This is a genomic window from Streptomyces sp. A18 (assembly GCF_059026065.1).
On the sequence record NZ_JBWLKL010000002.1, the window covers coordinates 338,505 to 564,642 of the forward strand.

A 226,138-nucleotide genomic window follows, 5' to 3' on the forward strand; every position below is an offset into this window, starting at 1 on the left:
GGTGCAGGGCGCGGAGAAGACGCTGCGCCGCCTGGGCGTGGCCCGTCAGCGCATCCACGAGGAGATATTCCACGTGGACGACGGTCTCGCCGCACCGGCACCCGCTGCCACGACGGCTGCCCCCGCGCACAGCACCGTGACGGTGACGCTCGACGGGCGCTCCGGCACCTGGCCGGTCCAGGACGGGGAGTCCCTCCTCGACACCGTGCTGCGCAACCGCGCGGACGCGCCGTACGCCTGCAAGGGCGGGGTGTGCGGGACCTGCCGGGCCTTCCGGGTCTCGGGCGAGGTGCGGATGAACCGCAACTTCGCGCTCGAGCCGGAGGAGACCGAGGCCGGCTACGTGCTGGCGTGCCAGTCGCACCCGGCCACGGACACGGTGGAGTTGGACTTCGACCGCTGAGACCTTCCCTGGCCCCGTCCCTGTTCCCTTCCCATAGAACCTGTTCTATCTTGACGACCCGTCAGAAACAGTTGGCGCAGCAGAGCCAGATCGTCGGGCCGGTGCACGGGAGGACAAGCAGTGGACTTCACCTTCACCGAGGAACAGCAGGCCGCCGTCGAGGCAGCGAAGGCACTCTTCGCCTCCGTCGCACCCGACAGCGTGCCGAGCCCCGCCCTCGTACCGGGCGCCGTCGCCGAGGACTTCGACCGCGCCCTGTGGGCCAAGCTCGCCGGATCCGACCTGCTGAGCCTCCTCCTCGACCCCGAGCACGGCGGAGCGGGCCTGGACGCCATCGCCCTCTGCCTGGTCCTGCGCGAGTCGGCGAAGAAACTCGCCCGCGTCCCGCTCCTGGAGAGCAGCGCTGCCACCTATGCCGTGCAGACCTACGGCAGCGAAGATCTCAAGCAGCGGATCCTGCCGCGCGCCGCCCGCGGGGAACTCGTCCTGACCGTCGCGGCGAACGGCCGCAGCGGTCACGACCCTGCCGAACTCTCCGTCACCGCACGGCAGGACGGCGACGACTGGCTGCTCGACGGCACACAGACAGCCGTGCCCTGGGCACAGAACGCCGACCTCATCGTCGTGCCCGCCCACACATCCACCGGCAGGACCATCCTCGCCCTGATCCCCCGCGTACACGAAGGCCTCACACTCGCCGATCAGGTGTCCACGAGCGGTGAGCGCCTCGGCGAACTCGGCCTGGATTCCGTACGGATCGGCGGCACGGACGTCATCGAGGCCGACGGAGCCTGGGAGTGGCTGCGCGACCTGCTCGCCACCGGCACCTGTGCACTGGCGCTCGGCCTCGGCGAAGGCGTGCTGAGCATGACCGGCGAATACACCAGCAAGCGCGAGCAGTTCGGCTTCCCCGTCGCGACCTTCCAGGCCGTGGCGGTGCAGGCGGCCGACCGTTACATCGACCTGCGCGCGATGGAAGTCACCCTCTGGCAGGCCGCTTGGCGCATCAGCACCGGCGCGAGCGGCGCCCTGCCGGCCACGGGAGATGTCGCCGTCGCCAAGATCTGGGCGTCGGACGGCGTACGCAGAGTGGTGCAGACAGCGCAGCATCTGCACGGCGGCTTCGGATCCGACACCGACTACCCCCTGCACCGGTACCACGCATGGGCCAAACAACTGGAGCTGTCCCTCGGCCCGGCCGCGGCGCACGAGGAGGCACTGGGCGACCTGCTCGCCGCCCACCCGCTCGGCTGAACCAGCAGCCGGCACAGCCCGCGAACTAGATCACGGTGCCCGGCTGGCCCTTGTCGTCCACGACGGGCCGCCCGGCCGCCTCCCAGCTCTGCATGCCGCCGTCGACGTTCACCGCGTCGACACCCTGCTGGACGAGGTACATGGCCACCTGCGCGGAGCGTCCACCGACCCGGCAGATGACATTGACCTTGCCGTCCTGCGGGGCGGCCTCGGTCAACTCGCCGAAACGGGCGACGAACTCGCTCATCGGGATGTGCAACGCGCCCGCGGCATGCCCCGCCTGCCATTCCTCGTCCTCGCGTACGTCAAGGAGAAAGTCGCCGCTCGCGAGGTCGTGGACGCCGACCGTGGGCACATGAGATCCGAAAGCCATGTCCCCGACGCTACCCGACGAGCTAGGCGGTCAGCCGCGCAAGCTCGGCCTCACGCTCGGTGACCTGCGCGAGCAGCTGCTCGGCGATCTCGTCGAGGAGCTGGTCCGGATCGTCCGGCGCCATCCGCAGCATCGCGCCGATCGCACCCTCCTCCAGCTCCTGGGCGATCACCGTGAGCAGCTCCTTGCGCTGCGCGAGCCACTCGAGGCGTGCGTAGAGCTCTTCGCTCTTGTTCGGCCACTGCTGCTTGGCCACGGGGCCGGCGGCCCACTCCGCGGAAAGCTCCCGCAGCAGGGCCTCGTCACCACGGGCGTAGGCGGCGTTCACCCTCGTGATGAACTCCTCGCGGCGGCTCCGCTCCTGATCCTCCTGGGCCAGGTCGGGGTGGGACTTGCGGACGAGCTCTCGGTAGAGCTTGCGGGCCTCGTCGCTGGGCCGCACCCGCTGCGGGGGCCGCACCGACTGATCGGTCAGCATCGCGGCGGCCTCCGGGAAGAGGCCCTCACCGTCCATCCAGCCGTGGAACAGCTCTTCGACACCGGGCATCGGCATGACCCGCGCCCGCGCCTCGTCCGCCTTGCGCCGGTCCTCCGGGTCACCGCTGCGGGCCGCCTGTGCCTCGGCGATCTCCGCGTCCAGCTCGTCGAGGCGCGCGTACATCGGGCCGAGCTTCTGGTGGTGGAGCCGGGAGAAGTTCTCGACCTCGACCCGGAACGTCTCGACGGCGATCTCGTACTCGATCAGCGCCTGCTCGGCCGCCCGGACCGCCTTCTCCAGCCGGTCCTCCGGCCGCGCGGCGCCGCCTTGACCCGACGCGCCCTGCCCCGCCGCTCCCTCGGGAGCTTCGCGACCAGCGGTCACGGGATCGGGATGAGGATCAGGCGTCTGGGGCTGCGTCGGCTCGGCTTCCGGGGTTGTCACCCGTCCAGCCTAGGCCACCGCGATACCGGTCTGACCTAGCGGCATCTCTGGGTCGGGCGGCCCTCGGCTTCGTCTTCACGGGGGGGGCTCCCCCTCCCCCCCCATCCCCCCACCCCCCCACCTCACACCCCCGCCTCCGCCGCCACCCGCCCCTCCTTGACCGCGCGCACCAGCTCCGCGTGGTCCGCCTCCGTCCGGTTCGCGTAAGCCACCGCGAACGCCGCCACCGCCGTATCCAGCTCATCGTTCTTGCCGACGTACCCCGCGATCAGCCGCGGGTCGACGCTGTGCGCATGCGCGCGCGCCAGCAGGGCTCCGGTCATCCGGCCGTAGTCGTCGATCTGGTCGGCGGCCAGTGCCGCCGGGTCCACGCTGCCCTTACGGTTCCTGAACTGCCGTACCTGGAAGGCCCGCCCGGCCACCGTCGTCCACCCCAGCAGGAAGTCACTGACCACCTGCATCCGCTTCTGTCCGAGCACTACCCTGTGCCCCTCGTGCCTGGCCTCCGGCACCGCGAAGCCCGCCGTGGGCAGGTGCGGAAGCAGCGCGGACGCCCTCGCCTCCTTGACCTGGAGCACCAGCGGCTCGCCCCGGTGGTCGAGGAGCAGCACGACATACGACCGCAGGCCGACGCTGCCCGTGCCCACGACGCGGAACGCCACGTCCTGGATCGCGTACCGCGCGAGCAGCGGCAGGCGGTCCTCGGACAGCGTGCCCACGTACTCCCCGAGGGCGGAGGCGACCTCGGCCGCCTCCGCGTCCGGTATTCGCCGAAGCACCGGCGGTGCGTCCACGAAGCGCCGCCCCGCGAGGCCACCCTCGCCCTCTACCCGCTCGGTCGACTTGGCCGCAAACCGGGCACTCGTGTTCTGCCGGGCCTTCTCGGAGACGCTCTCCAGGGTGCCGAGCAGGTCCCGGGCGTCCGTGTGCGAGACCAACTTCTCGTCCGCGATGGCGTTCCACGCGTCAAGCACCGGAAGCTTCGCGAGCAGCCGCATCGTGCGCCGATACGCCCCCACCGCGTCGAACGCCGCTTCCCTGCAGACGTCCTCGCTGGCCCCCGCCTCCCGCCCCGCGAGCACGAGCGAGGCCGCGAGCCGCTTCACGTCCCACTCCCAGGGCCCGTACCCCGTCTCGTCGAAGTCGTTCAGGTCCATGACCAGGCCGCCCCGCGCGTCCGCGTACAGCCCGAAGTTCGCCGCGTGCGCGTCACCGCATATCTGGGCGCCTATCCCCGTCACAGGGGTCCGCGCGAGGTCGTACGCCATCAGACCGGCGGCGCCGCGCAGGAAGGCGAAGGGCGACGCGGCCATCCTGCCCATCCGGATCGGCGTGAGCTCGGGAAGCCTGGCGCGGTTGGACTCCTCCACGGCCTCGACCGGATCGGGCCGGCCGTCATCCTCGGCGAACCACTCGTGCGAGGCACGGCTGACCCGCGCACGCACCGCCTTGCCCTCCCGCTTCGGCTGCTCCGGCACGGTCTGCGACCGCCGCGAGCCCTGCGATTCCTGCGCGCCTCGCGACGCCAGTGAAGGCCACTGGGCGAACCCCTTCACGTACGGAAGTCGCGCACCTTCGAACTCCGCACCCTCGGACTCCGCACCACCGGACCCCGGACCACCGAACTCCGCGCCGTCTTTACCCGCCCTGGCCATTGCCTCGCCCCCGCATCCCCCACGTCCGGCGGCCCTCATGGGCTCACCTGGAACCGAAGGTACCCCCGGGCGTAAGACAGCGTCAGAGCCTGTGGATAACCCGCTTAGAGTCGCCACTCGACCCGCACTCACGTTCTTCTTCGGTGCGGTTCGGTGCGGTTCGATGCGGTTCGGTGCGGTTCGATGCGGTGCACGTTCGGTGCACGTTCGGTGCGGTGCGGTGCGGTTCCGCGCGGCCCCTACCTCGGCGTACCGGCTCCGCGCCGCTCCCCGCCCCTTCGCACTGCTGATCGCCTCGGCCGTGCTCGCGAGGGCCGGCCTGCGCAGTGAGATAGCTCACCGCCAGGCTCCTGCCCCCGTGATCTCTCGGCCGCCGACTGCCCTCCAGCCAGCACCCCGCACCCACCGCCCACCGCCCGCACCCACCGCCCACGACCCACGAACAACAACCCACCGACAACGCGAAAGCGGGCCCCCACCAGAACTTCCGTCCTGATGGAGACCCGCTCCACATGGTGCGCGAGGGGGGAGTTGAACCCCCACGCCCTTTCGGGCACTGGAACCTGAATCCAGCGCGTCTGCCTATTCCGCCACCCGCGCATGGGTGTTGTCTTGGGTCTCTCACTGCTGGGTGCGAGCGCCTGCCGACATCCAGAAGATTAGCACGCTGCCGGGGGTGGATTCACATCCGTATTCGGGGGCACCTGCCCGAGGGATCCGCACGGATCCGGAGAGATCCAGGGAGAGATCCCGGGGCAGAACCCGGGGCGGACCCGGGAGAGGACCCGGGACAGAACCCGGGAGATCCGGGAGCTCGACCGACCGACTTCCGCCCTACCCGGCGAAGCTCCACAGTCGGGTGCGGGACACTGGTTTGAGGCCCCCTCTACGATCCCTGGTAGAGGAGCCTGAGAGGAAGCCGGAAGGATCCCGGAAGCCTGGTGCGGGCATGCCTTGTGAGAGGCGACACTCATCGACTGGGCAGACAGGGGGAACCAGCCGATTTCCCGGCGCGTGGATACGATCAGTAAGCAGTACCAGGATGACTACGACGGAGGAGGTGCCCCATGGGAGTCATGAAGAAGTTCGAGCAGCGACTCGAAGGTCTCGTCAACGGCACCTTCGCCAAGGTGTTCAAGTCCGAGGTCCAGCCCGTCGAGATCGCCGGCGCCCTGCAGCGCGAGTGCGACAACAACGCGACGATCTGGAACCGCGAGCGGACCGTCGTCCCCAACGACTTCATCGTGGAGCTCAGCGCGCCCGACTTCGAGCGTCTGAGCCCCTACTCGGGACAGCTCGGCGACGAGCTGTCCGGGATGGTGCGCGAGTACGCCAAGCAGCAGCGGTACAGCTTCATGGGCCCCATCAAGGTCCATCTGGAGAAGGCCGAGGACCTCGACACGGGTCTGTACCGAGTGCGCAGCCGCACACTCGCGTCCAGCACCTCGCAGAGCCCCGAGCGCGCCCCGGCGGGTCCGGGCCCCGCGAACGCCGGACACAGCCCCGCCAGGCCCCCGGCAGGCGGCGCGGGCGGTGGCTACGGCTACCCGCCCGCTCAGCCCGCCGGAGCTCCTCCCATGCCCGCCGCGCCGCCTCCTGGCGGCCGTCCGGGCGGTGCCGCACCGGCACCGAGCCGCCCCCAGGGGCCAAGCGCGGGGCACCTTCCGGGTGCACAGGTGCGGCACTGGATCGAGATCAACGGCAATCGCCATCAGATCTCCCGCCCGACGCTGGTGCTGGGTCGCAGCACCGACGCCGATGTGCGGATCGACGACCCCGGCGTATCGCGCCGGCACTGTGAGATCCGGACCGGAACGCCCTCGACGATCCAGGATCTCGGGTCTACCAACGGCATCGTGGTAGACGGGCAGCACACCACCCGCGCTACGCTCCGCGACGGCTCGCGGATCGTCGTGGGTCAAACCACCATCGTTTACCGGCAAGCCGAAGGGTGAAGCGGGGGCAATGTCAGAGCTGACCCTGACGGTCATGCGGCTGGGTTTCCTAGCCGTTCTGTGGCTGTTCGTGATCGTGGCCGTCCAGGTCATCCGCAGCGACCTGTTCGGTACGCGCGTCACACAGCGCGGTTCGCGCCGTGAGAACGCGCGACCGCAGCAGGCCGCACGCCAGCAACAGCAGGCGGCCACACCACCTCCCCAGCGCCAGCAGCAGGGCGGCGGGCGGCAGCGCCGTGGCGCCCCCAGCAAGCTGGTCGTATCCGAAGGGATCCTCGCGGGCACGACGGTCGCCCTGCAGGGTCAGACGATCACGCTGGGCCGAGCGCACGATTCGACGATCGTGCTGGACGACGACTACGCGTCCAGCAGGCATGCCAGGATCTATCCGGACCGTGACGGCCAGTGGATCGTCGAGGATCTCGGGTCCACCAACGGCACGTATCTGGACCGGACCCGACTCACCACCCCGACGCCCGTTCCGCTGGGCGCGCCGATCCGCATCGGCAAGACCGTCATCGAGCTGCGGAAGTAGTACGACAATGAGCGAGCGGAGCGAGCGAGCCGACGCGGTCCACACACTGGACGCCAGCGCGCTCCCGACCGGAGGGTGGGCACCGTGCGGATGTACCCGGAGCCGACGGGCGAGGTGCGCATGAGTCTGTCTTTGCGCTTCGCCGCCGGATCGCACAAAGGCATGATCCGGGAGGGGAACGAGGACTCCGGTTACGCCGGTCCGCGTCTCCTCGCGATTGCCGACGGCATGGGGGGCCAGGCCGCGGGTGAGGTGGCGAGCTCCGAGGTGATCTCGACGCTCGTCACCCTCGACGACGACGTACCGGGATCGGACATCCTCACGTCGCTCGGCACCGCCGTGCAGCGCGCCAACGACCAACTGCGCCTGATGGTCGAGGAGGACCCCCAGCTCGAGGGCATGGGGACGACCCTGACCGCCCTGCTGTGGACAGGGCAGCGCCTGGGCCTCGTCCACGTAGGCGACTCACGCGCGTACCTTCTTCGGGACGGTGTCCTCACGCAGATCACCCAGGACCACACCTGGGTGCAGCGCCTGGTCGACGAGGGCCGGATCACCGAAGAGGAAGCCACCACCCACCCGCAGCGCTCCTTGCTGATGCGCGCGCTCGGCAGTGGTGAACACGTCGAACCGGACCTCTCCATCCGCGAAGTCCGGGCCGGCGACCGCTACTTGATCTGCTCGGACGGTCTCTCCGGCGTCGTCTCGCACCAGACGATGGAGGACACCCTCGCGAGCTACCAGGGCCCCCAGGAGACCGTGCAGGAGCTCATCCAGCTCGCTCTGCGCGGCGGCGGCCCCGACAACATCACGGTGATCGTCGCCGACGTCCTGGACATCGACAGCGGCGACACCCTGGCCGGCCAGCTCTCCGACACCCCCGTGGTCGTCGGCGCGGTCGCCGAGAACCAGCTCCAGGCGCAGGACGAAGGCGCCATGCAGACCCCCGCGGGCCGCGCGTCCGGCCTCGGCCGTCCCGTGCCGCCGCAGCCCTCCGGAGGCGGCTTCGGGCCGCCCGGAAGCGGCGACACGGCGAGCTACGCCCCCGAGGGGAGCTTCGGCGCGTACAGCGACGAGGACTTCGTGAAGCCTCGCGGCGGCCGCAAGTGGCTCAAGAGATCGCTCTACACGGTGCTCGCCCTGGCGGTCATCGGCGGCGGCCTGTACGGCGGCTACCGCTGGACCCAGACCCAGTACTACGTGGGGACGAACGACAAGAACGTCGCCCTGTTCCGCGGCATCGACCAGGATCTGGCGTGGGTCAGCCTGTCGAAGGTCGAGGAGGACTACCCGAAGATCGAACTCAAGTACCTGCCGCCGTACCAGCGCAAGCAGGTCGAGGCGACCATCGCCGAGGGCAACCTCGACGACGCCAAGAGCAAGATCGAGGAGCTCGGCCTTCAGGCATCCGCCTGCCAGAAGGACGCCGAGCGCCGCGAGGCGGAGCGCGAGAACGCCAAGCCCGGCGAGGGCGAGGCGGGCGGCACCACCGGCCTGGCGGCCAAGGCGCCCACCGACGATCCGACCGATCCGGCGGACACGAACGACAAGAGCGACAAGAACAGCTCGACCGACAAGAACAAGTCCAAGACCGCACCGACTCCCACACCCGGCCCCAGCCTCTCCGAGGACGAGGAGAAGCTGGTCCCGCTGTGCGGTAAGCAGTAAGCAGCCGTTGGGGGCCTTTGCACGCCATGAGCAGTAGCACTACACACACGTCGACCATCGGCGCGATCGGGGCGCCGAGCAGGCGCAACACCGAGCTCGCGCTCCTCGCGTTCGCCGTCGTCATCCCGCTGTTCGCCTACATCAACGTAGGCCTCGCGATCGACGGCAAGCTGCCGTCCGGCATGCTCGGCTACGGCTGCGGGCTCGGACTGCTGGCCTCCGTCGGTCACATCGTGGTGCGCAGGTACGCGCCCTACGCGGACCCGCTGCTGCTGCCGCTCGCGACGCTGCTCAACGGCCTCGGTCTGGTGGTCATCTGGCGACTGGACCAGTCGGAGAAGCTGCAGGGCCTCGCCAAGGCGGCGACCGGCTCCTTCAGTCCCTCCGCGCCCAAGCAGCTGATGTACTCCGCGATCGGCATCGCGCTCCTGGTGGCCGTGCTGCTCGTACTGAAGGACCACCGCGTCCTGCAGCGCTACACGTACATCTCCATGGTCGCTTCCCTGGTCCTGCTGCTCCTGCCGCTCGTTCCGGGCCTCGGCATGAACGTCTTCGGCGCCAAGATCTGGATCAGCATCGGCGGATTCTCCATCCAGCCCGGTGAGTTCGCAAAGATCGTCATCGCGATCTTCTTCGCGGGCTATCTGATGGTGAAGCGCGACGCGCTCGCCCTGGCGAGCCGCCGCTTCATGGGCATGTACCTGCCGCGTGGCCGCGACCTGGGGCCGATCATCGTCGTCTGGGCGATGTCGATCCTCATCCTGGTCTTCGAGACCGACCTCGGTACGTCGCTGCTGTTCTTCGGCATGTTCGTCGTGATGCTGTACGTCGCCACGGAGCGCACCAGCTGGATCGTGTTCGGCCTGGTGATGTCCTCGGTCGGCGCCGTGGGCGTGGCCACGTTCGAGCCGCACGTGCAGGAGCGTGTGGACGCCTGGCTGAACCCGTTCTCCGACGCCGTCATCGCCTCCACGGGCAGCGACCAGATCGCCCAGTCCCTGATGGCGTTCGGTTCGGGTGGTGTGCTCGGCACCGGCCTCGGCCAGGGCCACTCCGACCTGATCGGCTTCGCCGCCAACTCCGACTTCATCCTCGCCACCTTCGGCGAGGAGCTGGGTCTCGCGGGCATCATGGCGATCCTGCTCATGTACGCGCTGATCGTGGAACGCGGCGTGCGCACCGCCCTCGCGGCGCGTGACCCGTTCGGCAAGCTCCTTGCGATCGGTCTGTCCGGAGCCTTCGGAATCCAGGTGTTCGTCGTCGCGGGCGGCGTCATGGGCCTGATCCCGCTGACGGGTATGACCATGCCGTTCATCGCGAACGGCGGTTCCTCGGTGATCGCCAACTGGGCGCTGATCGGCATCCTCATCCGCATCAGCGACACCGCGCGCCGACCCGCGCCCGCCCCCGCCCCGAACCCCGACGCCGAAATGACCCAGGTGGTCCGACCGTGAACAAGCCCCTGCGCCGGATCGCGATCTTCTGCGGGCTCCTCATCCTTGCCCTGCTCGCCCGGGACAATTGGCTCCAGTACGTGCAGGCCGACACGCTCGCCAAGCACGACAAGAACCGCCGCGTCTCCATCGAGCGGTACGCCCAGCCGCGCGGCGACATCATCGTCGACGGCAAGGCCATCACCGGCTCCAAGGAGGCGGGCGGCGGCGACTACAAGTACCAGCGGACGTACAAGAACGGGCCCATGTGGTCCCCCGTCACCGGCTTCGCATCGCAGCGCATCGGCGCGACGCAGATCGAGTCCATCGAGGACGGCATCCTCACCGGCAACGACGACCGGCTCTTCTTCACCCGCAGCCTGGACATGATCACGGGCAAGAAGAAGGAGGGCGGCAACGCCGTCACGACCCTCAACGCCGCCGCCCAGAAGGCCGCGTACGACGGTCTGAAGGGCCGCGGCAAGGGCGCGGTCGCCGCGCTCGACCCGTCGACCGGCGCGATCCTGGCCCTGGCCTCCGCTCCTTCGTACGACCCCTCGACGTTCGCGGGCAACACGGACAAGGAGGCCGAGCAGTTCGGGAAGCTGGACAAGGACGAAGACCAGCCGATGCTCAACCGCGCCCTGCGCGAGACGTACCCGCCCGGCTCCACCTTCAAGGCGGTCACCGCCGCGGCGGCCCTGGAGCACGGCCTGTACGACGACATCGACTCGCCCACCAAGTCCCCGCTGCCCTGGACGATGCCGAACACCCAGACCGAGCTGAAGAACGAGGGCAACATCCCCTGCAAGAACGCCACGCTGCGCGAGGCGCTGCGGGTGTCCTGCAACACCGTCTTCGGCAAGATCGGCTCGGATCTCGGCAAGGACAAGATGCGGGAGACGGCCGAGAAGTTCGGCTTCAACGAAGAGCAGTTCGTGCCCGTCCGCTCGAACGCCTCCGTCTTCCCCAAGGAGATGGACAAGCCGCAGACCGCGCTCTCCTCCATCGGCCAGTTCGAGACGGCCACGACGCCGCTGCAGATGGCCATGGTCGCCTCGGCCATCGCCAACGACGGCAAGCTGATGGAGCCGTACATGGTCAGCGAGCTGCAGGCGCCGAACCTGGACGTGATCGAGAAGCACACGCCCAAGGAGATGAGCCGGCCGCTCTCCGAGGAGAACGCGCAGAAGCTCCAGGACATGATGCAGACCGTCGTGAACGACGGCACCGGCACCAACGCCAAGATCGACGGCGTCACCGTCGGCGGCAAGACGGGTACGGCGCAGCACGGCGTCGCGAACAGCGAGAACCCCTACGCGTGGTTCATCAGCTATGCCAAGACCGACTCCGGTTCGCCGGTGGCCGTCGCCGTGGTCGTCGAGGACAGCGACGCCAGCCGCGACGACATCTCGGGTGGTGGTCTGGCCGCCCCGATCGCCAAGGACGTGATGAAGGCGGTTCTCGACAGCAAGAAGTGACCCCCGTCACGGCCTCTTCACATCAGTGCACGTTGCGATACCGGTCCTGTATCGGGTGACGGTGGCGGCCGGGTCACGTAAGGCGAGCCGGGTACGGTATGCCCGGACAGCACACCGCCGGACCACACAAGGGTGCGGTCGGGACTGACGGAGAGGGCTGGATTAGCTATGGAAGAGCCGCGTCGCCTCGGCGGGCGGTACGAGCTGGGCCAGGTGCTCGGCCGAGGCGGGATGGCGGAGGTCTACCTCGCGCACGACACCCGGCTCGGACGCACCGTGGCGGTGAAGACGCTGCGGGTGGACCTCGCGCGTGATCCGTCGTTCCAGGCCCGGTTCCGCCGTGAGGCCCAGTCGGCCGCCTCGCTCAACCACCCTGCGATCGTCGCGGTCTACGACACCGGCGAGGACTACGTGGACGGGGTCTCCATCCCGTACATCGTGATGGAGTACGTCGACGGCTCCACCCTGCGTGAGCTGCTGCACTCCGGGCGCAAGCTGCTGCCCGAGCGCGCCATGGAGATGACCATCGGGATCCTCCAGGCCCTGGAGTACTCCCACCGCAACGGCATCGTCCACCGCGACATCAAGCCCGCGAACGTCATGCTGACGCGCAACGGCCAGGTCAAGGTCATGGACTTCGGCATCGCCCGCGCCATGGGCGACTCCGGGATGACGATGACGCAGACCGCCGCGGTCATCGGCACGGCGCAGTACCTCTCTCCGGAGCAGGCCAAGGGCGAGCAGGTCGACGCGCGCTCGGACCTCTACTCCACGGGCTGCCTGCTGTACGAGCTCCTGACGGTGCGACCGCCCTTCGTGGGCGACTCCCCGGTCGCGGTGGCGTACCAGCACGTACGTGAAGAGCCTCAGGCACCGAGCGTCTTCGACGGCGAGATCACGCCGGAGATGGACGCCATCGTCCTGAAGGCCCTCACCAAGGACCCGGACTACCGCTACCAGTCGGCCGACGAGATGCGCGCCGACATCGAGGCCTGCCTCGACGGCCAGCCCGTCCAGGCCACCGCGGCCATGGGCGCGGTCGGCTACGGCGGCCACCCGGACGACCAGCAGACGGCGATGCTGCGCCCGCAGAACGGCGGCGGCCAGACATCGATGATGCCGCCGGTCGGCCCGGACGACGGATACGACGACCATTCACGCCGCCGCCAGAAGAAGAGCAGTACTTCTACGTGGCTGCTGGTGCTCGCGGGCCTGCTGGTCCTGGTGGGTGCGATCCTGATCGGGAAGTGGGCGTTCACCGGGGGCGGTGGGGGCGACGACACTTTGAAGGCCCCCAATTTCGTCGGCGAGACCGTCCCCGACGCGAAGCAGTCCGCCAGTAACGTGGACCTCTCGCTGGACGTCTCCGAGCACAAGCCGTGCGAGAAGTACCCGAAGGGCGAGATCTGCTCCCAGGAGCCGGGCGCGAACGCGACGGTCAACAAGGGCGACACGATCAGCGTGACGGTGTCCACCGGGGCGCCGAAGGTGGCGGTGCCGAGCGTCATCGGCCTGGACATCGACGACGCCACGAAGAAGCTCGAAAGCCCCAAGTACCAGTTCAAGGTCGAGCCCAAGCAGGTGGAGTCCCCCGAGACTCCGGGCGAGGTCCTGGAACAGGACCCGATCTCCGGCACCGAGGTGCAGAAGGGCAGCTCCATCACCCTCGACGTCGCCAAGGAGGCCTCCAAGTCGACGGTCCCCGACGTCACCGGCAAGACCTGCGAAGAGGCCAAGGCCCAGCTGAAGACCAGCGACCTCACCGGTGTGTGCGAGGAAGAAGAGAGCTCCACGGTCGAGGCCGGCAAGGTCATCTCCCAGAGCCTCGCCCCGCAGACCCAGGCCGACCCGGGCTCGACGGTGACGCTGAAGGTCGCCAAGGCCGCCGAGAAGACCACCGTGCCGGCGCTCACGGGCCAGAAGCTCAAGGACGCCCGGAAGGCCATCGAGGACGCCGGTCTGACGGTCGGCACCATCACGGGTCCGCAGGACGACGAGGCCCTCGTCGTCCTCTCCGACCCGCCCGCCAATCAGGAGGTCGCACCCGACACCGCGATCAACCTGACCACGGCAGGCGGCAACCAGGGCGACAACGGAGGCGGCAACGGCGGGGGAGACAACGGAGGCGGTCTCTTCGGAGGCGGCTCGGGTCTCTCCCGCCACGACGAGGACTAGCCCCCTCAGCACATCGAATCAGCACATCGAAAGAGCCCCGGCTCCCGCCTGCTGGCGGGGCCCGGGGCTCTCTCGATGAGGGGCTCGACGAAGGGAGGGCCTCGACGAGGGGAGGGCTTAGCTCAGCTCCTCCGGCGGCGTCCTCTTGTTGTCGACCTTCTCGACGCGCTCCAGCTCGCCCCACACCACGTAGCGGTAGTTGGACGTGTAGACCGGCGTGCACGTCGTGAGCGTGATGTAGCGGCCCGGCTTCTTCGCGCCCGATTCCTTCGGGACCGGGTTCAGGACGTTCACGTTGTACTTCGACGTCTCGGGCAGCGTCGAGTACACCTTGTACACGTACCACTTGTCCCGGGACTCGAAGACGATCGCGTCGCCCTTCTTGATCTTGTCGATCTTGTGGAACTTCGCGCCGTGCCCGTCGCGGTGCGCGGCCAGCGTGAAGTTGCCTTCCTTGTCCTGCGGGAGAGCCGACTTGATCGGGTCCTCGTAGTAGCCCGCGACACCGTTGTTGAGCTCTTTGCTGCCGGTGCCCTTCTTGACCAGGATGTCGCCGTTGCCCATCGCCGGCACGTGCAGGAAGCCGATGCCGTCCTTGGTGTTCAGGTTGCCGGGGCCGCCCGCCCAGCGATCGCGCACCTGGTCGCCCTGCTTGTGCGCCTCGCGGTCCGCGACGACGTTGGTCCACCACAGGGAGTAGACGACGAAGAGGCCGAGCACCAGGCCCGCGGTGATGAGGAGTTCACCGAAGACGCTGACCGCCGTGGCGATCGGGCCGCGGCCGCGCGGCCGTGGGGCGCGCGCGGGTGCGGGCGCGTCGGTCCGCTCCTCGGTCCGGTCCTCGTCGTGGTCGGCGTGGTCGGTCGTCGCTGCCACTGGATCTGCCCCGTTCTCACCGTGCTAGTTGACGAGCGCGCTCGGCTTTCCCTTGCCGCGCGGCCGTTCCTCGACCATCTTGCCCCAGACGATCATTCGATACTTACTCGTGAATTCCGGGGTACAGGTGGTCAGTGTGATGTACCGGCCCGCTTTGGTGAAGCCCGACCCCGGAGGGACCGGCGCGATCACCGAGATGTTGCTGGGCTGGGTCTGCGGCAGGATGCTCGCCATCTTGTAGACGTAGTACTTGTCCTGCGTCTCCACGACGATGGGGTCGCCCGGCTCGAGCTGGTTGATGTACCGGAACGGTTCGCCATGGGTGTTGCGGTGCCCGGCGACCGCGAAGTTGCCCTTCTTGGCGTCCGGCATGGCCGTCTTGGTGCGGCCCTCGTTGTAGTGGCCGACCATGCCGCGGTCCAGGACCTTCGACTTGTCGATGCCCTCGGCGATCGGTACGACCACGTCGAGGCGGGGGATGTGCAGGAGCGCGAAACCCTGGCCCGGCTCGAAGGCGCCCGGCTTCCCCTTGCCGCTCGCCCACCTCTCCTGGAGGTCGCTGGCGGCGCCGTTGGCCTGCTGGTGCGCGCGGATGTTCGTCCACCACAGCTGGTAGGTCACGAAGAGAAGCATCAGGACGCCGACCGTGATGAACAGTTCGCCGATCCCCCGGCTCGCCACGGCGCCCGCGGAGGGCTTACGGGCCCGCTCGGCGCGACGGGCCTCAACGCGGGAGAGCGGGGCGGCGGACGCTGCCGTGGAAGGCTGCCGAGGGGCGCCCTTCCTGGCGGCCTTGCGGCGCGCGGCCCGGCCTTCCGTGGGGCGCTCCGGTGCGGGCTCGGGCTCAGGCTCGGCTATTCGGCGGGTGTCCGCGGTCCGCAGGCCCACGGTCTCGTCGTCGACCGGCGGCTGCGGTTGTGCCTGCTGCGGTTGTGGCAGCTGCGGTTGTGCCTGCTGCGGTTGTGGCTGCTGCGGTTGTGGCTGCTGCTGAGGGGCGTACGCGCCGTACAGCTGCTCGTACGTCGGCTCCTGTGGCCCGTACCAGTCGCGGGCGTACCCCTCGGGGTCGTACCACTCCTGCTCCTGAGGCCGCTCCTGAGGCAGCTCAGGCTCCGGCGGAGGCGGAGGCACGGGCGCAGGCTCCGGCTCGGCGGGCCCGCTGCGGAACCACGGCGAAGGATGCTGACCCCGCTGACCCGGCAGCGGATCGGTCAGCGGATCGGCGAGGTGGTCGACGGCCGCCTCGAACGCCCCGGGCTGCTCGAACGCCCCCGGCTGCCCGTACGACGCGTACTGATCGTCGCCGTACGGAACTCCGGAGGAATCGTGCTCGGGGCGCACCGCGGTCACGCCGTGGCCCTGCCCACCACCGGGGCAAGACCGCTCGACCGACTGATCGCCTCCGTGTCGCCGCACTCCACGAGCCAGTTGGCCAGCATGCGGTGGCCGTGCTCGGTGAGCACCGACTCGGGATGGAACTGCACGCCCTCGACCGGCAGTTCACGGTGGCGCAGGCCCATGATGATGCCGTCCTCCGTGCGCGCGGTCACCTCGAGCTCGGCCGGGACCGTGGCAGGCTCGGCGGCGAGCGAGTGGTAGCGCGTCGCGGTGAACGGCGACGGCAGTCCGGCGAAGACACCCTTGCCCTCGTGCGCCACCGCGGACGTCTTGCCGTGCAGCAACTCCGGTGCGCGGTCCACCACTCCGCCGTACGCCACCGCCATCGACTGCATGCCGAGGCAGACGCCGAACACGGGCACACCGGTGTCGGCGCAGTGCCGCACCATGTCCACGCAGACGCCCGCCTGCTCGGGCGTGCCGGGGCCCGGCGACAGCAGGACGCCGTCGAAGCCGTCCTGCGCGTGGCGCAGCTCGACCTCGTCGTTGCGCAGGACCTCGCACTCGGCGCCGAGCTGGTAGAGGTACTGGACGAGGTTGAAGACGAAGCTGTCGTAGTTGTCGACCACGAGGATGCGGCCCGGCCGCCCGTCGATGCTCACTGGCCGTCCACCGTCACATCGTTGAAGGGGAGCAGCGGCTCGGCCCAGGGGAAGACGTACTGGAAGAGCACGTAGACCACAGCGAAGACGAGCACCAGCGAAAGCAGCGCCCTTACCCATGCGTTTCCCGGCAGATGCCGCCAGATCCAGCCGTACATGCCGTCCCTTCCGTAGCCGTACGGCACCAGACTAACGGCGCAGTGCCTCCGGTTTCCCGGCCTCGACGGGCTGGGTCGCATCGAGGTGCGCCCAGACGATCAACCGGTGGCTGTGGCCCCACTCTGGCTCACAGGTGGTAAGGGTGAGGTAACGGCCCGGCCCCTCGAATCCGGACTTGCGCGGAACCGGATCGATGACGCCGGTGTCGCTGGGGAGCGTCTTATAGGGCTTCTTGTCGATGCGGTACGTGAACCACGTGGTGCCGTCGGTCAGGACCACGGGGTCGTCCGGCCGCAGCTTCGGGAAGTCCTTGAACGGGTCCCCGTACGTGCGGCGATGGCCCGCCACGGAGAAGTTGCCCTTCTGGCCGAGCTGGGCGGTGTCCCCGTAGTGGCCGAGTCCCTTCTTGAGGGTGTCGGTCCCGGTGCCCTGGAGCACCGGTTTGTTCCACGTGAAACCGAACCGCGGGATGTACATGACCGCGAAGGGCTTGCCGTCCTCATAGGGACCGGGCTTCTTGGGCGAAGTCTCGGCGGGCTTGTCGTCGCTCCCCGAGGGCACCGAACCCTGGGACCACTGGTCCTGGAGCTCGTCGATCTGGCTGTCCATGGCGTTGTCGGCCTTCACACCGGTCCAGAACAGGACGTACACCACGAAGAGCACGATCACCGTGCCGACGCTGATGCACAGTTCGCTGAACGTCCTGACGAGCAATCGCACCGACACCGGACGGCCCCTCCCCGGGTGCTACTCCACGTGCTGCTACTCCACGGGCTTCGCGTAGTGGAGATCCACTGTGCCCGAGTAGCCGGGAAGAGTCACCGCCCCGTCGTCGTCGACTTTCCAGCCGAGGCCGTAGGCATTGACGTACAGCATGTAGTTCTGGATCTCCGGGGACGCGGCGAGCGCCGTCTTGAGCTTCTCCGGGTCGCCGACCGCGGTCACCTTGTAGGGCGGCGAATAGACGCGTCCCTGGAGGATCAGGGTGTTGCCCACGCAGCGGACGGCGCTGGTGGAGATGAGCCGCTGGTCCATGACCTTGATGCCCTTGGCGCCGCCCTGCCAGAGCGCGTTGACCACGGCCTGGAGGTCCTGCTGGTGGATGACCAGGTCGTTGGGCTGGGGCTCGGGGTAGCCGGGGAGCTTGGCGGTGGCGTTCGGCGGGGCGTCGGCGAGGGTGACGGAGACCGCGTCGCCGCTGAGCTTCTTGGTGCCCGCGTTCTTCTCCAGGGCCTTGAGCCGGGCGTCGTCGGCCTTCGTGCCGCCGTTGTCGCGCTCGGCCAGGGACTCGACGTCGTCGCGCAGCGAGCCGTTGGACTCGTCCAGCTTGCCGTTCTTGTGGCTGCGCTCCTCGATCAGGTCGGAGAGCTTCAGGAGCGAGGCGTCGGTGCGGATGTTCGTGCCCTTGGCCGTGTTGAAGCTGGTGAAGAAGATGAGGCCGGCGAGCGCGAAAACGGCGGCCGTAAGCAGCCGGACCGGCCTCCAGCGAGGACGACGACCCGGACCTTCGGGGGAGTCGGCAGAATTGCTCAACGTACCCTTATCTCCTTCAGCGCCGCGGAAGCACTACGCTAACGGACGCCCGGGGGAGGGCTCAGCTCCCCGTATCGACAGGAGAGACCCTCGTGCCGAAGTCACGGATCCGCAAGAAGGCGGCCGACGATTACACGCCGCCCGCCAAGAAGGCGACGAACATCAAGCTGACCAGCCGTAGCTGGGTGGCTCCGGTGATGCTCGCGATGTTCCTCATCGGGCTCGCCTGGATCGTCGTCTTCTACGTCACCGACGGCAAGCTGCCGATCGACCCGCTGGGCAACTGGAACATCGTGGTCGGCTTCGGCTTCATCGCCGCCGGGTTCGGCGTCTCCACGCAGTGGAAGTAGCGCCATCCCAGCAGAGCTGTGCGCAAGCCTTGCCCTGAGTTATCCACAGCGCTATCCACATCCCGGCCTCGGCTGGGGAAAAGAAAGACGATCTGTGGATAACCCACGAGGTGTTGACGCCGGTATGACTGGCTGATCGCCATGCAAGCCCTCACAGGCCCCTTGTCCTTCCTGGGGAAACCCAGGTCAGCGACAAGGGGCACTGTTGTTCCCCACAGAATGCACAAGCGTGGACACACGCTGTGGACAACCCTGGTCAACGGACGGCAGGGACGGGCTTCGGACGGCCTCAGACGAGCTGAGTGGTCCTGATGACCACAGCCGCGAGGACCACGACAAGCACCACGGCACAGGTCCCCCACTGCACGAGCGTCCGCCGCTCGCGGGGCGCGTGCACCATCCCGTACGCGATCGCGACACCGGCGACCAGGCCGCCGACGTGCGCCTCCCAGGCGATGCCGCTCCAGGTGAACGTGAAGAGCATGTTCAGCGCGAGCAGCGCGATGACGGGGCGCATGTCGTAGTTCAGGCGCCGCATCAGTACGGCGGTCGCGCCGAGCAGGCCGAAGATCGCTCCGGAAGCCCCGAGCGAGGCCTGGCTCGGAGCGGCGACCACGTACGTCAGCGCGCCGCCCGCCAGGCCCGACAGCATGTACAGCGCGAGGTAGCGGGCGCGGCCGAGTGCCGCTTCCAGCGGGGCGCCGAGCCACCACAGGCCGAGCATGTTGAACGCGATGTGCCAGATCTCCTGGTGCGTGAACATCGACGTCACCAGTCGGTACCACTGGCCTTCGGCGACGCCTTCGGTCGGCACCCAGGGCTCGGGCGGCCAGGCCCCGATCAGGACCAGTTCACTGACCAGACGGTCGCCCATGGCGAGAACGGCGATGAACACCGCGACGTTCAGGCCGAGCAGGATCTTGGTGATCAGCCGCGGGTCGGCGGCGATCGAGCCTCCCGCGATGGTGCGCGGCTGGTTCGCCGTGGGTGCGTGGCCGGTGCCCGAGCCCTCGCGCACGCACTCGGGGCACTGAAAGCCGACCGAGGCGCTGATCATGCACTCCGGGCAGATGGGGCGCTCGCAGCGGGTGCAGCTGATGCCGGTCCCGCGGTCCGGGTGCCGGTAGCAGCCGGGCAGGTTCTCTGCGTCCTGTGGCCCCTGCGGGCTTCCTGGTGCCTGGTCCATGGGGTCCCCTCAATGTCCGTACGAAGGCACAGCTGCGCACGCGTGGCGAACGCACCGCCCCGCCCTTCCTTACGGATGGGCGGGGCGGTTTGGTTCCCTCGCGGCGTGCGCCGGTGTCAGGCGGTGCGGGTCTCGATGACGACGGACTCGATGACCACGTCGTTCACCGGGCGGTCGGTGCGCGGGTTGGTCTGCGTGGCCGCGATCTCGTCGACGACCTTCTGGCTGGCCGCGTCGGTGACCTCGCCGAAGATGGTGTGCTTGCGGGTGAGCCAGGCGGTCGGGGAGACCGTCACGAAGAACTGGGAGCCGTTGGTGCCCGGTCCGGCGTTGGCCATGGCGAGCAGGTAGGGCTTGTCGAAGGCGAGGTCGGGGTGGAACTCGTCCTCGAACTCGTAGCCGGGGCCGCCCGTGCCGTTGCCCAGCGGGTCGCCGCCCTGGATCATGAAGCCGCTGATGACGCGGTGGAAGACCGTGCCGTCGTAGAGCCGGTCCGTGGTCTTCTTGCCGGTCTCCGGGTGGACCCACTCGCGCTCGCCCTGGGCGAGCTCGACGAAGTTCTTGACCGTCTTCGGCGTGTGGTTCGGGTGCAGCAGCACCTCGATGTCGCCCCGGTTGGTCTTCAGGGTGGCGTAAAGCTGCTCGGCCACGGTCTGCCTTCCGTTGTCCTCTGTGACGTCCCGATCCTCGCACGGACCGGATTGCGACGAGTAGCCACGGAGTGGGAGCACGCCGCGACGATCCGTGGCATTGTCGGCGAAGCACTCTCCTTGTACCGATTTGATCGAATTGATCGCACCCGATCGAATTGATCGCACCCGGATGCCCGGCTGCGTCATGCCTCGGAGTCATCCGGAAGGCATGATCCTTGAAAGGGTGGAAAGGTGACATACCTATAAGCCACCGAGGAGGAGGATCCCGTGACCCGCATCGACAGCGTGCGCGCCGCGACCGGTTCGGCGAGGGACAGCGTGCGGCATGCCGCGGAGGCGGTGGCCCCCTACGCCGGCACGGCCAAGGGCCAGGCCGTCCACTATGCGCACGAAACCCGCGTACGGCTCGCGCCCAAGGTGTCGCAGGCCGCCGAACAGGCCCGCGTCCAGTACGGCGCCCATGTCGTACCGCGCGTCGAGCAGGCCCGTACGCATGTGCCGCCGAAGGTCGACCACGCCGCGCACGAAGCCGCTGTCCGCACCCGCAGGGCCGCCAAGCAGACCCGCAAGGCCGCCAAGCAGGCCGCCGACTACTCGAAGCCGCGGATCGAGCACGCCGTGGCCGTGGCCCAGCCCGTCCGTGAAGAGGCGACGTCCCGCGGGGTCGCGGCTCTTGCCGCACTGCGCGGTGAGGTCTCCGCCAAGGAGATCCAGCGGCTGGCCCGCAAGCACGACCGCCGGGCGCGCGCCGGACGCGCGGCCAAGGGCCTCATCGTCCTCGGCATCCTGGCCGGTGGTGCGGTCGCCGCCTGGAAGTGGTGGGACAAGCAGGCCAACCCGGACTGGCTCGTCGAGCCGCCGGCCGCGACGGAGGTCCCCGACAGCGCGCCGCTGACCTCGGTCGACGGCAGCGGTCAGGCCTCCCTCGACCCCGAGGTCCAGGCCAAGCAGGCCGAGTCGGAGGCCGCGGACCGCGACGACCTGCGCTGACCCGGCCGACGGGCAGCAAGCGCGGAAAACGCCGTAGGGCGGGTCCCCTCAGTTGAGGGGACCCGCCCTACGGCGTTTCTGTGGAGCCTAGGAGATTCGAACTCCTGACATCTGCCTTGCAAAGGCAGCGCTCTACCAACTGAGCTAAGGCCCCGAAAACGGTGCGGCCAACCGGAAGAATCCCGCTCCGGTGGGCAACGCAGACCAGAGTACCGGGTCACCCCCCAGATCTCGCAAAAGGATTGGGGGTCCCGGTGAACGACCACGCTCCGTAAGATGCTCGGCGTGGTTCGCGGCAGCGAACCACGGTTTTTGGGGAAGCGATGGGGAGACGCAATGGACGCCGCACAACAAGAGACGACCGCGAGAGCACGAGAGCTCCAGCGGAACTGGTACGGAGAGCCGCTGGGGGCGCTCTTCCGCCGTCTCATCGATGATCTGGGCCTCAACCAGGCACGCCTCGCCGGCGTCCTCGGTCTGTCCGCGCCCATGCTGTCCCAGCTGATGAGCGGGCAGCGCGCCAAGATCGGCAACCCCGCGGTCGTCCAGCGCGTCCAGCTCCTCCAGGAGCTGGCGGGCCAGGTCGCCGACGGCAGTGTGAGCGCCGCGGAGGCCACCGACCGCATGGACGAGATCAAGAAGTCCCAGGGCGGCTCCGTCCTGACCAACACCTCGCAGTCGACGACGAGTTCGGGTGCGCCCACGGTGAAGCGTGTGGTGCGCGAGATCCAGTCACTGCTGCGCTCCGTCGCGGCGGCGGGCGACATCATCGATGCCGCGGACTCCCTCGCCCCGACCCACCCGGAACTGGCAGAGTTCCTCCGGGTATACGGCGCCGGACGCACCGCGGACGCGGTCGCCCACTACGAGGCGCACCAGAACTGAGCCGTCGGCCGGGCCACCGGGCGGCCCGGAGGGGGAGCAGTGCGCGACCATGGGTGAGGTCTTCGCCGGCCGTTACGAACTGGTCGACCCGATCGGACGCGGGGGAGTCGGAGCGGTCTGGCGCGCCTGGGACCACCGGCGGCGCAGGTATGTGGCCGCCAAGGTCCTGCAACAGAGCGACGCGCACGCACTGTTGCGCTTCGTGCGGGAACAGGCGCTCAGGATCGACCACCCCCATGTGCTCGCGCCCGCCAGTTGGGCCGCCGACGACGACAAGGTCCTGTTCACCATGGCCTTGGTCGGCGGCGGCTCGCTGGCTCATGTGATCGGTGACTACGGTGCGCTGGCGCCCCGCCTGGTCTGCACGCTCCTGGACCAGCTGCTCTCCGGTCTCGCCGCGGTGCATGCCGAGGGGGTCGTGCACCGTGACATCAAGCCCGCCAACATCCTGCTCGAGGCCACCGGCATCGCGCGTCCCCATCTGCGGCTCTCCGACTTCGGCATCTCGATGCGGATGGGTGAGCCGCGGCTGACCGAGACCGACTATGTGGTGGGGACGCCCGGCTACTTCGCGCCCGAGCAAATGATGGGCGCCGAGCCGGACTTCACCGCCGATCTCTTCGCCGTCGGCCTGGTGGCCCTCTATCTGCTGCAGGGCGCCAAACCGGACGCCAAGGCCCTGATCGAGCGCTTCGCCGCACACGGCACACCTGGGGCGCCACGGGGCGTGCCGGAGCCGCTGTGGCAGGTCGTCGCCACGCTCGTCCAGCCGGATCCGCTCGCGCGGTTCCGCACCGCCGCGGGCGCGCGCAAGGCATTGAACTCGGCCGCCGAGCTGCTGCCCGAGCCGGGGCCCGACGACGAGATCGTCGAGATCTTCGACCAACTGGGCCCGCTCCCCCAGGGGTTCGGCCCCGAAGGTCCCCTCACGACCCCGCCGCCGCCGGACTTCCCTCCCCCCTCTGTTCCGCCGCCGCCCCTCTCCGCGCCACAGACGGGAAGCTTCCCCTCTGCTCGGCCCCCGCAGGCCACGCCGCCGTCGGGACAGCTGGCGCAGCGCCAGGACCAACCCCAAGCCCCGCAGGCCCAGCAGGCCCAGCAGGCCCAGCAGCAGCAAGCAACACCGCCGCCGCCCTCGCCGCCCCCACCGATCCAGGCCGCCACGCCACCCCCGCTCCCCGCTCAGTCCCCGCATGTCCCCTCCCCCCTCCATGAGCCGATTCCGGTACGGCTTCAAGCGCAGGCGCAGGCTCAAGCTCAGACGCCCGCTCCTGCTCCTGCTCCTGCTCCTGCTCCTGCTCCTGCTCCTGCTCCTGCGATCTCACCCTCCGCGATGCCGCAGATGCACTGCGTAGCTGCCTCTACTTATCCATACACCGCTCACGCCCCGCAGGTTCCACTCCAAAGCCGACCGGTTCCGCAGCGCCACCGGCAGAAAAGACCGGGACCGCCCCCGAAGGTGGCGATCCCGATGCTGCTGACGGCGCTGGCCTGCTTCGCGGTGGGCATCTGGGCTCTGACCCAGATCTGAACCGGCTCCTCAGGCCGGCCCACCGACCGGCTCCCCCAGACCCGCCCCACTACCAAGCCGGAGGCGGCGGCCCATACCGCGCATCGGTGACCGCCGCCGCACGCCTCCGCCCGATCACCCTCCACACACCCAGGACCACCAGCAGCACGGTCCCCGCACCGAATCCCCCGGCGGCGACCAGCTTCATCCCATCCGAGGTGCCGCTCCCACCGCTCCCACCGTCTCCGCCGCCCCCTACTGACGTCTCGCCCCGCACCGCGGCGTCCTTGTCCTGACCGCTGACGCTGAACTCGTCCGAGGGCCGCGCCGTCCCGAGGTACTCGGGCCCTTCCTTCGCGGCGCCGTCGACGTTCACCCGCAGCGTCAGGCCCAGCGGCTCCTTGCCGAACTGCTGGGCGACCTTCGGGTTGAGATGCACTGATAGGTAGTACCAGCCCGCGAACCGCGCCCCTGCCACGCCGTCGATCGGGGAGTAGCGGTTCTCGTACGCGACAGGGGCCAGCGGTTCCAGCGTGGTCGTCTTCTGCCGGCCGTCGTATGCCGTGTCGGCGTCGTCGAGGCGGGCACGTACCGGATTCGACAGCGACATGACGAGCGCCGACGTGACGAACTCATCCCCGCCCCCGCTCGCGCTGCCCAGCTCGGCGCTGGCGGAGATCTGCTGCCCCCAGTCGACCGGCACGCGGTAGAAGAGCGTCTGACCGGGCTCGATCCGGTCACCCCAGACGCCCGCTCGCAGCGCGCGGGCGTCATTGAAGCCCGTACCGCCCCTGCGTTCCTTGCGCTCGCCGCCGGGCGGCGTGGGCGAGGCGGAGTTCCACGACTCGGGCGGTGTTGTAGGGGCACCCTTCGCCACGCCTGGCTCCGCGACGACACGCAGTTCGGTGTCCCAGGTCTCCGTACTGGACCCGGGATCACTGTTCCGCTCGACCACTACGTAGTACGTGCCGGCCACTTTGCACCGGTTCTCGGTGGGGCCGACCGTGCGTACCGCCCAGGCGGTGATGGGCCGCGGGCTCTGCGACGTACCGAATCGCGCGTCTCCGCGGTTGCAGCTGTTGCCGTTCGCGTCCTGTAAGGACACCTCGACACCGTCCCCGTAGACGACCTTGGCGTCGAGTCCGGGGACAGCGGTGGCCGAGACGTAAACGGTCTCCCTGGCGTCGAGTTGCAACTGGTAGTAGAGCTTCCCCCCGCGCGCGAGTGAGCTCTTGTACGTCGACCCGGGCGCGAGTTTCACGCTGCCCATGGTGTTCCTCGCGCCGTCGACCGGCACGGCCTGGTCGGCGAAGACGTACGGGCTCGGCGTCCCCGCGGCTGCCTGTCCCGGCAGCGCCATCACCACGCACAGCGCCGCTCCCGCGGCCAGCGTCGCCCGCCCCCTGCGCAGCCGCACCATCACGCGCCACCCCTCCCCGAAGGCCCAGAAGGCCCAGAACACCCAGAAGACCCAGAAGACTCGGCAGTCCCGGCCACACATGCCCGCACGGAGCCACGACAACCTTCACTCACGCGAGGCAAAGGCTTGCGCGAGCAAAGACAGGGAGTCGGAGAGATCCGGACAACACTCCGGACATCGGCAACAGCACTCCGGACAGCACAGGGCCCCGACCGCAGAAGCGGCCGGGGCCCTGTAAAGAGACTGTTGTCGGTACTCACGAACCCGTGGGCACGGAGTCAGTCGCCTCCGTCCACAGATCCTGCTCGGCGCGATCCGCCTGGATCTGGCGGTACACGAGGAGCCCGCCGATGGCGGCCAGTGCGACCAGGAGAAGCTTCTTCACCGCGCGACCTCGTCTTTCTTGACGTAAGGGACCTCTGGAGCCCGACTATACACACCGATCGATACCGATCGGTGACCTGGATCCACCCCAACTCCCGCCCCGAACACAGCAGTCGAATCGGGCACCACCGCCCCGTCGCCGCCTCGCGGCCCGCCACGACATTCACCGCTCCCAACCTCACCCGGACCCCTCCCGGGCCCCTCAGGGGCCCTTCACGGCCATTCGGGTGGTGTTCATCTGAACATCGACGCGCCACGAGCGTCGGTCCCCCACTCTCGGCCCCACATACACATCATGAGGAAAGTACGCAAATCGCCCAACCCGAAAGTGAGAAGCCATGACCGGCACCAAGGCCATGAAGCTGTGGACCACGCTCATCACCGCCTTCCTCGCACTCTTCGCCACGCTGGGATTCACCACGACGGCAGCGGCGGCCACGCCGGTACAGCAGGCCACGGAAACGTGCAAGAGCGCGCCGACCATGACGGCACCACTCGCGGCCTACTGGGCAGCAGCGTACGAACGGTCCTTGCCGCCCACGATGAAGCAACGCATCCGCGCCGAGGCCCACGGATCGTCCCCCAGCTGCCGCCACCTCCCCACGGACGACACGGAGACGGCCGTTGAGGCCGAGGCCCATCCGGGCGGGCTCGCCGCGGAGCCGTAGTCACAGCCCCGGCCGGCTCGGCCGACGCCCCCCAGGGCCCCCACAGACACGAAGAAGACCCCCAGCCGATACGGGCTGGGGGTCTTCTTCGTGTCTGTGGGGCTAACAGGATTTGAACCTGTGGCCTCATCCTTATCAGGGATGCGCTCTAACCAACTGAGCTATAGCCCCGCCGCGCTGCGGTATGTCCCGCGCGCTGACCTCTGAAGATTAGCGCACGTGCGGGCCAGTCCCAAAATCGATACCTCCACGGGGACCGGACGGGCCGCGAACGACCGGACAGGCCGAGAGGAGGAACAGGAACGGGAACAGGAACAGGGCCCGCCCTGTACGGGCGAGACCCTGGACCTAACAAGGCTGAAGGAAGCTAAACGAAGCTGAAGGAAGCAGAAGGCAGCTGCGAGAGCCGAAGAAGAAGAGAGGGCGGGAAGCTGACTACTCGTCTTCGGCCAGCGTCAGCTCGACGCCGCCCACGAAGCCCGCGGAGAGGTTGTAGATAAACGCGCCGAGCGTCGCAAGCGCCGTGGCGAGGACCACGTCGATGACCGCGATGATCGTCGTGAACATCAGGACCCGCGGCAGCGACAGGAAGGACTGCAGGTCGAAGCCGTTGGACTCGTTCGAGCCCGTCGCCTCCGAGATCGTGCCGCCAACCGTGGAGAAGACGCCCATGGCGTCCATGACCATCCACAGCACAGCGGCCGCGATGATCGTGCAGATACCGAGCGCGATGGAGAGCAGGAAGCTGACCTTCATCACCGACCACGGGTCGGCCTTGGCCACCCGCAGCCGCGCCTTGCGCGTACGAGGCGTCGTGCGCGCCCCGGTCCGCGGCCTGCGCACGGAACCCGTCTGGGAATCCTGCTGATAGGCCTGCGGCGGGTGGTACGCCTGGGGCGCCTGCTGCTGGGGCTGACGCTCCCCGGGCAGCGCGCCTGCCGCGCCCTGGGAGGGTCCCTGGGATCCCTGGGTCCCTTGCGCACCGGCCCCGTAGGACCCGTCGTACTGCGCTGACTGAGCGGGCTGCGGCCCTCGGGTGTCGGTCACGGTTCCCCCCTGGGATCCACGAGGCTCATGCGAGTCAGGAGAGTCAGTGGCGGAGCCACGGACACCGTCTGTACCGGCTGGGCCGGTTCCACTTGCTCCGGCGCCCGTGGCTCCACTCACGATGACTCTCTCCTCGCGCTACTCGGCCGTGGACTCCGTGCCCTCGTCCGTACCGACGGCCGGCTCTCCGTCGGCGGCTTCGTCGACGACGATGTCGCCGTCGACTTCTTCCGCCTCGCGGCCGGCCTCGGCGTTACGAGCGATACCGACCACGGCATCGCGCTTGCCCAGGTTGATCAGTTGGACGCCCATGGTGTCACGGCCCGTCTCCCTGACCTCGTTGACTCGCGTACGAATCACACCGCCGCCCAGGGTGATGGCGAGGATCTCGTCCGTCTCCTCCGTCACCAGCGCGCCCACGAGTTCGCCGCGGTCCTCCACGATCTTGGCGGCCTTGATACCGAGGCCACCACGACCCTGGACGCGGTACTCGTCGACGTTGGTGCGCTTCGCGTACCCACCGTCGGTTGCGGTGAACACGAACGTACCCGGCCTCACGACATTCATCGAGAGGAGTTCGTCGCCGCCACGGAAACTCATTCCCTTGACGCCCGAGGTCGCACGGCCCATGGGACGCAGCGCATCGTCCGTTGCGGTGAACCTGATCGACTGCGCCTTCTTGCTGATGAGCAGCAGATCGTCCTCGGCCGAGACGAGCTCGGCGCCGATCAGCTCGTCGTCCGAACCGTCATCGGTCTCGCGGAGGTTGATGGCGATGACGCCACCGGCGCGAGGCGAGTCGTAGTCCTTGAGCGGGGTCTTCTTCACGAGGCCGCCCTTGGTGGCCAGCACCAGGTAGGGCACCGCTTCGTAGTCACGGATCGCGAGGATCTCGGCGATCTTCTCGTCCGGCTGGAAGGCGAGCAGGTTCGCCACATGCTGGCCACGGGCGTCGCGTCCGGCATCCGGCAGTTCGTACGCCTTCGCGCGGTAGACCCGGCCCTTGTTGGTGAAGAACAGCAGCCAGTGGTGGGTCGTCGACACGAAGAAGTGGTCGACGATGTCGTCTTCCTTCAGCTTCGTACCGCGGACTCCCTTGCCGCCCCGCTTCTGGGAGCGGTAGTCGACCGTCTTCGTACGCTTGACGTAACCGCCGCGCGTGATCGTGACGACGATGTCGTCCTCGGCGATCAGGTCCTCCATGGACATGTCGCCGTCGAAGGGCACGAGCGCCGAGCGACGGTCCTCGCCGAACTTGTCGACGATCGCCGCGAGCTCCTCGCTGATGATCTGCCGCTGCCGCTCGGGCGAGGCCAGGATCGCGTTGTACTCGTTGATCTTCGCCTGGAGTTCGTCGTGCTCGGCGACGATCTTCTGGCGCTCCAGGGCGGCGAGCCGGCGCAGCTGCATCTCGAGGATGGCGTTGGCCTGGATCTCGTCGATCGAGAGCAGGCCCATCAGGCCCTCACGCGCGACGTCGACCGTCTGGCTGGCCCGGATGAGCGCGATGACCTCGTCGATCGCGTCCAGGGCCTTCAGCAGGCCGCGCAGGATGTGCGCCCGCTCCTCGGCCTTGCGCAGCCTGTACTTCGTACGCCGGACGATGACCTCGACCTGGTGCGTCACCCAGTGCCGGATGAACGCGTCCAGGGAGAGGGTGCGCGGCACGCCGTCGACCAGGGCCAGCATGTTGGCGCTGAAGTTCGACTGCAGGTCGGTGTGCTTGTAGAGGTTGTTCAGGACGACCTTGGCGACCGCGTCCCGCTTCAGGACGACGACGAGGCGCTGGCCCGTGCGCGAGGACGTCTCGTCGCGGACGTCGGCGATGCCGCCGACCCTGCCGTCCTTGACCAGGTCGGCGATCTTCTGCGCGAGGTTGTCGGGGTTGGTCTGGTAGGGGAGCTCGGTGACCACCAGGCACTGGCGGTTCTGGATCTCCTCGACCGCGACGACCGCGCGCATCGTGATGGAGCCACGGCCCGTGCGGTACGCCTCCTCGATGCCCTTTCGGCCCACTACTAGTGCGCCGGTGGGGAAATCGGGGCCCTTAATGCGCTCGATAAGAGCGTCGAGCAGCTCTTCGTGCGAGGCCTCGGGGTGCTCGAGCGCCCACTGCGCGCCCGCCGCGACCTCGCGGAGGTTGTGCGGCGGGATGTTCGTCGCCATGCCGACCGCGATGCCCGCCGAGCCGTTGATCAGCAGGTTCGGGAAGCGCGCCGGCAGGACCGTCGGCTCCTGGTTGCGGCCGTCGTAGTTGTCCGTGAAGTCGACGGTCTCCTCGTCGATGTCACGGACCATCTCCATGGCCAGCGGCGCCATCTTGCACTCGGTGTACCGCATGGCGGCCGCCGGGTCGTTGCCCGGAGAGCCGAAGTTTCCGTTGGAGTCCACCAGGGGCATCCGCATCGACCACGGCTGGGCCAGGCGGACCAGGGCGTCGTAGATGGAGGAGTCGCCGTGCGGGTGGTAGGTGCCCATGACGTCGCCGACGACGCGGGCGCACTTGTAGAAGCCCTTCTCGGGGCGGTATCCGCCGTCGTACATCGCGTACAGGACGCGGCGGTGGACGGGCTTCAGACCGTCCCGTACGTCGGGGAGCGCTCGCGACACGATGACGGACATCGCGTAGTCGAGGTACGAGCGCTGCATCTCCGTCTCGAGCCCGACGGGCTCGACACGCATGCCCACGCCGGGGACGGCGGGCTCCTCTTCGGGCATCACAGGGGTGTTCTCGTCGGCCATTGCTGGTCAAAGTCCTTTCGAGGTGCGGCTTGTACGGCCGACTCAGATGTCGAGGAAGCGGACGTCCTTGGCATTGCGCTGGATGAACGAGCGCCGTGCCTCCACGTCCTCTCCCATCAGCACCGAGAAGAGGTCGTCGGCCTGGGCCGCGTCGTCCAGGGTGACCTGGCCGAGCACGCGGTGGTCCTGGTCCATCGTCGTGATGCGCAGTTCCTCGGCGTTCATCTCACCGAGACCCTTGAAGCGCTGGACCGAGTCGTCCTTGATGCGCTTGCCGGCCTGGCGGCCGAGCTCGACCAGCGCGTCACGCTCGCGGTCCGAGTACGCGTACTGGAAGTCGTCACGCGTCCACTTGATCTTGTAGAGCGGCGGGCGCGACAGGTACACGTGGCCGGACTCGACGAGCGGCCGCATGAAGCGGAACAGGAACGTCAGGAGCAGGGTGTTGATGTGCTGACCGTCGACGTCGGCGTCCGCCATCAGGATGATCTTGTGATAGCGGAGCTTCTCGATGTCGAAGTCCTCGTGCACACCCGTGCCGAAGGCCGAGATGAGGGCCTGGACCTCCTGGTTGTGCAGGATCTTGTCGATCCGCGCCTTCTCGACGTTCAGGATCTTGCCTCGGATGGGCAGGATCGCCTGGTACATCGGGTCACGGCCGGACTTCGCCGAACCACCGGCGGAGTCACCCTCGACGATGAAGATCTCGCACTTCGTCGGGTCGTTCGACTGGCAGTCGCTGAGCTTTCCGGGCAGCGAGGCCGATTCGAGCAGGCCCTTGCGGCGGGTCAGGTCGCGCGCCTTGCGGGCGGCGACACGTGCCGTGGCGGCCTGGATGCTCTTGCGGATGATGTCCGCGGCCTCGTTCGGATTGCGGTCGAACCAGTCCGTGAGGTGCTCGTGCACGACCTTCTGCACGAAGGTCTTCGCCTCCGTGTTGCCCAGCTTGGTCTTGGTCTGGCCCTCGAACTGCGGCTCGCCCAGCTTCACCGAGATGATCGCCGTCAGACCCTCGCGGATGTCCTCGCCCGTGAGGTTGTCGTCCTTCTCGCGCAGCAGCTTCTTCTCGCGTGCGTACCGGTTGACCAGGCCCGTCAGCGCGGCCCTGAAGCCCTCCTCGTGCGTACCGCCCTCATGCGTGTGAATCGTGTTCGCGAAGGAGTAGACACCTTCGGTGTACTGCGAGTTCCACTGCATGGCGATCTCGGCCGAGAGCATGCGCTCCTTGTCCTCGGCCTCGACGTCGATGACGGTCGGGTGAATCACCTCGCCCTTACGGGAGTTGAGGTACTTCACGAAGTCGACGATGCCGCCTTCGTAGAAGTACGTCACCGTGCGGGCGTCGGCGGCCTCGTCGTCGGTCGCCTCGGCGGAGTCCGCACCCGCCGTCGCCTTCGCCGAATCGCGCTCATCAGTGAGTTTGATGGTCAAACCCTTGTTGAGGAACGCCATCTCCTGGAAGCGCCGTGCCAGCGTCTCGAAGGAGTACTCGGTCGTCTCGAAGACGTCCGGGTCGGCCCAGAAGGTGACCGTGGTGCCCGAGTCCTCGACCGCCTCGTGCTTGGCGAGCGGGGCCGTCGGCACGCCCAGCTTGTAGTCCTGGGTCCAGCGGAAGCCGTCGGTCCTGATGTCGACGGCGAGCTTCGTCGACAGGGCGTTCACGACGGAGACACCGACGCCGTGCAGACCACCGGAGACCGCGTAACCGCCGCCGCCGAACTTGCCGCCCGCGTGCAGCACGGTGAGCACGACCTCGACGGCCGGCTTCTTCTCGACGGGGTGGATGCCCACCGGGATGCCTCGGCCGTTGTCCACGACGCGTACGCCGCCGTCGGCGAGGATCGTGACGTCGATGGTGTCCGCGTGCCCGGCCAGGGCCTCGTCGACGGAGTTGTCCACGACCTCCTGCACCAAGTGGTGCAGGCCACGCTCACCGGTCGAGCCGATGTACATGCCGGGTCGCTTGCGGACCGCGTCCAGACCCTCGAGGACGGTGATCGCGCTGGCGTCGTACGAGGCTGTGACCTCGCCGTTCTTGCCAGCGACGGTGGACGGGATGTTCTCGTTGGGGTTGCCGGAATCGGCCACGAAGCGCCCTTTCTGGCACAGCACAAGCCAAGCACCCGGCGGTGGCCGGAGCGGCTGCGTCGTTCAGCGATAGTCAGCGTTGCTCGGTGCGTCCCACAAGTGGGGCGGGATTAGCTTCCAGTCTACCGGTAGCGCCGACAGTGATGGGGGTTTGCCGGTACCTGAGTCCGCATGTGCCGTCCTGAACCGGCGTCATCCGACTCCCCATATGCGGCCCGGGGCTCTAAGAGGCTCACAGCGGCACTCAGCGCTTCGGGGCGTCAACGCCGAGCTACCACCCGGTACGGCCTCAGCCGTAGGTGTCGCCGGGGCCCGTGCTACCCGGTGCGCGCAAGGGTCCGAAGCGGCGCGGGGGGCCGCCGGGACCGAGGACTTTGATGAGGCGCACGGTGCCGTGGCCCAGGTCCTCGTTGAGGCGCGCGACCAGCTGGGGGGCCAGCAGGCGGAGGTTCGTCGCCCAAGCCGTGGAGTCGCACTGCACGGTCAGGATCCGCTCGTTCTCGTCGTACTTCTGCGGTACGCAGTGGTTGGCGAGGTCCTCGCCGACGATCTGCGGCCAGCGGCCCATCACCCCGCCGACCGCGGCCGGCGTCTCCCAGCCGCGCTCGGTGATCAGGCGGTTGATGGCGGATCCGAGCGGCTGCGGGTCGCGCCCGTCGGCGCGCGCGCCGGAGCGAAGACCGCCCCTGCGGGCCTGCTTCTTCTGCTGCGCGGCATCGCCACGCGCGCGTGCCTGCTCCTTGGCGGCACGGAGGGCGACCCGCGCGAGGTCGACACCGGAGGGCTCGGGGGCCTTCGGGGAGGCCTTGGAGGCGTCCTGAGGGGCTCGGGGAGCGTCCTCGGCGGGCTCATCGGCGCTCATGCGCGCTCCACCGCGCCGTCCGCCACCGTGAACCGCGTCCCGGCGAGCACGCCCGGCACGTCGTCCTCCACCGCGGCCGTGACCAGGACCTGCTCGCCCGGCGCCACCAGCTCCGCGAGGCGCTCCCTGCGGCGCGCGTCGAGCTCCGCGAACACGTCGTCCAGAACGAGCACCGGTTCGTTCCCCTCGGCGCGCAGGAGGTCGTACGAGGCCAGGCGCAGCGACAGCGCGTACGACCAGGACTCGCCATGGCTCGCGTACCCCTTCGCGGGGAGCTGGCCGAGCTTCAGGAGCAGGTCGTCGCGGTGCGGCCCGACCAGCGTCACGCCCCGCTCGATCTCCTGCTTGCGTGCCTCTTCCAAGGCGGCGATCAGCTGCTCGTACAGAACCTCGCGCGTGTGGCCCTCGCCCGGCGCCGACGGCTTGTACTCGAGCGTGACGGGGCCACCGCCGGGTGCCAGCTGCTCGTATGCCTTGTCGGCGAGCGGCTGCAGGGCGGCGATCAGGTCGAGCCGTTGCGCGAGCAGTTCGGCGCCGGCGGTCGCGAGGTGCTGGTCCCAGACGTCGAGTGTGGACAGGTCCATGGAGCGCCCCCCGTGGCGGCGCGCGAGGGCCGCCGACTTCAGGAGGGTGTTGCGCTGCTTCAGCACGCGGTCGTAGTCGGAGCGGACGCCCGCCATGCGCGGGGAGCGCGCCGTGATCAGCTCGTCGAGGAAGCGCCGACGCTCACCGGGGTCTCCCTTGATCAGCGCCAGGTCCTCGGGCGCGAAAAGCACCGTCCGGACGATCCCGAGCACATCACGGGGCCTGACCTGTGACGACCTGTTGATACGGGCGCGATTGGCCTTGCCCGGGTTGAGTTCGAGCTCGATCAGCTGCTGCCGCTCGCCCTGCCGGACGGCGGCCCGGATGACGGCACGCTCGGCACCCATGCGCACCAGGGGGGCGTCCGACGAGACCCGGTGGCTGCCGAGCGTGGCGAGGTAGCCGACGGCCTCCACGAGGTTCGTCTTGCCCTGGCCGTTCGGGCCCACGAACGCGGTGACGCCCGGATCGAGAGGAACCTCGACCCGGGCGTACGAGCGGAAGTCGGCCAGCGACAGGTGCGTGACGTGCATGGTGTGCGCCGACCTCCCCCGGCCTTACTTCACTTGCTGACAGCCTTGCGCGGTTTCCCGCACAGGCTGTGGATGGATCAGTGCTCGCTCTTGGACTCGACCGCGTGGCCGCCGAACTGGTTGCGCAGCGCCGCGATCATCTTCATCTGCGGGGAGTCGTCCTGCCGCGAGGCGAACCGGGCGAAGAGCGAGGCCGTGATCGCGGGCAGCGGCACGGCGTTGTCGATGGCGGCTTCCACCGTCCACCGGCCCTCTCCGGAGTCCTGTGCGAAGCCGCGCAGCTTCGCCAGGTGCTCGTCGTCGTCCAGGGCGTTGACCGCCAGGTCGAGCAGCCAGGAACGGATGACCGTGCCCTCCTGCCAGGAGCGGAAGACCTCGCGCACATCCGTGACGGAGTCGACCTTCTCCAGGAGCTCCCAGCCCTCGGCGTAGGCCTGCATCATGGCGTACTCGATGCCGTTGTGGACCATCTTCGAGAAGTGGCCCGCGCCGACCTTGCCCGCGTGCACGGACCCGAAGTCACCCTCGGGCTTGAGGGCGTCGAAGATCGGCTGGACCTTCGCGATGTCCTCGGCGGCACCGCCGTACATCAGCGCGTAGCCGTTCTGCAGGCCCCAGACGCCGCCGGAGACGCCGCAGTCGACGAAGCCGATGCCCTTGGCCGCGAGCTCCTCGGCGTGCTTCTCGTCGTCCGTCCAGCGGGAGTTGCCGCCGTCCACGACGACGTCGCCGGGCTGGAGCAACTCGGCGAGCTCGTCGACGGTGGACTGGGTCGCGGCTCCGGCCGGAACCATCACCCATACGACACGCGGACCCTTGAGCTTGCCCACAAGCTCTTCGAGGCTGTGGACGTCGGCGACGTCCTGATTGCGGTCGTATCCGATGACGGTGTGGCCTGCGCGGCGGATGCGCTCGCGCATGTTGCCGCCCATCTTGCCGAGGCCGACGAGACCGAGCTCCATCAGTGGTTCCTTAAGTAGCGATGTGGCGTGGAGGCACCTTCGTACCCGCGTCCGAGCCTACGCCCGGACGTCCGCTCACACCTGTGGGCTCAGCCGCTCAGACGTACAGGCATGATCAGGTACTTGTAGGCCTCGTCGGCCTCCGCGTCCAGGGCCGGCCTGCCGCTCAGGAGTGCGGGCTTCGTCGACGTCGTGAACGACAGCTGGGCGACCGGGGAGTCGATCGCGCTCAGGCCGTCGAGCAGGAACGTCGGGTTGAAGGCGATCGAGACGTCGTCCCCGTCGAGCTGGGCGTCGACCCTTTCCACAGCCTGTGCGTCGTCGCTGGAACCGGCCTCCAGGATCAGCACGCCCTGCTCGAAGCTGAGCCGCACCGGAGTGTTCCGCTCGGCCACCAGGGCCACGCGCTTCACGGCCTCGACGAACGGCGCGGTCTCGATGACCGCGATCGAGTTGAACTCCGTCGGGAAGAGCGTCTTGTACTTCGGCAGGTCGCCCTCGAGGAGGCGCGTCGTCGTACGCCGCCCAGCGCCCTCGAAGCCGATCAGGCCCTCACCGGCACCGGAGCCGGACAGCGCCAGGGTGACCGTGTCGCCGCTCGTGAGCGCCTTGGCGGTGTCCAGGAGCGTCTTGGCGGGCACCAGGGCGACCGCGGACGCCTCGGGGTTCTCCGGCTTCCACAGGAACTCGCGGACCGCGAAGCGGTAGCGGTCGGTGGAGGCGAGGGTGACCGTGTCGCCCTCGATCTCGATGCGTACGCCGGTCAGGACGGGCAGCGTGTCGTCGCGGCCCGCGGCGATGGCCACCTGGGCGGCGGCCGATGCGAAGACCTCACCGGGGACCGTGCCGGTCGCGGTGGGCATCTGCGGCAGCGCGGGGTACTCCTCCACAGGGAGTGTGTGGAGTGTGAATCGCGAGGAGCCGCAGACCACCGTGGCCCGCACACCGTCTGTGGAGATCTCCACCGGACGGTTGGGAAGGGCGCGGCAGATGTCGGCGAGCAGCCGACCGGAGACGAGGACCGTGCCCTCGTCGTCGATCTCGGCGTCCACGGAGACGCGTGCCGAGACCTCGTAGTCGAAGCTGGAAAGGCTCAGTGCGCCTTCCTCGGCCTTCAGCAGCAGGCCCGCGAGGACTGGAGCCGGAGGCCGGGCCGGGAGGCTCCGCGCCGCCCACGCCACCGCCTCCGCGAGTACGTCGCGTTCCACCCGGATCTTCACTGAGCCGCCCTCCTGCTGTTGCTGGCACTGGGGACCAGTCTGACGCACTGCACTGACAGCGGGTGCCCGTCGGGGTCAAGTCGTGACGAGCGGCGTCGGAGGTCCGGAGGGCGAGTTGTGCACAGGCCCCCCTTCCAAGCGAATTCCCCGGTGACTCTAAGTGGGAGTAGTAGTAGGGCCTGTGGAAACCGTGGATAACCGTGTTTTCGCAGGTCAGTGCCGGTTTTTTATCCACTGCGCCTGTGGGCGGTGGCGGTGGACAACCGGTGGTTTCTGTGGACGGGCGAAAGTTCTGCACACCCGATGCACAGGCAGGGGGTACTTCTCCCCAGCGCTGTCCCCAGCTTTACCCACCTTCCCCACAGGCCAACCGACCACGTTGGTGTGACGCCTTTCACTCGGCACGGTGACGGGGCGCGTTGCGTTGCCGAACAGTGGACAGCCGTGTGGAGAAGCTGGGGAAAGCTGGGGACAACCGGCCCGAGCCTGTGGGTTGCCGGTGGACAAGTTCATACACACCCTGTGGACGAGATTTTCATCCACACCCTGTGGAGGGCCGTCGTCCACGAATCCACAACCACCTGACCTGGCTTGATGATCCTTCAGCAGGGTCCCCTGTGGACATCATCTGGACAACTTCCCGGTCCCCAGGGTGTGGAAGGAAAAAAGAGCACAGATCTGTGGAGAACACGCCTCTCAGCTGCGGAAATCGAACAGTGGAGAGAGACGGTGGGGCTCCACGCGCGCGTGCACAACGGCAAAGGGCGCCCCGGAAGTTGTCCCGGGGCGCCCTTCGACGACCTGTCGGCGCTACGTCTGCGTGGCTCTCAGCGAACTCTCGGCGCGTGTGTCAGTGCCTCTTGAGCGCGTCTGTCAGCCGTTCTTGATGCGGTTGGTGAGCTCGGTGACCTGGTTGTAGATCGAGCGTCGCTCGGCCATCAGCGCGCGGATCTTGCGGTCCGCGTGCATGACCGTCGTGTGGTCGCGGCCGCCGAACTGCGCGCCGATCTTGGGCAGGGAGAGGTCCGTCAGCTCGCGGCAGAGGTACATCGCGATCTGGCGGGCCGTCACCAGGACGCGGCTGCGCGAGGATCCGCACAGGTCGTCCACCGTCAGACCGAAGTAGTCCGCGGTCGCGGCCATGATGGCCGTCGCCGTGATCTCCGGCGCCGCGTCCTCGCCGCCCGGGATCAGGTCCTTGAGGACGATCTCCGTGAGCCCCAGGTCCACCGGCTGCCGATTGAGCGAGGCGAAGGCCGTGACCCGGATCAGCGCGCCCTCGAGCTCACGGATGTTGCGTGAGATGCGGGACGCGATGAACTCCAGGACCTCCGGCGGGGCGTTGAGCTGCTCCTGTACCGCCTTCTTACGAAGGATGGCGATGCGCGTCTCCAGCTCCGGCGGCTGGACGTCGGTGATCAGTCCCCACTCGAAACGGTTGCGCAGCCGGTCCTCCAGGGTCACCAGTTGCTTGGGCGGCCGGTCACTGGAGAGCACGATCTGCTTGTTCGCGTTGTGGAGCGTATTGAAGGTGTGGAAGAACTCCTCCTGCGTCGACTCCTTGCTCGCGAGGAACTGGATGTCGTCGACGAGCAGGATGTCCATCTCGCGGTACCGCTTGCGGAAGGTGTCGCCCTTGCCGTCGCGGATGGAGTTGATGAACTCGTTCGTGAACTCCTCGGAGCTCACGTAGCGCACGCGCGTGCCGGGGTAGAGGCTGCGGGCGTAGTGCCCGATCGCGTGCAGGAGATGCGTTTTGCCGAGTCCCGACTCCCCATAGATGAAGAGGGGGTTGTACGCCTTGGCGGGAGCCTCGGCCACGGCGACGGCCGCCGCGTGCGCGAACCGGTTCGACGCTCCGATCACGAAGGTGTCGAAGAGGTACTTCGGGTTGAGGCGTGCGGTGGGCTCGCCGGGGGCCGACGCGGGGGCCGGCTGAGCGGCCAGCGGACCGGGGGCGCCGCTGCCGTGGACGCCGTGACCGCCGTGGTTGTTTCCGTGTCCGCTGCCGTGGACGCCGCCCCGCGGGTCGTGGCCTCCGGAGCCGGGGGACTGCTGCTCGCGCCGGTCGTGACGATCGTGGCGGTCCTGCTGGTCCTGCCGGTCGTGGCGCTCCTGGCGGTGCTGCTCATAAGTGGAGCGCCCCTGCGGCGGCTGCGAGCGGTAGTCGTGCTGGGGCTGCTGAGGGCTCGCGTACGGGTCCCGCTCGGGGAAGCCGAGCCGCGGCTGCTGCCAGCCGTAGTCGTCCTGCTGATGGGACGGCTGGGGCTGCTGCTGCGGCCAGGCGCCGGGCCCGGGGCGCTGGTAGTCGGGGTACGCGGGGCGGGTGGTCGGCAGCTGGTCGGGCCCGCGGCCCGAGGAGTGCTCGTCCGAGGTGCGGCGGCCGTAACCGTCGTACGACTCATGTCCCTGACCGGGGCCCGGGTGCTGCTCGGGCTCTTCGTAGCGCTGCTGTTGTTGCTGGCCGGGCTGCTGCTGGAGGGGCGGCGCCGGCGGTCCCATGGGCTCGCCGACCGAGTCGTCCACCGTGATGGCGATACGGATCGGGCGACCGCACTCGCGGCTCAGCGACTCGCTGACAATGGGTGCGAGACGTCCTTCGAGCACGCCCTTGGCGAACTCGTTCGGTACGGCCAGCAGCGCGGTATCGGCGACGAGCGCCAGCGGCTGGCAGCGCTTGATCCAGCGCTCGTCCTTCGCGTCGACCCCGTGCCCCCGCCCCTCACCCAGCAGCTGCTCCAGAACTCGTGGCCACACTGCGGCAAGATCGGCAGGTACGTCAGCCACAAGGCACGCTCTCTCACGGGGTCCCACGAAGGTGTGGTTCTTGGGACGGAAATCGGGATGGGCAGGGAGAAGGGAATGAATCGGAGTTTGGCCAAGGTAGTCAGGGCGACGGCTGCGGTTCAAGTTGTTGTCCACAGGCTGTGCACAGTGTCTCTCCCTGACGGTCGGTTTGACCGGATGGCGTAGCCCCGCGTACCGTGACCAGGTCGAGTTGTCGATGGCTGCTGCCGCCTGCCTCCGATGGGCAAAGATCACGATCTGTGATTGTGAAGCGGTGCACTCGGTGCGTATTCGCGAGCTTCTCGTGGGCGCACGGTGACAGCCAGGCGATGTCCCGCCACCACACAATCATTTCTGGAGCCCCCGAGTGAGCAAGCGCACCTTCCAGCCGAACAACCGCCGTCGCGCCAAGACCCACGGCTTCCGCCTGCGGATGCGCACCCGTGCCGGTCGCGCGATTCTCGCGAACCGTCGTGGCAAGGGTCGCGCCAGCCTTTCCGCTTAATCGCATTAGGTCATGACGTCGTGCTGCCTACCGAGCATCGGCTGAGGCGGCGCGAAGACTTCGCGACCGCGGTACGCCGAGGACGACGGGCCGGACGCCCGCTTCTCGTCGTCCATCTACGTAGCGGTGCAACGGACCCGCACGCGCCTGGGGAGAGCGTTCCCCCGACGCGTGCGGGTTTCGTCGTGAGCAAGGCCGTGGGCGGGGCCGTCGTACGCAACAAGGTGAAGCGCAGGCTTCGCCATCTGATGCGTGACCGGGTGACTCAGCTGCCCCCCGGTAGCCTGGTAGTCGTACGAGCGTTGCCCGGTGCGGGTGACGCCGCCCATGCACAGCTGGCCCAAGACCTGGATGCCGCTCTTCAGCGGCTGCTGGGAGGGGGCGCTCGATGAAGTACCCACTGCTGGCTCTGATCAAGCTGTATCAGTGGACGATCAGTCCGTTGCTTGGTCCGGTGTGCAAGTACTACCCGTCGTGCTCCCGCTACGGCTACCAGGCCATCGACCGGCACGGTGCGATCAAGGGAACGGCGCTCACTGCCTGGCGCATCCTTCGGTGCAATCCGTGGTCGCTCGGTGGTGTCGACCATGTCCCGCCGCGCAAGCGCCCGCGGTGGCACGAGATGCTGCGTGCCACGTGGCAGGAACGCAAGGGCGGGCCCTCCGCCGCTGGCGTGCCGTCCGGAGAGACCTCCCCGGATACCCCTAACCCGGCCGCCGAGACCCCGTCCCATGCTCAAGGAGCCTGATTAGTGGACACGATTGCCAGTCTGTTCAGCTTCATCACGACACCCGTTTCCTGGGTCATCGTCCAGTTCCACTCGCTGTACGGGGCGATCTTCGGCCCCGACACGGGCTGGGCCTGGGGCTTGTCCATCGTGTCCCTGGTTGTCCTGATCCGTATCTGCCTGATCCCGCTCTTCGTGAAGCAGATCAAGGCGACCCGGGCGATGCAGACGCTGCAGCCCGAGATGAAGAAGATCCAAGAGCGCTACAAGAGCGACAAGCAGCGTCAGTCCGAAGAGATGATGAAGCTGTACAAGGAGTCGGGTACCAACCCGCTCTCCTCGTGCCTTCCCATCCTGGCGCAGTCGCCGTTCTTCTTCGCCCTGTACCACGTGCTCTCCGGCATCGCGTCGAACGACACCATCGGCGTCATCGACAAGCCGCTGCTCGAGAGCGCGCAGAAGGCGCACATCTTCGGCGCCCCGCTGGCCGCGAAGTTCATGGACAGCGAGGAAAAGGTCGCGGCGCTGCACGCCTCGCTGACCGACGTCCGCGTCGTGACCGCGATCATGATCGTCCTGATGTCGTTCTCGCAGTTCTACACGCAGCGCCAGCTGATGACGAAGAACGTGGACACGACGGTCAAGACGCCGTTCATGCAGCAGCAGAAGATGCTGATGTACGTGTTCCCGATCATGTTCGCCGTGTTCGGCATCAACTTCCCCGTGGGTGTTCTCGTCTACTGGCTGACCACCAACGTGTGGACCATGGGCCAGCAGATGTTCGTGATCCGTCGGAACCCGACTCCGGGCTCCAAGGCACAGGCCGCGTTCCTGGAGCGCCTGCAGAAGCAGCTCACGCACACCAAGAAGGTGCGGGGCCGTGGCAACACGAACGTCATCAAGGCGATCGTTGCCAAGGGGCGTGACCGCAACGAGTTCGAGCGCAAGTTCATCAACGGTCTGAGCAAGGCGGGCCTGGCGGCCCAGGCCGACGGGTCCGTCGCGCCGAGCGAGTCGGCCGTCGTCGCGGAGACCGAGGACGGCGCTACGGCCGCCGGCGGCGGTGCCCCGAAGCGGCAGCAGCCCAAGCGCCAGAGCAAGTCGCAGCGCGCGTCCGCCGCCGCACACAGCAAGGCGGACAGCAGCGGCGGGGAGACGGCTTCGGAGGCGAAGACGTCACTGGAGAAGACTCAGGACGAGCCTGAGGACGCCGCTCCCAAGGGCAAGGCCGCGGGCGGCAAGTCCGGGTCAGGTAACGCACGCCAAGCCAAGTCGGGGCAGCGCAAGGGCCAGCAGCGGCCCAAGCACCCGTCCAAGAAGTAGAAGGAGTCCATCCCGTGACGGAAGGCATCACCGCCCCCGCCGAGGCCGAGGTCGAGGCAGGCGACACTCTCACCCGTCTTGAGCAGGAGGGCGAGATCGCGGCGGACTACCTCGAGGGTCTGCTGGACATCGCCGATCTCGACGGCGACATCGACATGGACGTCGAGGCCGACCGCGCCGCTGTCTCGATCATCAGCGACTCGAACAGCCGCGATCTGCAGAAGCTGGTCGGCCGTGACGGTGAGGTCCTGGAGGCGCTCCAGGAGCTGACGCGTCTCGCGGTGCACCGCGAGACCGGTGACCGCAGCCGCCTGATGCTGGACATCGCGGGCTACCGCGCCAAGAAGCGTGAGGAGCTCTCCGAACTGGGCGCCAAGACCGCGGCCGAGGTGAAGAGCTCCGGTGAGCCCGTCAACCTCAAGCCGATGACGCCCTTCGAGCGCAAGGTCGTGCATGATGCGGTCAAGGCCGCCGGTCTGCGCAGCGAGTCCGAGGGCGAGGAGCCGCAGCGCTTCGTCGTCGTGCTTCCCGCCTGATCGCACGTCGTTCTCCCGGCCCCGTCTGTCCGCAGGCGGGGCCGGTCTTTGTCAGCCTGATAGTCAGCCACCCCAGTGCGGTACGGAAGGACGGTCCCCGTGACGGAGGAAGCGGAGCTCCCCTCGGCGCCCGAGCAGGCTCGGGCGGTATTCGGCGAGCGCTTCTCGGACGCGGTCCGGTACGCGGAGTTGCTGGCCGACGCGGGCGTGCGGCGCGGCTTGATCGGCCCCCGCGAAGTACCCCGGCTGTGGGAGCGGCACCTGCTGAACTGTGCGGTCCTCTCCGAGGTCGTGCCCGAGAACGTGATGGTGTGCGATGTCGGCTCGGGCGCGGGTCTGCCCGGCATTCCGCTGGCTCTCGTCCGGCCGGACCTGAAGATCACGCTGCTTGAGCCGTTGCTGCGACGGACGACGTTCCTCACCGAGGTGGTCGAGCTGCTCGGGCTCGACCACGTGACGGTCGTGCGTGGGCGCGCCGAGGAGGTCCTTGGGAAGCTGCCTCCCGTCCACGTGGTGACCGCGCGGGCCGTTGCGCCACTGGACCGCCTCGCGGCCTGGGGCGTGCCGCTCCTGCGTCCCTACGGCGAGATGCTGTTGCTCAAGGGCGACACGGCCGAGGAAGAGGTCAAGGCCGCGGGGGCCGCTCTGGGCAAGCTCGGCGCGGTGAACACCTCGGTGCTGCACGTCGGTGAGGGCGTGGTGGACCCGTTGTCCACGGTCGTGCGGGTGGAGGTCGGGGAGAGTCCCGGCGGTGTGCGCTTCGCGGCCAAGCGTGCGAAGGCTGCTCGGACGGGGCGGACTCGACGTCGTCGCTGAGGGTCTCAGTCAAGCTGTCTCGGCGCCGCTGCCAAGCTGTCTCGGCGCCGCTGCGAAGGGGGCGCCACTCTCGTCGTTCATCCGTCCTGACGACCAGCCGTACTCCACAAAAGCTGCCAAACGTACGCATACCGGGGTGTCGCGCAAGCGGCACCCCGGCTGCCGTGCATCGTGTTTCACGTGAAACGTCGCTCACTGCTGCATGGCATCATCAGTCGCGGCCGCGCTGCGGAACCTCGCGACCGTCGGCCACTCGGTTCCCTCGATAAGGGAACGGAGTTGTCCCCAGAGGTGGATTCGTCCACAGAAGACCGGGCCTCGCTGGTTCATGACCCTCAAAGCATGGGAGGCTCTGTTCATTGCGAGCCTGAAGTCGAGGAGAGTGAATCCTTGCGGTCCGACGCCAACATCGCGGGACCGATGACCGATCCGGTCCCCGGTCCCCGTACCGAGTCGGCGGGGGAGGATGTTTCACGTGAAACACCGCCCCCGATGGACGACACCCCTATCGGTCGTGCTGCCCAACTGGCGGTGGAAGCCCTTGGCCGTGCAGGCGAGGGCCTGCCGCGACCCGAGCAGACCCGAGTCATGGTGGTTGCCAATCAGAAGGGTGGAGTGGGCAAGACGACGACAACCGTCAACCTCGCCGCTTCGCTCGCGCTGCACGGCGCGCGTGTCCTGGTCGTCGACCTCGACCCGCAGGGCAACGCTTCCACGGCGCTGGGGATCGATCACCACGCCGAAGTCCCTTCCATCTACGACGTGTTGGTCGAGAGTAAGCCGCTCTCGGAAGTCGTGCAGCCGGTCCCCGATGTCGAGGGACTCTTCTGCGCCCCGGCCACCATCGATCTCGCCGGTGCGGAGATCGAGCTGGTGTCGCTGGTGGCACGGGAGAGCCGCCTTCAGCGGGCGATCCAGGCGTACGAGCAGCCGCTGGACTACATCCTCATCGACTGCCCGCCGTCGCTCGGTCTGCTGACGGTCAACGCCCTGGTCGCCGGCGCGGAGGTGCTGATCCCCATTCAGTGCGAGTACTACGCACTGGAGGGTCTCGGTCAGCTCCTGCGCAACGTCGACCTGGTGCGCGGGCACCTCAACCCGCACCTGCACGTCTCGACGATCCTGCTCACCATGTACGACGGCCGGACACGGCTCGCGTCACAGGTGGCGGACGAGGTGCGCAGCCACTTCGGCGAGGAGGTCCTGCGGACAAGCATTCCCCGCTCGGTCCGCATCTCCGAGGCGCCTAGCTACGGGCAGACCGTGCTGACCTACGATCCTGGGTCGAGCGGTGCCCTCTCGTACTTCGAGGCGGCACGGGAGATCGCGCTACGCGGCGTCGGCATTCGCTACGACGTACAGCACGCCCACATGGGCGCTCAGAATGACCAGCACAGCATGACGGAGGGGATGCAGTGAGCGAGCGACGGAGAGGGCTGGGTCGTGGCCTCGGCGCCCTGATCCCTGCGGCCCCGACGGAGAAGTCGACCGCCCAAGCCATGGGCGGAGCTACGGCCTCGCCGGGTTCGGTACCGGTACTCACCGCTGAGCGAGGAGTGGCGGCCGCGAAGGTGGCGGCACTCCCGCAGAGCCCCGTTTCACATGAAACGGAGCCGCCGCCGAACGCGGCGGCGGAGACCGAGGAGAGCCCGGTCGGCGCGCACTTCGCCGAGCTGCCTCTCGACTTCATCACGCCCAACCCGAGGCAGCCCCGTGAGGTCTTCGACGAGGACGCCCTCACCGAGCTGGTGACCTCCATCAAGGAGGTTGGGCTCCTCCAGCCTGTCGTCGTACGGCAGGTAGGACCCTCGCGCTACGAGCTCATCATGGGTGAGCGGCGCTGGCGGGCCTGCCGTGAGGCAGGGCTCGAGCGCATCCCGTCGATCGTCCGCGCCACGGACGACGAGAAGCTCCTCCTGGACGCGCTCCTCGAGAACTTGCACCGTGCTCAGCTGAATCCGCTGGAAGAGGCTGCCGCCTACGACCAGCTGCTCAAGGACTTCAACTGCACGCACGACCAGCTGGCGGACCGGATCGGCCGTTCCCGCCCGCAGGTCTCGAACACGCTGCGGCTGCTGAAGCTGTCGCCGGCGGTTCAGCGCAGGGTCGCTGCCGGAGTGCTCTCGGCGGGCCACGCCCGTGCTCTGCTGTCCGTCGAGGACTCGGAGGAGCAGGATCGCCTGGCGCACCGGATCGTGGCCGAGGGGCTCTCGGTGCGGGCCGTCGAGGAGATCGTGACCCTCATGGGTTCGCGTCCGCAGAGTGCCCCGCGGGCCAAGGGGCCGCGTGCGGGCGGCCGCGTGTCGCCGTCGCTGACCAGTCTCGCCACGCGTCTCTCCGACCGGTTCGAGACCCGCGTGAGGGTGGATCTCGGGCAGAAGAAGGGCAAGATCGTCGTCGACTTCGCCTCGCTGGAGGACCTGGAGCGCATCCTCACGACGCTCGCCCCCGGCGAGGGGCCGGTCCTGAAGAACGGACTCGCAGAGGACTCCGCCGAGGACGACACGTCCGAAGGCGAAGAAGCCTGAGCTTCATCAGCCAGTCGCTGAGAGCGCGTGAGAGCGGGCCGTGTCCGGTGTGTACCGGAACACGGCCCGCTCTTTGCTTTCTCACGGTATCGGTGCAATCGCATCGTGGATACGATGCGATTGGGTATGGCGCATCCAGCTGGCAACACCTCATTGGGGAGGGGAGGGCCATGCGATCGGTGAGCCGCACCGGACTGATGACTGCGGGCCTTGGGCTGGGAGCCGTCGGCGGATTCGTCGGCAGCCTGCTGAAGGAACGGAGCGCTCTGACTGCCGCCCGTGATGCGGCGGGCGAAGGAAGTGAGGAACAGCCTTCATGGGGCGTCGGCTCGTACCGCTCACGCTGGACAACCTCCCGGACCTTCCCCAGCGTTGCCGGACGTGTGTCTTCTGGGAGCTGGACCCGGTCAGCGGCCAGGCCGCGGTAAAGGCCGGTACGCCGGAGCTGGAGAAGGAGGCGTGGATCTCCGCCGTCCTGTTGGAGTGGGGATCCTGCGGCCGAGTCGTCTACGTCGACGATGTTCCGGTGGGCTTCGTGCTGTACGCCCCGCCGGCGTACGTCCCTCGTGCCACGGCATTTCCGACGAGCCCCGTGTCCCCCGATGCCGTGCAGCTGATGACCGCCTGGATCATGCCGGGCTATCAGGGCCAGGGGATCGGCCGGGTGATCGTCCAGACCGTCGCGAAGGATCTGCTGCGCCGCGGGTTCAAGGCGATCGAGGCTTTCGGCGATGCGCGATGGGAGAAGCCCGCTTGTGTGCTGCCCGCCGACCATCTGCTGGCGGTGGGCTTCAAGACGGTCCGCCCGCACCCCTCGTATCCGCGGCTGAGGCTTGAACTGCGTACGACGCTCTCCTGGAAGGAGGACGTCGAGTTGGCGCTCGACCGGCTGCTCGGGGCGGTGCAGAAGGAGCCCGTGCTGAGGCCGCTCTGACTCACCACGGTCACGCACCTCTGGCACGCACCACTACTGTCACGCACCCCTGTCATGCGAATGGGCCAACCCAGAAGGGTTGGCCCATTCGTGTTTCACGTGAAACAACGCGCCGCTTGTTGCGGCGTCGGTCGCTACTACTCGGCGATGAAGTCCGCGAGGTCGCGCTCCAGCGCGGCCTTCGGCTTGGCGCCGACGATCGTCTTCGCCACCTCGCCGCCCTGGTAGACGTTCAGGGTCGGGATGGACATGACGCCGTACTTGGCCGCGATGCCGGGGTTCTCGTCGATGTTGAGCTTGACGATCTCGATCTTGTCGCCGTGCTCGGCCGCGATCGCCTCGAGCGACGGGGCGATCTGGCGGCACGGGCCGCACCAGGCGGCCCAGAAGTCCACCAGGACGGGCTTGTCGTTCTTCAGGACGTCTTCCTCAAAGGAGGCATCAGTCACGTTCTTCAGAGTGCCGGCCACGGCGGGCTCCTTAATTCGGTGGGGAGGATGGAGTGTCAGACGGTGGCTGCTGCGGCCGTCTCGCTGTCCACGAGGGCAGCGAGGAACCGCTCGGAGTCGAGGGCGGCGGAGCAGCCGGTACCGGCCGCCGTGATCGCCTGGCGGTACGTGTGGTCGACGACGTCACCGGCGGCGAAGACACCGGGCACGTTCGTCCGGGTAGAGGGGGCGTCGACCTTCAGGTAGCCCTCGTCGTCCAACGTGAGCTGCCCCTTGAAGAGCTCTGTGCGCGGGTCGTGGCCGATCGCGATGAACAGGCCGGTCACGGGCAGCTCGGAGGTCTCGCCCGTCTTCAGGTTGCGCAGCGTCAGGCCGGAGAGCTTCTGCTCGCCCTTGATCTCGGCGACCTCGCTGTCCCAGATGAAGCTGATCTTCGGGTCGGCGAAGGCGCGCTCCTGCATCGCCTTGGAGGCACGCAGGCTGTCGCGGCGGTGCACGATCGTCACGGACTTGGCGAAGCGGGAGAGGAAGGTGGCCTCCTCCATCGCGGTGTCGCCACCGCCGATCACGGCGATGTCCTGGTCCTTGAAGAAGAACCCGTCACAGGTCGCGCACCAGGAGACGCCACGGCCGGAGAGCGCGTCCTCGTTCGGCAGGCCGAGCTTGCGGTGCTGGGAGCCCGTCGTCACGATCACGGTCTTCGCGTGGTGCACGGTGCCCGCCGTGTCCGTGACGGTCTTGATCTCGCCGCTGAGGTCGACGGAGATCACATCGTCCGGCACCAGCTCGGCGCCGAAGCGCTCGGCCTGGGCCCGCATGTTGTCCATGAGCTCGGGGCCCATGACGCCGTCCTGGAAGCCCGGGAAGTTCTCCACCTCGGTGGTGTTCATCAGCGCACCGCCTGCGGTGACGGCGCCCTCGAACACCAGGGGCTTCAGCGACGCTCGCGCGGTGTAGAGCGCCGCCGTGTAGCCGGCGGGCCCGGAGCCGATGATGATCACGTTACGGACGTCGGTCACGGCTTGATTCCTCGTCTCTGGAGACTGCTGCGTACTGCTGGTGGGTGCCTGTCTCAGGTCTCTCACCCCACCCAACGGATCCTACGGGGCATGCATTCCCGACGTGTCCGAGCGCACGGAAGCATGTCAGGGACGTCAGGATGCCACGCGGGGCCGTACCCTCCCGCCGCAGCGGTGGGAGGGTCAGGGCCGGGCGTAGGAGTTGGTCAGCAGTACCTTGCCCGCAGCGGTGGCCGACGACGCCTTGTCCACGCACGTGGCGTCGATGACGTACGCGGAGACCTTCGTGCTGTCGGAGTCATGGGACGCTACGACGAGGTAGGCGTCCTTCCCCTTGTACGTGCCTTCTTCGGCGGCGAGCGGTGTCCTGTCGCCGATGCCGAGCTGAATGCATTGCGGGACGGTGACCGTGGCCTCGCGCAGCGGCGTGTTCTTGTCCTTCTCGGGGCTGGATCGCACGCCGAAGGACGGCTCGCCACTGCCGGAGTCGGACCCCGTGGTGGGCTTCTCACGGAGGAGGTCAGTCACCTGGCCCTTGAGCGTGCCCTCGGAGAAGGCGTTCGCCGAGTCGGAGTGGCCCGATGCCGTGTCGTTCCCGCCGCCCGAGTCGGTGTCCAGGTTCTGCATCAGCAAGGAACCGAGGCCGATGGCGGCCGCCGTGAAGACAGCGCCGAGTACTACGTTGCGCCGACGACCGCCGCGGAAACGGCTTCCGCGTCCAGGCCCCGTGGCGGCGCGGGGGTGTCCTGCCGGCCGGTCTGCGGGCGGGCTGGAGGCCGCGGTGCGAGAAGGCGCAGACGACTCCGACGGCAGGGAGGGCCCAGAGGGTTCAGCGGCGACGGGCGTTGTTTCACGTGAAACATGTGCGGCGGCCGCAGGCTTGAGTGCCGCATCCGGATCGACCGACTCGTCGGAATCGGGGGCGATGGAGTCCAGCAGAGCTTCCGCCGCCAGCGCCGCGTCGATGCGGCCGGCGATATCGGCGGGCATGCGTGGGGGTCCCGGCAGTGTGCCGAGCAGGCCGCGGATCTCTTCCAGGGAGTCGTAGACATCGGCGCAGAGGGTGCAGTCGTCCAAGTGCCGTCGCACGTCGACGCTTCGGGACGGAGTGAGTAGTCCCTCCGTGAGGTCGGAGATCTCAGCGACTTCTGGGTGCCCGGCCGAGTCGGTCGTGGTTGTCACGCTCGCCCACCTCCGCCCTTCACAGCAGCTGAATCGCTTGGTCCCGCATCCCTTGGCCCTGCTGCAGGTGGGACGGATGTCCCCTGCGTCCGGTTCCTTCCCGGGCCCGACTTCTTGCCGTCCTTGTCCTCGCCGCCGTCTCCGCCCTGCGTACGCACTTCCGTGCGCAGGTGGGTGAGCAGCGGCTGCAATCTGGCTCTGCCGCGTGCACAGCGGCTCTTCACGGTGCCGGTGGGGATTTCCAGCACGCGGGCGGCCTCGGCCACGGGATAGCCCTGCATGTCCACCAGGACGAGGGCGGCGCGCTGGTCGTGCGGCAGTGTGCCCAGAGCCTCGACGACCTCGCGGTGGAGATCGCCGCGCTCGACGGGGGCCGCCGCCGACTCGTGCGGATCGAGGAGCTGCTCGAGCCGTTCGGTGTCGTCGATGGGGGAGGTCTTCCGGGATGCCGCCTTGCGCGCCCGGTCGAGGCAGGCGTTCACGGTGATCCGGTGCAGCCACGTCGTGACGGCCGACTGCCCGCGGAACGTGTGCGCGGCACGGTACGCGGACACCAGGGCGTCCTGAACGGCGTCAGCGGCTTCCTCGCGCTCGCCAAGCGTGCGCAGGGCCACGGCCCACAGACGATCGCGATGGCGCCGGACGAGCTCGCCGAAGGCGTCCTTGTCCCCTGCCACGTGGCTGGCGAGGAGGTCCTGGTCGCTCATCTCGCCGTGCGTGGTGTTGTCCACCGTCGAACCCCCTCCCCCGGTGAGCCTCGGTCCTCAGCCCGTGAACTTCACGTCCGTGATGGCCTGCTTGTACCCCGCACCGCTGTACTCATCACGCGGCGACCGAGGTACGTCGGTGAGCCAGACGAGTACGTACCTCGCCTTGACCGGATTCTTCGCCTTGATCTTCGCGGTTCGGCCGTCGGTCGTGACGGTCCCGATCTTCTTCATCGCGCTCGGGGGCGTCGACGAGGACATCGAGTCCGTGGCGTAGAGCTCGACCGTCGTGTGGTCGCCGCCGTAGCGGAGCCCGAGCGACGCGGCCGACACGTCCTGTTCCTTGCCGAGGTCGTAGACGATACCGACGCCGGGCTTGTACGGGGCCAGCTTGGGGCCCCCTATGAAGCTGTTGGTCCGCCAGTACGTCGAGTCGTCCCCGTCGTACGTGTTGGGAACGCCCTGAAGGTCCTGGGCGTCGCCCTTGAGAACGTACTCGCTGCCGTCCACGATCTTGATCGGCTGCGGGGGCTTCGGCTGGTTCTTGTCGCCCTCGTCGGAGGTGTCCGAGCTGCCGGGGTCATCGGAGTTCCCCCGGTCCATCAACGCGTCCGCGAGCTGCCAGCTGCCGAGCCCCAGGGCCGCGATGAGCAGTGCGGACACAGCCCACTTGAGCGCCTTGCCGGTACGGCTCTGCAGTGGGGGTGGCGGGGTCGGCATCGGTTGAGTGGCGCCGGGGCGTGGCGCGGTGCGGCCGTAAGTGCCCTGCTGGTAGGTCGTGCGCTGGTACTCGGGGGGTGCGGTGAACGCGGGCTCCGGCGGGCGGATGCGCGGCATCTCACCGATCGCCTTGACCAGCTCCTCCGGCGTCGTGCACGGCGGCTCCTGGCGGGAGGCGGTCGCACCCTCGTTCACGAGCGCGCGCATGGCGAGCTCGGAGAGGCCCCTGTGCACGCCTGCGCGCACCTGGTCGGGGGCGATCAGGCCGACGCCCTTGGGGAGCCCGGAGAGGCCGTACGCGTCGTCCTCGTACGGCCAGCGCTGGGTCAGCGAGGCGTACAGCAGAGCGCCGATCGCTTCGGTGTCCGTGCGCTGTGGGGTGTCGGAGCTGATGCCACGGAGCGCCGCGTTCACGGCGAGGCCGCGGATGCGGTACTGACCGGAGGACGTCCGCAGCACCGCGCTCGGGGTCAGCCGCAGGTGCGCGAGCCCCTCACGGTGGGCGGCCGCCATGGCCTGGGCGACCTGACCGACGAGCTGGTACGCGTCGTGCGCCTCGAGAGGGCCCGCAGCGAGCAGCGCGGTGAGTTCCGTGGCGTCTGGCAGCCACTCGTGCACCACGTAGACGAGGTCGTTCTCCTCGACCGCGTCCAGGACGTGCACGAAGCGGGGGTCGCCGAGCAGCGCCGACGAGCGGGCCGCGGCGAGCACCGATCGTGCCCGCGGATGGTCGGCGGGCAGCAGATGCACGCCGACGGCTCGGCGGAGTTTCTCGTCCACCGCACGCCAGCTGCTGAAACCGTCCAGACGGGTGACGCACTCTTCGAGTCGATAGCGTCTGGCGAGCTTGTGACCGCTGTGCAGCTCGGGGGGTGATGCCGCCCCCGAGCTTGTGGACTCACCGGTCTCCGCTGTGCCTTCTTCTGCCGTTTCCCGCTCCCGGGTCTGGGCCACCCCGTCGGCCGTGGCCTCGTCCGCCTTCGCGGTCAGCGGCTCATCGCCGCTGTTGTCTGCCACGTCGACGGCAGCCGTGCTCCGTTCCGCCACCGTCGTTCCTGCCTCCCCATCCGTTGCGCTTCGTCAGACGCCAAAGCCAATTGTGCCCACAGTCCGGCGCTATGCACGACACGCGGTGGCCGGTGATGGTTGTGCGAACCGCCGGATCTCACCGTCCGAGACGGCCGCGGACCATCCCGACCATGGAATTGAGCTCCGCAATCCGCATCTTTCGGGCGGCTACGAAGAAGACGCCTCCGAGGACGATTCCGCCGCCGATCAGAGCGGCGAGCGAGCCGAGGACGCCTTGGCCGAGCCCTTGGGTGATCGCGTACGCGGCGGCGCCGCCGAGGAGCGCGGCGGGCACTGATGCCATGCCGAGGCGGGCGTACGTACGCAGTACGTGCGAGCCGTCCAGATCGCCGCCCAGCCGCTTGCGCAGCCGCTGCCAGGCGACGCCTACGCCGATCGCGTAGGCGAGTCCGTAGGACGCGGCCATACCGGCCACCGCCCAGCGGGTCGGCAGCAGGTAGAAGCAGAGCACGGCAGCCACCGCGTTCACGAGGGCCACGATGACCGTGTTGTAGAACGGGGTGCGGGTGTCCTCGTAGGCATAGAAGGCACGCAGGACGACGTACTGCACGGAGTACGGAATCAGGCCGAGGCTGAAGGCCATCAGCATGTAGCCCATGTTCGTGGCGCTGTCGGAGCCGGAGCCGCCGAAGATCAGCGTGCACATCGGGATGCCGAGGGCGATGAACCCGAACGAGATCGGGACGATGGCGACCGCCGTGTTGCGCAGTCCTTGGGAGATGTCGTCCCGGACGGCGCCGGTGTCGCCGTCGTGAGCCGAGCGGGACAGACGGGGCAGCAGGGCGGCCATCAGCGAGACGGTGATGATGGCCTGCGGCAGTCCCCAGATGAGCTGGGCGTTGGCGTAGGCGGCGAAGCCGGTGCCGTCGACACCGGAGTCCTTGCCCGCCGCGGTGGACAGCTGGATGACGAACAGAGCGCCCGCCTGGTTGGCGAGGACGAAGAGCACCGTCCACTTGGCGAGCTTCGCGGCCTTGCCGAGGCCGTGGCCCTTCCAGTCGAAGCGCAGCTGCAGCTTGAACCCGGACTCGCGCAGGTACGGGATCATCGCCAGGCCCTGTACGACGATGCCGAGAAGGATGCCGATGCCGAGCAGGCGCTCAGCCTCCGGCGGCATCGTTCCGGCGGTCATGCTCGAGGTGTCGACGGTGCCGTACACCCAGATGAAGGTGCCGAGGGTGAAGATGATGACGAGGTTGTTGAGGACCGGGGTCCACATCATCGGGCCGAACGAGCCGCGGGTGTTCAGGATCTGCCCCATCACCACATGGACGCCCATGAAGAAGATCGACGGCAGGAAGTACCGGACGAAGGTGATCGCGACCTCGTTGGCCGCAGGATCGTTCGCGACCGGCACGGAGAGCAGGCGGACGAAGAGTGGTGCCGCGAACATCGCCGCCACTGTGAGTGCGCCGAGCACCACCATGACGACCGTGAGCAGGCGGTTGGCGTAAGCCTGGCCGCCGTCGCTGTCCTCCTTCATGGCGCGGACGAGCTGCGGCACGAAGACCGAGTTCAGACCACCGCCGACGGTCAGGATGTAGATCATCGTCGGCAGCTGGTAGGCCACCTGGAAGGTGTCTCCCAGAAGGCCGACGCCCAGCGCGGCGACGATCAGCGCGGAGCGGATGAAACCGGTGAGCCGGGAGACCAACGTGCCCGCGGCCATCACCGCGCTCGACTTCAGCAGGCTCGCCGCGCGTCCGCCGCCGCCCGACTTCGGGGCCGGTGCGGGAGTCGGCGGAGCTGCCGGGGCCGGGACCATCGGGGGCGGCTCCGGGGGCTGATAGCCGCCCTGCTGGTAGCCGTTGCCCTGGGGATAGCCGTTGCCCTGGGGGTAACCCTCCTGGGGGTAGCCGCCCTGCTGATAGGTGGCGGCCTGCTGCTCGCGGTAGCCGCCCGGCTGCTGGTCACGGAAGAGGTGGGCGAAGGCGTCCGGCTCGTGGCGCTCCTCGCCGGCCTGGGTGACCAGGTCGTCGACGCCCACGAACTGCGTCGTACGGGCGTCGTCGCCGTACGGGAGGTGTCGGGTCGGACCTTCGGGTTCGGGAGCCGGGGTCTGGGCCCACACGCGGGGGTCAGGGGCGTGCTGCGGGGAGGGCGGCTGGGCGTAGAGCGGCTGAGGGTCCTGGTAGTAGCCAGGCGGCGGCGGAGGGTGCGAGGCGCGGTCGTACAGCGCCTCGGTCACCGGATCCTGGGCTGCGAGGTCCTGCGCCCGGTAGGGGTCCTGGTCGTAGGCGTCCTGGAGGTACAGGTCCGGGGCAGGCTGGGGTGGCACCTGCCCGTCCTCAGGGGGACCGGAACCGCCCGCGCCCTGGCCACGGTCACCGTCGTACGGCGCGTTCATGGATTACCCCACCTCATCGTCCCCGGGCCCACCGGCCACGACATCGCTCAACGGTCCACTCTCTCACCCGTGTCCGACGGGTCGGCGCTTTCCGGAGCGGTGTCCGGTGTCGGGTCACTCGGCTGCTCGGGGTCGTCCTCCCCCGACTCTGTGCCGGGCTCGCCGTCGGGGCCGTCCTCCGGGCCCTCCTCGGCCTGCCGCCGGGCGGCGCGCTTGCGCTGGGTGTACATCCGGAAGCCGGCGAGCACGAGGAGCAGCACGCCGCCCGCGATGACCAGCATCACGGTGAGGGTGATCTCGGTGACGTTCACGTCGAAGCGGACCGCTTCGCCGTACGGCTGGCCGTCCTCGGTGTAGAGCTGGGCGTAGACAGGGACCGGGCCGTTGGCGTTGGCCGTGGTGGTGAACTTCACCGACTGGGCGTGCCCGCCCGCGACGTTGACCGGCCGTTCCGAGTACGCCTTGTCGTCGATCTTGAGGCGAGTGGGGTTCTCCGACGTCAGGCGCAGAACCATGTGGTCGACGCCCTGGACCAGGTTGTTCTGCACCGTCACCGGGATCGTCGCGCTGCGACCCGACAGCTTCGCGTCGGACTTCTTGATCAGCGCTACCTGTTCGATGAGCGTGGTGAGGTAGTTCTCCACGCCTTGGCGGAACGTGGCCGCCTCGGCGCCCCTGCCCCGCCAGGACGTCGACATCTCGCGGTCTATGGCCCGCCCGAAGGGCGTGATGACGCGGTCGGGCTCGCTGAGGATCGTCTGGAAGCGGTTGAGCTTGTTCTGGGTGTTCTGGATCGACTTGAAGGCCGACTTCGGCAGCTCCTGCTTGCGCAGCGCCGCCGGGTACGACCCGACCGAAGGCACCTGGGTCGTGGCCGCCGGGTCCGGCTTCGCCTTCGCCGCCGCCGACAGGTCCTGCGGTTCCGACCAGCGGTCGTCGGAGAGGCCGGTCAGCGCCTTCGCCATCGCCTGGGCCTGGCTGGCGGTCGGCATGCGCTGTGGGGCGACGACGATGCTGCGCTGATTGTCCGGGTCCTGCAGCGTGACCATCAGGCTCTGGGCGAGGAACTGCTGCACGGCGAGCGTGGAGTTCTCGGCCCCCGTCATGTCGCCCTGGAAGGCCGTGGAGAGGCGTGCGTCGGCGACCACGGCCGTCGTGCCGCCGCCGATGGGCCGGGCGGCGTTGGGCGTGTACGGCAGCCCGCTGGTCTCGCGCAGGCTGTCGCTCCGGGCGATCACCGAGTGGGCGCCCGCGGAGGTGGAGACGTCGACGATCGAAGGATCGAGGGCGCCGTCCACGGGCCACGCGAAGTCCGACTGCGGCTTGACGTGGAGGATGGAGTCCACGGCCATCGCTCCCGCCACAGTGGCGTCCTTGAGCTGGCCCAGGGATCCGGTGACGGCCTTGCCGTTGTGGGCGAGCGAGGCCAGGTCGGGGTCGGCGAAGGGCAGCGCGACGACCTTCTCGTCCTTCACGGTCTGCTCGAGCTTGTTGAGCCACTCCTTGGCGACCGCCTGGCCCTTGCCCGCCGTGGTGCTCCTGCCGTCGGCGGTCTGCACCCGGTAGTTCCGCGTCATCGCGTCGACGGAGGCCAGCAGGTCGGGATCTATGACCCAGGTGACGTCGAGCTGGCGGCCCAGGGACAGCATCTGCTCCAGGCGACCGCCCGGAGCGAGCTCCTTGGCCAGGTCGTCGTCCGTGAAGACGGGCGTCTGCTGCTCGTCAGACCCGGTCTCCGCTGTGAGGTGCGAGGTGGAGATGAGGGGCCACAGGTACGTCGTCCTGGTCTTCGTGTCTGCGGCGTCCGGCTGCCACGGCAGGAAGGTCCGCTCGAAGCCGAGCACCTGGGACCACGGCTGGGCGGCGGTCCGGCCCGTCAGCGACACACCGAGCTGGTAGACGCCGTCGGCGCCGAGATCCAGGGCCTTGACCGGGACGGAGATGCTGAAGTCCTGGCGGATGCCGGGAGCGAGCTTGGAGAACTTCTTCGCGTACTTGCCGCCGACCTCCGTGCCGTCGGCCCCTGGCTGGTAGCCGGTGCGCTTGGCGGCGGTATCGATCTGGCTGCGGCCGTTCAGGACCGGTCCCAGGCGCAGCCCGACCTCGGCTCCTGTCACGGCCTGCTTGCCCTCGTTGGTGACGGTGCCGGAGACGGTGAGCGTGTCCCCGTCCGACGGGGCGGTGGGTGTGAGTTTGTTGAGCGAGACGTCGACGGTGTTCGAACCGGTGGCGTCCGCTGCCGCGCCCGCTTCGGCGCTCGGCGCCGCGGCGTGCGCGGTCTGCGCCGTCGGCAGCTGCAGCATCCCGGTCAGCAATGGGGCCGCAGCCAGCAACGCTGCCGTACGCCGCAGCCACCGGCGGGCAGGTGAGGGACTGGTCCCCGGGAAGTCTGCCGCCTCGGCCACGCGTTGCCCGTCCTCGTTGTCGTCAGTGGTCGTCGGTTGTGCGTCCACGCATGGTAACGAGGTGCGCTGTGACGAAGTGCCGCGGACTGCTCCACATGATCGGAAGACCTGGCCGGGGAGGGGCGCGCGGTCACGGCGGCCCCGTCGAAAACGGGGCGGCCCGGGGCGTCCGGGGCACGTACCCTTTTCTGTTGTGCCGAACGCCAATGAAGAAAATCCCAGCGCACTGAGCCAGGTGCAGCGCCGCGCGGTCAGTGAACTGCTGCGTGTGTCCCCTGTCGCGGACGATCTTGCCCGCCGTTTCCAGGAGGCCGGGTTCTCCCTCGCCCTGGTCGGCGGGTCGGTCAGAGACGCGCTCCTTGGCAGGCTCGGCAACGACCTGGACTTCACGACCGACGCCCGCCCCGAGGACGTACTGAAGATCGTCAGGCCGTGGGCGGACTCGGTGTGGGAGGTCGGGATCGCCTTCGGCACCGTCGGGAGCCAGAAGGACGCCCGCGTCGGAGACGCTGATCAAAGCTTTCAGATCGAGGTCACGACGTACCGCTCCGAGGCGTACGACAGGACCTCGCGCAAGCCCGAGGTGTCGTACGGCGACTCCATCGAGGAAGACCTCGTACGCCGTGATTTCACCGTCAATGCGATGGCCGTCGCTCTCCCCGAGAAGGAGTTCGTCGACCCGCACGGCGGTCTCGAGGACCTGGCAGAGCGCGTCCTGCGTACTCCTGGCACCCCGGAGGACTCGTTCTCGGATGACCCGCTGCGGATGATGCGGGCCGCGCGGTTCGCCGCGCAGCTGGACTTCGAGGTGGCTCCGGAGGTTGTCGCGGCCATGAAGGCGATGGCCGAGCGCATCGACATCGTCTCTGCGGAGCGCGTCCGTGACGAACTGAACAAGCTGATCCTCTCGCCGAACCCTGCGAAGGGACTTGCTCTACTTGTCGACACGGGCCTCGCCGACCGCGTGCTGCCCGAGATTCCGGCGCTGCGTCTGGAGAGTGACGAGCACCACCGTCACAAGGACGTCTACGACCACTCGCTGATCGTCCTTGAGCAGGCGATGGCGCTGGAGGAGGACGGCCCGGACCTGACGCTGCGGCTCGCGGCACTGCTGCACGACATCGGGAAGCCGCGGACGCGGCGCTTCGAGGACGACGGCCGGGTCTCCTTCCACCACCACGAGGTGGTGGGCGCCAAGATGACCAAGAAGCGGATGACGGAGCTCAAGTACTCGAACGAGCTCGTGAAGGACGTCTCGCGCCTGGTGGAGCTGCACCTGCGCTTCCACGGCTACGGGACGGGCGAGTGGACGGACTCGGCCGTACGCCGCTACGTACGCGACGCGGGCCCCCTCCTCAGCCGGCTGCACAAGCTGACGCGGTCCGACTGCACGACGCGCAACAAGCGCAAGGCCAATGCGCTGTCCCGTGCATACGACGGCCTGGAGGAGCGCATCGCGCGGCTTCAGGAGCAGGAGGAGCTGGACTCGATCCGTCCCGACCTGGACGGCAACGAGATCATGCAGGTCCTGGACGTACGGCCGGGCCCGGTGATCGGCCAGGCCTACAAGTTCCTGCTGGAGCTGCGGCTGGAGAACGGGCCGATGGAGCGGGACGCGGCGATCGCGGCGCTCAAGGAGTGGTGGGCCGCTCAGGAGTGAGGCAAGGGTCGGCGCGATGTTTCACGTGAAACATGAAGCGTCGCGCCGACCCGGGCATGCGAAGGGGCACTGTTTCACGTGAAACAGTGCCCCTTCGCGTATGCCGCTACTTGGTGGTCTTCAGGCAGAGCACCACGTCGTGACCGGCGCCGGTCTGGTAGTAGGAGACCTCGGTCCCCTTCACCGCGTCGCACTTGCTGACGCTGCTCGTGTCGTCGAACTTCTCGATGACCTTGAACTCGGCGTCACTCGAGGAGCAGTCGGTGTTCTTCAGGTCCGGCTGCGACTGCGTGCCCTTGTTGTGCAGGCAGTCGCCGACGGCAGTTGTTTCCGCGTCGCTCTTGTTCAGCTGCCCCTTCACGACGAAAACGACGATGCCGACGACGATGACGGCACCGATGCGCAGGGCCAGCTTCTTGGCACGCCCACCGCCACTCGGAGCGGCCGGAGGCGGAACCGGCGCCCCCTGGTTGTACGGCGGGTAGGGCTGCTGCGGAACGCCGGGCTGGCCGGGCTGGACCATCTGGTTGGCGGGCGGCTGCTGTCCCTGACCGTAGGGATTCTGGCCCTGGTTGTACGGATTCTGGCCCTGGGGCGGCGGAGTAGTCATTTGGGGGTCCCCCTAGAACGCGAGCGCGATGGCGCGGATACGACGTCCGTAAGTTATAGGGACGCAGTGACATCTCTGAAGCCGGAAGGGGCTCTGTGGCATTGATGTGACACTTACTGAGCGCCAAATTTGGCCATAGCGGCAGAAATTGCTGCGTAGATAACGGCCACCGTGACCACCAGCGGAGCCGAGCGCCCGTCAGGCGGCAGTATCAGGGCGGCTACTCCTGCCGCGGCGACGAAAGAGACGTTGAACAGGACGTCGTAGACCGAGAAGATCCGGCCGCGGAAGCTGTCGTCCACCGTCGACTGCACCACCGTGTCCGTGGCGATCTTCGCGCCCTGGGTCGTCAGGCCCAGCAGGAACGCGGCGATCAGCAGTGGGGCGGGCGCGAAAGGGAGAGCGAGCGCCGGTTCCAGGACTGCCGCCGCCCCCGCGCAGACGGCGATCCACCCGGCGGCCGTCAGTTGGTTCACCGCCCAGGGCGTCACCACGGCCGCCGCGAAGAAGCCCGCGCCCGAGACACCCACAGCGAGCCCGAGCAGGGCCAGCCCGTCGGACTCCGAGGACGACCAGGCGTACCGGCAGAGCATCAACACCATGACGGTCAGGGCTCCGTAGCAGAAGCGCATGAGCGTCATCGCGAGCAGGACGAGGGCGGCCGGGCGCCGCTGCGACAGATGCCGCACCCCGGCCACCAGGTCCCGTGCCGTACCGGACAGTGCCGCGCCGAGCCGGGGCCGCATCAGCTCCGGGTCGGGGCCGAGGAGTTCACGGGCCATCCGCAGTGAGGCGAGCGCCGCACAGAGATACAGGGCCGCCCCGAGCAGGACCACGGCCGCGTCCGAGTCGGAGCCCACCAGGCGTACGACGAACGCGAGCCCGCCGCCCACGGTGGCGGCCAGCGTTCCTGCCGTCGGCGACAGGGAGTTGGCCATCACCAGCCGCTCGGCGTCGACCACGCGCGGCAGCGCCGCCGAGAGCCCGGCGAGGACGAAACGGTTGACGGCCGTGACACAGAGCGCGGAGGCGAAGAAGAGCCAGTCGGGCACGCCGCTCAGCATCAGCACCGCGGTCACCGAGGCAAGAGCGGTCCGCAGCAGACTGCCGTATAGAAAGACCTGACGGCGCGGCCAGCGGTCGAGGAGTACGCCGGCGAAGGGCCCGACCAGCGAGTACGGCAGGAGCAGCACCGCCATCGCGGAGGCGATGGCTCCCGGCGATGCTTGCTTCTCCGGCGAGAAGACGACGTACGTCGCGAGGGCCACCTGGTAGACGCCGTCCGCGCCCTGGGAGATCAGCCGCACGGCGAGCAGACGCCGGAAGTCCCGCAGCCGCAGCAGTACGCGCAGGTCACCGACGACAGCCATGGGGCACAGCCTCACATACGAAGAGGGCCCCCGGGCGGATTGCCCGGGGACCCTCAACGGCAGTTCATGGAGCGAGCTTTAGCGCTCGACCTCGCCCTTGATGAACTTCTCGACGTTCTCGTACGCCTCGTCGTCGAAGTACTGCACCGGGGGGGACTTCATGAAGTACGAGGACGCGGAGAGGATCGGGCCGCCGATGCCGCGGTCCTTGGCGATCTTCGCGGCGCGCAGCGCGTCGATGATGACACCGGCCGAGTTCGGGGAGTCCCAGACCTCGAGCTTGTACTCGAGGTTCAGCGGGACGTCACCGAAGGCGCGGCCCTCGAGGCGGACGTACGCCCACTTGCGGTCGTCGAGCCACGCCACGTAGTCCGACGGGCCGATGTGGACGTTGTTCTCGCCCATCTCGCGGTCGCGGATCTGCGAGGTGACGGCCTGCGTCTTCGAGATCTTCTTGGACTCGAGGCGGTCGCGCTCCAACATGTTCTTGAAGTCCATGTTGCCGCCGACGTTGAGCTGCATGGTGCGCTCGAGACGGACACCGCGGTCCTCGAACAGCTTCGCCATCACGCGGTGCGTGATGGTGGCGCCGACCTGCGACTTGATGTCGTCGCCGACGATCGGGACGCCCGCCTCGGTGAACTTGTCGGCCCACTCCTTGGTGCCGGCGATGAAGACCGGAAGGGCGTTGACGAAGGCGACCTTGGCGTCGATGGCGCACTGCGCGTAGAACTTCGCCGCGTCCTCGGAGCCGACCGGCAGGTAACAGACGAGAACGTCGACCTGCTTGTCCTTGAGGATCTGGACGACGTCGACGGGGGCCTCGGAGGACTCCTCGATGGTCTGGCGGTAGTACTTGCCCAGGCCGTCGAGGGTGTGGCCGCGCTGGACGCTGACGCCCTTGTTCGGCACGTCGCAGATCTTGATGGTGTTGTTCTCGCTGGCGCCGATGGCGTCCGAGAGGTCGAGGCCGACCTTCTTGGCGTCCACGTCGAAGGCGGCGACGAACTCGACATCACCGACGTGGTACTCGCCGAACTGGACGTGCATCAGGCCCGGGACCTTGGTGTCCGGGTCTGCGTCCTTGTAGTACTCGACGCCCTGGACCAGCGAGGCGGCGCAGTTGCCCACGCCGACGATGGCTACGCGAACCGAACCCATTCCGGTTGCTCCCTGTGTGATCTGTGTATTCCGGATGAGACCCCGCGGACCGCGGGACCTCACTTGGCGGTGTCATCGGACGGATCCGGCGGCGGGTTCGTGTCCCGCCGCCGGGGCAGGCCGCCCGACTCCCCAGATGTGCTGTCGTGCTGAGCGGAGCTGTCCGGGGCGGACCGTTGCTGGTCCCGCCCCGCTCGCTCGCTCTCGATGAGCTCGTTCAGCCAGCGCACTTCGCGCTCCACGGACTCCATTCCGTGCCGCTGCAGCTCAAGCGTGTAGTCGTCCAGGCGCTCCCGGGTACGGGCCAGGGAGGCGCGCATCTTCTCCAGACGCTCCTCGAGGCGGCTGCGACGCCCCTCGAGCACCCGCATGCGTACGTCCCGCGATGTCTGCCCGAAGAAGGCGAAGCGGGCGGCGAAGTGTTCGTCCTCGTACGCGTCGGGGCCGGTCTGTGAGAGCAGGTCCTCGAAGTGCTCCTTACCTTCCGCCGTCAGCCGATAGACGATCTTGGCGCGACGCCCGGTGAGGGGAGCCGCGAGGGCCTCCTCGGGGGTGCCGCCCGATTCCTCGATCAACCAGCCGTTGACGACCAGCGTCTTGAGGCAGGGGTAGAGCGTCCCGTAGCTGAAGGCGCGGAACACTCCTAGCGATGTATTGAGCCGTTTACGCAGCTCGTAGCCGTGCATCGGGGACTCACGCAGCAGGCCGAGCACGGCGAACTCGAGGATGCCGGAGCGTCTGCTCATCTTCGCCTCCCGTCTGCCAGCGTCCGTCGACACGGTCTTTATGCCGAGCTGATGTATCGACTCGATACATCGAGACGATAGAACGGCCTCCCCGCTGAGACAAGAGGGGAATCGGTGAACGGCGTCACATCACCGATTCGTAGGAAGTAACTTGCCTGATTTGGGGTGAACTTCTGCGCTAAGAGGGTTTTGACGGTGCGTAGTCTGTGCGCCATGCAGACCGCCGGGAACCAAGTGACGCGTGAGGGCGTCGTTGTCCCTGGTGTAGTGCGGATGAGCGCTGGGAAGGGCGCATCCGTACTTCGGGGGGACCGGAAACCAGCCGCCGTTTCCAGGCGCGGATATCCGCGCCTGCCCGAGGAGTAATCGTTCGATGAGCGAGCACCGTCGCAAACCGCCGCAGCCGCAGGGCGGCGGACGCGCCGCGGCCAGACGCGGCGTCCCAGGCGCGTCGTCGGGTCGCCGCGCGGCACCGCGTGGCGCCACTGGATCGCCCACTTCCTCAACCGGCTCGCACGGATCGGGAGCCCCTGACGACGGGGACCGTTCCTACGGCGGCCGTGCCGAAGCCCGGCGTGCCGCGCAGCGCAGTGGCGCTGTCGGCGCGGGCGGAGGCCGACGCAGAGCGGCCGACGGAGCCGGTGCAGGGCGCGGAGGCGCCGGTGGCGGCGGTCGGCGCGGTGGAGGCGGCCCGAACGGACCGGGCCGTGGTCGAGGACGTGGCGGCCATGAGCCCGGTAAGAAGCGGTTGATCAACTACCCGCGTTCGGACAAGGACGGCCTGCGCCGCTGGGTTCCGTCCTGGCGTCTTGTCACCGGCCTGTTCATCGGGTTCCTCGGGAGCCTGATGGCGGTCACAGGCATCGCGTACGCCCTGGTGGGAGTGCCGAAGGTCGATGATGCGGCCACGGCGCAGAACAACGTCTACTACTGGGCCGACGGCAAGCAGATGGTCGCCACCGGTGGTGAGACGAACCGCCAGATCATCGACTACGAGGACATTCCCAAGGAGATGCGGACCGCCGTCATCTCGGCCGAGAACAAGACGTTCGAGGACGACAAGGGCGTTGACCCCATGGGCATCACGCGTGCTCTGGTGAACATGGCCAAGGGCGGCGAGACCCAGGGCGGCTCGACCATCACCCAGCAGTACGTGAAGAACGCGCGCCTGGGTGACCAGTCGCAGACGTTCACGCGTAAGTTCAAAGAGCTCTTCATCTCCATAAAGGTCGGCCGGCAGGTCTCCAAGGAAGAGATCATGGCGGGCTATCTCAACACCGCCTACTACGGCCGTGGGGCCTATGGAATCCAGGCGGCCGCACGCGCCTACTTCGGTGAGGACGCCAGCGAGCTGGATCCCAGCGAGTGCGCCCTTCTGGCGACGGTGCTCAAGGGCGCCACGTACTACGACCCGGCGGGCTCCCCCGCGGTCGACCCCGCCGCCTCTCAGGAGGCCAACACTGCGCGGGCCACGAAGCGCTGGAAGTGGATCCTCGACGAAGAGGTCAAGGACGGTCACCTGTCCGCCGAGAGGCGGGCCAAGTACACGGACTTCCCGAAGCTGCAGAACCCGCGCTCCAATGCTCAGCTCGGTGGGCAGATCGGTTATCTGGTCGACCTGGCCAAGGCCTACGTGATCAACAACAGCGATGGCCGGATCACGGCCAATGACCTCCAGCAGGGCGGCTACGAGATCCACACGACCTTCGACAAGGCGAAGGTCATGAAGCTCGAGAAGTCCGTGGAGAAGGTCCGCAAGGCGAAGATCAAACCGAAGCAGCGGCCGGACAAGGACACGCACGTCCAGTTCGGTGGCGCGTCGGTGAACCCCAAGGATGGCGCGATCGAGGCCATCTACGGCGGTGAGGACGCGACCAAGCACTTCACCAACAACGCGGACCAGACCGGTGCGCAGGTCGGCTCGACGTTCAAGCCCTTCGTGCTGGCCGCGGCTTTCAAGGACGGGACGCGCGACAAGGAGGGGTTGCGCACCATCGTCAACCCCAAGAGCCTGTACAGCGGCAAGAACAAACTCAAGATCAAGAACTACGACGGCAGCATCTGGACAGACCGAGACGGCGAGCAGTGGCTGCAGACCAACGACGGTGACCAGGACTACAACCCGCCGAGCTACCAGATCGACCTCCGCGAAGCGATGCGGGAGTCTGTCAACTCGGCCTATGTGCAGCTCGGTATGGACGTCGGCCTGGACAAGGTGAAGGATGCGGCCATGGCCTCCGGCATCAAGGAGAACAGCCTGGCCAGCGCCAACTATCCGTCCTTCTCGCTCGGTACGTCCTCTCCGAGTGCGATCCGTATGGCCGGCGCCTACTCCACCTTCGCGTCCAGCGGCAAGCAGAACGAGCCGTATTCGGTGAAGGAAGTCGAGCACAAGGGCAACACCGTCTTCCAGCACGAGTCGGAGCCCAAGAGGGCCTTCGACCCGGAGGTCGCCGACAACGTCACCGACGTGCTCAAGACCGTTGTCGAGAAGGGCACGGGAACCTCGGCCCAGCTGAGCGGCCGCCAAGTGGCGGGCAAGACCGGTACGACCGACGGCAACAAGTCGGCCTGGTTCGTCGGCTACACCCCGCAGCTCTCGACCGCGATCAGCATGTACCGGCTCGACGACAATGAAGGGAACAAGAAGCGCCAGTTCCTGGAGATGTTCGGTACGGGTGGCGAGAAGAAGATCCACGGTGCCTCGTTCCCCGCGCAGATCTGGAAGGACTACATGGAGCAGGCCCTCAAGGGCGAGCCTGTGAAGAACTTCCCTGTGCCGCAAGAGATTGGTGAGGTCGTCGGTGAAACGCCGCCGCCGACCCCGACTCCGACCCCGTCGAAGACCGAGGAGCCGGAGGAGTCCCCCTCGCCGAGCCCCTCGGACACGGGACCGAGCCCGAGCCCGTCGGGAACCCCCGATCCCGGTGAGTCCTGTGCCGACTGGGACTGGCAGTGCAACAACAACGGCGGTACGTCGGACGGTGGAACCACCGACGGCGGCACCGGCGGGGAATCGCCACCGACCACGGAAGAACCGACGGGCGGTGGAGGCAACAACGGGAGCGGCAACGGAGGCATCTTCGGAGGGCCGTCAGGCTGACCGACGTTCCCCGTGCGTGTGTTTCACGTGAAACGCACGGTTTCACGTGAAACATGCGCCGTTGAGCGCTGACAACAAGGGCCGCCACGCCTCACCGGTGTGGCGGCCCTCGTCGTGTTCTCAGGTGCGTACGGCAGGATGTGCGGCATGCCCAGTGCAGAGACGACGCGCACGAGCGTGCACAAGACCACTAGTGCACAGCAGCCGGAGCCCGTACGGCCGACCAGGGAGGACGAGGTCGCCGCGGCCGGCAGCGAGCTGATCGGTGGACCCATCGGCCGCAGAGTGCTGTACGCGGCGACATGGTGGACTCCCGTACGCGTCATCGCGCTCGTGGCCATCGGAATGTTCGCGCTCGGCATGGTGCAGAAGATGCCGTGCTACGACGGCGCCTGGTTCCAGGGTGCGAGCTCGCAGTACACGCACGCCTGCTACTCCGACATCCCGCACCTCTACCAAGGGCGCGGCTTCGCCGACGGGCTCGTGCCCTACTTCGACAAGCTGCCCGGCGACATGGAGTACCTCGAGTACCCGGTGCTGACCGGTGTGTTCATGGAGGTGGCCTCCTGGCTGACCCCGGGCAGCGGCAGCATCCAGCACCAGGAGAAGTTCTACTGGATGGTCAATGCCGGGATGCTGATGGCCTGTACGGCGGCCATCGCCGTCTGTGTCGCCCGCACCCATCGCCGCCGCCCCTGGGACGGCCTGATGGTGGCCCTGGCGCCCGCCTTCGCGTTGACGGCCACCATCAACTGGGACCTGTTCGCCGTCGCTCTCACGGCCGCCGCGATGCTGATGTGGGCACGCGGGGGGACGCTTTCCGCGGGCGTCCTGCTCGGCCTGGCGACCGCCGCGAAGCTCTACCCGGCGCTGCTCCTGGGACCGCTGCTCATCCTGTGCTGGCGGGCGGGGCGCTGGCGGGCGTTCTGCACGACGGCCGGGGCCGCGTTGGGGGCCTGGCTCGTGGTGAACCTGCCCGTGATGATCACGCACGACGCCACGGGCTTCCACATCCGCGAGGGATGGGCGAAGTTCTACACTTTCAGCCAGGAACGAGGCGTCGACTTCGGCTCGTTCTGGCTGATCCTCTCCCAGCGCATGGACGACCCACTGTCCACGGACACGGTCAACACCCTGGCGACGGCGCTGATGCTCCTGGCCTGCCTCGGCGTCGGCGCGCTGGGTCTGACCGCACCGCGCCGCCCGCGCTTCGCGCAGCTGGCCTTCCTGGTAGTCGCCGCGTTCATCCTCACCAACAAGGTCTACTCGCCGCAGTACGTACTGTGGTTGATCCCCCTCGCCGCGCTGGCCCGGCCGCGCTGGCGTGACTTCCTGATCTGGCAGGCGTGCGAGGTCGCGTACTTCCTGGGGATCTGGCTGTACCTCGCGTACACGACAAGCGGAGACGCCCACAAGGGACTACCCACCGAGGGCTATCAACTCGTCATCGTGGTCCACCTGCTGGGGACGCTGTACCTGTGCGCTGTGATCGTGCGCGACATCCTGATGCCGGAGAGAGACCCGGTGCGGCGGGCCGGTGACGACGACCCCTCCGGGGGTGTCCTGGACGGCGCAGCGGACGTCTTCGTCCTCGGGCAGGCGGCGCATCCACCGCGGCACGCGGCGCACTCCAGCGAGGGAACCTACGTGCGGTGGGGATCGACGTCGACCGACGTTTCGCCCTGAGCGAACAGGCCGTCGGAGCGGCCGGAAACGACTGAAGGGCCGGGAGCGACGGTGGTCGCTCCCGGCCCTTCGGCCTTGGTCGGTCCTGTTGCGATCAGCGGTCGACGATGCGGTCGAACTGCGTGGTGGTGTGCCGCAGATGGGCCACCAGCTCCTCGCCCACCTTCGGCTCGGGTGCGTCCGAGGGCACGAAGAGGATGGAGACCTGCATGTGCGGCGGCTCCGCGAACCAGCGCTGCTTGCCGCCCCAGACGAACGGCGACAGGTTGCGGTTGACGGTGGCGAGCCCGGCGCGGGCCACGCCCTTCGCACGCGGCACCATGCCGTGCAGCGCCTTCGGGGCCTCCAGGCCGACGCCGTGCGACGTGCCGCCCGCGACGACGACCAGCCAGCCGTCGGAGGCGACCTTCTGCTGGCGGTAGCCGAAGCGGTCGCCCTTGGTCACCTGTGTGACGTCCAGGACGGCGCCGCGGTACTCGGTGGCCTCGTGGTCGCCCAGCCACAGATGCGTACCGATGCGCGCCCGGAAGCGCGTCTGCGGGAACTGCTGCTGCAGGCGGGCGAGTTCGTTGGCCTTGAGGTGGCTGACGAACATCGTGTGCAGCGGAAGACGGGCGGCACGCAGCCGGTCCATCCAGGCGATGACCTCCTCGACGGCGTCCGAGCCGTCGGTGCGGTCCAGCGGCAGGTGGAGCGCGAAGCCCTCGAGCCGTACGTCCTCGATGGCCGCGTGAAGCTGTGAGAGCTCCTGCTCGCTCACGCCGTGCCGCTTCATCGAGGACATGACCTCGATGACGACGCGGGCGCCCACGAGGCCGTGTACGCCGTCCAGGGACGACACGGAGCGGATGACGCGGTCGGGCAGGGGCACGGGCTCCTCGCCCCGCCGGAACGGGGTCAGGACCAGCAGATCGCCGCTGAACCAGTCCTTGATCCGGGCGGCCTCGTACGTGGTGCCGACGGCGAGGACGTCGGAGCCGAAGCGGGTCGCTTCCTCCGCGAGGCGCTCATGACCGAAGCCGTAGCCGTTGCCCTTGCAGACCGGGACGATTCCCGGAAACTGCTCCAGCACGTGCTTGTGGTGTGCCCGCCAGCGCGCGGTGTCGACATAGAGCGTGAGCGCCATGGCCGGATCCCGGAACCTTTCTCGTGGCTGCGGTGTATCAGAGGTATGAAGACTATTTGTGGCTGTGTGAATTGTGCCGGGTCGGTGCGGTCAGCGGCGCGACATGTAGATGTCGAGCGCCTTGTGGAGCAGCTTGTTGAGCGGGAAGTCCCACTCGCCGATGTACTCGACAGCCTCTCCACCCGTGCCCACCTTGAACTGAATCAGTCCGAACAGGTGGTCCGTCTCGTCCAGAGAGTCGGAGATGCCCCGCAAGTCATAGACGGTGGCGCCGAGCGCGTAGGCGTCCCGGAGCATCCGCCACTGCATCGCGTTCGAGGGCCTGACCTCGCGGCCGATGTTGTCCGATGCGCCGTAGGAGTACCAGACGTGCCCGCCGACGACGAGCATCGTCGCCGCGGACAGGTTCACGCCGTTGTGCCGCGCGAAGTACAGCCGCATGCGGTTGGGGTCCTCGGAGTTGAGGGTTCGCCACATCTGCTGGAAGTAACCCAGCGGCCGCGGACGGAACTTGTCGCGGACCGCCGTGATCTCGTAAAGGCGCTGCCATTCGGCGAGGTCCTCGTAACCGCCCTGGACGACCTCGACGCCGGCCTTCTCGGCCTTCTTGATATTGCGTCGCCACAGCTGGTTGAAGCCCTTGAGGACCTCGTCCAAAGAGCGGTTGGCGAGCGGCACTTGGAAGACGTAGCGCGGCTGTACGTCACCGAAGCCCGCGCCGCCGTCCTCGCCCTGCTGCCAGCCCATCTTGCGCAGCCGGTCGGAGACTTCGAAGGCACGCGGCTCGATGTGCGTGGCCTCGACGTCCCGCAGTCGCTTCACATCCGGGTTCTGGATGCCCGACTTGATCGCGGGAGCGTCCCAGCGCCGGATGACGACCGGCGGGCCCATCTTCACGGAGAAGGCGCCCTGCCGCTTCAGATGCGCGAGCATCGGCTGCAGCCAGTCGTCCAGGTTCGGGGCGTACCAATTGATGACCGGGCCCTCGGGAAGGTAGGCGAGGTAGCGCTTCACCTTGGGCAACTGCCGGTAGAGCACCAGGCCCGCACCGACGAGCTCGCCGGTCCGGTCGTCGAACCAGCCCAGGTTCTCCGAACGCCATTCACTCTTCACATCCGCCCATGCCGGGACCTGGCAATGACTTGCCGACGGCAGGCTCTGGATATACGCCAGATGCTGCTCGCGACTGATGGTCCTCAGGGTCAGACTCATTCGGGGCGCTCCTCGGGCTGGTGTGTCCCCATGGGTACAGGGGCTCCGGCTCTCGCGCCGAAGCCTACTGTGCCCCGAGAGCGCCCCGTCTGGGCGTACGGAACCTTGACCCCCGCCCTATGCGCGACGGGGGCGTCGAGGGGCGGCTACCAAAGCCCGCCGAAGAGTCCGCCGTGGGCCATACCCAGGAAGAATCCGACCGCCGATGCGCCGAGGCCGAGGATCAGGCCGAAGCGCTCGCGGGTCGTCTCGGAGATGAACTGCCCCCACGCACCCGTGGCGATCCCCACCAGGCCGGCCCAGGAGCTGAGCAGGTGGAGGTTGTGGAACATCGCCGAGACGAAGGCGATCGCACCCAGGATCAGGGTCACGCCGAGCAGCGTGTCCTGCATGGGATGGGCCTTGCCGTCCGTGGCGAAGAGAGAGCCGGCGGTGTTCGGTCGCAATGTCTGTGCCATAAGGCACCTCCTGCGGAAGGCGGCGCACTGTAGCGCCATACACACCCGATGTGTACAGATTCTGCCCTTCCGCGGCCGGATTTCAACCGGAAGCCCAGGTGCGGGTACTCTGTACCGTCTGCACCGGTGTCTGCCCAGGCCTTGGCAGGGACTCCCGATCGGTCTACTGATCGGGGAGCCCGATTGTCAGTGGCTGCCGATACCGTTGCGTACGCATCACGACCCTCCTGCCACGGAACGACCGTGGCCGCTGAGTCCAAAGGAGGTGGGTTCCACATGCGTCACTACGAAGTGATGGTCATCCTCGACCCCGATCTCGAGGAGCGCGCTGTCTCCCCGTTGATCGAGAACTTCCTTTCCGTCGTCCGTGAGGGCAATGGAAAGGTCGAGAAGGTCGACACCTGGGGCCGTCGTCGTCTCTCGTACGAGATCAAGAAGAAGCCCGAGGGCATCTACTCGGTCATCGACCTGCAGGCCGAGCCTGCGGTCGTCAAGGAGCTCGACCGCCAGATGAACCTGAACGAGTCGGTCCTCCGGACCAAGGTCCTCCGTCCCGAGACCCACTGAGCTTCCCAGCTCAGCGGTACTCGGGATCCGAGTAGCAGCAGCAAAAGCAGCCAGCAGCAAACCCGCCGAGAGGTTCCCCCATGGCAGGCGAGACCGTCATCACGGTCGTCGGCAATCTTGTCGACGACCCCGAGCTGCGCTTCACCCCGTCCGGTGCGGCGGTCGCGAAGTTCCGTGTCGCGTCCACTCCCCGCACCTTCGACCGTCAGACCAATGAGTGGAAGGACGGCGAGAGCCTCTTCCTCACCTGCTCGGTCTGGCGTCAGGCGGCGGAGAACGTCGCGGAGTCGCTTCAGCGAGGCATGCGCGTCGTCGTGCAGGGCCGGCTGAAGCAGCGGTCCTACGAGGACCGTGAGGGCATCAAGCGCACGGTCTACGAGCTGGACGTCGAGGAAGTCGGCGCCAGCTTGAAGAACGCCACGGCCAAGGTCACCAAGACCACCGGTCGAGGCGGCCAGGGCGGCGGGTTCGGCGGTGGCGGCGGCCAGCAGCAGGGCGGCGGCAACTGGGGCGGCGGCTCCGGTGGCGGTCAGCAGCAGGGCGGCGGCGGTGCTCCCGCCGACGACCCCTGGGCGACCGGTGCGCCGGCCGGCGGCGGCCAGCAGGGCGGCGGCGGTGGCTGGGGCGGAAGCTCCGGCGGCTCCGGCAGCTCCGGCAGCTCTGGCGGCGGCTACTCGGACGAGCCCCCCTTCTAGGCCTCAGGGCCAAGGGTGGGCCGTTCCCACACTTCTTGATCACACAGGAGAAACACCATGGCGAAGCCGCCTGTGCGCAAGCCTAAGAAGAAGGTCTGCGCATTCTGCAAGGACAAGGTCACGTACGTGGACTACAAGGACACGAACATGCTGCGGAAGTTCATTTCCGACCGCGGCAAGATCCGTGCCCGCCGCGTGACCGGCAACTGCACGCAGCACCAGCGTGACGTCGCCACGGCCGTGAAGAACAGCCGTGAGATGGCGCTGCTGCCCTACACGTCCACCGCGCGATAAGGGAAGGGTGACCGACTAATGAAGATCATCCTCACCCACGAGGTCTCCGGCCTCGGTGCCGCCGGCGAGGTCGTAGACGTCAAGGACGGCTACGCCCGCAACTACCTGATCCCGCGGAACTTTGCGATCCGCTGGACCAAGGGTGGCGAAAAGGACGTCGAGCAGATCCGTCGTGCTCGCAAGATCCACGAGATCGCGACCATCGAGCAGGCCAACGAGGTCAAGGCCAAGCTCGAGGGCGTCAAGGTCCGTCTGGCCGTCCGCTCCGGCGACGCCGGTCGCCTCTTCGGTTCCGTCACCCCGGCTGACGTCGCTTCGGCGATCGAGGCCGCTGGTGGTCCGAAGATCGACAAGCGTCGTGTCGAGCTGGGCTCGCCAATCAAGACGCTGGGCGCCCACGCGACGTCCGTGCGTCTGCACCCCGAGGTTGCCGCTCAGGTCAACATCGAGGTCGTCTCCGCCTAAGCACTGCGCTTGGCAGAGCTGAAGCAACCGTTGGGCCGCACCCTCAGGGTGCGGCCCAACGTGTTTCCCAGATGTGTTGTTTCACGGATGCGTTGTTTCACGGATCTGCTGTTTCACGTGAAACAGCGGGCCTGGGGCGGCGGGCGCTGGGTGGGTCCGAGGCCGGGGCCGGGGCCGGGTCAGCGGGTGGCGCCGGTGACGACCCAGCGTCCGGAGCGCGTGCGCAGCCAGAGGGTCACCATACGGACCGTCATCATCAGCGTCATCGCTCCCCAGACAGCGGTCAGTCCGCCGCCGAACGTCGGCACGAGGAGTGCCACCGGAACGAAGACCGCGAGCGTAGCCAGCATCGCCCAGGCCAGATACGGTCCGTCCCCCGCTCCCATCAGGACGCCGTCGAGGACGTAGACGATGCCGCAGACCGGCTGGGCGATGGCCACCACCACGAGTGCGGGCAGGGCGGCGTCCTGGACGATGGAGTCGCTGGAGAAGAGCGGGATGAACAGTGGCCGGGCGAGGACGACGAGCCCGCCGAGCACGATCCCCGAGGCGATGCCCCACTGCACCATGCGACGGCAGACGTCGCGCGCACCCTGGGGATCGTTCGCGCCCAGATAGCGACCGATGATCGCCTGACCGGCGATGGCGATGGCGTCGAGCCCGAAGGCCAGCAGGCTCCACAGGGACAAGATGATCTGGTGGGCGGCCACATCGGCGTCTCCGAGGCGCGCGGCCACCGCGGTCGCGATCATGAGGATCGCCCGCAGGGAGAGCGTACGGACAAGAAGTGGTGCACCCGCTTGGGCGCAGGCCCTGATGCCGGCGGCGTCGGGGCGCAGCGAGGCGCCGTGGCGTCTGGCTCCGCGTACGACGACGAAGAGGTACACGGCGGCCATTGCGCACTGGGCGAGGACGGTGCCCCAGGCGGAGCCTGCGATGCCCAGACCGGCGCCGTAGACGAGGCCCACGTTGAGGACGCCGTTGGCGACGAAGCCGCCGATCGCCACATAGAGCGGGGTCTTGGTGTCCTGGAGTCCGCGCAGGACGCCGGTGGAGGCGAGTACGACGAGCATGGCCGGGATGCCGAGCGAGGAGATGCGGAGGTAAGTGATCGCGTACGGGGCCGCGGTGTCCGATGCGCCGAAGAGCTCCACGAGCGCGGGTGCGGTGGGAAGGACGACGGCGATGACGGCGGCGCCGAGCAGGAGGGCGAGCCAGATCCCGTCCATGCCCTGGCGGATGGCGGACTGGAGATCCCCGGCGCCCACCCGGCGGGCGACGGCGGCCGTGGTCGCGTAGGCGAGGAAGACGAAGACACTCACGGCGGTGGTGAGGAGCGCCGAGGCGACGCCGAGACCGGCCAGTTGTGCGGTGCCGAGGTGGCCCACGATCGCGCTGTCCGCCATCACGAAGAGCGGCTCCGCGACGAGTGCGCCGAAGGCGGGAACGGCGAGGGCGATGATCTCTCGGTCGTGCTGTCGCCGAGTGGCCTTGGTCGCCGTGGGAGCCTGTGTCATGCACACCAATCTAATCTTCCACAGGTAAGAGATGCAATTGCTTTGGGACCCTTACCGGGTCTCGAGTGGGACACTCTTCGGGGCGCTGTTTGGTCCGATCTTGGTCCGACTGGGGAAGTTTTTCTTCTGCACAGCCGGTGGATGGGAAAGCCGCAGGTCAGGGTGTGTTTGTGAAGAAGGCTGAGTGCTTGTTCACAGGGCTGTCCACCGAGCCGTGCACAGGTTTGGCGGGGTTCTCCACAGCAACGCGCCCGTCATCCACACCGCCTGTGGATAACCAGATTGGCTGACGGTGGCCACGGGCCTACCGTGGGGCGGCGCCCCCCTCGTGATCCGACCTCGGAAAGCCCGTAAATCCGACGCGTCAGAACCGGAGTTGGGCCGCCCATTTGTCAGTGTCGTGCCGTAAGAAAGAAGGGCACGGCGAGGTCCGCGCGGCGGACGTGAGGGAGGTGGCCCGGTGAGTATTTCCGAGCCCTTGGACGAGCCCTGGGCCGACAGCGGTCCCAGTGACCGTCTGCCCGCCTCCCGCCAGCGCCGCGACGGAGGCAGGAGCCGCGACGAGCAGCACGACCGCGGTCGTGAAGGCGGCGGCTGGGACGGCGGAGGCACCGCCTTCGAACGCGTACCGCCTCAGGATCTCGATGCCGAACAGTCCGTGCTCGGCGGCATGCTGCTCTCCAAGGACGCCATCGCCGATGTCGTCGAGGTGCTCAAGGGCCACGATTTCTACCGGCCCGCACACGAAACGATCTACACGGCGATCCTCGACCTGTACGCCAAGGGCGAGCCGGCCGATCCGATCACCGCGGCGGCCGAGCTCACCAAGCGCGGTGAGATCACCAAGGTCGGCGGCGCATCGTATCTGCACACGCTGGTGCAGACGGTGCCGACGGCGGCGAACGCCGAGTACTACGCGGAGATCGTCCACGAGCGGGCGGTCCTGCGCCGCCTCGTCGAGGCGGGCACGCGCATCACACAGATGGGATACGCGGCCGACGGCGACGTCGACGAGATCGTCAACAGCGCCCAGGCCGAGATCTACGCGGTCACCGAGCAGCGCACCAGTGAGGACTATCTGCCGCTCGGCGACATCATGGAGGGCGCGCTCGACGAGATCGAGGCGATCGGTTCGCGCAGCGGCGAAATGACCGGTGTGCCGACGGGCTTCACCGACTTCGACTCGCTGACGAACGGCCTGCACCCCGGCCAGATGATCGTCATCGCCGCCCGTCCCGCCATGGGTAAGTCCACGCTGGCACTCGACTTCGCGCGCGCCGCTTCCATCAAGCACAACCTGCCCAGCGTCATCTTCTCCCTGGAAATGGGGCGCAACGAGATCGCGATGCGTCTGCTCTCCGCGGAGGCACGGGTGGCGCTGCACCACATGCGCTCCGGCACGATGACGGACGAGGACTGGACGCGGCTCGCGCGCCGGATGCCCGAGGTCTCGGCGGCTCCGCTCTACATCGACGACTCCCCGAACCTGTCGATGATGGAGATCCGCGCGAAGTGCCGCCGCCTCAAGCAGCGCGCGGACATCAAGATGGTGATCATCGACTATCTGCAGCTGATGCAGTCCGGTGGTTCCAAGCGCGCCGAGAGCCGCCAGCAGGAAGTCTCGGACATGTCGCGAAACCTGAAGCTGCTCGCCAAGGAGCTCGAGGTCCCGGTCATCGCGCTCTCGCAGCTGAACCGTGGCCCCGAGCAGCGCACGGACAAGAAGCCCCAGGTCTCCGACCTGCGTGAATCCGGATCGATCGAGCAGGACGCGGACATGGTGATCCTGCTCCACCGCGAGGACGCGTACGAGAAGGAATCGCCGCGCGCGGGCGAGGCGGACATCATCGTCGGCAAGCACCGTAACGGCCCAACGGCGACGATCACGGTCGCTTTCCAGGGGCACTACTCGCGCTTCGTGGACATGGCGCAGACGTAGCAGAGCAGCCGTAGCAGGCGGCAGTACGTCAGGTCAGTTTCCGCACGGTCTCGCCCAGGATCGCCATTGCCGAGGCCGGCGAAGCGCTTGGCGGCGACCAGCGCGTCCCGGTACCTCGGCGGCGCGAGGATCCAGCCGATGCGCAGCGCCGGAGCGAGCGGCTTGGACACGCTCCCGGCGTAGCAGACGTGTTCGACGAGCAGGGAGCGCAGGGCCGCGACCGGGGCGCGGTCGTAGCGGTGCGCGGCGTCGTAGTCGTCCTCGCCCGCGCGGCGATCGACTGCCTGGTCCGGCTCCAGGCCGATGGCGGAGGAAACGCTCTGGTCGGGCGCCAGTTGCAACCGCTCCTCGCGCAGGCCGGATACGACACGGTCCGGGTGCGACCGTGCACGGTCTACGCGGACGGGACCCGGCCCGAGCTGGTCGAAGGCTTCACGCGCAGCACGTTCATCGCCATGATCGAATCCGTCAGGGACGACGCGCTGGCCGCCGCCCTCATCACCGAGACCGACTGGGACCGCGGGATCGCTGATCTGCGCAGGACGGCTGACGACCAAGGGACCTTCCACTACACGTTCTTCAAACCCACGGGTACGCGTTCCGCGTAGCGCGACGCCCGGAATTCGCTCGACGCGTGGCTTCCTCGCGGGTGGACTAGGGCCATGACATCACCCCGTGAAGAGCTGCTGCCCTCCACCCGCCGAGCCCTGCTGCACCGCGTCGCCACCGTTCAGGCGGAGGGGCGGGCGCCTTCGCTCGTCGCCTCGGTGCTCAGGGACGGTGAGTTGGTGTGGACCGAAGGGCGGACCTGCGTCGAGGGGCACGCACCGGACGAGAACGTTCAGTACCGCATCGGCTCGATCACCAAGACCTTCACCGCCGTGCTGGTGATGCGGCTGCGCGACGAGGGCACTCTGGACCTCGCCGACCCCCTGGAGAAGCACCTTCCCGGGACGGCCGCGGGCGACGTGAGCATCGTGGAACTCCTCGCGCACACCAGCGGGTTGGCGGCCGAGACGCCTGGGGAGTGGTGGGAGCGTACGCCCGCTTCGCAGCGTCCGGAACTCGGTGACGTGCTCGGAGAGCAGCCCTTCAAGCACCCCACCGGCCGCCGCTTCCACTACTCCAACCCCGGCTATACGCTGCTCGGTTCGCTGATCGAAGCAGTGCGGGGCGACTCCTGGGAAGCGGTGCTGCGCCGCGAGATCCTGGAGCCGCTGGGCCTCGACAGGACGAGTACGCAGCCGCAGGCCCCGCACGCGGGTGGCTGGGCCGTCCACCCGTGGGCGGACGTGATGATGCCCGAACCGGCCGAGGACCTCGGTCTCATGGCTCCGGCCGGGCAGCTCTGGTCGACGACGGCGGACCTGGCGCGCTTCGCCGCCTTCCTCCTGGAGGGCGATGACCGGGTTCTTTCCGCCGATTCCGTACGGGAGATGCGTACGCCGGCGTCGCCGGCACAGCCGGGGGACTGGGACGTGACGTATGGCCTGGGCACGCAGGTGATCCGTGGGGACGGACGCACCCTGGTCGGGCACGGCGGCTCACTGCCGGGCTTCATGGCCGGGCTGTGGGCGAGCGAGGAGGACGGTCTGGTGGCGGTCACGCTGACCAACTGCACCTCTGGCCCTGCCGTGACGGGCCTGGCCTTCGACCTGCTGAAGATCGTGGCCGAGGCCGAGCCGCGTATCCCTGAGGCGTGGCGGCCCCTGACCGAGCTGGACGAGGGTCTGCTGGAGCTTGCGGGGCCCTGGTACTGGGGGACGAGCGTGTTCGCTCTGCGGCCGCAGGCCGACGGGGAGGTCGACCTTTCGCCCCTTGCGGGCGGTGGCCGCGGCTCGCAGTTCCGGCCGAACGGTGACGGCGCCTGGACCGGCCTTGACGGCTACTTCGCCGGGGAGGTGCTGCGGGCGGTGCGGCGACCCGACGGGTCGGTCAGCCATCTCGACCTGGGGTCGTTCTGCTTCACCCGGGAGCCGTATGACGCGGGGGCTTCCGTGCCGGGCGGGGTGGACCCGGATGGGTGGCGCGGGCTTCCTCAGTAGGAGTTGCCAAGTTCCTGCATAAGCCCACTGGGGCGTCGTGTTTCACGTGAAACACGACGCCCCAGCGCTACGTCAGGCCAACGGCAGCTTCAGAGTTCCATCTTGAAGCCCACATGCGATGCCGTGAACCCGAGCCGCTCATAGAAGCGGTGGGCGTCGGTGCGGGTGGCGTCGGACGTCAGCTGCACCAACCGGCAGTTCTGGCGGCGGGATTCATCGATGGCCCACTCGATGAACCGGGTGCCGAGACCACTGCCGCGCTCGTCGGCGTGGATGCGCACGCCCTCGATGATCGACCGCGTCGCGCCCTTCCGGGAGAGGCCCGGAACGATCGTGAGCTGGAGGGTGCCGACGACGCGTCCCTCGCGAGCGGCGACGACCAGGTGCTGGTTCGGGTCTCCGGCAAGGCGCTCGTACGCGGTGAGGTACGGAGTGAGGTCTTCCGGCGACTCGCGTGCCTTGCCCAGAGGGTCATCGGCGAGCATTTCCACGATGGCGGGAATGTCGTCGGCGCCTGCCGGGCGTATCTCAAGCTCTCCCATGAGACGCAGCCTACGCAGCCTGTGCAGCGATCTGCCTCTGATGCAGGGTCCGCTCCCGCAGGCCTCCTACGCCGGGACCCGTACCGCTTCCACGGCCCTGACCAGCGGCGCGAGCTCCGGGTTCAGCGCCGCTTCGTCGAGTGCCTCGCGCAGCGCGGCGTCATTGGTGGGGCGCGCCTCAGCGAGAAGTGCCGTGCCCGTCTCGCTGACGTCCGTGTAGATGCCGCGGCGATCGGTGGGGCACAGGTACCGGGAGAGCAGCCCTCGGTCCTCGAGCCGGGTGACCAGGCGCGTGGTGGCGCTCTGGCTGAGTACGACGGCGTCGGCGACCTGCTTCATCTGCAGGTGGCCGCCCTCTCCGTCGTGCTGGCGGCTGAGGACGTCGAGCAGGGAGTACTCGCGCACGCTGAGGTCGTGTTTGGCCTGCAGGGCGCGCTCGATGTGGGTCTCGATCTTCCCGTGAAGCAGGGAGAGCGCGCACCAGCCCTGCGCAAGGGCGGTCAGTGCGGGGTCCGTCGCTGTCATGGCTCTTGTTCCTCCGTCCCGGAGCTGCTGAGACCAGGGTAGTCCACCGCTGCAATATCCAGCGGTTGCAAATAACCCGCGTCTGCAATTATTGTGGACGCAAGCTAAGCGCACCTGCAACCGTCTTGGAAGGTAGAACCATGCCTCTCGCGCTATTGGCCCTCGCGATCGGGGCCTTCGGAATCGGGACCACAGAGTTCGTGATCATGGGACTGCTCCCTGAGGTCGCGGGTGACTTCGGCGTCTCCATCCCCACGGCCGGTCTCCTCGTGACCGGCTACGCACTCGGCGTCGTACTCGGCGCTCCCTTGATGACCGTCCTCGGCACCCGCATCTCGCGCAAGCGGATGCTGATGCTGCTCATGGGCCTGTTCATCGCTGGCAATCTGCTGTCCGCCGTGGCCCCGGTCTTCGGCGTCATGCTGGCGGGCCGTGTCGTCGCCTCGCTCGCCCACGGAGCCTTCTTCGGCATCGGGTCGGTCGTCGCGGCCGAACTCGTCGCACCGGAGAAGAAGGCCGGAGCCATCGCCATGATGTTCACCGGCCTGACCGTGGCCAACGTGGTCGGTGTCCCGCTCGGCACGCTCGTCGGGCAGACCCTCGGCTGGCGCACCACCTTCGCCGTCGTCGCGGGGCTCGGTGTCATCGGCCTTGCCGGTATCGCCAAGCTCGTGCCGGACCTGCCCAAGCCCGAGGGCGTACGGCTGCGCCACGAGCTGGCCGCCTTCCGCAACGTGCAGGTGCTGCTGGCCATGGCGATGACGATCCTCGGCTTCGGCGGTGTCTTCGCGGCCGTCACCTACCTCGCGCCGATGATGACGGACGTCGCCGGCTACGCGGACTCCTCCGTGACCTGGCTTCTCGTCCTCTTCGGCCTCGGCATGGTCGCGGGCAACCTGATCGGCGGAAAGTTCGCGGACCGCGCCCTGATGCCACTGCTCTACATCTCGCTCGGCTCGCTGGCCGTGGTGCTCGCCCTCTTCACCTTCACCGCGCACAACAAGATCGCGGCAGCCGTGACCATCACGCTCATCGGCGCCCTGGGCTTCGCCACCGTGCCGCCGCTGCAGAAGCGGGTGCTCGACCAGGCCTCCGGCGCCCCCACGCTCGCCTCGGCCATGAACATCGGCGCCTTCAACCTCGGCAACGCGCTCTCGGCCTGGCTCGGCGGCCTCGTGATCTCCGCGGGCCTCGGCTACACCGCCCCGAACTGGGTGGGTGCGGTACTCGCGGGCTCCGCGCTCGTCCTGGCCGTCGTCTCGGCCACGTTGGAGCGCCGCTCGGCCGCTCCCAACCGGGTCGTCGCGGGCGTGGCCCCCGTCGAGCAGGCGACGCCCGTCCACCACTGACTCCCTCCCCTCAGCTCCTCTCAAGAGCCCCTCTCAAGCACCACCGCACAAGGAGAATCCCCATGAGCACCACCACCCCCGCCGTCGCCCCGCTGACCACGCAGGACGCCGAGGCACTCGTCACCGCGGCCCGCCGCGCCGCTGATGCGGCCGGTGTCACCGTCAGCGTCACCGTCCTCGACGCGGGAGGCCACCTGCTCGCCTTCCGGCGCGACGACCGGGCCGTGCTGATCTCCGGCGAGACCAGCACCCGCAAGGCGTACACGGCGCTCCAGCTCAGCGCCCCGACCGCCGACCTCGTCGAACTGGTCAAGCCCGACGGCCCCTTCCACACCCTGCCCACAGCCCTCGACCGGCCGCTGCTCTTCATCGCGGGCGGCGTCCCGGTCCACCGTGACGGCCGCCTGATCGGCGCCATCGGCGTCGGCGGCGGAGCGCCGGAGCAGGACCACGGGTTCGCCACGGCGGCTGTGGAAGCGCTCGCGTAGGACGACACCGCCCGACGACACCACCGGAGTACGACACCGGAGTACGACGCCGGGAGTACGACACCGTGCGAGGACATGACGAAGGCCCGCCCCCGAGCACCGGAACCATCCGGAGTTCGGGGGCGGGCCTCTGTGCGCGGTCAGCCTGCCGCGACCGTCAGTGGCGCGAAACGGCGGGTCCAGTCGCCGGGCAGCTCGGGGATGCCGTACGTCATCACGGCATTGAAGGCGATTGGCGCGAGGCCGCGCTCCTTCACCCAGGCGAGCAGCTCTTCATGGCGTACGTCGATGTCGGTGCGCAGCGGCCGGTCCGAGCCCGCTGCGAGCGAGGCGATCAAGGCCTTCGCCGTCTCCGTGTCGGGGGCGATCAGGGGGCCGATGACGTGGGTCTCCATGTTCGGCCAGGCGCCCGCGTAGCCGGTGATCGTGCCGTCTGTTTCCGCGACCCGCAGTTGGTCGACGAAGGCGGGAAGCCGGGTGAGCACGTGGGTGCGGTCGAGGCCGAAGACCTCCGTGTCGAGCCGGACGATCGCGGGCAGGTCCTCCGCGGTCGCCGGCCGGGTGGCCACATCCGGCAGCGGGCCGCCGGGCGTGAACCGGCCGCGGACCAGCTCGGCACGGCCGGTGGTCTTGAATCCGAGCTGTTCGTAGAGGGGGCGGCCGTTTGGCGTCGCGTGCAGGGTGAGGGGGGTGGTGCCCGCACCCTCGACGACGTGACGCATCAGGCGGCGGCCGAGTCCCTTGCGGGCGTGCCGTTCGGCGACGAGGACCATGCCGATCGCTCCGAGACCGGGGCGCTCCTGTGGTCCGTACTCGGTCACCACGCAGGCGGCGATGAGGCCGCCATCATCGGGATCGTCGATGCCGTATCCCGTGCCGGCGGAGAGCAGCAGTCCCCATTTGTGGTCTTCGCGTGGCCAGCCGCGATCCTGCGACAGGTCGGCGCAGGCGGTGAGATCACGGAGGGTCAGCCGGCGAATGGGCAGTGCGGAGAGGGTAGGTGTCGACACTCGGCTCAGGCTGTCTGACGCACGTCCTTGGCGTCCACCGGTTTGTGGGGAGAAGCACGTCGCTTCTGGTCACGTTGCTTTTGGTCACGTTGCTTCCGGCCACGGCGGGTCAGCCCCCAGGGCTTGAGTACCGAGACGACCGTCATGAAGAGATAGGCGCTCAGAGAGACGATGGGGCCGGCGATCAAGCCGGTCGGGTCCGTCACCGGGTCGCCCGCGGACACGGTGGCGACCGTGTCGTTGATGCCCGGACGCAGCGCGAAGGCGGATGCGGCCGTGGTGGCCAGGGTCAGCCAGAACTTCGTGTAGACCCAGCGGTGCCTGGCGAGACCCCAAGGAGTTCCGAGAGACAGCAGCAGACCGCTCAGCAGCGTGAGCAGTGCGAGCGGCAGCACCAGCCAGTCCGCGAAGAGCTTCATGGAGCGGGCTGCGGCCTCGATGACCGCGGCGGAATCCGTGGTGATGGCCGCGAGGGCAAGCGCGAGCAGGCCGAGCGTGAGCCCGAGCCAGCCGGCGGCGGCGGTGACATGGACGACGAGGGTGGCCCGGCGAGCGGGGCGGCTTAGTTTCACGTGAAACACGGTGCCGGGAGCGGCGGCGCAGGGCGTCTGACAGCGGGAGTAACCGTAGGTACTAGCCTCGGCGTACATGGCACGCCTTCACCTGTTCGACCTGGACGGAACGCTGCTGCACGGCACGGCGGCCCCCGTGGAGATCTCGCGCCAGCTCGGCCTCGACATGGAGGTCGCCGAGCTGGAACGGGACTTTGTGGCGCGGCGGATCGACTCGCCCCAGTACGCGGCCCGTGTGTACGCCCTATGGGCCGAGCTCACCGACGCGCAGGTGACGGCGGCTTTTGAGGGGGCGCCGTGGCTGACGGGGATCCGGGAAACCTGGGCCGAGATCCGGGAGGGCGGCGACTACTGCGCGGTGATCTCGCTGTCGCCGTCCTTCTTCGTGGAGCGGCTGCTCGGCTGGGGCGCGCATGCCGCGTACGGGTCGCGCTTCCCCTCTGTGCCGTTCACCGAGCCGGTGAATCCGACGGGCATTCTCAATGCGGCGGCCAAGGTGAAGATCGCGGACCGGCTCTGTGAAGAGTTCGGGGTGGGTCGGTCCGATTGCGTCGCTTATGGCGACTCGCTTTCGGACGTGGAGCTCTTCGGAGCGGTCCCTGTTTCGGTGGCTGTCAATGCGGATCAGCGGCTGGTGGGGCTCGCCACCCACTCTTATGTCGGTCGGGATCTGCGGAAGGCGTATGAATTGGTGCGTGGCGCCTGGTAATTGAGGCAATTGACGGTCGTGGGCCGCTGAATTCCCGGTGAAGGATGGCGGGACTTGTGCCTCGGACGGCTGCCGGTATGGTCGAGTCCGGTTCGGGCCGGGTGCATCTCAGCGCACCCCTGGGGGGCACGGGCGGAGGTCAACGCAGCCTAACGGGGCGAAGAGATCGAAGACCTGAACTTTCCGTTATGAGACCGGTGTGACGGCAAGGGGTGGGACGCTGCGGTGAGATGACTGCGGGCAATGTCACATTTGCTACCTACTTGTCCGTAGGGTCCGGTAATCCGGGTTCAATGTGGCCAGATCGGTTACCGAGGCGGAGCGGGGAAAGTAAGCGGCTTCCTTCAGGGAAGTGCACGTACCGACTGAGAGATGTTCGAGGCGAGGCACAGCATGGACGCTCCGACCACCACGTCGGCTGGCAGCGGCACTTCTGGCGACAGCGGCGGTGGAGGCGGGTGGTTCACCCCACGCAAGGCACCGAAGCCGTCCGAGGGCGGCGAGCAGACACGGTCCGAGGGCAGTGAGCCCGAGGCGGCCGAAGGCCGTCGGGTGTCCGCCATACGTCCCGTGGGCAGGCCCAGTGAGCCCACGTCCGCTCCGGCGGCCGCCTCGTCGGCGCCGGAACCCGAGCGTGTCGCCGAGGAACGAATACCCGCCGCCCAGGCAGCAGCGGAACGTCCCGAACATCTTGAGCCGCGCTCCGCGCGCGTACCGGAACCACGGAAGCCCGCAGCCCCCCAAGGCTCGCCCGACGCGATCCGCGTCCAGCGCACGATGGCTGAAGTGGGCCCCGTCGCCGACAAGGTGACCTCGTACTTCTACGCGCTGCTCTTCACCCGGCACCCCGATCTGCGCCCGCTGTTCCCCGCGGCGATGGACACCCAGCGCGACCGGCTGCTCAAGGCGCTGCTGACCGCGGCCGAGCACATCGACAACACCCAGGTACTCACCGCGTATCTGAAGAACCTCGGCCGCGGACACCGCAAATACGGCACCCGGCCCGAGCACTACCCGGCCGTCGGTGAGTGCCTGATCGGCTCGCTCAGCCGGTACGCGAGCGCGGTCTGGGACGAGGAGACCGAGGCCGCCTGGGTCCGGACGTACACGACGATCTCCCAGATCATGATCGACGCTGCTGCCGCGGATGAGCTGCGCGCCCCCGCCTGGTGGTTCGCCGAGGTCGTCTCGCACGATCTCAGGACGCCTGACATCGCTGTCGTCACCGTCCGCCCCGACCAGCCCTATCCCTTCCTGGCAGGCCAGTACACGAGCCTGGAGACGCCCTGGTGGCCGCGGATCTGGCGGCACTACTCGTTCGCGTCGGCACCGCGCTCCGACGGACTGCTCTCGTTCCATGTGAAGGCCGTCCCCGCGGGCTGGGTCTCCAACGCCCTGGTGCACCACGCACGGCCAGGTGACGTCCTGCGACTCGGCGCGCCCGCCGGTTCGATGACCGTCGACCACACCACCGACAGCGGCTTGCTCTGTCTGGGCGGCGGCACCGGCATCGCGCCCATCAAGGCGCTCGTCGAGGACGTCGCCGAGCACGGTGAACGGCGTCCGGTGGAGGTCTTCTACGGCGCCCGCACCGACCACGACCTGTACGACATCGACACGATGCTGCGTCTCCAGCAGACCCACCCGTGGCTCTCGGTCCGGCCGGTCGTCGACGACCACGCCCAATTCCCGGACGCCGTGCGTGAGTACGGCCCCTGGAACGAGTACGACGCCTACCTCTCGGGCCCGCCCGGCATGATCCGCAGCGGCGTGGACGCACTGCGGGACGTCGGCATCCCGGCAGGCCGGATCCGCCACGATTCCGTGGAGGAACTGGTCGCTGCGGGCGATTAGCCGAGGTCAGGGGCGTGCATCGCGCGTACGCCCTCGATGTTGCCGTCCAGGTAGTGGCGCAGAGACAGCGGTACGAGATGGACCGAGGCGATCCCGACCCGGGTGAAGGGCACATGGACGATCTCGTACTCGCCGCACGGCTCCTCCATCTCGGGGCCGTGCCGGAGCGAGGCGTCCATGGACTCGAGGCGGCAGACGAAGAAGTGCTGCACTTTGACGCCGGTCGCACCACCGTCCTCGCCGATGTGCTCGACGGTGTCCACGAAGCAGGGCACCACGTCGGAGATCTTGGCGCCCAGCTCCTCGTGCACCTCACGATGGAGCGCGTCGACGACGGTCGCGTCCTCCGGCTCCACGCCGCCACCGGGGGTGAGCCAGTAGGGATCGACGCCGGGCTTGGTGCGCTTGATCAGGATCAGGTCGTCGCCATCGAGCAGGACGGCGCGTGCGGTGCGCTTGACCACGGGGCGAACGGTCATGGGAGAAATGTGGCCCGGACTGTTCCACGTGAAACATCGTGAACCAGCCGGAGTCTCGCTCAAGCCCAGTCGACGGCAGCGCGCAGCAGCCACTCGTGCGCCCGCGCGATGTGCGGCATCGCGAGTGTGCCGGTGCGTACGACGATGAAATACGTGCGCAACGGGGGCACCGCCGGGTCCAGCAGGGCCACGACCTCGCCACTCTTCAGAGCGGGAGCACAGAGATAGCGGGGCAGCACGGCGAGCCCCGCCCCGGCGGTGACGCAGGCGAGGACCGCCCGTAGGTCCGGCACAATCACGGAGCCCGATGCGGCCGGACGGGTGTCGAAGACGGCCGCCCAGTAGCGGGCGACCAGCGGCAGCGACTCGTGGACCTCCACCATCGGCAGATCCTCGAGGGCCGATGCGCCCTTGCGACGCAGCTTGCCGGGGCCGATACCTGCGGCCAGGCGTGGGCCCGCGACCAGGACGTGCTCCTCGTCGCAGAGCGGCGTCGCGGTGAGCAGCGCGCCGCGCGGCCGGGCCGTGGTGATGGCCAGGTCGTGGTGCCCGGCGGAAAGCCCTTCGAGGACCTCCTCCGCGTTGCCGAACGAGGCACGCAGTGCGAAGCCCTGTCCGTCCTGACCGGTCAGCGCGGTGAGGACGGGCAACGCACGAGCAGCGGTGAACTCCGGAGGCCCCGCGAGGTGGAGGGTGCGTACCGACGAGTCCTCTTCGAGCCCCGTCTCGGCGATCTCCACCAGGGCGTCGAGATGCGGCGCGGCTTTGTGGGCGAGCTCGTCCCCGATGGTCGTGGGGGTTACGCCGCGCGCCTGGCGCAGGAACAGGGGGCGGCCCAACTGCCGCTCAAGGGTGCGTATCTGCGACGTCACGGCGGGCTGCGAGAGGCCGAGCAGGGCGGCCGCGCGCGTGAAGGAGCCGGCCCGGTGCACGGTCACAAACGTGCGCAGCAGGGCCAGATCCACGGTGCCGCCCTCCCCTCCCGGCCCTCGGGCCGCGCCCAACTATAAATATGTCGATAGGTCTCTGTCGCTACTGTGATTGGACACTGACACAGAGTCAACTAGCCTTGTGCGCGCGGTTCTTCGCGCGCAGAACCGGAACGGTCCGAGCCACGAGGGGGGAGGCTCGGACCGTTCGTTCTGCGTAGCCCGGTACTAGCCGGGAGCGGTCCACACGCACTCAGGGCCGTCAGCCCGCCGACTCGTCCAGCGCGCGCAGCACATCCGCGACCAGGTCATCCGGGTCCTCGGACCCGGCGGAGAGGCGGATGAACCCCTCGGCGACGGCGTCCCCGCCCCAGCGGCCCCGCCGCTCCGCCGTGGAACGCACACCGCCGAAACTCGTCGCGTCATCCACCAGACGCAGTGCGTCGAGGAAGCGGTCGGCCCGCGCGCGGTCGGGCAGCGTGAAGGAGACCACGCAGCCGAAGCGCCGCATCTGCTGCGAGGCGATCTTGTGCGACGGGTCGTCCGGCAGCCCCGGATAGCGAAGCCCGGTCACGTCATCCCGCTCGCGCAGCGCCTCGGCAAGGGCCAGGGCGTTGGCGTTCTGGCGCTCGGCGCGCAACTGGAGCGTGGCCAGCGAGCGATGCGCCAGCCAGGCCTCCATCGGGCCGGGAATGGCGCCGACGATCTTGCGCCAGCGCCGCACGGCAGCGGTCAACTCGGCGTCGCGGCAGGCGACGTACCCAAGGAGGATGTCGCCGTGGCCGGTGAGCATCTTGGTGCCGCTGGCCACGGAGAAGTCGGCGCCGAGTTCCAGGGGGCGCTGGCCGAGCGGTGTGGCCAGGGTGTTGTCGACCGCCACCAGGGCCCCACGCGCGTGTGCCGCGTCGGCGAGGCGCCGCACGTCGCACACGTCGAGGCCCGGGTTCGACGGCGTCTCGATCCAGAGCAGCTTGGCGCCGTCCAGGACGTCGAGCTGGGCGTCGCCGCCGGTCGGGGCGGTGCGCACCTCGATGTCGTACGCGGTGAGCTGCTCCCTGACCAGGGGCAGCGCCTGATAGCCGTCGTCCGGCAGGACCACCACGTCGCCGGCGCGCAGCTGCGAGAAGAGCACAGCCGAGATGGCGGCCATCCCGGAGGCGAAGACCAGGGTCTCCACGTCGGTGCCAGCGGCTCCGTCACTGCCCCTGCGCGAGGCCCCGCCCGGCGCCCCGCCCGGCGCCTCGAGCTCGCCGATGGCCTGCTCGAGAAGCGTCCAGGTCGGGTTGTCGTCCCGGCCATAGGTGTACGGACCGGTGGGATCGCCCGGCAGGTGGAAGTGCGCGGCGAACACGGGGCCCGGGAGGGTCGGCTCGTGCTTCACGGGCTCGGGGAGACCGGCCCGCACCGCTCTCGTGCCGTCACCCAGCCCGGTGCCTGTTCCCGCGCCGGTACCTGTGCCGGTACCCGCGGATATCGCTGCGGAGTCCGTCATGCCGCCCGCCCTTCCCTTGCTTCGCGTACAGCGTCGAGCAGGCCGTCGCTCGCCGCCTCCACCATTCTCAGGCACGTGTCGAACCCGTCGTCGTCCCCGTAGTACGGATCGGGGACGTCCAGGTCGCCCAGAGCGGCGGCCGCGGGGTCGTACGAGCGCAGCAGCCGCACTTTGTCGGCGTCGGCCGCTGTGGGCGCGAGGCGGCGCAGGGTCCGCTGGTGGCCGGTGTCCAGGGCGATCACCAGGTCGAGCCGGGAGAACCAGGAGGTCTGGAAGCGGCGCGCCACGTGATCGCTCTCGTAGCCGGCCGTCGCGAGGGCGGAGACGGTGCGTGGATCGGCGCCGTCCCCTTCGTGCCAGCCGTCGGTGCCCGCGCTGTCCACCTGGACCAGGTCACCGAGCCCCGCCTCGTCGACCCGGGCGCGGAAGACGGATGCGGCCATGGGGGACCGGCAGATGTTGCCGGTGCAGACGAAGCACACGGAGAAGGCTGTGGGGAGGGCCGTGGGGAGGGCCATGGGGAGGGCTCAGTCCTTGTCGTCGGGCAGGACGACGTTCAGCGCCCAGGACACGATCGAGATGATCAGGCCGCCCAGGACGGCGGTCCAGAACCCTTCGACGTGGAAACTCACGTCGAACTTGTCGGCCAGCCACGAGGTGAGCAGCAGCATCAGAGCGTTGATCACCAGCGTGATCAGGCCGAGGGTCAGGATGAACAGCGGGAAGGTGAGCACCTTCACGATCGGCTTGACCAGGAAGTTCACCAGGCCGAAGAGCAGTGCGACGACGAGCAGCGTGAGCGTCTTCTTGCCCGTGCTGTCGCCGGTAAGCGTGATCTTGTCGAGGAGCCACACGGCGACGGCCAGGGCCGCCGCGTTGGCGATCGTCTTGACTACGAAATTCTTCATGTGTCTGATCGTTGCAGACGGACGGCCAGAGCGGTCGGCCGGCGACCTTGGGCAAGGGGCGTACGAGGACGATGAAGGCATTCCGGCTGGATGAACTGGAGACGGAGCGTGCCGCGAACGACGGCGCGTATCTGCAGTTTCTGCGTGAGCGGAACATGTCGGTCGGGCTGTACGCGCTCGACGCGGGAGAGACCGATCCGCAGCAGCCTCACCAGCAGGACGAGGTGTACATGATCGTCAGCGGCCGGGCCGCGATCACGGTCGGCATGGAGACCACCCAAGTCGCGCGCGGCAGTGTCGTGTACGTGCCGGCCGGGGTCGCCCACAAGTTCCACCACATCAGCGAGGACCTGCGCGTGCTCGTCGTCTTCTCCCCTCCGGAAGGCTGACTTCTCGGGGCTGCGACCTCGGGGTTCCCTAGGGGGCGGATCAGGGGAGGACAAGGGATCGGAGGCCCCCGTCGGGTCCTCCGCCGCCCTAGCATCGAATGCAAGAAGTAAGTCAGATGCTGGGACAGATGCAGAGAGAGGTTAGGGACGATGGCAGCGCAGGAGATCTTCTCGGGATTGCCGTGGTGGGTGAAGTGGATCGCGGTGCCGGTCATCGCCCTGGTCGTGTTCGGCGGTTTGATAGCGAGCGTCGTGGGATTCGTGGTCGGCCTGTTGTTCAAGGCACTGATTTTCGTGGCCCTGGTGGGTGGACTCATCTACGTCGTACGGAAGTTCATATCCGGCTCGACGTCTTCGCGCAGCGATTGGTGACGTGCCGCAACAGTTCGCTCGGGTGGGGGAAGTTTCCTGGCGCGACGCCTTAGGGCGGTGGCCAACGGTTAGAGTCCGAAAACCGACGCGGGGCGCGCCCCGCGCGCGGGCGCACTGCGCTCCCACCCGTGTATCCCCGGGCACGGGCGGAACCCCCACGCGTTTCGGGAGTGAACTGTGGCCACGGTTGACGCCGCACCAGCTGACACCTCGTCCAACGGCACCTTGTCCAACGGCGCCTCGCCCAACGACGCCTTGTCCAACGGCGCTTCGTCCAACGACCCCCCGTACGGGGCGTCGCCGACCGTCACGGCGTCAACTGCCGCCGCGCCGACCCTCATTGGCTCGGTGCAGCGGGCGATGCGGCTGCTGGAAGCCGCTTGCGCGCATCAGGAGGGCGCGCCCGCCAAGCAGTTGGCCCGCGAGGCCGGGCTCGCCCTGCCCACGGCCTACCACCTGCTGCGCACGCTGACCCACGAGGGCTATCTCCGCCGGGACAAGGGCGTGTTCGTGCTCGGCGAGGCGGTGGAGCGGCTGAGCGCGGGCCAGGCGCAGCAGAATCGTCGCGGCATGATCGACGAGGCCCTGGCGCACTGGCGCGACTCCATCGGCGTGCCGGTGTATTTCGCCATGTACCGCGAGGGCGAGATCGAGGTCGTGGCCGTCGCGGACACGCCCGGGAACCCGGCGGTGGAGGAGTGGGCCGACTTCCGCGAGACGGGACACGCCCATGCGATCGGGCAGTGTCTGCTCGCCCAACTCGACGACGAGCAGCGCCAGGACCACCTGTCCCGCTACCCGGTGCAGTCGATCACTCGGTACTCGGTCCGCGACGACCGGAGTCTCATGCGGCGCCTGGACGGAATGGGCCGGATGAAGCCCGTGGTGGAGCGGCAGGAGTACGCGTTGGGGACGGTGTGTGCCGCGATTCCGGTCACTGTCGGTAACACCGCGGCGACCATGGCGATTTCTGTTCCCGCCTATCAAGCGGATCGGCTACTGCCCGCCGCCGAGCGGTTGCAGAATGAGATCGGGAGGCTACTAGGGACACTTGCCTTCTCTATCAGCATCTGAAAACTCACTCCTTGTGATCTGATGTGTACGTTAAGCAAGATGCCATGAGTGTCAGGGAGTTGGTTCCTGGCCAGTCGAGCTTTAGCGACGGGGTAGGCGGGCGATGCGCGAGTCGGTCCAGGCAGAGGTCATGATGAGCTTCCTCGTTTCCGAGGAGTTGTCGTTTCGCATCCCGGTGGAGCTGCGCTATGAAACCGGCGATCCGTACGCCGTCCGGCTGACCTTCCACCTCCCCGGCGACGCGCCTGTCACCTGGGCCTTCGGGCGTGAGTTGCTCGTCGACGGGGTGGGTGGGGCGTGTGGTGACGGTGATGTGCACATCGCGCCCACCGATCCCGACCTGCTCGACGAGGTGCTCATCAGACTTCAGGTCGGCGGGGACCAGGCGCTGTTCCGGGTGGGGATCCCGCCGCTGCTCGCCTTCCTGGACCGTACGGACAAGCTGGTCCCGCTGGGGCAGGAGCGGGCGCTCGCCGACTTCGAGGCGCACCTGGACGAAGCCCTGGACCGGATCCTCGCCGAGGAGCAGAGCGCGGGTTGACCTCCGGGACCCAAGGGGCGCAGCCGTACGGCAGTTTGGTGCATTTCGTGGCATCGACAACTCGGCTTTGCGGCGCCGCCCGCCGCGTCGTCGCTCAGGCCTTGCGGCGGCGGCCCTTTCCGCCACGGGTCTGCTTCGGGGCCGGGGCGGCTCCGGCACCGCTTCCCATGGGACCCGAGGCCGGGTTCGACGGGCCCGGGGCCGCGCTTCCCGTCCGGCCCGTCGGCGTCGAACGGTCGGCGGAGACCACCAGGGCGGCGAGCGCGGTCGTCACCGGCACCGAGGCGACCAGGCCGATCGAGCCGACCAGGGTGCGCACGATCTCCTCGGCCACCAGCTCGCTGTTGGCCACCGTGCCCACGCTGCTCTGCGCGATCGAGAAGAGCAGCAGCAGAGGCAGCGCGGCGCCCGCGTAGGCCAGGACCAGGGTGTTGACGACCGAGGCGATGTGGTCGCGGCCGATGCGGATGGCCGCGCCGTACAGACCGCGCCAGCCCATCGTGGGGTTGGCCTGGTGCAGTTCCCACACGGCGGACGTCTGCGTCACCGTCACGTCGTCGAGCACGCCGAGCGAGCCGATGATGACGCCGGCGAGCAGCAGACCGCTCATGTCGATGGATGGATACAGGCCGTGGATCAGGCCGGTGTTGTCGTCCGTGTTGCCGGTCAGCGAGGCCCAGCCGATGAAGAGCGAGCCGAGCAGTCCGATGAGGAGCAGCGAGATCAGCGTGCCCAGGACCGCGACGGATGTTCGCGCCGTGATCCCGTGGCACAGATAGAGCGCGATCAGCATGATGGCGCTGGCCCCGATCACCGCCACGACCAGCGGGTTCGAGCCCTGGAGGATCGCGGGCAGGATGAAGAACGTCAGGACCAGGAAGCTCAACGCCAGTGCGACCAGGGCCATGACCCCGCGCATGCGCCCCACCACGACGACGGCGAGCGCGAAGATCCCGGCCAGCAGCGCCATGGGGAGCTTCCGGTTCACGTCGGTGACCGAGTACTGCAGCGCCTCGGGGGCGGTGGGCTCGTAGGCGACCACCACCTCCTGGCCCTGGCGCAACTGCCGCGGTGAGTCAGGCTGGACGATCTCGGTGAAGGTGCGGCCCTTGTCCTTGCCGCTGGCCACCTCGATCGTCGCCTTCTTGCAGACGCCCTCCGCGCGGGACTGTGCGGACTGCCCCTCGGCGGTGGAGGTGTCGCCGTTGGGCGGGGTCTGCGAGGCGTTCACGTCCTTGCAGGGGAGCTCCTGCACCTTCGTCACGTCGGCCGCCTGGGTCTGCCGGTCGAAGCCGACTCCGGTGCGCTCGTGGCCCGGTGCGCCACCGGGCCAGAACACCGCGAGCCCCACGACCACCGCGGTGGCGAAAGGAATCAGCACGGCGGCGATGACCTTGCGCAGATGCTTGGAGACGGGCGCGGCGGGTCCGTGGCTGTGGGAGTGCCCGTGCGGCTCGGGAGGCCCGTTCGGGACGGGCGGCTGGGACGGCGGCTCTGTGGTGGTCACTGCCCGATCATCGCAAGAACGGAGGGGGCCCTCTGTTCAGCGCGCCCGATAGGACGCTAGCGTGGAGCCACCTTTGCAATCGCGGGAGCTCGGAGCACCGGGCTGAGAGGGCGCTGAACTCCGTACGAAGCGGCACAAAAAGTGCACGAGCCGTACGGAATCCGCTGCGTCGACCGCCGAACCTGTTACCGGGTAATGCCGGCGTAGGGAGTAGGTCTCATGACCACATCGGACGCACGCACGCCTGCCTCCAGCAGCGACGAGAACGTCAAGAACGACGAGAACACCGTCGAGGCGGAGGCCGGGAAGTCCATCGGCTGGCACAAGGCGTATGTCGAGGGTTCACGCCCCGACCTGCGGGTGCCGGTCCGACAGGTGCACCTCACCAACGGCAAGGCCGTGACCCTGTACGACACTTCGGGGCCGTACACCGACGAGTCCATCGACACCGACGTCCGCAGGGGCCTCGCGCCGCTGCGCGAGAACTGGATCATCGCCCGCGGCGACACCGAGGAGTACGTGGGCCGCCCGCCCCGCCCCGAGGACGACGGCATCAAGCACACGTCGCCGCGCGGCGGCCTGAAGAACCTCGACGCGGTTTTCCCCGGCCGCCCGCGCCAGCCGCGCCGGGGCCGCGGCGGCCAGGCGGTGACGCAGCTCGCGTACGCCCGCCGAGGCGAGATCACGCCCGAGATGGAGTTCATCGGGATCCGCGAGAACCTCGACCCCGAGGTCGTGCGCGCGGAGGTCGCCGCGGGCCGTGCGGTGATCCCGGCCAACGTCAACCACCCGGAGATCGAGCCGATGATCATCGGCAAGAAGTTCCTGGTGAAGGTGAACGCCAACATCGGCAACTCCGCGGTCACCTCCTCCATCGAGGAGGAGGTGGACAAGATGACCTGGGCGACCAAGTGGGGCGCCGACACGGTCATGGACCTGTCCACCGGGCGCAACATCCACACCACGCGCGAGTGGGTCCTGCGCAACTCCCCCGTCCCCATCGGCACCGTGCCGCTCTACCAGGCCCTGGAGAAGGTCGACGGCCAGGCCGAGGCGCTGACCTGGGAGATCTACAAGGACACGGTCATCGAGCAGGCCGAACAGGGCGTGGACTACATGACGGTGCACGCGGGCGTGCGCCTTCCGTACGTCCCGCTGACCGCCAACCGCAAGACCGGCATCGTCTCGCGCGGTGGCTCGATCATGGCGGCCTGGTGCCTCGCGCACCACAAGGAGAGCTTCCTCTACGAGAACTTCGAGGAGCTCTGCGAGATCCTCGCGTCGTACGACGTGACGTACTCCCTCGGCGACGGACTGCGCCCCGGTTCGATCGCGGACGCCAACGACGAGGCGCAGTTCGCCGAGTTGCGCACCCTCGGGGAACTCAACACGATCGCCAAGCGTCACAACGTACAGACGATGATCGAGGGCCCGGGACACGTCCCGATGCACAAGATCAAGGAGAACATCGACCTTCAGCAGGAGATCTGCGAGGAGGCGCCGTTCTACACGCTCGGCCCGCTGACCACGGACATCGCGCCCGCGTACGACCACATCACCTCCGGCATCGGCGCCGCGATGATCGGCTGGTGGGGCACGGCGATGCTCTGTTACGTCACGCCCAAGGAGCACCTGGGCCTGCCCAACCGCGACGACGTGAAGACGGGCGTCATCACGTACAAGATCGCGGCCCACGCGGCGGACCTCGCCAAGGGGCACCCGGGCGCACAGGACTGGGACGACGCGCTCTCGGACGCACGCTTCGAGTTCCGCTGGGAGGACCAGTTCAACCTGGCCCTCGACCCGGTCACGGCACGGGAGTTCCACGACGAGACCCTGCCGGCGGAGCCCGCGAAGACGGCGCACTTCTGCTCGATGTGCGGGCCGAAGTTCTGCAGCATGAAGATCTCGCACGACATCCGGCGTGAGCACGGCGGCTCGCAGGACGAGATCGAGGCGGGCATGGAGCAGAAGTCCAAGGAGTTCGCGGCAGCAGGAAACCGCGTGTATCTGCCCATCGCCGACTGACCGGCGCGGTCCGTGGCGCTTCGGCGGTGCGTGGCGCTTCGGGCGGGCTTTCGATGGCGCCCGCCCGAGGCGGCCTCGCGTGCTACTCCGGCTTGTGGTCGGGGCCGCCGAAGTCCGGGCTGGAGAAGTCCGGGCTGGAGAAGCTCGGGCGCGGTCCCGCCGCCGGGCCGCCGTCCGGGCTGCTGAATCCCGGCCTGTGGTAGCCGAGGTGGGGCATGCGGCTGCTCGGCCCCGTCGCCGGTGTCCGAGCCGCGTGTGCCGCCCCGGGATCCGCGAGTGCCTCCCGCAGGAACGGCAGGAGGCCGCGCTCCAGGAGTGCCTTGGCCCAGGCTTCCCTGGCGCGCACCACCTCCTCGTTCTGTTCGCCGTACGCACCGGCCTGGAGTGAGGTGGAGCCGTTGCGCAGGGCCGTCAGGAGCAGGCCGATCGCGGCGATCAGGATGCCCCCTGCGGTGAGCGCGCCGAACAGCCATCCCGCGGTGAGCAGGGTGTCCGCGAAGGCGGGCTTGGGGTTGAGCATCTTCAGGATGTAGCCGACGAGCAGGAAGATCGCGGCGGCCGCCCCGGCGAGGACGGGTGCGAGCACCGCGACGACGGCGATGGCCCCCGCCCCCGAAGCCTGGGTGGTGACCTCCCCCATCGTGGTGGCGAGATGGAGGCCGCCGGAGCCGGCTTCCGCCGGGCCCTCGCTGCTCCGCTCGCGGATCGATGGTGCGGCAGATCCGTTTTCGCGCAGTTCTTCGCGGACCTTCACATAGTGCGTGTACTCGGTCGTGGCGGCGGCCGTGATCAGCGCAGTGGCGTTCAGCGCCATGGTGCGCAGCTGTTCTGGATTGAGCCGCTCGCCCATCGCGGCGAGATCAGGATGGTTCGGTGCGGTGCGCAGCGCCTCATCGAGGATCCGCTCGTACTCGGGGCGGTCCTCATTGAGCAGGTGTGGAGCGCTGTTCATGTGCATCCCCCGATGCTCCGTAGGGCTTGGGGCTCGCATGGCTACGAGCCGTCGGGCAGAAACGGAGGGGAGCCTGCTACGGATAAGCCGATGGTAGAGCCGTGACGGCACGCGGTGACAGGGGGTTTCCAGAAATAGGCCCGTCGGCCGACGTGATCGTGTAGAGGTGCACCTGCCCAGCGAACGCTCAGTTATCCAGGGGAAGTTGGCAGACCAGCAGTTTTCCGGCCATGGTCACGCCGCCGTCCATGGCGATGGCCAGGCCGCCTGCGTAGATGTGCGGTCCCTCGATGACCGGTCCGCCGCCGTCCGAGTCGTCCTCGGAGCCGACATCGCCGAGCAGATACGGGATGGGGCTGTGGCCATGGACGATGCGGTGGCCGCCGTACATGTCGAGGAGTTCGCGTACGGCGGAAGGGCCCGACTCGTCGCGGAAGGCGAAGCGCTTGGTGAACTTCCGGAAGAGGTCCCAGCACTCGTCGGCGTCGTTGCGCGTGAGGGTCTCGCGGACCGTGTCGTTCACGGCTTCGATCGAGTCGCCGTAATCCAGATAGGCGGTCGTGTCGGAGTGCATCAGGAGATGCCCGTCCTCCGCCTCGATCGCGTCGAGGCGTGCCATCCACTGCAGATGGTGGTCCTCGAGGCGCTCCATGTCGGTCTTCTGGCCGCCGTTCAGGAGCCAGGCGGCCTGGAACGTGGCAGTGCCCGCGCCCGAGTTGACCGGGGTGTCGCCGAACCGCTTCGCGCCGAGCAGGAGCAGCTCGTGGTTGCCCATCAGCGCCTTGCAGTAGCCGCCCGCAGCCGCTGCCTGTGCGGAAAGGCGCATCACGAGGTCGATGACGCCGATGCCGTCCGGGCCGCGGTCGGTGAAGTCGCCGAGGAACCACAGGCGCGCGTTGCCCGCGGACCAGTCGCCCTCCGCGTCGATGAGGCCCTGCTCCTGGAGCGCCGCGAGCAGCTCGTCCAGATAGCCGTGCACATCGCCCACCACGAACAGCGGGCCGTGCTCGTCGGACGCCGGGGCCTGTGGAGGCTCGGGCATGACCTGCACCTCCACTTGCACGGTGTCGCCGCGGTTGATCACGGGAAGGTCGCGCTGGGTGGGGGTGTAGCCGTCGTCCACCGTCCCGGGGGCCTCCCCCGGGACGACCGGCTCCGTCACGCTCCCCGAACCCCCCTGGACCGGACCGGTCTCATGGACGTACGCCGGAACGCGGAAGTCGCGCAACGTCGCCGTCCGCACATCGGGTCCCTGACCGGCCCCCTGAGTCATCGACCCCTCCACCACCATTGCGCCGCATCTGCACCGAGATCGGACTGCCTGGTCGCAGCGGCCCGCGGTGTCGTCCGCCCATCATAGGAATGCGGCTCGCGCTGTGTGGTGCACCAGGGGTGGTGAATCAGTGCTGAACCCCTGTTCACCGAGGTTTTCTCCCGAATTGGGTAGGGGTTTCCCCACAGATCACGACCGGGCCGTGCGGGGCAGTTCCAGTTGACGGGGGTTCTCCCCGCCCGGCGGCCCGCTCAACCGGGTCCCGGCGAGCGGGGTGGGCTGACCGTCGTACGCGGTGGACGTCGCTGGGACGAGGTGCGCACGATCAGCTCCGTCGGTATCACCTGCTCGACGGGCCGGCCCGAATCGAGGCCTTCGATGGCGTCGATGAGGAGCTGGACCACGGCCGTGCCGATGCGCCGCGGTTTGAGCGAGAGCGTGGTGATGGGCGGCTCGGTGGTGGCGTAGACGGTGGACTCGCTGCAGCACACGAGCAGCAGGTCGTCCGGCACACGCAGTCCGTACCGGCGGGCGGCCGCGAGGAGATCGGTGCCGTTCGGGTCGAAGAGGCCGTACACGGCGTCGGGCCGGTCCGGGCGGGCGAGCAGCCGGTCGGCGGCGACCGCGCCGGCACAGGGGTCGTGGGCCGGGTAGGACTCGTAGACGGGGTCCTGGCCGACGCGTTCGCACCAGCGCAGATAGGCGGTCGTGGACAGATGGGTGTACGTGTCCGTGGTGGTCCCGGTGAGCAGTCCGATCCGGCGGGCTCCGGCCGCCGCGAGGTGGTCGAGGATCTCCAGGACCGCCGCCTCGTGGTCGTTGTCGACCCAGGCGGTGACCGGAAGGGACCCGGCCGGACGGCCGTCGGAGACCACGGGCAGGCCTTGGCGCACCAGTTCGCTGACGACGGGATCGTGGTCGGACGGATCGACGACGACGGTGCCGTCGAGCGCGACGTTCGACCACACGTCGACCGGGCTGCGCCGGGAGGTGGCGGGCAGGATGACGAGGGCGTAGCCGCGGGCCAGCGCGGCCGAGGTCGCGGCTCTGGCCATCTCCGCGAAGTACGCGAATTCGGTGAAGGTGAAAGGTTCATCCCCGTACGTCGTCACGGTCAGGCCGATGAGGCCCGACTTGCCGGTACGGAGCGTTCGGGCCGCCGCGGAAGGGCGATAGCCCAGCCGTTCGGCGACCTCGCGGACATGGCGTCGGGTGGCGTCCGGAAGCCGGCCCTTGCCGTTGAGAGCGTCGGAGACAGTCGTGATGGAGACACCGGCGGCGGCGGCGACGTCTCTGATGCCCGCTCGGCTCTGCCGGTTGCCCCGGCGGGCGGTTTCTGCTCGGCTCACCTGGTGGTTCCCTGCTGCTGTCATGGCGAGCCGATAGTAGGGCTCATGAGGGTGGGTAGTGCGGACGCATATTCACTCGTTGACAGGCACGTTTCTGCATGGCCGAACTGGGTCAACTGCCTTGGATTGTAAGGGGGTTGAGGGGTTCTGGGGCGGGCGGTCCTTTGTTGTCGCGCACAGGCCTGCCAAATGAGCGATGTTTCGAAGAGGTCTCAACTCACCTTCACGGGTGATGCGCGCCACGGAGTGAGCCACGGGCGCGCGCCAGGAAGGGGAGCGCTCCCCCCTCTGTGCGCGCCTGGCGGAGCGGATACCCCTGACCCATTCGCAGCAGCGCTGAATCCTCATAAGGTGAGGAGTATTGAAGTCAGGGTGTTCAGATGTTCAGAGGAGGACTGCGGTGAGCGAGACGAGCCCGAGGCTGCGTGCCGAGCTGGAGGGTATCCCCACCTACAAGCCGGGGAAGCCTGCCGCGGCCGAAGGCCCGGCGGCCTACAAGCTGTCCTCGAACGAGAACCCCTACCCGCCCCTGCCGGGCGTCATGGAGAGCGCACTCGCGGCCGCGGGCACATTCAACCGCTACCCGGACATGGCATGCACCGGCCTGATGAGTGAGATCGCCGAGCGCTTCGGGGTGCCGGAGGCGCACGTGGCGACGGGTACCGGCTCGGTCGGTGTCGCGCAGCAGCTGCTCCAGGCCACGTCGGGCCCGGGGGACGAGGTCATCTACGCCTGGCGGTCCTTCGAGGCGTACCCGATCATCACGCAGGTGAGTGGTGCCACGTCGGTGAAGGTGCCGCTGACACCCGGGGACGTCCACGACCTGGACGCGATGGCCGACGCCATCACCGATCGGACGCGGCTGATCTTCGTCTGCAACCCGAACAACCCGACCGGCACGGTGGTGCGCAGGGCCGAGCTCGAGCGGTTCCTGGACCGGGTGCCGAGCGATGTCCTGGTGGTGCTCGACGAGGCGTACCGCGAGTTCATCCGCGATGCCGAGGTGCCGGACGGCGTGCAGCTCTACCGCGAGCGTCCGAACGTCGCCGTGCTGCGTACGTTCTCCAAGGCCTACGGCCTCGCCGGCCTTCGCGTGGGCTTCGCGATCGCCCATGAACCGGTGGCGGCGGCGCTGCGCAAGACGGCGGTGCCCTTCGGGGTGAGCCAGCTCGCGCAGGACGCGGCGGTGGCCTCGCTGCGGGCCGAGGACGAACTGATGGGCCGCGTCGGCTCGCTGGTCGCCGAGCGCACGCGGGTGGTCGAGACGCTGCGCGGGCAGGGCTGGACGGTGCCCGAGACGCAGGCGAACTTCGTGTGGCTGCGGCTCGGGGAGCGCACGTCCGACTTCGCGGCGGCGTGCGAGAAGGCCGGCGTGGTGGTGCGGCCGTTCGCGGGCGAGGGGATGCGGGCCACGATCGGTGAGACCGAGGCCAACGACATCTTCCTGCAGGCGGCGGAGGCGTTCCGCAAGGAGCTCTAGCCTTCGGCAGGTGTCGACGATGAAGGCCTCGGGGGTGCTCCCCGGGGCCTTCTCGCGTACCCCGGGCTGAAGGGACCCCTTCCCCGAGCCAAAGGGTCCCCCTTCCCCGGAGTAAGGGGGACCCCCCGTGTCGTGCCGACAGTCAGTACGACATAATGCTTGTGAATGTGAACGCGTTCACAAGCGTGTCCCGCTTGGTCCCGAGGTAAGTGGGATTAAAGGGGCAAACTGCCGATGTGATCACGGCCGTAAGGAGAAGTCGACGTGGATCTGGCTCTAGCGCCCGAGACATTGGCGCGATGGCAGTTCGGCATCACCACCGTCTACCACTTCCTGTTCGTCCCTCTGACGATCTCGCTGGCCGCCCTCACGGCGATCCTGGAGACGGCCTGGGTGCGCACGGGCAAGGAGCACTACCTCAGGGCGACCAAGTTCTGGGGAAAGCTGTTCCTGATCAACATCGCGATGGGTGTGGTCACCGGCATCGTCCAGGAGTTCCAGTTCGGCATGAACTGGTCCGACTACTCACGCTTCGTCGGTGACGTCTTCGGGGCGCCGCTCGCCTTCGAGGCGCTCATCGCGTTCTTCTTCGAGTCGACCTTCATCGGCCTGTGGATCTTCGGCTGGGACAAGCTCCCGAAGAAGCTGCACTGCGCGACGATCTGGATCGTCTCGGTCGGAACGATCCTCTCGGCGTACTTCATCATCGCGGCCAACGCCTGGATGCAGCACCCGGTCGGCTACCGCATCGTGGAGCGGGACGGCACCAAGCGCGCGGAGCTCACCGACTTCGCGAAGGTGCTCTTCCAAGAGACGACGATCGTCAACTTCTTCCACGTCATCTCGGCAGCCGTCCTGGTCGGCGGCGCGTTCATGACCGGCATCGCGATCTTCCACCTGCGCAAGAAGCAGCACATCCGCACCATGCGGATGTCGATGCGGCTCGGCCTGGTCACCGCGTTCGTCGGCACCCTGCTCACCGTGGTGAGCGCCGACACCCTCGGCAAGGTCATGTACGAGCAGCAGCCGATGAAGATGTCGGCCGCCGAGGCCCTGTGGGAGTCGGAGAAGCCGGCGCCGTTCTCGCTCTTCGCGTACGGCGATGTCTCCGAGGGCCACAACAAGGTCGCCATCGAGATCCCCGGGATACTGTCCTTCCTCGCCAAGAACGACTTCAGTTCCGAGATCCCCGGCATCAACGACCTCAACAAGGAGGCACAGGAGAAGTTCGGGCCCGGCGACTACCGGCCCAACATCCCCACCACCTACTGGTCCTACCGCTGGATGATCGGCTTCGGCGGGGTCTCGATGGCCCTGTGCACCGCCGGACTCTGGCTCACGCGGAAGAAGTTCTGGCTCGCGCCGGAACACCGCACGGGCGAGGACGACGTGCCGAAGCTCATGCTCACCAAGAACAAGGAGCTGGCGCCGAAACTCGGCAACTGGTGGTGGCGGCTCTCCCAGTGGACGCTGATCTTCCCCCTCATCGGCACCGCCTGGGGCTGGATCTTCACCGAGACCGGGCGGCAGCCGTGGGTGGTCTACGGCGTCCTGAAGACGAGGGACGCGGTCTCGCCGGGAGTTTCGCAGGGCGAGGTGATCACCTCGCTGGTCGTCTTCACCGCGATCTACGCGATCCTCGCCGTGATCGAGGTGAAGCTGCTGCTCAAGTACATCAAGCAGGGGCCGCCCGAGCTCACCGAGGCCGACCTGAACCCGCCCACCAAGATCGGCGGGCCGGGAGCCGGATCGGGCTCGGACAGTGACCAGGACGCCGACCGGCCCATGGCCTTCTCGTACTGAGGGAGTTGATCGACATGGAACTTCACGACGTCTGGTTCGTGCTGATCGCAGTCCTGTGGATCGGCTACTTCTTCCTGGAGGGCTTCGACTTCGGGATCGGCATCCTCACCAAGCTGCTCGCCCGTGACCGGACCGAGAAGCGGGTGCTCATCAACACCATCGGCCCCGTCTGGGACGGCAACGAAGTGTGGCTGCTCACGGCGGGCGGTGCGACCTTCGCCGCCTTCCCCGAGTGGTACGCGACGCTCTTCTCCGGCTTCTATCTGCCGCTCCTGATCATCCTGCTCTGCCTGATCGTGCGCGGTGTCGCCTTCGAGTACCGGGCGAAGCGGCCCGAGGAGAAGTGGCAGCGCAACTGGGAGCAGGCCATCTTCTGGACCTCGCTGATCCCGGCGGTGATGTGGGGCGTGGCCTTCGCCAACATCACACGCGGCGTGAAGATCGACGCCCACAAGGAGTACGTGGGCAACTTCTGGGATCTGCTGAACCCGTACTCGATCCTGGGCGGCCTGGTCACCCTGACGCTGTTCACCTTCCACGGCGCGGTGTTCGCCTCGCTCAAGACGGTGGGGGACATCCGGGCGCGGGCGCGGAAGCTGGCGCTCGGGCTCGGTCTGGTGACCGCTGTCCTGGCGCTCGGGTTCCTGCTCTGGACGCAGGCGGACAACGGCGACGGCAAGAGCCTGGTCGCCATGGTCGTGGCCGTGGTGGCGCTGGTCGGTGCCATCGGGGCGATCAAGATGGGGCGCGAGGGCTGGTCGTTCGCGCTGTCGGGCATCACGATTGCGGCCGCCGTCGCGATGCTCTTCCTGACGCTCTTCCCGAACGTCATGCCGTCGTCGCTGAACGAGGAGTGGAACCTCACGGTCACCAACGCCTCGTCGAGCCCCTACACCTTGAAGATCATGACCTGGTGCGCGGGCATCGCGACGCCGATCGTGCTGCTCTACCAGTCGTGGACCTACTGGGTGTTCCGCAAGCGGATCGGGACGCAGCACATCGCGGATTCAGCGCACTGACTTCCTGCTGAGTTCCTCGTGTTCTTCGCCCGTTGATCTCCCCGGCCGCCGATTTCTTCGGAGGGTGTGTTTCACGTGAAACCAATCGACCCGCGTCTGCTCCGGTACGCCCGCGCCACTCGGTTCTTCCTTGCCGCGGTGGTGGCCCTCGGCATCGCCGGGGCGGGCCTTGTCGTCGCCCAGGCGATGCTCATCGCCGAGATCGTGGTCGGGGCCTTCCAGAAGGGGCTCGCCCTCGGTGACTTGGGGACGCCGCTCGTCCTGCTCGCGGTGGTCGCGGTGGGGCGGGCACTCGTCGCCTGGCTGACCGAGCTCGCCGCGCACCGGGCGAGCGCGGCGGTGAAGTCGGAGCTGCGGGGGCGGCTGCTCGACCGTGCCGGGCAGTTGGGCCCCGGCTGGTTGAGCGGCCAGCGGACGGGTTCGCTGGTCTCGCTTGCCACGCGGGGCGTGGACGCGCTCGACGACTACTTCTCGCGCTATCTGCCGCAGTTGGGGCTCGCGGTCGTGGTTCCGGTGGCGGTGCTCGCGCGGATCGTGACCGAGGACTGGGTGTCGGCGGCGATCATCGTCGTGACGCTGCCGCTGATCCCGGTCTTCATGATCCTGATCGGCATGGCGACCCAGAACCGGATGGACCGTCAGTGGCGGCTCCTCTCCCGCCTGTCGGGGCACTTCCTGGACGTGGTGGCGGGTCTGCCGACCCTGAAGGTGTTCGGGCGCGCGAAGGCGCAGGCCGAGTCGATCCGGCAGATCACGGGCGAGTACCGGCAGGCGACGATGCGCACGCTGCGCATCGCCTTCCTGTCGTCGTTCGCGCTCGAACTCCTCGCGACGCTGTCCGTGGCACTGGTCGCCGTGACGATCGGGATGCGGCTCGTCCATGGCGACATGGATCTGTACGTGGGTCTGGTGATCCTGATCCTGGCGCCCGAGGCCTATCTGCCGCTGCGGCAGGTCGGTGCGCAGTACCACGCGGCGGCCGAGGGGCTCTCCGCCGCCGAGGAGATCTTCGAGGTCCTGGAGGCTCCGGTGCGGGTGGCCGGGGAGGCGCCGGCGCCGTCGGGGACGCTGAGCGTGGAGGGTGTGACGGTCCGGTATCCGGGGCGGGGTGCGGACGCGGTCTCCGAGGTGTCGTTCGCGGTGGAGCCCGGCGAGACGGTGGCGCTGGTCGGGCCCAGCGGGGCGGGCAAGTCGACGCTCCTGGACGTGATCCTCGGGTTCGTCGAGCCCGCGGAGGGGCGGGTGTGCGTCGGGGGCGTCGACCTGGCGGAGGTCGCGCCGGAGCGGTGGCGGGAGCGGATCGCCTGGGTGCCGCAGCGGCCGCACTTGTACGCGGGTTCCATCGCGGAGAACGTACGGCTGGCTCGGCCGGACGCGGACGATGCCGCTGTGCGGGACGCGTTGGGGGCCGCCGGCGCCTGGGAGTTCGTCTCCGCGCTGCCGGGCGGTGTGGAGACGCTGCTCGGTGAGGACGGGGCAGGGCTGTCCGCCGGGCAGCGGCAACGGCTCGCCCTGGCGCGGGCATTCCTGGCCGACCGGCCCGTGGTTCTGCTGGACGAGCCGACCGCCGCTCTGGACGGGGAGACCGAGGAAGGGGTCGTCGAGGCGGTCCGGCGGTTGGCCGTGGGGCGGACCGTGCTGCTGGTCGTGCACCGCCCGGCCCTGTTGGGGGTCGCGGACCGGGTCGTACGGCTGGTCGCCTCGGCCGATCGCGGCCTGCAGCCGGACTTGGACCGGCCGACCACCGTGCGGGCAGCGGGTATTGAGCCGCTGGGCGACCTGGTGGTGCCGGCCAGCCGGACGGCGGATGAGGTGCCCTCGGAGCCGCCTGTTGGTTCGGAGGCCGCGTGGGAGAGCCCGCGGTCGGAGGCCGCGTGGGAGAGCCCTCGGTCGAAGGCCGACGTCCTCGCTCGGGTGCGGGGTGCCGCACAGGCACGGAAGGGCAAGCTCGTGCTCGCTCTTCTCCTCGGCGCCCTCGCGATCGGCAGCTCCGTAGGGCTGATGGCCACCTCAGGGTGGCTGATCAGCCGGGCGTCCGAGCAGCCCCCGGTGATGTACCTGATGATCGCCGTGACGGCGACCCGCGCCTTCGGCATGGGCCGCGCCGTCTTCCGCTACGCGGAGCGCCTCGTCTCGCACGACGCGGTCCTGCGCATGCTGGCCGACACCCGCGTGGCCGTCTACCGCCGCCTTGAGCGCCTCGCCCCCGCCGGGCTCAGGAAGACCCGCCGCGGCGACCTCCTCTCCCGCCTGGTCGCCGACGTGGACGCCCTGCAGGACTACTGGCTGCGTTGGCTCCTGCCCGCGTCGGCCGCCGCCGTGGTGGGCGCCGGAGCCGTCGGCTTCACCGCCTGGCTGCTGCCCGAGGCGGGCGCTGTCCTCGCCGTCGGCCTGCTCATCGCCGGGGCGGGCGTACCGCTGCTGTCCGGAGCCGTCGCCCGCCGGGCCGAGCGGAAGCTGGCCCCCGCGCGCGGGGTGCTCGCCACCCGCGTGGCCGATCTGCTCAGCGGCACCGCGGAGTTGACGGTCGCGGGCGCGCTGAACCGGCGTACGGCCAAGGCGAGGGAAGCCGATGCCGAGCTGACCCGGATCGCGTCCCGCACCGCCACCGCCACCGCGCTCGGAGACGGGCTCGGGGCGCTCGCCTCCGGTCTGACCGTGGCCGCCGCCGCACTCGTCGGCGTACAGGGGCTGCACGACGGCCGGCTCAGCGGCGTCGCGCTCGCCGTCGTCGTCCTCACGCCGCTCGCCGCCTTCGAGGCGGTCCTGGGGCTGCCGCTCGCCGTGCAGTACCGCCAGCGCGTCAGGAAGAGCGCCGAGCGCGTCTACGAGGTCCTCGACGCCCCCGAACCCGTACCCGAGCCCGCTGACCCCGCACAGCGCCCGCAGACGCCCTTCCCGCTCCGTGTCGAGAGGCTGCACGCCCGCCATGAGGGGCAGGGCCGGGACGCGCTCGCCGACGTCTCCCTGACGCTGGAGCGCGGACGGCGCATCGCGGTGGTCGGTCCTTCGGGGTCCGGCAAGACGACGCTCGCCCAGGTGCTGCTGCGCTTCCTGGGCGCGAGCGAGGGGACGTACAGCCTGGGCGGCACGGACGCGGCAACGCTGGACGGCGACACCGTGCGCGAACTCGTCGGGCTCTGCGCGCAGGACGCGCACATCTTCGACAGCTCCGTACGCGAGAACCTGCTCATCGCGCGCAAGGGCGCCAGCGACGACGAACTGCGCGGCGCCCTCGCGCGGGCCCGGCTGCGGGAGTGGACCGACTCGCTCCCCGAAGGGCTCGACACGCTGGTCGGCGAGCACGGGGCGCGGCTCTCCGGAGGGCAGCGGCAGCGCATCGCCCTGGCCCGCGCGCTGCTCGCCGACTTCCCCGTCCTCGTCCTGGACGAGCCGGCCGAGCACCTGGACCTGCCGACCGCCGACGCCCTCACCGACGATCTCCTCGCCGCCACGGAGGGGCGTACGACGCTGCTCATCACGCACCGGCTCGCCGGGCTCGACGCGGTGGACGAGGTGATCGTCCTGGACGCGGGTCAGGTGGTGCAGCGCGGTGCGTACGCGGACCTCGTGGCGGTGGACGGGCCGCTGCGGCGCATGCTGGAGCGGGAGCGGGCGGCGGACCTGCTGGTGACGGCGGCCGGGTAGGCGCGCGTGGTTTCCCGCCCGCTGGGTCCGCCCCCGACTTTCCTCGCCAAATAGGACTAACTACTCTCAAAGGCATGTCAGCCCCCTCGGCCTCCGCCGCCTCTCCGCAACCCGACGGCACACCGGACCCGGTCGAGGCGGCGAAGAAGGCGACCCGCGGCCTCCAGGGGCTCTCCCCCGAGCTGACCGCGCGCGTGCCACAGCTGCTCGAGGCGATGCGCTCCGTCGGCGCCGGGCTCGAACTGCACACCACGCTGGACCGCATCTGCGAGACGGCGGCCGAGCTCGCGGACGCCCACTACGCGGCGATCGGCGTCGTCTCCGAAGACGGCAAGGGGCTCTCCGACTTCGTCTACACCGGCATCGACGAGAAGACCGCCGAGCGCATCGGGCGCCTGCCCGACGGACACAAGGGGCTGCTCGGCGCCCTCATCCACCAGCCGGAGACCCTGCGCCTGGCGGAGCTCTCCACCGACCCGCGTTCGTGCGGGTTCCCCGCCCACCATCCGCCGATGCGGACCTTCCTCGGCGTCCCCATCCGCGTCCAGGGCGAGATCTTCGGCAACCTCTATCTGACCGAGAAGCGGAACGGCGCCGACTTCAACGAGTACGACGTGCACATGGTCCGTGTCCTCGCGACGGAGGCGGGCATCGCCATCGGCAACGCACGCCTCTACGAAGCCGCCACGCAGCGCGAGCGCTGGATCGACGGCTCCGTGGCGGTCACCACGGCGCTGCTCTCGGGGAGTGACGCGGAGGAGGCGCTCGCCGTCGTCGCCGAACAGGCCCGCCATCTCGCCGACTCGGCCGCCGGGATCGTGCTCCTGCCCGACGACGAGGGCGGCATGGAGATCGTCGCCGTCTCCTCGGACGAGCCCTCCGGGGTGCTCGGCGTGGTCGTCCCCCCGGAGAGCCAGATCATCACCGATCTGCTCGCGGGGGACTCCGTGTTCCTCGACGACGCGGCCACGGACCCGCGCGTCATGACCGCCCTCGCCCGCGGCTACGGCCCCGTCATGATGCTGCCGCTGCAGAGCGACGGCCGCGTCATGGGGACGCTCGTCACGCCACGCGCGCGTGGCGCACGGCCGTTCACCGAGACCGAGCGGACCCTCGCCACGCAGTTCGCCTCGCAGGCCGCGCTCGCGCTGATGATGGCCGAGGCGCAGCGCGACCGTGAGCGGCTCGCGGTGTACGAGGACCGCGACCGGATCGCACGGGACCTGCACGACCTCGTCATCCAGCGCCTGTTCGCCACCGGGATGATGCTGGAGAGTGCCCAGCGCAGGTCCGTCGTGCCCGAGGTGCAGACGGGCGTGGGCAAGGCCGTCGACGAGCTGGACGTGACGATCCAGGAGATCCGGACGGCGATCTTCGCCCTGCAGCAGGGCCCGGCCGAGGCTCCCTCCGGGCTGCGTACGCGTGTCCTGCGCGAGATCAACATGGCCGCGGTGCCGCTCGGCTTCAAGCCCTCGCACCACTTCGTGGGTCCCGTCGACACCGTGGTCGGCGAGCTCACCGGCAAGAACCTCATCGCGGCGCTGCGCGAGGCGCTGTCCAACGCGTTCCGGCACGCGGGCGCCGACCGCATCGACGTCGTCGTCGACGCGACGGTGACGCTCCCCGCCGGGCAGCAGGGCGTACGCCTGACGGTGTCGGACGACGGGGTCGGCATCGCGCAGGGCGGCAGGCGCAGCGGCCTGAAGAACCTCAAGCGGCGTGCGGAGTCGCTCGGTGGCGACAGTTGGTACGGGGCGGGTATCGGGGAAGAGGGCGGCGGTACGACGGTGGTGTGGCAGGCGCCGTACTGAACCGGCCTCCAGGGAGGGGCCGACTGCGCCCGGGTCTCTACGTAGAGGCCGACTGCGCCCGGGTCTCTACGTAGAGGCCGACTGCGCTGAACCGCCCTCTACGTAGAGGGCGTTATGGAACCGGCCTCCCCGGGGGCCCTGTTCGGCCGTACCGCTGTGGGCTGTTCGGGGCACCACGTGCCTCGGGTGTACGAGTTGCGCAGGACCCCGCGACGGCGGCAGGGCAACGATCCCTGACATGCGCTTGAGTCACCGCGGTACCCACCACCCGCTCTTCATCGTGTCGGTTCTGCTGTGCGCGCTCCTGTGCCTCACGCCCGCCGACGCCGCGGAGGAGCCGGGCGACGGCATGGGTGACGGGGCCGACGGGCCGGGCGCGAGCGCTGAAGTGGCACGCCTCTACGAGGAGGCCTCCGTGGCGACCGTGCGCTACGAAGCGGGCCGGCGTGCCGCCGAGGAGCAACGCGAGGAGGTCCGGAAACTGGACGGGCTCCTCACGAAGGAGCGGCACGCGGTCGATGTGCTGCACGAAGACCTCGGTCAGATGGCCAGGGCCCAGTACCGCAGCGGCGGTGTCCTTCCCCAGACCGCGCAACTCCTGCTCGCCGACAGCCCGGACGAGCTGATGCGCGGTCAGCGGCTGATGTGGCAGGCGGATCTAGCCGTCACCAACGCCGTGACCAAGACCCAGCGCGCCGCCGACAGGCTGGCGGACGCCAAGAGCACGGCGGACCGCGCCAAACGCACCCTTGACCTGCGCAACGAGGGCCTCGCGGAGCTGAAGCGCGGGATCGAGAACAAGCTGGAGTCGGCGCGGTGGACGCTGCAGGGCGAGGCCGACCGGTCGGTCGCCGCAGGGCAGTGCAGGGGCGCCGTACGTCTGGATCAGCCGGAAACGGACTCCACGAGCGAGTGGGTGGCCCCCGTGGAGAGTTACGAGCTGTCGGCCGGCTTCGACAGCGCGGGCGCGCGCTGGTCGCATCGGCACACCGGGCAGGACTTCGCGGTGGGCATCGGGGCGCCGGTACGGGCGGTCGGCGAGGGCCGGGTGGAGTCCGTGTCCTGCGGGGGAGCGTTCGGCATCGAGGTCGTGGTGTCGCACGAGGGCGGCTACTACACGCAGTACGCGCACCTGGCCTCCACCACCGTCGACCAGGGGGAACGGGTGCGCCCCGGGCAGTGGGTCGGGCAGGCGGGCACGACCGGCAACTCGACCGGGCCGCACCTGCACTTCGAGGTGCGGCTCACGCCGCATCTGGGGTCGGGGGTCGACCCCGTCTCGTGGCTGGACGAGCGGGGAGTGCGGCTCTGACGCTCTCCCCGGCTACCGGCCCCGTCGCCACGGATCTTGCTGCTCGCGGCTGATCCGGCGCGGCCCCGTCGCCATTGATCCCGCTGCTCGCGGCTGATCCCGCCGGCGCTACAGATCCCGCTGCTCGGCCAGGATCTGCTCGATGACGATCGCGACGCCGTCCTCGTTGTTGGCGACCGTGTGCCCCGAAGCGGCCGCGAGCACGTCCGGGTGCGCGTTGCCCATCGCGTACGACGTGCCTGCCCAGGTCAGCATCTCGATGTCGTTCGGCATATCCCCGAAGGCGACGACCTCCGCGGGCGTGATGCCGCGTTCGGCGCAGCACAGCTCCAGGGTGCTGGCCTTGGAGACGCCGGGACCGCTGATCTCGAGCAGGGCGCTCGGGCTCGAGCGGGTGATCTCGACCTGGCCGCGCACGGCAGCGCGGGCCATCAGGAGGAACTCGTCGGGCGTGAGCTCGGGGTGGAAGGCGAGCACCTTCAGGATGGGCTGGGTCGCGTTGTCGGAGTCCTCGGCGAGGAGTTTCTCGGCAGGAGCGATGCTCTCGCCGGGCTCCAAGTGCAGCGGAGGGTACGTCGGTTCGTGGTGCAGTCCGCCGGTCCGCTCGACCGCGAAGGACGTGCCGGGGGCCGCCGCGCGCAGCAGGTGGACCACGTCCAGCGCGTCCTCGCGCCGCAGCTCCCGCACCTTCACGAAGCGGTGGCCGCCCGAACCGTCGTGCAGATCGACCACGGCTGCGCCGTTGCCGCAGATGGCGAGGCCGTGGCCGTGGACGTGGGCGCTGACGACGTCCATCCAGCGGGCCGGGCGGCCGGTCACGAAGAAGACCTCGATCCCGGCCCGCTCGGCGGCGGCGAGTGCGGCGACGGTGCGGTCGGACACGGACTTGTCGTCACGCAGCAGGGTGCCGTCCAGGTCCGTGGCGATCAGCCGGGCCTTGGGCCGGTGGGGGACGGGTGCGGCCGGGGTCTTGGGCCGTGGGGTAGCTGAGGTCACGCCACCGATTGTCCCGCATATATGTGCACGGGCGTGCGGTGGGGCGCACATCTGAGTGCCCTCAGGCCTCTGCTGTGCTGCCTCCCAGCTGGACCAGGGCCTCCGTCGCGATCCGCTCGAAGACCTTCTCGTCGGCCGCGAAATCCGTCCCCGGCAGCGGCCAGTGCAGAACGATCTCGTTGAAGCCCAGCTCAGCGTGGTTGCCGGCGAAGTCCACGAAGGCGTCGAAGGAGTCCAGGGGGCGGTCCGGGGTGAAGCCGGTGAGCAGGATCTTGTCGAGCTCGGCCACGTCGCGGCCGATCGCGTCACAGGCCGTGGCCAGTTTCTCGGCCTGGCCGCGGATGGCTTGAAGTGACTGCTCCGGGGTGCCGTTCTCGAAGAGCTTCGGGTCGCCCGTGGTCACCCACGCCTGCCCGTGGCGGGCGGCGAGCTTCAGGCCGCGCGGCCCGGTGGCGGCCACCGCGAAGGGCAGCCGGGGGCGCTGGACGCAGCCAGGGATGTTCCGCACCTCGGATGCCGAGTAGTACGCGCCCTCGTACGAGACGACGTCCTCGGTGAGAAGTCGGTCGAGCAGGGGCAGGAACTCGCCGAAGTGGTCGGCCCGCTCGCGCGGAGTCCAGGCTTCCTCGTCGGCCTTGCGCAGCGCGGTGGCGTCGAAGCCGTTGCCGCCCGCGCCGATGCCGAGGGTGATCCTGCCGTCGGACACGTCGTCCAGCGTGATCAGCTCCTTGGCGAGGGTCACGGGGTGCCGGAAGTTCGGCGAGGTGACCAGGGTGCCCAGACGCAGCCGGTCGGTGGCGGCGGCCGCGGCGGTCAGGGTCGGCACCGCGCCGAACCAGGGCCCGTCACGGAACGTCCGCCAGGAGAGGTGGTCATAGGTGTACGCGGTGTGGAAGCCCAGCTCCTCGGCCCGCTGCCAACGCTCCTTGCCGCCCTCGTGCCAGCGGCGGACGGGCAGGATCACGGTGCTCAGACGCAAACTCATGTATCAGAGCGTATGCCCGACGGAGGGGTCCGGCTGTCAGCGGAATCTGCTGCTCAGCCAGGGCGTGAGGACGACCATGGGGATGTACTCCTTGTGCGTCCTGTCGCCCGGCAGCGGCACGATCAGGTGGTAGCCGGGAGGGAAGCGCCGACCTCTCACATGGGCGAGGCCGCCCAGAACCGATCGCAGAAAGGCGGGTACGTCGTCGCGCTGGACGTCCGCGCATTCGACCCCCTCGACGGTGATCAGCGCGTCGTCGTCGGGGTAGAGCCGCAGGGAGAGCCGGGGCGGGCCGCCGAACTCCACGAAGGCCTCATGGGGCAGTGATCCGTCGGGGTCGGTGGTCACACCGATCCCCGCCGAGCTGCGGCGCGAGGTCTGGTCGGCGCCGATGTCGTGCGAGACCTCCATCTCGCGCCCGTACTCCCGCGCGATCTCACGGAGTGCGGCGAGCGCGGCCTCGGTGCTGTGCAGATGCTCCATGCCGATCGATTCTTCCTTCCCCATCCGGCCTGGTCAGTGCCTGGTCTGGTCTGGTCCGGCCCGGTCAGTGCTTCGCCGGGAAGCGGATGTAGGCAGGGGGCACGGCGGCGGTGAGCCAGACGCCGTTGGCGCTGACCTGGAACACATGTCCGTCGCGGTGCAGCGCGCCCGCGTCGACGGAGAGCACGACGGGCCGGCCGCGGCGGGCGCCGACACGGGCGGCGGTCTCGCGGTCGGGCGAGAGATGCACGGCGTGGCGGTTCATGGGCCGCAGGCCTTCGGCGCGGATCGCGGCGATATTGCGGGCCACCGTGCCGTGGAAGAGATACGGGGGTGGGGTCGCCGGAGGCAGATCGAGGTCCACGTCGACGGAGTGGCCCTGACTGGCGCGGATCCGACCCTCTTCCACGGCGAAACGCTTTTTGTCGTTCACGGCCACCACGTGCTCCAGCTCGGCACGCGTGAAACGGAAGCCGTGTGCTGTCGCGGCGGCGATGAGGGCGTCGATCTCCACCCAGCCGCTGTCGTCGAGGGTGATTCCGATGCGCTCGGGCGCGTGGCGCAGGTGTCTGGACAGGTATTTCGACACCTTCACGGTGCGCCGCTCGGCGGCCGCTTCGTCGGAGGGGGGTTCTCTATTCATCCATTCAGCCTCGCTCCGAACCGTTCTCCCCGCACTTGATTTTCGTCCACCGACTTTTCATCCAGCACTTTTCGTCCACAGGTTTGATCCACAGCCAAGTCCAGTTATCCACAGGGGAATTGGCGATTCTGTGGACAACACCCAAGCCATTCAGGCCTTTTGGTCAACAGATCCACTATTGCCATGACTTGTGGCAAGTGCGTCCAATGTCCGGGCCTGGACCTCACGTTCAGTCGCCGCGGCGATGAACGCGGCAGCGTTTTCCCGCCCAACAAGCCCCTCGACTGCCTGCATTGTCGAGGCGGGGAGTGCCACCGGAGGCGGCTCGTTCGTCAGCTGGGCAGGTTGCCCTGACGCGAGGTGGTGCTTGAGATGGCGGGTGGCGAACAGGCGCATGGCACGGGCGAGTTCGGCATCGACGGACTGCTGGGCAAGCGGCCTCAGGCGCCGCACGAGAGTCGCGGCCTCTGCCGCGTCCGCCTCGCTAGGCGGATGATGTCCGAGGTAGCGCGCGAAGACATGCTCGGTCGTGAACTCCAGGAAACGGGCGGCTATGTGCTCGACCTGACCCCTCAACTCCCGTAGATGACCGGCGATTGCGGACAGCGGAACACCGGCAGCGTGCAACTCCACGGCCACAGCAAGCTCTTGAGGGCTCGGCACCAGGAATTCGTCGTCCCGGCCCGGCATGGGCTCGAGCACCCCGAGCGCGATCGCGTCGGACAGCGCCGCCTCGTCCGGGTCGCCGCCGAACGCCGCTTCCAGCTCCGCCCGGGTCATCCGGTCGGCCTTCTCGTCCGTCCACGGACCGTCGACCTCGGCGGCGAGACCCAGGACGCCGCCGAGCCCGCGGCCCGCGTCCCAGGCTTCGAGCAGCTCCTTGATGGAGGCCAGGGTGTAGCCCCGGTCGAGCAGGTCGGCGATCTGTCGCAGCCGGGCCAGATGCGCGTCGCCGTAGACATTGGCCCGGCCGCGCCGCTCGGGCCGGGGGATCAGGCCACGGTCCTGGTAGGCGCGGATGGTGCGGACCGTGGCACCGCTGTGGTGCGCCAGGTCCTCGATGCGGTACTCCGCCGGCCTGTGCTCGACGCCTTGGTGTTCCCCCGGTTTCGGCTCGGTGCCGTGGTGATCTACAGGCCCGCGCTCGGTGTCGTGGTGATCCACGGGTCCCTGCCCCTGTCCCTGTCCCGGGCCCGACTGCTCGTCCACGCTCGCTCCCCGCCTCCGTCAAACCTCGTGCTAGGCGATGGCCGCTCGGCCGACCGCAGCGGCCGCGGCCCGTGCCGCGGGCGACTCCGCCAGATACTCGACGGCCTTGCGCAGCGAGCCTTCCTGCGAGGGATGGTACGACCGCCGCAGATAGCGGGGTATGGCCGCACCGATCTCCCGCCACGTGGGCAGCAGGCCCCTTCTGACCGCCTTGTTGTGCTCGGCCAGGGAGTAACGCAGGCGCCCCGCGAGCTGCGGGTCCCGGCGCATCAGATAGGCGGTGCCCCAGACCCACAGGTACAGCATCACGGGCGCGGTGACCGTCATGCCCGCGATGCGGCGGGCATAGCGGGACCGGCCGTCGCCGCCGCAGTGCTGATACATGTCGAAGGCGACCGAGCGGTGCTCCACCTCCTCCGCGCCGTGCCAGCGCAGCAGGTCGAGCATGACCTCGTCGGCGTCCGCGTGGTCCAGGCCCTCGGCCTGCAGCACCCAGTTCCCCAGGACCGCCGTGAACTGCTCGATCGCCGCGACGACCGAGAGGCGGAAGCGCAGCCACTCCTGCGTCGGTATCGGGGCCCCCAACGGCGGGTTCTCACCGAGGAGTTTCTCGAAGAGGAAGTCGACGTACCTGGTGAACGCGGCGGTGTCGAGCTGCTGCGCCGCCAAGTGGTCCAGCACGTGTGCGTGTTGCACGCTGTGCGTGGCCTCCTGGCCCATGAAGCCCTTGACGTCCTTGAGCAGCACCGGATCGGTGACCAGCGGAAGGCCTTCTTTGAAGACCTTCACGAACCACCGCTCCCCCGCCGGGAGAAGCAGATGCAGCACGTTGATGACGTGGGTGGCGGTGGGCTCGTCCGGTATCCAGTGCAGCGGGGTCTGTTCCCAGTCGAACGAGACCCGGCGCGGAACGATCGTGTAGTGCTCCTCGGCGTTCGTGTCGGTGCACTTCTCCGTGCTCACAGCGGCGGCTCCAATCGGGCTATCGCGCGCAGGGCCTTGGGCGTGAAGCGGGACATGAGGTGGGCGCCACGGGCCTCGGGGGTGACCGGGACCACGGCCTGGTTCTTGACGACCGCGCGCAGGATCGCGTCGGCGACCTTCTCCGGCGGGTAGTTCCGCAGGCCGTACAGGCGCGAGGTCTTCTTCTGGCGGCGCTTCTCCTCTTCGGCGTCGACTCCGGCGAAGTGCGTGGTCGCCGTGATGTTCGTGTTCACGAAGCCAGGGCATATCGCCGAGACGCCGATGCCCTGGCCCGCGAGCTCCGCCCGCAGGCACTCGCTGAGCATCAGGACCGCCGCCTTGGAGGTGCTGTAGGCGGGCAGCGCCTTGGAGGGCTGATACGCCGCCGCCGACGCGGTGTTGACGATGTGACCCCCCTGCCCGCGCTCCGCCATCTGCTTGCCGAAGAGCCGGCAGCCGTGGATCACGCCCCACAGATTGACGTCCAGGACCTTCTTCCAGTCCTCGGTGCTCGTGTCGAGGAACGAGCCGGAGAGACCGATCCCCGCGTTGTTCACCAGGACGTCGATGACGCCGTACTCCCTGGCGACCTTTTCTGCGAGCTTCTCCATGGCCTGCTCGTCGGTGACGTCGACCGTCTCGCCCCAGGCCTCCGGTGCGCCGATCAGCCGGGACATCTCCGCCGTGCGCGCGGCGCTCTCCGCGTCCCGGTCGACGGCCACGACGCGCGCGCCCGCCTCGGCGAACGCGAAGGCGGTGGCACGGCCGATGCCGCTGCCGGCGCCCGTGACCAGGACCAGCTGGCCGCCGAAGCGATCGGCGTGCTTCCCCGTGGCCACACTGTCGTTCGTGGGCACGCCGTCCTCATTGGTGGTGACGAAGTCGGTGATCCACGCCGCCAGTTGGTCGGGCCGGGTGCGCGGCACCCAGTGCTTGGCCGGAATACTGCGGCGCACCAACTCCGGTGCCCACAACTCCAGTTCGTCATAGAGCCGCTCGGACAGGAAGATGTCGCCGGACGGCGTGATGAGCTGCACGGGCGCGTGCGCGTACGCGTCGGCGCGGGGCCTGCGCAGCCGTGCGCGGACGTTGTCGCGGTAGAGCCATGCCCCGTGCGCGGCGTCCGAGGGCAGGGACGACGTCGGATAGTCGCCCGCAGGCACCTTCTCGACGCGCTCGAGGATCTTCGGCCACCGCTTGCCGAGCGGTCCGCGCCAGGCGAGCTCGGGTACGACCGGCGTGTGCAGCATGTACACGTACCAGGACTTGGCGCCCTGGCCGAGGAGTTGGCCGACCTTGCGCGGGGTGGGCCGGGTCATCCGCTTCTTGATCCAGTGCCCGAAGTGGTCGAGCGAGGGACCCGACATCGAGGTGAAGGACGCGATGCGCCCCTCGGTGCGCTTGACCGTGACGAACTCCCAGGCCTGCACCGAACCCCAGTCGTGGCCGACCAGATGCACCGGCTTGTCCGGGCTCACCGCATCGGCGACGGCCATGAAGTCATCGGTCAGCTTCTCCAGCGTGAAGCCGCCGCGCAACGGCTGTGGAGCCGTCGACCTGCCATGGCCGCGCACGTCGTAGAGCACGACATGGAAGCGGTCGGCCAGGCGCTCGGCGACCTGTGACCACACCTCCTTGGAGTCCGGATAGCCGTGCACGAGCAGGACCGTGGGCTGCGTCGGGTCGCCGAGTTCGGCGACGCACAGCTCCACTCCACCCGTACGCACCCAGCGCTCGCGGGCGCCCTTGATCCCCGTGGTCGTTCCTTCCGTGGTCATGCGGCGGCCCTCTCCTCAGCCCAGCGCCGCACATGCGGCAGATCGTCATCCAGCCAGAACGCGCTCTGCTCGGGGTCCTTGGAGTCGGTGACGACCAGGATCTCCTCGAACTTCGCGCCCGTACCCCTGAATCCGAGGTGCGGTTCGACCGCCCAGAGCCCCGGCCGGGGCGGGTGGTCGGAGAATTTGTACGGCGACCACAGCGGGGACCAGCCGTCCCGGTGGCCATGGAGCGCGTCGCTCGCCAGGCCCTTCAGGGACTGGGTGCCGAAGCCGAAGACATGCGGCGACCGGCGGCGCTCCTTGACGCGGTCGATCTTGTGCGCGATCACGCCGAAGGGATACGCGCGGTGGCGGTTGGCATACCCCTGACGGACCATGAGCCGGTCCACGTCCTCGTAGATCTCGCGCAGCGGGCGGCGCTCGCGCACCTCGCGCAGGAGCAGCTCGCGGTGCGCCTCGAGATCGGCCAGCAGTTTGTCGTGCACGGGATTGAGGCCGAGGCAGCCCGAGTAGCCGATGTCCGCCGTGTATCCCTTGTAGACCGGGGCCATGTCGAGGATGAAGGGCATCCCCGGCTCGAGGCGGCGGTTGGTGGGGAAGAACTGCAGCGGTATCCGGAAGTTCACGAACGCCGTGCGGTCCCCGAACCAGGCGAAGGGCAGGTGGAACCAGTCCCGCACGCCCCGCTCCCGCAGCCACTCGCGCTGCATCCGCGCCGCCTCGCGCTCGGTCACCCCCGGCTTGAGCTGCGCCGCGACCGCCTCCGCGCATTCATACGCGAGGGTCTGCACTTCCCTGAACCCCCGCAGTTCCGCGGAGAGTTCGCCTGCCACTGCTGAGGTCATGCCACCGTCCGTCCGTGTCCGTCATCGCAGTACGCGTGACCGGTCCATCGCAGTACGCGTCCGTAACTTGACACTGATGAATGTGACAATGCTCAGCGGCTACGTCAAGAGCTGTGCACGAGCGGGGCCCGGCTCCAGGGGAAGCCAAGGGATGTCCCCGAGGGGGCGACCTCAGGACGACCCCTACGGGCCCGTAATACCCGAGAGTGAGGCGAGGACAGGACCCTGGTCTGACGCTTGGTGTGGCCTGCGCCACTACTTTCGAAACGTGACTGTGATCGCGACCGAAAGCCTGAGCAAGCGGTTCCCGAGGGTGACCGCGCTTGACCGGCTCTCCATGGATATCGGGCCCGGTGTAACCGGACTCGTCGGAGCCAATGGAGCCGGCAAGTCCACACTGATCAAGATCCTGCTGGGTCTTTCCCCCGCCACGGAGGGCACCGCCGCTGTGCTCGGCCTCGACGTCGCCACCAGTGGCGGCCAGATCCGTGAGCGCGTGGGCTACATGCCCGAACACGACTGCCTGCCGCCCGACGTGTCGGCCACCGAATTCGTCGTCCACATGGCGCGCATGTCGGGACTGCCGCCCACGGCGGCCCGCGAGCGCACCGCGGACACCCTGCGGCACGTCGGTCTCTACGAAGAGCGCTACCGCCCCATCGGGGGCTATTCGACGGGAATGAAGCAGCGCGTGAAGCTCGCGCAGGCCCTCGTCCACGACCCGGACCTGGTCTTCCTGGACGAACCGACGAACGGCCTCGACCCGGTGGGCCGTGACGAGATGCTGGGCCTCATCCGCCGCGTCCACACGGACTTCGGCATCTCCGTCCTGGTCACGTCGCACCTGCTCGGCGAGCTGGAGCGCACCTGCGACCACGTGGTCGTCATCGACGGCGGCAAGCTCCTGCGGTCCAGCTCCACCACCGACTTCACCCAGACCACCACGACGCTGGCCGTCGAGGTGACGGACACGGACGAACACCCTGACGGCACAAAGGTGTTCCGCGAGGCGCTGCAGGGGCGCGGGGTCGCCACCCACGAGGGAAGCGGCCTGCCCGGCGCCGGACACACCGTGCTGCTCGAAGCGGACGGCGACCAGACGTACGACCTGGTCCGCGATCTCGTCGCGGACCTCGGCCTCGGCCTGGTCCGGATGGAACAGCGCAGGCACCACATCGCAGAGGTCTTCCAGTCCGAGCAGTCCGAGAAGTCCGAGGGGCAGACCGGGGCATCCGGACAGCCTCAGCAGTCCGACGAGGAAGCGCGGAAGGAGGCGGTCCGCCATGGCGGTTGAGCAGCCCCCGGCACACGCCGGCGAACAGACCCAGATCCACAACATCGGCTATCGCAACTACGACGGACCGCGCCTGGGCCGCGCCTATGCCCGCCGCTCGCTCTTCTCGCAGAGCCTGCGCGGGGCGTACGGCCTCGGCCGCTCGGCCAAGTCCAAGGTCCTGCCGATGATCCTCTTCGCGGTGATGTGCGTCCCCGCCGCGATCATGGTGGCGGTCGCCGTGACCACGAAGGCGAACGACCTCCCCCTCGACTACACCCGCTACGCGATCGTGCTGCAGGCCGTCATCAGTCTCTACCTCGCCGCCCAGGCCCCCCAGACGGTCTCCCGCGACCTGCGCTTCAAGACCGTCCCCCTCTACTTCTCCCGCCCCATCGAGCACAGCGACTACGTACGTGCCAAGTTCGCGGCGATGGCCTCGGCCCTCTTCGTCCTCACGGCCGCACCGCTGCTCGTCCTCTACGTAGGGGCGCTGCTCGCCAAGCTCGACTTCGCGGACCAGACGAAGGGCTTCGCCCAGGGGCTCGTCTCCGTGGCGCTGCTCTCGCTCCTCTTCGCCGGTATCGCCCTCGTCGTCTCGGCGATCACACCCCGCCGCGGCTTCGGGATCGCCGCCGTCATCGCCGTCCTCACCATCAGCTACGGAGCGGTGTCCACGGTCCAGGCCATCGCCTACGAACAGGGCAGCACCGACGCCATCGCCTGGCTCGGCCTCTTCTCGCCGATCACGCTCATCGACGGCGTACAGACCGCCTTCCTCGGCGCGACCTCCGCCTTCCCTGGAGGAGAAGGCCCCTCCACCGGCACCGGCGTGATCTACGTGATCGTCGTCCTCGCCCTCATCGCGGGCTGCTACGGCGCGATGATGCGCCGCTACCGAAAGGTCGGGCTGTGAGCACCATCAACATCGACCACACCAGCCGCTGGTTCGGCAACGTGGTGGCGGTCAACGACATCACGATGAACGTGGCCCCCGGCGTCACCGGCCTCCTCGGCCCGAACGGCGCGGGCAAGTCGACCCTGATCAACATGATGGGCGGCTTCCTCGCCCCCTCCACCGGCAGCGTCACCCTCGACGCCAAGCCGATCTGGCGCAACGAACAGATCTACAAGGACATCGGCATCGTCCCCGAGCGCGAGGCGATGTACGACTTCCTCACCGGACGCGAATTCGTCGTCGCCAACGCCGAGTTGCACGGCCTGGACGAGCGGGCCGCGCACAGGGCGCTGGCCACGGTCGAGATGGAGTACGCGCAGGACCGCAAGATCTCGACGTACAGCAAGGGCATGCGCCAGCGCGTGAAGATGGCGTCCGCCCTGGTCCACGAACCGTCGGTGCTCCTGCTCGACGAGCCGTTCAACGGCATGGACCCCCGCCAGCGCATGCAGCTGATGGACCTGCTGCGACGCATGGGGGACGAGGGCCGCACGGTCCTGTTCTCCTCGCACATCCTCGAAGAGGTCGAGCAACTCGCCTCGCACATCGAGGTGATCGTGGCCGGCAGGCACGCGGCGAGCGGCGACTTCCGCAAGATCCGCCGCCTGATGACCGACCGCCCCCACCGCTACCTCGTGCGGTCCAGCGACGATCGCGCTCTGGCCGCCGCCCTGATCGCAGACCCGTCGACGGCAGGAATCGAAGTCGACCTCAAGGAAGGCGCCCTGCGCATCCAAGCCATCGACTTCGGGCGCTTCACCGCCCTGTTGCCACGCATCGCCCGCGATCACGACATCCGGCTGCTCACGGTCTCGCCCTCGGACGAGTCCCTCGAGTCGGTCTTCTCCTATCTCGTCGCGGCCTGAAGGGAGCCATCGTGTACGACCCCACTGTCGCCCGGCTCACCTACCGGGCCCTGCTCGGCCGCCGCAGGGCGCTGATCCTCTTCGCCCTGCCCGTCCTGCTGATCGTCATCTCCGCCGCCGTCCGCGGTTTCAGCGGCCCCGACGACCAGGTCGCCTCCGACCTCCTCGGCGGCTTCGCGCTCGCCACGATGGTGCCGATCATCGGCGTCATCGCGGGCACCGGAGCCATCGGCCCGGAGATCGACGACGGCTCCGTCGTCTACCTCCTCTCCAAGCCGGTCAAGCGGCCCACGATCATCATCACCAAGCTGACCGTGGCCATCGCCGTGACCATGGCCTTCTCCGCGATCCCGACCTTCATCGCGGGCATGATCCTGAACGGCAACGGCCAGCAGATCGCGGTGGCCTACACCATCGCCGCCCTGGTCGCCTCCATCGCGTACGCCGCGATCTTCCTGCTCCTTGGCACGATCACCCGGCACGCGGTGGTCTTCGGACTCGTCTACGCCCTCGTGTGGGAGGCCCTCTTCGGGTCGCTGGTCTCCGGGGCGCGCACGCTCAGCGTCCAGCAGTGGTCCCTTGCCGTCGCCCAGAAGACCGCAGGCGGGGACCTGGTCACCTCGGACGTCGGTCTGCCGGTCGCCACGGTCCTCCTGGTCGGCGTCACGGTGCTCGCCACGTGGTACGCGGGGCAGAAGCTGCGCTCGCTGACCCTGGCCGGGGAGGAGTGATTAATTCAGTGGCGGGCGATCCGGGGCGCGGGGCACAGTAGTTGTGTCACCGCGCCACGAGCCTGGCGCCCGCCTACTGGGAGAGGAGCCGACGTGTCCATCACCGGTCCGTCGAGTTCCCAGCAGGGCAGCCCGCGGCAGGCTTCGGAGTAGTCACTCGCTCCGTAGAGCCCCGCCCACGGGGGAGTTGCCCGGGGCGGCCGCTTCGAGCGCGCACTTCGCTGCGCGGGCCGCCCACCCAACGACGCACTGAGCCGGGACCGAATCATTCGGTCCCGGCTCAGTGCGTCGGCTTGCGGAACGGTCAGGCCTGCGGCTCGGTCAGGCCTGCGCAGGGGTCAGGCCGACGGAACGGTCAGCCGAGGAGCTTTTCCAGCACCACCGCGATGCCGTCGTCCTCGTTCGACGTCGTCACCTCGTCCGCCACCGTCTTGAGTTCCTCGTGGGCGTTGGCCATCGCCACGCCGTGGGCCGCCCAGCCGAACATCGGGATGTCGTTGGGCATGTCCCCGAAGGCGATCGTGTCCGCGGCCTTCGCGCCCAGTCGGCGGGCCGCGAGGGACAGACCCGTCGCCTTGGAGAGGCCGAGAGGCAGCAGCTCGACGATGCCCTCGCCGGCCATCGTCACGCCGACCAGGCCGCCCGCCACCTGACGCGCCACCGAGGCCAGCTCGTCGTCGCTCAGGCCAGGATGCTGGACGTACACCTTGTTCAGCGGGGCCGCCCACAACTCGGCGACATCCGTGAACGGGACGGCGGGCAGCGGGCCGTCCTGGACCGCGTACCCAGGACCCACGATCACCTCGCCGTCGAGGCCGTCACGGCTCGCGGCGAGCGCCAGCGGGCCGATCTCCGCCTCTATCTTCGCGAGCGCGATACCGGCCAGCTGCCGGTCGAGCGTGACCGACGTGAGCAGCCGGTGCTCGCCCGCGTGGTAGACCTGCGCGCCCTGCCCGCACACGGCCAGGCCGTCGTAGCCCAGATCGTCCAGGATGTGCCGGGTCCACGGCACGGCACGGCCGGTGACGATGATGTGCGCGGCGCCCGCCGCGGTGGCCGCGGTGAGCGCGTCGCGCGTACGCGCCGAGACCGTGTCGTCGGAGCGCAGGAGCGTTCCGTCGAGGTCGGTCGCGACGAGTTTGTACGGGAAGGACGGCGTGACAGGAGCAGGGTGGCTCACTTGTTGATGGGCTCCAAGATCTCTCGTCCCCCCAGGTACGGACGCAGTACCTCAGGCACCCACACGGAGCCGTCGGCCTGCTGGTGATTCTCCAGGAGGGCGACGATCGTGCGCGGTACGGCGCAGAGCGTGCCGTTGAGCGTCGCGAGCGGCTGCGTCACCTTCTTGCCGTCGCTCTCCTCGCGCATCCGGATCGACAGGCGGCGGGACTGGAAGGTGTCGCAGTTCGACGCGGAGGTCAGCTCGCGGTACTTGCCCTGCGTCGGGATCCACGCCTCGCAGTCGAACTTCCGCGAAGCCGACGAGCCCAGGTCACCCGTGGCCACGTCGATCACCTGGAAGGGCAGGCCGAGGCCGGTCAGCCACTGCTTCTCCCACTCCAGGAGCCGCTGGTGCTCGTTCTCCGCGTCCGCCGGGTCGACGTACGAGAACATCTCGACCTTGTCGAACTGGTGCACCCGGAAGATGCCGCGGGTGTCCTTGCCGTACGTGCCGGCCTCACGGCGGAAGCAGGGCGAGAAGCCCGCGTACCGGAGGGGCAGCTTGTCGGCGTCGATGATCTCGTCCATGTGGTAACCGGCGAGCGCGACCTCGGAGGTGCCGACCAGGTAGTAGTCGTCCTTCTCCAGGTGGTAGACGTTCTCGGCGGCCTGGCCGAGGAAGCCCGTGCCCTCCATGGCGCGCGGGCGGACCAGGGCGGGCGTCAGCATCGGGATGAACCCGGCCTCCGTCGCCTGCGCGATCGCCGCGTTCACCAGGGCCAGTTCGAGCAGGGCGCCGACACCCGTGAGGTAGTAGAAGCGCGACCCTGAGACCTTCGCGCCGCGCTCGACGTCGATGGCGCCGAGCATCTCGCCGAGCTCCAGGTGGTCCTTGGGCTCGAAGCCCTCGGCCGCGAAGTCGCGCGGCGTGCCGATGGTGTCGAGGACGACGAAGTCCTCCTCGCCGCCGACCGGGACGTCCGGGTGTACGAGGTTGCCCAGCTGGCCGAGGAGACGCTTGGTCTCCTCGTCGGCCTCGTCCTGGGCGGCGTTGGCCGCCTTGACGGCGGCGGAGAGCTCGCCGGCCTTCTTCAGGAGCTCGGCCTTCTCGTCACCCGAGGCCTTGGGGATGAGCTTGCCGAGCGCCTTCTGCTCGGAACGGAGCTCGTCGAAGCGGAGCCCGGACGACCTGCGCCGCTCGTCGGCGGAGAGCAGGAGGTCGACTAGCGCGACGTCCTCTCCACGGGCGCGCTGGGAGGCGCGAACACGGTCGGGGTCCTCACGGAGCAGGCGAAGGTCAATCACCCCACCAGGCTACCGTCGAGCGGTTCCGGCTCACGACTCGATAACCCTCGATAACCCACTCCAGGGTGTTATGCCCGATTTGCCGGAATGGGAATTCTCGAACGTGACTCAGCCTGTGGCCGAGTCAATGGAAAGGGTGCCATTCCCCGAAATGGGGCAGAGGGGACCCGCCCCCTTGACTCGATCTCCTTGTGTGGGGCGGGACTTGGGGCCCCGGTTGTCCACAGGAATATCTCTTCCTGAAAAGTTATCCACAGGCTGTGCGAAAGATCTGTGGATGCCGGAAAAGATCGTTCCGAAAGCCGCATGCGCGACGAAGGATTCCCGCCCCAAACCACCCTCACACCCACTTTCGAGTGGAAATGGTTCGCTCCAAAGAGTTGATCACTGGAAAAGGGTGGACGAGAGGCGACGTGCTCGACTGTGGACGGACTTGTGAGTTGTAGGCCGATTTGTCGACCATGTCGTGGTTCGTTGTCGACTTGTCCCCAGGTCGAGAAGGGGGCTGTGGATAACTTTGTGGACAACGTAAATCAGCAGGTAAGACCGCTCAGAACCGGCCGTCCTGGCACTGCGTCAGCCAGTCCGACGCCGCGAGGAACTCGCCGTCGGTCGTCCCGGGCCGCAGCGGCCGGACGTCACCGCGCGCCACGCCCGCCCGCGGGTACGACCCGAGGAAGCGCACCTGCGGGCAGATCCGCTTGAGGCCCATCAGCGCCTCGCCCACACGGCGGTCCGTGATGTGCCCTTCGGCGTCCACGGAGAAGCAGTAGTCGCCGATGCGCTGGCCGGTGGGCCGCGATTCGATGCGCATCAGGTTGACCCCGCGCACGGCGAACTCCTGGAGCAGTTCGAGCAGGGCGCCCGGGTGGTCGTCGCCGAGCCAGATGACCACCGAGGTCTTGTCCGCGCCGGTCGGGGCCGCGGGTCGGGCCGGGCGGCCGACCAGGACGAAGCGGGTCTCGGCGGTCGCCGCGTCGTGGATCTCGCTGACCAGCGGCTCGAGTCCGTACGTCGCCGCAGCGAACTCGCCCGCGAAGGCAGCGTCGAAGCGTCCCTCCTGGACCAGGCGGGCGCCGTCCGCGTTCGATGCCGCCGACTCCCACAGGGCGTCCGGGAGGTTCGCCGCGAGCCAGTTGCGGACCTGGGGCTGGGCCACCGGGTGGCCGGTCACCGTCTTGATGTCCTTGAGCTGCGTGCCGGGCCGTACGAGCAGCGCGAACGCGATCGGCAGGACGACCTCGCGGTAGATCATCAGGGGCTCGCCCTTGGCGAGCTCGTCGACGGTGGTCGTCACGCCGCCCTCGACCGAGTTCTCGATCGGCACCAGCGCGGCCGCCGCCTCGCCGCCGCGCACCGCGTCCAGGGCGGCCGGCACGGACACCATCGGGACGAGCTCCCTGGTGGCCGCTTCGGGGAGCGTGCGGAGTGCGGCCTCGGTGAAGGTGCCCTCGGGGCCGAGATAGGTGTAGCGCATCGCCGACATACCGTCACCCTAATGGCCTGTCCGTGGCAGGGCTCACGCGTCTCACGGAGCGGCGCCCACCCCACGCGCTCGCGCGTGTCAGCCAGGCGGCACCCCTGCCGACGTACGAGCGGAGACGGGCGGGCGCGGCCGGCCTATCCCTCCAGCAGCCGCTGCCCCACGTACTCCCCCTTCGCCGCCCCGCCCGGCACCGCGAAGAGCCCGCTCGACTCGTGCCGGATGAACTCCGACAGCGCGTCCCCCCGGTCGAGCTTGCGCTGCACCGGCACGAAGCCGCGGAGCGGGTCGGCCTGCCAGCACACGAAGAGCAGGCCCGCGTCCGGCTCCCCGTCCTTGTCGAAGCCGTCGTGGTACGAGAACGGGCGGCGCAGCATCGCCGAGCCGCCGTTCTGGTCGGGCCGGGTGATGCGCGCATGGGCGTTGAGCGCGATGACGTACTCGCCGTCCGCGCCCGCCTTCTCCAGCTTCGGCTCGGTGGTCTCCGTACCGCCGGTCAGCGGTGAGCCGTCCGACTTGTGGCGCCCGATGACCGCCTCCTGGTGCCCCTTGCCGAGCTTCTCCCAGTCGTCCAGGAGCATGCGGATACGGCGTACGACGACGTACGAGCCGCCCGCCATCCAGGACGGGTCACCTGTGGCGGGCACATAGATCCGACGGTCGAAGTCGTCCTCCGACGGCTTCGGATTGTTCGTGCCGTCGATCTGGCCCATCAGGTTGCGGGTCGTCATCGGGTGCGCGGTAGCGCCGGGCGAGCGGTTGAAGCCGTTCATCTGCCAGCGCACGCGCGCCGCGTCGCCCGCCTCCTTCTGGAGGGTGCGCAGCGCGTGGAAGGCGACGAGCGGGTCGTTCGCGCCGATCTGCACCCACAGATCGCCGTCGCTGCGCGCCTTGTCGAGGCGGTCGGAGGAGAAGTCCGGCAGCGGGTCGAGCGCCGCAGGGCGCTGCTTCTCCAGGCCGGTGCGCTTGAAGAAGCTGTGGCCGAAGCCGAAGGTGACGGTCAACGACGACGGGCCCGCGTCCCGGGCGACGTCCGTGTCCTCGCCCTCGGCGGCCTCGCCCGCCATCAGCCGCTCGGCCGCGGCCGACCAGCGGCGCAGCAGGGCCGCCGCCTCCTTGCGCCCCGCGCCCGCCGCGAGGTCGAAGGCCACCAGATGGCCGCGGGACTGGACGGGTGTGGTGATGCCCGGCTGATGTTTCCCGTGAAACATGACCGTGTCCGCGCCAAGGGACGCCAGCGACGCCGCCTTCTCGGGGGTTTCCGAGGGTGCAGCGGCGTACCCGGCCGCACCGCCCGCCGCACCGAGCGCGAGGCCGGTGGCGCCGGCGGTGCCGAGCAGCCGCCGCCTCGAGATCCCGTTGTCCGCCATGGTGGTTCCGTTCAGCCGATCTGCACGTTCTTGTTCACGGTCACTTGGTCGATGTCGGAGGTGCGCACGGTCACCGCGATCTTCCACTTGCCCGCCATCGGAATCTGCACCCCGCTCGCGCTCCAGTGTCCGGTGGCGATGCGGTCGGGCGCGGCGGGCAGCGGGCCGAGGTCCTTCGACGCGAGGGTGAAGGAGACCTTCACCTCGGGGATGTCGAAGGCGCTGCCGTTCGGCCGCTTCACGAAGATGTGCATCTCGTTGCTGCCGGTGCGGCCCGGGTCCAGGTCGAGCTGCAGAGTGCCCTTGCCGTCGTCGGCGCCCGTGTCGAAGGGGATCTTGAGTGTGAGCGGGCCTGACCGCTGCGCGGCGGCGGCCGTCTGCGAGGCGGCTGCTTCCTCCTCCGTGCGGCCGGGCTCGGTGGATGTCAGGACCGTGGTGACGGCCAGCAGGACGACGGCGACACCCGCCTCGGCGAGCACGGAGCGGCGCAGGCCGGACCGGTTGGGGTCCGCGTCGCGGATCCGCTTCTCCTGGGCGGTGTTCATGGCGGCCTGCTGACGGGCGAGCTGAGCCGAGCGCTTGGAGTCCGCCTCACCGCCCCCGGCGGGCACCGTCACCGGCTTCTTCTCCACGCGCTTGGCCGCGGCACGCTTCTCGGCCCGCTTCTCGACGACGGCCGCCGCCGCGGCCTCCGGGGCGATGTCGCCCGCCTGGTTCGCGATCCGCGCCGTCCACCGCCGTGAGATCCCGGCGATGCCGACGAGGACGACCACCAGGCCGACCTTGATGAGGAGCAGCTGCCCGTACCACGTACCGGTGAGGGCCGACCATGAGCCGACCTGCCGCCACGACTGGTAGATCCCCGTCGCGGCCAGCGCGACGACGCTGCAGAACGCCACGCGCGAGAAGCGCCGCACCGCCTCGCCGTCCACCGACGGCGCGAAGTAGAGGGCCACGACGAGCGCCGAGAGCCCGCCGAGCCAGGCGGCGACGGCGAGCAGGTGCACCACGTCCACGGGCATCGCGATCCCGGCCTGGATGCCGGTCGACGCGTGCTCGGCCATGGCCCAGGTCGCCCCGAGCCCGACGGCGACGACGCCGCCGCCGATCGCGAGCCCGAAGGTGAGGTCCCTGCGCTCCTTGGGGTCGGTCCGTTTCTCGTACGCACCGAAGAGCACCGCGATGAAGAGCGCGGCGGCGGCGAGCAGCAGCAGCCGGGAGACCAGCGCGGCTCCGGTCTTCGTCTGGAGTACGTCGCCGAGCTTGGCCAGGTCGAAGGCGTCGGCGAGCTTCCCCGACCCGGTGTAGGGCGCGCGCAGCAGCAGCATCACGAGGGTGGCCGCGGTGAGCGTGACCCAGCCGGACACCACAAGGCGCTGCACGGGCCGCACGCCGGCGCCGCGCGGCCAGCAGCCGAGCACGAAGGCCGCACCGCCGACGACGAGGATGAATCCGGCGTACGAGAGGTAGCGCGCGAAGTCGTAGAGCCCGCCGACGAATCCGCCGCCCGCCTCCTGGTCCGGCAGCGCGACCTTGGTGTCGGACGGCGCGCCCACGGAGAAGGTGTAGGCGCCGGAGATGGGGTGGCTGTCGGCGGAGACGACTTGGTAGGCGACGGTGAAGGTGCCGTCGGGCAGCCCCTTGTGCAGCTTCACGCCGTACGTGTTGGCCCCGAGGTCACTGGTCTTGCCGGTGTCGACACGCTTGCCGGCCGGGTCGAGTACCCGTACGGAGCCGTCGGACATGGCGACCTTCTCGGAGAAGGTCAGCGACACGCTCGCGGGCGCCTTGTCGACCACCGCCCCCTGCTTGGGGTCGCTTCCCGTCAGCGCCGCGTGCGCGGAGGCCGGGGTCGCCGTGGCCAGCAGCGCGCCGAGGAAGACGGCAACGACGAGCAGCAGCCGTCCGGCGCCCGGGGTTATCCCGAAGCGGGCGGCGGCCCCGGAGCGAGCTCCACAGCGGGGAGCGATGGTCTGCATCAGCGATCAGTCCCTCAGTGCGACGCGTGCTTGCCGGGCTTGGGGTTGTACGTGGCGGCCTTCACCGGAACCTCAATCTCGATGGGGTCCGACTTCGCGAAGTGCAGCGTCACGGCGACCTTGTCGCCCTGCTTCGGCTTGTGCTTGAGCTCCTCGAACATGAGGTGGTTGCCGCCCCGCGTGAAGTCGAGCTCGCCGTCCGCGGGTACGTCGAACGACTTCTGCTCCTTCATCGCGTTGCCCTTGGTGCTGTGCAGCGTGACCTTCTTGGCGACGGAGCTGGTCACCGAGGTGAGTTCGTCGGCGCCGCCCTTGTTCGTGACGGTGAAGAACCCGGAGGCCATGGTGTCCATGGCGGGCTCGGGCATGAAGGCGCCGGAGACCTTGAGCTCGGGCTTGTCGGACGTCTTGTCCGCGGAGGCTTCCGAGCAACCCGCGAGGGCGAGGCCCGCCGTCAGTGCCATGGCCCCGCTGACGAGAATGCGGCGGTTCACGGGGTCGCTCCCTTGACGAGCTTGGGGAGGTCCTTGGTGTAGTCGTCCACGGTGGCGTCCTCGCCGTACAGGACGTACCCGTCGTCGGTCTTCGGAGAGAACGCGATGACCTGCGTGCCGTGCATCGAGACGACCTTGCCCTTCTCCTTCTTGGAGGGCTCGATGCTGATGCCGAGGGTGCGGGCGCTGCCCTGGATGGTGTCGAAGTCGCCGGTCAGACCGATGAAGTCGGTGTCCTGGGCCTTGAGCCACTTGCCGAGGGCGGCGGGGGTGTCGCGCTCGGGGTCGGTGGTGACGAAGACGACCTGGAGATCGTCCTGCTCGGCCTTGGGCAGCTGCTTCTTGGCGACGGCGATGTTGCTCATCGTCAGGGGGCAGACGTCCGGGCAGTTGGTGTAGCCGAAGTAGACGAGCGTCGGCTTGCCCTTGGTCTCGGCGCGCAGGTCGTACTTCTTGCCGTGCGTGTCAGTGAGGACGAGGTCCGGCTTCTCGAAGGGCTTGTCGAGGATGGTCGCGGCTTTGTCGCCGTTGGACTCGACGGAGACGTCCGCGACGGGCTTCTTGCTGTCGTCACCGCTGCCGCAGGCGGACAGGGTGAGGGCGGCCGCGGCCAGCATGGCGGCGGCGAGCAGCTTCTTCTTGCGCATACGAAAATGTCCCAGATGTTAGGGGGGCCGGGCGCACCGGGGGCGGTCGAAACGCCCCCGGCGCGGCCCGAAGGAGTGGCTCAGCTGGTGGTGCGCCGACGGCCGGCGAGGACCCCGAAGGCCACGCCGGCGGCGCCGACGACGATGCCGACGATGCCGAGCACACGGGCGGTGGAGTCGCTGCTGTCGGAGGAGGCTGCGGACTCGGTCTTGTCGTCCGACTTCGCGTTTTCCTTGGCGTCGTCGTGCGAGGCGGCGGCGCCGTGGCCGTCCTCGGACGGGGCGGTCAGAGCGAGGGCCGGAGCAGGGTGCTCGGGCTCTTCCTGGCCCTTCTGCTGCGGCTCGATCCAGCGGACGACTTCCTTGTTGTCGTACGTCTGGACAGCCTTGAAGACCAGTTGGTCGGCGTCCTCGGGCAGCGCGCCGATGGAGAGCGGGAACTTCTGGAAGGTGCCCGGCTGGACGCCCTTGCCGTCGGCGGTCCAGGTGACCTTGGAGACGGCCTCGTCGATCTTCTCGCCGTGCATCTCGAGCGGCTTGTCGAGCTTGGCCTTGGTGACCTTGGCGGTCCAGCCGGGGACGGGCTGCGTCATGACGGAGGCGAGGGGGTGGTCCTCGGGGAAGGAGATCTCGAGCTTGTTCGTCGAGGCGTCGTCCATCTCGTTCGGCACCTTGAAGTTGACCGTGGCGTAGCCGCCCTTGGCGGCCTCGCCCTCGGCCGTGACGCTGACGTGCGCGAAGGCGGGGACGGAGAGCAGCAGGACCGCGGAGGCGGCGACACCACCGACGACGGAGACGCGGGAGGCCTTCACGGTGGACAGCGCGGACAGAACAGACATGGGAACACTCCACTTTCAGCGGTGGTGATCAACAGTGCTGATCGGACCAGCAGTGGTGATCAGGGGAGAGGGCGCGCGGCGACGAACCGAGCGGGCACGCGCGCGTGGACGCCGCCGGCCGTGAGGCACCTCTCCGTAGTGCTGCGGTAGGAGTGCGTCGCGTCAGGCAGCGAGTGCGAGTGCGGCGCCGGTCGGCGGGCCCCGCCTGATCACCGTGTGCTGAAGCGCGGTGGTGTGCGGCTTTGGCGGTACGAGGGTGGCGAGGCGCGGCGTCCTGAGCATCGCGCCGGGCGTCCCGGGAAGCCCGGCACGAAGGGCGCGTACGAGAGCGAACGCCCCGCGCAGGGAACGCATGAGCGCCACCTCGGCGACTCCGTACGCCCCGTGCGCCGAGAGCCGCACGAGCCGGAGCAGCGCGACGTCGCCGCGGCGCAGCAGCCATCCGGCGGCGACGGCGGCAAGGACGTGCCCCAGGAGCATCGGAAGCGACGGCAGCAGGGACATCGAGTCCATCGCCGTGTCCGCCGCCGAGGCCGGGTCACTGTGGTGCATGGCGTGGCCCGAGGCCCCGCCGCCCGGCTCCATGCCCGACGTCGTCAGGATCCGGTGGGCCTGGGCGGGGCTGAGATTGGCCGCGCCCGCCCCGCACACCAGACGCGCGGCCCGCTCCACCAAGGAGGTGTCCGCGGTCGCGGCGGTCGCCGCCGTCGCGCCGCCGTGCTGGCCGATCCCGAAAAGCGCGTGCAGGCCCACCTGCCCCGCAGCGAGCGCGCCGGCGATGCCCGGCAGTGAGCGCTCACGCCCGGCGAGCGGTGCCGCGACGGCGAGGACGGCCAGGAATCCGACGCCGAGCGTCCACAGCGGGACGGCGGCGCAGGAAGCGAGCACATGGCCCCCGGCGGACAGCACGACGCAGAGCACGGCGAACACCGAGGCTCTCAGGAGCCGGAGGTCGACTCCGGCGCGCGCTTCGCGTGGGTGGGGGGCAGTCATGGCCGGAACATCATTGCACTGGCCTTACCTGCCGCATGCGGCAGGTCCGCAAGCTCCCATGGATGCCGATGAGCACCCATTCGATGCCCATAGGAACTGAATGGGTGCCTTTGGGGGGCGTGAAAGTTGCCCTTGGGGGGCGTGTCTACACCGTCCGGAGCCGCCCGCGCGTCCGCCGTATGGGCGGCATCACGTCAACTGCGCGCTTATACACGGGCGCTTGCGGCAATACGTATCGGTATGTCGAGCCGCGGCCAGGAGGCTGGAGCATGAGCATGTGGTGGTCTCTCCATTTGCGGCGCGAAGCTGCGAGCGTCCCGCTGGCCCGTCGGCTGCTGATCGGCACGATGGAGAGCGCGGGGGTGGATCCCGACGTCTCGTACGACCTGTCGGTGGCTCTCAGCGAGGCCTGTGCCAACGCGGTGGAGCACGGCGGAACGCCGGTCCCCGAGGGCGCGGCCGGGGCGTATCGGGTGACGGCGTACCTCGACGGCGAGAAGTGCCGCATCGAAGTGGCCGATTCCGGACCGGGATTCGTGCCCGTCGCGCAGCCGGTGTCCGACACCGCAGAGCACGGGCGGGGTCTGTACCTCATCCAGGAGCTCGCCGATCATGTGCACTTCGGCAACAAGCCGGGGGGCAGGGGCGGCGCGGTGATCAGCTTCGACAAGATCCTCAAGTGGCGCGAGGACACACCGCTCGTCACGGCCTGAAGCCCTCTGAAGGCCCTCCCGGAGCCCGGGTGGCCCCCGATGCCCCCGGGTGGCTCAGCCCGATGGCAGCGCCCTGCACAGGGCGGCGAGCGCCGCTTCGTACGCGTGCTCCGGCGGCGTGGAGTAGCCGACGACCAAGCCGTCGGGCGCGGGCATCGTGGCCTCCGGGTGGCGGAACTCGGCCAGGCCCTCCAGCGCGAGGCCCTGCCAGGCGGCCGCCTTCGCGGTGGACTGTTCGGTGCCGGGCGGCAGCCGCAGGACGGCGTGCAGGCCCGCGGCGACTCCGGTCGGGCTGATGTGCGGGGCGTGCGCGGCGAGCGCGGAGACGAGCTGGTCGCGGCGGTGACGGTAGCGCTGGCGCATGCGGCGGATGTGCCGGTCGTAATGGCCCGACTCGATGAGGTCGGCGAGCGTGAGCTGGTCGATGACGCCGGCCCACGCCTCCCGTTCGCCCTTCGCCGCGAGCGCTCCGTCGATGAGGTGTTCGGGCAGAACAAGCCACCCCAGACGCACTCCGGGAGAGAGGCTCTTGCTGACCGAGCCCATGTAGACGACGCGTTCGGGGTCCAGACCCTGTACCGCGCCCACCGGCTCCCGGTCGTACCGGAACTCTCCGTCGTAGTCGTCCTCCAGGACGAGTCCGTCGCGGGCGCGCGCCCAGTCGATCACCGCCGCGCGCCGGGCCGGATCGAGGGGGCCGCCGGTCGGGAACTGGTGTGCGGGTGTGAGCAGTACCCCCCTGATCCGCTGACTCTCGGTCAACTCCTCGATCCGGGCGCCCTTTTCGTCGAGGCCGAGCGGGACCGTCCGTACGCCCGCGGTCGCGAGGATGGAGCGATGGAAGCCGAGGCCGTACGACTCCACGGCGATGGGGTATCCCCTGCTCGAGCGAAGCCGAGAGCTTGGGGAAGGGCCCCGCAGCACCCCGCCTCCCCCGCTCCCGAAGAGCAGCCGCAAGGCGTGCGCGAACCCGGAGCACACCACGATCCGCTCCGGGGCGGTACGCACCCCACGGGCGCGCCCCAGGTAGTCGGCGAGAGCCCTGCGCAGCTCGATGCGGCCCTGCGGGTCACCCGGCCCGAAGGCCTCGTTCGGCGCCGAGTTGAGGGCGCGCCGGGCCGCGGCGAGCCAGGCGGTGCGAGGGAAGGATGCGGGGTCGGGCCGGCCCTGGCGCAGGTCGTACGCGGGCGGGGCGGGCTTCGCGGGCCGGGTGGGGGCCCGCTTGGGGACGCGGGTGCGTGGGGGAGGCGCCGCCCGGTCGGCCACCCGCGTGCCCGACCCCTGCCGCGCGGTCAGCCAGCCCTCGGCGACCAGCTCGGCGTAGGCGTCGGCGACCGTGTTGCGGGCGATGCCCAGATCGGCGGCGAGCGAGCGGTAGGGCGGAAGCCGCGTCCCCGGAGCGAGCCGCCCCTCGCGCACGGCGTCGCGCAGCGCGCGGATGAGGACGGCGCGGCGGCCACCCGCCCCGGAGAGCTCCAGGTGCAGGTCACTCCCGATGCGCTCGGCCAAATTGACCCATGATTCCGGCATGAAAATGCACCCTATCCTGGGTCTATCCGGCCCGTAGATTCATGGTCATGACGAACAATGAGACCGCCACGCAGACCGCCGCCCCGTCCCACACCCACGCCCCCCGCCTCAACTTCGCCAAGGCCGCCCCGAAGGCCTTCAAGGCCGTGATCGGACTCGACGCCGCAGCCCGCGACGGCCTCGACCCGGCCCTGGTCGAGCTGATCCAGATCCGCGCCTCGCTGCTCAACGGCTGCGCGTACTGCCTGCACATGCACACCTCCGACGCGCGCAAGGCGGGCGAGGACGAGGCGCGGCTGCACATGGTCGGCGTCTGGCGCGAGGCCAGGAACTTCTTCACGGAGAAGGAGCAGGCGGCCCTCGACCTCACCGAGGCCGTCACGCTCGTCCACCAGGGCGGCGTCCCGGACGACGTCTACGCCCGCGCGGCGGCGCACTTCGACGAGACGGAGCTGGGCCACGTACTGGCCCTGATCTTTACCATCAACACCTGGAACCGCATCGCCCTGAGCACCGCCAAGGTGGCGGGCGAGGACGAGCGCTAGACCCTGCCGGGGAACGCGAAACCGGGCCCCTTCTTAAAGAAGAGGCCCGGTTCCTGAGACGGGGAAGACACTCAGCCCTTGAGCTCAGCCATCCACGCCTCGACGTCATCAGCACGCCGCGGCAGCGCCGCCGACAGGTTCTTGTTGCCGTCGGCCGTCACGAGGATGTCGTCCTCGATCCGCACGCCGATGCCGCGGTACTCCTCGGGCACCGTCAGGTCGTCCGCCTGGAAGTACAGACCGGGCTCGACCGTCAGGCACATGCCGGGCTCAAGGACACCGTCGGCGTACGTCTCGCGGCGCGCGGCAGCGCAGTCGTGGACGTCCATGCCGAGCATGTGACCGGTGCCGTGCAGGGTCCAGCGGCGCTGGAGGCCCAGCTCCAGGACACGCTCGACCGGGCCCTCCACGAGCCCCCACTCCACGAGCCTCTCGGCGAGCACGCGCTGCGCGGCGTCGTGGAAGTCGCGGAACTTGGCACCCGGCTTGACCGCCGCGATGCCGGCCTCCTGGGCCTCGTACACGGCGTCGTAGATCTTCCGCTGCAGTGCGTCGAAGCGGCCGTTGATCGGCAGCGTCCGCGTCACGTCGGCGGTGTAGTACGTGTGCGTCTCCACACCGGCGTCGAGCAGCAGCAGCTCCCCGGAGCGCACGGCGCCGTCGTTGCGCACCCAGTGCAGCGTCGTGGCGTGCGGGCCCGCGGCGCAGATCGAGCCGTAGCCGATGTCGTTGCCGTCGACGCGGGCGCGCAGGAAGAACGTGCCCTCGATGTAGCGCTCGCTGGTCGCCTCGGCCTTGTCCAGGACGCGTACGACGTCCTCGAACCCACGGACCGTCGAGTCGCATGCCTTCTGCAGCTCGCCGACCTCGAACTCGTCCTTGACCAGGCGGGCCTCGGAGAGGAAGACGCGCAGCTCTTCGTCGCGCTCGGCGGTGACCTTGTCGGTCAGCGCGGCCTCGATGCCGGCGTCGTAACCGCGGACGACGCGGACGGAGCCGGTCGCCTCGCGCAGCTGCCCGGCCAGCTCGCGCACGTCGGACGCCGGGATGCCGTGCAGCGTCTCGGCCTCGGTGAGAGAGTGCCTGCGGCCGACCCAGAGCTCGCCCTGGCCGTCCAGCCAGAACTCGCCGTTCTCGCGGTTGGAGCGCGGCAGCAGGTAGATGGTGGCCTCGTGGCCGCTCGTGCCGTCCGCGAAGTCCGTCGGCTCCAGGACGAGTACGCCGTCCTCCGTCTGGTTGCCGGTCAGGTACGCGTACTCGACGGAGGCGCGGAAGGCGTACTCCGTGTCGTTCGAGCGGGTCTTGAGATTGCCCGCGGGGATGACGAGGCGCTCGCCCGGGAAGCGGGCGGAGAGCGCGGCACGGCGGGCGGCGGTGTGCTCGGCCTGGGCGATCGGCTGCAGGTCGTGCAGCTCTGTGTCGGCCCAGCCGGACTTCATGTTCTCGGCGAGCTCGTCGGAGACTCCCGGGTACAGGCCGTTCTTGCGCTGCTTGATCGGCTCTTCCTCGGACTCGATCTCCAGGTCTTCCGGGGTCTCCGGGTTCTCCGAAATGAGCTCCTCCGACACGATCTGCCTCCTATGTACGACACTGGGCCCCCTCCATCGTACGGGCGTACGGAAGGGGGCCCAGAGCCGGAAGGCCCATTACATGCCGTATTGCGGGGGTCACTCGACACGGGCCGCGAGGAGAACCACGTCCTCGTCGCTGTCGACCGCGTCAAGACCGTCCGGCAGCACCGTCCGCAGGACGTGATCCACGAGCGCGTCCGGGTCGTCACGCACCGACTTCGGCACGCTCGCCGCCGCCGCGTGCAGCCGCGCGAAGGCCCGGTCCATCGGGTCTCCGGTGCGGTGCAGCAGCCCGTCGGTGTAGAGAAGCACCGTTTCTCCAGGCTCCGGCTGGAACTCCACGCTCGGCGCCTCCCAGCACGCGAGCATGCCCAGCGGCGCCGAGAGCGACGTCTCCACGAACTCCGTGCGCCGCTCGCCGATCACGAGCGGCGGGCTGTGCCCGGCCCCGGCCAAGACGATCTTGCGAAGGGCCGGTTCGCAGTACGCGAAGAGGGCCGTCGCGGACCGCGCGGGCTCGGTGAGCCGAAGCAGCAGCTCCAGATCGGACAGGACGGCGACGGGGTCCTCGCCCTCCATCACGGCGTACGCCCGCAAGGAGGCCCGCAGGCGCCCCATCGCGGCGACGGCGCTCGGCCCGGACCCAGTGACGGACCCGACCGCGAGGCCGAGCGCGGCGTCGGGCAGCGGCAGCGCGTCGAACCAGTCGCCGCCTCCGAGCGCGGAGGTGCGGTGCCGGGCGGCGAGCTGCACCCCGGCGACCCGCGGCAGGCGCGAGGGCAGCAGCTCCTCGCGCAGGGTGGCCTCCGTCGTGCGTGCGCGGTCCAGTTCGATCAGCCGCGCCAGGTGCTCGGCGGCCTGGCGTGCGTAGAGGCCGACGAGGTGGCGCTGGCGCTCGCCGGGCTCCGCGGGCTCGTCGTACAGCCAGACGGCGGCGCCGATCCGGCCCGCCGCTTCGGCGGACAGGGGGAGGGCGTAGCTCGCCGCGTAGCCGAGCCGGGTGGCCACCTCGCGGTGGCGGGGGTCCAGGGTGCTGTCGGCGAGCAGATCGGCGTTGACGATCTCGGTCTCGGCGCCGGGCAGCGCGGGCGGCGCGTCGAGGAGCCGGCCGAAGGCGGTGGCGGCGCGGGGCACCGTCTCGATGTGGCCGAGGTCGGCGCGGGCCAGGCCGAGGCCGACGGTGGTGTCGGGGCCGAGCCCGTCGGTGGGCTCCAGAACGAGCAGGCCGCGGCGGGCGCCGACCAGGGCGGCTCCGGCGCGCAGCAGTTCGTGCAGGGCCTCGTCGAGGGTGGCCGTGCGGGCCAGGCGTTCGGTGAGCTCCTGCAGCGTGGTCAGATCGGAGATCCAGCCCGCGAGCCGGTCCTGGATCATGAGGGTCGGTGCGCCTTGGGCCTGCGGGGCGGGCGCGACAGTGTGGTCCTGTGGCGGAACAGTTGAATCGATTCCGGCCACTTTCGGGAGGTGCGGAGCGTTCATGGCTGACGGCTTTCCGGCCGGTGCGTATTGCTCAATAGCATCGCAAACCCCCATGTCATTCTGCGCCGCTAGCAATGTTCTCCACATCTACACGCACTGATGAGGGGATGTCCAGCATTGTCCAGCTGGGATTCCTGGTGTCCGTGGGAATTCTGTGGCGTTTCGGCGATCTTGGTAACTTGGCTCAAAAGTGCCTGAGGTGACGGCATATTGCGATCGACTGGGATTGTTCAACAAGGGGCACTCCCAGGCCCTCAGGCACGGGAGGCGCGTCACAGCGGCCGTGATGGGTACGTACTCGGTGATGACCAGGGGCAGTTGGGATCAGCCCGGAACCTGGCGACGGACCCGGGCGTCTTAACTCACGACGACCGTGCCCCATCCTCCCGTGGGGGAGGCGGCGATAAGTATGCGGGACAGCAAACGCCAGGAACCGCCACCCCACGCCACGCTAACGCTCGGCCCCTAGGGGTTCCCCATGCCGCAGGCTGGGGTGTGATGCGCCAGTTCTACGCACAGCGAAGTGATCCACACATGGTGTGATGTGGCCCGCCGTGTTCCTCGGCGTGTATACGGAAAGGAACGAGCGCTCATGCGCGAGATCCTCGGAAGGCGACGCAGGCTCCTGTCCAGGCTCACCGGCAGGAAGTCTGACCAGAGTCCTGGTCTGATCGGCGCGGCCCTGACCTTCGCTACGGCCTGGCAGTGGCCCGTGGTGCCAGGTGTCGGACTCGACCGGCGAGACGGCACCCGCTGCGCCTGCCCCGACCCCGACTGCACGGTGCCAGGAGCGCATCCCCTCGACCCCGGCCTCCTCGCCGCGACGACCGACGAGCGCATGGTGCGCTGGTGGTGGACGAACCGCCCGGACGCCCCCATCGTGCTCGCCACCGGCGCCAGCGCCCCGTGCGCCGTCAGCCTGCCCGCGATCGCGGGCGCGCGCGCCTTGGCCGCACTCGACCAGACCGGCATCAGGCTCGGCCCGGTCGTGGCGACCCCCGCGCGCCTCTTCATCCTCGTCGCGCCGTACTCCATGGAGCAGTTGGGCGACCTGCTGTACGCCAAGGACTTCGTGCCGGGCTCACTGCGCTTCCACGGAGAGGGCGGGTATCTCGCCCTGCCGCCCTCCGGGACGGGGCAGGGTCCCGTGCGCTGGGAGCGGGCTCCGCTGCCCGGCTCGGCGGCGCCGTGGGTGCCCGACGTCGAGGCCGTGGTGGACGCGGTGGTGGACGCGCTCACTCGTACGGGTGTGAGCGCGCCCGAGTTGTAGGGGAAATGGGCGCGCGGCGAGCCGGGCGCCCCTCAAACGTCGTTAATGTCAGGCTCCATGAACCCCCGCCTGATCGCGCTCATGGGCGTCGTGGCCATTACGGTTCTCCTGCCGCTCGCCGGCGCGTCCGCGGGGCCCGTGGGCGACGGTGACGCCGAAGCCAAGCCGTCGGATCGGCAGGCGTACGCGGCATCGGGGGTCGCGCCGGATCCCGACGCGAAACAGCCCTCCCGGGAGAAGCCGACTTCGAAACGGCCCTCTACGGAGGGCGCGACTTCGGGCGACCGCTCTTCGGAGGGCCACCAGTCTTCGGAGGGTCGGTCTTCGAAGGACGCGTCTCTCCTGACGGGGCTCGGCCTCGACAGCGCCGCCCAGTGCGGCCCCGAACTCACCTCCCCCAAGGGCATCGAAGCCCAGACCTGCGTCCTGACCCAGGGGCACGACACCTGGGGACGCACGTACTACCGCAACACCACAGGTGATGAGCTGAGCGCCGTACTGACCGTTATGGGGCCGGGCGGACGCACCGTCCAGATGCACTGTGCGGTGGGCGCCGGCGACGAACCGGGGGCGTGCGAGACGCCGCGGGAGCGTACGGCGGGGAAGCCGAGGCGTATTCGGCGGTGGTGGAGTTCGCCGACGGGAGTGGCGGGCCGTTGCTCCTGCGCTCCGGGAGCAACTCCGCTCGGCGGTAGGCCAGTTGAGATCGCAGGTCGGCCTGGCAGTCGGCCGGACAGCGGGCCGGACATGGAAGCGCCCGGTTGCTGGCGACGGGGGATGCACCAGCAACCGGGCTACCTGAACGGTAACAAGAGATCTGCTCTGGGCAAATTCGATCTCGAATATCCAGACAGGGATTCACCTGCGACGACGGGGAGTTGTGACGGGAGTCACGCCTTCCATCCGACTGACTGGTGGGTCAGCTCAGTGTCACCTGGCGGTTGGTGAGACCGCCGCGCGCCCTGCGCTCGTCCGGCGTGAGCGGGGCATCGTCGGCGAGCGCCGTCGCGAGCCGCTCGGCGAACTCGGCGGCGGGCTTCTCGATGTCCTCGGCGCCCATTCCGCTCGGCAGGTCCCACACCGGCACCGTCAGACCGTGCGCACGGAAGGAGCCGACCAGCCGGGTGCCCTCGCCCAGGCTCGACGTACCTGCGGCGTGCAGCCGGGCGAGCGCGTCCAGGAGCTGCTCCTCGGGGTGCGGCATGACCCAGCGGAGGTGGTTCTTCTCCGGGGTCTCGCACCAGTAGGCGCTGTCCACGCCGGAGAGCTTCACGGTCGGGATCGCGGCGGCGTTGGCCCGCTCCAGGGACGCGGAGACCTCCGTGGACGCGTTCTCCGAGTCAGGCACCCAGAACTCGAAGCCCTCGTGCACGATCGGCTCGAACGCGCCGTCGGGGTCGAGGACGTCCTGCAGGCGCGGCCCGTCGGCGGGGGCGCGGCGGGCCTGGACCGGGGAGCCGGGCTCGGCGGTCAGGGCGCGCTGGAGGGTGTCGGCGAGGTCGCGGCTGATGTCGCCGGACGCGGTGTCGTTCTGCAGGCCGAGCAGGACCGAGCCGTCGTCGCGGCGCAGCGCGGGCCAGGCCATCGGCAGGACGGTCGCCAGGGAGACGGAGGGCACGCCCTCCGGCAGCCCGTCCTTGAGGGGCAGTTCGACGGTCGCCGCCGGGACGAGCTCGCGCAGAGCCACCCAGTCGCCCTCGCCGGGCAGCCCTTCGAAGGGGCGCTGCACCAGCTCGGTCACCGCGTGCGCGGCGGCCCGGCCGTGACAGGCCTTGTAGCGGCGGCCCGAACCGCAGGGGCAGGGTTCGCGGGCACCGACGACAGGAACCTGCCCGTCCGTCAGCTGCGGCTGCTTGCCCTTGGTCTGAGGGCGCTTCTTGGCCATCTTGGGTGTCTCCCGGATGCGGCTTTCCAGCGTGGCTCTTCGTACGTCTTGGGCGTACGGGCGCGAGCCTAGCCGCTCACCCAGAGGGCGTCGGGATTCAGCCTGAGTCAGTGAAGCCGCCGAGCGAGGTCTTCAGTCGAGTTCGTCGAAGGGGTCCGCGTACGCGAGCTCCGGTCTCACGGCGCCCGACGGGGCCGCGACAGCGCCCGACGGGGTCGCGACGCGCGTAGCGAAGTCCTCGTGGCGGTGTCCGGCATGTACGGCCGCCCACACCGTGACCTCGCCATGGGTGTCGTCGCGCACGCCCCACGCGTCGGCGAGGGCCGTGATGATGTTCAGCCCGCGACCGCCGTGCGCGGTGACCGAGGGCGTCGCAGGAACGGGGCGGGTCGGGCCGCCACCGTCCGTCACCTCGACCGTCAACCTGCCTGTCGCTTCCACGCGCCAGGCGGCACGGACATCACCGTCGCCGACCATTCCTTCGCCCAGCGGCCTGCCGTGCCGGCAGGCATTGCTGAGCAATTCCGAAAGGATCAGTACGGCATCGTCGACGACCGTTTCCGGCACTCCGTTCCTGCGCAGTTGTTCGCGCATCCGGTGCCTTGCTTCTCCCACGCCCGCCGGGCCATGGGGTACGGCCATGCTCGACGACGCGGGCACCTCCCGTGCCACCACCAACGCCACCCCCGAGACCTCCTTCGCCCCACGCCACGGTGTGAATGCCCCAATGGACTGGACCGGAAACCGGCCAATCCTTGTGCGGTGACGCACTCGTAACGATCGAATACGGACCGAACGCGCCGGTGCACTCCCTGTAATCGGCGCGGTGGCGGTTAGCGGCGGCCCAACTGGGACAGCACCTGCTTGGGGCGATTGGTGATGATGGCGTCGACACCGAGTTCGACGCAGAGCTCCACGTCCTCGGGCTCGTTCACGGTCCACACGTGCACCCGGTGGCCCGCACGTTTGAGTTTGGCCACGTAGGCGGGGTGATTGCGGACGATCCGCATGCCCGGTCCGGCGATTCGAACACCTTCGGGGAGGCGGCCGTCGCGGTGGCGCGGCGAGACGAACTGCATCAAGTAGACGGTCGGCAGAGTGGGGGACGCGGCCCGCACCCGCTGCAGGGAGCGTGCCGAGAAGCTCATGACGCGTACGGGAGAGGGGCCGTCGGAGGGCGGGGAATCCAGACCGAAGCGCTTCAGTAGAAGAAGCAGCCTTTCCTCCACCTGGCCCGCCCAGCGGGTGGGGTGCTTGGTCTCGATGGCCAGCTGGACGTCGCGCCCCGAAGCATTGCTTTCGGCCACCAGCTCCAGGAGCCGCTCCAGGGTGAGGACGGAGGTGTCCTCCCAGTCGGGGCCCTCGTCGGCCTCACCGTGGTTGTTCTTCCAGGAGCCGAAGTCGAGCGCGGCGAGATCGGCGAGCTCCAGGGCCGACACGGCTCCGCGGCCGTTCGACGTTCGGTTCACGCGGCGGTCGTGGACGCAGACGAGGTGTCCGTCCGCGGTGAGGCGTACATCGCATTCGAGAGCGTCGGCGCCGTCCTCGACCGCCTTCTTGTACGCGGCCAGCGTGTGCTCGGGGGCGTCATCGGAGGCTCCACGGTGGGCGACGACCTGGATCTGTTGCTGTCGTGCGAGGGTCACCGCGTCATCGTGCCATTACGGGGTACCTGCAGGTGTGTCCAAGGGTGGCGAACACCGAGCCGGACGCAGCACACACAGCCGGATCCACAGGATCGGCTTATGGTGCCCTGACAGCCCATGGGAAAAGCTGACTGCAGACACATGCACAGTTGGGCACAGCCAGGCCGTGACCGAGAACGACAGCGTGGACCGAGGAGAAGAGCTGTGAGCACCGAGAACGAGGGCAACGAGGTACCCCCGGCCCCGTCAGCGCCTCCTGTGCCGGTGGAATCTCCCGCTGCTTCCGCCGAGCCCGCACCGACCGCTTCCGGCGCGCACGACCCCGCCGCGCACGCCCCGGCGGCGCCCCCTGCCGCCGCGTCCGCCCACGACTCTGCGGCACACCAGGCTCCCCCGCACGCCGGAGTCGCCGCGGGCGCGCCCCCGCACGCCTCCGGAGCAGGGGCCTGGCCGCCTCCGCCGCCGCCCGCGGTTCCTTCGTACGCCCAAGGAGGAGGCTCCGGATGGGGCGCGTCGTACGCGGCGCAGCACCCGGAGGGCCCGAAGCCCGCCGGGCGGCGCGGTGGCCTGATCGCCGCGGTGCTCGTGGCGGCTCTGGTCGCCGGCGGTGTCGGCGGCGGCATCGGCTTCTGGGCGGCCGACAGGAACGACAACAGCACGGGCTCGACCACGGTGTCCGCGTCGGACACCCCGGCCGACCTCAAGCGCGAGCCCGGCACGGTGGCCGGCATCGCCAAGCAGGCGCTGCCCAGCGTCGTCACCGTCGAGGCCCAGGGTGGCAACGGAGAGGGTGGCACGGGCACCGGCTTCGTCTACGACAAGCAGGGCCACATCCTCACGAACAACCACGTGGTGGCCTCCGCGGCCGACGGCGGAAAGGTCGCGGCGACCTTCTCGGACGGCAAGAAGTACGACGCCGAGGTGGTCGGCCGCGCCGAGGGCTATGACGTCGCCGTCCTCAAGCTCAAGAGCCCGCCGTCGAACCTGAAGCCGCTCCCCCTCGGCAACTCCGACAAGGTGGCCGTCGGCGACTCGACGATCGCCATCGGCGCCCCCTTCGGCCTCTCGAACACGGTCACCACCGGCATCGTCAGCGCCAAGGACCGCCCGGTGACCTCCAGCGACGGAGCCAGCAGCAAGAGCTCGTACATGAGCGCCCTGCAGACCGACGCCTCCATCAACCCCGGCAACTCCGGCGGCCCGTTGCTCGACGCGGGCGGCGCGGTCATCGGCATCAACTCCGCGATCAAGCCGGCGGAGAGCGGCGGCGGCCTCGGCGGAGGGGGCCAGTCCGGCTCCATCGGCCTGGGCTTCGCGATCCCGGTCAACCAGGCCAAGTACGTCGCCCAGCAGCTGATCAAGAACGGCCAGGCCGTCTACCCCGTGATCGGCGCCTCGGTCTCCCTGGCGGAGAGCACGGGCGGCGCCACGATCTCCCAGGAGGGCGCGAGCGGTTCACAGGCGGTCACCCCGAACGGCCCCGCGGACAAGGCGGGCCTCAAGCCCGGCGACGTCATCACGAAGCTGGACGACACGGTGATCGACAGCGGCCCGACCCTCATCGGCCAGATCTGGACCCACAAGCCGGGCGACACGGTCGAGATCACGTACACGCGCGACGGCAAGGAGCACACGGTCGACGTGGTCCTGGGCCAGCGCAAGGGCGAGAGCTGACCCGCTACTCTTGTCCCCGCACCGCCCTGATGGATGGTGCGGGGTGGGTTGCCCGAGCGGCCTAAGGGAACGGTCTTGAAAACCGTCGTGGCGAGAGTCACCGTGGGTTCAAATCCCACACCCACCGCTTGCAGGTCAGACGGATTGCAGGTCAGAAGGGGTGTCTCTCACTGAGAGACACCCCTTCTGCGTTCAGCCTGTCTCACCCCGTATCGGGGGTATACCACCTCTGACCAGCACGTGCGGGCCATACGCGGGCCAGGATCAGCCCCCGTCCGACGCATCCAAGCCCGCCTGAATAAGCCGGTTGGCGTGGTCCGAAGAGCCCTTCAGGATCTTGGCGTAGAAGCGGTAGAGCACGGCGATGCTGTGGCCCGCTCGGTACGCCACCTCTGCCGGGTCGACGCCCTGTTTGATCCACAGCGATACGGCGGCATGGCGGAGGCTGTACGGGACGTCAGCCAACTTCGACTGGGCCTCTTTAGGGTTGAGGACGGCTTCGCGAGCCTCTCCCCAGACTTCGCAGTACTCCGTTGACCGGACTCGTCCACCGCCGGCCGCGCGGAACAACCGACCGTCCGGGGCGGCCCCGTATCGCGCGAGGTGCGAGCGCACCATCCGGACGTACACCGGCGGGATCGGCACGGAACGCACAGCGTCCTTCGCGCGGTGCTTCAGGCCGCGCTTGTCGTGTGACTTGCCGCTGTCCGTCCAGCCTGCTCCGACTTCGGGGTGGCTCTCCGAGACGAGAACCTCGCCCCAGGCGTCGGGCCTGTCTTCCTGCGGCAGGTTGAAGTCCTCCTCGCGCAGGGCCGCAGCTTCCGCGGGGCGTGTGGCCAGGTAGTAGATCGCGCCGTAGAACGCCTCCAAATGCTCACCACGGGTGCCCTGCTTAGCTACAGCGGTGAGCAGATCGCGGGCGAGCCGGGGGCCGGGCACGTACCGGAAGTCGACCTCATCCGACGTGGTGGGTGCGGTCCAGTCGACCGCGAGGAAAGGGTGACGGGGCAACAGCGCGCGCTCCTCTACGGCGTACCGAAACGCGTTGCTCAGGACCATCCGTTTCCGGTTGGCCGTGTTCTCCGCAGCCTTTTTCCCGTTCAGGAGCTTGGACAGAGCCGCGAATGCCGCACGGACCTGTTCCGGTTTCGCGGCGTCAACGACTTTGAGGGAATGGGAGGCGATCCAGTCGAGGGCCTTCCTGATCTCAGCCGGGACGTCCTCAGCATCGCAGCGCGCCACGTACTCGCCGGTCTCGGATTCCACGGCGCGGAATGCCCACTGGTATAGCGCCTCCCGCAGAACTCCGGGGTCAGGCCGCCCCTTCTGCGTGGTCACGAACACCGGGGTGACGACGGCGAGGGATTCGGCGATGCTTGCCCGGTGCTTCGCCGCGGCACTTGGCCACTTCATCAGGGCGTACGCCTTCGCGTGCTCGAACCAGGTCGGCATGGAGAGTGCGGCCCACTCCTTCTCGGGCAGGCCGGTTTCCACGTCGAACCGCTGGCCGCCCTGTAGGGCGGCCATGAGCTGGGACCGGCGTCCGTCCGCCTGCGGTTTCGTCAAATAGCTCTTGGAATGCGACTCGGGGCCGACGAACCAGCGCACTTCCCACGGCCGCGGGCGTCCGGAGCGGCGGCGGATGGACCAGAAGACGACTTCGAACGTGAGCATGTTTCTCCAGGGCGGAAGAGAGCCCGCCCCGGGATGCGGGGCGGGCTCAGGAGGGGTGTCGTCAAATGGCGCGTTCTTCGCAGCGCTCCCACCAGTCGTCAAGGTCAGCACGTCGAACGCGCAGTTGACCGTTGGGGAGCTTGCGGAGGCGGGGGGCCTGGCCGCGGGCGCGCATGCGGTAGAAGGCGGCGCGGCTCATGCCGATCTCGGTGAGGACTTCGGGAAGCTTGAGCATCTGGGGGCGTACCACGGCCGACTCCTTTGAGGCTGAGGGCATCGGGGTCTCGTGTCTGTCCGAGGTGCGGATTTCTGCGTCACCGCGTCATCTGCGTCATTTGTTGGTCTGACCTGCGGTTTTGAGTGACGCAGTGGTTCGGGGTGTGTCATTGGCGCGTCATCCCTCCGTCACCGGTGACGCGGGTGACGCGGGATGACGCAGCCGTAGCCGTCTGCGTCACCGCTTTCGCCGCTGGTCACCGGCCGTTTCCCGGTGTCCGGTGACGCGGGTGACGCAGGACTCCTCTCTTAGGAAAAGAGAAGGGGAGGTTCTGTAGGTGGGGCGCGGCTCAGAACGTGGAGAAGGAGCCGCTTCGCGGCGCGACCCTCGGGCGGCGCCCTGCGCCGAACAGCAAGAAGAGCACCGGGGCGGGGTGCTCTTCTTGCTTGTTCACCACGCGGCGCCGCAGATCAGAACGCCGCTTCCTGCTGCTCCGGGGGCGGCCCGGTGGGTCGGGCCATCTCGATGTAGCGGGCGGTTTTGGTGCGGCCCCAGTCGATGAGGACGCCGCGGGCGGCGAGGGTCGGCTGAAGCCGCTTCAGCCGGTCGGAGAGGACCTTGCCCGTGGTGGGCCACCCCTTGGGCAGGGGGTGGTAGTCCTCGCCGGTGTAGAGCTGGGTGAGGCAGTGCAGCCACTCGGCAGAGGCCATCCGCTGTTCTGCCCCTGCGTCCAGGCCAGCGGCGTGCTTGAGGACAGTCTGCGCGAGTAGGTCGCCCTCGATGACGTCGTCGTTCAGGTCGTCCAGGCTTGCCCGATAGGCGTTGAGCGCGCCGAGGCCGGTGGCCGCGTCGAGCTGCGCGCACAGGTGCGCGAAGTCGGCCATCCGCAGGTCGGTCGGGATGTCTGCTTCGGCGCTACGGACCTTGACCGTGAGGTCGAGGAGGGACCCGAGCACCATGGGCAGGATCTCTTCGAACTCCGCCCACAGCTCCGCTTCCGTGCGTCGGACGCGGGGGCGTTCGAGTCGGAGCGGCAGGAGGCGTTCGGCGAGGTCGGGGCGGATGACGCCGACATCGATGCCGGTCATGAGCAGGGGCCGGCGGTAGCCGACGCGGAAGACGTCCCCGTCGGTGAACAGGGCGCGCTTGACGTTCTCGGCCCCGGTGACGATGCAGCACATGGCGTCTGCCAGATCCGGGGTCATGTGGGAGAGGTTGTCCAAGGCGGTGACCCATCCGGCCGCCACGGCCGCGATCAGGTTCTCCTCATCCTTCGGCGCGCGCCGCAGGTCGCCGCTCATGCCCTCGATGATCCGTACGAGCATCCGCCCACCGGTGGACTTGCCCGCGCCCTGTGGGCCGGTGAGGAACGGAGCAGGGACGGGAACAGACGGGCCCAAGCAGCCGATGAGCCAGGCGATGGCCAGGCACTCGGTCTCTGCGGTGGCGAAGTTGCACAGCCTCATCAGGAGGTCGATGCCCTTGCCCTCGGTGTCCTTGACCGGCAGTGGGAGTTCGCCGGTGAGCTGGGTGCGCCGCCAGCACACCTCACGGGGGTCGGGGGTGAGGATGTCCCAGCCGGTGGGGTGGATGCGGACGGACTGCCCGTCATCGCGGCCCAGGTCCAGCCACGTCGCCCCGTCGAATCCGGGGGCCACGCGGATGTACACGGGCTGCACACCCTCGTACAGCGCGAGTGCCTCGATGAGGTCCAACGCCTCTTTGAGCGCGGACCCGTTGAACACGCCGCACCCGTCCTTGAACAGGCCGACCATGAGTTCCTGCCGGTGGCTGCCCGTGGTGCCCTGTGAGCGGATCGGGCGGGCCACGGGGTGGCCGTTCTTCTGCGCGTACACGGTGCCGTCGCCGGTGCGGAAGTACCGGAAGTGCGCCTGCGCGTACTCGGAGATGACCTCGCGAGCCGGGGTCTTTTCGTCGTCGGACATGGCTACAGTCCCAACCTCGTACGGGCGTTCGTCCACGCGTCGGTGCAGTGTCGGGCCGTCTCGCCCTTGGCCTGCGCGGCGGCGAACAGCCGCGCCATGTGGTCCTCGGTGAGGCAGCCACACCGGCCGTGCGCGGACAGCACTGCAAGGAACGTGCGGTAGACGGTCGCGTGGATGCCGCTGGATGCCTCGGTGATGCGCTGTTCCGCCATGGCGATGCCGCGCTCCAGGAACGCGGGCGTGCGGTGCCTGCACACCTCGCCAGCGGACCGCGCGGGCCCGGCGACGGCAAGAGGCACGGGACGGACTGCGGGAGCCTCCCTCACGGCCAGTGCGCGGACAGCATCCGGCAGGGCCCCGAGGTGGCCGCTGCCGGGGCCGAGCCACCGCGCGTAGGACATCGTCGACTTGATGTCGACGCCGTCCCGCACCGCGTTCGCGGACTGCATGGCGCTGCGGTAGATCCAGTGCTGTCCGCGCGTGGTGGCCACGGTCCGGGTGGCCGGCAGGGAGCTTCGGGCCCAGGCGACCGCGTCGGCGTGGTCGAGGTCGACGACAGTCAGGCCCGCACCGCCGGGGTGGTAGGCGACCGCCGCCGCGTCACGCCAGGCACCGGCCCACTCGGGCGAGTTGAGGATGGCGGGGTCGGTGGTGGCGGCGGCCCACGCGTGGCAGGGAGCCGGACAGGAGCAGGGGCCGGGGGTCTTCATGTTCGGCCGGCCGCCGCACACGTTCTTGGCGCAGGACCGGCAGTTGCCGAACGGCACTTTCCCCACCCGCAGGGGTAGGACCGGCACGCCGGAGGTCGCGAGGCTCAGAGCGGTACGCAGATGCTCGTTCATGCGGCAGCCCTCCGTTCGACGCGCGCGGCAGTGGGGGGATCGAGCAGGAGCCGGTAGGCGTGGTGGGCCTGTTGGGGTACGACGCCGTTGCCGATGATCCGCAGCTGTTCTTTGCGGGGGATGTCCGGCACGGCGGTTACCCAGCCGGCCGGGAGACCCATGAGCCACTCCGCGAAGGCGGGGGCCAGGCGGCGGTTGCCGCGCATGCCGGGCTCGGTCGGGCAGGGTGCCGCACGGCCGGTGACGTGCTCCCACCGACGGATGGCCGGTCCGTAGTCGGTGCCGCCGGTCGAGATCCACCGTTCATCGAGCCGAACGGCTTGGCCGGGCAGGTAGTAGTTACCTTTGGTGTCGCGCTGATTGGGGCCGCCGTGCGGACCATCGGAGGCTTTTGGGGTGGGTAGCAGCCTCAGCCGGCGGGTGGGGGTGGCAGCTTGGTCACGGCGGTGCGTAGGTTCATCCCACCCCGGCGCTTCGGACTCGTACCTGGTCCGCCAGTGCCGTCCGCCGTGGTCGGGGTCGGCATCAGCGGGATGGGCGAGGCAGAACCAGCGGTCGCGTTCGTGCGGGGCGCCGATTTCGGGGTCACCAGCTCGTAGACATGTCCAGCGCGCGTCATACCCGTGCGCGGCCAGGTCCGCGGCGACGACGTCCAGCCCCCGCGAGCGGAGCGCCGCCACGTTTTCCAGGAAGACGAGGCGCGGTCGAAGGACGCCCACAGCCTCAGCGACGTTTTTCCAGACCTTCGACCACTGGCCATTGATCCCATCCCTTCGTCCGGCGTTCGAGGTGTTGCGGCAGGGGAAGCCGGCGCAGACCACATCCGGCCGGTACAGGTCGCGGACCTCCTGCCAGTCGGCACGGGTGATGTCCCCGAGGTTGGGCACGCCCGCATGACGGGCGCTGTGAACGGCGGCGGCGTATGGGTCGTTCTCCGCGATCGCGACGACGTGGCCGCCGATGCGAGCGCGCACGGCGGCTTCCAGGCCGCCGTAGCCGGCGCACAGTCCGACGATGCGGGGCGGCGAGCCGGGGGCTCGCCGAAAGTCGGTGAGTTGAGTCATGCTGGTTGTCTCCTGCTCTCTCGGAGGGATGGGAGAACCCGGGGCGGGCGCGGCTTGTGGAAGAGATGGCGCCCGCCCCGGGCGTACTTACTGGTGCTTGATCCAGTGGGTGTACTGCTGGCGGACGTAGTGGCGTGGGTCGCAGATGACGGCCGCGTCGTCCAGGTCCATGAGCCGCTCTGCAGCTTCGGTCGCCACGTCGGCCGCGCCGCTGGCGTAGGGCGCCTCCTGGAGGGCGATGCGGTCCAGGACTGCGGCCTTGCGGAGCCAGAAGTCACGCGGCAGCCGGGTGCCGGACGGTTTGCTCGCGGCCTGGTCGGCGGTCCACGTGATCTCGCTGATGATGCTCGGGGCGAGCGCGTACGTCTCCTCAGCGGTGGGCCACGGGCCGGTGTTCGTGCAGTGGTCGGCCGTGACGTACAGGCGCGTGCGCTGCTTGTCACGGGTGGGGTACTCGCGGACCGGACCGACGGTGAATGCCGCGGACAGGGCGCCGTTGACGCGGGTGGTGTCGGCCGGGTCGCAGATGACGCGGATCTCGAACATCGTTCAGTGCTCCTTGTGTGCGGTGGTGGGGGCGAGTTGAGGCAGGCCCGCCTCGGTGAGGGCCGTGGGGTCGAAGCCAGGCAGGGCGGCGCGGGTGAGCAGCGCGGTGGCGAGCTGTTCGGCATAGGCGGCGCCGGATCGGGCCACCTCGATCTGGGCTCCGGCCTTGAGGGCTTCGACGCGTTCGATGTGGGCGTGTTCCTCGTGGCGTTCGGTGGTGTGCCGCTCGTGCGCGATCCGGTCGCGGCGGTCGGTGCGCCAGTAGCGGGCCGCGAGCCCGTAGGCGGCGACGGTGGCCAGCACCCACAGCAGCAGGGGCAGAGACAGGCCGTCGGAGTATCCGGCGATGCCGGTGAAGGCGAGCGCGCCGCAGGTAGCGAACGCGGTTCCGGCGATGACGCGGTCCCCGGCGTAGCCGGTGGAGGCGAAGACGCCGGCCGCGCCCGCGGCGAGCGAGAGCGCGGTCATCAGCACGGCGTTGCCGGTGCTGTGTTCGGCGCCGTTGGCGTTCCAGATGCGGGCCAGGATCAGCACGGTCGAGGTGGCCAGCGCAGGCGCGGCCTTGGGGGCGATGATGGCCAGCCAGTGCCGGGCGATGATCTGTTCGTTCACGACGGTCAGGCCTCCGATCACAGGTCGGGGATGGCGTTGATAACGGCGCGGGTCAGTTCGTTGATGGGTCCCGAAGCGCCGGTGGAGGCGAGGAAGAACCCGAACATCACGGCGATGAACGCGCTGCCGTAGCCGAGGGTCTTGGAGCGGAGCAAGAAGAACAGGACCAGTCCGAAGAGCAGGATGAGCGAGACGGTGACGGCCATGGGTCAGCCCTTCTTGGCGAACGGGGGCGTGGCGGTCTGGGGGGTGTCGGTCTGGCCTTCGCGGTAGATGCGCAGCCACTGGTTGTAGAGGCGGCGGCCGACGCGCACGCGCTTGCCGTAGCCGTGGCAGCGGCGGCAGTCCTTGCCGCGCTTGAGGGCGCCGCGCCGGGTCCGCTTGATGGCGTGGCCCATGCCGTGGCAGCGGCGGCAGTCACCGAACGGACTGCCCGCACACAAGCCGACGTAACAGAGTGTGACTATGAGTAGGCAGGCGCTAGCAACGAGGTAGGGGGTCATGAGGGTGCCCTCCAGGGCGGATTTAGGGGATTCCCGCAGGTGAGGTGCTAGATGCGAGTTCCCTGATCAGACAGGGAATGGGGTGCTAGCGGGGCTGCTAGGTCTAGCACCGGTGGGGTGCTAGACCTAGCAGCGGTCCGCGTCAGCCCTTGCCGGGCTTTCCGTCACGTTCAGTGATGGCGTTGAGGATGTCGGCGCGGGCGATGCCGCGCCGGGTGGTGCCCTTGCCCTTGTCGCTGGTGCCCCAGACGTCCTGTGCGCTGACACCGTGGGGGCGCAGGTTCTTGGCGACCGTCTCGGCCTTCCAGCCGCTGTAGACGTCGGGGCGCAGGTCGGCAAGACGGGTGGCGACCTTCTCGTTCCACACCTTGTCCTCGTCGGCCGCCACTACCTTCAGCACGTCGGCCAGCAGATCGAAGGTGGCCGCTTCGGTCTCGGGGAGCTGGCCGACGGCGTGGCCGGTGACGTTGCCGTACTCCTCACGCATGGCGCGGGCACGGGCCACGACCTGTTCGGCGCCGACCGCATCCACGAACGCGGAGGCGACGATGCGCGGGTCATCTCCTTCACCGGCCATCCAGCAGATGCCGCGGTCGGTGCGGGAGAACATCGTGGCCCGGTATCCGGCCTTGTACATCGAGGTGCCCAGCACCATGTCGTTGGCCGGCTGCGCCATGACCTTCAGGCAGAACCGCAGCACCGCGTTCGCGGAGATGCCGGTGGGCAGCGACTTCGCGTCCGGGCGCTGCGTGCCGAACAGCATCGTCATCCCCAGCGCCGGTCCGCGCTTGCCCAGGTCGGTGCAGATCTCCTCGATCTCGGCGCCGAACTTCTCGTGCTCGAAAGGGACCTGGCACTCATCGAACCCGGCCACGATCGGATGCAGCCGAAGGCTCTTGTCGTTGGCCAGCTCCGGGGTCACCTTCGACTCCGGGCACCGCGAGCGCGGCAGCGACTTGATGACCTTCGCCCGCCGCCGCAGCTCGGTGCGCAGCTCGCGCAGGGCGTGCAGCACGTACTCGATGTCCTCGTCCTCGTCGCCCGCCCGGTAGCGGTGGCAGACGGGTTCCAGGGCGCCGAAGTCGCCGGTGCCCTTGAAGTCGAACGCGTGGACTTCCGCGCGCGGGTCGAGAGCGGCGATGAGCAGGAACAGCCGCATCAGGAACGTCTTGCCCATACGCGGGATGGACCCGACGATGACCGACGCGAACATCAGCGTCACGGACACGTCGCCCATGCGCTGGTCGTTGCCGAACACAACCGGCTTGAACAGGTCCACGCTGCCCGACTTCAGCAGCGGCCAGGCCGGTTTGGTCGTCTCGTTCATCGGCTTGTCCCCGACCCACAGCACGAGCCGCCCCTCGTGCTCGTCCGGGTCGGAAGAGGGCCACACACAGCCGACCTTCCGCCGCAGGCCCGAAGCGAGCGACTTGCGGGCCTCCATGATGTCCTCCGGCGTCACACCCCACGGAAGGTCGAGATCGGCACGGTAGCCAGGCCCGTCCCGCGTGATTTCGGAGGTGAACCGCATCCCGTTCATGTCGCCGCCCTTCTTGATGGCGGCGTTCAGCTTCGGGTTGCCGATGTTGTCCAGCGCGCGCAGCACGATCGAGGTGGTCAGCTTCTCCAACTCGGTCTTCAGCACCGCCCGCCCGATCACGGGCTCATCGGCCTTGCCGCCCTTGAACCCAGCGGCCAGCACAGCGGCCGACGCGAACAGCACCAGCCAGCCCGGCGCCAGCACGTAGCAGGCCATCGCCAGCGGCACCCCGATGAGCCCGGCAATCGCCATGACCAGCATGCGCAGCCGGACGCGGCGATCGCGCTGGCGGGACAGCTTCAGGTACTCGCCGGTGTTCTCGTGCTCCACCTCATACGTGCGCAGCGGAGCGGCTTCGGCATCCCACACCCACCGGTTGGTCTGCGAGATCAGCCGCGCCGCACCCTGCGGGGCGTCCATGGACAGCCGCAGCACGTACCAAGGGGTGCGGATGCCGTGGAACGCCGTGGCGTAGAAGGCGTTGCCGGCGGCGCGCTGCGCGGTCGAGATGAAACCCGGCTTGGACTTCAGCCAGGACGGCAGGATCGGCTTGCGCTTGTAGGTGGTGATCCCGGGGCCCGGCAGGGTCGACGGGTCGGCCGGACGCGTCGGCGTGGAGTCGCCCGACTCCTCGTCGTCCTCGTCGGCCGACGGGTCGGCGGTGCGCACAGCCGACTCGGTGGCCGTCGAGTCGGCCGACTCGATGCCCGTCCGGTCGGGCGACCCGGCGCGGGCGCTGCGGGCCTTGTCGAGGTCGACTACCTCGCCGGTGCGGTCGGCGTTCATGTCGGCTTCGAGACGTTCGAAGAACTCGTGATTTTCGTCGGGGTGATTCACTGAAGACTCCCCTTCAGGGATGGAAGGTGGCGGGCCCGGCCGACGCTGTGAGAGGTAGGCGGTCGGGCCCGTCGCGCGATGAAGGTAGGGCAGTCCAAGCAGGGGAAGGGGGCCAGTTTGGCCCCCTGTCCCAACCTGTCCCCTGCCTCAGGCAGCGCGCTGTTCTTCGGGGTAGGCGCAGGGCACGCACATGCCGAGCGAGCTCGGGATGACGTATCCGGCGTCCGTGCGGCAGACCGGGCAGGTACGGCGGGCGCACATCGCCTTGGCGAGCGCGACCCGCTTGCCCGGCGTCATGGGACGCACCGGCAAGGCACGGTCGACGCGGTAGAGGTAGGCGACTAGCGGGCCGCGCCGGTAGCGCGGACGCAGCACCTGAGCGGCCACCTCCTGGCCTCCCGGCCGCAGTCCGAGAGCCCGGAGCTGACGGCGGGTGGCGAGGCCCTTCGGGGCGTAGCGCCAGGGGTAAGTCGGTATGCCGAACTTGCCGCCTGAAGGGCAGTAGCACTTAGCGGGAGTCAGCGACGACATCAGGCGGCCACGCGCTCTTCGCGAAGGTCGTGAAGCCGGGCGTTGACCCACCCGATCGACCAGCCACACAGTTCCGCCGTCTGTCGCACCGGCATGTCGACTGCGTACGCGGCGGCCACGATCCGACGCGCCTCACCCTCCGCCAGCTTGCTCTGCGCCGGCCCCCGGTTCAGGAGTTCGGCGCGTTCACGCTCAGCCCACTCCACTCGTTCACGGCGTTCACGCTCCACGCTCTGAGCGCGCTCGCGCTGTTCCGCTTCGGCGCGCTCGCGGGCCTGGCGTTCACGCGTCAGCCGCTCGCGTTCACGCTGTTCATCCTCGCGTTCACGGCGTTCACGAGCCTCCCGCTCGGCAGCCTTCGCCCGCTCGCGAGCTTCGCGCTCCTCACGGCGCACGCGCTCTTCCCGCTCGGCTTGCTCGCGGGCCAAGCTGGCATCGTGGTCACGCTGTTCACGCGCGAGGCGCTCGGTGTGCTCGCGCTCCTCGCGGGCCTCGGTACGGGCCCGCTCAGCACGCTCACGGGCCACCTTCTCCCGTTCCTCGCGCTCGGCCTTGTGCGTGGCTTCCAGGCTGCTGACGGCCCGTGCGATGGCCCGCCGGTAGGCGAGGCCCGTCTCGGCCGTGACGATGAGCAGGAGAGGCGCCACGGCGTGGACGGACATGCCGACCAGGTCTTTCTTCAGCGCGGAATCAGCGGTGTTGAGGGCCAGGGTCATCAGCCCGGTCATCCAGCGCAGCACGACCGGCCAGCGTCCGCCGTGCCCACCGAGGCGGGCCAGCACGTCATCGAGCTTGACCACGATGACCACCGCAGCGTCTACCACGAGCGGCAGGATCGGCGCCGTCCACTTCCACGCGTCGGCGGTGTGCTTGGCCATCAGCGGCGTGACCGTGAGGATGGAGTAGAGCATCGCCCCGCACACGATCAGCCACGTGCCGACCGACAGTGCCCTTTCCGCTGAACGGATATGAACAGCGTTCACGCCGCACCCCCGACCGGTTCCGCGAGGGGGGTGAGCGAGCCGCGGAAACCGCGCGACGTGGCATCGTGCGTGAACGTCGCGAGCAGCCATTCCGCATCCGCCCAGAACACCCGAGCCCGGCCCCACGTTGCGTCGGCGGGGGCTCCATGAGTGGCGGTGTCAGCGTAGGCGTCCTCACGGCTGCGGTAGACCATGGCCGGGGTGCCGTAGTGCAGCAGCACGAACACCGTCCGCGGCGCTGCGAGTGCCTCGGTGAGTTCCTCGCGCAGGCGCCGCAGCCCGATGTCCTTCAGCAAGAGGTCTTCCTGAGCGGTGCTCAGTTCGTCCAGGGCACCAGAGAGGAGTGCGCCGATCTCGTCCGCGGTCTTCTCCGCACGCTCCGTGCGGCCGGTGAGGTCGAACAGCTCGACGGTGTGCCGGCCGGATGCCTTTTTCGCGGCCTCGGTCGCTTCGCGGGCGCGCTCAAACGCGGCGTGTGTGTCGGCTTCGAGCAGCGCGAGGCGCTTGCGGGTGACGATGCGGATCATGCCGCCGCCCCCTTCCGAACTCGACGGGAACGGGCGGTGGGCCGGGCGAGCGGAACGACGTTGAACAGCTCCGGCGCGTGCTCCTCGATCACCGCGGCGGCGATCCGAATCGCGTCCTCGGTCATGCCGGGGTTGTCGGCGAGGATGTCGCGGGCCGCGTCCAGACGGGCCGCGCGCTCCATCTCGCTCTCACCCTCCACCCCGAGCCACAGTTCAACCGGTGTGCCAAGGGCGAGTTCAACGAAGTCGGTACTGGTCATGGCCTGGTGGCCGCTGATGTACGAACGCATGACGAAACTCCTGGTCACAGAGGGATGGGAGGGACACCAGGGCGGGCGCGGCTTGTGGAGAGACGACGCCCGCCCCGGGCGGAAGAGTGAGTGCCCCGGCCGGGAGTCGAACCCGGCCTTGCGACCATCGGGGCGGCAGTGCAGATGAGCTGTGGCGGCTTCAGGGGGCCGATGAAACAGCCGCGTGGAGGATGTCGATGTGGTCGAACGCGAGCGGCGGCAGAGCGCTCAGCGGCCACCACTGCGCGTTCGTCGCGTCATCGCCCGCCTCAACGGCCGTTCCGGGCAGGACCGTCAGCTGGTAGGCGACGGTGACGTACCGGCCGCGAGGATCGCGGTCGGGCTGGTCGAACGTTCCGACCTGCTCCAACTCCGCCGGCGCCGCGTACACCCCGGCCTCCTCGCCAAGCTCGCGGGCAGCGGCGGCGCGACTCGTCTCGCCGGAGTCGACGTGCCCGCCCGGAAGGGCCCACTGACCCTTGAAGGGGTCCCAGCCGCGCTCGATCAGGAGCACGTATCCGTCAGTCGTGGTGACAACGACATCGGCGGTGTAGCGAATGACCTCGGGGTTCTCCATGGCTGCTCCCTGTGTCGGTGGCTGGCAGGTGTGTCGGAGCGCCCCGGCCGGGAGTCGAACCCGGCCTTACGACCATCGAGGCGGATGTGCGGTCAGCGCCCGGCGCGGCGCTAGCCGCCGCGAGCGGTTGAAGGTGACCGGTTGGCCGCGGCGCTCTCGCGCTCACGGACCTGGGATGGAGCGGCGCCGCCGTGCCGATCAACCACGGCCGCGCCCATCGCATTCGTCGACTCACTGCCACTCCTTCAATCGGCTGAACAGGGGATACGCACTGCAAGGGGGACCAAGTCCCCACCCTCCGGCCGTTGCTCGCGGTCACCGGGCCACCTCGCCAGTACGGGCCGAAACCCTGTTCCACCTGGCCTTTAGCGGGATTTGCAGCGTCCCCGCCCTCTGCCATGCGCCTCACAAGTTCTTGAGGTACATGTAGTACGTGTTCCTCATCATGCAGAGAGGTGTTCGCGGCGTCAAGCCCTTCGGCTTTTTGGATTTCGCGAGCCCCTCGCGCTCGATGTGCTTACAGACTCGCCCCGGGGGCGAAGACGTTCGACCCCGCACATGTACGACCTGTGCACGACTTAGGTACGGTGAAGTCGTCCCAAGTCGTCCCAACGCAGTGGGAGTTCGACGTGGCCAACGAGAGGCTTCGCGGCGCGATAGTCGAGAGCGGCATGACACTTGACCAGGTGGGGGCCAGGCTCGGGGTGTCGGCCAAGACCGTAGAACGCTGGATCAACCACGCGAAGCGCAAGCCGTACAGGCGCTTCCAGTACGCGACCGCCTCGCTCCTGCAATGCGAGGTGTCCTACCTGTGGCCGGAAGAGCAGACCTCAGCGGAGGTCACGGAGGCCGGGAACGCTGAGCTGGTCAAGCTGTACCCGCACCGATCCGTCGTGCCAAAGCAGCTCTGGAACAAGCTCTACGAGCAGACCCGGGAGAGGTTCGACGTTGTCGTGTACTCCGGCTTCTGGCTCACAGAGGATGCCTCGTTCCACCGCATCGTCAAAGAGAAGTCATCGGCCGGCGTACCGATCCGCTTCATGCTCGGAGACCCGGACTGCCCCGCTGTGGCCGTTCGCGGTGAAGACGAGGGGATCGGCCCGGCTATGGCCAGCAAGATTCGGAATGCGCTGGTCAACTACCGGCCCCTCTTCGGGCTCCCCGGTGTCGAGTTCCGACTTCACCGCACCACGCTTTACAACTCGCTGTACCGCGCCGATGACGAGATGCTCGCGAACGGCCACCTGTACGGCGTCGGGGCCTACATGGCTCCCGTACTTCACATCCAACGCGTTCCAGGGGGCGAGTTGTTCGACGCCTACGCTGAGAGCATCGAACGAGTCTGGGAGACCGCCCGCCCCATTTCGTCCCCCACGGATCTCGGAGGAACGACCGCATGAGCCGAATCGACTACTACCGCGACCCGAATGCCCCCAAGGCGAACTCTGTGGTCCCCTCGGTCACCGCAGTCGTGCGGGATGACGCGGGGCGAATCCTGCTCATCCACAAGACGGACAACGACTTGTGGGCGGTCCCCGGCGGTGGCCACGACATCGGCGAGAGCGTCAGCGACACCGTCGTACGGGAGGTGCTGGAAGAGACCGGGATCACCGTCGAAATCGACAACATCGTGGGGCTCTACACAGACCCGCGGCATGTGATGGCGTACGACGACGGTGAAGTCCGCCAACAGTTCTCGATCTGCTTCCGGGCCCACCCCACCGGGGGCTCCCTGCGTACGAGCAGCGAGTCGAAAGAGGTCCGCTGGATAGACCCGGCGGACCTCGATGACCTGGACATCCACCCGTCAATGCGCCTACGCATTCAGCACGGCCTGGACGACTCACACCAGGCTCCCTACATCGGCTGACCGTCGGTACGGGCCTCAACGAGGCGTCCTTCCACGCGCCGCGCGGCTGCGTGAATCTCCGGTGCCGCCCGCTGAATGAAGCGGCCCACGATGGTGTCGGGCCCGTATCGATTCACGATCTCGTCAAGGCGGGCGGCTGCCGTCGTCTCCGTGCCGTCCGGGGTGGTGGTCATGTCGCAGAAGAGGAGCGCGTCGACGAGGTCGGGCCGCTCTAGGTCAAACTCGCTTTCCAGCTCCTGCCGGAGTCCCCGCTCCTCAGCTTCCAAGAGAGCGCACGAGTGGTGAGCCACGAGGCGGACAACCCGTTCGTCCACGCCTTCCTGCTGGCGAAGAAACCGCGCGCCGTCCAGAGGGTGGAAGCCAGTGACCGCAACGTCCGGCGAGTAGCCGATGTCATGCAGCACTGCGGCTGCTTCCAGCAGCTCCGCGTCGTCACCGAGAATCGGGGCCAGCGAACGAGCACGCTTGGCCACTCCAAGGGAGTGTTCCCACCTGCGCGGCAGGGGCTCGGACAGCAACGATTCGGATAGCGGGTACGCCCACTCAGTCAGTCCCATGGCTGCCAAGATTACGACCGCCTCGCCGAGGACGGGAGAGCGCGCACGGTCCGCCCCTTGCCGTGAACGGTGGCGAGCAAGCCGTTCCCTTCCATCAAGGCAAGGCCACGACGTACCGCCGTGCGAGAGGCGGCGAACCTCTCGCAGAGCTTCGCTTCGGACGGGAAGGGCGCGCCCACCTCAAGACCGTCGTCCTTGATTATTGCGGTCATCCGGTCCACCAGTGGCCGTCGGTCACCGCCTTGCGCTACACGCCAACCGATCCCGGGCGCGGACTCAAGCACGCCCTCGGCTTCGAGCGACTTGAGAGCGCGCCGGATCGTGTTGCGAGAGACTCCGTGCAGCTGCATGAGGTCAGCCTCAGACGGCAGGCCGTCGACGAACTCGCCGTCCGTGACCCCCTTCCTCAGTGCTTCCGAGATGACCAGGTAGGTACCGCGCGGGCTGGCCTCCGACACTTGGGTTCCCCTCACCATGCTCCAATGCTCGATGCCAAGCGTGCCACGGTCCATCTGTTGAGCCTGCTTTTTGCCCGCCTGCGGGCCATGTGCGGGCCAGGCAGATCATGCGGGCGGTTGGATAATCGCTCCTGTGCAGGTCAGCCCGCTCTTCCCTGCTGCACAGATGGCGGTCTTGAAAACCGTCGTGGCGCGAGTCACCGTGGGTTCAAATCCCACACCCACCGCGTGACGGTCGGCGTGTGCGCCGGCCGAAGGCAGAAGGGTGCCTCTCATGGAGAGGCACCCTTTTCGCATGCACCGGCCCGTTCGCATGCACCGCCCCGTCCGGCCGGGGGTGGTGCCAGTGACACCCCCGAGAGGGCGGGTCGCCGTATGTCGCGGGGCGTTCGGATTCGCGAACGTGGAGGACGTCAGCACGGCACGTCCCCACCGCGATGATTCGAGGTCCGTCATGAGTACCAGTGCACTGCCCTACGCAGCCGCTCCCACCGCTCCCTCACCCGTGCGTTCCGCAGGGTCCCCGGGCTTCTGGCGGGCGCCGTTCGCCGCCTCCACCTACCGGGAGATCGGCTACACCGTGACGTCGTTGCCCGTCGCCATCCTGGGCTTCACCTTCGCCGTCACGATGTTCGCGCTCGGCATGGGGCTGTTCGTCACCGTGCTCGGACTGCCGGTCCTCGCCGCCGCGTTGGCCGGGGCGCGAGGGCTGGGGGCCGTCGAGCGGGGGCGGGCGCGGGGGCTGCTGGGGCTTGACGTCGCCGGTCCCGATGCCGTGGAGACGTCGCGGGATGCGGGTGTGTGGGCGGCCATGCGGGCACGGCTCTCGGACGGTGCGGGCTGGCGGGCGCTGCTCTTCCAGGTCGTGATGTTCCCGTCCCGGGTGGCGTCCTTCGTGCTCAGCGTGACCTTCCTGGTCACCGGCTGGGTGGTGGCGCTTCTTCCGGCGTACTCCTGGGTGTTCCCGCGCTACCTCGACTGGCCCGGCTACCGGTTGTTCGACTACACCTCCGGCGGCGAGCACCACGCGTTCTACCTGGAGTCGCCGGTGCAGATCGCGGGGGCGTCCCTGCTCGGCCTCGCCATCGTCTTCCTCACGCCGAAGCTGGTCCGCGCCCTGACGAACATCGACCGTGCCGCGGTGCGTTCGCTGCTCGGATAGTCGCCGACGGTCACGCGGGGCCCGTGAGCCGCGCCGCCGACGCGATCGTCGAGCGTGCCTCGCGCTCCGTGAGGCCGACCCGGAGTGCGGCATCGGTGAGGTCCTTGGTCAGGGCCTCGCCGATGCCGTTCTCGTACGCGCGGCAAGCGGCCCAGAACAGGCGGGTGTTGCGCTGGCCCTCGTGTGCGGCGAGCACGAACTGGACCAGGCCCTGGCCCCGCTGGACCGGGGCGGGCACGTGCGGGAGCGCGGGCTGATGGGTGCGGGGCGGGGGCGTGAGCAGGCGTAGGAGTGCGGGTGGGCAGGTCGCTGGAGGGAGATGGGCCGTACCGGGTACGGCGCTGTAGACGCCATACTCGGTGCGCGAACCCGGGCCGACGAGATAGCCGCCCGCGCCCCGGATGTCGATGCCGGGGGCGAGCCGGCCCGCCGAGTTGGGGATGACGGCTTCGGGCGGGCCCGCGAGCCAGATGTGGCGGCCACCGCTGGGGGTCGCCACGACGACCGTGGCCGGGATCGTGAACAGGTGGTGCAGCGCCAGCTCCCGCAGGGCCGCGGGAGCGTCCGTACCGGACTTGGTGTCCAGGTCGATGCCGATCAGGTGGTACGGGGGCAGCCCGCACGCGATGCCATAGCCGGTGGCCCAGGGGGCGGCCGCGAAGAGTTCGCGGATGCGGCGCGGGTCGCTCGACGCGTCGTACACGCCGTGTCCGAGGCGGCCGCATTCGCCGTGGCAGGGGATCGGTTCGGGCTGTTCGTGGTGGGGGGAGCGGAGCGCCGGCAGCTTGGTCCGGGAGAGGGGGATGACGGCGAGGCCGCGCTCGGCGGCGGACAGGGCGTGGGCGAGTGCGAGTGCTGTGGCATGGCGGTCGATGGTGGCCATGACTTCATTTTCGTACAAGTGTTCGAAGAAAGGAAGGGGGGCGGGCGCGACGCGCGGGCGACACGCGGGCGCGCCCGTCGACCTTCACGAAATGGCGGAACGCTTCAGCGCGTGCGGCGACTGGGTTTGGGTCGGGTTCAGGGGGCTGAGCTGGGGCTTTAGTGGAGCGAAGCGTGTTTATCGACTTGTACTCACGCTTGCGGGGGAATCGGGGCTTCCGGGGTGGTTCGCCGGGGATTCGGTGGGCAACTCTGGACTCGCGACGTCGTGCAGAACCCCCCGGGGCGGTCGGCCAACTGCCTTGGGAACAGCCGTACTTCAGGTGCTTCCGGCACATCGCCGGTGCGTACCCCCGTTCTGGAGGAAATGACATGGCAAGCATCCGTACCGCCCGCGTCATCGCTGCCGCCGCAGCCCTGCCCCTGGCCGCCGCACTCTTCTCTGGTGTCGCGACGGCGGACAACGGCTCCTTCGCGGACGACGGATCGAACGCCGCCGTGGCGACGGTCAACGGCAGCGGCGTCGGTGACGACAACGAGGGCAACTCGTCGACGTCTCAGCAGGTGGCGACCGGCTCGGGCGCCTCGAACCAGAACAACACCGCCCAGGTGAACGGCTCGGCTTTCACGGCGATCGACCAGTCGAACGAGAACATCGCCGTCAACTTCACCCACCTCTGGTGAGGTGACGGCCCTCCGGGGTAGCTCCTGGGGCCTGCTCGATGGGGTGTGTGGCGTTCTGCGCGGCGGTGCATCTGCACCGCCGCGCAGGCGTGTTCGTGCACACAGGCGTGTTCGTGCACACAGGCGTGTTCGTGCACACAGGCGTGTTCGTCGCGCCGGCTTCGCTTCCGGGGCGATCTCTTGACACCAGAACAGTTTCTGACGGACAGTCAGAAATCATTGTCGGTGCGACGCCCGTACGCGGACGCCCGTACGCGAAGGAGAGGCCGCCGCCGTGCACCTCGCCCCCACCGAACGCCAACAGCAGCTGCGCGCCGAACTGCGCGCGTACTTCCGCGATCTGATGCCAGGAGGGCCGCCCGAAGGGGGCGACCTGGAGGGGCAGCGCCGACTGCTGCGGCGCATCGGGGCCGACGGGATGCTCGGCCTCGGCTGGCCGGTCGAGTACGGCGGGCAGGGGCGCGGGCCCGACGAGCAGTTCGTCTTCTTCGACGAGGCCTACCGCGCGGGCGCGCCCGTATCGATGGTCACCCTGAACACTGTGGGGCCGACCCTCATGAAGTACGGCACGGATGAGCAGAAAGCCGCGTTCCTGCCGCGCATCCTCAGTGGGGACCTCGTCTTCGCGATCGGGTACAGCGAGCCGTCGGCGGGCACCGATCTGGCCTCGCTGCGGACGCGGGCGGTGCGTGAGGGCGCGGTGCGTGAGGGCGCGGGGCGCGAGGGTGCCGTTCGTGAGGGCGCGGGGCGCGAGGGTGCCGTTCGTGAGGGGGTCGTGCGTGGCGGTGCGGGGCTCGGGGAGCCTGACGCCGCGTGGATCATCGACGGGCAGAAGATCTTCACGTCGAACGCCCAGAACGCCGACTGGATCTGGCTGGCCTGCCGCACCGACCCCGAAGCCCCCAAGCACCAAGGCATCTCGATCATCCTCGTGCCGACCGACGCCACCGGGTTCTCGTGGACGCCGATCGAGACGGTCGGGGGTCTGACGACGACGGCCACGTACTACGACGGGATCCGCGTCCCCGCCACGAACCTCGTCGGCGAGGAGAACGGCGGCTGGGGGCTCATCACCAACCAGCTCAACCACGAGCGGGTGGCGCTCGCCGCGATCGGCATGCAGGCCGAGGATTTCTACGCCGCCGCCCTCTCCTTCGCTCGTACACCCGATCCGGTGACGGGTGAGCGCCGGATTGACGCTCCGTGGGTTCGGTCCAGGCTGGCCGAGGCGCAGGCCCGGCTCGCTGCAACGCGCCTGCTCAACTGGCGTTTGGTGGGGGATGTCGGGGCGGGTGTCCTGGCGCCGGGAGACGCGAGCGGCGTGAAATTCGTGGGAACCGAATCGGCCGTGGAGGTGTACCGAATATGTCAGGAAGTCACGGGCGAGGCGGGGCTGGTGCGGGGCGGCTCACCCGGGTCTTTGGCGCTCGGCACGGGCGGTGAGGGGGAGTTGGAGCGGATGAACAGGGCTGCACAGATCAATACGTTCGGGGGCGGGGTGAGCGAGGTGCAGCGGGAGATCGTGGCGACGATGCGCCTCGGGATGCGGAGGGGGCGGCGATGACTGATCGTTCACATCGCTCGGGTGTCTCAGATATCGCGGATGTCTCACATCTCTCACAGCACCCGTCTCTCTCGTATCTCTCGTACGAGATGTTGAAGACGTTCGAAGGGCAGGCGGCCGCCACGTCGGGCGTGGGCAAGGACCTGGTCAACGAACCGATGATCCGGCATTGGTGCGAGGCCATGGGGGACTGCAACCCGGCCTATGCGGGGGCGGATCCGATCGCGCCGCCGACCATGCTCCAGGCCTGGACGATGGGCGGGCTCTCCGGACACCAGGGCCGTTCGGCGGCGTACGACGAGCTGTTCGCGCTCCTGGACGGCGCGGGGTACACCTCGGTCGTCGCCACGGACTGCGAGCAGGAGTATCTGCGGGCGCTGCGGCCGGGGGAGGAGATCACCTTCGACGCGGTCATCGAGTCGGTGTCGGAGCGCAAGACGACCAAGCTGGGCACGGGGCACTTCGTCACGACCCGGATGGACGTCAGAGCGGACGGCGAGCCGGCGGGGACTCATCGCTTCCGGATCCTGAAGTACGCGCCCGCGCAGCGGAAACCCCAGGCCCAGGCCCAAGCCAAGCGCCCCCGCCCTGTGATCAATCGGGACAACGCCGGATTCTGGGAGGGCGTTGCCCGGCACCAGCTCCTGATCCAGCGCTGCGGCGGCTGCCAGACACTGCGCTTCCCCTGGCTGCCCGGCTGCAATGCCTGCGGGGCGCTCGTATGGGACACGGTCGAGGCGAGCGGCGAGGGCACGGTCTACTCGTACGTCGTCATGCACCATCCGCCCTTCCCCGCCTTCGACCCCCCGTACGCGGTCGGGCTCATTGACCTGGCGGAGGGTGTGCGCATGGTCAGCAATGTGGTGGGTCTGCCCAGCGACAAGGTGCGGATCGGGCAGCAGGTGCGGCTCGAATTCGCGCAGGTCGACAAGGAGTTGGAGCTTCCGGTGTTCCGGGCCGTCGAGGGCATGGCGGGGGGCGAGGGCTGACATGGACTTCACACCCACGGAAGAGCAGGCCGCGGCACGGGACCTTGCCGCGGAGATCTTCGGGGACCAGTCCACACCCGAGCGGCTCGCGGCGGCGGGCTCGGGGTCGGGCACGGGGTCGGACGCCGAGCTGTGGAAGGCGTTGTGCGCGGCGGGGCTTCCGGGCGCGGTGGAGGATGTCGGGTTGCTCGGCCTTGTGCTGCTGCTGGAGGAGCAGGGCCGGGTGACGGCACAGGTGCCGTTCGCGGCGAGCTGCGTCTATGGACTCCTGGCAGTGGCGGCACACGGCACGGAGGAGCAGCGGGGGCGGCTGCTGCCGGGACTGCGGGACGGTACGGCGGTGGCGACGGGGGCGTTCCCGGCGCGGGGCGGCGTGGTGGTCTCTGTAGAAGGGGCGCCGACCGGCGAATCGACCGGGGCGCAGACCGGAGCGCAGACCGGGACGCTGACCGGGGCGGTGCCATGGGTGCCGTGGCTGCGGGATGCCACGGAGGTTCTGGTGGCGGTGCGCGAGTCGGAGCCGAGGGGTGGCCACAGCCTGTGGAGGGTGCGGGTGGCGGACGCGGAGACCGAGCCCGTGGAGCTGACCGCGCCCTGGGCGGCGGGGCGGCTGGTCCTGGACGGGGCCCCCGGGGAGCGGATCGGAGGCGAAGAGGCGTACGACGACGTCCTGGCGAGCGCGCGGACAGCGTTCGCGGGGCTGCAGGCCGGGGTGTGCGCGGGCTCGCTGGCCCGCGCGGTGGCCCACACGAACGAGCGGGAGCAGTTCGGTCGGCCACTCGCGGCCAAGCAAGGGGTCCAACTCCGGGCGGCGGACGCCCATATGGACACCGAGGCGATACGGGTCACGGCGTACGAGGCGGCCTGGCGCCGTGACGCCGGACTGCCGTACGGCACACATGCGCTGACCGCCGCGTGGTGGGCGTCGGAGGCGGGCAAGCGCGTCGTGCACGCGGGCCAGCATCTGCACGGTGGCATGGGTGCCGACCTCGATCACCCGGTGCACCGGCACTTCTTGTGGGGGCGGCAATTGGACGCGTACCTGGGATGCGGGAGTGAAGTGCTGCAGGAAATGGGGGACTTGATCGCGGCTGAGGCAGCTGAGGCGGCTGGAGCGGCTGGAGGGGACGGATCAGTTGGAGCGACTGGAGCGGACGGATCATCTGAAGCGAACGGAGTGCAGGGTGCCGTGCTGAGCGGGCAGGAGGAGACGGCATGACGGGGAGACAGACCGCCGGCGGGCGCGACAGCGGCGGTGTGCGGGTCGGTGACGAGTTGCCGGAGCTGAGCATCCCGGTCACCCGGACACTGATCGTCTCCGGAGCGATCGCGTCGCGGGACTACCAGGACGTGCACCACGACTCGGTGATCGCCCAGGAGAAGGGCTCCCCCGACATCTTCATGAACATCCTGACCACGAACGGCCTGGTCGGCAGGTACATCACGGACCACTTCGGCTCCGGGGCGATCCTGCGCAAGGTGGCGATCAGGCTGGGGGCTCCCAACTACCCGGGGGACACGATGGTGTTGACCGGTTCCGTCGAGCAGGTCGACGGCGATACGGCCACGGTGAAGGTGGTCGGGGCCAACGACATCGGCAAGCACGTCACCGGCACGGTCACGGTCACGATCCCGGCCTCAGCCTCAGCCTCAGCGCGGGCCTCAGCCTCAGTCCCGGCCTCGGGCGACGCAACGGCAGGGGGCACGGCATGAGCGTACGCACGCGTGATCAGCTCGGCGGGAAGGCGGCTGTCGTCGGGATCGGGGCGACCGAGTTCTCGAAGGACTCGGGACGCAGTGAGCTCAGACTGGCCGTGGAGGCGGTGGGCCTCGCGCTCGACGACGCGGGACTCGGCCCCGCCGACGTCGACGGCATGGTCACGTTCACCATGGACACGAACCCGGAGATCACCGTCGCGCAGGCGGCCGGGATCGGGGAGCTGTCGTTCTTCTCGCGCGTCCACTACGGCGGAGGCGCGGCCTGCGCGACCGTCCAGCAGGCGGCGCTCGCGGTGGCGACAGGTGTGGCCGAAGTCGTCGTCTGCTACCGCGCGTTCAATGAGCGGTCCGGCCGGCGGTTCGGTTCGGGGGTGCAGCATCGGGAGCCGTCGGCGGAGGGCGCGGCGCTCGGCTGGTCGTTGCCGTTCGGACTGCTGACTCCCGCATCCTGGGTGGCGATGGCGGCCCAGCGTTATCTGCACACCTACGGCCTCACCCCCGACGCCTTCGGCCATGTGGCGGTCACCGACCGGAAGTACGCGGCGACCAACCCCGCGGCCTATTTCCACGGGAAGCCGATCACGCTCGCCGAGCACGCCGCGTCACGCTGGATCGTCGAGCCGCTGCGGCTTCTGGACTGCTGCCAGGAGACCGACGGCGGGCAGGCGATCGTCGTGACGAGCGTGGAGCGGGCCCGGGACCTGCCGAAGCCACCGGCGGTGATCACGGCGGCGGCCCAGGGCGCGGGCCGGGCGCAGGAGCAGATGACCAGTTTCTACCGCGACGACCTGAGCGGGCTGCCGGAAATGAGCGTGGTGGCCCGGCAGTTGTGGCAGAGCTCCGGCCTCACTCCGGCGGACATGGACGTGGGCATTCTCTACGACCACTTCACGCCGTTCGTGCTGATGCAGCTGGAGGAGTTCGGGTTCTGCGGGCCGGGTGAGGCGGCCGACTTCGTGGCCGAGGAGGCGCTGCCGCTCAACACGCACGGAGGGCAGCTCGGGGAGGCGTATCTGCACGGGATGAACGGCATAGCGGAGGCGGTCAGACAGGTGCGCGGCACGTCCGTGAACCAGATACCGGGAGCCGCGCGCACGCTCGTCACCGCGGGCACCGGTGTCCCCACATCGGGGTTGATTCTGGCGGCGGACGGCTGAACGCGGCGCGTGTCCCGGGCCGGGCGTGGGCCCAGAGCCCTTCACTCGGCGTATGCGCTGCCGAAAGCTGATGATGGGGCTTGTCCTTGCCGTCACCCTGACCGCCCTGGCGGTGGGCGTGCCACCGACCGGCGCCACGGGCAGACCCGAGGCCGACGAAGGACGGACGGCCGGTGCAGGTACCGGTACCGGCACGAGGTCCCACGGACCTGGGGCAGCAGCCGGACCCGGGGCAGCAGCCGCACCCGAGGCAGCAACCGGACCCGGGGCAGCAACTGGTCCTGAGGCAGCGCCAGGACCCGGTGCAGCCGCCGGGGCTCGCGGTCGCGCGGCCGGCTGGGCACCCGGGGTCTCGACCTTCCACGGCTGGGCCTTCGACACCTGCCTCACGCCGCCCGTCGGCACGATGCGCCGCTGGACGTCCTCCGACTACCAAGCGGTGGGCGTCTATTACGCGGGCCGCGGCCGAGCGTGCCAGCGCCAGCCGGAGCTGACCCGCGGCTGGATGCGGTCGGTGCGGGGGATGGGGTGGAAGGTGCTTCCGGTGTACGTCGGTTCGCAGTCGCCCTGTGTCGCCGCGCAGCACAAGCAGGACGTACGCATGGGGAAGGAGCCCCGGCGGCAGGGCAAACGGGAGGGGAGGGACGCGGTACGGAAGGCGAAGGCGCTCGGGATGCAGCGGCTCAGCCCGCTCTATCTGGACATGGAGGCGTACGCCCACCGGAAGAAGAAGTGCGCCGACGCCACCCTGGCCTTCGTGCGGGCCTGGGACCGCGAGGTGAGCAGGCTCGGGTACGTCCCGGGGTTCTACAGCAGCGCGAACTCCGGGGTGCGGCACATGGAGGCGGAGCGGCGGGCAGGGACGAGTGATCTGCCGGAGGTGATGTGGTTCGCGCGCTGGCACACGAGGCCGCACCTGTACCGCGAGCCCGTGCTGCCGGACGACGCGTGGCACCCCGAGCGGCGTATTCACCAGTACGCGGGGAACGTGAAGGAGCGGCACGGCGGGCGCACGCTGAAGATCGACCGGAACCTCATGCACGCGCCGGTGGCCCGGATCCGGTAGCCCCTGGGCCCGGACCCGGATCCGCCGGCCCTCCGCCTCGGACCCGCCAGGCCGGAGGGTTTGCCCCAGGCCGCCTCCAGGCCGTCCCCAGGCCACCCCCGAATCGCCCCCCAGTCCGGCCCGGAGTCGCCCCCAGTCCGACCCGGAGAGCGGCCCGAAGCGCGGTCCGGCCCGTGCCCCTCTCAGGGATGAACCCTCAGGGGTGTGCTCCGCCTCCTCCACCTTCAGGAGGTGGGGCTACCACCCCGCGTACAACCTGAGGCGGACAACGCTTCGGGACCTGCGGCCGATCCGCTGAAGTAGGGGTCGCTTCTAGCGTGGAGCCATGACCGTATCCATGGTGCCCATCTGCACCAGCGCATCGAAGGCCGCGACGCGGACAGCGAGTCCTTCGGCGTATCCGTCGTTCGCGTCGTACGTACGGGCACGGCAGCCCGTTTTGCTGCGCACCGCGCGCTCGCTGACCGCGAATCCGAGCGATGCCGAGGATTTGCTGCAGACCGCCCTCACCAAGACCTATGTCGCGTGGGACCGGATCCAGGACCATCGGGCGCTCGACGGCTATGTGCGCCGGGCCCTCCTGAACACCCGGACGTCGCAGTGGCGCAAGCGCAAGGTCGACGAGTTCGCGTGTGACGAGCTGCCCGAGCCCGAGGTGACGCCGGTCGCGGATCCGGCCGAGCAGCAGGTGCTCAGGGACGCGATGTGGCGCGCGATCATGAAGCTGCCGGCGCGGCAGCGGGCGATGGTCGTCCTGCGGTACTACGAGGATCTGAGCGAGGCGCAGACGGCCGAGGTGCTCGGGGTGTCCATCGGCACCGTCAAGAGCGCGGTGTCGCGTGCGCTCGGCAAGCTGCGCGAGGACCCGGAACTCACGCCGGTCCGGTGACCGAGGCAACCATGCAAGACCCCGCTCCCGGCCCCACCCCGGCTCCCGGCCCCAGCCCCGCTTCGGGCCCCAGCCTCGCTCCCGGCCCGGCCCCAGCCCCGCTCCCGCCCCCGGACCAGTGATCGTCGCAGCTCCGAAGGGCGTCCGATGGACCTTTCTTCTCCCGACCTAGTGACATACCGTGCGGTATGCGGCAAGAATCTGGCGAGCCCTACTGCCAGGTAGGTCATCCGGGAGCCGCCACGGATGAATGCCGCGCGCCCATCGGGAGGACGCCGTGCTGAGCACGATGCAGGACGTACCACTGACCGTCACCCGCATCCTTCGGCACGGGACGACCGTGCACGGGTCGTCGCAGGTCACCACATGGACCGGCGAGGCCGCTCCACAGCGGCGCAGCTACCGCGAGATCGGTGAACGCTCGGCCCAGCTCGCGCACGCGCTGCGCGAAGACCTCGGGGTCGACGGCGACGAGCGTATTGCCACTTTTATGTGGAATAACGCAGAGCACGTAGAGGCTTACTTCGCCGTCCCCTGCATGGGCGCCGTCCTGCACACCCTCAATCTCCGGCTGCCCGCCGACCAGTTGACCTGGATCGTGAACCACGCGGCCGACCGCGTCATCATCGTGAACGGCTCCCTCATCCCGCTGCTCGCGCCCCTTCTGCCGCAGCTGCCGACCGTCGAGCACCTGGTGGTCTCGGGACCCGGCGACCGCTCGCCGCTCGCGGGGATCCAGGCGCAGGTGCACGAGTACGAGGACCTGATCGCCGCCAAGCCCACGACGTACGATTGGCCCGAGCTCGACGAGCGCACGGCCGCCGCCATGTGCTACACCTCCGGCACCACGGGGGACCCCAAGGGCGTCGTCTACTCGCACCGTTCCATCTATCTGCACTCCATGCAGGTCAACATGAGCGAGTCGATGGGCCTGACGGACGCGGACACCACGCTCGTCGTCGTCCCGCAGTTCCACGTCAACGCCTGGGGCCTGCCGCACGCGACCCTCATGGCCGGCGTGAACATGCTGATGCCGGACCGCTTCCTGCAGCCCGCGCCGCTCGCCGAGATGATCGAGACGGAGCGGCCCACGCACGCGGCCGCCGTCCCCACCATCTGGCAGGGCCTGCTCGCCGAACTCACCGCGAAGCCGCGCGACGTCAGCTCGCTCGGCCAGGTCACCATCGGCGGCTCGGCCTGCCCGCCCTCGCTGATGGAGGCGTTCGACGCGCTGGGCATGCGCGTCTGCCACGCCTGGGGCATGACGGAGACCTCCCCGCTCGGCACGGTGGCCCGCCCGCCGGCCAAGGCCATCGGTACGGACGAGGAGTTCGCCTACCGCCTCACCCAGGGCCGTTTCCCGACCGGCGTCGAGGCACGCCTGGTCGGCCCCGGCGGCGAGCACCTGCCGTGGGACGGCGAGTCCGCGGGCGAGCTCGAGGTGCGCGGGCCATGGATCGCGGGCGCCTACTACGGCGGCGCGGGCGGCGAGGCCATCAAGCCCGACGACAAGTTCAGCGCGGACGGCTGGCTGAAGACCGGCGACGTCGGCGTCATCACGTCCGACGGGTTCCTCACCCTCACCGACCGCGCGAAGGACGTCATCAAGTCCGGCGGCGAGTGGATCTCCAGCGTCGATCTTGAGAACGCGATCATGGCCCACCCGGATGTCGCGGAGGCCGCGGTCGTCGCCGTCCCCGACGACAAGTGGGGCGAACGCCCGCTCGCCACCGTCGTGTTGAAGGAGGGCGCGACCCTCGAGTACGCGGCCCTGCGCGACTTCCTCGCGGGCACCATCGCCAAGTGGCAGCTGCCCGAGCGCTGGGCGATCGTGCCGGCCGTGCCGAAGACGAGCGTCGGCAAGTTCGACAAGAAGGTGCTGCGCAGGCAGTACGCGGAAGGCGAGCTGGACGTCACGAAGCTCTGACGCGGGGCCTCACCCGGGATACCGATGCGCCGCTCCCCCCACCGGGGGGGCGGCGCATCGCCGCATGTCGCGCCCTGAGCGATATCCCTGAGCGATATCCCTGAGCGATATCACTGAACGATATCCCTGAGTGCTATCGCTGAGCGCCAGACCTGAGTGCTATCGCGAGCGCCAGACCTGAGCGCTAGTTCGTGCCGATCTTCGCCAGCAGGTCCACGATCCGGCCCTGCACCTCGGTGCTCGTCGACCGCTCCGCGAGGAAGAGCACCGTCTCCCCCGCCGCGAGCCGCGGCAGCTCCGTCTGGTCGACGGCGGCGGTGTAGACGACGAGCGGGGTGCGGTTCAACTGGCCGTTCGCGCGCAGCCAGTCGATGATCCCGGCCCTGCGGCGACGCACCTGCATCAGGTCCATCACCACCAGGTTCGGCCGCATCTGCGCCGCGAGCGTCACCGCGTCCGCGTCGCTCTCGGCCCGCGCGACCTGCATGCCGCGCCGCTCCAGCGTCGCGGTCAGGGCGAGCGCGATCTCCTCGTGCTCCTCGATGAGCAGGACGCGGGGCGGGTGCTGCTCGCTGTCGCGCGGCGCGAGGGCCTTCAGGAGTACGGCGGGGTCGGCGCCGTACGCGGCCTCGCGCGTCGCCTGGCCGAGTCCCGCCGTGACGAGCACGGGAACCTCGGCTGCCACGGCGGCCGTACGCAGCGACTGCAGCGCCGTACGCGTGATCGGTCCGGTCAGCGGGTCCACGAAGAGCGCTGCGGGGAACGCGGCGATCTGGGCGTCGACCTCTTCGCGGGAGTTCACGATGACGGGACGGTAGCCGCGGTCGCTCAGCGCCTGCTGCGTGGTGACGTCGGGCGCGGGCCACACGAGGAGGCGGCGCGGGTTGTCCAGCGGCTCGGGCGGCAGTTCGTCGTCCATGGGCTGCGGCTGGGGCCGGTTGGCGACCTCGACCGCGCCGCCGGGACCGTCCAACGGCTCCGGGCCCTCGTCGGCGTCCTCGTCCGGTGCGCCTATGGCGTACGAGCGTCCTGTGCCCTCACTGGACGACGCGATCCGGGACTGCGGGTGCGCCGGAGCCTGGGGGTCCTTGCGGGCTGCGGCCTCGGGGCGGTCGTCGCCCGCGGGGGCAGGGGGAGTGGACAGCCTGCGCCGACGCCCGGAGCCGCCGACCGAACCGCCGAGCGAGCCACCGCCGCCGAGCGTGTGGGACTGCGACGGACCCGGAGCCGCGGGCTGCGCCGGTGCCTGTTCGGGCAGCGGGGCCGCGGCGGACTTCGGGGCATCGTGGGCGGCGGGCTGCTGGGCCGGAGCCTTCACTTGGGCCGGTGCCTGCTGGCCCTGCGGCGTCTGTGGCGTCTGCGGTGCCTGTGGCGTCTGCGGTGCCTGAGGTGTTTGCCGGCCCTGAGGCGACTGCTGGCCCTGAGGCGACTGCGGTGCCTGCGGAGGCTGCGGTGCCTGCGGGATCTGCGGTGCCGCCGCCGGGGTCTGGCCCTGCTGCAGGCCGAGGCGGCGCTGCTGCTGCTCGGCGATCTGCTGGCCGAACGGCACACCCTGGCCGAGCGTACGCACGCTGATCGCGCGCCCCTGCGTCGAGTTGGGGTCGCCGGGCGCGGCCTCGGCGGGCAGCGGCTGCGCGGCCCGCGCCTGGGCCCCGCGCTCGGGCGGGAGCGCGACACCCCTGCCGGGGGTGTGGACGCCCCGCGCGGGAGTGCCTTCGGCGTACGCGGTGGCCTGCGAGGGAGCACTGACGGCCGGGGCCTCTTGCGCGTCCCCCGCGGCACCGGCGGCCGGAGCAGCCGCAGGAGCAGCCGGAGCCGGGCGGGACCGGCGGCGGCCCGTCGGCGTCTCAGCCGGGTGGGGCTGCGGAGGGGTGTGGTCGTCGGCCGGGTGGTGCAGGGCCGCTTCGTGCTGCCCCGTGTCGTCCTGGTCCGCGGATGCGGGCGGCAGCGCGAAAACGCGCCCGCTGGGAGCCTCATCGGCGGCGGCGCGCTCCTTGGCGGCGGCCAGCGCACGGCGCCGACGCCCCGTGGGCCGGGCCGAGGCCTCGCCCGCGTCGGTGGAGCCGGCCGACCCGGCAACAGCCATAGCCGTGCCGACCCCGGAACCACTCGCCCCGGAACCACTGCCCCCGGCTCCCCCGGCGGCAGCACCCTCCTGACCACCACCGCTCGAAGGCAGCGCGGGCGGCAACGCCAACTGCTCGTCGCTCTGCCGTGCCCGCCGCCCGGAAGCGGCAGGGGCCACCGCCCCCGCGGGAACCGGCACGCCCTGCGGCGGCACCGTCTCCCCCAGCGCCGCCGACCCGGCCGCATGCTCGGCAGCAGTCACCACGGAGCCAACGGAGCCAACGGAGCCAACGGAGCCCACGGAAGCCACGGAACCCACCGAACCCACGGAGCTCCCTGCCCCCGCAGCACCCTCCGCGGCGCTGGGCCGCCCACGCCTCCGGCCGGTACCGCCAGAAGCCCGCGAGCCCTCGGCCGCCGGAGCGGACGCCTCCGAAGCAACCTGCGCCTCGGCCCCAGCACCGGCCTGCGCCGCCGCAGCCTCCGCGGCTTCCGCGGCTTCCGCGGCCTGCGCCGCATCGGCCTCCGCCGCACGCCGACCACGCCGACGCCCGGTCCCGCTGGGCGAAGCCCCGGCTCCTGATCCCACGCCCCCCGAGCCGGTCCCGTCCGGATCCGAACTCTCCAGGAACGAGTCGACCGAGGGCCCGGCAGCCCGCCGGGCCCGTCGCCGCCCGCCACCCGTGGCGGGCGAAGCCTGCGCGGGCACCACGACGGAGGAGCCGACAGCGGAGCCGACGGAACCGCCGGTCACCTCAGAGGCGGCCACCTCAGAGGCAGCCACCCCAGGGACAGCCACCCCAGGAGCAGCGGAAACCGTGCCGCCGCCACCCGCACCGATCGGTACTTCAAGAACGTACGCATTGCCGCTCATCCCCGGCACCTCATGCGTCTGCAGCACGCCGCCGTGCGCCTGCACGATGCCCCGGACGATCGGCTCGTGCACCGGGTCTCCCCCGGCGTACGGCCCCCGCACCTCGATGCGGACGACCTCGCCGCGCTGAGCGGCGGCCACGACCACGGTCGAGTCCACGTACCCACCGGCGGTCACGGTCGGAGCCGCACCGGCGCGCGCGTTGCCCGTGGCATCGATCCCCGCCACGTCGGCGACCAGGTGGGCGAGCGCCGTGGCGAGCCGCCCCGGGTCCACCTCGACCTCGATCGGCGGCGCGTGCACCGCGAACTGCGCGCGTCCGGGCCCGATCAGCTCGACCGCGCCCTCCACGCCGCTCGCGACCACGGCATCGAGCATGACCTTCGCGCACGACAGCTGATCCGCACCCGAGTCGAGCAACTGGAAGCCCAGCACATTGTCGACAAGCGTGGTGATGCGCGCGTACCCGGCGGAAAGATGATGGAGAACCTGGTTCGCCTCGGGCCACAACTGCCCGGCGTCATCGGCGGCGAGGGCCGACAGCTCGCGCCGCAGCTCGTCGAGCGGCCCCCGCAGGGACGATCCGAGCACGGCCAGCAACTGCTCGTGCCGCGCGGCCAGGGCGTCGTACCGCGCCTTCTCGCGCTCGGTCAGCTCCTCGAACCGGTCCTTCTCGCGCTCGGCGAGCGCCGCGTACCGCTCCTGCTCGGCGGCGATCTCCTCGGCGCGCTGCTCGGCCGCGGCGGCGAGTTCCGCCGCGTGCCGCTCCGTCGCGGCCCGCAGCTCCTCCGTACGCCGCTCCGTCGCGGCCTTCATCTCCTCGGCGTGCGCCGCGATCGCGGCCTCGTGCTCCTCGGCAAGCGCGTCGTAGGGCCGCCGGTCGGTGAACGTCATGACCGCGCCGACGAGCTGGTCCCCGTCCCGCACCGGCGCCGTCGTCAGGTCGACCGCGACCCGGTCGCCGCTCTTGGACCACAGGACCTGCCCGCGCACCCGGTGCTTGCGCCCGGAGCGCAGCGTGTCGGCGAGCGGGGACTCCTCGTACGGGAAGGGCTCGCCGTCGGCGCGGGAGTGGAGCACCAGGTTGTGCAGCTCGTGCCCGCCCAGGTCGCTGGCCCGGAAGCCGAGTATCTGCGCGGCGGCGGGGTTGACGAGAACGACCCGCCCCTCGGTATCGGTCCCGACGACACCCTCCGCGGCGGCGCGCAGGATCATCTCGGTCTGCCGCTGGGAGCGCGCGAGTTCGGCCTCGGTGTCCACGGCGCCGGAAAGGTCGCGTACGACGAGCATGAGCAACTCGTCGCCGGTGTAACCGTAATTGTCGTAGGCGTCCCGAATGTCTTCCAGGTTCGAGCTGGTGACCTCGACGGGGAACTCGCTGCCGTCCGTGCGGCGCGCGGTCATCCGCGTCGGCTTGGTCCGCCCGCGCTCGTCGATGGAGTCGGGCCTGCGCATCGATCCGGGAATCAGCCGGGAGTCGAACTCCGGCAACAGATCGAGGAGCCCACGGCCCACGAGGGCGGTACCCGGGGTCTCGAACGCCTCGAGCGCGATCGCGTTCGCGTTCACGACGGTCCCGTTGGCGTTCACGAGGACCAGCGCGTCCGGAAGCGCGTCGAGTATGGCTGCGAGGCGAGCAGCGCCTCGGGATGGCCTGCTGCTCACGACGACGCTTCCTCCCTGGTTACTGCTGCTTGCCGACTCGCCCAGGCCATCTTGCCCCGCGGCCCGCGGCGTGTCACGGGAGGGAGTCTACGGGGAGTGGTTGTGCGCGCGACGCCGGATGAGAGGGAGGTCGCACGCAGAAGATGTGAGGCTTCCGTACCGCCTGGTCACGACGAGGTGGCGGGCAAGCGGTCTCAACCGTGGCCGGAACTACTCCCGCCTCTGGCCGGAACGGATTGCCCGGGGCTAGCCCGCGACCTCGGGAAGTACCGGGACGAGCTTGTCCCACCGGGAGATCTCGCAGCCGTTGGCGCGGTTGTACGTCGCGTCGACGGGCCGGCCGTTCCAGGTGCCGGTGACGTGCGCGGTGGCGGGACCGCCGTACTGCATGGTGCAGACCGAGTCGGTCGGCATGGGCGCGAAGGTGTCCTTGCCCCACGTGCCTTCGTCGAGTTTCGAGCACGCCTCCTCCGCCCGGGGGTGCGTGCCGCCCGACGGGTGACATTCCAGCTCGAACGTCCCGTCCCGCCCGTCCCCGGCGTCGGTGACCTTCACCGTGAGCCGGTCGGGGGTCGATTCGGTCAACGGCGTCGACAGGTGCACGGGGGTCATGTCGGCGTGGGCGACGGCGGGCGCGGCGGACAGCGCGGCGACGGACGCGGCGGCGGTGAGGACGAGACGGCGCAGCATGACGGGCTCCACTGGGTGCGGGATACCGGGTACGCGAACACGTACGGGCTCTGTCGCGTCTAACGCCGTTGACGCCGCGACGTTGCGGGCGCGGGAAGCGCTTTGCCCTGCGGGCCGCCCGACTAGTACCGTGGAAGCCGCGATTGGTGACACGCCGCCCGGCTGTGTCATCATCTGCACGCACCCCTCGCGTTCGCGCAGGTGTGCAAGCTGGAGGCGTCGCCTAGTCCGGTCTATGGCGCCGCACTGCTAATGCGGTTTGGGACTTAAATCCCATCGAGGGTTCAAATCCCTCCGCCTCCGCCGCAAGATCCCGAAGCCCCGGTCCACTGGACCGGGGCTTCGGCGTTTTACCGCCGCGAAGCCCTGTTTCCGCAGGTCGCAAGCGGTGCGGCAAACGGATTTCACATGGCGGCGGCGGTCATGTAATGTTCTTCCTGTCGCCGCGAACGGGCCGAAAGGCCGGGGAGCGAAGACAACAAAAGAAAAATCAAGCACTCGTAGCTTAACGGATAGAGCATCTGACTACGGATCAGAAGGTTGCAGGTTCGAATCCTGCCGAGTGCACACAGGTAAGAGGCCCCCGGAGATCATCCGGGGGCCTCTTGCGTTGCCCGTACAGCAGCGAAGTACAGCAACCGCCTCAGCCGGTGGCGTCCATCGCGCCGGACAGCTGGTCGAGTGCCGAGCGCACCTCTTCCTCGCTCGCTTCCGCGTAGACCTCCATCGTCATGGCGATCTGCGAGTGCCGCAGGATGCGCTGCGCCACCTTCGGGTGCACCTTGAGGGCGACCAGGAGCGAGCTGCACGTGTGGCGGGTGTTCCGCAGCGGGATCGCACGGAGGCTGGCGCGACGGGCCCGCAGGGCGAACATTCGAGTCATGTTGCCCGGCTCGATCGGGGTCCCGTACTTCGTGGTGAAGATCAGGCCGTGCCTGTCCTGCCAGGCGTCGCCGGCTGCATTGCGGTCCCCGGTTTGCTGGGCACGACGCATCCGCAGAGCCTTGAGGCACAGCGCGGGCAGCGGCAGGAAGTCGTCGGAGTCCTCCGTTTTGGTCTCGCGGTGGAGGATCTGAGTGCCGGCGCGCTGGATCTGGTGATCCACGTACAGCTCGCCAGCTTCGAAATCGACGGACTTCCACGTCAGGCCCAGGACCTCACCGCGGCGCAGGCCGAGGCAGAGAACCAGCATCCACGCGGCGAACAGGTGATCATCCCGAGCGGCGGCGTCGGCGAGGAACTGGCCGGCTTCCGCAACCGACCACGGCTTGATCCGGCGACGCCGCGGCTTGGGCACCTTCACCAGAGAGGCGACGTTCCTACTGATCTCCTCTTCGGAGACGGCATGCGTCAAGGCAGCCCGCAGGGCGTCGCGGGAGGCTTGGATGACCCGGCGGGAGGGGTACGCCTCGCAGCAGTCTCCGACCGCGCAGCACTTCCGGCGTGCCGGCGCACGCTTTGCATCCTTGCCCTGAGCACAGCACTGGCAGACCGTCGCCAGCTTGGTCAGCCACTCACGTACGTCCCGGACGGACAGCCGATCCAGTCGCTTCGGCCCGAGGTAGGGAGCGATGTAGAGGCGCACGCAGCCCTCGTACGAGACGTACGACAGCGGGGCGAGGTTCGGCTTAACGATCGAGTCGAGCCAATACGCCAGGAAGACGGACACCGTGCGATGCCGAGTGGCGACGGGCCCCTTCTTGGCTTCAGCGTGGAGGTTGAGCCACTTCTCGTGCGTCTCCTCCCGTGTCTTGCCGTAGGCGTACTTTCGGGCCCGTGTGCCGTCCGGCTTGGTCACCCAGACGTAGGCCGCAAAGCCGTTCTTGTACGGGTAGATGGACCCCTCACCGTTGCCCCGCTTGCCACTCATGCTGCTTCCCCCTCAGCCAGACGGGCGCGACGCTCGACGTACTCATCCACGTAGCGGGGAAGGATGCGGCGGCTACCCCCGTCCTTGATCGAACGGATCTCACCGGTGAGCACCAGCATCTTGGTCTTGGAGAGGCCATAGCCGAGCATCACGGCGACCTCCTTGGTCGTGTGCCACTTCGGTTGGATCACTGTCGTCGTCATGCTGCGGCTCCTTCCGGGACGGGTTGGTCGTGCAGCGCTTCGCGTGCGGTTTCGCGGTTGAGCTGGAGATCTCGGGCGATGGTGGCGGCGAGGGCGGATTCACCGGGTGTGTGTCCGTGACCGGCGTATTGCCAGGAGGCGAGGACAAGCACGGTGTCCGGTTCGTGGCCGTCGAGGCCGAGGGCTTCGCGTTCTTGGGTGGCTCGGTAGTCGGCTCTGATCTGTCGCAGGGTGCCGAGGGTGGTGGAGTAGCGGCGGGACTTTGAGCTGAAATGGCCGCGGAAGCCGAGCATGTGAGCCCAGGCGGTGAGCCGGCGCTCGGGGTAGGCGGGGGCGAGGTCGAAGCAGGCTTCGATCAGGCGGCGGGGGTGCTCGGGCAGGCCCAGGAGTGTGGCGGCTTCTCGGTTGCCGATGCGGCGGTCGACAGTGCCGGTGTTCTCGGCGGCTTTGGTGGCGTACTTGGCGACGTAGGAGGCCACAGCCTGTTCGGTGATCTCGGAGCCCTCACCGAAGGCCTTGATCGGGCGGATGTCGAGTTGTCGGCCCCAGCGCAGTTGCCAGCCGTCCAGGTAGCCGGCGTCCGAGGCGGGCGGGACGGACACGGTGACGTAGGGGTGCGTGGCAGCCGCGCGGATAGCTTGGGTGAGGAGTTCGGTGTTCGCCCAGGTAGGGGGCGGGGTGTCGGGTCCGTCTGGTCCGTCGATGCGGATCACGGCGTGGAAGTGGACGGCTCCGCGTTTCTGGAATTCGGCGACCTTGCCGTACGAGAGCCGGGCCGACTCTTTGAATGCTTTCTGTGTGATGCCGACTTGGGCGGCGATCTCGCGGCGCAGCCGGTTGACGAAGCGGTGCCAGAGGTCGCCTGCGTGGTTGTTGAAGAGCACGGCGCCGGCGTAGTCGTACCGGTTCGGGTCGAGTGGGGTGCCAAGTGTCGGGTCATCGTCGCGGTGGACGGTTCCGCAGCGGCATACGCCGTGAGTCGGCTGGTTGTGGACCGGCCCGAACGAGGGCGCGGTGAGGGTGGCGAAGACGCGCGGTCGGTGGCGGATGGTGGCGGGGATCTCGTGTCGGGTATCGCCGATGAGTCCGGCGCGGATGAGGTGGTAGGTGTCGCCGGCGTAGGTCCAGGCGCAGGCTGGGCAGCGGGAGGCACGTCGGTTGCCGCACGCGATCCGTAACCGTCCGCCGGGCTCGTCTTCGGTCGAGTAATGCCGCAGAGTTTCGCCGGTAGCGCGGTCTTTGGTGAGGGACCAGCCGGTGAGGTGGATCGGGTCGGAGCAGCCGCCGGTGCGTCGGATCTGGTCTTGCCAGCGGTCGAAGCGGTCGGAGCCGGCCACCTTCAGCATGTCGCTGAGGGTGGCCGTATCCAGGCCCGCCAGGGTGGTGGTGTCACTCACGCGATCACCTCCTGCCGAGCGGTACGGAAGGCGGTGGCGATCCAGCGTGTGTAGGCCGGGGGGATGGCTTCGGTGAGTTCCTGGCGGATGTCGGTCCAGGTGATGCCCATGGCCTGTTGCATCTCGGGGATGGTGGCTTTGCCGCCGCCTTCTCCGTATGCGGCCACGTAGGGGCCCTCGCGGTAGATGCCGTGGCGGTAGCCGCGGACGTAGCCGCGGTGGCGGGGGTGAGCCGGCTGCATGGTCGACCAGCGACCGAGTTCGAAGTGCCGGTGCCGCAGCACGCCGAGCCCGAACATTTCGCCGCACAAGGTCAGATCACGACGGACCGGTGCCCTTCCGGTGGGTTGTTCGATGACGTACGGCAGGCCGGTGGTGTCGAGCAGGGTGCGGAGTTCGGGGATGAGTTGAGTGTGCTCGCGACCCCAGCCCTGTGACTGGTTGGTGCCGATGGTGAGGGCGCAGCCGGCTTGGCAGGGCGGGGAGGCGTGCACGAGTGCGTAGCGTTCGATCTCGCCCGTAGTGATCAGGTGGGCGAGGTATTCGAGGGCATCTCCGCGGTGGTACATGAAGGGGTATCGGGGGCGGTCGGCGTTGTCGCAGCCGTCGACCTGGAATCCGGAGAGGTGGTAACCCCAGCCGGCGCCACCGGAGCAGCAGAACAGATCCAGAACCCGAGAGCTGATCATGTGGCACCGCTCAGGGTGCGGGCGGTCAGTTCGTCGAGCACGTTCGCGGCCTCATTCGCGGCCTTGGCGAGGTCGCGCAGGGCGTCAGCGGTTCCAAGGTCGGCTATGAGGACGACATCTACCTCACCGTCACCGACGCGCAGGCTGACGAAGGGGCCGGCGCTGTGCCGGTCGGTGCCGTCAAAGATGCGGATCACGGATTCGGTTTCCGGGGTGATGTGCGCGGAAACGGTCAGGAAGTTCATGCGGCCACCGTCCAGACCGCCGTGTCGAAGCGGCGGGCGCGGACGGTCCCGGTGCCGTGGCAGGCCTTGCAGTAGGTGGTGATCAGGCGGCGGTGCCCGTTGCGGTCGCGTCCGCCGAGGGTGACTTTGACGGTGGCGAAGCCGTCGCAGTTGCCGCAGATGCGGGCCGAGGTAGGGGTGGGCTGGGTCATGATGGAGGTTCCTTCCGGTTGAGAGATCGGGTAGGGGCGCGGGCCGTCCGGGCGGCGGATGCTTGGTCGTTGAGGCCGCCCGGAGGGCCGGTCAGCGTCCCTTGGCCTGCGTGGTGATCAGCGAGCGGATGACCAGGGCGCAGATGGCGAGCGCGGTGGCGGTGATGGCGACGGCCAGGAGCATGGAGACCAGGACCGCGCCGACGACCAGCACCACGGCCGTACCGGCGCCGATCACGGCGAGCACCGATCCGGTGGTGAGCTGCACCGCCGGCCGGGATGCGGCAGGCGCTGGCGGTGTAGGGGCGGGGTGGGTGCAGGCGCATGGGGCACTGATGTGGTGCTGCGGGGCGACGTTTCCCAGGGTGGTGATGGTCGGGATGATCTCGCCGGTCGGGATCTCGTTGACCGGCACGTGGGGCTTGAACATGATCTGAACTCCTCTCCGGTGCGGGTTACTTGATGGCTGGGTCGATGGCGGGGGCGAGCAGACTGTCGGCGAGGATGTAGCCGCCGATCACCAGGACGATCACGAGCCAGAGCGGCGGGCGGACGAGCTTGACGCCGACCACGGCCAGGCAGCCGATGAAGAACCACAGCGGGACAGACACGGCGTATTCCTTCGGGTCAGGTGCGGATGCGGCAGCGGTGGCCCTTGGCAGCCATGCACACCGCGGAGTAGGTGTTGAAGTCGGCCGACCAGCCGCATCGGTCGGTGGTGCAGGTGGCGATGTAGGCCTTGTCGCCGTCCCTACCGAGACCGCGTCCGACCTCCACGGGGCCGTAAGCCATGAGGCGCTGGAACAGGAATCCGTGCGGCATGACGTGTCCTTCCTTTCGGGTCAGGTGAGTTGGGCGGCGATCGCATCCGCCATCGGGGCGGGAACGCCGAGGCGGGCGCGCAGAGTGTCGAGATCGATCGGGCTACCGGTACGGGCCTGGTGGTCATCCGCGAGCCGGCGAGCGTGCGCCACCAGTGCGGGCGGCGCCTCCACGGCGGGCGCGGACGGGGCTTCGGGCAGCGCCACGGGAGGCTCCACAACGGGGAGCGGTTCTGGCTCCGGGGTCGGCTCGCGGTCCCGTGTCACGGCGATGGGCTCGGGTTCTGGGCTGGGGGTGTGATCGACGGGCGCCGGGGTGGGGCTGTGGGCCAAGAGGGTGCCGCCGAGGAAGGCGAGCGCGGGCCAGCCGGCGACCCCGAAGCGCAGCCAGCCCGGAGGGTGGGCCAGGTCGAGGAAGCCGGCGGTGGCGACGTTGGCGCCGAGCGAGGCGACCAGGGCGACCAGGAACCAGCACCAGGCCAGCCGGGAGGGTCCGTCACTGCGCAGCCGGCGCCAGGCGGCCACCAGGAGCAGATCGACGGAGATGGGGTAGGCCCAGGCCTTCCAGCCGGTCTGTCCGGCGGCGGCGGCCAGGTCGTGCAGGTGGGCGAAGGACAGCGCTCCGGCGATCACGGCCTGTACGAGCACGGCATCCGGGCGGATCGGACTGTTCATGTCGCTTCACCTCCTTCTGGGGGTTGGACCGGGGCGGGGCGGGATCGAGTCCGGCCGCCCGACCCGGGCGTGTTCAGTCGGTGGGGGCTTAGCCGGTGCCGAAGCAGCCGAGGCAGATGCCGTTCTGTTGGCCGATGACGCGTTTGCCGCGGCCGACGCGGACACTGACGGGAACCTCACCGGTGCCCTTGCACGGCTTGCACGGCTGGGAAGCCGGCGGGCGAACCGGAGGCTTCTTGCGGGCCATCGCCGTCACCGCTTTTGACGGGCGGCAGCTTCGACGTGCAAGCGGGCCTTGGTGGCGATCTCGTCCCGGTACTGGATCGCGCGGCCGGTGACACCGCACGAGCACTGGAAGTTGAAGTAGCCGAACCCGGCGTCATAGACCTGGGTCTTGTGCTTCCTGCGCGGCAACCTCATGACGGTTCCTCTCTGTGATCAGGCATGGGAGGGGTAGGGACCGGGCGCGATGCGGTCGCGCCGACCGATAGAGCGGGGAGGGTTCAGGCGGCTTCGGCGACGGGTTCGAGCGTCGCGGGCGCCTTGACGGTGTCGAGGTCGACGACCGGGCGGAAGCAGGCCAGTTCCGGGATATCCGGGGTGAGAGCGGCGTGCTTGTTGCAGGCGCTCACGGCTTCGCGCATCGAGGTGTGCGGGGTACGGATGCGCGTCCAATCGCCGTTGGAGTGGCCGACCACGGCCATGCCGGGGCGATCGTTGCGGATCTGTGTGGCCGCGAACACCGCGTGCGGGGAGACATCCCCGAATGCCATCTTCGCGCTGGATTCGTCGTTGACGCGGTGCGCCATCCGGCCGGTGAGCTGGGCACGGAGCATGGTGATGCCGTCGCCGAGTTCGGAGCCGAAGCGCTGACCGTAGATGTCGAGGAAGATGCCGGCGGCACGGCCGAGCTGGGCCAGGCGGACCAGGGCGACGATGATGCGCTCACGGCGCTTCTTCTCCGCCGACGTGGTGAACAAGGCCAGTTCGGCGATCTCGTCAATCGTGACGACCACCGGCACCGGCCGCAGTTCCTCGGGCAGACCCCAGATATTCGCGGTGATCTCCGCGTCCGGGGTGTCGGCACTGACGCGCTGCTCGCGCCGGATGACCTGATAGATCGCATCCATGCGGGAGACGAGGGCTTCCAGGAGATCGGCCGCATCGTCCGGGTTATCGGCCAGCGCGGTGAACCGGCGGGCAAGCGGGGCGATCTCGACACCCTGCTTGCAGTCGATGCCGACCAACGCGACGTACTGCGGGGCGAGTTCCTTGATGACCTTGCGTTGGGTGACGGACTTTCCCGAGCCGACCGCGCCCAGGGTGATCGAGTGCGGGACCTCTTTGTAGTCGCGGTAGTGCACCGAGCCGTCCTCACACAACGCCACCGGCACCCGCAGTTCACGGCAATCGGTCTTGGCCGGCATCTGCACCAGCTTGAGCACGTCATAGCCGGTCGTGGCGACCTCCATGACCCCGGGTTTGATCTCGCGTGAGGTGACCTGGTGGACGCCGAAGGCGTGCCGCAGCCGGTCGACCGCGGCCGAGTAGTCGAAGGCGTCCTGCCCCGGCAACATCCGAATCCGCAACAGCAGACCGGTACGGGTCGGCTTGATCCACAGCAGGCGCGGGACTCGTTGGCGGGGGGTCTGCCAGTTGAACATGCGGGCCATGGCCAGCCGCAGCCGTGAGGCGGGCTCCGTCAGGTCGCAGGCATCCATCACGGACGCGTACCGAAGGCGGACCTTGATCGCGGCGAAGACGATACCGAAGGTCATCCAGTACCAGGCGGGGCGGCGCCACCGAAGCAGCAGCGCCAGCCCGGCAACGACCACGAGTGCGATCGTTAACCACACCATGATCAGGCCGCCTTCACGCTCTTCGGAGCGCCGACCGTCTGCGCGGTGACCGCGACCGCACGGAAGCTGATTCCGTGCCGCTTCTGGCCGTTGAACTCGTTCTCCCACGGCCGAGCCACCAGACCAGTCAGCGCGACGGGCGTACCCATCGCCAGCTCACCGGAGATAGCCGACTCGCCCACGGTGACCTTGACGACCTCAGCGTTGCCGCTCACCACGAACAGCACGTCCAGGGTCACCAGAAGCTCACCGGTCTGACGGTCGGCCGCACGCTCCTGCGTCTTCTGGTTCGCGTACTTCGGCTGCGGAGGCTGAGCGACCATCAGGGTCGCGCCCACAGTGTCCACAGGGATCTGCTGCATTATGGAACTCCCTTGAGTGAGGGGCGGGAGCGGCGGACTGCTTGGCGGTAGGGCGCCGCTCCTGCGTTGTGTAGCGGAGCTTGAGACAGCTCCACAGGATTCTTGCGTTCCCAACTGGTGCGCACCAACAGATTGCATCTGGTGCGCACCAGTTGTCAACCACTCTCGCTGTTCGGCTTCTGAACTCGCCTTCTAGCGACACCTCAAGAGAACCGCGATCCTCAACTTGCCGGTAGCCAACAGGGGTTAACACAGATCCTGTTAACCCCTGCCGACCTGCACCGATGTGCGGCATGCTTCTGTTAACAGGTGACGACGCCAAGTCGAGGGCGGTACAGGTGTCCAACCGGCTACGCAAGATCCGAAACGAACGAGGCTGGTCGCAAGATCGCTTGATCCGAGAGATCGAGCGATTCGCGCATCAGCACGTGCTCGATGTGGCATCAACAGCAAGCCTGCGCGTCTACGTGTCCGAGTGGGAGAACGGGAAGCGCCAGGTCAGCGAGCGGTACGCCCACATCTTGCGCCCACTATTCGGGGTCACAGATGCAGAGCTCTTCGACCACCACGACATGCACGCGCCTGCTGTCGAGACCGGCGGATATGCCGAGTTGATGAGCCGGATCGACTCTGCCCGAAGCGTCAGCACCTCGATGGTGTCGACGTTCATGGATCAAACCGAGCTATTGCGCACCCTTGATCGTCAGATGGGTGCCGCGAGCCTCATTGACCAGATGACGGGCCACCTAATGGCACTCGAAGATGCCCTGACCTTTGCCGTATTGCCCGACGCTCGACGGCCTGTCGCACGAGCACTTGCCGGGGCCGCAACCCTGGCGGCTTGGCAAGCGCTCAGCGCCGGCTCTGTCGAACGGGCTTGGCGTAACTACGAGTTGGGCAGGAGGGCCGCACAAGAAGCTGAAGAACCAATGTACTTAGCCCACGCCACGGCAGAGCAGGCGTACGTACTGAGCGATGGCGGCCGTCCTGAGATGGCGGTGCAACTAGTGCGAGAAGCCCAGCGGTTAGGCGGGGAGCAGGCCTCACCACGTCTCCGAGCATGGCTGTTCGCTGCCGAAGCCGAGCTCTGCGCCAAGGCCGACATGCCGGATGACTGCAAACGAGCTCTGGACAGGGCCATCGTCTCCCTTCCATCTGGGAACGAAGACCGAGATCCAGACATGCTCAGCATCTTCTTAAACAGCAGTCATCTTGCCCGCTGGCGAGGAAATGCCCTCGCCATGATCGGGGACGAAGACGCTCTCGACAGCCTCTACATGGGGCTTAGGACAACTGATCCGACATTCGTCCGCGCGACTTCCGGTCTACGTTGCGATCTTGCTCAAGCGCACCTCGCCCGCGGAGAGTTCAGCCAAGCACGGGAGCACCTACAGCACGCTCGCTTGCTGGCCAACCGCACGGGGTCAGTCCGACACCGCCGCCGGATTGAGCAACTCACGCTGAAGCTGTAGACGCTCCGCCGGCGCGGGAAGCCAGGACGTGCAGTAGAGCGACCAGCGTTCCCGAGCCCATCAGCTCATCCCGAGCCATCAGCGCGGGAACGTCCGAGAGTGGCACCCAGGCAACGTGTCCCGCTTCCTCGATATCCGTGGGGTCACCGACATGCGTGGCGCCGTGTCCGACGTAGATCTCATGCGGTGAGTCGACCATGCCCACCATGGGCTGATAGGTGACCACGTGCTCCAGGGACTTCGGACGCCAGCCGGTCTCTTCCTCGAACTCTCGCGCTGCGGTCGCGTGCGGCTCCTCGCCATCGTCCACAATGCCGCCTGGGAGCTCCCAGCCCCACTTGTCCGGCACGAATCGATAGCGCCAGAGCATGAGTACGCGGTCCCGATCATCGATCACAGCAGAGATCGCGACGTGGTGCAGCCTCACTACGTGATGCTCGAAGCGTTCAACGCCGGGTGGCTCGACGTCCACCAGATCCAGCTTCACCCAACGGTTGTCGTAGACCGTGCGCTCACCATGGATCTGCCAGGATTCAAGGCCCTCTGGTCGTTCGACACTCACGGCGTGAACAGGAACCCGGTAGGAGCTCCGGACGTGTGACTCGATTACGCCCTCCGCGACAAGCTTCGCGAGTACGACGCGAAGCTGAGTCCGGCCGATCAGCAGTTCCTTCTCAAGAGTGCGCTCAGATGGCAGCTTCGCACCGGGCTCATACTTCCCCGACGCAACCCACTCGCGAATCGTGCGGTAAGCCCGCGCCGACTTCGGCCCCATTCAGGCAGCAACTCCTCAGATCTTCTGTCCTAGTGTCAACCCGTACCAGCGTAGCCGCCCGATCTGACAGCGAACAGGACTGCTCGCAACGGCCTCGGTCCATCCGCACCAACGGTCATCTCAGGCCGGCAGCCAAGCGAGTCGATGTCGTGCAACGGAGTGCACACTCTCGACTTGCCCAGGATCTAGCACTCCGCTGAGCGGTCCGAGCGCAGACAACTCCCGTTCGCGATACACGCGGACGGTGAGCTGAGTCGCTGCCTTGGCAAGACCTGTCACCCCAACGAACACGATGACGGGCTCAACCCGAACAGGGAAACCTACGTAGCGCTCCAGCACCTTCTGTGCACGAAGAGCCTCCGCCTTGCTCTTACGCGCGTACGGCTGGGGACTGCCATGGTTGACGCGCGCCATCTCGTCACCGATCCACACGGCCTTGCCATGGTGGTGCTTGGTGTTGATGCTGAACACCCCGCCGGGGCCGATCAACAGGTGGTCTATGTCCACATCGCGCGGCAGCGGCACCGAGTGCAGTACACGCCAACCGCTTCGAGAGAGCCTCTGTAACTCGCCCCCGACTCGACGCTCGCCAGCGAGGCCCTTGCGCCACGAATCCCACTCAGTCTCACGCCGTAGCAGCCAGTCCAGGGCACGCTTTCCGAGGGTGGGGCCCTTCTCGTCGAGCAGGTCCCTCAGTGCAGCGCCAGGGGGGTTGGACGCAAGGTCATTTGCTGGTGTCAGCTCGGGCAACCTCGGCATCTCCGCCCGCTCCACTCGTGTACGTCGCGGTGGTGGCACTTTCACCGGCGGTACCTCGGCGCGCACAAGTCGAGGCCGCAGCATCTTCAGTGCCTCGCGGCGATGGGGCTCAAGCAGGATCGTGACCTTGCCCGTACGGCGATCGGCCCATGCCACGGCAGTACCGTCCGGCAGGTTCACATAGAGCCGATCGTGCCCATGCCTTTTCCAATGAACGATCTTGAGATCACTCATGTCTGCCCCCACGCCAGTAGCTTCCCCACTGACATGGCAGCAGCGGACCACCCTCGCGGCAAGACCGCCGAACGTCGCGGACAGAGTTTCTCTACTTAATCAAGGCTCGCTCCGCTCGCTGGCCGCCTTGGTCGGCCATGGACGCCAACCACCCCTTGCCCTGGACCTCTGGCCCTGGTGACGCGGGTTTGCCCGCCGGGTACCGCCACCACGATCCGGCCTTGGAAGAGGGAAAAAGACCAAGAGCACCCGTAGGGCCGAGAAGCGCGCGAGGAAGAGCCACCCCGTTCAAGAACACCACCAGACCCGAGCCGTCCCCGAAGGGGATCAGTCCGAAGGACCGAGGGCCCCCAACAAGGGGGCGGGGCGCCGGCCGGCCGCCGCCCCGCCGCTTCCATGTCTACGCCACCAGCCGCGGGTCGCCGCCCGTCCGTCGCCCACCCCAGGGGGCCAAAACCCAGCACCGGGCCATGGGGCGTAAGGGGATTGCCGCACCACAGGCCAGGGACAGATTTGTGTTACCGAAGAGGCCGGATCGTGGTGGCGGTACCCGGCGGGCAAACCCGCTACCTGGGCCGTTGTCCCGTGGCTGGGGCGGTCGGTTCCACGGCTTTAGGCAGCCACCATGGGGTGAGCCTCGAAGATCATGGCCCCAACGTCGTGCTTTAACGGGCAGGTCCACAGACTGCCCGACTCGCCGGAAGCTTAAGGGGCCATGATCACTCACCCCATGGCAGCTCCCGCCCAAAGCCGCTCCACCGACCGCGGTGCCAGCAGGGGGATACGCGGTGGTGCTGGAAGTTACACAGCTCTCAGGCCTCGTGGCTCATACAAGTCGAGCCACTCTGGTGTGTAGAGGCCGACCATATCTGCGAGGTCAGATGGCGAGTAAGCGTGGTCGACGTGGTGAACTCGAATGATCTCTTGGATCAAAGACGGCTTCTCGTGAGGGATTTGAACTGGCTCATCCTTCGTCCATCCCTTCTGCGAAAGTTGCACACGAAGGGATGTGTGCTGCCGATCTGTAATGACTTCGAGATCACGGGCCCGCCGGATCAATGCTCCCATAGACGTGCGCCAAACAGGCTTCAGTCGTGCGGCGATGGTTAGATTCATCCCCCGCAACTGCGACTTGATTTCCCGAGAAGGCATAAGAAACTCGGCGGCGAACCTATCAGCTTCTTCTTCTTGGCCCGGTTCGGGAACATCGTGCATCACTAGATGCCCAAGTTCGTGAGCGAGGGAAAATCGAAGATTGCAGGCAGGTAGGAGCGTGTTCAGTACGAAGAACGGGCTTTCGCCAGGCGGCCAAACGCTGATTGCGTTGATCTTGGCAGAACTAAACTCCTTGGCCACGACGACACCGCCAGCGGCCTCGATCCACTCAGTCAGGTTCTGGACCGGGCCGATAGGCATTCTCCATGCCGCACGGACCGCACGTGCAATCTCTTCAGGGCTTCCGTAGTCCTCGACGAGCATCGAAGGAATGGTGAGAGCGAAATCGAGATCAAGAGCAGAGGCTAGGCGCTTCGCTCGAATTCGATGAAAGTTTACGAACGCCTGGATCTGCTTGAGTGTCTTCTGGGGAAGGCTTTGTTGCTTGCGGTGGTAGAAGCTGGACGACCCGAAGCCGTATACCGGCTCTCGCCACGTCAGTACGTCCACCGGGTAGTCCAGCGCCGAAGCGATGCTCTTCGCCCGTTCCTCGCTCATCTCACGATTTGCTTGCTCAATCTTTGAGATGAGCGAGGAGGTAACCCCCACCTTCGTCGCCAGCTCACCCATAGTCATCCCACGAGATTCACGAGCTAGTGTCACCATGGCAGGGTTGTACGGCATTATTCCATCTCCGCCTGAGGTTCGGTTTTGGGCTTGCGTGAACGCACACCAGGCTTGGGCGCACCCGAATCGGGGGTAGGCAGCATGGTTACTCCTGCCAAGCCACCGGTGGCTTCTCCGTGCAGGTCAATCTCCCACACGTTTTCGCCGTTCAAGGGACAGACTACAGCCAGCTTCTTGAGTTCGGTCCCAAGGGTGTCGAGGAGATATCCGGCGACCACGGTTGTCGCATTGAGGCCCAGGTCCAACTCCTGCTTCGCCAAGCGCCTTTGCTGCAATGTCATGATCTGACTGACCTTGAGGGTCTTGCTCCTGAACTTCTTGAAGCGGACAACCAGCCTGCCGCCAAAGGTCAGGGCCAAGAACCCAGGGTGGGAATTGAAGGTGACGGCCTGTATGTCTTCGAATTCCTTTTGGATTCGAGCGACAAGAAGGTCGTACATGACATTGGCGCGAGAAGTCGTGCGGTACTGAGGAGCCTTGCTTACGAGAGCGGGTTCCAGTTCCTGCCAGTCTTCCCACGCACCTTCGAAGCTCGCGCGGAGCGCGGGCAGATGCGGGTGGAGCAATGTCCGGGCCTCAGCCTCGGTGATCAGCTCAAGCGGCATGCAGGACAGCATGGCGGCTTAATTTTGATCTGTCAATCTGGACACGGATGTGGACATGACCTTGGTGGAAGCATGCTCCCACGGGGGTCTGACACCGGGCCGAGCTGGCAACAAGATCCGCAGACTGCGACCGCCAAGGGGCGTCTCGCATCGGACGGTCTGACTGCTGTACAGCACGGAAGTACCGCAACGGCAGCAAACGGCCTCGCCCGTCATGGGCGTTTGTGGGCCTAACGACGCCCGGAATGGCCTGCGATGACCGCTCCACATAGAGCTACGGATCAGAAGGTTGCAGGTTCGAATCCTGCCGAGTGCACAGTTCAGAGAGGCCCCGGACGAGAGTCCGGGGCCTCTCTGTTGTGCACCGCCCCGCGGTTCAGGCCGCCGCCTCCGCGGGTGCGCTCGTCTCCGTCCCCGCCTGCTGGGCCCGTACGACCCGGCGTGCCCGGGTCGGCATTCCGAGGGTCGGGTTGGTTACGCCCCAGGCCGCTCCCTTGCAGACCAACTCCTTGTAGAGCGCTGCCAGGCGGCCCGTCAGGGCGCTGCGGACTGCTCGGTCGTCGGCGGTGACGTACTGGATCAGGCCGTCCTTGCGGCCCAGTGAGATGCACTGGTTGAAGTAGCGCAGCGGGGCGTCAGGGATCTTGCCCGCCGTCAGGCGGGCCGCGATGGCGTCTGCCGCCTGCCATGCCATCGGGGTGCCCGTGGCGCACGACATCCGCAGCGGCTTGTCGCCGGGGCCCATGGCCATGGCCGCGTCGCCGACGGCGTACACGTCCGGGTGCGACACCGAGCGCATGGTCCTGTCGACCACGATCTGGCCGACCTCGGTGATCTCCAGGCCGGTGGCCTCCGCGATCGGGTGGACCGCGAAGCCCGTGGTCCACACGGTGACCGCGGCCGGGATGGACGTGCCGTCGGCGGTGGTCACGCGGTCGGCCCGCACCTCGGTGACCGCGGCCTGCTCGTGTGCCGTGATGCCGAGCCTGGCGAAGACCTTTCGGACGTGTCCGCGGCCCTTGGGCGAGAGCCAGTCGCCGAGTCCGCCGCGGGCGGCGAGAGTGACGTCGAGGTCCGGGCGGGCCTCGGCGATCTCGGTCGCGGCCTCCAGGCCGGTGAGGCCGCCGCCGACGACGACCACGCTCTCCCCGGCGCCCAGGCCGGCCAGGCGCTCGCGCAGCCGACGCGCTCCGGGGCGGCTCGCGATCTCGTGGGCGTACTCGGCGGTGCCGGGGACGCCTTGGGCGTTCCAGCCGCTGCCCAGGGCGTACACGAGGGTGTCGTAGGACAGTTCTTCGGCGCCGTTCCGTGCGTCGTTGACCGAGACCGTCTTGTGGTCGACGTCGACCGCGGTGACCTTCGCGAGCTTCAGTTCCACGCCCGTGTCCGCGAACATCTCGCTGAAGGGTCGGGGCGTGAGGTCCTGGCCGACCGTCAGCTGGTGCATCCGGACGCGCTCGACGAAATCGGGCTCGGCGTTGACGAGGGTGATGGCGACATCCTCGCGGCGCAGCCGCTTGGCGAGGCGTCCGGCGGCGATGGCTCCGGTGTATCCGGCTCCGATGACGACGATGCGGTGCTGCATTTTCCTGCTCCTGTCATCAGCTCTTCAGCGGGTTCGCCACTTGAACCGGGCAGCCCGCCGATTCCTGACAGGGGCGTGGTGTGAAGCAGGTCACAACGTGATCAGAAGGCCTTGAGCAGGGGTTCTCCGTGGTCCGTGGTCGCCCACTGCCGGGTCGCGCGCTGCAGCTTGTCGGGGTTGACCTGGTTGCGGAACGCGACGATGCCCTCGGGGGTGATCTCCAGGCACATGACGCCGACGACCCGGCCGTCGACGACCACCACCACGGCGGGGGCGCCGTTGGCGGCCGAGACGTAGACGTCGGGTGAGCCGCCGACGTAGGAGCGCTTGACCTCGCTGGGCTTGAACAGGCCGCGCATGAATTTCGCGACGGCCACAGCGCCCTCGAATGCCTTGGCGCGCGCCGGGACCTTGCCGCCGCCGTCGCCGATGGAGGTGGCGTCCTCGGTGAGCAGCCGCACGAGCGGCTCGGTCCGGCCGCTGGTGGCCGCCGCGAGGAACTCCTCGATGATCCGCTGGGCGGCGGCCTCGTCGATCTCGGTGCGGGTCTTGCCCTCCGCGACGTGCTTCTTGGCGCGGTGGAAGATCTGCTGGGCGGCGGCCTCCGTGATGTCGAGGATCTCCGCGATCTCCCGGTGTGGGTGGCCGAAGGCCTCCCGCAGCACGTACACCACACGCTCGTTGGGCGAGAGGCGCTCCAGGAGGGTGAGGACCGCGTACGAGACCGATTCGCGCTGTTCGGCGGTGTCGGCGGGGCCCAGCATCGGGTCCCCGGCGAGCAGTGGTTCGGGGAGCCACTGGCCCACGTAGGTCTCGCGGCGGGCGCGGGCCGAGGTGAGCTGGTTGAGGCAGAGGTTGGTGAGGACCTTCGTCAGCCAGGCCTCGGGTACCTCGATGCGGTCGACGTCGGCGGCCTGCCAGCGCAGGAACGTGTCCTGCACGGCGTCCTCGGCATCGCTCGCGGAGCCCAGGAGACGGTAGGCGATGGCCTCCAGGCGCGGCCTGGCTGCCTCGAACCGGTCGACGTCGTTCATGGTCAGAGCCATGTCCCGGATCCTAGCTCTCGCGACACGCGCCGGTCCTGGGGGCGGAGTTGGTTCGGAGGCGGTGGGGGGGGGGCGGAGGCGGTGGGGGTTGGTTCGGAGGTGGTCGGGAGTCGGCTTGGAGGCGGGTCGGCCACGGCCCTCTCGATGCTGGGTGAGACTGGGCCCATGGAGTGGCGCAGTGCGGGGTTGAGCTGGGCGGATCGGGAGCGGCCCGTGCTGGTGTGGGAGCGGGGTGGCGTCAGTCCGCTCGTCGTGGGGCGGCGGGTCGGGTTCCGGGCGCTGGGGCGGCGGGAGTGCGTCGGGGCGCGGGGGAATCCCTGTCCGGTCGCCGCTGTCGTGCCGGGGCGGGGGACTCAGGCCCGGTGTGCCGAGTGCGCGCGGCTCGATCGGGCGCACTCCGTGGCCGCCGACACGATCGCCGACGATCCGCGGACCTACCGCGTCTACCTCGCGTGGTTCGGGGCCGGGATGGTGAAGGTCGGGATCACCCGGGAGGAGCGCGGGGCGGCTCGGCTGCTCGAACAGGGAGCCGTCGCCTTTGTCTGGCTGGGGCGCGGGCCCCTGATGGCCGCGCGGCGTGCCGAGGAGCTGCTGCGGGTGGCCCTCGGGGTGCCGGACCGGATCTCGTACGCGAAGAAGCGGGCCGTCAGGGCCACCTTGCCGGGGGTGGACGAGCGGCGGCGTGAGCTGGAGCGGATGCACGGCTTCGCCCTCGCGCTCGACGGGTGGCCCGAGTCGCTGGAGCGTGTGGCCCTGGGGGAACACGGGGTGGTGGACCACGGGGCGGCGTTCGGGCTGGAGCGGCTCGCGGGGCTGGAGCGGCTCGCGGGGCCCGGCGGGGTCGCCGTCACCGAACTCGTCGACGGTGGTGTGGTGCTGGGGGATCTTGTCGCGGTGGCCGGGCCCGACGTCTATCTCGGTGACGGGGGGCGGCTCGTGGTGCTCGACAGCCGGTTGCTGCGGGGGTGGCGGCTCGAAGGGGCGCGAGAGGCGGCGCGTACGACGGTTCCTGTGCGGGAAGTGCCCACCGTTCAGGGCGGGCTCTTCTGAGCCCTTGCCGCGGCTCGCTTTCCGCTTCCGCCGAAGCTGACCGGATGGTCAAGTCTCGCTGCCCGTACGGCAATGAAGGCGGGAGAGGCTGGACAGGCGGACGGGGCGCGGCCGACTCTGAGGACATGAGTGATCAGCCCGTCACACCTGTACCCCCTTTCGAACCGCCCTACTACGCCGTCGTGTTCACCTCGGTGATGAACGAGACCAACGACGGCTACGACGAGACCGGCGCCCGCATGGACGAGCTCGTCGCCTCCGTGCCCGGCTTCCTGGGCATGGACTCCGCGCGGACGCCCGGCGGGCTCGGCATCACCGTCGGGTATTTCCGGGACGAGGAAGCGATTGTGCGGTGGCGCGGCGACGCCGAGCACCGCACGGCGCAGAGGCGTGGGCGCGACGAGTGGTACGAGAAGTACGTCGTCCATGTCGCCAAGGTGGAGCGAAGTCACGGCTTCGACCGGAGTCACGGCCTTGAGCCGAGCCACGGCCTTGAGCCGAGCCACGGCCTTGAGTCGAGTCACGGCCTTGAGCCGAGCCACGGCCTTGAGGGGAGTCAAGGCCTTGTGCGGGGGTGACGCCGCCCTTGCCCCGGGTGACGGCGAAGCGGGGGCCGTCCGTGATTTCTGGGAGCGGCTCGGGCTGCCCGGACTCATCGACGTACACACGCACTTCATGCCCGAGCGCGTGCTGGCCAAGGTGTGGGCCTACTTCGACTCCGCCGGACCGCTGACCGGCATGGAGTGGCCCATCACCTACCGGCACGAGGAGGAGCAACGCATCGCCCTGTTGCGGGAGTTCGGCGTGCGGACCTTCACCTCGATGCTCTATCCGCACAAGGCCGGCATGGCGGAGTGGCTCAATGGATGGGCCGCCGATTTCGCCGACCGGACGGACGGCTGTCTGCACACATCGACCTTCTTTCCCGAACCGGGAGCGGAGGCGTACGTGCGCGATGCCGTCGATGCCGGGGCGCGGATCTTCAAGTCTCATGTGCAGGTGGGGGGTTATGACCCGAACGACCCGCTTCTCACGCCCGTCTGGGGGCACCTCGCCGAGGCCGGGATCCCGGTGGTGGTGCACTGCGGGTCCGGGCCCGCGCCGGGCAAGCACACCGGGCCCGAGCCGATCGGACGGCTGCTCGCGCGGCATCCTCGGCTGCGGATCGTCGTGGCGCACATGGGGATGCCGGAGTACGCCGACTTCCTGGACCTCGCGGAGCGGTACGCCGAGGTCAGGTTCGACACGACCATGGCGTTCACCGACTTCTCCGAGGGGCTCGCGCCGTTCCCGCGCACCGAACTGCCGCGGCTCGCGGATCTGGGGGACCGGATCCTGCTGGGCACGGACTTTCCCAACATCCCGTACACGTACGTCCATCAGCTGGCCGCCCTGGAACGGCTCGGCCTGGGAGACGACTGGCTGCGGGCGGTCTGTCACGGTAACGCGGCGCGGCTCTTCGGGCTGCCGGTGCCGGGCGACGGCTAGGGCCGGAGCGTTTCTCAGGGAATTCACAGCTTCAGGAAAGAGCTCTCTCAGGGCCGAGGACCAGGCTCTGTGCCATGACTACGACCTCGCCCCAGGGGCGTACCGAACTGCTCAGGGCGGACGGGAGCCCCGTTCGCGTGCTCGTCGTCGACGACGAGGTGTCGCTGACGGAGCTGCTCTCCATGGCCCTGCGCTACGAGGGCTGGCAGATCCGCAGCGCGGGGGACGGCGCAGGTGCGGTGCGCACCGCCCGCGCCTTCCGGCCCGATGTCGTGGTGCTCGACATGATGCTGCCCGACATGGACGGCCTCGCCGTGCTCGGACGCCTGCGGCGCGAGCTGCCCGACGTGCCGGTGCTCTTCCTGACGGCCAAGGACGCCGTCGAGGACCGGATCGCCGGGCTCACCGCCGGGGGCGACGACTACGTCACCAAGCCCTTCAGCCTGGAAGAGGTCGTCGCGCGCCTGCGCGGGCTCATCCGCCGGGCCGGGGCCGCCGACCGGCGCAGCGAATCCGTGCTCGCCGTCGGGGACCTCACCCTCGACGAGGACAGCCATGAGGTGACCAGAGGCGGGGACTCCATCCATCTCACCGCCACCGAGTTCGAGCTGCTGCGCTATCTGATGCGCAATCCGCGGCGCGTGCTCAGCAAGGCGCAGATACTCGACCGCGTCTGGAACTACGACTTCGGGGGCCAGGCCAACGTCGTCGAGCTCTACATCTCGTATCTGCGCAGGAAGATCGACGTCGGCCGGGAGCCGATGATCCACACCCGGCGCGGCGCCGGGTACCTGATCAAGCCCGCGGTCTCGACCGAGGCGGCAGCCGCCTCATGAGACGGCGGCGGCGTCCGCGCTCGCTGCGGACGCGGCTCGTCGTCTCGGCGGTGGCGCTGATCGCCGTCGTCTGCGCGGTGATCGGCACGGTGACGACCATCGCGCTGCACTCCCACCTGTACGACCAGCTGGACAGCTCGCTCGACACGGTGGCGATGCGGGCGAAAGGACCGCAGCCGAAGCCGGGGGACGACGGTCCCGGCGGCCTCTCCGGGGACCAGGGCGATCGGCTGCGGTTCGTCGCCAAGGGCCCGCAGGAGGTCGGCACCATCGGGGCCGTCGTCGAGGACGACGGTTCGGTCGGTCAGGCCCTGGTCAGCGCCGATCCGGACAGCGGCAGCTTCGAGCCGCGGACCGAGCAGCTCGACGCGGCGCAGTCCGCCGCGCTCGGCTCCGTGCCGCGTGACGAGAAGGCGCACAACGTCCACATCCCGGGCCTCGGCGAGTACCGCGTGGAGTACGCGACCGGACCAGGCGGCGACTTCCTCGTCGGCATCCCCACGGCCAAGGTGCGGAACACCCTGGAGACGCTGATCATCGTCGAGGTGAGCGTCACGGCCGCGGGCCTGGTCGCCGCCTCGCTCGCCGGCGCGGCCATGGTCGGCGTCGCCCTGCGCCCGCTGCGCCGGGTCGCGTCGACCGCGACCCGGGTCTCCGAACTCCCGCTGCACAGCGGCGAGGTGACGCTGTACGAGCGGGTCCCCGACACCGAGCCGAACACGGAGGTCGGGCAGGTGGGCGCCGCGCTCAACCGGATGCTCGACCATGTGCACTCCGCGCTGCACGCGCGCCAGGAGAGCGAGACGCGGGTACGCCAGTTCGTCGCGGATGCCAGCCACGAGCTGCGTACGCCGCTCGCCTCGATCCGCGGCTATGCCGAACTGACGCGCCGGGGGCGGGAGTCGACGGGCCCCGACACGCGGCACGCGCTCGGCCGCATCGAGTCCGAGGCGCAGCGGATGACGGGCCTCGTGGAGGACCTGCTGCTGCTCGCCCGGCTCGACGAGGGGCGTGACGGCGGGCTTTCCGGGGGTCTCGGCGGTTCCGGGGGTCCGGGCGAGCCCGGGGCCGGACTGCCGCTCTCGTACGAGAGCACCGGACTGCCGCTCTCGTACGAGAGCACCGATCTCTCACCCCTCGTCGTCGACACCGTGAGCGACGCGCGCGCCGCGGGCCCCGAGCACGTCTGGTCCCTGGAGCTGCCGGACGAGCCCGCGCTGGTCCTCGCCGACGCGGCCCGCCTCCACCAGGTGGTCGTCAACCTCCTCGCCAACGCGCGCACGCACACCCCGCCCGGCACGAAGGTCACCGCACGCGTGCGCCGGGCAGGACCCGCCGTCTGCCTGGAGGTCGAGGACGACGGCCCCGGCATCGCCCCCGCCCTCCTCCCCCACGTCTTCGAACGCTTCGCCCGCGGCGACGCCTCGCGCTCCCGCAACGCCGGTTCCACGGGGCTCGGCCTCGCCCTCGTACAGGCCATAGTGGCGGCGCACGGCGGCGGTGTGACGGTGGACAGCGTGCCCGGACGGACGGTGTTCACGGTGACGTTGCCCGCCGCATCGGGCCAGGTCAGCTCGGGCCAGGTCAGCTCGGATCAGGTCAGCTCGGGCCGGGTCAGCGGCGCCGAAAGGGACTCACAGGCGGGCGACAGGCTCACCACACGGGCCTGACAGACCACTTGGCGAATGTCGGTGCCATGCAAACCGACTCTTCCCCGGGCGGCGCTTGCTCGGTCCCTCTGCCGGCGCGGGCCCACCTGCCCGCCGGACGGCGCGATGTGCCCGTCCTGGACATCGTGATCCCCGTCTACAACGAGGAGAAGGACCTTCAGCCCTGTGTGCGGCGCCTGCACGACCATCTCGTACGCACCTTCCCCTACCCCTTCCGCATCACCATCGCGGACAACGCGTCCACGGACCGCACCCCCGAGGTGGCGGCGCGGCTCGCGGCGTCCGGCGAAGAGGTCCGGTACACGCGCCTGGAGCAGAAGGGGCGCGGGCGTGCCCTGCGCGCCGTGTGGTCCGCATCGGACGCGCCCGTCCTCGCCTACATGGACGTGGACCTGTCCACCGACCTCAACGCGCTGCTCCCGCTGGTGGCGCCGCTGATCTCCGGGCACTCGGACCTGGCGATCGGCTCCCGGCTCGCGCGCAGTTCGCGCGTGGTGCGCGGACCCAAGCGGGAGTTCATCTCGCGCAGTTACAACCTCATCCTGCGCGGCTCCCTGCACGCGCGCTTCTCCGACGCCCAGTGCGGGTTCAAGGCGATCAGGGGTGACGTGGCGGGGGTGCTGCTGCCGCTGGTCGAGGACACGGGGTGGTTCTTCGACACGGAGATGCTGGTGCTCGCCGAGCGTGCGGGGCTCCGCATCCACGAGGTGCCGGTCGACTGGGTCGACGACCCCGACTCCACGGTCCACCTGGTCAAGACGGCCACGGACGACCTCAAGGGAGTGTGGCGGGTCGGGCGTGCACTCGCGGTCGGCGCGCTGCCGCTGGACCGCCTCGCGCGCCCCTTCGGGGACGACCCGCGCGACCGCCGACTGCCCGGCGTACCGCGCGGACTCGCCCGCCAGCTGGTCGGCTTCTGCGTGGTCGGCGCGCTCTCCACGCTCTTCTATCTGCTCCTGTACTCCGGCTTCCGTACGTTCTCGGGGTCGCAGGCGGCCAACGCGCTCGCCCTCCTGGTGTCGGCGGTCGCCAACACGGCCGCCAACCGGCGCCTGACGTTCGGGGTGCGCGGCCGTGACCGGGCGATGCGCCACCAGGCGCAGGGCCTGGTCGTGTTCGGCATCGGCCTCGCCCTGACCAGCGGCTCGCTCGCCGCACTCGGCGCGGCGTCGGGCGACCCGTCCCATTCCACGGAACTCGCGGTCCTGATAGCCGCCAACCTCGCGGCGACGGTGCTGCGGTTCCTGCTGCTTCGGGCCTGGGTGTTCCCGGAGCGCCGCTGGGACGCGACACCGCGGGACGCCGCGCCCTCGTACGAGCTCACCTCCGCACACGACGACCCGAGGAACGCACGATGACGACGACTTCCCACGAGCCGACGCCCGCCTCACCGCCCGCGGTGCCGGGCGCGCGAGCCCACCGCGGCCCGCGCCCCCTGGCCGCGCGGCTCTGGCACGGCCGTCCCGACGACCCGCGCTGGGCACGCCCCGCCTTCTTGGGCCTGCTGCTCGCGACCACGGTCCTCTACCTCTGGAACCTCAGCGCGTCCGGCTACGCCAACTCCTTCTACTCGGCGGCCGTCCAGGCGGGCAGCCAGAGCTGGAAGGCGATGTTCTTCGGCTCGCTCGACGCGGGCAACGCGATCACCGTCGACAAGCCCCCGGCCGCTCTCTGGCCGATGGCCCTCTCCGTACGCGTCTTCGGGCTCAACTCCTGGGCGGTGCTTGCCCCGCAGGTGCTGATGGGGGTCGCGACGGTCGGCGTCCTGTACGCCGCCGTGCGCCGCCGTTTCAGCCCGGCGGCCGGGCTGATCGCGGGCGCCGTGCTCGCGCTGACGCCGGTGGCCGCGCTGATGTTCCGGTTCAACAACCCGGACGCGGTGCTCGCGCTCCTGATGACCGTCACCGTGTACTGCGTCCTGCGCGCCCTGGAGCACGGCCGCACCAAGTGGCTGGTGTGGGCGGGCGTCGCGGTCGGCGTCGCCTTCCTGGCCAAGACGTTGCAGGCGTTCCTCATCCTGCCGCCGCTCGCGGTCCTGTACGCGGTGTGCGCACCCGTGCGGCTTCGCAAGCGCTTCGGCCAACTCGCGCTCTCCGGGCTCGCGATGATCGCGGCAGGCGGCTGGTGGGTGGCGATCGTGGAGCTGTGGCCCGCGTCCTCGCGCCCGTACATCGGCGGCTCCCAGAAGAACTCCTTCCTGGAACTGACCTTCGGCTACAACGGCCTCGGCCGCATCAACGGTGAAGAGACCGGCAGCGTGGGCGGAGGCGGTGGCCGTGGCGGCGCCGGCGGGCAGTGGGGCGAGACCGGGCTCGGGCGGATGTTCAACTCCGAGGTCGGCGGCCAGATCTCCTGGCTGCTCCCCGCCGCCCTGATCCTGCTCGTCGGCGGCATCGTCCTCACCTGGAAGGCCCGCAGGACCGACACCGCGCGCTCGGCGTTCGTGGCGTGGGGCGGCTCGCTCCTGATGACGGCGGCCGTCTTCAGCTTCATGGCGGGGATCTTCCACCAGTACTACACGATCGCCCTCGCCCCCTACATGGCGGCGCTGATCGGCATGGGCGCCACGGTTCTGTGGGAGGAGCGCGCCAAGTGGTGGGCGGGCGCGCTGCTGGGCGCGACCGTCGCGGGTACGGCGTGGTGGGGCTACGTCCTGCTCGGCCGTACGCCCGACTACGTGCCGTGGCTGCGCTGGGCGTTGCTCGTCGGCGGCCTCGTGGGCGCGCTCGGCCTGCTGCTCGCGGCCAGGATCGGACGCCAACTGGCCATCGCCGCGGTGGGACTGAGCTTCGCCGCATCCGTGGCGGGGCCGGTGGCCTACACCCTCTCCACCGTGAACAGCGCGCACACCGGGTCGATCGTGACCGCGGGCCCTGCTTCGACGGGGCGGATGGGCGGCGGTCCCGGCGGTGGCGCTCCCGGCGGGGACGGCCGTGGCGGGGGCGGCGGAACGCAGCCGCCGACCGGTGGCCAGAACGGCGGCGGCACGGGCCGACCCCCGGGCAAGCAGGGCCAGCAGGGCACCAACGCCCCGGGGCAGCAGGGTCAGCAGGGCAAACCGCAGCAGGGTGGCTTCCCCGGTGGCGGCGGCGCAGGCGAGCGCGGTGGCATGGGCGGAGGCGGCGGGATGGGCGGCCTCCTCGACGGCGCCCAGGTCAGCGCCGAGGCGAAGAAGCTCCTGGAGGCGAACGCCGGGGACTACACCTGGTCGGCGGCGGCCATCGGCTCGCAGAACGCCGCGAGCTACCAACTCGCCACCGGCGACCCGGTGATGGCCATCGGCGGCTTCAACGGCAGCGACCCGTCCCCGACCCTCGCTCAGTTCAAGCAGTACGTAGAGGACGGAAAGATCCACTACTTCATCTCGGGCGGAGGCGGAGGAGGCGGCGGAGGTGGCATGGGTGGCGGCAGCGGCACCGGCTCCAAGATCACGTCCTGGGTGGAGGACAGCTTCACAAAGGTCACGGTCGGCAGCGCGACCTTCTACGACCTGACCCAGCCGAAGAGCTGACAGCCGAAACGAAGAGCTGACAGCCAGAACGAGGAGCTGACAGCCGAACGAAGAGGGGCCGGCCGCACCCCGCGGCCGGCCCTTCGCCATGCCTGTAGCGGCCTCCCGTAACGCCCCTCGCTAACCACCTTGTACGCCGTATGGGAGATGCTTTACGGTGTACGTCGTCGACCACACGTACACCGTATAAGCAGAAGGAGAGGGAGGCATGACGGCAACGACGACCGCCGAGACCCCCACAGCCCCACAAGGGCACCCCCAGCGCTGGCTGATCCTCGGCGTCATCTGCCTCGCCCAGCTCACCGTCCTCCTGGACAACACCGTCCTGAACGTCGCCATCCCCTCCCTCACCGAGGAACTGGACGCTTCCACGGCCGACATCCAGTGGATGATCAACGCCTACTCGCTCGTCCAGTCCGGCCTCCTGCTCACCGCGGGCAGCGCCTCCGACCGCTACGGCCGCAAGAAGATGCTCACCGCGGGCCTCGTGCTCTTCGGCGTCGGATCGCTGGTCGCGGGCCTCGCCCAGTCCTCGGCGCAGCTCATCGCGGCGCGGGCCGGAATGGGCATCGGCGGCGCGCTCCTGATCACCACCACGCTCGCGGTGGTCGTGCAGATCTTCGACGACAGCGAGCGGATGAAGGCGATCGGCCTCTGGTCGACCGTCAACTCCCTCGGTTTCGCGCTCGGCCCGCTGATGGGCGGGGTCATGCTCAACCACTTCTGGTGGGGCGCGATCTTCCTGATCAACATCCCCGTCGTGCTCCTGGCGCTTGCAGCCGTCATCAAGCTGGTCCCCGAGTCCAAGAACCCGCAGGGCGACCGCCCCGACCTGCTCGGCGCGCTGCTCTCGACCATAGGCATGGCCTCGGTCGTGTACGCGATCATCTCCGGCCCGGAGCACGGCTGGACGTCGACGCAGGTACTGGTGTCCGCGGCGGTGGGCGTGGTCGTCCTGGGCATCTTCGTCGCATGGGAGCTGCGCATCCCGTACCCCATGCTGGACATGCACTTCTTCCGCAACCAGCGCTTCATCGGCGCCGTCGCGGGCGCCATCCTGGTCGCCTTCGGCATGGGCGGCTCGCTGTTCCTGCTCACCCAGCACCTCCAATTCGTGCTCGGCTACGAGCCGTTGGAGGCGGGCCTGCGCACGGCGCCGCTCGCGGTCACCGTCGTCGCGCTGAACCTCACCGGTCTCGGAGCGCGTCTCCTCAAGCGGACGAGCACGCCCGCGACGATCGCCATCGGCATGACCCTGCTCTCCGCCGGCCTCGCCGCGATCGCCGTACTCGGTGGCGACAACTACACCGGGATGCTGACCGGTCTCATCGTGATGGGCGCGGGCATCGCGCTCGCCATGCCCGCCATGGCCAACGCGATCATGAGCGCGATCCCGCCGGAGAAGGCAGGCGTGGGCGCGGGCGTCAACGGCACGCTCGCGGAGTTCGGCAACGGTCTTGGCGTGGCCGTGCTCGGCGCTGTCCTGAACTCACGCTTCGCCTCGCTCGTCACCGTCTCCGCGGTCTCGCTGCCGGCGGCGCTCGCGTCGGCGGGCTCGGACGCCGAACGCACGAAAATCGCCGACGCGTTCTCGTCGGGCCTGGAGACCAGTCAGCTGGTGGGTGCGGTGGCCGTGTTCCTCGGGGGCATGGTGGCTGCCGCGTTGCTGAAGCGTGCGGAGAGGGCAGACTCCGCGAAGAAGGGCCTGGCGGAGGCCTCCGCATAGCATCGACGGATGGGCGGCGGACTGGCCGATTCCGGTCTGTCGCCCGTCTCGTTGGACCGGTATCGGTACAAGAACTCAGGACCAGGAAGGTGCGCCATGGCGAAGGCAGCCGACCGCGCGAAGCGCCCCGCGCGGACCAGCGTCTGGCTGGAGGGCAAGGCCCTCCGGAACGGCGCGGGCAGCCGCAGGAGCGACCAGCCTTCGGGCCTCGACCGTGACCGCATCACCGAGGCCACGGTCCGCCTCCTGGACGAGGAGGGCCTCGCCAAGTTCTCCATGCGCCGCCTGGCCGCGGACCTGAACGTCACGGCGATGTCCGTGTACTGGTACGTCGACACCAAGGACGACCTCCTCGAACTGGCCCTGGACGCGGCCGCCGGGGAGATGGTCCTGCCCGACCCGGACTCGGTCACGCCGGACCGGTGGCGCGAGACGCTGCGCGAACTGGCCCAGGAGTACCGGGCATTGCTGGTCCGGCACGCCTGGGTGTCGCCACTCGTCGGCAACTTCCTCAACATCGGCCCGAACTGGATCAAGTTCGCCCTGGCCGTGCAGGGAGTGGTGCGCGGGACCGGCCTGCCGACGGAGAAGCAGGCCGGCGCGATCGCCGCGGTCTTCCAGTTCGTGTACGGATTCGGCACGGTGCAGGGCCACTACATCGCGCGGTGTACGGCGGCGGGGCTGACTCCGGGGGAGTACTTCAAGGAGGCGATGGGCGCCGTCAGCGCGCATCCCGGCCTGGAGGAGACCCTGCACAGTTCCGCGGACATGATGGAGGCGCGGGGCGGGTCCACGGTCGAGGAGATGTGGGAGCTGGACTTCAGGGTGGCTCTCGACCTGCTGGTGGCGGGCATCGAGGCCACGCTGTAGCTGGCCTCCAGGCCTCGGCTATGCCTTGGCCGCGGGGAAGCCCCCGGTGGCCACCGGGCCCCACCGCTCCGGGGTGATCCGGATGATGGACTTGCCCTGCTTGACCATGGCCTCGCGGTACTCGTCCCAGTCCGGGTGCTCGCCGGAGATGTTCCGGAAGTACTCGACGAGGGGCTCGACCGACTCCGGGGAGTCGATGACCTCGGCCGTGCCGTCGATCTGGACCCAGGGCCCGTTCCACTCGTCGCTGAGCACGATGACGCTGACCTTCGGATTCCGCTTGGCGTTCCGGGTCTTGGCGCGCTCGGGGTAGGTGGACACCACGATGCGCCCGGATCCATCGACCCCGCAGGTCAACGGCGACCCTTGCGGGCCGCCGTCCGCGCGGGCGGTCAGCAGGATCGCCCGGTGCCGGGGGCGGACGAAGTCCAGCAAGTCATCGATCGAGACGGTGGTATTGGTCGCGATATGGGGAGCCATGCGTCGCACGATACGCCGCGGGCGTGGCAGCCGCCCCTCCCCACTCCCCAGCACCTCCGCCCCCTGAACAAACCTCTCGCCCCCACTCACCGATTGCCCGGCAGCGGCGGGCGGGGTCCACCCACCTCAAGAGACCGGCCCGCACGCGCCCCCAAGACGGACCAGCCCCGCACCGCCCCCGCTAGCCCTGCGGCAGCGCATCCCCCTGTACAGCCTGAATGTCCAGTTCCACCCGCAGCGTCGTGCCGATCGCCGAGATCCCCGCCTGCACCACCTGGTTGTAGTTCATCGCGAAGTCCTCCCGCCGCAGCTCCGCCGTCGCCCGGAACGCCGCCCGCGTCCCGCCCCAGGGATCCGCCCCCGTGCCCAAGTAGCTCAGGTCCAGGTCCACCGGGCGTACGACACCGTGCATCTGCAGATCCCCGTGCACCGTCCAGCGGTCCGAACCAGCAGGCGTCAGGCCCGTCGACTGATAGGTCAGCTCCGGGTACTGCTCGACGTCCAGGAAGTCGGGCGACTTCAGGTGGCCGTCCCGCATGCCGTTGCCCGTGTCGATGGACGCCGACCTGATGACCGCCTCGACGCGCGACTTCTCCACGTCCTCGGCGATCTCCACCCGCCCCCCGAACTCCGTGAACCGACCGTGCACGCTGGTGATCCCCAGGTGTTGCGCGACCGCGCCCACCGTCGAGTGCGCGGGGTCGATCGTCCAGGGACCGGGCGGCGGCAGCTCCGTGCCGCCCTGTCGGGCCAGGACGATGTTGCCGACCTCGGCGCGCCCGCTCGCCGTGACGAGCGCGGTCGAGGCCACAGGCGCGTAGCCGACCGCGGTGACGATCACGGTGTAGGGGCCGGCCGCCAGCTCGGTGGCGTCGCGCACCGCGCCGTCCCCGTCCGCCGCCGCCCGCAGCACCTGCGTACCCGTCATGTCCGTCAGGGTGACGACGGCGTGCGACACCGCCCACCCGTCACGCGTCCGAATCCGAGCGCTGAGTCCCATCCCGTTACTTCTCCTTGCCAAGCTCAAGCTTCAGCTCAAGCTCAAAATGAGTGTGGCCCCCGGCGGCGGTGACACGGCCGTCCCCTGCCGTGTGCGTCACCGCCGACTCGGGGGCCCTTTCCCCAACCGGCCCGTGCACGCTCATCCGCTCGAAAGCGCGCGCACGGGCCGGGGTCGATCACTCGCCCGGGTGGGCGAGTTCGATGTCGTGGTCGCCGACACCGTCACCGGAGACGGTCAGACCCGTCGCCACCGGCGGGTAACCGGTCGCGATGACCGTGTACTCGCCGCTGTCCAGATCGGTGAACGCGTACGCGCCGTCCGACCCGGTGGTCGCGGTGGCGACAACGTTGCCCGCCGCGTCCACCAGCGTGACCCGCGCGTCGTTCAACGGACCGCCCGCCGCACGCACCGTGCCGAGCACCTGTGAACCGGCCTTCAGTTCCAGCTCGACCCGGGTGACGCCGACCGCGCCGACCTCGACGGGCAGCGCCATCGGACGGTGCCCCGCGGCGTTCACCGCGATGGTGACCTGGCCGGGCACCAGCTCGGCGAAGGTGAACTCGCCCTGGTCACCGGTGAGCCCGGTGGCCAGCACGTCGCCGCGTACGTCCGTCACGATGACCATCGCGCCGGCGACCGGCAGCTTGCCGTCGGAGGCCCGCACCACACCGCTGAGGCCGCTCGTGCCGCTCAGCAGGATGTCGTACGTGAGTGCCTCGTCGGAGACGACGATCGTGGAGGCCTGCGGCTGGAAGCCGTCGGCCGACGCGATCAGTACGTACGAATCGGCGCCCGGCGCGTCCACCGCGTAGGACCCGTCGCCCTGCGCGACCGCACGGCCCAACTGCCGTCCCCCGAGGGAGATCAGCGTGACCGCGGCCCGCGGGACCGGAGTGCTCTCCGCACCGCGGACGAATCCGTGGACCGGAGTGCCGCCGCCGGTGGTCTGCAGCGGAGCGTCACCCGTGGCCGAAGAGGCCACCGCGGCGAGCGTCTGCGTTCCCTCGGGGCCCGTCTCGGTGTGTGCCCCGACGGACGCGAGGACCGGCTGCTCGTCGGCGACCGCGCCGCCGGCGGCGGGAGAGGCGGCCGGAGCCTGGGACGCCTCGGCGGCCTGGGCCAGTGCACCCGACGTACGCAACGGAACCTCCTTGATGAAGATCGTGATCAGGAAGGCGAGGAAGGCCAGCGGCGCGGCGATCAGGAAGACGTCGGCGATGCCGTGCCCGTAGGCGCTCTCCATGACCGTGCGGAACGGAGCCGGGAGCTTGTCCAGGTCCGGGATGGCGCCGCCGCCCGTGCCGCCGTGACCGGCCTGCGCGGCCTTGGGGCCGAGGTCGGCCAGGCCGTCCTTCACGTAGTCGGTGATGCGGGTGGCCATCACGGCGCCGAGCGCCGAGACGCCGATGGCGCCACCGAGGGAACGGAAGAAGGTGACGACCGAGCTCGCGGAGCCGAGATCCTCGGGAGCGACCTGGTTCTGCGTGGCGAGCACGAGGTTCTGCATCATCATGCCGATGCCGAGACCCATCAGGGCCATGAAGATCGCGATGTGCCAGTACTCGGTGTCGTACCGCATGGTGCCGAGCAGGCCCAGACCCGCGGTCAGGAGCGCACCGCCGGCGACCAGCCAGACCTTCCACTTGCCGGTCTTGGTGATGATCTGCCCCGACACCGTCGAGGAGATGAACAGGCCACCGATCATCGGGATCGTCATGACGCCGGACATCGTCGGCGACTTGTCGCGCGCCAGCTGGAAGTACTGGCTGAAGAACACCGTGCCCGCGAACATGCCGACACCCACGAAGAGCGAGGCGAGGGAGGCGAGGGTGATGGTGCGGTTGCGGAAGAGGCGCAGCGGGATGATCGGCTCGCTCGCCTTGGACTCGACGAGCAGGAAGAGCAGGCCGAGGACGATCGAACCGCCGACCATGGCGCCGGTCTGCCAGGACATCCAGTCGTACTTGTCACCCGCGAAGGTCACCCAGACCAGGAGCAGGCAGACGGCCGCCGTGATGAAGAAGGCGCCGCCCCAGTCGACCTTGACGTCCCGCTTCACGACGGGGAGCTTCAGGGTCTTCTGCAGGACGATCAGGGCGATGATCGCGAAGGGCACGCCGACGTAGAAGCACCAGCGCCAGCCGAGCCACGAGGTGTCGGTGATGACACCGCCGAGCAGCGGGCCGCCGACGGTGGCGACGGCGAAGGTCGCGCCGAGGTAGCCGGAGTAGCGGCCACGCTCGCGCGGGGAGATCATCGCGGCCATCACGATCTGCGCGAGGGCGGAGAGACCACCCACGCCGATGCCCTGGACGACACGGCAGGCGATCAGCATCTCCGCGCTCTGCGAGAGACCGGCGACGATCGAACCGCCGACGTAGATGATCAGGGCTATCTGGACCAGGGCCTTCTTGCTGAAGAGGTCCGACAGCTTGCCCCACAGGGGCGTGGTCGCCGTCATCGCGAGGAGCGACGCGGTGACGACCCAGGTGTAGGCGGACTGGCCGCCGCCCAGGTCGCCGATGATCTCAGGCAGGGCGTTGGAGACGATCGTCGACGACAGGATCGCGACGAACATGCCGAGCAGCAGGCCGGAGAGGGCCTCCATGATCTGGCGATGCGTCATCGGAGCGCTCTCGTCGTGCGCCGCTCCGTGCTTGGCGTGGCTGCCCCGCACACCGGATGGTGTGGTTGTTGCCATGGGCTTCCTCTTCGTTACGCGGGTGTACGGGTGGTCTCTTCGAAGGGGAGCCGGGCCGAAGCCGCACGGCAGTCCCCGAAGCTGTCGCGCAGTCGCGCGAGCAGCGAGCTGAGCTGGACGACCTCGTCGTCTGACCAGTCATGCAAGTAGTGGGTGAGTGTCCTGATGGACAGCTCGGACAGCTCGTCGACCTTGGCCTTGCCCTCGGGCGTCAGGCGCAGGATCCGGGAGCGCTTGTCGGCGGGGTCGGGATCCCGGAGGATCCACTCCTTCTCGGCGACATGGGCCACGTGGCGACTTGTCACCGACATGTCCACGGCGAGCAGCTCGGCGAGCCTGCTCATCCGCATCTCACCGTGCCGGTCGAGCAGGATGAGTACGGCGGCGGACCCTCCCGGGCAGTCGTGCGGCAGACCTCTTCCGAGGCCGCGCTTCACGGCACCGATGGCGCTGAGCTGTCGGGCCAGCTCCTCGTAATGACGCTGCGCGGCCACGGCACCTCCTATGTTGTTGCTTAGGGCAACCATAGAGACAGTTGGTTGCCGCAGGCAAACTAAAACTGGACCAACGCCCTAAAGAGTCGGCAAAGCTCTGGGACCGCGCTCGTAAAGTCAGAGGTCAGCGGGGGTTGGGCCGACCCCCGATGGTTCGCTAGGGTCCTGCGCTATGGCACACAACCCCCAGGGCCCCCAGAACAGCCCCGACCCGGCCGGCAGCACGCAGATGTTCCGCGCTTTCGTCGACGAGTCCCCGCAGGGCCGAGCCCAGCAGCCTGCGGCGGCGCCCGCGGGCCCGCGCATCGGCCTGATCATCGGCGTCGTACTCGCGATCGTGGTGGTGGCGGGGGTGGCTTGGCTGGCGCTGAAGTAGACCTCCGGGCGGGGTCTGCCCCGAGGAGCGCCCCGGAGGGGCGCTTTGGGGGCGCGGGGAACTGCGCGCTCAGCCGCAGCGGACCCGCAAGAAGAAGCGGCCCTACTTCCAGTCGACGGAGACGTCCCGCGTCTCCACATGCATCCCCAGCGGCACCCGCCAGGCCTCGACGCACACGGGCCAGGTCTTCTTCACGGTTTCCCCCGCGCCGATAGGGGCGGGCAGCTTCCGGGTGGATTCGATCGTCGCCCAGTCAACGCCAAGAGCACCGATGACATGCGTGCCGAAGGTGACCGTGCCGGACCGCACCGGCGATCCGCCGGTGTTGCGGAAGGTGACGGTCACTTTCTCGCACCAGCGGTCGTCGGCGGGCTTCCGCTGAGGTTCGCCGACACTCAGCTTCGCGGGCCCGCTCGGACCACTCGGCCCACTGGGGCCGCTGCTCGCACCCCCGCCGGGCGCGGACGGGGTGCCGCTCGCCCCGCCCTCAGGGCGCCCCGTGGAACTGCCTCCCGAACTGCCCTCCGTGCGACCGGGCTTGGCGCCGTCGGTCGAGGAGTCACCGCTCTCCGGGGCAGCCGGAGCATCCGAACCGGCCTTGCCGCTGGGGGACTTGCCGGACGGGTCACCTGAGCCGGACTCCGACGGCTCGGAGCCACCACCCTTGCCGCCAGGCGGCTCCTCGGCCCCGTCCAACGGCACGAACTCCACGTCCCCGGTCGGGGCCACGCCGGCGCCGGGAGTCCGCTGAGGCCCCGCGGCAGCCGGACCCGTAGCCACATAACCGTCGCCGTCCTCGCTGCCGCAGGCGGCGAGGAGCCCGCCCAGGCACAGGGCAGCCGTAGACGCACCCAGTACGTTCCGCATGCCACGTCGCATCGCGCCAGTGTGTCTGACGGACCGTCAATTAGGAACCCCGTCAGCAACTCAAGTCCCCCTGCGGCGCGTTCAGCCACAGGGGGAGCCGGGTCAGTCCGCGATGAGCCCTTCCCTCAGCTGCGAGAGCGTCCGCGTCAGCAGGCGCGACACATGCATCTGCGAGATGCCGACCTCCTCGCCGATCTGCGACTGCGTCATGTTCGCGAAGAACCGCAGCATGATGATGCGGCGCTCACGCGGCGGCAGCTTGGCGAGCAGCGGCTTGAGGGACTCGCGGTACTCGACGCCTTCCAGGGCGCTGTCCTCGTACCCCAGGCGGTCCGCGAGGGAGCCCTCGCCGCCGTCGTCCTCCAGGGCCGGAGAGTCGAGCGACGAGGCCGTGTACGCGTTTCCGACGGCCAGGCCGTCGACCACGTCCTCCTCGGACACCCCGAGCGCCTTGGCGAGTTCGGGCACGGTCGGCGAGCGGTCCAGCTTCTGGGCCAGCTCGTCGCTCGTCTTCGTCAGCGCGAGCCGCAGCTCCTGGAGGCGGCGCGGCACGCGCACCGACCAACTCGTGTCGCGGAAGAAGCGCTTGATCTCGCCCACGACCGTCGGCATCGCGAACGTCGGGAATTCCACGCCCCGTTCGCAGTCGAAGCGGTCGATGGCCTTGATCAGGCCGATCGTGCCGACCTGGACGATGTCCTCCATCGGTTCGTTGCGGCTGCGGAAGCGGGCCGCCGCGTACCGGACGAGGGGGAGGTTGAGCTCGATCAGGGTGTCTCTTACGTAGACACGCTCAGGGCTGTCCTTGTCGAGTGCGGCGAGCCGCAGGAACAGGGAGCGGGACAGGGTGCGGGTGTCGATGGCGCCGGAAGCCCCGGAAACACTTGAGCTCGCAAGCGCATCGGGCGCTGATTCGCTCTTCGTGAGCGTGAGCACCTTCGAGCTGCCCTGGTCTGCGGACATGCCACCCCCTTGAGGTCGCGGACGGTCACGGCGGACGCTCCCGTCGGAGGAACGCAGCCTCCACCTGAATACCGGACGTGGGGCTGCGGCAAACGCGGTTCCAGCAGAATGTCACATGTCGGCAACACGCTGTAGTTACATGTCGACAAAGAAGGGTGACATCGATGCAGGAAAGAGGGGGTCTGGGGCTTTTCTGCTCGCGGGAACGTCGGGAACCGCTGGAAGAGCAGTCCACTCGATACGGTTACGCCTCGATACGATTTGCGGATCGAAGTCGCGCGAAGCTTCTGGCCAGCAGTCTTGACACATGCATCTGGGAAACGCCCAATTCGGCGCTGATCTGTGATTGCGTCAGATTGCTGTAGTAGCGCAGAAGCAGGATGCGCTGTTCGCGCTCGGGCAGTTGGACGAGGAGATGGCGGACGAGGTCGCGGTGCTCGACCCCGTCGAGTGCCGGGTCCTCATAGCCGAGCCGGTCGAGCAGACCGGGAAGCCCGTCGCCTTCCTGGGCCGCCTCCAACGACGTTGCGTGGTACGAACGTCCGGCCTCGATGCAGGCCAGGACCTCCTCCTCGGTGATGCGAAGCCGCTCGGCGATCTCCGAGGTCGTGGGCGAGCGCCCGAACGCCGTGGTGAGGTCCTCGGTCGCCCCGGTCACCTGCACCCACAGCTCGTGAAGACGGCGCGGCACGTGGACCGTTCGTACGTTGTCGCGGAAGTACCGCTTGATCTCGCCGACCACGGTGGGCATCGCGAAGGTCGGGAACTGCACGCCGCGGTCGGGGTCGAAGCGGTCGATGGCGTTGATCAGGCCGATCGTGCCGACCTGGACGACGTCCTCCATCGGTTCGTTGCGGCTGCGGAAGCGGGCGGCGGCATACCGCACCAGCGGCAGATTGGCCTCGATGAGCGCGCCGCGGACGCGGCCGTGCTCGGGGCTGCCCGGTTCGAGCCCCTTGAGCTCGCCGAAGAGCACCTGCGTCAGGGCCCGGGTGTCGGCGCCTCTGCTGCTGGGGGTCCTCTCGGTGGGCGGGGCGGGCTGCACGCCCTGTGGGCCCGGCGCGCTCGGTGTGCCGGGTGCGCCGGGGGTGCTGCTCGCTTGCGGGGTCACGGGTGGTGCTTCGGGCGCAGTACTGGCCGGCACGGTCAACGCCACCCCTTCTCGGTCAAGCCCAGTCAGGTCCTGTCGAGCTCAGTCAAGATCAGCCGACCTTGGTCAACTCATCCGTCAAAAGCGGTCATAGCATCACAAGACATGTGCACTGTGTGCAAGCACCCGATAACTACGTGTTGAGTGGCAAGTTGGGGCAAAAGACGCCGAAAAGCCCCTCACCGTTCCGGCGAGGGGCCGTTTGTGCGAAGGCTGCTGAGCCGGTCGGCTCAGAACTCGTAGTCCGCGATCACCCACGTGGCGAACTCCCGCCACAGCGCGACGCCCGCCTGGTGGGCCGGGTGCTCGATGTACCGCTTCAGCGCATCGGTGTCCTCGACCGCCGAGTTGATGGCGAAGTCGTACGCGATGGGCCGGTCGGTGATGTTCCAGTCGCACTCCCAGAACGCGAGATCCGGGATCTGCTCGCCGAGCGCGCGGAAGGCCTTGACGCCCTCGACGACGCGCGGCTCGTCGCGCTCCACACCGTCGTTGAGCTTGAAGAGGACCAGATGGCGGATCATGCGCACTCCTGGGAAGGCGGGGAGAGGACGGCGGGACGGCGTGACGATCCGCTCAGTCCTTGCCTCCGTTGGCGACCCACGTCATGAAGTCGCCGATGCTCTGAGCGGCATCCGAAACCGCCTCGAAGCCTATCTGCACATAGTCCGCGGCCTTTTCCGGGTCAGTGATGATCACGTAGAGCATGAAGACGACGACGGCGAAGAGGCCGACCTTTTTCCACTGCACCGCCACGCTCGGCCTCCCCTTACCCGCTGTGCGCTCTGTGACCCCTGTGACGGGCGTAAGCCTAACCCGGCCCGTCCTCACAGCGTCTTTAAGGACCAACGGCCCGGCAGCAGAGGGCCTTTGCCGGGCCGTTCCGAGTGGCGCGAGGCGCAGGATGGGTGTGTGCCCAAGCGGATCTGGCAGGAATCCGCGGGCAAGGGACTGGCCCCACTGCGGGGTCACGCGCCGTCTGCTTCCCCCCGAACGACGGCGCTGGCTTGAGGGTTCCAGTCCTCGCCGGGGGGAGCGGCTTGTCCCCCCGATGCCGCTTCCCCCGTCCAACCGGGAGAGAGCCCCGGTGCCTCACGGCGCCGGGGCTTTCGTCTGTGCGCCGGCGGGACCGTCGACCGTCCGCCCGGCCCCGGGAACGACGAAGGCCCCCGGGAACGACGAAGGCCCCCGGGAACGACGAAGGCCCCCGGGAACGACGAAGGCCCCGTCCTCGCGGACGGGGCCTTCGTATCAAGAGCGGTAGCGGTGGGATTTGAACCCACGGTGAGTTTCCCCACACTCGCTTTCGAGGCGAGCTCCTTCGGCCGCTCGGACACGCTACCGAGAGGAACTCTAGCCCAAACTCCCCCGTGGTCAGAAATCCGTTTGGCCGAAGCCCCTCAGCGCCCGCGGAAGAAGCGGGTGAGCAGGCCCGCGGCCTCCTCGGCGAGGACGCCCTCGATCACCTCGGGGCGGTGGTTGAGCCGTCTGTCGCGCACGACGTCCCAGACCGAGCCCGCGGCTCCCGCCTTCTCGTCACGCGCTCCGTAGACGACCCGGTCGACGCGGGACTGGACGAGCGCGCCCGCGCACATCGTGCAGGGCTCCAGGGTCACCACCAGCGTGCAGCCGGCAAGGCGCCACGCGCCGAGCGCGGCGGCCGCCCGGCGGACGGCGAGCACCTCCGCGTGCGCGGTCGGGTCGCCGGTCGCCTCGCGTTCGTTGTGGCCCGACGCGAGCACCGTCGTGCCGTCCGGGGACAGCACGACGGCGCCGACGGGCACATCGCCGCCCTGTAGGGCCAGTTCGGCCTCGGCCAGGGCGAGCCGCATGGAAGACCGCCAGCGGTCACGCACGGGATCGGGCTGCCGTGAGGTGATGGCGTCGTTCCGGTCGTTCCGGTCGTTCTCGTCGGTCACACCGGGAACCTAGCGGACGGTCTCGAGCACCTCCGCCGCCCCGAGGATCTCAGCGATGTCGCTGAGCGCGTCACCGGGCTCCAGGCCGAGCAGCTCCTTCTCGGGCACGCCGAGGTCGGTCAGGAGCTCCGAGTCGCCGAGGGGCCCCGCGGGCACCGCGTCGCCCGCGGCGTGCCCCGCCTCTTCGTCGTCGGCGGCGGAATCGGAATCGGGGCCGGCCTCGGACTCGGCGGGTTCGCCGTCCTCCGTGCCGTCCAGGTCGAGGGCGTCCAGATCGACACCCGGGTCGTCGGTGCCCGGCTCACGGCCGAGCATCTCGTCGGTGAGCAGGATCTCGCCGTACGAACTCCGGGCGGCGGCGGCCGCGTCCGAGACGTAGATACGAGGGTCCTCCTCACCGTCGACGCGGACGACGCCGAACCAGGCGCCCTCCTGTTCGATGAAGACGAGGACGGTGTCGTCCTCAGCGCTGCCGGCCGTGGCCTCGCGGGCCAGGTCGGTCAGATCCGACAGGGTCTCCACATCGTCGAGCTCCGTGTCGCTCGCTTCCCACCCGTCTTCGGTGCGCGCGAGCAGTGCGGCGAAGTACACCGTGACTCTCCCACTGGTCATAGACAGTGCCGGTTGACGGTTTGGGTGTCCCCCCGGCGAGTTCGGGGAGCGGGGGAGTTGCTGTTCCAAGCCCCGCCCACTCGGAATCGTGGCAGAAACCTCGGCCCAAGGAGAGGTCTTCCGCCCGCTGTGTCCGCGTCGCGTCTCGCGGACAGCTCCCCGATGCCTGCGTGAGAGGTGGGCGCTACCAGCGGAACGTGCGCATGCGCATCTGCTGACGCATCCGTGCCGCCCGGGCGCGGCGCGGCTTCACACGGTCGCGGAGCTCGATGGCCTCTGCCCGTTCGTGCAGGAACTGCGCGCGACGGCGGCGGCGCTCCGCTTCGCTCTCGCGGTCCGGCTCTCGGCCGCCGGGCTCTGTGTCCGGCATGGGCATCACCACCCCAGGTCGTACGTCCACTTTCCCCCGTTCGGCGGGTTTGATGCCAGCGCGGACCGTTCCGTGAGTCCGGAGCGAGGGGCGGGACCGGCTGTCGCGGGGGGAGTCCGGGGGGTGCCGGGCGCGGTTACTGTTGAGGGCATGCGGATCCACGTCGTCGACCACCCGCTGGTGGCGCACAAACTCACCACGCTGCGCGACAAGCGCACCGACTCCCCTACCTTCCGGCGCCTCGCCGACGAGCTGGTCACCTTGCTCGCGTATGAGGCCACCCGGGACGTGCGCACCGAGCAGGTCGACATCGAGACCCCGGTCACCCCGACCACCGGCGTCAAGCTGTCCCACCCGCGCCCCCTGGTCGTACCGATCCTGCGCGCCGGGCTCGGCATGCTGGACGGCATGGTCCGGCTTCTGCCGACCGCCGAGGTGGGCTTCCTCGGGATGATCCGCGACGAGGAGACGCTCCAGGCGTCGACGTACGCGACCCGCATGCCGGAGGACCTCTCCGGGCGTCAGGTGTACGTCCTGGACCCGATGCTGGCCACCGGCGGCACGCTCGTCGCGGCCATCCAGGAACTGATCAAGCGCGGCGCCGACGACGTCACCGCCGTGGTGCTCCTCGCCGCGCCCGAGGGCGTCGAGGTCATGGAGCGCGAGCTCGCGGGCACGCCGGTGACGGTCGTGACGGCATCGGTCGACGAGCGGCTCAACGAGAGCGGCTACATCGTGCCGGGCCTCGGCGACGCCGGGGACCGGATGTACGGGACCGCGGAGTAGCGCGGTAGCGCTGAGCGGTCCTTCGTGAGTCGTGAGGCTCAGCGGTCGTACGGCGTAGCGCTCAGCAGTCTTTTTGACCGCTGGACGTCGAGGGCGTCGGCTTGGGCTTGGCGAGTACCGCCAGGGCCTTGTCGGCGTCCTCTTTCTTTGCCAGATCCTTGAACTTCGTGCCCAGGATCAGGTCCACCTCGCCGCCCTTGCGGGCGTCCGTGCGGTTCTCGGTGCCCGCGAGCTGCGTGCCGAGCACCGGCAGCGCGGTGTCCGTGGCGGACTTGGCGCCGAGCAGTATCCCGGTGCCCTTGACCTTCTTGTCGTACTCCTTCGTCGCGTTGTCCACCTTGCCGACGGCGAAGCCGCGCTTCTTGAGCTCGGCCGCGACGTCCTTGGCGAGGCCGCCGCGGGGCGTGGCGTTGAAGACGTTGACCTTGATCTGGCCGGGCTCGGGCAGTGCCTTGGGAGCGGGCGGCTTGGCCGACGGGCCGGATTTCTTGGCCGCGCAGCCGCTGCGCGAGCCTGCCGCCGTGGCCTTGCCGCCGCCCGTGAAGACGTCGATGAGCTGCAGGGTTCCCCAGCCGATCAGGCCGACCGCGACGACGGACGCGACCACCGCGAGCACGATCCTGCGGCGGCCACGCGATCGGCGCATACGCGGATATTTGGCCCCCGTGATGCGGTACTTGCCGCCCATGCCGGGGGGAGTGAGCATGCTCATGGGCGCAGCGTAGTGCGACGACGCCGTGATGCCTACTAAATGATCATTGACTTGGGTGCAGTCCAACCCGAAAGGGTCAATGAGGGCGTGGGTGCCCGGCGATACGGCTGGGGCCCGCGGGCCCGCCCAGGTCTCAGCCCGGTCCTCAGCCCGTTTCTCAGCCCAGTTCGAGGACGCGGGCGTGCAGCACCTGGCGCTGCTGGAGCGCGGCGCGGACCGCGCGGTGCAGTCCGTCTTCCAGGTAGAGGTCGCCCTGCCACTTCACCACGTGCGCGAAGAGGTCGCCGTAGAACGTCGAGTCCTCCGCGAGGAGCGTCTCTAGGTCCAGCTGGCCCTTGGTCGTCACGAGCTGATCGAGGCGGACCGGGCGCGGCGCGACGTCCGCCCACTGCCGGGTGCTTTCCCGGCCGTGGTCGGGGTACGGCCGGCCGTTTCCGATGCGCTTGAAGATCACACGGAAAGCCTACCGGGCAAGGCTCTCCGGGCGCAGCCATGGCGACGGAGTGCGACTCTGGGAAATGACACCGGAAATCGGGGCAAACCGGGAACACTCAAGCCGGGAGCAGGGGCAGAAGTGAGCGACAGCCAGCCGATGCCGTCCACGACGGGGGCCGCGAACCCCTCGAACGAGTCTCCGTCAGGCGTGGGGGTGACGGCTGGAGGGACGGGTTCCGCGGGGGCTGCCGCTGGGGGTGCGGCGCCGCGTTCGCTGCCGCAGGAAGCGCTGGAGATCGTCTCCGGGTACGCCTTCACCGGGCCCGCGCTGGATCTCGGGGCGCTCCTGTGGGACGGGCGGTGTCTGCCCGACGCCCAGATCCGCATCCCGCTGGCCATGCTCAACCGGCACGGGCTCGTCGCGGGGGCGACCGGCACCGGGAAGACGAAGACCCTCCAGCTCATCGCCGAGCAGTTGGCCGCGCAGGGGGTGCCGGTGTTCCTCGCCGACATCAAGGGGGACGTATCGGGGATCTCGGTGCCGGGAGAGAGCGGCGAGAAGGTCGCCGAGCGGGCGCGGGAGGTCGGCCAGACGTGGGAGGCGACGGGCTTCCCCAGCGAGTTCTACGCGCTGGGCGGCATCGGCACCGGGATCCCGGTACGGGCCACGATCACGAGCTTCGGCCCGGTGCTGCTCTCGAAGGTGCTGCAGCTGAACCAGACCCAGGAGCAGTCGCTCGGCCTGATCTTCCACTACGCCGACCAGAAAGGGCTCGAACTGGTCGACCTGAAGGACCTGCGGGCCGTGGTGACGTTCCTGACGTCGGACGAGGGCAAGTCGGAGCTCAAGGGGATCGGGGGGCTCTCCACGGTCACCGCGGGCGTCATCCTGCGAGCGCTTACCGCCTTCGAGGCGCAGGGCATGGGGGACTTCTTCGGGGAGCCGGAGTTCGACACGAGCGAGTTCCTGCGGGCGGCGCCGGACGGGCGTGGCCTGGTGTCGGTGCTCGAACTGCCCGCCGTGCAGGACAAGCCGCAACTCTTCTCGACGTTCCTGATGTGGCTGCTCGCGGACCTCTACAACGACCTGCCCGAGGTGGGCGACGTGGAGAAGCCGAAGCTGGTCTTCTTCTTCGACGAGGCGCATCTGCTCTTCAACGGGGCGTCGAAGGCGTTCCTGGAGGCGATCACGCAGACCGTGCGGCTGATCCGGTCGAAGGGGGTCGGCGTCTTCTTCGTGACGCAGACGCCGAAGGACGTACCGGGCGATGTGCTCGCCCAGCTGGGCAACCGCGTGCAGCACGCGTTGCGCGCCTTCACGCCGGACGACCAGAAGGCGCTGAAGGCGACGGTCCGTACGTTCCCGAACTCGGCGTACGACCTGGAGGAGACGCTGACCGCGATCGGCACGGGCGAGGCGGTGATCACCGTCCTGAGCGAGAAGGGGGCGCCGACGCCGGTGGCTGTTACGCGGTTGCGGGCGCCGGAGTCGTTGATGGGGCCGATGGAGGCGGGGGCGCTGGAGGGGGCGGTGAAGGGGTCGTTGTTGTACGGGCGGTACGCGGAGGCGGTGGACCGGGAGTCGGCGTACGAGAAGTTGAGTGCGCGTCAGGTGGAGGCGGAGGCGGAGGCCCCGGCGGCTGCTGCGGAGGCGGGTAAGGCGGAGCCGAAGGGGAAGGCGCGGGGGGCTGGGGCGGGGACTGGTTCCGTGGCGGAGCAGGTGGTGGGGAGCGGGATCTTCAAGTCGCTGGCGCGGTCGTTGGGGACGCAGATCGGGCGGGAGATCTCGCGGTCGGTGTTCGGGACGGCCCGGCGCAGACGCTGAGGAGTCTGCGCCTGCGCCTGCGTCTGCGTTTTGCGTCTGCGCCGGGGAGATGGGTGTGGGTGGGGTCAGCCGTCGTTCCGCTCGGACTTCTCCGTCCGGCGGTCCTCCTCTTCGGTCTGCGACGGCGGCTGGGCGGCCGGGGCGGGGTCGGGGCTGGTGTGGGGCGCGTTGCGTACGGCTTCGGCGCGGAGGAGGGCGTGCAGGGCCGCGTACGGGTCGATGGGCATGGGTGTCTGTCCTCGGTTCGCTGCTGGTGGTGGTGATGGGCGGTCGGTCAGTCCGGGGCGGGACTGTCAGCAGCGGAGGACGACGGAGCGTGGGGCGGGGAGGGGGAGGGGTAGGCGGATGTGTGGGGTCCGGGGGTGGCGTGGAGCGGGGATGCGTGGCCCTGTGGCTGGGGCGGTGCGCGGGGCGGAGCGTTTCGTGGGTACGCGGAGCGAGCTGTCGGCGCTGTCCTGGTGGGCCTCGCCGGTGGGCTCGGTCGAGATGGCCGCGGGTGGGGCGGGGGCGGCTTCTGCGGAGGTCGCGGGGGCCGCTGGGGCGAGGACGGCGCCGAGGAGGGCCAGAAGGATGAGGACAGCCCGGAGCCACGCGGGACGGCGTGACGCGAGGCGACTCATGAGGGGTCATGTCCCCCGACGACACCTCATTGGCTTGGCCTGCCGCAGAGATCCGCCCTCTTGGGCTAGAGGCTCTGCGGGGCTGGTCCGGCTGTGGGGCGGGGCCGCGCCGGTTCCCCTTGCGTGCGCTGCCGAGTGAGGCGATTCGCCAATCGCTGCGGGGCGCTGTTGGCGGGGGGCAGGGCCAAGGGGTGGTTACTTGGCGGGGGACTTTGCTGCCGCTTTTAGCTGTTGCTTGTGGGTGCGGACCCTCTGGAGGGATTCCGGGCCCGTGATGTCCGCCACCGAGCGGTACGCGTCCGGCTCTCCGTACGGCCCCGCCGCCTCCCGCCAGCCGGAAGGGCGTACGCCCAGCTGCTTGCCGAGCAGGGCCAGGAAGATCTGGGACTTCTGCTTCCCGAAGCCGGGGAGGTCGTTGAGGCGCCGCAAGAGGTCCTTGCCGGACGCGGCCCCCTCCCACAGGGCGGTGGGGTCACCCTCGTAGTGCTCCACCAGGTACGCGCACAGCTGCTGGATCCGCTTCGCCATCGACCCCGGATAGCGGTGCACAGCCGGCTTGGTGGAGAGCAGGGCGGCGAACTCATCGGGGTCGTACGCCGCGATCTCGTGCGCGTCGAGATCGTCCGCGTTCAACCGCCGCGCGATCGTATGCGGGCCCGCGAACGCCCACTCCATCGGAACCTGCTGGTCGAGCAGCATCCCGACGAGCGCGGCCAGCGGACTGCGGCCGAGGAGCTCATCGGCTTCCGGCTCCTGGGCCAGGTGAAGGGTGACGTCCATGGAGCCGATCATCCCGCTCGGACGGGACCTTCGCACGTCCCGGAAAATCCGCGTGCGCCCCCGCGCCCCGCCCCGTTAGCCTCGCCGCATGTCCACGCCCCGCATCTCCTAGCCAGGACACCGGTCTCCACGTCACCCGTGTGTCCATTCGCTACTGCGGAGCGTTACCTCATGATCACCGCCCGACGCATCGACGTCCGCGTCGGCGCCCGGCTTCTGCTGGCCGGCGCCTCCTTCCACATCGCCCCCGGCGACCGCATCGGCCTCGTGGGCCGTAACGGCGCCGGCAAGACCACCCTGCTCAGGACCCTCGCGGGCCAGGTCACCCCGGCCGCCGGAACCCTCACCCGCACCGGCTCTCTCGGCTACCTGGCCCAGGACCCCGCCGCCGCCGACCCGCACGGCACCGTCACCGCCCGCATCCTCTCCGCCCGCGGCCTGGACCGGGCCGCACATGATCTGCGTACCGCCGAGCGAGCGATGGCCGACGCCCGCAGTGGCGCCGAGCAGCAGCGCGCCATGGCCGCCTACGCCCGCGCGGACGACGCGTTCCAGGCCCGCGGCGGGTACGCCGCCGAGGCGGAGGCCGCCCGCGTGGCCGCCGGGCTCGGTCTCCCCGAGCGGACGATGGACGCGCCGGTGGGCCATCTCTCCGGCGGTCAGCGGCGCCGCGTGGAGCTGGCCCGGATCCTCTTCTCGCGCCACGACAACCTGCTGCTCGACGAGCCGACCAACCACCTGGACGCCGATTCGGTCGGGTGGCTGCGCGGGTACCTCGGGTCCTATCCCGGTGGGCTCGTCCTCATCAGCCACGACGTCGAGTTGCTCGCGGACACCGTCAACCGTGTGTTCGCCGTCGACCCGGGCCGAGCCGCCGTCGACGTACACAACACCGGCTGGCACACCTACCTGTCCCAGCGAGCCGCCGACGAGCGGCGGCGCGGCCGTGAGCGGGCCAACGCGGAGCGGAAGGCGGCCTCGCTGCGCACCCAGGCGGAGAAGATGCGCTCGCACGTCGCCACCGCCACCGCCGCGAAGAACATGGCCCGTCGCGCCGACCGGATGCTCGCCGCCACCGAGCCCGTGCGCAGGGGGGAGCGGGTCGCGCGGATCCGGCTGCCCGAGCCTGCCCCCTGCGGGAGGACGCCGCTGGGTGCGGTCGGTCTGGTGAAGGCGTACGGAGGGCATGGCGTGCTCGGTGGTGTCGATCTCGCCGTCGACCGGGGCAGCCGGCTCGTCGTGCTCGGGCTCAACGGAGCCGGGAAGACCACCCTGCTCCGGATCCTCGCCGGCGCCGAACTCCCGGACAGCGGGCGGGTGGTGCACGGTCACGGCGCCCGGCTCGGCTACTTCGCGCAGGAGCACGACACCCTCGACGGCGGGATGACCGTGCGGGAGAACCTCGCCGCCACCGCGCCCGGTCTCACGGACGGTGAGGTGCGGGGAGTCCTGGGGTCCTTCCTGTTCCGCGGGGACGACGCCGACAAGCCCGCCGCGGTGCTCTCCGGCGGCGAGAAGACCCGGCTCGCGCTCGCGGGCCTCGTGCACTCGGGGGCGAACGTACTGCTGCTCGACGAGCCGACCAACAACCTCGACCCGGCATCGCGCGACGAGGTGCTCGGGGCGGTGGGGACGTATCCGGGCGCGATCGTGATGGTGACGCACGACGAGGGCGCCATCGACGCGCTGCGACCCGATCGCGTGCTGCTCCTGCCCGACGGCACCGAGGACCTGTGGAGCCCGGACTACCGGGGTCTCGTGGCGCTCGCCTAGCCCTCGGTGGCGCCCGGCTCGCCGCGCCGCGGAATTGAGTTCCGCAGTGCGGCGAGCAGCGCCCCTACCGCAGGGCGGTACGGCGCCTCGCCCCGCACCGCCGCGTAGATCGACCGGATCGGCACCGGGTTGTGGACCTCGCGGACCACCACTCCGGAGTGCGGGGCGTCCAGGCCGAGTTCCGGGACCAGGCTGACACCCAGGCCCGCGGCGACGAAGCCCTGTGCCGTGGCGTAGTCCCCGCTTTCCACCACGAAGTCCGGGCTGAAGCCGGCCGCGCCGCACGCCTTGAGGATGGGGTCGAGGCAGGGCCCCGGCGACTCGCTCGCGACCCACGGCTCGTCGGCCAGGTCCGTCATTTCGAGCAGTTGCTTCGAGGCGAGGGGATGCCCCTCGGGGAGTACGGCGTGGTAGCGGTCGTCCAGAAGATGCTCGAACCGGACGGCGTCCACGGAGAGTTGGCCCCGCGGCCTGACCACCAGGGCGAGATCGGCCTGTCGGTCCCGCACCTCCGGCATGGGGTCGTCGGGATCCGACAGCTTCAACTCCACCCGCACACCGGGCTGTTCGCGCCGCAGCGCCGCGAGAGCGGGGGCGACGAGCGTGGCGCCCGCCGTCGTGAAGTACCGCATCGACACCCGGCCGGTCCGCCCCTCCCGCAGCCCGGCGAGCGCGGTCTCCGCCTCGGCGATCTGCTTGCCGATCGCGACCGCGTACTCGGTGAGCAGCCGCCCGGCGTCCGTCGGCCGCACCCCGCGGCCGGTGCGCTCCAGGAGGGCGATGCCCGCCTCCTTCTCCAGGGCGGCCATCTGCTGGCTCACCGCGGAGGGCGTGTACCCGAGGTTCCGCGCCGCGGCGGTCACCGAGCCGCTGGTGACCACTGCCCGGAGGACCTGCATGCGCCTCGTATCAAGCATGCAGTACAGCTTAACTCTGCCCTCGAATTCTTACGTACAACTAACGGTGGGAGTGCGGTGCCCGTGGATAAAGTCAGCAAGTCAGCACCCAGGGAGTGGCAGGCGCGCGACCGGCGAGCGACAAGCCGGCCCTGTCACCGACGAAGGAGCGGAACATGTCCTATCCGGAGCCGCGCTATCTCGGCGAAGAAGGCGAGATCAACGCGGTGTTCAGGCCCTCCGACCAGGAGCCCGAGCTCGTGCGCCCCGGTGGAAACCGCACGCACTACCTCGCGACGCACGCCTCCACCGGCGGCGAATTCGGCCTCTACAAGGTGGACTTGGGCCCGAAGTCGCCCGGCCCGAAGACGCACTTCCACAAGTCGATCTCGGAGTCCTTCTTCGTCCTGTCCGGCCAGGTCCAGCTCTACGACGGCGATCGATGGATCACCGGCGGCCCCGGCGACTTCCTCTACGTCCCGGTCGGCGGCCTGCACGCCTTCAAGAACGACAGCGACGACCCCGCCTCCATGATCCTGCTCTTCGCGCCGGGCGCCCCGCGCGAGGAGTACTTCGAGCAAGTGGCGGAGATGGCCCAGAAGGGCGGCAAGGAGTTCGGCGAGTTCCTCGTGAAGCACGACAGCTTCTTCGTCGAGCAGTGAGCGCGAGGCAGCGGGCGGGGAGAACGTCGAAGGGCCCCACCGCGGACGGTGGGGCCCTTCAACGTTAGTGCCCGGTGAGGCACTGGCGGAGGATACGAGATTCGAACTCGTGAGGGGTTGCCCCCAACACGCTTTCCAAGCGTGCGCCCTAGGCCACTAGGCGAATCCTCCGCCGCAAACAATACAAGACGTTGAGGAGTGCTCGCGAACACGATCCGGCTCCGGTCCCAAGATCGCTCACGAGATCGTCCGGGGCGGGTGCCGTGGTGGGGTCCGGCGTCGCTTCCGGCCACCGGGATCCGCTAGGGTAGGGCTCAGCCCCTCACGTGGCGCTATCTGACTGAACTCCCCCAGGGCCGGAAGGCAGCAAGGGTAGGTTGGCTCTGGCGGGTGCGTGGGGGGCGCTTTGCGTTCGCGGTATGTGTTGTCAGTGGGCGCCTATAACCTCGTATGCGTGTCGTCTCTCGCGTTGTACCGCCGCTATCGCCCGGAGTCGTTCGCCGAGGTCATCGGGCAGGAGCATGTAACCGACCCGCTGCAGCAGGCGCTGCGCAACAACCGGGTCAATCACGCCTACCTGTTCAGTGGTCCGCGCGGCTGCGGCAAGACGACGAGCGCGCGCATCCTGGCCCGCTGTCTCAACTGTGAGCAAGGTCCCACTCCCACGCCCTGCGGCGAGTGCCAGTCCTGCAAGGACCTGGCGAGGAACGGCCCGGGTTCGATCGACGTCATCGAGATCGACGCCGCTTCGCACGGCGGTGTGGACGACGCGCGTGATCTGCGCGAGAAGGCCTTCTTCGGCCCGGCGAGCAGTCGGTACAAGATCTACATCATCGACGAGGCGCACATGGTCACCTCGGCGGGCTTCAACGCCCTGCTGAAGGTGGTCGAGGAGCCGCCGGAGCACCTCAAGTTCATCTTCGCGACGACGGAGCCCGAGAAGGTCATCGGGACGATCCGGTCGCGTACGCACCACTATCCGTTCCGTCTCGTGCCGCCGGGGACCCTCCGTGAGTACTTGGCCGAGGTGTGCGGCCGGGAGCAGATGGCCGTCGAGGAGGGTGTGTTCCCGCTGGTCGTTCGGGCTGGTGCCGGATCCGTGCGTGACTCGATGTCCGTCATGGATCAGCTCCTCGCGTCCGCGGCCGATGACGGTGTGACGTATGCCATGGCGACGTCCCTGCTCGGTTACACGGACGGGTCGCTGCTCGACTCCGTGGTGGAGGCCTTTGCTTCGGGGGACGGGGCGGCAGCCTTCGACATCGTCGACCGCGTCATCGAGGGGGGCAACGACCCGCGTCGCTTCGTCGCCGACCTCCTGGAGCGGCTGCGGGACCTGGTGATCCTCGCGGCAGTTCCGGACGCGGCGGAGAAGGGGCTCATCGACGCCCCGTCGGACGTCGTGGAGCGGATGCAGGCGCAGGCGAGCGTCTTCGGCGGCGCCGAGCTCAGCCGCGCCGCCGACCTCGTGAACGAAGGCCTCACGGAGATGCGGGGGGCGACATCGCCCCGGCTGCAGCTTGAGCTGATCTGCGCGCGCGTGCTGCTGCCGGCTGCGTACGACGACGAGCGCTCGCTCATGGCCCGCTTGGACCGGCTTGAGCGTGGCGGCCATTTCATGGCGGGCGCCCAGGGCGGTCAGGGGGGTCAGGGCGGTGGTCCCGGTCCTGCGATGGGGTACGTACCGGGGCCCGATACCCATGCGGGTGCGCAGCGGCAGGGTGGCGGTGGGCCGCAGACCGCTCCGCCCCAGGCTGGTCCTCCGGTACCACCGGGGGGCGGGGCTGCGGCGGCGCGGGCGGCTGTGCGGGGCGGGGGGCAGGCTCCTGAGGCTGAGCCTGAGGCTCCGGTTACTCCTGCCGCTCCTGTTGCTCCTGTTGCTCCTGTAGTTCCGCCGGTGCAGGCTGCTGCTCCTGCTGCCGAGGTGGCTGCTGAGCGCCGTCCCGGTGGGTGGCCCACGGCTTCGGCGCCGGGGAGTGGACCGGCGCAGGCCGGCCCCGCCGCTGCCTCCGCTCCTGCCGCTCCTCCGGAGGCCCCTCGCCCGGGTGGCTGGCCCACGGCGGCGTCCGCGGGGAGCGGCGGTGCTCCGGCGCCGCAGCAGTCGGCTCCCGCCCCGTCGGCGGCTGCGGCTCAGGCTCCGGCGGCTGCCGTGGGCGGGCCCGATCCGCGTTCGCTGTGGCCGAACATCCTCGACGCCGTGAAGGGCCGCCGCCGCTTCACCTGGATCCTGCTGAGCCAGAACGCCCAGGTGGCGGGCTTCGACGGGACGACACTGCAGATCGGCTTCGTGAACGCGGGGGCGCGGGACAACTTCGCCAGCAGCGGCAGCGAGGACGTGCTGCGGCAGGCGTTGTCCGAGCAGTTCGGGGTGCAGTGGAAGGTCGAGGCGATCGTCGACCCCTCGGGGGGCTCGGCGCCGCCGCCCGCGGCGGGCAACTTCGGGGGCAGCGCGCCGACGCCTCCCTCGCGGCAGGCTCCCCCGCAGCAGCAGCAGCAGCAACAACAACAGCAGCAGAATTCGCCGCCGCCCCAGGCGCCCGCCGCTAGCCGGGCGCCGGCCCCCGAGCCGAGCACGGCCCCGGCCCCGGAACGCCGCGCCCCGGACCACGTCTCCCCGGAGGACGACACCTGGGCGGACGACGACCCCGATCTGGTCGAGTCGGCGCTGTCCGGCCATGACCTGATCGTTCGCGAACTGGGCGCCACGATCGTCGAGGAATACAACAACGAACCCTGACGGGCCCTTGGCCAGGGTGCGCCTGCGTCTACCCAGCCACGCTGCTTGGCGCCGGACCCCCCGCGTCGGCCCTCTAGGTCCTGCCCCGCCTCTGGCGTAGGGGCCGGGCTTGGCTGCTCCTGTGCCGCCGCTGCGAGGTGCCCCCCGGGGCCAAGGCGCCGCCGCGAGGCTCCCGAGGCCCGCGGCTGGAGGAACGTACAAGTGAAGAGGACCCCACGGCTGGGGCTCCCGTACGAACGCACCGGCCCGCGGCAGCTAGGCTGGCGCCCGTGAAGGTCCTCGTCATCGGCAGTGGTGCCCGCGAACACGCCCTGTGCCGCTCT

Annotated in this window: 212 protein-coding genes, 9 tRNA genes, 1 other RNA gene and 3 pseudogenes (2 of these 225 only partly in view); 91 read left to right on the plus strand and 134 right to left on the minus strand. The window is 69.1% G+C overall.

What is annotated here, in order from left to right; genetic code table 11:
• On the plus strand, window positions 1-403 hold the 3' end of the coding sequence (locus AC5P1C_RS04315; protein WP_493864306.1) for a 2Fe-2S iron-sulfur cluster-binding protein. The gene continues 674 nt to the left of window position 1, outside the view; the window shows 403 of its 1,077 coding nt (coding positions 675-1,077); the start codon falls outside the window, past its left edge; the stop codon is at window positions 401-403.
• A gap of 120 nt (window positions 404-523) precedes the next feature.
• Window positions 524-1,657 (plus strand): acyl-CoA dehydrogenase family protein, encoded by a 1,134-nt coding sequence (locus AC5P1C_RS04320; RefSeq protein WP_493864307.1) that lies wholly within the window; start codon window positions 524-526, stop codon window positions 1,655-1,657.
• Window positions 1,658-1,682: 25 nt separating this feature from the next.
• Here the strand turns inward: AC5P1C_RS04320 and AC5P1C_RS04325 are convergent, their stop codons facing one another.
• The 4 genes from AC5P1C_RS04325 to AC5P1C_RS04340 form a co-directional block, all read right to left on the minus strand.
• Window positions 1,683-2,030, minus strand: a complete 348-nt coding sequence (locus AC5P1C_RS04325) for a rhodanese-like domain-containing protein (protein ID WP_493864308.1) — start codon at window positions 2,028-2,030, stop codon at window positions 1,683-1,685.
• 22 nt (window positions 2,031-2,052) lie between these two features.
• Window positions 2,053-2,952, minus strand: a complete 900-nt coding sequence (locus AC5P1C_RS04330) for a J domain-containing protein (protein ID WP_493864309.1) — start codon at window positions 2,950-2,952, stop codon at window positions 2,053-2,055.
• 122 nt (window positions 2,953-3,074) lie between these two features.
• The gene (locus AC5P1C_RS04335) at window positions 3,075-4,607 is read right to left on the minus strand and encodes a DUF2252 domain-containing protein (RefSeq protein ID WP_493864310.1); all 1,533 of its coding nucleotides are present in this window, start codon (window positions 4,605-4,607) and stop codon (window positions 3,075-3,077) included.
• Between the two features lie 513 nt (window positions 4,608-5,120).
• A tRNA-Leu gene (locus tag AC5P1C_RS04340) sits at window positions 5,121-5,207 on the minus strand.
• A 467-nt stretch (window positions 5,208-5,674) separates the two neighbouring features.
• Between AC5P1C_RS04340 and AC5P1C_RS04345 the strand changes: the two genes are divergently transcribed.
• The 6 genes from AC5P1C_RS04345 to pknB all read left to right on the plus strand — a co-directional run bounded on the left by AC5P1C_RS04345 (window position 5,675) and on the right by pknB (window position 13,854).
• On the plus strand, window positions 5,675-6,562 hold the full coding sequence (locus AC5P1C_RS04345; RefSeq protein ID WP_493864311.1) for an FHA domain-containing protein: 888 nt from the start codon (window positions 5,675-5,677) through the stop codon (window positions 6,560-6,562).
• A 10-nt stretch (window positions 6,563-6,572) separates the two neighbouring features.
• Window positions 6,573-7,097 (plus strand): FHA domain-containing protein FhaB/FipA, encoded by a 525-nt coding sequence (locus tag AC5P1C_RS04350; RefSeq protein WP_361828992.1) that lies wholly within the window; start codon window positions 6,573-6,575, stop codon window positions 7,095-7,097.
• 120 nt (window positions 7,098-7,217) lie between these two features.
• Complete coding sequence (locus tag AC5P1C_RS04355) at window positions 7,218-8,765, plus strand: Stp1/IreP family PP2C-type Ser/Thr phosphatase (RefSeq protein ID WP_493864312.1); 1,548 nt, start codon at window positions 7,218-7,220, stop codon at window positions 8,763-8,765.
• 26 nt (window positions 8,766-8,791) lie between these two features.
• Complete coding sequence (locus AC5P1C_RS04360; protein ID WP_493864313.1) at window positions 8,792-10,219, plus strand: FtsW/RodA/SpoVE family cell cycle protein; 1,428 nt, start codon at window positions 8,792-8,794, stop codon at window positions 10,217-10,219.
• Complete coding sequence (locus AC5P1C_RS04365) at window positions 10,216-11,679, plus strand: peptidoglycan D,D-transpeptidase FtsI family protein (protein WP_493864314.1); 1,464 nt, start codon at window positions 10,216-10,218, stop codon at window positions 11,677-11,679. Before AC5P1C_RS04360 ends, AC5P1C_RS04365 begins: the two co-directional genes overlap by 4 nt.
• 168 nt (window positions 11,680-11,847) lie before the next feature.
• Window positions 11,848-13,854, plus strand: a complete 2,007-nt coding sequence (gene pknB, locus AC5P1C_RS04370) for a Stk1 family PASTA domain-containing Ser/Thr kinase (RefSeq protein ID WP_493864315.1) — start codon at window positions 11,848-11,850, stop codon at window positions 13,852-13,854.
• A gap of 117 nt (window positions 13,855-13,971) precedes the next feature.
• On the opposite strand, the gene AC5P1C_RS04375 is transcribed toward pknB, so the two are convergent.
• From AC5P1C_RS04375 to AC5P1C_RS04400, 6 genes are read right to left on the minus strand one after another with little or no spacing between them, the layout of a single operon-like run.
• The gene (locus AC5P1C_RS04375; protein WP_493864316.1) at window positions 13,972-14,730 is read right to left on the minus strand and encodes a class E sortase; all 759 of its coding nucleotides are present in this window, start codon (window positions 14,728-14,730) and stop codon (window positions 13,972-13,974) included.
• A gap of 24 nt (window positions 14,731-14,754) precedes the next feature.
• Entirely contained in the window at window positions 14,755-16,080 is a 1,326-nt protein-coding gene (locus AC5P1C_RS04380) for a class E sortase (RefSeq protein ID WP_493864317.1), read from the minus strand.
• Window positions 16,077-16,724: an aminodeoxychorismate/anthranilate synthase component II gene (locus AC5P1C_RS04385; RefSeq protein ID WP_493864521.1), complete on the minus strand. Its 648-nt coding sequence runs from the start codon at window positions 16,722-16,724 to the stop codon at window positions 16,077-16,079. Before AC5P1C_RS04385 ends, AC5P1C_RS04380 begins: the two co-directional genes overlap by 4 nt.
• Window positions 16,725-16,726: 2 nt before the next feature.
• Window positions 16,727-16,888, minus strand: a complete 162-nt coding sequence (locus AC5P1C_RS04390) for a hypothetical protein (RefSeq protein WP_190083025.1) — start codon at window positions 16,886-16,888, stop codon at window positions 16,727-16,729.
• A 31-nt stretch (window positions 16,889-16,919) separates the two neighbouring features.
• Window positions 16,920-17,609 (minus strand): class E sortase, encoded by a 690-nt coding sequence (locus AC5P1C_RS04395; protein WP_493864522.1) that lies wholly within the window; start codon window positions 17,607-17,609, stop codon window positions 16,920-16,922.
• A 42-nt stretch (window positions 17,610-17,651) separates the two neighbouring features.
• Window positions 17,652-18,422 (minus strand): DUF881 domain-containing protein, encoded by a 771-nt coding sequence (locus AC5P1C_RS04400; protein ID WP_493864318.1) that lies wholly within the window; start codon window positions 18,420-18,422, stop codon window positions 17,652-17,654.
• A 92-nt stretch (window positions 18,423-18,514) separates the two neighbouring features.
• On the opposite strand from AC5P1C_RS04400, the gene crgA reads away from it, so the two are divergent.
• Window positions 18,515-18,772: a cell division protein CrgA gene (gene crgA, locus AC5P1C_RS04405; RefSeq protein ID WP_493864319.1), complete on the plus strand. Its 258-nt coding sequence runs from the start codon at window positions 18,515-18,517 to the stop codon at window positions 18,770-18,772.
• 289 nt (window positions 18,773-19,061) lie between these two features.
• Here the strand turns inward: crgA and AC5P1C_RS04410 are convergent, their stop codons facing one another.
• On the minus strand, window positions 19,062-19,958 hold the full coding sequence (locus AC5P1C_RS04410) for a rhomboid family intramembrane serine protease (RefSeq protein WP_493864320.1): 897 nt from the start codon (window positions 19,956-19,958) through the stop codon (window positions 19,062-19,064).
• Window positions 19,959-20,074: 116 nt separating this feature from the next.
• Window positions 20,075-20,608: a peptidylprolyl isomerase gene (locus AC5P1C_RS04415; protein ID WP_493864321.1), complete on the minus strand. Its 534-nt coding sequence runs from the start codon at window positions 20,606-20,608 to the stop codon at window positions 20,075-20,077.
• A 270-nt stretch (window positions 20,609-20,878) separates the two neighbouring features.
• Here AC5P1C_RS04415 and AC5P1C_RS04420 point away from each other — a divergent pair, with 270 nt between their 5' ends.
• Window positions 20,879-21,601 carry a DUF5324 family protein gene (locus AC5P1C_RS04420; protein WP_493864322.1) on the plus strand — a complete coding sequence of 241 codons (723 nt, stop codon included), beginning with the start codon at window positions 20,879-20,881 and terminating at the stop codon, window positions 21,599-21,601.
• An 81-nt stretch (window positions 21,602-21,682) separates the two neighbouring features.
• Here the strand turns inward: AC5P1C_RS04420 and AC5P1C_RS04425 are convergent.
• A tRNA-Ala gene (locus tag AC5P1C_RS04425) sits at window positions 21,683-21,755 on the minus strand.
• A 182-nt stretch (window positions 21,756-21,937) separates the two neighbouring features.
• On the opposite strand from AC5P1C_RS04425, the gene AC5P1C_RS04430 reads away from it, so the two are divergent.
• Window positions 21,938-22,486 carry a helix-turn-helix domain-containing protein gene (locus AC5P1C_RS04430; RefSeq protein ID WP_160506124.1) on the plus strand — a complete coding sequence of 183 codons (549 nt, stop codon included), beginning with the start codon at window positions 21,938-21,940 and terminating at the stop codon, window positions 22,484-22,486.
• Between the two features lie 49 nt (window positions 22,487-22,535).
• On the plus strand, window positions 22,536-24,017 hold the full coding sequence (locus tag AC5P1C_RS04435; protein WP_493864323.1) for a serine/threonine-protein kinase: 1,482 nt from the start codon (window positions 22,536-22,538) through the stop codon (window positions 24,015-24,017).
• A 49-nt stretch (window positions 24,018-24,066) separates the two neighbouring features.
• Here the strand turns inward: AC5P1C_RS04435 and AC5P1C_RS04440 are convergent, their stop codons facing one another.
• Together AC5P1C_RS04440 and AC5P1C_RS04445 are read right to left on the minus strand one after the other, a co-directional pair.
• Entirely contained in the window at window positions 24,067-25,497 is a 1,431-nt protein-coding gene (locus AC5P1C_RS04440; protein ID WP_493864324.1) for a hypothetical protein, read from the minus strand.
• 175 nt (window positions 25,498-25,672) lie between these two features.
• A complete protein-coding gene (locus AC5P1C_RS04445) occupies window positions 25,673-25,801 on the minus strand; it encodes a DLW-39 family protein (protein ID WP_003999697.1) in 129 nt (42 codons plus the stop codon).
• A 337-nt stretch (window positions 25,802-26,138) separates the two neighbouring features.
• Between AC5P1C_RS04445 and AC5P1C_RS04450 the strand changes: the two genes are divergently transcribed.
• Entirely contained in the window at window positions 26,139-26,468 is a 330-nt protein-coding gene (locus AC5P1C_RS04450; protein WP_389902720.1) for a DUF6344 domain-containing protein, read from the plus strand.
• Window positions 26,469-26,565: 97 nt separating this feature from the next.
• Here AC5P1C_RS04450 and AC5P1C_RS04455 read toward each other — a convergent pair.
• The 9 genes from AC5P1C_RS04455 to dnaA all read right to left on the minus strand — a co-directional run bounded on the left by AC5P1C_RS04455 (window position 26,566) and on the right by dnaA (window position 39,294).
• Window positions 26,566-26,639: transfer RNA gene (locus AC5P1C_RS04455), tRNA-Ile, on the minus strand.
• 264 nt (window positions 26,640-26,903) lie between these two features.
• Complete coding sequence (locus AC5P1C_RS04460) at window positions 26,904-27,635, minus strand: DUF3566 domain-containing protein (RefSeq protein ID WP_493864325.1); 732 nt, start codon at window positions 27,633-27,635, stop codon at window positions 26,904-26,906.
• An 18-nt stretch (window positions 27,636-27,653) separates the two neighbouring features.
• On the minus strand, window positions 27,654-30,257 hold the full coding sequence (gyrA, locus tag AC5P1C_RS04465; protein WP_493864326.1) for a DNA gyrase subunit A: 2,604 nt from the start codon (window positions 30,255-30,257) through the stop codon (window positions 27,654-27,656).
• A 42-nt stretch (window positions 30,258-30,299) separates the two neighbouring features.
• Window positions 30,300-32,369, minus strand: coding sequence for a DNA topoisomerase (ATP-hydrolyzing) subunit B (gene gyrB, locus AC5P1C_RS04470; protein WP_493864327.1), 2,070 nt, complete (start codon window positions 32,367-32,369; stop codon window positions 30,300-30,302).
• Between the two features lie 265 nt (window positions 32,370-32,634).
• Window positions 32,635-33,207, minus strand: coding sequence for a DciA family protein (locus tag AC5P1C_RS04475; RefSeq protein WP_493864328.1), 573 nt, complete (start codon window positions 33,205-33,207; stop codon window positions 32,635-32,637).
• Window positions 33,204-34,325, minus strand: coding sequence for a DNA replication/repair protein RecF (recF, locus tag AC5P1C_RS04480; protein ID WP_493864329.1), 1,122 nt, complete (start codon window positions 34,323-34,325; stop codon window positions 33,204-33,206). The genes AC5P1C_RS04475 and recF overlap by 4 nt, the downstream gene beginning before the upstream one ends.
• 77 nt (window positions 34,326-34,402) lie before the next feature.
• Window positions 34,403-35,287, minus strand: coding sequence for a phosphogluconate dehydrogenase (NAD(+)-dependent, decarboxylating) (gene gnd / locus AC5P1C_RS04485; protein WP_493864330.1), 885 nt, complete (start codon window positions 35,285-35,287; stop codon window positions 34,403-34,405).
• Between the two features lie 89 nt (window positions 35,288-35,376).
• Window positions 35,377-36,507, minus strand: coding sequence for a DNA polymerase III subunit beta (gene dnaN / locus AC5P1C_RS04490; protein WP_469028876.1), 1,131 nt, complete (start codon window positions 36,505-36,507; stop codon window positions 35,377-35,379).
• 873 nt (window positions 36,508-37,380) lie between these two features.
• On the minus strand, window positions 37,381-39,294 hold the full coding sequence (dnaA, locus tag AC5P1C_RS04495) for a chromosomal replication initiator protein DnaA (protein ID WP_493864331.1): 1,914 nt from the start codon (window positions 39,292-39,294) through the stop codon (window positions 37,381-37,383).
• A gap of 367 nt (window positions 39,295-39,661) precedes the next feature.
• On the opposite strand from dnaA, the gene rpmH reads away from it, so the two are divergent.
• The 9 genes from rpmH (at window position 39,662) to AC5P1C_RS04540 (ending at window position 46,663) form a co-directional block, all read left to right on the plus strand.
• Complete coding sequence (gene rpmH / locus AC5P1C_RS04500) at window positions 39,662-39,799, plus strand: 50S ribosomal protein L34 (protein WP_006381191.1); 138 nt, start codon at window positions 39,662-39,664, stop codon at window positions 39,797-39,799.
• Between the two features lie 20 nt (window positions 39,800-39,819).
• Window positions 39,820-40,191, plus strand: a complete 372-nt coding sequence (rnpA, locus tag AC5P1C_RS04505) for a ribonuclease P protein component (RefSeq protein WP_493864332.1) — start codon at window positions 39,820-39,822, stop codon at window positions 40,189-40,191.
• Window positions 40,188-40,547, plus strand: a complete 360-nt coding sequence (gene yidD / locus AC5P1C_RS04510; protein WP_493864333.1) for a membrane protein insertion efficiency factor YidD — start codon at window positions 40,188-40,190, stop codon at window positions 40,545-40,547. The genes rnpA and yidD overlap by 4 nt, the downstream gene beginning before the upstream one ends.
• A 3-nt stretch (window positions 40,548-40,550) precedes the next feature.
• The gene (gene yidC / locus AC5P1C_RS04515; RefSeq protein ID WP_493864334.1) at window positions 40,551-41,849 is read left to right on the plus strand and encodes a membrane protein insertase YidC; all 1,299 of its coding nucleotides are present in this window, start codon (window positions 40,551-40,553) and stop codon (window positions 41,847-41,849) included.
• 14 nt (window positions 41,850-41,863) lie between these two features.
• Window positions 41,864-42,385 carry a Jag family protein gene (locus tag AC5P1C_RS04520; protein ID WP_493864335.1) on the plus strand — a complete coding sequence of 174 codons (522 nt, stop codon included), beginning with the start codon at window positions 41,864-41,866 and terminating at the stop codon, window positions 42,383-42,385.
• A 99-nt stretch (window positions 42,386-42,484) separates the two neighbouring features.
• Window positions 42,485-43,201, plus strand: a complete 717-nt coding sequence (gene rsmG, locus AC5P1C_RS04525) for a 16S rRNA (guanine(527)-N(7))-methyltransferase RsmG (protein WP_493864336.1) — start codon at window positions 42,485-42,487, stop codon at window positions 43,199-43,201.
• Window positions 43,202-43,543: 342 nt separating this feature from the next.
• Window positions 43,544-44,620 (plus strand): ParA family protein, encoded by a 1,077-nt coding sequence (locus tag AC5P1C_RS04530; protein ID WP_493864523.1) that lies wholly within the window; start codon window positions 43,544-43,546, stop codon window positions 44,618-44,620.
• Window positions 44,617-45,729 (plus strand): ParB/RepB/Spo0J family partition protein, encoded by a 1,113-nt coding sequence (locus AC5P1C_RS04535; RefSeq protein ID WP_493864337.1) that lies wholly within the window; start codon window positions 44,617-44,619, stop codon window positions 45,727-45,729. The genes AC5P1C_RS04530 and AC5P1C_RS04535 overlap by 4 nt, the downstream gene beginning before the upstream one ends.
• Before the next feature lie 316 nt (window positions 45,730-46,045).
• Entirely contained in the window at window positions 46,046-46,663 is a 618-nt protein-coding gene (locus tag AC5P1C_RS04540) for a GNAT family N-acetyltransferase (protein ID WP_160506106.1), read from the plus strand.
• A 137-nt stretch (window positions 46,664-46,800) separates the two neighbouring features.
• Here the strand turns inward: AC5P1C_RS04540 and trxA are convergent, their stop codons facing one another.
• From trxA to AC5P1C_RS04575, 7 genes are all read right to left on the minus strand, one after another.
• Window positions 46,801-47,133: a thioredoxin gene (gene trxA, locus AC5P1C_RS04545; RefSeq protein WP_135332065.1), complete on the minus strand. Its 333-nt coding sequence runs from the start codon at window positions 47,131-47,133 to the stop codon at window positions 46,801-46,803.
• A 35-nt stretch (window positions 47,134-47,168) separates the two neighbouring features.
• Window positions 47,169-48,131: a thioredoxin-disulfide reductase gene (gene trxB, locus AC5P1C_RS04550; protein ID WP_493864338.1), complete on the minus strand. Its 963-nt coding sequence runs from the start codon at window positions 48,129-48,131 to the stop codon at window positions 47,169-47,171.
• Between the two features lie 183 nt (window positions 48,132-48,314).
• Window positions 48,315-49,313 carry an RsmA family anti-sigma factor gene (locus AC5P1C_RS04555; protein WP_493864339.1) on the minus strand — a complete coding sequence of 333 codons (999 nt, stop codon included), beginning with the start codon at window positions 49,311-49,313 and terminating at the stop codon, window positions 48,315-48,317.
• Window positions 49,310-50,044 carry an RNA polymerase sigma factor SigM gene (gene sigM / locus AC5P1C_RS04560; protein ID WP_493864340.1) on the minus strand — a complete coding sequence of 245 codons (735 nt, stop codon included), beginning with the start codon at window positions 50,042-50,044 and terminating at the stop codon, window positions 49,310-49,312. The genes AC5P1C_RS04555 and sigM overlap by 4 nt, the downstream gene beginning before the upstream one ends.
• A 33-nt stretch (window positions 50,045-50,077) precedes the next feature.
• Window positions 50,078-51,787, minus strand: coding sequence for a protein kinase family protein (locus tag AC5P1C_RS04565; RefSeq protein WP_493864341.1), 1,710 nt, complete (start codon window positions 51,785-51,787; stop codon window positions 50,078-50,080).
• A gap of 118 nt (window positions 51,788-51,905) precedes the next feature.
• Window positions 51,906-54,176, minus strand: coding sequence for a murein biosynthesis integral membrane protein MurJ (gene murJ, locus AC5P1C_RS04570; RefSeq protein ID WP_493864342.1), 2,271 nt, complete (start codon window positions 54,174-54,176; stop codon window positions 51,906-51,908).
• 47 nt (window positions 54,177-54,223) lie between these two features.
• A complete protein-coding gene (locus AC5P1C_RS04575; RefSeq protein ID WP_493864524.1) occupies window positions 54,224-56,581 on the minus strand; it encodes a DUF6049 family protein in 2,358 nt (785 codons plus the stop codon).
• A gap of 193 nt (window positions 56,582-56,774) precedes the next feature.
• Between AC5P1C_RS04575 and AC5P1C_RS04580 the strand changes: the two genes are divergently transcribed.
• The gene (locus tag AC5P1C_RS04580; RefSeq protein WP_493864343.1) at window positions 56,775-58,241 is read left to right on the plus strand and encodes a CCA tRNA nucleotidyltransferase; all 1,467 of its coding nucleotides are present in this window, start codon (window positions 56,775-56,777) and stop codon (window positions 58,239-58,241) included.
• Between the two features lie 106 nt (window positions 58,242-58,347).
• Here the strand turns inward: AC5P1C_RS04580 and AC5P1C_RS04585 are convergent, their stop codons facing one another.
• The 4 genes from AC5P1C_RS04585 to AC5P1C_RS04600 all read right to left on the minus strand — a co-directional run bounded on the left by AC5P1C_RS04585 (window position 58,348) and on the right by AC5P1C_RS04600 (window position 62,128).
• Window positions 58,348-58,851 carry an LppU/SCO3897 family protein gene (locus tag AC5P1C_RS04585; protein ID WP_493864344.1) on the minus strand — a complete coding sequence of 168 codons (504 nt, stop codon included), beginning with the start codon at window positions 58,849-58,851 and terminating at the stop codon, window positions 58,348-58,350.
• Window positions 58,852-58,964: 113 nt separating this feature from the next.
• On the minus strand, window positions 58,965-60,221 hold the full coding sequence (locus AC5P1C_RS04590) for an MFS transporter (protein WP_493864345.1): 1,257 nt from the start codon (window positions 60,219-60,221) through the stop codon (window positions 58,965-58,967).
• Window positions 60,222-60,299: 78 nt separating this feature from the next.
• Window positions 60,300-61,382: an inositol-3-phosphate synthase gene (locus AC5P1C_RS04595; protein ID WP_493864346.1), complete on the minus strand. Its 1,083-nt coding sequence runs from the start codon at window positions 61,380-61,382 to the stop codon at window positions 60,300-60,302.
• A gap of 59 nt (window positions 61,383-61,441) precedes the next feature.
• The gene (locus tag AC5P1C_RS04600) at window positions 61,442-62,128 is read right to left on the minus strand and encodes a PadR family transcriptional regulator (RefSeq protein WP_493864347.1); all 687 of its coding nucleotides are present in this window, start codon (window positions 62,126-62,128) and stop codon (window positions 61,442-61,444) included.
• 575 nt (window positions 62,129-62,703) lie between these two features.
• Here AC5P1C_RS04600 and AC5P1C_RS04605 point away from each other — a divergent pair.
• The 3 genes from AC5P1C_RS04605 (at window position 62,704) to AC5P1C_RS04615 (ending at window position 66,917) form a co-directional block, all read left to right on the plus strand.
• Window positions 62,704-62,880: a hypothetical protein gene (locus AC5P1C_RS04605; RefSeq protein ID WP_493864348.1), complete on the plus strand. Its 177-nt coding sequence runs from the start codon at window positions 62,704-62,706 to the stop codon at window positions 62,878-62,880.
• On the plus strand, window positions 62,877-65,231 hold the full coding sequence (locus tag AC5P1C_RS04610) for a transglycosylase domain-containing protein (protein WP_493864349.1): 2,355 nt from the start codon (window positions 62,877-62,879) through the stop codon (window positions 65,229-65,231). Before AC5P1C_RS04605 ends, AC5P1C_RS04610 begins: the two co-directional genes overlap by 4 nt.
• 138 nt (window positions 65,232-65,369) lie before the next feature.
• Window positions 65,370-66,917 carry a glycosyltransferase family 87 protein gene (locus tag AC5P1C_RS04615; RefSeq protein WP_493864350.1) on the plus strand — a complete coding sequence of 516 codons (1,548 nt, stop codon included), beginning with the start codon at window positions 65,370-65,372 and terminating at the stop codon, window positions 66,915-66,917.
• Between the two features lie 94 nt (window positions 66,918-67,011).
• On the opposite strand, the gene AC5P1C_RS04620 is transcribed toward AC5P1C_RS04615, so the two are convergent.
• From AC5P1C_RS04620 to AC5P1C_RS04630, 3 genes are all read right to left on the minus strand, one after another.
• Entirely contained in the window at window positions 67,012-68,043 is a 1,032-nt protein-coding gene (locus tag AC5P1C_RS04620; RefSeq protein WP_493864351.1) for an alanine racemase, read from the minus strand.
• 90 nt (window positions 68,044-68,133) lie between these two features.
• The gene (locus tag AC5P1C_RS04625) at window positions 68,134-69,255 is read right to left on the minus strand and encodes a lipid II:glycine glycyltransferase FemX (RefSeq protein WP_467685539.1); all 1,122 of its coding nucleotides are present in this window, start codon (window positions 69,253-69,255) and stop codon (window positions 68,134-68,136) included.
• Between the two features lie 146 nt (window positions 69,256-69,401).
• Window positions 69,402-69,713: a hypothetical protein gene (locus tag AC5P1C_RS04630; protein ID WP_249588912.1), complete on the minus strand. Its 312-nt coding sequence runs from the start codon at window positions 69,711-69,713 to the stop codon at window positions 69,402-69,404.
• 276 nt (window positions 69,714-69,989) lie between these two features.
• On the opposite strand from AC5P1C_RS04630, the gene rpsF reads away from it, so the two are divergent.
• The 4 genes from rpsF to rplI all read left to right on the plus strand — a co-directional run bounded on the left by rpsF (window position 69,990) and on the right by rplI (window position 71,734).
• A complete protein-coding gene (gene rpsF / locus AC5P1C_RS04635; RefSeq protein WP_006604399.1) occupies window positions 69,990-70,280 on the plus strand; it encodes a 30S ribosomal protein S6 in 291 nt (96 codons plus the stop codon).
• A gap of 80 nt (window positions 70,281-70,360) precedes the next feature.
• Window positions 70,361-70,975, plus strand: a complete 615-nt coding sequence (locus tag AC5P1C_RS04640; RefSeq protein WP_493864352.1) for a single-stranded DNA-binding protein — start codon at window positions 70,361-70,363, stop codon at window positions 70,973-70,975.
• Window positions 70,976-71,032: 57 nt separating this feature from the next.
• A complete protein-coding gene (rpsR, locus tag AC5P1C_RS04645) occupies window positions 71,033-71,269 on the plus strand; it encodes a 30S ribosomal protein S18 (RefSeq protein ID WP_003949403.1) in 237 nt (78 codons plus the stop codon).
• A gap of 18 nt (window positions 71,270-71,287) precedes the next feature.
• Complete coding sequence (gene rplI / locus AC5P1C_RS04650) at window positions 71,288-71,734, plus strand: 50S ribosomal protein L9 (protein WP_190082966.1); 447 nt, start codon at window positions 71,288-71,290, stop codon at window positions 71,732-71,734.
• A gap of 179 nt (window positions 71,735-71,913) precedes the next feature.
• Here rplI and AC5P1C_RS04655 read toward each other — a convergent pair whose 3' ends face one another.
• Window positions 71,914-73,251 carry an MATE family efflux transporter gene (locus AC5P1C_RS04655; RefSeq protein ID WP_493864353.1) on the minus strand — a complete coding sequence of 446 codons (1,338 nt, stop codon included), beginning with the start codon at window positions 73,249-73,251 and terminating at the stop codon, window positions 71,914-71,916.
• Between the two features lie 460 nt (window positions 73,252-73,711).
• Here AC5P1C_RS04655 and dnaB point away from each other — a divergent pair, with 460 nt between their 5' ends.
• Window positions 73,712-75,190, plus strand: a complete 1,479-nt coding sequence (gene dnaB, locus AC5P1C_RS04660) for a replicative DNA helicase (protein ID WP_493864354.1) — start codon at window positions 73,712-73,714, stop codon at window positions 75,188-75,190.
• Window positions 75,191-75,255: 65 nt separating this feature from the next.
• On the opposite strand, the pseudogene AC5P1C_RS04665 reads toward dnaB, so the two are convergent.
• Window positions 75,256-75,453: pseudogene (locus AC5P1C_RS04665) on the minus strand (MocR-like pyridoxine biosynthesis transcription factor PdxR); the annotation flags it as partial.
• 72 nt (window positions 75,454-75,525) lie between these two features.
• Here AC5P1C_RS04665 and AC5P1C_RS04670 point away from each other — a divergent pair.
• Window positions 75,526-75,798 carry a hypothetical protein gene (locus AC5P1C_RS04670; RefSeq protein WP_493864355.1) on the plus strand — a complete coding sequence of 91 codons (273 nt, stop codon included), beginning with the start codon at window positions 75,526-75,528 and terminating at the stop codon, window positions 75,796-75,798.
• A 54-nt stretch (window positions 75,799-75,852) separates the two neighbouring features.
• Window positions 75,853-77,235 carry a serine hydrolase domain-containing protein gene (locus tag AC5P1C_RS04675; protein WP_493864356.1) on the plus strand — a complete coding sequence of 461 codons (1,383 nt, stop codon included), beginning with the start codon at window positions 75,853-75,855 and terminating at the stop codon, window positions 77,233-77,235.
• 89 nt (window positions 77,236-77,324) lie between these two features.
• Here the strand turns inward: AC5P1C_RS04675 and AC5P1C_RS04680 are convergent, their stop codons facing one another.
• Together AC5P1C_RS04680 and AC5P1C_RS04685 are read right to left on the minus strand one after the other, a co-directional pair.
• On the minus strand, window positions 77,325-77,777 hold the full coding sequence (locus tag AC5P1C_RS04680) for a GNAT family N-acetyltransferase (protein ID WP_493864357.1): 453 nt from the start codon (window positions 77,775-77,777) through the stop codon (window positions 77,325-77,327).
• A gap of 66 nt (window positions 77,778-77,843) precedes the next feature.
• Entirely contained in the window at window positions 77,844-78,302 is a 459-nt protein-coding gene (locus tag AC5P1C_RS04685; protein WP_493864358.1) for a MarR family winged helix-turn-helix transcriptional regulator, read from the minus strand.
• A gap of 140 nt (window positions 78,303-78,442) precedes the next feature.
• Here AC5P1C_RS04685 and AC5P1C_RS04690 point away from each other — a divergent pair, with 140 nt between their 5' ends.
• Both AC5P1C_RS04690 and AC5P1C_RS04695 read left to right on the plus strand, forming a co-directional pair.
• On the plus strand, window positions 78,443-79,651 hold the full coding sequence (locus AC5P1C_RS04690) for an MFS transporter (protein WP_493864359.1): 1,209 nt from the start codon (window positions 78,443-78,445) through the stop codon (window positions 79,649-79,651).
• Window positions 79,652-79,713: 62 nt separating this feature from the next.
• On the plus strand, window positions 79,714-80,139 hold the full coding sequence (locus AC5P1C_RS04695) for a GlcG/HbpS family heme-binding protein (RefSeq protein ID WP_493864360.1): 426 nt from the start codon (window positions 79,714-79,716) through the stop codon (window positions 80,137-80,139).
• Window positions 80,140-80,279: 140 nt separating this feature from the next.
• Here AC5P1C_RS04695 and AC5P1C_RS04700 read toward each other — a convergent pair whose 3' ends face one another.
• Both AC5P1C_RS04700 and AC5P1C_RS04705 read right to left on the minus strand, forming a co-directional pair.
• Window positions 80,280-81,149: a GNAT family N-acetyltransferase gene (locus AC5P1C_RS04700; protein ID WP_493864361.1), complete on the minus strand. Its 870-nt coding sequence runs from the start codon at window positions 81,147-81,149 to the stop codon at window positions 80,280-80,282.
• A gap of 5 nt (window positions 81,150-81,154) precedes the next feature.
• Window positions 81,155-81,721 carry a DUF2269 domain-containing protein gene (locus AC5P1C_RS04705; protein ID WP_493864362.1) on the minus strand — a complete coding sequence of 189 codons (567 nt, stop codon included), beginning with the start codon at window positions 81,719-81,721 and terminating at the stop codon, window positions 81,155-81,157.
• Between the two features lie 76 nt (window positions 81,722-81,797).
• Between AC5P1C_RS04705 and AC5P1C_RS04710 the strand changes: the two genes are divergently transcribed.
• Window positions 81,798-82,430: an HAD family hydrolase gene (locus AC5P1C_RS04710; protein WP_493864363.1), complete on the plus strand. Its 633-nt coding sequence runs from the start codon at window positions 81,798-81,800 to the stop codon at window positions 82,428-82,430.
• A 372-nt stretch (window positions 82,431-82,802) separates the two neighbouring features.
• Window positions 82,803-84,284 carry a globin domain-containing protein gene (locus tag AC5P1C_RS04715; RefSeq protein ID WP_493864364.1) on the plus strand — a complete coding sequence of 494 codons (1,482 nt, stop codon included), beginning with the start codon at window positions 82,803-82,805 and terminating at the stop codon, window positions 84,282-84,284.
• On the opposite strand, the gene AC5P1C_RS04720 is transcribed toward AC5P1C_RS04715, so the two are convergent.
• The 5 genes from AC5P1C_RS04720 to AC5P1C_RS04740 form a co-directional block, all read right to left on the minus strand.
• On the minus strand, window positions 84,281-84,763 hold the full coding sequence (locus AC5P1C_RS04720) for an NUDIX domain-containing protein (RefSeq protein WP_451219620.1): 483 nt from the start codon (window positions 84,761-84,763) through the stop codon (window positions 84,281-84,283). The two genes, AC5P1C_RS04715 and AC5P1C_RS04720, sit on opposite strands and share 4 nt — an antisense overlap.
• Window positions 84,764-84,822: 59 nt before the next feature.
• The gene (locus tag AC5P1C_RS04725) at window positions 84,823-85,728 is read right to left on the minus strand and encodes a LysR family transcriptional regulator (RefSeq protein ID WP_493864365.1); all 906 of its coding nucleotides are present in this window, start codon (window positions 85,726-85,728) and stop codon (window positions 84,823-84,825) included.
• Between the two features lie 226 nt (window positions 85,729-85,954).
• On the minus strand, window positions 85,955-87,184 hold the full coding sequence (locus AC5P1C_RS04730) for a cystathionine gamma-lyase (RefSeq protein ID WP_493864366.1): 1,230 nt from the start codon (window positions 87,182-87,184) through the stop codon (window positions 85,955-85,957).
• Entirely contained in the window at window positions 87,181-87,702 is a 522-nt protein-coding gene (locus tag AC5P1C_RS04735) for a low molecular weight protein-tyrosine-phosphatase (RefSeq protein WP_493864367.1), read from the minus strand. The genes AC5P1C_RS04730 and AC5P1C_RS04735 overlap by 4 nt, the downstream gene beginning before the upstream one ends.
• A gap of 9 nt (window positions 87,703-87,711) precedes the next feature.
• Window positions 87,712-88,092, minus strand: a complete 381-nt coding sequence (locus AC5P1C_RS04740) for a phage holin family protein (protein ID WP_493864368.1) — start codon at window positions 88,090-88,092, stop codon at window positions 87,712-87,714.
• A gap of 71 nt (window positions 88,093-88,163) precedes the next feature.
• On the opposite strand from AC5P1C_RS04740, the gene AC5P1C_RS04745 reads away from it, so the two are divergent.
• The 4 genes from AC5P1C_RS04745 to AC5P1C_RS04760 all read left to right on the plus strand — a co-directional run bounded on the left by AC5P1C_RS04745 (window position 88,164) and on the right by AC5P1C_RS04760 (window position 90,468).
• Window positions 88,164-88,481, plus strand: a complete 318-nt coding sequence (locus AC5P1C_RS04745) for a cupin domain-containing protein (protein WP_493864369.1) — start codon at window positions 88,164-88,166, stop codon at window positions 88,479-88,481.
• 150 nt (window positions 88,482-88,631) lie between these two features.
• Window positions 88,632-88,853 carry a DUF5326 family protein gene (locus tag AC5P1C_RS04750; RefSeq protein ID WP_249588932.1) on the plus strand — a complete coding sequence of 74 codons (222 nt, stop codon included), beginning with the start codon at window positions 88,632-88,634 and terminating at the stop codon, window positions 88,851-88,853.
• A gap of 360 nt (window positions 88,854-89,213) precedes the next feature.
• Window positions 89,214-89,927 (plus strand): IclR family transcriptional regulator, encoded by a 714-nt coding sequence (locus AC5P1C_RS04755; protein WP_493864525.1) that lies wholly within the window; start codon window positions 89,214-89,216, stop codon window positions 89,925-89,927.
• Between the two features lie 103 nt (window positions 89,928-90,030).
• Window positions 90,031-90,468, plus strand: coding sequence for an SsgA family sporulation/cell division regulator (locus tag AC5P1C_RS04760; RefSeq protein WP_493864370.1), 438 nt, complete (start codon window positions 90,031-90,033; stop codon window positions 90,466-90,468).
• A gap of 94 nt (window positions 90,469-90,562) precedes the next feature.
• Here AC5P1C_RS04760 and AC5P1C_RS04765 read toward each other — a convergent pair whose 3' ends face one another.
• Window positions 90,563-91,975: a YibE/F family protein gene (locus AC5P1C_RS04765; protein WP_493864371.1), complete on the minus strand. Its 1,413-nt coding sequence runs from the start codon at window positions 91,973-91,975 to the stop codon at window positions 90,563-90,565.
• Between the two features lie 219 nt (window positions 91,976-92,194).
• On the opposite strand from AC5P1C_RS04765, the gene thiC reads away from it, so the two are divergent.
• Window positions 92,195-94,003 (plus strand): phosphomethylpyrimidine synthase ThiC, encoded by a 1,809-nt coding sequence (gene thiC / locus AC5P1C_RS04770; protein WP_493864372.1) that lies wholly within the window; start codon window positions 92,195-92,197, stop codon window positions 94,001-94,003.
• Window positions 94,004-94,085: 82 nt separating this feature from the next.
• On the opposite strand, the gene AC5P1C_RS04775 is transcribed toward thiC, so the two are convergent.
• From AC5P1C_RS04775 to AC5P1C_RS04785, 3 genes are all read right to left on the minus strand, one after another.
• Window positions 94,086-94,961, minus strand: coding sequence for a hypothetical protein (locus AC5P1C_RS04775; RefSeq protein WP_493864373.1), 876 nt, complete (start codon window positions 94,959-94,961; stop codon window positions 94,086-94,088).
• Window positions 94,962-95,142: 181 nt separating this feature from the next.
• The gene (locus AC5P1C_RS04780) at window positions 95,143-96,243 is read right to left on the minus strand and encodes a metallophosphoesterase (protein WP_493864526.1); all 1,101 of its coding nucleotides are present in this window, start codon (window positions 96,241-96,243) and stop codon (window positions 95,143-95,145) included.
• A 236-nt stretch (window positions 96,244-96,479) separates the two neighbouring features.
• The gene (locus AC5P1C_RS04785; protein ID WP_493864374.1) at window positions 96,480-97,601 is read right to left on the minus strand and encodes a LacI family DNA-binding transcriptional regulator; all 1,122 of its coding nucleotides are present in this window, start codon (window positions 97,599-97,601) and stop codon (window positions 96,480-96,482) included.
• Window positions 97,602-97,977: 376 nt separating this feature from the next.
• Between AC5P1C_RS04785 and hisC the strand changes: the two genes are divergently transcribed.
• From hisC to AC5P1C_RS04815, 6 genes are all read left to right on the plus strand, one after another.
• Window positions 97,978-99,057, plus strand: a complete 1,080-nt coding sequence (gene hisC / locus AC5P1C_RS04790) for a histidinol-phosphate transaminase (protein WP_493864375.1) — start codon at window positions 97,978-97,980, stop codon at window positions 99,055-99,057.
• Between the two features lie 264 nt (window positions 99,058-99,321).
• Complete coding sequence (locus tag AC5P1C_RS04795) at window positions 99,322-100,860, plus strand: cytochrome ubiquinol oxidase subunit I (RefSeq protein WP_493864376.1); 1,539 nt, start codon at window positions 99,322-99,324, stop codon at window positions 100,858-100,860.
• A 14-nt stretch (window positions 100,861-100,874) separates the two neighbouring features.
• Window positions 100,875-101,879 (plus strand): cytochrome d ubiquinol oxidase subunit II, encoded by a 1,005-nt coding sequence (gene cydB / locus AC5P1C_RS04800; RefSeq protein WP_493864377.1) that lies wholly within the window; start codon window positions 100,875-100,877, stop codon window positions 101,877-101,879.
• A gap of 75 nt (window positions 101,880-101,954) precedes the next feature.
• Window positions 101,955-105,527: a thiol reductant ABC exporter subunit CydD gene (gene cydD, locus AC5P1C_RS04805; RefSeq protein WP_493864378.1), complete on the plus strand. Its 3,573-nt coding sequence runs from the start codon at window positions 101,955-101,957 to the stop codon at window positions 105,525-105,527.
• Between the two features lie 74 nt (window positions 105,528-105,601).
• Complete coding sequence (locus AC5P1C_RS04810; protein WP_493864379.1) at window positions 105,602-107,338, plus strand: GAF domain-containing sensor histidine kinase; 1,737 nt, start codon at window positions 105,602-105,604, stop codon at window positions 107,336-107,338.
• 238 nt (window positions 107,339-107,576) lie between these two features.
• The gene (locus AC5P1C_RS04815; RefSeq protein WP_493864380.1) at window positions 107,577-108,650 is read left to right on the plus strand and encodes a M23 family metallopeptidase; all 1,074 of its coding nucleotides are present in this window, start codon (window positions 107,577-107,579) and stop codon (window positions 108,648-108,650) included.
• 108 nt (window positions 108,651-108,758) lie between these two features.
• On the opposite strand, the gene AC5P1C_RS04820 is transcribed toward AC5P1C_RS04815, so the two are convergent.
• From AC5P1C_RS04820 to AC5P1C_RS04855, 8 genes are all read right to left on the minus strand, one after another.
• Complete coding sequence (locus tag AC5P1C_RS04820; RefSeq protein WP_493864381.1) at window positions 108,759-109,646, minus strand: Cof-type HAD-IIB family hydrolase; 888 nt, start codon at window positions 109,644-109,646, stop codon at window positions 108,759-108,761.
• Window positions 109,647-109,707: 61 nt separating this feature from the next.
• A complete protein-coding gene (locus AC5P1C_RS04825; protein ID WP_493864382.1) occupies window positions 109,708-110,631 on the minus strand; it encodes an LLM class flavin-dependent oxidoreductase in 924 nt (307 codons plus the stop codon).
• A 36-nt stretch (window positions 110,632-110,667) separates the two neighbouring features.
• Window positions 110,668-111,114, minus strand: coding sequence for a hypothetical protein (locus tag AC5P1C_RS04830; RefSeq protein ID WP_493864527.1), 447 nt, complete (start codon window positions 111,112-111,114; stop codon window positions 110,668-110,670).
• A gap of 64 nt (window positions 111,115-111,178) precedes the next feature.
• Window positions 111,179-111,757, minus strand: coding sequence for an RNA 2'-phosphotransferase (locus tag AC5P1C_RS04835; protein ID WP_493864383.1), 579 nt, complete (start codon window positions 111,755-111,757; stop codon window positions 111,179-111,181).
• Between the two features lie 150 nt (window positions 111,758-111,907).
• On the minus strand, window positions 111,908-112,819 hold the full coding sequence (locus AC5P1C_RS04840; protein ID WP_493864528.1) for a MerR family transcriptional regulator: 912 nt from the start codon (window positions 112,817-112,819) through the stop codon (window positions 111,908-111,910).
• A gap of 177 nt (window positions 112,820-112,996) precedes the next feature.
• Window positions 112,997-113,929: a metal-dependent hydrolase gene (locus AC5P1C_RS04845; protein ID WP_493864384.1), complete on the minus strand. Its 933-nt coding sequence runs from the start codon at window positions 113,927-113,929 to the stop codon at window positions 112,997-112,999.
• Window positions 113,926-115,707, minus strand: a complete 1,782-nt coding sequence (locus AC5P1C_RS04850; RefSeq protein WP_493864385.1) for an SDR family oxidoreductase — start codon at window positions 115,705-115,707, stop codon at window positions 113,926-113,928. The genes AC5P1C_RS04845 and AC5P1C_RS04850 overlap by 4 nt, the downstream gene beginning before the upstream one ends.
• A complete protein-coding gene (locus AC5P1C_RS04855) occupies window positions 115,704-116,555 on the minus strand; it encodes a M24 family metallopeptidase (RefSeq protein WP_493864386.1) in 852 nt (283 codons plus the stop codon). The genes AC5P1C_RS04850 and AC5P1C_RS04855 overlap by 4 nt, the downstream gene beginning before the upstream one ends.
• Window positions 116,556-116,829: 274 nt before the next feature.
• Here AC5P1C_RS04855 and AC5P1C_RS04860 point away from each other — a divergent pair, with 274 nt between their 5' ends.
• The 4 genes from AC5P1C_RS04860 to AC5P1C_RS04875 are packed head-to-tail and all read left to right on the plus strand — an operon-like array spanning window position 116,830 to window position 120,383.
• The gene (locus tag AC5P1C_RS04860; protein ID WP_493864529.1) at window positions 116,830-117,849 is read left to right on the plus strand and encodes an ABC transporter ATP-binding protein; all 1,020 of its coding nucleotides are present in this window, start codon (window positions 116,830-116,832) and stop codon (window positions 117,847-117,849) included.
• Complete coding sequence (locus AC5P1C_RS04865; protein ID WP_493864387.1) at window positions 117,839-118,744, plus strand: ABC transporter permease; 906 nt, start codon at window positions 117,839-117,841, stop codon at window positions 118,742-118,744. The genes AC5P1C_RS04860 and AC5P1C_RS04865 overlap by 11 nt, the downstream gene beginning before the upstream one ends.
• On the plus strand, window positions 118,741-119,652 hold the full coding sequence (locus AC5P1C_RS04870; protein ID WP_493864388.1) for an ABC transporter ATP-binding protein: 912 nt from the start codon (window positions 118,741-118,743) through the stop codon (window positions 119,650-119,652). The genes AC5P1C_RS04865 and AC5P1C_RS04870 overlap by 4 nt, the downstream gene beginning before the upstream one ends.
• An 11-nt stretch (window positions 119,653-119,663) precedes the next feature.
• Window positions 119,664-120,383, plus strand: coding sequence for an ABC transporter permease (locus tag AC5P1C_RS04875; protein WP_493864389.1), 720 nt, complete (start codon window positions 119,664-119,666; stop codon window positions 120,381-120,383).
• Window positions 120,384-120,738: 355 nt separating this feature from the next.
• On the opposite strand, the gene AC5P1C_RS04880 is transcribed toward AC5P1C_RS04875, so the two are convergent.
• From AC5P1C_RS04880 to AC5P1C_RS04920, 9 genes are all read right to left on the minus strand, one after another.
• A complete protein-coding gene (locus AC5P1C_RS04880) occupies window positions 120,739-121,563 on the minus strand; it encodes an HAD family hydrolase (RefSeq protein WP_493864390.1) in 825 nt (274 codons plus the stop codon).
• A complete protein-coding gene (serS, locus tag AC5P1C_RS04885) occupies window positions 121,560-122,849 on the minus strand; it encodes a serine--tRNA ligase (protein WP_493864391.1) in 1,290 nt (429 codons plus the stop codon). Before serS ends, AC5P1C_RS04880 begins: the two co-directional genes overlap by 4 nt.
• Window positions 122,850-123,399: 550 nt before the next feature.
• Entirely contained in the window at window positions 123,400-124,335 is a 936-nt protein-coding gene (gene pheA / locus AC5P1C_RS04890) for a prephenate dehydratase (RefSeq protein ID WP_493864392.1), read from the minus strand.
• Between the two features lie 134 nt (window positions 124,336-124,469).
• Window positions 124,470-125,702 (minus strand): iron uptake transporter deferrochelatase/peroxidase subunit, encoded by a 1,233-nt coding sequence (efeB, locus tag AC5P1C_RS04895; RefSeq protein ID WP_493864393.1) that lies wholly within the window; start codon window positions 125,700-125,702, stop codon window positions 124,470-124,472.
• 11 nt (window positions 125,703-125,713) lie between these two features.
• A complete protein-coding gene (locus AC5P1C_RS04900) occupies window positions 125,714-127,681 on the minus strand; it encodes a copper resistance CopC/CopD family protein (RefSeq protein ID WP_493864394.1) in 1,968 nt (655 codons plus the stop codon).
• Window positions 127,682-127,695: 14 nt separating this feature from the next.
• Window positions 127,696-128,175: a copper chaperone PCu(A)C gene (locus AC5P1C_RS04905; RefSeq protein ID WP_493864395.1), complete on the minus strand. Its 480-nt coding sequence runs from the start codon at window positions 128,173-128,175 to the stop codon at window positions 127,696-127,698.
• Complete coding sequence (locus AC5P1C_RS04910) at window positions 128,172-128,822, minus strand: SCO family protein (protein WP_493864396.1); 651 nt, start codon at window positions 128,820-128,822, stop codon at window positions 128,172-128,174. Before AC5P1C_RS04910 ends, AC5P1C_RS04905 begins: the two co-directional genes overlap by 4 nt.
• A gap of 80 nt (window positions 128,823-128,902) precedes the next feature.
• Window positions 128,903-129,661: a YcnI family copper-binding membrane protein gene (locus AC5P1C_RS04915; protein WP_493864397.1), complete on the minus strand. Its 759-nt coding sequence runs from the start codon at window positions 129,659-129,661 to the stop codon at window positions 128,903-128,905.
• A gap of 162 nt (window positions 129,662-129,823) precedes the next feature.
• Window positions 129,824-130,654, minus strand: a complete 831-nt coding sequence (locus tag AC5P1C_RS04920) for a hypothetical protein (RefSeq protein ID WP_493864398.1) — start codon at window positions 130,652-130,654, stop codon at window positions 129,824-129,826.
• Window positions 130,655-130,923: 269 nt separating this feature from the next.
• Here AC5P1C_RS04920 and AC5P1C_RS04925 point away from each other — a divergent pair, with 269 nt between their 5' ends.
• Window positions 130,924-131,367 carry an ATP-binding protein gene (locus AC5P1C_RS04925; RefSeq protein ID WP_493864399.1) on the plus strand — a complete coding sequence of 148 codons (444 nt, stop codon included), beginning with the start codon at window positions 130,924-130,926 and terminating at the stop codon, window positions 131,365-131,367.
• 54 nt (window positions 131,368-131,421) lie between these two features.
• Here AC5P1C_RS04925 and pdxR read toward each other — a convergent pair whose 3' ends face one another.
• Window positions 131,422-132,897, minus strand: a complete 1,476-nt coding sequence (gene pdxR / locus AC5P1C_RS04930; RefSeq protein ID WP_493864400.1) for a MocR-like pyridoxine biosynthesis transcription factor PdxR — start codon at window positions 132,895-132,897, stop codon at window positions 131,422-131,424.
• 47 nt (window positions 132,898-132,944) lie between these two features.
• On the opposite strand from pdxR, the gene AC5P1C_RS04935 reads away from it, so the two are divergent.
• A complete protein-coding gene (locus tag AC5P1C_RS04935; RefSeq protein ID WP_493864401.1) occupies window positions 132,945-133,442 on the plus strand; it encodes a carboxymuconolactone decarboxylase family protein in 498 nt (165 codons plus the stop codon).
• Between the two features lie 71 nt (window positions 133,443-133,513).
• On the opposite strand, the gene AC5P1C_RS04940 is transcribed toward AC5P1C_RS04935, so the two are convergent.
• Window positions 133,514-135,010, minus strand: a complete 1,497-nt coding sequence (locus tag AC5P1C_RS04940; protein ID WP_493864402.1) for an aminopeptidase P family protein — start codon at window positions 135,008-135,010, stop codon at window positions 133,514-133,516.
• A 99-nt stretch (window positions 135,011-135,109) separates the two neighbouring features.
• Window positions 135,110-136,543, minus strand: a complete 1,434-nt coding sequence (locus tag AC5P1C_RS04945) for a PP2C family protein-serine/threonine phosphatase (protein ID WP_493864403.1) — start codon at window positions 136,541-136,543, stop codon at window positions 135,110-135,112.
• Window positions 136,544-137,081: 538 nt separating this feature from the next.
• On the opposite strand from AC5P1C_RS04945, the gene AC5P1C_RS04950 reads away from it, so the two are divergent.
• Window positions 137,082-137,759 carry a bifunctional DNA primase/polymerase gene (locus AC5P1C_RS04950; RefSeq protein ID WP_493864404.1) on the plus strand — a complete coding sequence of 226 codons (678 nt, stop codon included), beginning with the start codon at window positions 137,082-137,084 and terminating at the stop codon, window positions 137,757-137,759.
• 45 nt (window positions 137,760-137,804) lie between these two features.
• Window positions 137,805-138,454, plus strand: a pseudogene (locus AC5P1C_RS04955) (hypothetical protein).
• 224 nt (window positions 138,455-138,678) lie between these two features.
• Here the strand turns inward: AC5P1C_RS04955 and AC5P1C_RS04960 are convergent.
• From AC5P1C_RS04960 to AC5P1C_RS04970, 3 genes are all read right to left on the minus strand, one after another.
• A complete protein-coding gene (locus AC5P1C_RS04960) occupies window positions 138,679-139,644 on the minus strand; it encodes a DUF5926 family protein (RefSeq protein WP_493864405.1) in 966 nt (321 codons plus the stop codon).
• A 132-nt stretch (window positions 139,645-139,776) separates the two neighbouring features.
• Window positions 139,777-140,415, minus strand: a complete 639-nt coding sequence (locus tag AC5P1C_RS04965) for an ATP-binding protein (protein WP_493864406.1) — start codon at window positions 140,413-140,415, stop codon at window positions 139,777-139,779.
• Window positions 140,416-140,477: 62 nt separating this feature from the next.
• A complete protein-coding gene (locus tag AC5P1C_RS04970) occupies window positions 140,478-141,290 on the minus strand; it encodes a glycerophosphodiester phosphodiesterase (protein WP_493864407.1) in 813 nt (270 codons plus the stop codon).
• A gap of 204 nt (window positions 141,291-141,494) precedes the next feature.
• On the opposite strand from AC5P1C_RS04970, the gene AC5P1C_RS04975 reads away from it, so the two are divergent.
• Window positions 141,495-142,964, plus strand: a complete 1,470-nt coding sequence (locus AC5P1C_RS04975; protein WP_493864408.1) for a S1C family serine protease — start codon at window positions 141,495-141,497, stop codon at window positions 142,962-142,964.
• A gap of 42 nt (window positions 142,965-143,006) precedes the next feature.
• Window positions 143,007-143,091 (plus strand) — tRNA-Ser (locus AC5P1C_RS04980).
• Between the two features lie 137 nt (window positions 143,092-143,228).
• On the opposite strand, the gene AC5P1C_RS04985 is transcribed toward AC5P1C_RS04980, so the two are convergent.
• The 15 genes from AC5P1C_RS04985 to AC5P1C_RS05055 form a co-directional block, all read right to left on the minus strand.
• Complete coding sequence (locus AC5P1C_RS04985; protein WP_493864409.1) at window positions 143,229-144,638, minus strand: tyrosine-type recombinase/integrase; 1,410 nt, start codon at window positions 144,636-144,638, stop codon at window positions 143,229-143,231.
• 61 nt (window positions 144,639-144,699) lie between these two features.
• The gene (locus AC5P1C_RS04990) at window positions 144,700-144,888 is read right to left on the minus strand and encodes a helix-turn-helix transcriptional regulator (RefSeq protein ID WP_493864410.1); all 189 of its coding nucleotides are present in this window, start codon (window positions 144,886-144,888) and stop codon (window positions 144,700-144,702) included.
• Window positions 144,889-145,325: 437 nt separating this feature from the next.
• Window positions 145,326-146,801 carry an AICE element replication initiation protein gene (locus tag AC5P1C_RS04995; protein ID WP_493864411.1) on the minus strand — a complete coding sequence of 492 codons (1,476 nt, stop codon included), beginning with the start codon at window positions 146,799-146,801 and terminating at the stop codon, window positions 145,326-145,328.
• A 2-nt stretch (window positions 146,802-146,803) separates the two neighbouring features.
• On the minus strand, window positions 146,804-147,643 hold the full coding sequence (locus tag AC5P1C_RS05000) for a bifunctional DNA primase/polymerase (RefSeq protein WP_493864412.1): 840 nt from the start codon (window positions 147,641-147,643) through the stop codon (window positions 146,804-146,806).
• Window positions 147,640-148,707, minus strand: a complete 1,068-nt coding sequence (locus AC5P1C_RS05005; protein WP_493864413.1) for a DNA cytosine methyltransferase — start codon at window positions 148,705-148,707, stop codon at window positions 147,640-147,642. The genes AC5P1C_RS05000 and AC5P1C_RS05005 overlap by 4 nt, the downstream gene beginning before the upstream one ends.
• A gap of 87 nt (window positions 148,708-148,794) precedes the next feature.
• Complete coding sequence (locus tag AC5P1C_RS05010) at window positions 148,795-149,253, minus strand: hypothetical protein (protein WP_493864414.1); 459 nt, start codon at window positions 149,251-149,253, stop codon at window positions 148,795-148,797.
• A gap of 3 nt (window positions 149,254-149,256) precedes the next feature.
• A complete protein-coding gene (locus AC5P1C_RS05015) occupies window positions 149,257-149,865 on the minus strand; it encodes a hypothetical protein (protein ID WP_493864415.1) in 609 nt (202 codons plus the stop codon).
• A gap of 17 nt (window positions 149,866-149,882) precedes the next feature.
• Window positions 149,883-150,071 (minus strand): hypothetical protein, encoded by a 189-nt coding sequence (locus AC5P1C_RS05020; RefSeq protein ID WP_493864416.1) that lies wholly within the window; start codon window positions 150,069-150,071, stop codon window positions 149,883-149,885.
• A gap of 3 nt (window positions 150,072-150,074) precedes the next feature.
• Window positions 150,075-150,263 carry a hypothetical protein gene (locus AC5P1C_RS05025; protein WP_493864417.1) on the minus strand — a complete coding sequence of 63 codons (189 nt, stop codon included), beginning with the start codon at window positions 150,261-150,263 and terminating at the stop codon, window positions 150,075-150,077.
• A gap of 247 nt (window positions 150,264-150,510) precedes the next feature.
• Window positions 150,511-152,745: a cell division protein FtsK gene (locus AC5P1C_RS05030; RefSeq protein ID WP_493864418.1), complete on the minus strand. Its 2,235-nt coding sequence runs from the start codon at window positions 152,743-152,745 to the stop codon at window positions 150,511-150,513.
• Window positions 152,746-152,892: 147 nt separating this feature from the next.
• Entirely contained in the window at window positions 152,893-153,276 is a 384-nt protein-coding gene (locus AC5P1C_RS05035) for an RRQRL motif-containing zinc-binding protein (RefSeq protein WP_493864419.1), read from the minus strand.
• Complete coding sequence (locus AC5P1C_RS05040) at window positions 153,276-154,259, minus strand: DUF2637 domain-containing protein (RefSeq protein ID WP_493864530.1); 984 nt, start codon at window positions 154,257-154,259, stop codon at window positions 153,276-153,278. The genes AC5P1C_RS05035 and AC5P1C_RS05040 overlap by 1 nt, the downstream gene beginning before the upstream one ends.
• Window positions 154,256-154,786 (minus strand): hypothetical protein, encoded by a 531-nt coding sequence (locus AC5P1C_RS05045; protein WP_493864420.1) that lies wholly within the window; start codon window positions 154,784-154,786, stop codon window positions 154,256-154,258. Before AC5P1C_RS05045 ends, AC5P1C_RS05040 begins: the two co-directional genes overlap by 4 nt.
• The gene (locus AC5P1C_RS05050) at window positions 154,783-155,076 is read right to left on the minus strand and encodes a hypothetical protein (protein ID WP_493864421.1); all 294 of its coding nucleotides are present in this window, start codon (window positions 155,074-155,076) and stop codon (window positions 154,783-154,785) included. The genes AC5P1C_RS05045 and AC5P1C_RS05050 overlap by 4 nt, the downstream gene beginning before the upstream one ends.
• Window positions 155,077-155,236: 160 nt before the next feature.
• Complete coding sequence (locus tag AC5P1C_RS05055) at window positions 155,237-155,653, minus strand: NUDIX domain-containing protein (protein WP_493864422.1); 417 nt, start codon at window positions 155,651-155,653, stop codon at window positions 155,237-155,239.
• Between the two features lie 629 nt (window positions 155,654-156,282).
• Here AC5P1C_RS05055 and AC5P1C_RS05060 point away from each other — a divergent pair.
• Together AC5P1C_RS05060 and AC5P1C_RS05065 are read left to right on the plus strand one after the other, a co-directional pair.
• Entirely contained in the window at window positions 156,283-157,053 is a 771-nt protein-coding gene (locus tag AC5P1C_RS05060; protein ID WP_493864423.1) for an XRE family transcriptional regulator, read from the plus strand.
• Window positions 157,050-157,523 (plus strand): NUDIX hydrolase, encoded by a 474-nt coding sequence (locus tag AC5P1C_RS05065; RefSeq protein WP_493864424.1) that lies wholly within the window; start codon window positions 157,050-157,052, stop codon window positions 157,521-157,523. The genes AC5P1C_RS05060 and AC5P1C_RS05065 overlap by 4 nt, the downstream gene beginning before the upstream one ends.
• Here the strand turns inward: AC5P1C_RS05065 and AC5P1C_RS05070 are convergent.
• Complete coding sequence (locus AC5P1C_RS05070) at window positions 157,511-158,080, minus strand: HD domain-containing protein (protein ID WP_493864425.1); 570 nt, start codon at window positions 158,078-158,080, stop codon at window positions 157,511-157,513. The genes AC5P1C_RS05065 and AC5P1C_RS05070 overlap by 13 nt on opposite strands.
• Window positions 158,081-158,091: 11 nt before the next feature.
• Complete coding sequence (locus AC5P1C_RS05075; RefSeq protein ID WP_493864531.1) at window positions 158,092-158,538, minus strand: GntR family transcriptional regulator; 447 nt, start codon at window positions 158,536-158,538, stop codon at window positions 158,092-158,094.
• A gap of 113 nt (window positions 158,539-158,651) precedes the next feature.
• On the opposite strand from AC5P1C_RS05075, the gene AC5P1C_RS05080 reads away from it, so the two are divergent.
• A tRNA-Ser gene (locus AC5P1C_RS05080) sits at window positions 158,652-158,767 on the plus strand.
• Between the two features lie 225 nt (window positions 158,768-158,992).
• Window positions 158,993-159,700, plus strand: a complete 708-nt coding sequence (locus AC5P1C_RS05085; protein WP_493864426.1) for a sensor domain-containing protein — start codon at window positions 158,993-158,995, stop codon at window positions 159,698-159,700.
• A 10-nt stretch (window positions 159,701-159,710) separates the two neighbouring features.
• Here AC5P1C_RS05085 and AC5P1C_RS05090 read toward each other — a convergent pair whose 3' ends face one another.
• Window positions 159,711-160,583 (minus strand): bifunctional DNA primase/polymerase, encoded by an 873-nt coding sequence (locus AC5P1C_RS05090; RefSeq protein ID WP_493864427.1) that lies wholly within the window; start codon window positions 160,581-160,583, stop codon window positions 159,711-159,713.
• Between the two features lie 371 nt (window positions 160,584-160,954).
• On the opposite strand from AC5P1C_RS05090, the gene AC5P1C_RS05095 reads away from it, so the two are divergent.
• From AC5P1C_RS05095 to AC5P1C_RS05135, 9 genes are all read left to right on the plus strand, one after another.
• Window positions 160,955-161,266 (plus strand): hypothetical protein, encoded by a 312-nt coding sequence (locus AC5P1C_RS05095; protein ID WP_493864428.1) that lies wholly within the window; start codon window positions 160,955-160,957, stop codon window positions 161,264-161,266.
• A 274-nt stretch (window positions 161,267-161,540) separates the two neighbouring features.
• Window positions 161,541-162,830, plus strand: coding sequence for an acyl-CoA dehydrogenase family protein (locus AC5P1C_RS05100; RefSeq protein WP_493864429.1), 1,290 nt, complete (start codon window positions 161,541-161,543; stop codon window positions 162,828-162,830).
• A gap of 89 nt (window positions 162,831-162,919) precedes the next feature.
• Window positions 162,920-163,819, plus strand: a complete 900-nt coding sequence (locus AC5P1C_RS05105) for a bifunctional MaoC family dehydratase N-terminal/OB-fold nucleic acid binding domain-containing protein (RefSeq protein ID WP_493864430.1) — start codon at window positions 162,920-162,922, stop codon at window positions 163,817-163,819.
• Between the two features lies 1 nt (window position 163,820).
• Window positions 163,821-165,038 carry an acyl-CoA dehydrogenase family protein gene (locus AC5P1C_RS05110; protein ID WP_493864431.1) on the plus strand — a complete coding sequence of 406 codons (1,218 nt, stop codon included), beginning with the start codon at window positions 163,821-163,823 and terminating at the stop codon, window positions 165,036-165,038.
• Window positions 165,039-165,076: 38 nt separating this feature from the next.
• On the plus strand, window positions 165,077-165,532 hold the full coding sequence (locus tag AC5P1C_RS05115; RefSeq protein WP_493864532.1) for a MaoC family dehydratase: 456 nt from the start codon (window positions 165,077-165,079) through the stop codon (window positions 165,530-165,532).
• Window positions 165,529-166,695, plus strand: a complete 1,167-nt coding sequence (locus AC5P1C_RS05120; RefSeq protein ID WP_493864432.1) for a lipid-transfer protein — start codon at window positions 165,529-165,531, stop codon at window positions 166,693-166,695. The genes AC5P1C_RS05115 and AC5P1C_RS05120 overlap by 4 nt, the downstream gene beginning before the upstream one ends.
• Window positions 166,696-167,101: 406 nt before the next feature.
• Window positions 167,102-167,761: a DUF1906 domain-containing protein gene (locus tag AC5P1C_RS05125; RefSeq protein WP_493864433.1), complete on the plus strand. Its 660-nt coding sequence runs from the start codon at window positions 167,102-167,104 to the stop codon at window positions 167,759-167,761.
• Between the two features lie 325 nt (window positions 167,762-168,086).
• On the plus strand, window positions 168,087-168,650 hold the full coding sequence (locus AC5P1C_RS05130; RefSeq protein WP_493864434.1) for a SigE family RNA polymerase sigma factor: 564 nt from the start codon (window positions 168,087-168,089) through the stop codon (window positions 168,648-168,650).
• A 277-nt stretch (window positions 168,651-168,927) separates the two neighbouring features.
• A complete protein-coding gene (locus tag AC5P1C_RS05135) occupies window positions 168,928-170,577 on the plus strand; it encodes a long-chain fatty acid--CoA ligase (protein WP_493864435.1) in 1,650 nt (549 codons plus the stop codon).
• Between the two features lie 184 nt (window positions 170,578-170,761).
• Here the strand turns inward: AC5P1C_RS05135 and AC5P1C_RS05140 are convergent, their stop codons facing one another.
• Window positions 170,762-175,183 carry a PAS domain-containing protein gene (locus AC5P1C_RS05140; RefSeq protein ID WP_493864436.1) on the minus strand — a complete coding sequence of 1,474 codons (4,422 nt, stop codon included), beginning with the start codon at window positions 175,181-175,183 and terminating at the stop codon, window positions 170,762-170,764.
• A gap of 246 nt (window positions 175,184-175,429) precedes the next feature.
• The gene (locus tag AC5P1C_RS05145; RefSeq protein ID WP_493864437.1) at window positions 175,430-175,873 is read right to left on the minus strand and encodes an SSI family serine proteinase inhibitor; all 444 of its coding nucleotides are present in this window, start codon (window positions 175,871-175,873) and stop codon (window positions 175,430-175,432) included.
• Window positions 175,874-176,085: 212 nt separating this feature from the next.
• On the opposite strand from AC5P1C_RS05145, the gene AC5P1C_RS05150 reads away from it, so the two are divergent.
• Together AC5P1C_RS05150 and AC5P1C_RS05155 are read left to right on the plus strand one after the other, a co-directional pair.
• Window positions 176,086-176,176, plus strand: a tRNA-Ser gene (locus AC5P1C_RS05150).
• Window positions 176,177-176,367: 191 nt separating this feature from the next.
• Window positions 176,368-176,440: transfer RNA gene (locus AC5P1C_RS05155), tRNA-Arg, on the plus strand.
• Between the two features lie 76 nt (window positions 176,441-176,516).
• On the opposite strand, the gene AC5P1C_RS05160 is transcribed toward AC5P1C_RS05155, so the two are convergent.
• The 13 genes from AC5P1C_RS05160 to AC5P1C_RS05220 all read right to left on the minus strand — a co-directional run bounded on the left by AC5P1C_RS05160 (window position 176,517) and on the right by AC5P1C_RS05220 (window position 184,185).
• On the minus strand, window positions 176,517-177,743 hold the full coding sequence (locus AC5P1C_RS05160; RefSeq protein ID WP_493864438.1) for a site-specific integrase: 1,227 nt from the start codon (window positions 177,741-177,743) through the stop codon (window positions 176,517-176,519).
• The gene (locus AC5P1C_RS05165; protein WP_493864439.1) at window positions 177,740-177,946 is read right to left on the minus strand and encodes a helix-turn-helix domain-containing protein; all 207 of its coding nucleotides are present in this window, start codon (window positions 177,944-177,946) and stop codon (window positions 177,740-177,742) included. The genes AC5P1C_RS05160 and AC5P1C_RS05165 overlap by 4 nt, the downstream gene beginning before the upstream one ends.
• Window positions 177,943-179,343, minus strand: a complete 1,401-nt coding sequence (gene repSA, locus AC5P1C_RS05170) for a replication initiator protein RepSA (protein ID WP_493864440.1) — start codon at window positions 179,341-179,343, stop codon at window positions 177,943-177,945. Before repSA ends, AC5P1C_RS05165 begins: the two co-directional genes overlap by 4 nt.
• Window positions 179,340-180,032, minus strand: a complete 693-nt coding sequence (locus AC5P1C_RS05175) for a DNA methylase (RefSeq protein WP_493864441.1) — start codon at window positions 180,030-180,032, stop codon at window positions 179,340-179,342. Before AC5P1C_RS05175 ends, repSA begins: the two co-directional genes overlap by 4 nt.
• On the minus strand, window positions 180,029-180,277 hold the full coding sequence (locus tag AC5P1C_RS05180) for a hypothetical protein (RefSeq protein WP_493864442.1): 249 nt from the start codon (window positions 180,275-180,277) through the stop codon (window positions 180,029-180,031). The genes AC5P1C_RS05175 and AC5P1C_RS05180 overlap by 4 nt, the downstream gene beginning before the upstream one ends.
• Window positions 180,274-180,468 carry a hypothetical protein gene (locus tag AC5P1C_RS05185; RefSeq protein WP_493864443.1) on the minus strand — a complete coding sequence of 65 codons (195 nt, stop codon included), beginning with the start codon at window positions 180,466-180,468 and terminating at the stop codon, window positions 180,274-180,276. Before AC5P1C_RS05185 ends, AC5P1C_RS05180 begins: the two co-directional genes overlap by 4 nt.
• A 91-nt stretch (window positions 180,469-180,559) precedes the next feature.
• On the minus strand, window positions 180,560-180,898 hold the full coding sequence (locus tag AC5P1C_RS05190; protein WP_493864444.1) for a SpdD-like protein: 339 nt from the start codon (window positions 180,896-180,898) through the stop codon (window positions 180,560-180,562).
• A 25-nt stretch (window positions 180,899-180,923) separates the two neighbouring features.
• Complete coding sequence (locus AC5P1C_RS05195; RefSeq protein WP_493864445.1) at window positions 180,924-181,079, minus strand: hypothetical protein; 156 nt, start codon at window positions 181,077-181,079, stop codon at window positions 180,924-180,926.
• Window positions 181,080-181,095: 16 nt separating this feature from the next.
• A complete protein-coding gene (locus tag AC5P1C_RS05200) occupies window positions 181,096-181,290 on the minus strand; it encodes a mobile element transfer protein (protein ID WP_493864446.1) in 195 nt (64 codons plus the stop codon).
• 20 nt (window positions 181,291-181,310) lie between these two features.
• The gene (locus tag AC5P1C_RS05205) at window positions 181,311-181,964 is read right to left on the minus strand and encodes a DUF2637 domain-containing protein (RefSeq protein ID WP_493864447.1); all 654 of its coding nucleotides are present in this window, start codon (window positions 181,962-181,964) and stop codon (window positions 181,311-181,313) included.
• Window positions 181,965-182,216: 252 nt separating this feature from the next.
• Window positions 182,217-182,384 (minus strand): hypothetical protein, encoded by a 168-nt coding sequence (locus AC5P1C_RS05210; protein WP_493864448.1) that lies wholly within the window; start codon window positions 182,382-182,384, stop codon window positions 182,217-182,219.
• 83 nt (window positions 182,385-182,467) lie between these two features.
• Window positions 182,468-183,823 (minus strand): FtsK/SpoIIIE domain-containing protein, encoded by a 1,356-nt coding sequence (locus AC5P1C_RS05215; RefSeq protein ID WP_493864449.1) that lies wholly within the window; start codon window positions 183,821-183,823, stop codon window positions 182,468-182,470.
• A 2-nt stretch (window positions 183,824-183,825) separates the two neighbouring features.
• Entirely contained in the window at window positions 183,826-184,185 is a 360-nt protein-coding gene (locus AC5P1C_RS05220) for an SCO3933 family regulatory protein (protein WP_493864450.1), read from the minus strand.
• 338 nt (window positions 184,186-184,523) lie between these two features.
• Between AC5P1C_RS05220 and AC5P1C_RS05225 the strand changes: the two genes are divergently transcribed.
• Window positions 184,524-185,657, plus strand: coding sequence for a helix-turn-helix transcriptional regulator (locus AC5P1C_RS05225; protein WP_493864533.1), 1,134 nt, complete (start codon window positions 184,524-184,526; stop codon window positions 185,655-185,657).
• Here AC5P1C_RS05225 and AC5P1C_RS05230 read toward each other — a convergent pair.
• From AC5P1C_RS05230 to AC5P1C_RS05255, 6 genes are all read right to left on the minus strand, one after another.
• Window positions 185,641-186,432 (minus strand): NUDIX domain-containing protein, encoded by a 792-nt coding sequence (locus AC5P1C_RS05230; protein ID WP_493864451.1) that lies wholly within the window; start codon window positions 186,430-186,432, stop codon window positions 185,641-185,643. The two genes, AC5P1C_RS05225 and AC5P1C_RS05230, sit on opposite strands and share 17 nt — an antisense overlap.
• Before the next feature lie 120 nt (window positions 186,433-186,552).
• Window positions 186,553-187,425: a nuclease-related domain-containing protein gene (locus tag AC5P1C_RS05235; RefSeq protein ID WP_493864452.1), complete on the minus strand. Its 873-nt coding sequence runs from the start codon at window positions 187,423-187,425 to the stop codon at window positions 186,553-186,555.
• 801 nt (window positions 187,426-188,226) lie between these two features.
• On the minus strand, window positions 188,227-189,264 hold the full coding sequence (locus AC5P1C_RS05240) for an XRE family transcriptional regulator (protein ID WP_493864453.1): 1,038 nt from the start codon (window positions 189,262-189,264) through the stop codon (window positions 188,227-188,229).
• A complete protein-coding gene (locus AC5P1C_RS05245; RefSeq protein WP_493864454.1) occupies window positions 189,264-189,872 on the minus strand; it encodes a hypothetical protein in 609 nt (202 codons plus the stop codon). The genes AC5P1C_RS05240 and AC5P1C_RS05245 overlap by 1 nt, the downstream gene beginning before the upstream one ends.
• Window positions 189,873-190,248: 376 nt before the next feature.
• A complete protein-coding gene (locus AC5P1C_RS05250) occupies window positions 190,249-191,457 on the minus strand; it encodes an NAD(P)/FAD-dependent oxidoreductase (RefSeq protein WP_493864455.1) in 1,209 nt (402 codons plus the stop codon).
• Window positions 191,458-191,558: 101 nt separating this feature from the next.
• Window positions 191,559-192,503, minus strand: a complete 945-nt coding sequence (locus AC5P1C_RS05255) for an RNA polymerase sigma-70 factor (RefSeq protein WP_493864456.1) — start codon at window positions 192,501-192,503, stop codon at window positions 191,559-191,561.
• Window positions 192,504-192,668: 165 nt separating this feature from the next.
• Between AC5P1C_RS05255 and AC5P1C_RS05260 the strand changes: the two genes are divergently transcribed.
• The 9 genes and pseudogenes from AC5P1C_RS05260 to AC5P1C_RS05300 all read left to right on the plus strand — a co-directional run bounded on the left by AC5P1C_RS05260 (window position 192,669) and on the right by AC5P1C_RS05300 (window position 203,654).
• A complete protein-coding gene (locus tag AC5P1C_RS05260) occupies window positions 192,669-193,553 on the plus strand; it encodes a DUF2797 domain-containing protein (protein ID WP_493864457.1) in 885 nt (294 codons plus the stop codon).
• Window positions 193,554-193,678: 125 nt separating this feature from the next.
• Window positions 193,679-194,017, plus strand: a pseudogene (locus AC5P1C_RS05265) (antibiotic biosynthesis monooxygenase family protein); the annotation flags it as partial.
• A gap of 100 nt (window positions 194,018-194,117) precedes the next feature.
• A complete protein-coding gene (locus AC5P1C_RS05270) occupies window positions 194,118-195,041 on the plus strand; it encodes an amidohydrolase family protein (RefSeq protein WP_493864458.1) in 924 nt (307 codons plus the stop codon).
• Window positions 195,042-195,115: 74 nt separating this feature from the next.
• Entirely contained in the window at window positions 195,116-195,877 is a 762-nt protein-coding gene (locus AC5P1C_RS05275) for a response regulator transcription factor (RefSeq protein WP_493864459.1), read from the plus strand.
• A complete protein-coding gene (locus AC5P1C_RS05280) occupies window positions 195,874-197,547 on the plus strand; it encodes a sensor histidine kinase (RefSeq protein WP_493864460.1) in 1,674 nt (557 codons plus the stop codon). The genes AC5P1C_RS05275 and AC5P1C_RS05280 overlap by 4 nt, the downstream gene beginning before the upstream one ends.
• A gap of 26 nt (window positions 197,548-197,573) precedes the next feature.
• The gene (locus AC5P1C_RS05285; RefSeq protein WP_493864461.1) at window positions 197,574-198,905 is read left to right on the plus strand and encodes a bifunctional glycosyltransferase family 2/GtrA family protein; all 1,332 of its coding nucleotides are present in this window, start codon (window positions 197,574-197,576) and stop codon (window positions 198,903-198,905) included.
• On the plus strand, window positions 198,902-201,058 hold the full coding sequence (locus AC5P1C_RS05290) for an ArnT family glycosyltransferase (RefSeq protein WP_493864462.1): 2,157 nt from the start codon (window positions 198,902-198,904) through the stop codon (window positions 201,056-201,058). The genes AC5P1C_RS05285 and AC5P1C_RS05290 overlap by 4 nt, the downstream gene beginning before the upstream one ends.
• Before the next feature lie 208 nt (window positions 201,059-201,266).
• Entirely contained in the window at window positions 201,267-202,784 is a 1,518-nt protein-coding gene (locus AC5P1C_RS05295) for an MFS transporter (RefSeq protein WP_493864463.1), read from the plus strand.
• A 96-nt stretch (window positions 202,785-202,880) separates the two neighbouring features.
• Complete coding sequence (locus tag AC5P1C_RS05300) at window positions 202,881-203,654, plus strand: TetR/AcrR family transcriptional regulator (RefSeq protein WP_493864464.1); 774 nt, start codon at window positions 202,881-202,883, stop codon at window positions 203,652-203,654.
• An 18-nt stretch (window positions 203,655-203,672) separates the two neighbouring features.
• On the opposite strand, the gene AC5P1C_RS05305 is transcribed toward AC5P1C_RS05300, so the two are convergent.
• From AC5P1C_RS05305 to AC5P1C_RS05320, 4 genes are all read right to left on the minus strand, one after another.
• Complete coding sequence (locus AC5P1C_RS05305; protein WP_493864465.1) at window positions 203,673-204,134, minus strand: PPOX class F420-dependent oxidoreductase; 462 nt, start codon at window positions 204,132-204,134, stop codon at window positions 203,673-203,675.
• 181 nt (window positions 204,135-204,315) lie between these two features.
• On the minus strand, window positions 204,316-205,134 hold the full coding sequence (locus AC5P1C_RS05310) for a YceI family protein (protein ID WP_493864466.1): 819 nt from the start codon (window positions 205,132-205,134) through the stop codon (window positions 204,316-204,318).
• A gap of 178 nt (window positions 205,135-205,312) precedes the next feature.
• A complete protein-coding gene (locus AC5P1C_RS05315; RefSeq protein WP_493864534.1) occupies window positions 205,313-207,763 on the minus strand; it encodes an MFS transporter in 2,451 nt (816 codons plus the stop codon).
• 89 nt (window positions 207,764-207,852) lie between these two features.
• A complete protein-coding gene (locus AC5P1C_RS05320; RefSeq protein ID WP_493864467.1) occupies window positions 207,853-208,332 on the minus strand; it encodes a MarR family winged helix-turn-helix transcriptional regulator in 480 nt (159 codons plus the stop codon).
• 172 nt (window positions 208,333-208,504) lie between these two features.
• On the opposite strand from AC5P1C_RS05320, the gene AC5P1C_RS05325 reads away from it, so the two are divergent.
• Window positions 208,505-208,708, plus strand: coding sequence for a hypothetical protein (locus AC5P1C_RS05325; protein ID WP_493864468.1), 204 nt, complete (start codon window positions 208,505-208,507; stop codon window positions 208,706-208,708).
• A 102-nt stretch (window positions 208,709-208,810) separates the two neighbouring features.
• On the opposite strand, the gene AC5P1C_RS05330 is transcribed toward AC5P1C_RS05325, so the two are convergent.
• The 9 genes from AC5P1C_RS05330 to AC5P1C_RS05370 all read right to left on the minus strand — a co-directional run bounded on the left by AC5P1C_RS05330 (window position 208,811) and on the right by AC5P1C_RS05370 (window position 214,595).
• Window positions 208,811-209,587 (minus strand): hypothetical protein, encoded by a 777-nt coding sequence (locus AC5P1C_RS05330; RefSeq protein WP_493864469.1) that lies wholly within the window; start codon window positions 209,585-209,587, stop codon window positions 208,811-208,813.
• Between the two features lie 90 nt (window positions 209,588-209,677).
• The gene (locus tag AC5P1C_RS05335) at window positions 209,678-210,538 is read right to left on the minus strand and encodes an RNA polymerase sigma factor SigF (protein WP_493864470.1); all 861 of its coding nucleotides are present in this window, start codon (window positions 210,536-210,538) and stop codon (window positions 209,678-209,680) included.
• 244 nt (window positions 210,539-210,782) lie between these two features.
• A complete protein-coding gene (locus AC5P1C_RS05340; RefSeq protein ID WP_493864535.1) occupies window positions 210,783-211,583 on the minus strand; it encodes an RNA polymerase sigma factor SigF in 801 nt (266 codons plus the stop codon).
• Window positions 211,584-211,918: 335 nt separating this feature from the next.
• Window positions 211,919-212,212: a Dabb family protein gene (locus AC5P1C_RS05345; RefSeq protein WP_344524501.1), complete on the minus strand. Its 294-nt coding sequence runs from the start codon at window positions 212,210-212,212 to the stop codon at window positions 211,919-211,921.
• A gap of 52 nt (window positions 212,213-212,264) precedes the next feature.
• Window positions 212,265-212,444: a hypothetical protein gene (locus tag AC5P1C_RS05350; RefSeq protein WP_493864471.1), complete on the minus strand. Its 180-nt coding sequence runs from the start codon at window positions 212,442-212,444 to the stop codon at window positions 212,265-212,267.
• A gap of 502 nt (window positions 212,445-212,946) precedes the next feature.
• Window positions 212,947-213,031 (minus strand) — tRNA-Ser (locus AC5P1C_RS05355).
• 57 nt (window positions 213,032-213,088) lie between these two features.
• The gene (gene tadA, locus AC5P1C_RS05360) at window positions 213,089-213,520 is read right to left on the minus strand and encodes a tRNA adenosine(34) deaminase TadA (protein WP_493864536.1); all 432 of its coding nucleotides are present in this window, start codon (window positions 213,518-213,520) and stop codon (window positions 213,089-213,091) included.
• 96 nt (window positions 213,521-213,616) lie between these two features.
• Window positions 213,617-214,198 (minus strand): tRNA adenosine deaminase-associated protein, encoded by a 582-nt coding sequence (locus AC5P1C_RS05365; RefSeq protein ID WP_493864537.1) that lies wholly within the window; start codon window positions 214,196-214,198, stop codon window positions 213,617-213,619.
• Window positions 214,199-214,403: 205 nt separating this feature from the next.
• Complete coding sequence (locus tag AC5P1C_RS05370; RefSeq protein WP_493864538.1) at window positions 214,404-214,595, minus strand: hypothetical protein; 192 nt, start codon at window positions 214,593-214,595, stop codon at window positions 214,404-214,406.
• Window positions 214,596-214,739: 144 nt separating this feature from the next.
• On the opposite strand from AC5P1C_RS05370, the gene upp reads away from it, so the two are divergent.
• Complete coding sequence (upp, locus tag AC5P1C_RS05375; protein ID WP_367043587.1) at window positions 214,740-215,375, plus strand: uracil phosphoribosyltransferase; 636 nt, start codon at window positions 214,740-214,742, stop codon at window positions 215,373-215,375.
• Between the two features lie 61 nt (window positions 215,376-215,436).
• On the opposite strand, the gene AC5P1C_RS05380 is transcribed toward upp, so the two are convergent.
• Complete coding sequence (locus tag AC5P1C_RS05380) at window positions 215,437-216,063, minus strand: LytR C-terminal domain-containing protein (RefSeq protein WP_493864539.1); 627 nt, start codon at window positions 216,061-216,063, stop codon at window positions 215,437-215,439.
• Between the two features lie 181 nt (window positions 216,064-216,244).
• Window positions 216,245-216,541 (minus strand): type II toxin-antitoxin system VapB family antitoxin, encoded by a 297-nt coding sequence (locus AC5P1C_RS05385; RefSeq protein WP_003955420.1) that lies wholly within the window; start codon window positions 216,539-216,541, stop codon window positions 216,245-216,247.
• 120 nt (window positions 216,542-216,661) lie between these two features.
• Between AC5P1C_RS05385 and AC5P1C_RS05390 the strand changes: the two genes are divergently transcribed.
• Window positions 216,662-218,347, plus strand: a complete 1,686-nt coding sequence (locus tag AC5P1C_RS05390; protein ID WP_493864472.1) for a helicase HerA-like domain-containing protein — start codon at window positions 216,662-216,664, stop codon at window positions 218,345-218,347.
• 65 nt (window positions 218,348-218,412) lie between these two features.
• Here AC5P1C_RS05390 and AC5P1C_RS05395 read toward each other — a convergent pair whose 3' ends face one another.
• Together AC5P1C_RS05395 and AC5P1C_RS05400 are read right to left on the minus strand one after the other, a co-directional pair.
• Complete coding sequence (locus tag AC5P1C_RS05395) at window positions 218,413-218,574, minus strand: hypothetical protein (protein WP_493864473.1); 162 nt, start codon at window positions 218,572-218,574, stop codon at window positions 218,413-218,415.
• A 588-nt stretch (window positions 218,575-219,162) separates the two neighbouring features.
• Window positions 219,163-219,747 carry an HhH-GPD-type base excision DNA repair protein gene (locus AC5P1C_RS05400; protein WP_493864474.1) on the minus strand — a complete coding sequence of 195 codons (585 nt, stop codon included), beginning with the start codon at window positions 219,745-219,747 and terminating at the stop codon, window positions 219,163-219,165.
• 171 nt (window positions 219,748-219,918) lie between these two features.
• Here AC5P1C_RS05400 and AC5P1C_RS05405 point away from each other — a divergent pair, with 171 nt between their 5' ends.
• A complete protein-coding gene (locus tag AC5P1C_RS05405) occupies window positions 219,919-221,520 on the plus strand; it encodes an ABC-F family ATP-binding cassette domain-containing protein (RefSeq protein WP_493864475.1) in 1,602 nt (533 codons plus the stop codon).
• On the opposite strand, the gene AC5P1C_RS05410 is transcribed toward AC5P1C_RS05405, so the two are convergent.
• On the minus strand, window positions 221,517-222,437 hold the full coding sequence (locus AC5P1C_RS05410) for a LysR family transcriptional regulator (RefSeq protein WP_493864476.1): 921 nt from the start codon (window positions 222,435-222,437) through the stop codon (window positions 221,517-221,519). The two genes, AC5P1C_RS05405 and AC5P1C_RS05410, sit on opposite strands and share 4 nt — an antisense overlap.
• Before the next feature lie 155 nt (window positions 222,438-222,592).
• Here AC5P1C_RS05410 and AC5P1C_RS05415 point away from each other — a divergent pair, with 155 nt between their 5' ends.
• On the plus strand, window positions 222,593-223,078 hold the full coding sequence (locus AC5P1C_RS05415) for a cupin domain-containing protein (RefSeq protein WP_493864477.1): 486 nt from the start codon (window positions 222,593-222,595) through the stop codon (window positions 223,076-223,078).
• Between the two features lie 83 nt (window positions 223,079-223,161).
• Here the strand turns inward: AC5P1C_RS05415 and AC5P1C_RS05420 are convergent.
• Window positions 223,162-223,249: transfer RNA gene (locus tag AC5P1C_RS05420), tRNA-Ser, on the minus strand.
• Between the two features lie 142 nt (window positions 223,250-223,391).
• On the opposite strand from AC5P1C_RS05420, the gene ffs reads away from it, so the two are divergent.
• From ffs to purD, 3 genes are all read left to right on the plus strand, one after another.
• An RNA gene (gene ffs, locus AC5P1C_RS05425) (signal recognition particle sRNA small type) lies at window positions 223,392-223,490 on the plus strand.
• A 42-nt stretch (window positions 223,491-223,532) separates the two neighbouring features.
• Window positions 223,533-225,815: a DNA polymerase III subunit gamma and tau gene (locus tag AC5P1C_RS05430; RefSeq protein WP_493864478.1), complete on the plus strand. Its 2,283-nt coding sequence runs from the start codon at window positions 223,533-223,535 to the stop codon at window positions 225,813-225,815.
• Between the two features lie 269 nt (window positions 225,816-226,084).
• Window positions 226,085-226,138: the 5' end (the start) of a phosphoribosylamine--glycine ligase gene (gene purD, locus AC5P1C_RS05435; RefSeq protein WP_493864479.1), read on the plus strand. The gene runs 1,212 nt beyond the window's last position; only the first 54 of its 1,266 coding nucleotides appear in the window; its start codon is at window positions 226,085-226,087; its stop codon lies off the right edge, out of view.

Coding starts and splice junctions, on each gene's coding strand:
- AC5P1C_RS04325 (WP_493864308.1), bottom strand. CDS start 2,030: ATGGCTTTCGGATCTCATGTGCCCACGGTCGGCGTCCACGACCTCGCG.
- AC5P1C_RS04335 (WP_493864310.1), bottom strand. CDS start 4,607: ATGGCCAGGGCGGGTAAAGACGGCGCGGAGTTCGGTGGTCCGGGGTCC.
- AC5P1C_RS04345 (WP_493864311.1), top strand. CDS start 5,675: ATGGGAGTCATGAAGAAGTTCGAGCAGCGACTCGAAGGTCTCGTCAAC.
- AC5P1C_RS04350 (WP_361828992.1), top strand. CDS start 6,573: ATGTCAGAGCTGACCCTGACGGTCATGCGGCTGGGTTTCCTAGCCGTT.
- AC5P1C_RS04355 (WP_493864312.1), top strand. CDS start 7,218: ATGAGTCTGTCTTTGCGCTTCGCCGCCGGATCGCACAAAGGCATGATC.
- AC5P1C_RS04360 (WP_493864313.1), top strand. CDS start 8,792: ATGAGCAGTAGCACTACACACACGTCGACCATCGGCGCGATCGGGGCG.
- pknB (WP_493864315.1), top strand. CDS start 11,848: ATGGAAGAGCCGCGTCGCCTCGGCGGGCGGTACGAGCTGGGCCAGGTG.
- AC5P1C_RS04390 (WP_190083025.1), bottom strand. CDS start 16,888: ATGTACGGCTGGATCTGGCGGCATCTGCCGGGAAACGCATGGGTAAGG.
- AC5P1C_RS04410 (WP_493864320.1), bottom strand. CDS start 19,958: ATGGACCAGGCACCAGGAAGCCCGCAGGGGCCACAGGACGCAGAGAAC.
- AC5P1C_RS04430 (WP_160506124.1), top strand. CDS start 21,938: ATGGACGCCGCACAACAAGAGACGACCGCGAGAGCACGAGAGCTCCAG.
- AC5P1C_RS04435 (WP_493864323.1), top strand. CDS start 22,536: ATGGGTGAGGTCTTCGCCGGCCGTTACGAACTGGTCGACCCGATCGGA.
- AC5P1C_RS04440 (WP_493864324.1), bottom strand. CDS start 25,497: ATGTGTGGCCGGGACTGCCGAGTCTTCTGGGTCTTCTGGGTGTTCTGG.
- AC5P1C_RS04450 (WP_389902720.1), top strand. CDS start 26,139: ATGACCGGCACCAAGGCCATGAAGCTGTGGACCACGCTCATCACCGCC.
- gyrA (WP_493864326.1), bottom strand. CDS start 30,257: ATGGCCGACGAGAACACCCCTGTGATGCCCGAAGAGGAGCCCGCCGTC.
- AC5P1C_RS04475 (WP_493864328.1), bottom strand. CDS start 33,207: ATGAGCGCCGATGAGCCCGCCGAGGACGCTCCCCGAGCCCCTCAGGAC.
- recF (WP_493864329.1), bottom strand. CDS start 34,325: ATGCACGTCACGCACCTGTCGCTGGCCGACTTCCGCTCGTACGCCCGG.
- gnd (WP_493864330.1), bottom strand. CDS start 35,287: ATGGAGCTCGGTCTCGTCGGCCTCGGCAAGATGGGCGGCAACATGCGC.
- yidD (WP_493864333.1), top strand. CDS start 40,188: ATGAAGTACCCACTGCTGGCTCTGATCAAGCTGTATCAGTGGACGATC.
- AC5P1C_RS04530 (WP_493864523.1), top strand. CDS start 43,544: ATGGGAGGCTCTGTTCATTGCGAGCCTGAAGTCGAGGAGAGTGAATCC.
- AC5P1C_RS04540 (WP_160506106.1), top strand. CDS start 46,046: ATGGGGCGTCGGCTCGTACCGCTCACGCTGGACAACCTCCCGGACCTT.
- murJ (WP_493864342.1), bottom strand. CDS start 54,176: ATGAACGCGCCGTACGACGGTGACCGTGGCCAGGGCGCGGGCGGTTCC.
- AC5P1C_RS04585 (WP_493864344.1), bottom strand. CDS start 58,851: ATGACTACTCCGCCGCCCCAGGGCCAGAATCCGTACAACCAGGGCCAG.
- AC5P1C_RS04590 (WP_493864345.1), bottom strand. CDS start 60,221: ATGGCTGTCGTCGGTGACCTGCGCGTACTGCTGCGGCTGCGGGACTTC.
- AC5P1C_RS04595 (WP_493864346.1), bottom strand. CDS start 61,382: ATGGGTTCGGTTCGCGTAGCCATCGTCGGCGTGGGCAACTGCGCCGCC.
- AC5P1C_RS04600 (WP_493864347.1), bottom strand. CDS start 62,128: ATGAGCAGACGCTCCGGCATCCTCGAGTTCGCCGTGCTCGGCCTGCTG.
- AC5P1C_RS04615 (WP_493864350.1), top strand. CDS start 65,370: ATGTGCGGCATGCCCAGTGCAGAGACGACGCGCACGAGCGTGCACAAG.
- AC5P1C_RS04620 (WP_493864351.1), bottom strand. CDS start 68,043: ATGGCGCTCACGCTCTATGTCGACACCGCGCGCTGGCGGGCACACCAC.
- AC5P1C_RS04625 (WP_467685539.1), bottom strand. CDS start 69,255: ATGAGTCTGACCCTGAGGACCATCAGTCGCGAGCAGCATCTGGCGTAT.
- AC5P1C_RS04630 (WP_249588912.1), bottom strand. CDS start 69,713: ATGGCACAGACATTGCGACCGAACACCGCCGGCTCTCTCTTCGCCACG.
- rpsF (WP_006604399.1), top strand. CDS start 69,990: ATGCGTCACTACGAAGTGATGGTCATCCTCGACCCCGATCTCGAGGAG.
- AC5P1C_RS04640 (WP_493864352.1), top strand. CDS start 70,361: ATGGCAGGCGAGACCGTCATCACGGTCGTCGGCAATCTTGTCGACGAC.
- rpsR (WP_003949403.1), top strand. CDS start 71,033: ATGGCGAAGCCGCCTGTGCGCAAGCCTAAGAAGAAGGTCTGCGCATTC.
- rplI (WP_190082966.1), top strand. CDS start 71,288: ATGAAGATCATCCTCACCCACGAGGTCTCCGGCCTCGGTGCCGCCGGC.
- AC5P1C_RS04655 (WP_493864353.1), bottom strand. CDS start 73,251: ATGACACAGGCTCCCACGGCGACCAAGGCCACTCGGCGACAGCACGAC.
- AC5P1C_RS04675 (WP_493864356.1), top strand. CDS start 75,853: ATGACATCACCCCGTGAAGAGCTGCTGCCCTCCACCCGCCGAGCCCTG.
- AC5P1C_RS04680 (WP_493864357.1), bottom strand. CDS start 77,777: ATGGGAGAGCTTGAGATACGCCCGGCAGGCGCCGACGACATTCCCGCC.
- AC5P1C_RS04685 (WP_493864358.1), bottom strand. CDS start 78,302: ATGACAGCGACGGACCCCGCACTGACCGCCCTTGCGCAGGGCTGGTGC.
- AC5P1C_RS04690 (WP_493864359.1), top strand. CDS start 78,443: ATGCCTCTCGCGCTATTGGCCCTCGCGATCGGGGCCTTCGGAATCGGG.
- AC5P1C_RS04695 (WP_493864360.1), top strand. CDS start 79,714: ATGAGCACCACCACCCCCGCCGTCGCCCCGCTGACCACGCAGGACGCC.
- AC5P1C_RS04710 (WP_493864363.1), top strand. CDS start 81,798: ATGGCACGCCTTCACCTGTTCGACCTGGACGGAACGCTGCTGCACGGC.
- AC5P1C_RS04715 (WP_493864364.1), top strand. CDS start 82,803: ATGTTCGAGGCGAGGCACAGCATGGACGCTCCGACCACCACGTCGGCT.
- AC5P1C_RS04720 (WP_451219620.1), bottom strand. CDS start 84,763: ATGACCGTTCGCCCCGTGGTCAAGCGCACCGCACGCGCCGTCCTGCTC.
- AC5P1C_RS04730 (WP_493864366.1), bottom strand. CDS start 87,184: ATGACGGACTCCGCAGCGATATCCGCGGGTACCGGCACAGGTACCGGC.
- AC5P1C_RS04735 (WP_493864367.1), bottom strand. CDS start 87,702: ATGGCCCTCCCCACGGCCCTCCCCACAGCCTTCTCCGTGTGCTTCGTC.
- AC5P1C_RS04740 (WP_493864368.1), bottom strand. CDS start 88,092: ATGAAGAATTTCGTAGTCAAGACGATCGCCAACGCGGCGGCCCTGGCC.
- AC5P1C_RS04745 (WP_493864369.1), top strand. CDS start 88,164: ATGAAGGCATTCCGGCTGGATGAACTGGAGACGGAGCGTGCCGCGAAC.
- AC5P1C_RS04750 (WP_249588932.1), top strand. CDS start 88,632: ATGGCAGCGCAGGAGATCTTCTCGGGATTGCCGTGGTGGGTGAAGTGG.
- AC5P1C_RS04755 (WP_493864525.1), top strand. CDS start 89,214: ATGCGGCTGCTGGAAGCCGCTTGCGCGCATCAGGAGGGCGCGCCCGCC.
- AC5P1C_RS04760 (WP_493864370.1), top strand. CDS start 90,031: ATGCGCGAGTCGGTCCAGGCAGAGGTCATGATGAGCTTCCTCGTTTCC.
- thiC (WP_493864372.1), top strand. CDS start 92,195: ATGACCACATCGGACGCACGCACGCCTGCCTCCAGCAGCGACGAGAAC.
- AC5P1C_RS04775 (WP_493864373.1), bottom strand. CDS start 94,961: ATGCACATGAACAGCGCTCCACACCTGCTCAATGAGGACCGCCCCGAG.
- AC5P1C_RS04785 (WP_493864374.1), bottom strand. CDS start 97,601: ATGACAGCAGCAGGGAACCACCAGGTGAGCCGAGCAGAAACCGCCCGC.
- cydB (WP_493864377.1), top strand. CDS start 100,875: ATGGAACTTCACGACGTCTGGTTCGTGCTGATCGCAGTCCTGTGGATC.
- AC5P1C_RS04810 (WP_493864379.1), top strand. CDS start 105,602: ATGTCAGCCCCCTCGGCCTCCGCCGCCTCTCCGCAACCCGACGGCACA.
- AC5P1C_RS04815 (WP_493864380.1), top strand. CDS start 107,577: ATGCGCTTGAGTCACCGCGGTACCCACCACCCGCTCTTCATCGTGTCG.
- AC5P1C_RS04825 (WP_493864382.1), bottom strand. CDS start 110,631: ATGAGTTTGCGTCTGAGCACCGTGATCCTGCCCGTCCGCCGCTGGCAC.
- AC5P1C_RS04830 (WP_493864527.1), bottom strand. CDS start 111,114: ATGGAGCATCTGCACAGCACCGAGGCCGCGCTCGCCGCACTCCGTGAG.
- AC5P1C_RS04835 (WP_493864383.1), bottom strand. CDS start 111,757: ATGAATAGAGAACCCCCCTCCGACGAAGCGGCCGCCGAGCGGCGCACC.
- AC5P1C_RS04850 (WP_493864385.1), bottom strand. CDS start 115,707: ATGACCACGGAAGGAACGACCACGGGGATCAAGGGCGCCCGCGAGCGC.
- AC5P1C_RS04855 (WP_493864386.1), bottom strand. CDS start 116,555: ATGACCTCAGCAGTGGCAGGCGAACTCTCCGCGGAACTGCGGGGGTTC.
- AC5P1C_RS04865 (WP_493864387.1), top strand. CDS start 117,839: ATGGCGGTTGAGCAGCCCCCGGCACACGCCGGCGAACAGACCCAGATC.
- pheA (WP_493864392.1), bottom strand. CDS start 124,335: ATGTCGGCGATGCGCTACACCTATCTCGGCCCCGAGGGCACCTTCACC.
- efeB (WP_493864393.1), bottom strand. CDS start 125,702: ATGGCGGACAACGGGATCTCGAGGCGGCGGCTGCTCGGCACCGCCGGC.
- AC5P1C_RS04900 (WP_493864394.1), bottom strand. CDS start 127,681: ATGCAGACCATCGCTCCCCGCTGTGGAGCTCGCTCCGGGGCCGCCGCC.
- AC5P1C_RS04910 (WP_493864396.1), bottom strand. CDS start 128,822: ATGCGCAAGAAGAAGCTGCTCGCCGCCGCCATGCTGGCCGCGGCCGCC.
- AC5P1C_RS04915 (WP_493864397.1), bottom strand. CDS start 129,661: ATGTCTGTTCTGTCCGCGCTGTCCACCGTGAAGGCCTCCCGCGTCTCC.
- AC5P1C_RS04920 (WP_493864398.1), bottom strand. CDS start 130,654: ATGACTGCCCCCCACCCACGCGAAGCGCGCGCCGGAGTCGACCTCCGG.
- AC5P1C_RS04925 (WP_493864399.1), top strand. CDS start 130,924: ATGAGCATGTGGTGGTCTCTCCATTTGCGGCGCGAAGCTGCGAGCGTC.
- pdxR (WP_493864400.1), bottom strand. CDS start 132,897: ATGCCGGAATCATGGGTCAATTTGGCCGAGCGCATCGGGAGTGACCTG.
- AC5P1C_RS04935 (WP_493864401.1), top strand. CDS start 132,945: ATGACGAACAATGAGACCGCCACGCAGACCGCCGCCCCGTCCCACACC.
- AC5P1C_RS04945 (WP_493864403.1), bottom strand. CDS start 136,543: ATGGGGGTTTGCGATGCTATTGAGCAATACGCACCGGCCGGAAAGCCG.
- AC5P1C_RS04950 (WP_493864404.1), top strand. CDS start 137,082: ATGCGCGAGATCCTCGGAAGGCGACGCAGGCTCCTGTCCAGGCTCACC.
- AC5P1C_RS04960 (WP_493864405.1), bottom strand. CDS start 139,644: ATGGCCAAGAAGCGCCCTCAGACCAAGGGCAAGCAGCCGCAGCTGACG.
- AC5P1C_RS04985 (WP_493864409.1), bottom strand. CDS start 144,638: ATGCTCACGTTCGAAGTCGTCTTCTGGTCCATCCGCCGCCGCTCCGGA.
- AC5P1C_RS04995 (WP_493864411.1), bottom strand. CDS start 146,801: ATGTCCGACGACGAAAAGACCCCGGCTCGCGAGGTCATCTCCGAGTAC.
- AC5P1C_RS05000 (WP_493864412.1), bottom strand. CDS start 147,643: ATGAACGAGCATCTGCGTACCGCTCTGAGCCTCGCGACCTCCGGCGTG.
- AC5P1C_RS05005 (WP_493864413.1), bottom strand. CDS start 148,707: ATGACTCAACTCACCGACTTTCGGCGAGCCCCCGGCTCGCCGCCCCGC.
- AC5P1C_RS05010 (WP_493864414.1), bottom strand. CDS start 149,253: ATGTTCGAGATCCGCGTCATCTGCGACCCGGCCGACACCACCCGCGTC.
- AC5P1C_RS05020 (WP_493864416.1), bottom strand. CDS start 150,071: ATGGCCGTCACCGTCTCGCTCATCCTGCTCTTCGGACTGGTCCTGTTC.
- AC5P1C_RS05025 (WP_493864417.1), bottom strand. CDS start 150,263: ATGGGCCACGCCATCAAGCGGACCCGGCGCGGCGCCCTCAAGCGCGGC.
- AC5P1C_RS05035 (WP_493864419.1), bottom strand. CDS start 153,276: ATGTCGTCGCTGACTCCCGCTAAGTGCTACTGCCCTTCAGGCGGCAAG.
- AC5P1C_RS05045 (WP_493864420.1), bottom strand. CDS start 154,786: ATGATCCGCATCGTCACCCGCAAGCGCCTCGCGCTGCTCGAAGCCGAC.
- AC5P1C_RS05050 (WP_493864421.1), bottom strand. CDS start 155,076: ATGCGTTCGTACATCAGCGGCCACCAGGCCATGACCAGTACCGACTTC.
- AC5P1C_RS05055 (WP_493864422.1), bottom strand. CDS start 155,653: ATGGAGAACCCCGAGGTCATTCGCTACACCGCCGATGTCGTTGTCACC.
- AC5P1C_RS05065 (WP_493864424.1), top strand. CDS start 157,050: ATGAGCCGAATCGACTACTACCGCGACCCGAATGCCCCCAAGGCGAAC.
- AC5P1C_RS05070 (WP_493864425.1), bottom strand. CDS start 158,080: ATGGGACTGACTGAGTGGGCGTACCCGCTATCCGAATCGTTGCTGTCC.
- AC5P1C_RS05085 (WP_493864426.1), top strand. CDS start 158,993: ATGAGTACCAGTGCACTGCCCTACGCAGCCGCTCCCACCGCTCCCTCA.
- AC5P1C_RS05090 (WP_493864427.1), bottom strand. CDS start 160,583: ATGGCCACCATCGACCGCCATGCCACAGCACTCGCACTCGCCCACGCC.
- AC5P1C_RS05095 (WP_493864428.1), top strand. CDS start 160,955: ATGGCAAGCATCCGTACCGCCCGCGTCATCGCTGCCGCCGCAGCCCTG.
- AC5P1C_RS05105 (WP_493864430.1), top strand. CDS start 162,920: ATGTTGAAGACGTTCGAAGGGCAGGCGGCCGCCACGTCGGGCGTGGGC.
- AC5P1C_RS05110 (WP_493864431.1), top strand. CDS start 163,821: ATGGACTTCACACCCACGGAAGAGCAGGCCGCGGCACGGGACCTTGCC.
- AC5P1C_RS05120 (WP_493864432.1), top strand. CDS start 165,529: ATGAGCGTACGCACGCGTGATCAGCTCGGCGGGAAGGCGGCTGTCGTC.
- AC5P1C_RS05125 (WP_493864433.1), top strand. CDS start 167,102: ATGCGCCGCTGGACGTCCTCCGACTACCAAGCGGTGGGCGTCTATTAC.
- AC5P1C_RS05130 (WP_493864434.1), top strand. CDS start 168,087: ATGACCGTATCCATGGTGCCCATCTGCACCAGCGCATCGAAGGCCGCG.
- AC5P1C_RS05145 (WP_493864437.1), bottom strand. CDS start 175,873: ATGCTGCGCCGTCTCGTCCTCACCGCCGCCGCGTCCGTCGCCGCGCTG.
- AC5P1C_RS05160 (WP_493864438.1), bottom strand. CDS start 177,743: ATGAGTGGCAAGCGGGGCAACGGTGAGGGGTCCATCTACCCGTACAAG.
- AC5P1C_RS05165 (WP_493864439.1), bottom strand. CDS start 177,946: ATGACGACGACAGTGATCCAACCGAAGTGGCACACGACCAAGGAGGTC.
- AC5P1C_RS05175 (WP_493864441.1), bottom strand. CDS start 180,032: ATGATCAGCTCTCGGGTTCTGGATCTGTTCTGCTGCTCCGGTGGCGCC.
- AC5P1C_RS05180 (WP_493864442.1), bottom strand. CDS start 180,277: ATGAACTTCCTGACCGTTTCCGCGCACATCACCCCGGAAACCGAATCC.
- AC5P1C_RS05185 (WP_493864443.1), bottom strand. CDS start 180,468: ATGACCCAGCCCACCCCTACCTCGGCCCGCATCTGCGGCAACTGCGAC.
- AC5P1C_RS05190 (WP_493864444.1), bottom strand. CDS start 180,898: ATGTTCAAGCCCCACGTGCCGGTCAACGAGATCCCGACCGGCGAGATC.
- AC5P1C_RS05200 (WP_493864446.1), bottom strand. CDS start 181,290: ATGCCGCACGGATTCCTGTTCCAGCGCCTCATGGCTTACGGCCCCGTG.
- AC5P1C_RS05205 (WP_493864447.1), bottom strand. CDS start 181,964: ATGAACAGTCCGATCCGCCCGGATGCCGTGCTCGTACAGGCCGTGATC.
- AC5P1C_RS05210 (WP_493864448.1), bottom strand. CDS start 182,384: ATGAGGTTGCCGCGCAGGAAGCACAAGACCCAGGTCTATGACGCCGGG.
- AC5P1C_RS05215 (WP_493864449.1), bottom strand. CDS start 183,823: ATGGTGTGGTTAACGATCGCACTCGTGGTCGTTGCCGGGCTGGCGCTG.
- AC5P1C_RS05220 (WP_493864450.1), bottom strand. CDS start 184,185: ATGCAGCAGATCCCTGTGGACACTGTGGGCGCGACCCTGATGGTCGCT.
- AC5P1C_RS05230 (WP_493864451.1), bottom strand. CDS start 186,432: ATGGGGCCGAAGTCGGCGCGGGCTTACCGCACGATTCGCGAGTGGGTT.
- AC5P1C_RS05235 (WP_493864452.1), bottom strand. CDS start 187,425: ATGAGTGATCTCAAGATCGTTCATTGGAAAAGGCATGGGCACGATCGG.
- AC5P1C_RS05240 (WP_493864453.1), bottom strand. CDS start 189,264: ATGCCGTACAACCCTGCCATGGTGACACTAGCTCGTGAATCTCGTGGG.
- AC5P1C_RS05245 (WP_493864454.1), bottom strand. CDS start 189,872: ATGCCGCTTGAGCTGATCACCGAGGCTGAGGCCCGGACATTGCTCCAC.
- AC5P1C_RS05250 (WP_493864455.1), bottom strand. CDS start 191,457: ATGCAGCACCGCATCGTCGTCATCGGAGCCGGATACACCGGAGCCATC.
- AC5P1C_RS05255 (WP_493864456.1), bottom strand. CDS start 192,503: ATGGCTCTGACCATGAACGACGTCGACCGGTTCGAGGCAGCCAGGCCG.
- AC5P1C_RS05260 (WP_493864457.1), top strand. CDS start 192,669: ATGGAGTGGCGCAGTGCGGGGTTGAGCTGGGCGGATCGGGAGCGGCCC.
- AC5P1C_RS05275 (WP_493864459.1), top strand. CDS start 195,116: ATGACTACGACCTCGCCCCAGGGGCGTACCGAACTGCTCAGGGCGGAC.
- AC5P1C_RS05280 (WP_493864460.1), top strand. CDS start 195,874: ATGAGACGGCGGCGGCGTCCGCGCTCGCTGCGGACGCGGCTCGTCGTC.
- AC5P1C_RS05285 (WP_493864461.1), top strand. CDS start 197,574: ATGCAAACCGACTCTTCCCCGGGCGGCGCTTGCTCGGTCCCTCTGCCG.
- AC5P1C_RS05290 (WP_493864462.1), top strand. CDS start 198,902: ATGACGACGACTTCCCACGAGCCGACGCCCGCCTCACCGCCCGCGGTG.
- AC5P1C_RS05295 (WP_493864463.1), top strand. CDS start 201,267: ATGACGGCAACGACGACCGCCGAGACCCCCACAGCCCCACAAGGGCAC.
- AC5P1C_RS05300 (WP_493864464.1), top strand. CDS start 202,881: ATGGCGAAGGCAGCCGACCGCGCGAAGCGCCCCGCGCGGACCAGCGTC.
- AC5P1C_RS05305 (WP_493864465.1), bottom strand. CDS start 204,134: ATGGCTCCCCATATCGCGACCAATACCACCGTCTCGATCGATGACTTG.
- AC5P1C_RS05310 (WP_493864466.1), bottom strand. CDS start 205,134: ATGGGACTCAGCGCTCGGATTCGGACGCGTGACGGGTGGGCGGTGTCG.
- AC5P1C_RS05315 (WP_493864534.1), bottom strand. CDS start 207,763: ATGACGCATCGCCAGATCATGGAGGCCCTCTCCGGCCTGCTGCTCGGC.
- AC5P1C_RS05325 (WP_493864468.1), top strand. CDS start 208,505: ATGGCACACAACCCCCAGGGCCCCCAGAACAGCCCCGACCCGGCCGGC.
- AC5P1C_RS05330 (WP_493864469.1), bottom strand. CDS start 209,587: ATGCGACGTGGCATGCGGAACGTACTGGGTGCGTCTACGGCTGCCCTG.
- AC5P1C_RS05335 (WP_493864470.1), bottom strand. CDS start 210,538: ATGTCCGCAGACCAGGGCAGCTCGAAGGTGCTCACGCTCACGAAGAGC.
- AC5P1C_RS05345 (WP_344524501.1), bottom strand. CDS start 212,212: ATGATCCGCCATCTGGTCCTCTTCAAGCTCAACGACGGTGTGGAGCGC.
- tadA (WP_493864536.1), bottom strand. CDS start 213,520: ATGCGGCTCGCCCTGGCCGAGGCCGAACTGGCCCTACAGGGCGGCGAT.
- AC5P1C_RS05370 (WP_493864538.1), bottom strand. CDS start 214,595: ATGCCCATGCCGGACACAGAGCCCGGCGGCCGAGAGCCGGACCGCGAG.
- upp (WP_367043587.1), top strand. CDS start 214,740: ATGCGGATCCACGTCGTCGACCACCCGCTGGTGGCGCACAAACTCACC.
- AC5P1C_RS05380 (WP_493864539.1), bottom strand. CDS start 216,063: ATGGGCGGCAAGTACCGCATCACGGGGGCCAAATATCCGCGTATGCGC.
- AC5P1C_RS05395 (WP_493864473.1), bottom strand. CDS start 218,574: ATGCCCATCGACCCGTACGCGGCCCTGCACGCCCTCCTCCGCGCCGAA.
- AC5P1C_RS05400 (WP_493864474.1), bottom strand. CDS start 219,747: ATGGACGTCACCCTTCACCTGGCCCAGGAGCCGGAAGCCGATGAGCTC.
- AC5P1C_RS05405 (WP_493864475.1), top strand. CDS start 219,919: ATGATCACCGCCCGACGCATCGACGTCCGCGTCGGCGCCCGGCTTCTG.
- AC5P1C_RS05410 (WP_493864476.1), bottom strand. CDS start 222,437: ATGCTTGATACGAGGCGCATGCAGGTCCTCCGGGCAGTGGTCACCAGC.
- AC5P1C_RS05415 (WP_493864477.1), top strand. CDS start 222,593: ATGTCCTATCCGGAGCCGCGCTATCTCGGCGAAGAAGGCGAGATCAAC.